Below are 230,686 nucleotides of genomic sequence, written 5' to 3'. Positions count from 1 at the left end.
ACCAACGCATGTAGAGACTTTGAGGGGAAATCCGATGATACGCCGGGTCATGATCATCAATGGCAGACGCACCAGCCTGCGAATGGAACGGGGATTCTGGGAAGCCCTGGAGGATGTGGCTCAGCACCGCAGGCTCACCATGGCCGATCTGGTATCCCAGATCGACGAGGGGCGCGGCGAAGCGCCGCTCACCAGGGCGCTGCGGATAACCGCCGTGTCACACTTTCGCGAGTTGCTCAACCGGCCGGCGGAACTGGCGGGTCTGTGCCGATCCCATCACCACGACACCGGCGGCACCCAGGACAATAACCGCGCCAATCCCGGTCAGCATGCTCGGCACCTCGCCGAACAGCAGCCAGCCTAGGCCGGCAGCGGCCGGCACCGCCAGGAAGTCCAGCGGTGCCAGGAAGCCGACGGTGGCGCGGCTGAACGCCTTCGCCGCGGTGTATTGCGCCGCGACGCCGAACAGGCCCAGGGCTGCCAGCACCGGCCAGTCCGCCGTCGGTGGCGTCACCCAGCCCGGCAGAGCGGCCGGCAGGGTGCCCAGCACCGACGCGGCCGAGTAGATCAGCACGACCATGCCGGGGGCGTTCCCGGCCTCCGTCAGCCGGCGGACGGCTGTCTGAGAGCCCGCGGTGGCGACTGCCGCCACCAGGGCCGCCAGCACGCCCAACGCTTGCTGAGGTTCCTGAAGGGCCGGTATCAGCGGCAAGGCCGCGCCGGCGAACCCAACCACCACAGCGACCCACACGACCGGGCTGGACCGCTCGCCCAGCATCAGCCGGGCGGCGACCGGGAGCATCAGCGCGCGGCTGAAGAAGATCAGGAACACCAGGGCCAGCGGTGCCGCACCGAGGGCGTACATGAAGGCGTAGAGGGCCAGCACACCCAGGCCGCACCGGAGCCCGTAGCCGACCGGATCCTTCGCCTTGCCGAGATCAACGACGAGCCGCCAGATCACGACCAGCACCACGGCGCCGGCGGCGGCCCGGAAGAACGCCAGCTCGGCAGTCGGCAGCTTGGTGCCGAGGAGTTTTGCCGCCGCGGAACTGGCGGAGAAGGTGATGGCGGAAGCGAGCGCCCACAGGGCAGCTTGGATGGGGGAGGGAAGCATTTTGCTCCGAGCCGGCAGTGCCTTGGGGATGCACAATCTCTATCAGCGCTGAACAGGATCGACAACCGGGCTTATCGGTGCAGGTTTTGACACCCGTTAAAAAGGTGAAATTTTCGAGAAATCACGTGCTCGGTTGCGCCCGGATGTTTCTAGATGAGTAGGCCACACTCGGCCGCCAGTCGGTGACCTGAATGATCACAAAATGAAAACTTTTTGGTAAAGGTGTAATCTGGAGGGTAATTTCTCATAAAATAAGAATTATTCTATATCATCTGGAACATTATATTGTGAATCACAAATTTTTTCTTGTCGGCTATATCAACAACGCGAAGAATGATGGCAATGAATATGATGGTATGCACTTTACTGTTCGGGATTATCTTTTGAGATTGCAAAATTTTGCATGACACCGACTGGCTCTATGCTACTGTGGCAAAAGTTATTCGAAGGGTGATCGATAGTGGCGCTGCTTCATTCGCTTGACGGGATTCCGATGCCAATTGCCGAAATGGCTCGCTCGACGGATGAGGCAGGCGGGGCGGTTCTGGTTTTTGATGCCGATGACCGCATCTTGCTGGCTAATGAAGAGCAGAGGCGCATGATGCCATGTTGCCCGTATGGAAAAGATGATACATATACAACCTTCTTTTGGAGCGCTCTGAATAAAGGGCTAACAGGAAATCCTGTGGCAAAGGAAAATCCAGAAAAGTGGTTGGCTGGAGCAATTGGCGCAAGACGGAACAGCCCGAACTTAGACTTTGTTAATACGTATAGCTGGGGGCGCATGTTAGTTTCTCATGTGCTGCTGGAAAACGGAATAAGTATCCAGACGCGCCTTAATATGAATGCTGCTGGCATGGGCCGCTATTTTGACGGCGCTGCTGGCTGCTCGGGCGTAACGCGCGCCATACAGCTGCGGAAGGAAATACGATCCCTGGAAGCCATGCTGGATGGATTGGGGTTGGCCGTTGCTCTGGTGGATGGCGCGGGCTGCATTCTTCATGCAAATGCCAGCTTTATGGAAATGCTGTCCGCTTCAGATGGATTGACCAACAAGACAGGAAACAGCATAGCCTCCAGAGATCCATTCGACGAGACGGTTCTAAAAATGGCTCTAAAGAACGTCTCCGAAAGAAAATCAATATCCACGTATGTTGCAATACGCCGTGCTTGTAATGAGCCTCTCGTTTTGGCGGTTAGTGCAGGGGCTTTTGCGGGTACCGTAATAATATCAGCACTGCGCTTCGGAGAAGATCTGAGCGAGGTTAACTCTGCCCTAACACAGGCGTTTGGAGTGTCCGCATCTGAAGCTGAGGTAATGGCGGGATTGGGAGCCGGGCTATCACCAGCACAATTGTCTGGGCAGCGCGGCGTCTCAACGCAAGCATCGTATCGTCACATAGACAACGCAAAGAAAAAAATCAGGAAAAACAGGTTCGCTGCCCTGGATTCTCCAGGAATTGCCAGTTTGGTTGCAGGTATCGCGGCGATTACGCGCGCCCCGTCTGGGCGCAATCATTAAGGAGAGCATCAATGGGTTCCAAGGTTATGGATTTCGACCTTTCTCCTTTTAAGAAGGCCATGATCGACAGCGGACACACCGCCGATCATGTCGAGGCGTGTTTCGCCGATCTTCTTATCATCCTGCACGACGCCGAAAACACTGGTAGGGCGCACGCCATGACCGAAGGCGCGGACGAAGCGCTACACTGCGTGTTGGCGGATCGGCTGGCGTGGCGGCGGCTCGGCGTCGCGATTCACGGCGTCGAGATGATCCATGACGCCAACGCCTACGGGACGCCCGCCTTCGGAGCCGCCTGGGAAAACACGCGCGCCGCCTTCGCGCACCACGGCATCGAACTGCCGGTTGACTATCTGTCGGACGTGGGCGGTTTCCGGAGCGCCGCAACCTGTGTTCGCCGGTCGCAGGAGCCGGGTGAGGATCCTGAAGATCCGATCTTCAAGAAGGCCGCCTGATCGCGGCTGGTGGGCGTCCACTTGGTGACACAAGCGGACGCCCTCCCCCAAGTCGGTTACCCAACCCGGACGATCACCCGTAGCCGTAGGAAGCAACGATGATCAACCATGAGCATACTGCCGTAGTTGGCAGGTGCAAGGGCAAGCGCATGCCCGACGCCCAATTGCCGTATATCGATCATTTGTCCGTCGACCAGCTTCGCCAGCGGGCAGCCGATGATCGCGCCGACGCACTGGCGATGGCCAGCCACGCTTCTGCCGCTACCGTGTCCATGCTGTTGGAGGACGCCGAGCGGTGCGAGGCGCGGGCGACAATGCTCGAGCAGCGGTGCGGCGACAGCATCGCCGCTGGCTTGGGCGAGCTGACGATCGAAACCGCCATCATCCAGTTGGTGCAGGCGGCGCGTGGTCGCGTGGTCGGTGACCAGCCCGGCCGCCCGGCTTCGCCGATCACCGCGATCCAGGCGGACATCTGGCGCCACATCGACCGCGGCACTGCTTATGCGTTCGTGGCCCACTGTGCCGACAGCACCCGCTGCCGCCTGCAGTCTGATCCCCAGCCAACGCTGGAAACCGCCTATGCCGCCGCTGTCCGATCCTTGGTGTCCCTGGCGGTGAGGTGATGGTGATGTCAGACATCGAGCCTGCCTCACCACCCGCCACGTTGGTCGGCGCGGTGCCGAAGGCGGAGGTCGGAGCCTCTCAGTCCCGCGGGCGGGCCATGGTGGCGCGCCTCGCCCACCTGACGGCGCGCGAGGTCGACGTGCTGGTGCGTCTGGTCGCCGGCAAAAGCTCCAGGGCCATCGCAGCTGATCTCGGCATCAGCGTCAAGACGGTGGAGTTTCACCGGGCCCGCATCATGGAGAGGCTGGAATGTTCCGGCCTCTTCGCGCTCGGGCGCGCGTGGGAAGCCGCTGTGTGGAGCAGCCAAGAGACGATGGTGACGCGATAGCCGAGCGCCTTCCGTTCTCGAAATCGGCGTCAGCGCCCCCCAACAGAGGCTGGAAAAGCCTATGAAAATCGACCGTGGAAAGTCTCGTATCATGCCTCAACGTAAGTCCATATCGATGTCAGACCCTCCGCTATCCGAGGACATATCGCCTGCGCTGGCGCATGCCCTGGATGCGATGGACGCCTACGTTTCGAAGCGGTTCGACACCTTGACGGCCAAGGCAGGCACACCATCCTCCCCTGTCGCACTGCTGCTGCAAACGTGCGGTATTGGTGTTGAGACCAGACGGCGGGATGCAGTCAAGCGGCTGGCTCGACTGACACCCCGAGAAGCTGACGTCCTGGGCGGTCTCGCTGATGGAAAAAATAACAAGACCATCGCTTTCGATATGAACATCAGCCCAAAGACGGTTGAAATCCATCGATCGCGAATCATGAAAAAACTTCAATGCGACAGTCTCTTTGAGCTTGGCCGCATCTGGGAAGCCGCGCTTTCCGTCGGTGATACCGGACTCCCTGCTTCGTCTGCCAGGCAGATGATGATCTGACCAGCCAGCCATGACCCGCATTCCCCCTCCAACACCACCCGCCGGCAGCGCCTCGACGTCGGCTGGAAGGTGCAGGCGACGGGCAGGGCTTGGATCTCGGCAGCGAGGCACCAATGCTGCCGCGGGAGGCGTCCACCTTGCGGGGGGGCATGGCGTGCGGCGAGGGATTTTCCTCCCGGTGATGTATCGGAGACCGTAGGATCCCGGAGCTTGGAAAGCGTCAGGCGGCTCGCTACCGTTCTCCGGTGCTACTCGTCGCCGCTGCCGCGCCTCCTCCCCGAGCCAGCACCGGGGCAACGGCGCCGCTGCCGTCCGCCGGCACCAAGCCCGGTCCTGTCTCGGCCCTGCGGGTGACGCTCCGGGCTAGAGGACGGGGTCAATAGGGCTTTCCGGCGGCAAAGGTCATCCTGCAGAGGGCAGTCTCACAACTGGGGCCGGGAGACGGCCTTGGGGCGCTAAGCGTGCCGGTTGCGGCGTAGCTTGCCTCAGAAGCCGCCTGCTTCAGCGGGCGGAGTTGTCACGGCTCACCTCTTTTGTGCTGGAGACGTGCCGGCGGCATCCGGCGGTCCGCCGGCAGCGCCGCGGCCGCGGCTTTCGACGGTCGGCACGGCGTCGATAATGGCCGCCACCACCGCCTTGGCGTCCTCCACCCCGTAGGCACCGAGGTCGACCTCGGTGCCGAGGATGGCCGCGATCAGCCCGTCCGCCTGGTGCGGCCGCGGCTCCGGCTCATAGGGGGGCCGTGACGCGGCCCGGCCGGCCGGGGGCAGTGGACGGCCGTCCGTGCCGGACGCCGCGGTGTCGTCGCTGCCGGCCTGGTCGGCGGCCTTCGTCGTCCGAGGCTTTCCCGCTGGCCGCGCCGCCCGCCGCCGGACCGGCCGCGCTGGCGGCGGAGCGCCGGCTTCGGCGGCGGCCTCGGCGGCGATCGGCTCGAAGCCCTTGCCCTGGTCGAGGCGCACCGGAACGTCGATCGCCGGCACCTCCGGGGCCGGACGCAACAGCCGGGTGAAGGTGGGGTCCTCGAAGTGGCGGATGCGCCGGGCCCGGATCGGCTCCATCCCGGGGCGCAGCAGGATGGCGTCGCGCGGTTTCAGCCGGGCGATCTCCTGCGGCAGCAGCAGCGCCCGGCGCTGGTCCGTCTCCGTCCGGGTCAGCAGGTCGCGGCGGAACAGCCGCCAGTAGCGCGGGCCGCTCTTCGAGCTGCCCTCCACCGTGTCGTAGCCGAGCCGGGCGCTCAGCTCCTCGCAGAGTTTCAGATCCTTGGTGCCGAACACCACCTCCAGCCCGCAATTGTCGAGGATCGCCGCCGCCTTGTCGGGGCCGTAGAGGTCGCGGTCACGCAGCTGCGCCTTGCTCTGCAGGATCAGCATGAGGCGCATGTCGTAGCCGGCGACATAGGCGAAGGCGTCGGCCAGCATCGGCATCGGCCCCAGCAGCGGGAACTCGTCCAGGAGCAGCAGCACTTGGTGGCGCGCCGCCGGGTCGTGCTGGGGCAGCGTGCGCACGGTGAGGTCGATCAGCTGCTGGAAGAACAGCGCCAGCAAGGGGCGCAGCCGGGCGATGTTGTCGGGCGTGACGCCGATGTAGACGGCGTGCAGCGAGGAGCGCAGCGCCCGCAGGTCGAAGTCGCTCTCGGCGGTGGCGGCGTCGATGCGCGGGTTGAACCACAAGGACAGCCGGGCGGTGATCGTCTTGCGGATCGAGTTCACCAGGTCGGGCGAGCCCTTCAGATAATCCTCCAGCGCCTTCACCGTCGCTTCGGTGTAGGGCCGGCCCCGCCGGCGCCGGGACTCGATGCGCTCGATCATCGAGCGCGCGCCGTCGACGCTGGACAAGAGCCGCAGCACCTCGCCGAAGGTCAAGGGAAGCTCCGGCGTTTCCGCCAGGAAGCCGGCCGCCCCGGTGAAGGCCGAGCGCGCGGCGTCGGTCCAGAACTGCTGGTCGCCGCCGGCATGGGGAAAGACCATCTGGGCGATGCGCTGGATGTCCTCGAAGGCGTCGATGCTGGCGCGGCGGACATAGCTGAAGGGGTTGTAGCGGGCGGTGCGCCCGTCCGGGGCGAGCGGATCGAACAGCACCACCCGCTGCCCGGCCGCAGCCCGGATGCCGGCGGTCGCCGCCCAGGTCTCCTTCTTCACGTCGAGGCAGACCAGCGAGGCCTCATAGAGCAGGGCGTTGGGGATCACCAGCCCCACCCCTTTGCCCGATCGCGTCGGCGCATAGCAGACGACATGCTCGGGTCCGCCGAAGCGCAAGGCCCGGCCCTGACGGTCGCGCCCGACATAGAGCCCGCCGTCGCGCGCATAAAAGCCGGCCCGCACCAGCGCCCGCCGCCCGGCCCAGCGCGTCTCGCCGTGCAGGGGCCGGCTGCGGCGCGGCCAGCCGCCGCGCGCCAGCCGGCCGAGCAGGAGCAGCACCGGCACCGCGCTGGCCACCGCTGCCGCCAGCCGCAGCCAGGGACCGGCCACCGGGTGGTGCAGGCCGTAATGCTGGAGATAGAGCCAGAACTGCGCCAGGGGCAGCGTGTCGGCGGTGAGCAGGCCGGTGCCGGCGAGGAAAACCAGCGAGGCCACGGCCGACCACAGCAGCGCCAGCGCCAGCACCGCCACCAGGGCGGCCAGCGCCTTGGCGGCGGCCGGCCAGTCGGTGAAGCCGTCCATCCTTCGCAAGGCCCTCCTCAGCCGGCGGCGCGTACGGACACAGCGTCCGCGGGGGCGTCCCCGGGAGGAGCGCCGGCCGCGGGGTCGAAAAAGACCTCCTCGATGGCGAAGCCGTCGGCGTCGCGCCGGCACTGGGCGATGACGTCGATGTGCCGGCGCAACAGCGCGTGCAGGTCGGCGTCGGCGATGTGGCGGCCGGCCTCGTTCTGCTTGACCATCAGCCGCAGCGCGTCGAAGGCCCCGGCGGCACTGCCGGCATGGCAGGTGGTGATGCCGCCGGGATGGCCGGCGGCGAGTGCCCGCAGGAAGGTGAAGGCGGCGCCGTCGCGCAGCTCCTGCATCAGGATGCGGTCGGGGCGCATGCGCAAGGCCGCCTCGATCAGCGCCTCCGGCCCGAGCGGCGCCACGCCCTGGCCGCCCTTGCTGTAGAAGAGCGCCACGCGGTTGCGCTGGGGCAGGCCGATGAATTCGGCGGTGTCCTCGATGGTGACCAGCCGCTCCTCCGGCGGAATGGCGCCGATCAGCGCCTTGGCGACGGTGGTCTTGCCCGAGCCGGTGTCGCCGGTGACCACCACCGTCTTCTTCGTTTGGACCGCCAGCGGGAAAAAGCGCTGCCAGTCCTGCGCCCGGTGCAGCGCCCTCAGCCGGGCGTCGGCGGGGGAGGGCTGGCGGGAGGAGGGCCGGGTGCGGGTGAAGAGGCCGCCGGCGGCCAGCGCGGCGACGGTGGGCGTGCTGCGGGACGGCCGGCGGATGGTCAGGCTGAGCGTGCCGGCGGCGACCGCCGGCGGGCGGGCGATCTGCACCCGCTCGCCGTCCGGCAGCACCGAGGCGCACAGCGGCTGCTGCGGCCCGACATCCTGCTGCGACAGGGCGGCGCACAGCGTGGCGATGGCGTCGAGCCGCTCGAAGCCGAGATCCGGCAGCGCGTGCCAGGACCAGACGCCCGCCCGCTCCACCCCGGCCTCGCCCGGCCGGTTGACCACCAGCTCGGTGACCTCCTTGTCGGCGAGCAGGGCGGTGAGCGGCTCCAGCAGCAGGCGCAAGGTGGTCTCGCCGGGGCGCGTGCCAAGGCGTATGGCAGGGCGCGTCATGGCGGGCCTTCGGCCGGCTGGAGGCGGTAGACGCTGGAGAAGTCGAGGTCGCGGGCGACGAAGACGCTGACCAGCTCGCCCTGGTTCTTGATCAGTGTGGGGGGCAAGTCGATGCTGCCGCGCAGGCTCTCGGCGATCACCGACTGGGTCCGGCCGGTGTTGATGGTGGTGGTGCCCTCCTTCGACGCCGCGGCCACGCCGGCCTGGATGGCACCGTCGACGAAGGACAGCAGCAACGCCCCGCCGAAACGCTGCCAGAAATGGCGGTCGACCGCGCCGTCGAGGCCCGAGCGCCCGAGCGGGTCGGTGGCCGGGCTGTCGAGCGCGATCACCACGCCCTGCGGCGTTTCGGCGCGGGTCCAGACGACGAACATCCGCTCCACCCCCTGGCGGACGCCGCCGCGGAACTCGCCGACCACCTTGGTGCCGCGGTCGAGCAGGGTCAGGCCGGTCTTGCCGAGAACGTCCTGCGGCACGACGCAGGTGACGAAGCCAGGCAGGGTGGAGTCCATGGCGGTCTGCAGGATGCATGGGATGACGGTGCCGGTGGTGAGCAGATAAGGTTGGTTCCTCAGCACGCCAGCCGACACCCCGCTCAGCCGGGTCGGCTGCAGGCGCGTGGCCAGGGCGCCCGCGACCGGCTGCCCGCTGCCGGGCAGGCCGGAAACATCGACCAGCGGCACGGTGCCGTTTGGGCCTCCCGGAGCGGCGGGGCCGGCCCCGGTTCCGCTGGCTGTGTAGACGAGCAGGCGCGGCGGGTGCTGGGGCGCCGTCCGGGCCGGGGCGAGCGCCGGTGGCGGTTCGGGCAGCGTTGGGGGCAGCGGTGGTGGGGGCAGTTGCGGAACCGCCAGCGCCGCCGGCTGCACAGGCAGCGGCGGCGGAGGTTCGTAGCGGATGGCCGGGCGTGCCACCTGCGGCGGGCCGTCCTGCGGTTTCAGGTTGGGCTTCTCCGCGGTCAGCAGGATGGCGCCGCAGGCCAGCACCGTGCCGGCGAGGAGCGCGCCGATGCCGGCCTTGCGGCCAACGGCGGGGGCGCGGCCGGCAACTTCGGAGACGTGGCGCTCGCCGGCAAGCGCGCCGCCGGGCGGCGGGGAGGTGGGATCGTCGGTCATGGCCCGGCGCTCCTGACGCTGCGGGTGAGGCTGGGCATGCCGGTTCCGGTGCCGGGATCGCGGCCGGCCGGGTCGAAGCCGCGGTTGACGATGCGCAGGACCTCCCGCCCGTCGCGCAGCAGGAAGGCCCGGGCGGTGGTCTGGACGATGGCAGTGTCGCCGGTCATGGTGGCGGGGACGATCGCCTCGGCGCCGTCCGGGGCCACCGCGTAGATCACCGGGACGCGCCGGCTGCCGGGGAAACGGAAGGCGGTCTGGCGGCCGTTGTCGCTGACCTCGGCCGGCTCCAGGGTTGCCGATCCCTGGGCGACGTAGCGCCAGTTGCGCGGCCCCTCGGCCCAGGCGGCGGCGAGACGAACCTGCGCGTCCCGCTCCCGCGCCCGCTCCGCCGCCTGGGCCCGGTGGGCGGCACGCTCGGCGCGCTCGTCCTGCGGGTAGCGGAAATGGACGGCGTACATGGCGCTATCGGTGCCCTCCCCGCCCTGCTCGGCGACGAGGCGCAGCTGGTAGGAGCGCAAGCTGCCGTCGGGGCGCCGGGTGACGACCTGGGCGTTGGTGGCGGCGCGCAGCTCGGTGGGCTTGAGGAACAGCATGTTGGCGGCTGGCTGGGCCAGCCAAGCCTCGGCGTCGCCGATCGCCACCTGGGTGATCTCCTCAGCCGGCCCGAAGGTGATCTGCGTCGAGTTGGTGGGACAGCCGACGATACGCACGACGTTGAGCGGGTTGTAGGCGACGAGCTGGACCCTTGGGTCGAAGCCGCCGGGCTTGGGCGCCTGTTCGGCGCGGGCGGCGCCGGCGGCGAGGACCGCGCCGAGCAACAGGCCGGCGGCCGCGGTGGTCGGGCGAAGGGGGATCATGGCGTGGCCTCCACGTCGGCGCGGTAGCTGGTGACGACGAAGCCGAGCGGATTGACGTTGATCGCCGAGGCGCTGAGCGGACCTGGCACGACGTCGAAGCCGATGGTGGCGACCATGCGCTTGACCGGCAGCGCGACATCGCCCTTGCGCTCGTGCTGGACGAAGCGGAGCTGGGCCAACCGGGGCCCGAGAAAGCTGGTCGAAACCCAGCGCAACGTCGCCGTGCCGTCGCGCCCGAGCACCACCTGCGGGCTTGCCGGGTTGGAGCCGCGGAATTCGGCGGCATACTCGGCCTGCACCGGCGGCGCCGACAGCAGGGCCACGGCCTCGAAATTGGCGGGCGCTTCGGCGGCGCTGTAGCCCTGGCGCAGCCGGACATACTGCCAGAGGAAATAGCGCTGCTCGGCCTCGGTGGCCTGCAGCGGACCGCCCTGCAGGTCGTAGACGCGCTCCACCGCCCCGGTGGTGTTGTCGACGCGGAAGACCAGCGGCACCACGCTTTTCAACGGGGTCAGGGCGGCGACGGCGAGTGCCCCGGCCAGCCCGACCAGGGCGCCGGCGGCGCCGATCGCCACGCCGGCCCGCGCCGTGCGGCGGTGGCTGCGCAGGCGGTCGGCCTCGTAGCTGGCGACCTGGGCGAAATAGGCGTCGAGCAGCGCGGGGTCGGCGGCGACCGGGCGGGCGAGGAAAGCGTCGGCGGGAGGTGGGGCGGTCATCGGGCAGCCTCCCCCGGCAGGGCGGGCTGCAGGTCGCCGGCAGCGGGCGTCCAGCGACCAGGATTGAGCGCGCGGTAGGGGCCCGAGGGCTCGGGGGCTCCCGTCTGGCCGGCACAGGCGCTAAGAGCGAGAAGGAGGGCGCAGGCGAGGCGTTTCATCATGATGCGGCGGCTCCTCAAGGCTTGGGCACGGCGCCGGTGGCTTGGGCGTGCGGGTGCGGACAAGGGGGGCTCAGAGCGGCGTGGCGCGGTCGGAGAGGGACCCGCCGGCCGGCGGGCGGGGCGGAGCGTGGGCCGGCCGGCCGGCGCCCGCGGCCCGCCAGCCGGCCGAGCCGGCGAGGTGCAGCGCGCCGAGCGCCCCGGAGCGGCCGACCCGGTGGCTGTCGCCCTGGGCGTCGACCCGGCTGTGGCCGGTGGTGCCGACCGCCCCCTGGGCGGCGCGGGCGAGCGCGCCGGTGTGGAAGGCCAAGCCGCCGGACAGCGAGGCGGCGAAAGCCGGCAGCTGGAAGGCGACATAGGCGGCGACGGCGAAGAAGATCATTCCGGCGAGCAGCACCTGGAGCATCACCATCGGGTCGACAGAACCCATGCGCACTATGGAACCCACAACCTCCTGTTCCACCGTCAAAACGATATAGAGCAGGATGATGGTGGTGACCTGCAGGATGACGCAGGAGATCAGCGACCCGATCCAGCGCTCGAAGATGGCGCGGGTGGCGGCGAACAACACCAGCGGGACGAGCAGCGGCCCGAGCGCGATGTAGAGCGCCAGGATCACCCGCGAGATCAGCCAGATGGCGAAGCAGAAGCCGGTGGACAGGATGGCGGCAGCCCAGAACAGCACGACGACGGCCTTCTCGGCGATGTCGCTCCAGCCCAGCGTGCGCCACACCTCAAGCCCGGCCCGCCAAGCCCGCAGCCAGACCTGATCGAAGGTATCGGCTTTCACGACGTTGACGGCGCCTGACGATGTCATCGCATCCGCAAGCGCTTTCGGTAGCATAGTAAAGAAGAAATCATAGACGTACTGCTGATAGACCCCGGCTCCCGTGATGAGCCAAACCACCAGAATCATCTTGAGCAAGCGGCTGAACATAATAGTGCCGGTTTCTACGGCTTCCCCGCGGAGAACCAGCAGGCCAGTCAGGCTGATGTACAGCACCAGAGCAATCCGCAACGGCGTAGCCACGAAGGTGAGGAGGGCATTGAGTACTTCAGCAACGGCCTGTATTAGAGGGGACTCTACTTGGGAAACGATGAAGGCGAAAATCTGCCACTGAACATCACCCATGGCCCGTTACCCCCTATTTTCTACCGGCTTCGATCAGCAGCGACCGCTTCGCTGCATCGCAGTTGGCGAGATTCGGGTCCCTGCGGCACATGATGAGTTTGCTCTTTCGCGTTTCCGGATCGCTTGACCAGAAGGCCGGATCATTGGGATCCATGGTTCCGGTGCGCGACCGCGCCTCGCGCAGCGCCACCTCGACGCTGGCCTGCTGGGCGTTGACGCAGTCGGGGTCGCGGCCAAGCCGGCCGGGATCGTCGAAGCAGGCGAGCTGGACTTGCGCGCGGGCCTGCGGGTGGTCGGCGTACCAGCTCACGGTGCGCGGCCCTGCGGCCGGGGAACCTTGCGCCGCCGCCGGCCCGGCAGCGAGTGCCAGGGCGAGAAGGGCGGACAGGGTCCACCGGAGGGATGGTGTCCTGGTCATCACTCAGCCTCCCCGCGCCTTGGCCTGGTCGATCAGCGCGTCGATCGATTGCCGGCGCCGTTCCTGTTCGCGCTGGTCCTGGTTGCGCATCTGCGCCTGCTGCCACAGCACCAGCGATTGCGCCTGCACCTGCTGGGCCTGGATGTAGGCCTGCTCGGCGTTGATGCGGGCGGCGAGGTCGGCCACCGCCTTGGCATCGCCGGCGCTGGCGAGCTGGCCCTCGATCGCCTGCAAGGCGGCGATCCGGCTGGCCGCCGACTGATAGAGCCCGCTCGCCATCGCCTGCGCGCCGGCGATGCTGGTGGCGTTGCGCTCCATCTCCCCGGCCTGGAAGTCGCTGCCGGATGGGGCATAGACGCGGTTGCGCTCCAGATGGCCTTGGGCGGCACTGCCGAAGCCGCCCGGCCCGAGCGAGGTGCCGGTCATCACCGCGCCCAACTCGCCGCTCTGCGCCGGCAGGGCATTGCGCAACGCCTCGACGTTGAGCTGGCGACCGAGATCGGTCAGCGCGTCGGACGGCGCATGGGCGACCGCCTGGTAGGTCTGCTGGAGCTGCTGATACTGCTGCTGCATCATCTGCAACTGCTGGGCCATCTGCTGCACCTGCTGGACCGCCTGGGCGAGGTTGGCCGGATCGATCACCGCCAGCTGGGCGCGGGCGGGCGGGGCAGGGGCCAGCGGGATCAGCGCGGCGGCGAGTGCCACGGTCGGGAGAGCAAGGCGTCTGGTCATCACCGGATCTCCATCCTTGGTGAGGGCGGTGTCATGTGAGGGCGCTGCGCCATTGGCGGCGGAACTGCGGCAGCCAGGCGTCGGGGGCCGCGCCATGCTCGGCGATCAGCCGCTCCATCAGCCGCACCGTGCCGGCACGCGCCGACAGCACCGCCACCAGATCGTCGAGCCCGCCGAGATCGAGCGCGCAAGCGACCGACGCCGTGCCCTGCTTGAGCAGGAAGCGCCGGCCGCCGACGGTGAGGTCCTCGCGCACCGCCTGGAACTCAGGGCCGGTCAGCTTCAGCCCGTCGCGGTAGTCGGCGGCGTCGGCGCGCGGGTTCGGCATCAGGATCTGCGTCGGGCACTGCTCGATGATCGAATGCGCAATCGGGCTTTTCAGCGCATCGGCCGGCGACTGGGTGCCGAGCACCACCAGCCCGTTCAGCTTGCGGATGGTCTTCAGCTTGTCGTTCACCAGGTCGCGGAAGCCGGGGTCGAGCAGCGCCTTCCAGAACTCGTCGATCACCAGCACCAGCCGCCGGCCGTCGAGCAGCCCTTCGATGCGGTGGAACAGGCAGGCCAGCACCGGGCCGCGGGCGAGCGGGTCGTCGAGCAGCGCGGTGACGTCAACCCCCAGAAAGGGGACATCAAGCGCCAGGGCGTCGGCCTCGTTGTCGAGCACCCAGCCGAGCGCCCCGCCGCGGCACCAGCGCTCCAGCCGGGCACCGGGGCCCATAGGGTCGGCCTGACCGAGAAAGGCGCGCAGCTCGCCCAGCGAGCGGGCGTCCGGCGGCAGCGCCATCAAGCAGCCGAGCCCCAGCTCGAGCCGCCGTTCGTCCTCCGGCGCCAGGCTGCCGCCCGGGTCGGTGACCAGCCCGGTGATCAGGCGCTTCAAAAAGGCCAGATCGGCCGGGCGGTTCGACAGCGCCTTCAGCGGCGCCAGACCCGAGGGGGCGCCGGCCGGCAGGACAAGGTAGGTGCCGCCGACCGCGCGCGCCAGAATCTCGCCGCCGCGGTCCTTGTCGACGAACACCACCTGCGCCCCCTGGCGCCCGGCGAGTGCCGCCAGGAACAGCATCAGCGTCGTCTTGCCCGAGCCGGCCGGCCCGGCGATGAAGACGTTGCCGAGGTCGCTCACCGTCCCGGTGGGGGCGTGCAGGTGGAAGCGGTAGGCGGTGCCGCCGGTGGTGCGCAGCAGGGTCAGCGGCTCGCCCCAATGGCCCTGCGCCGCCCCGGCCGGGTAATTGTGCAGGCTGGCCATGGCGGCGAAGTTGCGCGAGCTGATGGCACCGGGGCGGGTGCGCAGCCGCAAGTTTCCCGGCAGCTGCGCCCAGTAGGCCGCCTCCAGCGCCAAATCCTCGCGCGCCACCACCGCCCCGCTCTCGGCCAGATCGCGCCGGGCGCGCGCGGTGACCGCGCGCAGGCCCTCCAGGCTGCCGGCGAAGGTGACCAGGCTCAAATGGTGGTCGCCCATGACGAAGGCGTTGGAGGCCAGGAGATCGGCCGCCTCGCTGAGCGCCGTCGTCTGGCTGGCCGCCTTGTCTTGCGCGGTCACCATCTGGTTCTGCTTGCGGGTCAGCACGGCCTGGGCCGCCTGCTTGGGCAGAAAGCCGAAGCTCTGGGTCAGCACGCAGCGGTAGGGGGCGGCCAGCACCGCGTCGAACATGCCGGGCCAGCTGGTGGCGGGGTATTCGCGCAGGCCGAAGGCGGCGGCATAGCTGGAGCCGCCGGGTCCGCGGATTTCGATCGCCTCGCGGCCGACGATGACGCGGTCGGTGTAGATCGCCCCGCCGAGATGGCCGTTGACCAGCGGCACCGGCAGCGTCTGACTGGTCAGGATCAGGCGCAAGGCCTCGGCCGGCTCGGAGAACAGCACGCCGTTGCCCTCGCGCAAGCCCAGACGCCGCGGGGCATGGTCGTCGAGCTCGGCCAGCAGGGTGGCGACGACGGCGTCAAGCGCCTCCAGAGCCGCCGGACCGGCCGGGCGGGCGAGGTCGCCGCGCCGGCGCCGGGCGAACAGGCCGGCCAGCCGGCGGCGCTCGCCGGCCCCGGGCGGGCGCAGCAGCACCGAGAGGAACAGCCGGTTGCAGAACAGCCGGCCCACCAGCAGGCGCGCCCGGTAGGCGGCGTCGAGGTCGCGGGCGAAGACGGTCGCGCACGGGGCTGTGGGATAGCCGGCGCCGTCGTCCAGCGTGCGGACGGTGTGGGTGGCCAGCACCAGGCGGTCCGACGCAATGTTGCGCAGCAGCAGGTTGCGCCGGCTGTGACGGGCGTTGACCTCGTCGGCCGCCGCCGTCTCGAAGCCGGCGCCGCCGAGCTCGATCATGGCGAGCAGCGCGCCGTCGTCAAGCAGCAGCGTGCCGGGGGCGGCGTGGCCGAGATAGGGCACATAGGTGTCGGGTTCGCGCTCGCGCGCCCAAAGGGCGGTGTCAGGCATGGATGCGCACCTCCCGGGCGCTGCGGGCGGGACCGAGCGGCAGTGGGCTGACCGAGGAGCCGCCCCAATGGCCCGTGTTGCGGGCGCGCGCCTTGGTGTCGGCCCACAGCCGCAGCGTGCCGAACAGATGGGCGTCGCGGGCCACCAGGGCCCGCAGGGCATGGTGGAGGACGACGCCGATCAGCAGGTAGGCCGGGTTGCCGACCAGCACGAAGACGATGCTGGTGGCCATGCCGTTGACCGCCACCGCCTCCAAGGGCACGCCGCGCCACATCGCCGGCCGGGTGCAGGCGAGGAACAGCGGGTCTTCGGCGAGATCTTGGGCGTCCATGTCAGGCCCCGACGATCTGGGTGACGATCCAGGCGGAGGAGAAGATCAGCATGACGCCGAGCAGCACGCCGCCGGCGGTGCGCAGGCTGAGGGCTCCCATCAAGGCACCGATGCCGACGATGCAGATGGCGATCACCGCGATCAGGCGGCCGGCGGTGCCGGTGAGGATGTTGACGACGTTCTGCAGGAAGGTGGTGAGGTCGCCGCCGCCGCCGGCCGCCTGGGCAAAGGCGGGGGCCGCGGCCAGCAAGACCAGCATGCCGACGCCGAGCGCCGCCAGGCGGACGTGCCCGGTGCGGCCGGCACTGGCCTGGCGGGAAGCGGGCACGGCGGCAAGGGCGGGGGCAAGGTCGGGGGCCGGGCGCCGGGCGGGCAGGGAGCGGGAGTTGAGCATGGACGAACGCCTCCTCGGAAACTGGGGCTGGGGGCTGGTCGGGACGCCGGGGCCGGCCGGCGTCAGGGGCGGGCCTCCGGTGCCGGCGGGCGGTCCGGCGGGTGCGGAGGGGGGGCGGCCGGCAGTAGCGGTTGTCTGAGCGCGCGGTCGCGGCGGGCCCGCGCGTAGACGTCCCAGGCCGGCGGCTCCGGCAGGGTGGCGGCCGCGGGAGGCGGGGGGGCCGGCGGGTCGGGATCGGGACGCGCCGTCCCCTCCAGCCGGATCGCCGGCACCACGGTGGCAGCCGCGGCCTGGACGCGGGCGACATAGCCGTTGGCGACACCGCGTTCGGGTGAGCCGGTGTTGTAGCGCGACAGCGCCCGCACCAGCGCCTGCTGGCGATCCTCGCTGCCCCGGGGAGCGAAACCGCCGGCCAGCACCCGCGCGCCGGCGGCGATGTTGCGGCAGGGCTCGAAGGCGTCGGCGACGCTGAGGCCGAGCCGGGCCAGGGTGGCGCTGTTCAGCTGCATCAGGCCGAGATCGAGGGAATGGCCCCGGCGCAACAATGCGGTCGCCTCGGCCACCGCGGCGGCCGGGCTGCGCGGCCGGTGCGAGCGGCCAGCGCTGGCGTCACCGATCGCCAGCGGATCGAGGCCGCTTTCGGCCTGGGCGACGGCGGCCAGCGTGTCGACATGCACCCAAGGACCGCAAGCGGCGGCCAGCTGGGCGAACAGCGCCAGGGAGAGGGTCATCGCCGCCCTCCCCAGCCGGCAGGGGTGGGGAGGGCGCTAGCCCGGCGGTGCCGCTTCCGCCCGGCACAGCTCCGTGCCGCAGTGGGGCGGCAGCGGGCCGGCGACCGGCAGCTCCCGGGCGAGCGCCTTGTAGCGGGCGAGGTCGGGGTCGCCGGCGATGTAGACCGGGATGCAACCGCAAAAGCCGAAGTCGGCGCGGATGAGGGTGAGCAGCCGGTCGAGGTCGCGATAGGTGCGGTCGCCGCGGTCGTTCCAGGTGCGCAAGGGCAGGAAATCGCGCCGCCAGCTCGCCCGCAGATAGGCCAGATGCTCGACCACGCCGCCGATGCATTTGGAGACGATGAGAACGTTGCGGATGTGGCCGCCCTCCTGCAGGGCCTGCCTGATCTCCCCTTCCTGCAGCCCGCTTGCCAAGCCCCGCCCCCGCCGTTCCGCCCGATTGCCCGCCGGCAGGGCGGTGCGGCCCGATCGGCCGGCTGCCACCGGCCGGCGCCGGGGCCTGTCCCGCCTGCCGCTGTTGTCTTACCAGCGCAAGCGGAGCGGGAGCGAGTGGTCCTTGCGGATAGGCACCTCGTCATTCCGTGGGCCTCCCTTGGCAGGCCGGGCGAGCGGCTGCGCTGAATAGATCGTAGTGATTTTATGAAAACACCTTCGAGGATGATCCGCGGGAATGCATCCTTCACGGGAAAATGATTGCTGCTTGAGCAAACGAAAAGTTGGGACAAAAAGCGGGCCACGGTTGCTGATCCATGGCTCTTTCGCGCAAAGGTGGCGCGAATGGCTGTCGCCTTTGTAGTCGGTCCAGGGGAGGCGACAGTTCGCTGACGATGAAAGCGATTTTGCAAAAACCCATCCGCGCGCTCCCGGCAGCGGGGCGGTGCGGCAGGGCGAACCCCTTCGAGGAGGTCCGATGAAAACATTGGCCGTGATGAACGAGAAGGGCGGGGTCGGCAAGACCAGCCTCACCGCCCACGCCGGCTGGTACCTGGCCGAGCGCTTCCGCACGCTGGTGATCGACCTCGACCAGCAGGCCAACCTGACCGCCACGCTGGGCGCGCATCTCGGGCGGGTCGACAGCGTCGAGCTGTTCGTCCGCCCGACCCGGGTGCCGGAGGCCGGCCGCCTGACCGTCACCCGCTCGACCCGCGACCTGCTGGGGGTGGAAGGGGCGGAGCGCGCCTGCATCGCCACCTTCCGCGACAGCCTTGCCGCGATGGCGGCCGATTACGACGTGTGCGTGATCGACACCCCGCCGGCGCTGACCAACCGCACCTTCGGCGCGCTCCTGGCGGCCGACGCGGTGCTGGCGCCGGTCGGCATCAACGACTATTCGATCCAGGGGGTGGCCGAGCTGTTGCGCGCGATCAAGGGCGTGGCGCGGCATTACGGCCGGCCCGAGCCCCTGTTCCTTGGGCTGCTGCCCTCGATCTTCGACCGCAAGAGCCGGCGCGAGCGCGCGCTGTTCGAGAGCTTGGCCGCCGAACTCGGTCAGCTGCTGTTCCCGGGCCTGCTGGCCAAGCGCGACGCCTATGCCCGCGCCGCCAGCGACCGTGCCCCGGTGTGGGCGATGCCGGGCAGTGCGGCGCGCGAGGCGGCCTCGGAGATTCGCGGTGTGCTCGCCACCGTGGCCGAGCGGATGGAGCTCCGGCCATGAGCGCGCCGGCCAACCCGCGCGCCGCCTTCGCCGCGGCCAGCTTCGCCGCCTTGCGGGCGGCGGCGGGAGACGGGCAGGGCGAGGTGCTGCACCTGCCGCTCGCCGACATCGACGAGGACCCCGGCCAGCCGCGCACCGTCTTCGAGGAGGAGGGGCTGGCGCTGTTGGCCGCGTCCATCCGCGCGCACGGGCTGGTGCAGCCGGTTGTGGTGCGGCCGGCGGTGGACGGGCGCCACCGGCTGGCCTTCGGGGCGCGGCGGCTGCGCGCCGCCCGGCTGGCCGGGCTGGCGGAAGTACCGGCGGTGATCCGGCGGGAGAGGGACGGCGACTTCGCCGCCCAGGTGATCGAGAACCAGCACCGCGCGGCCCTGTCCAACAGCGATCTCGTCGCCGCCATTGCTCAGCTGGCGGCGGATGGCCACACCGGCCCGCAGATCGCCACGATCTGTGCGCTCAAAGCCTATGAGGTGTCGGCGTTCCGGCAGGCCGGCAATTTCCCGCCCGAACTGCGGGCGCGCATCGACCAGGCCGACATGCGGGCGCTCTACGACCTCTACCGGCAATGGCGCAAGACCCCCGACGCGGTGCTGGCGGCTCTGCCGGAGGCGGACGTGGTCCTCACCGTCACCGAGGCGCGCCGGATCGTCGGCGGCATCACCGGCCGACCGACCGGCAGCCTCGTTGTGGATCGGCCGGTGCCAGCACCCGCGGCCCCGGCCCTGGTCCATGACGCTGCAACCGCACCGGCAACCGCTTCGGCCGAGCTTCGTGCGGACGGCGAGGTTTTGCACGGTGCAAAACCCGACGTCCAGGAGGGGCATGGGCGGAGTGGGGGCAAGCCGCAGCCGACGGCAGCCCCGGGCCCATCGGCGACCGAGCCGGTGCAGCCCCCGGTGTTCCATGTGACGGCCGGAGACGGGGCGGAGGGCCGCCTGATCGTCGACCGGCGGGCGGGCGGGGTCGGACTGGTGCTGGTGGCCTACGCCAGCGGCATCGCCGAGGTGAACGCCGCCGACCTGCGCATCGTCCGCGTTGAGTGATCGGCCAATGCCGAATCCAAGTGTGTCAGGGGAGGCTTTGCACGGTGCAAACGCAAGCGGGTCTTTGGGGACATCGGGACCATGGAGGAAGGGGAAGGAGGGCAGGATATGTTTGGTGGGAGCAGGTTTGAAACGGGGCTGGCGTGATGCCGCCAAAGCCCGGACAGAAGATGGTCGGAGGCTATGTCGACGCCGCTCTGGCCGAGCGGTTCCAGGCTTGGGCGCGGCGGACCGATGGGGGGGCCTCTGCCGCGCTGCGGCGGCTCATCCTCCAGGCGATGGACGGTCAGACGCCGGCCGCGCCGAGGGGTGGCGGAGCCGGCCGGCAGGTCGGTGTCCGCTTCAAGGACGCCGAGCGCGCGGCCCTGGCCGAGGCAGCCCGGGCGCACGGCACCAGCCCGGCGAGCTGGCTGCGCTCGCTGGCCCTGGTGCACCTGATGGGCCGGCCGCAATGGAACCCGGCGGAGGTGGAGGCGCTGCGCGCGGTGTTCCGTGAGCTGCGGGCCATTGCAACCAGCCTCGACCGCAGCACCCGCACGCTGACCCGGGCCGTCGACGCCGGCCTGTGTGCGCCAGAGCACCGCGACGCCGCGCGCGAGGCCGGCGATCTGGTCCGAACCGAGATGCGCCGTGTTGTTGCGGTGATGACCGGCAACTTCGACTATTGGGGCCTGCCGGACGCCGAGCGCCCGGATGCGGCGCCAGGGGCGGCCGAGCGTGCCGCAGCCGCGGTCCGCGTGGCCGAAAAGCGTCGGAAGAATCGGCCGCGGCGGCTGGCCGCGCGCGGCCATGAGAACGGATGATGCGGGCGGGCAAGGGGGCGGCGTGACGCGCGGGGGGGCGCAAATTGAAGCGGTGCCAGTCGGATGGAAACCCGATCGAAGCGATCAGTCGTGGGTCTTCGTTCCGATCGCCGCCCAGGAGATCTCGTTGACCCAGGCAAGCCGCACGTCTTCCAGACCGGCGCCCGTCATCAGCGCCTCCACCTCGTCGCGGCGCCAGTAGTTGGCGATCTTCGGCAGCATCTGGTCGAAGACGATGGAGCGCAGATGGCCGAAGTCGAAGCGGCGGATCAGGCGAAAATATTCCAGCCGGTCCAGCCCCAGCCGCAAGGCCAGCCACAGAAGCGCGGTCGGCGGCAGGGACAGCGCATGCACCAGCCCGATCGGCAGGCGGCTGAACAGCGCCTTGCGCAGCGGGTCGGCGAAACGGACGATCCAGCCGTTGTTCTCGCGGCCATAGACCCAGATCATCACCCGGCCGCCCGGCTTCACCGCGCGCACCATGTTGGCGAGCGCCGTCTCCGGGTGGGCCAGATGGTGGATGACGCCGATGGAGAAGGCGAGGTCGAAGCGCTCCACCTCGTTCAGCTCATAGGCGCTCTGGCGGCGCACCTCCATGGCCGGGTGCGGCGCCAGCGTGGCGCGGGCGGAGGTGAGGCTGCGCTCGTCGATGTCGATGGCCAGCCCGCCGGCGGCGCCATAGCTCATCGGCCAGTGGCTGTTGCGCCCCATGCCGCAGCCGACGTCGACGAAGGTCAGGCCGCGCCAGTCCTCGGGCTTCAGGAAGGGCGTCCAGCGGCGGAACTGCTCCTCGTAGATGTCCTTCAGCTCGGCATAGCGGCCCCATTCGTAGCCGAAGCGGTCGGCCGACCCGCTGTGCACCGCGGACGCGGCGTCGGGGGCGGGGGAAGAGGGCGGCGCTTCGCTCATCGCGGCGGTCCGGTGTGGTGGCGGGGACGGAGGCGCTATCGGTAGAAGCCGGAGGGCGGGCTTGTCAAGCGAGGGGGCAAGAGGGAAGGAGGCGGGGGAAGGAGACGCGACTCTTGGCAGGAAACGCACCATGTTGACAATCTTTGCCAAGCTGTCCAGTCTCATGATGAAAAGCAGGAGGTGACCCATGCCCACCATGAACGTCAGCCTTCCAGAGACCCTTGCCAGCTTTGTCGAGCGTCAGGTTGCCAGCGGCGGATATGCATCGCAAAGTGAGGTCGTCAGGGACGCGTTGCGCCTGCTGCACCGTGAAAAGGCGGCGGAGCAGGAGAAGCTGGAGATGCTTCGGCGGGCAGTCATGGTCGGTTTCGAGGATTGGAGGGAAGGCCGCCTGGACGATCGGCCCATAGACGACATCCTCGACGAGATCGATGAGTAAGGGTGGTGGCGGCCTATCGGGTAACCGACGCGGCGAAGCGGGACTTCAGAATGGTGCTGAAGGAAACGCTGGAGCGCTTCGGGACGCATCAGCGCGAAACCTACAGGCGTCTGATCGCGAAGGCGGTGACGATGGTCGCCGAGGATCCCTGTCGCGGCGGTTCCCGGGATCGGGGAAGCGTCTTTCCAAGTCTTCGGGCGTTCCATCTGGAAACCGTAGCGGGCAGGCGGGGAGCCGCAGCCCATATGCTGTATTATGCCGTCGAACGCCCGCCAGGCGGAGCGGCCAGGGTCGTCATCCTGCGTCTGCTGCATGAAAGCATGGAGCCGGTCCGGCATTTCGCTGCCGAGCCGGATTCTGCAACAGGGGCCGCCATGGAAACGGATCAGCCGTCCGACCGGCGCTGATCGCACCAGCGCCGCCACATCAGCCGATAGGCGGTCTCCAGGTTGCGCATGAAGCGCCCCTCGTCACAGAGCGCCGACGTCCGCACCCGCTCGCGCATGCCCATGCGCAGCCGCATCAGGCGGGAAAGGTCGCCGGCCAGCCCCGCCGCGATCTCGGCGTAGCGGTCTGGGGTGGCGGCGACCAGCTCGGGCAGGCCGATGGCGGTCATCAGGCTGGCGCCGACGCGGGCGGCATGGCGCTCGCCCGCCAGCGTCACCAGCGGTGCGCCCATCCACAAGCAGTCGCAGGTGGTGATGGTGCCGTTGTAGGGATGCGGGTCGAGCGCGATGTCGATGCGGTTGTAGGCGGCCAGATGTCCGTCGGCGTCCTTGATGAAGCCGACAAGGTCGAGCCGGATCGGGTCGATGCCGGCGGCGGCGAAGCGCGCCCGCACCATGGCGGCGGTGCCGGGATCGGACAGCGGCCGGTCCTTCAGCAGCAGGCGGGCGTCCGGGACCCGCCGCAGCACCTCGGCCCACAGCGCCACGGTGCCGTCGGTGATCTTCGACAGCTTGTTGAAGGATCCGAAGGTGACGGCCCCGCTGGCGCCGGCCGGCAGCGGCACCACCGGCGGGGCGGCGGCCGGCGGGTGGAAGCACAGGAAGGGGGCGGGCAGCCGGACCAGCGTTTCCACCGCATGGGCGTCGGTCGGGCCGACCGGATCGCTGACCGGGTCGACGATGCGGTAGCCAACCGCTTTCATGCCGGTGCCGTTGGGATAGCCCAGCCACGTCACCTGTACCGGCGCCGGCCGGCGGGCCAGCATCGGCAGCCGGTTCAGCCCCGAATGGCCGGCGAGGTCGACCAGGATGTCGATGCCGTCGGCGCGGATCTGTGCCGCCAACGCTTCGTCGTCCAGATTGCCGACAGTGCGCCAGCCGTCGGCTTGCGCCTTGAACCGGGCGGTGTGGGCATCGGCCTGGGCATCCGGCAGAATCGAATAGCAGATGATCTCGAAGCGGTTGCGGTCGGCGCCCTCGAACAGGGGCGTCAGGAAATAGCCGCCGAGATGCTTGCGGAACTCGACCGACAGGTAGCCGATGCGCAGCCGCTTTTCCGGATCGGGTTTGTTGGTATGCGGAGCGGCCGGCGGCGGCGGCCGGCCGTCCCGGTCGCCGAACCGGGCATCGAAGCGCCGGTGCTCGGCCAGCAGGTGTTCGCCAGGCAGGTCGAGATAGTTGAGGCACAACAACCGCTGGCTGGCGACGCGCGGGTCGCCCGGCATCAGTGCCTCGGCCTTGTCGAAGGCCGCCATGGCGACGGTGGTGCTCCCGCACAGCTGGAGCGCCACGCCGAGATTGAACCAAACGCCGGCGCTCTGGGCGGGGATCGCGCGCAACGCCCGGTCCCAGCAGCGCACTGCCTCGTCCAGCCGCTCGGCGCCATAGGCGGCGGCACCCAACCCGACCAGGGCCTTGTCATAGCCAGGGCGCAGCGCGAGCGCGATGCGCAGGGCGGCGGCGGCTTCGGCCGGCCGCTTGAGGTCTCCCAGGACGATGCCGAGGTTGTTCCACAGCTCAGGAGAGCTGCCGTCCCGCGCCAGCAAGACCCGGTAAAGCCGCTCGGCCTCGCCCAAACGCCCGGCGGTCAAGGCGGCCAAGGCCTGTTTCATAACCTCACCCATGGGCAAGGACGCCGCGGGAGCTGGGGTGGGAGTGGGCATGGGGCGCGTGCCTCAGCCGGCCAGCCGGGCTTCGACCTGCTCGCACAGGTAATGGTAGAGGCAGATGTGGACCTGCTGGATCAGCGGGGTGGAGCGCGATGGCACATCCAGCAGGATGTCGCTCAGGCCCGCCATCTTGCCGCCGCCCTCGCCGGTCATGGCGATGGTGGTCATGCCCATCTGCCTGGCCACCTCGAAGGCGGCGATCACGTTGCGCGAATTGCCGCTGGTGGAGATGCCGAGGATGACGCCGCCCGGTTCGCCGTAGGCCTCGGTCTGGCGCGAGAAGACGGTGTCGTAGGAATAATCGTTGCTCCAGGCGGTCAGCACCGCCGCGTTGGAGCTGAGACAGATCGCCTTCAGCCCGCGGCGTTCCTTCAGGAAGCGGCCGACCAGCTCGCCGGTGATGTGCTGGGCGTCGGACGCCGAGCCGCCGTTGCCGCAGACCAGCAGGGCCCTGTTGGCGCCCAGTGCCGTCGCGACCGCATCCACCGCCGCCTCGACCCGGGCCGGTTCCAGGCTGTCCATCGTGCGGCGCAGGACATCGATGGCGGCGGTGAGACAGCCGTGCAGTGACAATGCTGAATCCTGGGAGTCCATGGGCGAAGTACCTTTGTGTGACCGATGATGCGTGCCGGTGGTGATGGGGCGGGATCGAAGATGGTCTGTGCGCCCCCTATGTGCAGCGGCCAGTGCATCCTATGGATCGCGGGGGCCTGTCAACTGCAAGCCGCGCAATGACGGCTTTCCCACACCGCCCGGAACGCTTATTTTCGGTTCCGTGCCCCGGCGGCGGGGCGAGGATGCCAAGGGTGGCCTATGACGACGCGGACGGTCCGGCTGGGCCCCCTCAGCGTGAAGATGTACTGCGCGATCGGCATGATCGCCGTGTCCTGGGCGCAACTGGAAGACATGGTGTCGCTGTGCATCTCGCGCCTTCTCGGCGCCGACCATACCGACTTCCTGCCCATCGCCTCCAACATGCAGGTCAAAGCCCGCTTCGACGCGCTGAAGGTCATCGCCGGCCTGCGGCTGCCGCCTGATGAGGCCAAGGCCCTGGTCGCCCGCTGCGACGAGGCGCTGGAATTGGGGCGGGAGCGCAACAAGATCCTGCACGGATCCTGGATCCAGGGCGAGACCGACGATGTCGCCATCCGCCTGAACTACCGCGCCCACGGGCGCATCTCGGCCGACGCTCCCGTCATTTCCGCCCGTGAGATCGCCGAGATCAGCGACCGCATCACCATGCTGACCGAAGGCTTCGCCCAAATCCTCCAGCGCCTCGGCCTGCTCGACCCCAAGAACCCAATGCGCAACCCCGTCCGTCCGCCGGAGAAGACAGCTGGGCCGTGATACCGGGCAGCCCTGTTGCAAGTTCGCGCCGGTTCCATGATCTTCCCGCCTCTCCGGCATGCCGGCGAACCTTGATGCGGTTGCAATGAGCCTGACCTCCCAAATACTCACGCGCGCCGTCGAACGGCACCGCGCCGGCTCCGCCGATGGCGCCGCCCCTCTCTACCGGCTCGTTCTCGCCCTCGACCCGGCCCAGCCGGACGCTCTTCACCTCCTGGGGCTGTTGATCCGCCGCCAGGGCCGCCTTGGCGACGGGGTGGTGCTGATGGCGCGCGCGCTGCGGGTGGCGCCGGGTCTGAAAGCGGCGCTCGGCAACCAAGCCCGCGCCCTCATCGATCAGGGGCGGCTCGAAGACGCGATGGCCCATTTCCGCCGCGAACTGGCGGTCGAGCCGACCTGCCGGGAGGCGATGGCGCAGCTGGGCGGCGATGCCTTGGCCAGGGGATGCCTTGACGAGGCCGAGCCGTTGCTGCGGCGTGCCCTCGCCCTGGGCGCGGACGGGCCGGACGGCAAGGCTCGGCGCGCGCTGGATCGCTGTGCCACCGCGCGGGCCTTGAGTGCCGATGCCGCCAACCCCTCGTTGCCGCCGGGCCTGGTGGTGCGCGGCGTGTTCCGCGACAGCAGCGGCTACGCCTACAAGGTCCGCCGGTTCGTGCATCATCTGGTCGCCGCCGGCATCCGGGTTCGGCTGGTGGATTTGAACCACGGCGATGTCGACCTGCTGTCCGAGGAACAGATCGACCCGCTGCTGCGAACGCTTCACCAGCCTGTGCGGGCCAAGGCCGTCCTAAGCTTCACCACGCCGCCGGCCGTCGAGAGGGTTCCCGGGCTGAAGACCATCACCTACACCGTTTTCGAGGCAGCGCAAATTCTGCCCTCCTGGGCGGCGTACAGCCGCCGTCACGACCATGTCGTCGTGGCGACGGAGTCCTCGCGTGCCGCATGGCTGCGCGCCGGCCAGCCAGCCGGCCGGATCCATCTCTGCCCCGAAGGGGTGGAAGCGGTGCCGGAGGGACTGATCCATCCTATGCCCGTGGTCGATGGCGTCGGACGGCGGCTGGCGGACTTCCCAGTGCGCATCTTGAACGTCTCCGACTTCAACAGCCGCAAGAACCTGGTCGGACTGCTGCGGGTCTGGCTGTCCACCACCAGGCCCGGCGATCCGGCTGCGCTCGTCTTAAAACTCGGCAAGGGGGGCCGCATTTTGGAGGGCTTCCAGGCGCTCCTGCAGCAGGCCGTGGCGGAGACCGGCCGCAGTCTTCTACAGGCAGCCCCGATCTTTCTGGTCGAGGCGCTGCTGTCGGATGCGGAGATGCTATCGCTTTATGCCAGCGCCACCCATTACTGGAGCATGTCGCACGGCGAGGGCTGGGATTTGCCGATGACCCAGGCCGGGGCCATGGGCCTCACCTTGCTGGCTCCCGACCACAGCGCGTATCAGGCCTATCTGGACAGCCGGGTGGCCCATCTGATCCCCAGCCGGGTCACACCCGCCTTCCACGGCTATCAGGGCCAGGACTGGTGGACTCCCGACGAGGACGAGGCCTCCCGCCTGCTGCGTGCGGTGGTCGACGATCCCGACGGAACCCGCCGGTCGGCGCAGGCCCATTTGCTGGATCGGTTCAGCTGGAAGGAGGCGGCCGGCCGGCTGGTCGCGCTTTTGAAGGAACTGGACGCCCTGTGATGACCGTCTCGCCGCCGGGTCCCGCCACGCTGTTCTGCTGTTTGGCTCCACCTGATTATTACCCCCGGCCGCTGTTCTCGGAACGGGAGGTGTTCTGCGGCCCCGGCTGCCCGACGGTGGAAGGCGGCGACGGCTTCGCCTCGCTGAACACTCCGCCCGGCGAATATGATCTGACGGCCGTCGTCGCCCGCCTGCCGGTGCATCAGCGCCCGGAGCTGATCGTCGTCAAGGCGGACGCCAGCCGCGACAATCTTCCCCGCGGCCTCGACCGCCTGCCGGGCACCAAGGTGCTGCTGGTCGGCGACACCCACCATTTCGCAAGCCCCCTGCGCACGCTGCTGGCCTATGGCGCGATGGAGAGCTTCGACGCGGTGGTGCTCGACCACACCCGCCAGCATGCCCATGCCTTCCTGGAGGCCGGGTTCGACCGTGTCTACTGGATTCCGGCGGTGGACTATGCGTTGCGCCGGCGCGACATTCCCGCGGCTTCCGAACGTCCCCTCACCTTCGTCGGCCAGATTGGCGCCTTCCACCCCTGGCGGCGCCATGTGCTGGACCGGCTGGTGGCGGCCGGGCTGCCGCTGACGGCGATGCGGGCGGCGCCGGAAACGGCGGCCGACATCTACGCCGCTTCGCAGGTCACGCTGAACGTCTCGCTGAACGGCGACCTCAATTTGCGGGTCTTCGAGGCGCTGGGCGCCGGCGGCTTCCTCATCACCGACGCGCTGTCGGAAGAGGCCGGACTGGAGCGCTGCTTCACCCCTGGCCGCCATCTCGTGACATATCGCTCGCCCGACGAACTGGTGGAGCTGGTGCGCCATTATCTCGACCACCCGGACGAGGCGATGGCGATCCGCCGGGCAGGCCAGGCGCATCTGCTGGAATTCCACAGCCCGCAGGTCAAGCGCGCCCAGTTCTTCGCCGCCGTGTTCGACGACCGTGTCGATCCGGCGCTGGAGGTTCGCGGAGAGCGGCGCGGGCTGGCGCCGCTGCCGGCCCGGAGCATCGGTTTCCGCCGCCGCCTCGCCGCCTATGAGGCGTTGCAGAAGCTTCAGCTGACGGCGTCGCGGCTGACCATCCACGCAGACGGGCAGGACGGAACTGGAGGCGGCTTTGCCGCCGACCTGCGGACCATGGCCCGCGACCTGCCCCGTGTGGTCTTCGCGGATCCGGACGCGGGTTCCGAACCGGTTGCCCTGCCGCTGCCGCCGTCCGCCGACCGGGTGCGGGACGACGCGGTGACGCTGCTGCCCTGGCCCGACCGGGCGGAGACCGACCGCCGGATGGCCCGGCTGTCCGGCGCCTCCGTCCTCTGTCCCACCCTGTCGTCGCGCGACCATGCCACGGCTGCCGCCCATCTGGCCGGTTGGGGTTTCGTGCCGACCGAACCCGGCGGCATCCTGTTCCAGTGCGCCGACGCCCTGCGCTATGCCGGTTGCTCGCTGTCCGATCCGGAGTTGGCGGCGGAACTGGCGCCGGAGCTGCGGCATGCCCGCCTCGCCGCGCTGGAGCCGATGCTGCGGACCGCCGAGCAGATGGTCGGTGTCGCCCGGCTGGCCGCCCGCTTCGGCGAGACCACCCTGGCGGAGCGCTTCCTGCTCGGCGCTGTCGGGCTGGACCGCCAGCAGCCGGACGCACTCGCCGGGCTGGCCCGCCTGTATGCGGTGGGCGGACACCCGCTGGAGGCATCCATCTATCTCGGCGAGGCCCGGCGCGCCGCCCGGCTTGCCGGAACAGCGGATCCCGCTCCGGACTTGGACGCCGACGCGCTCGCCGACGCAACCGGCGGCCATCCGGGGCTGGAGCGCTACCGCAGCCTGTTCCGGCAGGCGGCGGCCCCCTCGACCGGGCGGCCCCGCCGCATCCTGGTGGTCACCAACCTGTTCCCGCCCCAGGAGTTCGGCGGCTACGGCCGCAAGCTGTGGGAATTCTCGGCCGAGCTGATCCGCCGTGGCCATGCGGTGAAGGTGCTGACCGCCGATGTGCCCGACCTGACCCGGCCGGGCATCGCCGGGACCGAGGACATCGAGGCGCATGTCGACCGTTCGCTGACCCTCTATGGCACTTGGAAGGACGGGCGCGCCTTCACCCACGACGATCGGGACCATTGTGTCGAACTGATCCGTGCCAACATCCGCCGCGTGCTGGAGACCGCCCGCGACTTCGGCGCCGACGCCTGTCTGGTCGGCAACCTCGACCTGCTGGCGACCGAGTTCCTCGACCCGCTGACCCGGCAGATGGGCGTCCCGGTGCTGCATTGCCTGGGCAACCAGCATCCCGGCTACGCGCCGGAGGCGGCCCCCCGCTCGCCGCTCTACCGTGCCGGGCCGGCCAGCGGCTGGGTGGCGGAGCGGCTGGCCGCCGGCGGCTACGGCCTGCCCGCCACGGTGATCCACCCCGGCGCCCGCGTCGATTACTTTCACCGCGCGGTGATGCCGTCACCCGACCGGCTGCGCATCGCCTTCGCCAGCCTGTTCGTCAGCTACAAGGGGCCGCAGACGCTGATCAACGCGCTGGGGATTCTCCATCGCGAGGGCATCGACTTTGACTGCACCTTCGCCGGGGAGGCGCCGGACGCCGATCTGGCCGCCCGCTGCCGCGACTTCGTGGAGCGCAACGGCATGGCCGGCAAGGTGCGCTTCACCGGCTTCCTCGATCGCCGCGGCCTGTCCGACCTGTTCGCCCGCTGCAACGTCCTGGTCTTCCCCAGCGTCTTCCAAGAGCCCTTCGGCATCTCGCAGGTGGAGGCGATGGCCGCCGGTCTGACCGTGGTCGGCAGCGGCACCGGCGGCAGCGGCGAGGTGCTGCGCGACGGCGTCGACGGGCTGCTGTTCAAGGCGGAGGACCATCAGGCGCTCGCCGACCGGTTGCGCCGCCTGGTCAGGGACCGCGCCGCCTGGCTGCGCATGGCGCTGTCCGGCCGCGACCGGGCCCGCGACTTCACCGTTGCCCGCTCTGTCGACCGCATCGAGGCGGTCTTCGAGGAACTGATCGCTCGGAAGACGGGGCCATGACGGCATCTTGGCGGGGGCAAAAGGAATTGGGGCGGGACAGCATCAAGCAGGCGGGTTTGATATGGATCAGCACAAGTTCCGCCATGTGATCGGCGGTATCGCCGCGGCCTGCGCGATCGATCATGGCGCCCTCAACCGCGAGCTTTGCGCCATCGAGGCCGCCGGCGACCGGCAGCGCCTCTACGATATCATGGCGCTGCTGATTTCCCGGATCGGCGACGGGGCGGAGAAAAGCCGGCTGGCCGACGCGCTGGTCGACTGCCGGCCCGACGACGAGGCTCTGTATCTCGCCCTGGCGCACCGGCTGGCTTACGCCGGCATGGGGGTCCTGGAGCGCGACCCGGCGATCCCCCGGCAGGGCATCGCCATCCTCGGCCGGGCGTTGGAGCGGGCGGCGCCGTCTCCCCTGCGACCGCAAATCCATGCCAACCTGTCCTTCCTGTTCAACGAGGCCGGCCGTCCCCATCTGGCGGAGGCCCATGGCCGCGCCGCGGCCGGCTGCAGCAACGCCATCTTCCATCTCTGGCTCGGCGAGGCGCTGTTCCGGCAGGGAAAATATGCAAGCGACGGGCTCTGCGCCATCGACCTGTCGCCCCTGTCCTTCCGCCGGGCGGCCCAGTCTCTGGCGAAGGCGGACGCCGTACCGTCCTTCGAGCAGACCGGGCGGCATGTGGTTCTGGTGTCGGTGGACGCCACCTATTTCAAGCGCTACGCCGTGTCGCAGATCCTGAACCTCCACGCGCTGGGCTCGGCGGTCGCCGTCCACTACCACATCATCAACGGCGACGCCGAGGTCGCCCGGCTGATCGAGCGGCTGCGCGGCATCGTCAGCGCCATGCCGGTCACCGTCTCGCACGAGAGTTGGGCGGTGCGCGGGGAGGCCATCGACAAGCCCTATTACGCCTCCTCCCGCTTCCTCATCGCGGCAGACGCGATGCTGCGGCACAAGGCCGATGTGATCGTCTGCGATGCCGACGTGCTGTTCCGCGAGAAGCCTGAAGACATCGTCAGGCTCGCCGGCGGCGCCGACATCGCCCACACCGACTATCGCGGCGAGCCGCTGTGCAGCCGCTACAACGCCTCCTTCGTCCATTTCCGCCACAGCCGCAGCGGCTATCTGACGCTGCTGATGATGGCTGACTTCCTGAAGACCAACTTCGAGCGCTGCTACATCTGGATGATCGACCAGGTCGCCTTGTTCGCCTGTGTCGAACGCGCTGCCCAACTGCTGGGCAGCGAGATTACGCATGCCGCCTGGCCGGACAGCGTCCTGCCGCCGCGCGCCGGTGACGCGCTTCCGCTCGTCCTGACCGGCGCGCTCGCCGGAAAGCACGGCAACAGCCCCTACAGTGCGAAGCGGGACGAAATCCTGCGGGCATACGGGTTCTGAAAGGGGCAGGCGCCGGTGAGAAAAAGGGTCCGGGTTCGCCACCCCTTTCGATTGGGGAATGAAAGGTTGTAGAGTGGCGGAGCCGCAGTCCGCGGCGCGGATTCCCTTGCGGCCATGACCACCATTCTCCCAGACCTCTCCGACGCCCCGGCCGGCACGATGCCCGCCTGCTCCTGCCTGCTGTGCAATGCAACAAGCTGGGGCGCCGACTGGAGTGCGGCCCCCCTCACCGCCGGGATCGACCCACAAGGCGCGCTGCCGCAGGGCGCCGCCTCGTCCACCGTCCAGGCCCTGCTGGCGACGGGGACGCCGCGCTGGGGCAGCGGCGGGGTCGGCAGCGGGGCGACGGTCACCTACAGCTTCATGGAGCAGGCGCCGTCCTACGCTTCCACCTCGGACACCAGCGGGTTCGCGGCGCTGTCCGCCACGCAGCGCGACGCGGTGCGGCAGGCCTTCGCCGCCTGGAGCGCCGTCGCCAACATCTTCTTCGTCGAGACCTCCGACAGCGCCAACAGCGGGCAGGGCGGGTCGATCCGCATCGGCACCAACCGGCAAAGCTCCAGCGCCGCCTACGCCTATTATCCGACCGGGTCGCTCTATGACGGCGGCGGCGACATCTATCTCGCCAACAACACCTCGACCAACACCAGCCCGACGCCGGGAACCTACGGCTACCTGACCATCCTGCACGAGATCGGGCACGCCATCGGGCTGAAGCATCCCGGCAACTACAACGCCACCGGCGGCGGGGGCGAGCCGCCCTATCTGTCCTCGGCCGAGGACAATTACCGCTACACCCTCATGTCCTACAACCGGCACCCCAGCCTGGGGTTGAGCGGGCTGGCGACGGGGCCGGCGCTGTACGACATCGCCGCGGCCCAGTATCTGTACGGCGCCAACACCGACACCCGCATCGGCGACGACCGCTATGTTTTCGCCAGCAACACCGTGGCTTTCAGTCAGGCGATCTGGGATACCGGCGGCACCGACACCATCGACGCCGGCGGGCAGGCGTCCGCCGTCACCATCGACCTCGCTCCCGGCGCCTTCAGCTCCATCGGTCCCAACGGATCGGGCGGGCTGGCGGTGGGGAATCTGGCGATCGCCGCCGGCGTCACCATCGAGAACGCCACCGGCGGCGCCGGCAACGACATCCTGATCGGCAACACCGCCGCCAACCTGCTGATCGGCGGCGGCGGTGACGACACGCTGACCGGCGGAGCGGGCGACGACACGCTGCAGGGCAACGGCGGCATCGACACCGTGGTCTACAACGGCAGCCGCTCCTCCTACACCGTCACCGTCACGTCCGACGGCGCCACCATCTCCGGCGGCGGCGAGGGGACCGACACGCTGACCGACGTCGAATTCGCCCTGTTCGCCGACACCCGGATCAGCCTGACGCCCCCGGCGGTCACCGCCAAGGCCGGCCGGGTTTCCATCGGCTCCTCGATCACCATCGCCAGCCTGGTGACGGCGGCCGATCCGGCCGGCGGCCTCGTCACCCAATATGAGCTGGTCGACAACACCAGCGGCGCCGGCTCCATCATGGTCGGCGGGGTGGCTCAAGCCACCGGCGCCGTGGTCTCGCTGAGTGCCGCCGCCTTCGCCGGCGTCACCTTCGCCGCCTCCTCCCTGACCAGTCTCGACGAGCTGTCGGTGCGCGCCTACAACGGCGTGGCGTGGAGCCGCTGGGTCGGCTTCATCGTCGCCTCCCGCCCGGCCAACCGGCCGCCGTCCGTCCAGGGCGACAAGACCCTGAACGCCCTGGAAAGCGGGCCGGCCATCGCTCTCGGCATCGACCGGCCGAGCGACCCGGACGAAGGCGACAGCATGACGGTGACGCTGACCCGGCTGCCCACCGCCGGCACGCTGCGGCTGGCCAACGGCACCGCCGTCGCCGCCGGGATGACGCTCGGCACCGCCGATCTGGCCGGCCTCACCTATCAGGCGCCATCCGGCACCCCGTCGTCGCCGGGCTCCTTCGCCTACACCGTCACCGACAGCCAGGGCGCGGTCAGCGGCCAGACCGTGACCTTGCGGGTGACCCCGCTGGCCGAGACGATGGCCGGCTTCGATCCGCTGGCCTATCTCGCCTCCAATCCCGATCTTGCCGCCGCCTTCGGCAGCGACGCCACGGCCGCCCGCGAGCATTACCTGCGCTTCGGCAGGGCGGAAGGCAGGGCGGTGGCAGCCTTCGACCCGCTCTCCTATCTGGCGGCCAACCCGGATCTGCTGGCTGCCTTCGGCTACGATCCTGCGGCGGCGAGCCGGCATTATCTGGCCTTCGGCCGGCGGGAGGGGCGCTCGACCGGCAGCTTCGATCCGCTGGCCTATCTGGCGGCGAACCGCGATCTTGCCGCCGCCTTCGGCACCGACACCGTCGCCGCCACCCGCCATTACCTGACCCTCGGGCAGCGGGAGGGGCGCGGCACCCGCTTCGACGCCTTCGGCTATCTGGTGTCGAACCCGGATCTGTCCGCCGCCTTCGGCCTGGATCCGGCGGCGGCGACCCGCCACTACCTGACCATGGGCCGGTTTGAGGGGCGCAGCATCACCTTCGACAGCCTGGGCTATCTGGCCGCCAACCCCGATCTGGCAGCAAGCTTCGGCACCGACACCGCCCAGGCGGCCCGGCATTACCTGTCCTACGGCCAGCGGGAGGGGCGCGGCAGCAGTTTCGACGCGCTTTCCTATCTGGCGGCGAACCGCGATCTGGCAGCAAGCTTCGGCAACGATCCCACACGGGCGGAGGAGCATTACATCCGCTTCGGCCGTCTGGAAAACCGCGCCACCAGCTTCAACACCCACGACTATCTGCTGGTCAACCCGGACCTGCTGAGCGTCTTCTCGGCCAACGAGCAGCAGGTGAAGCTCTATGTCGTGCTCTACGGCAACACGCCGCGGCGCGACGCCGGCGGCTTCGATGCGCTGAGCTATCTGGCCGCCAACCCCGATCTGGCAGCGCGCTTCGGCACCGACACCGCGGCGGCCACCGCCTATTACCAGTCCACCGGCCAGACGGAGGGGCGGCCGACCCGGTTCAACGCGCTCGCCTATCTGCTGGCCAACCCCGACCTCAGCGCCGCCTTCGGCAGCGACCAGCAGAAGGCGCTGATCCACTTCATCACCTATGGCCGCAACGAGTCCCGTCCCAACCCGATCGGCTATGTCCGCCCGCAGTCGGCCGGGCTCGCCATGGCGAGCGACGGGCTGCTGGCCGCCGCGATGGGAGGATAGGGCGCGGCTTCCGCCTCCTGACCGGTTTCCGTCATGTCGGCTTCCATCAGGGGCCGGCCGTGGAGATGCGTCGCCGCGGCAGGCAGCCGGCTGAACAGAAGGTCCACCTGGACGCAGCGGCCTGCCCGGTCGAAGGTCGGATGGTTGGTCCCGGCAAGGCCGAATCCGTGTCCGGCAAGATGCTCGATGACGGCATGCGCCAGCGGCTGGCCGTCGTACAGCGGCAGGAAGGAGACCTCGACATACACATGGTCGACGGCCGCGAGCAGGCGGCCGGCCCCCTGCAGGGCCTGCAGCTCGCCGCCCTGCACGTCCAGCTTCAGCAGGACGGGCCGGGCGAGGTCGTCCGGAGCGATCAGCTCGTCCAGCGGGCGGACCGGCACCGTGATCGTTCCGACCGCCTCCGACCCGGGAGCGAAATCCGTCTGGCCTCCGGCGATGGGCAGCAGCGACGAGCAGTCATGACGCCGCGAGACATGCAGCGGCGCGTTCGCCGTTCCGGCGCCGGCGGCCACCCGGTACAGCCGCACGCGCGCGCTGTCCGCGAACAGGCGGGTGAAGACGGCGGCGGCGGCCGGCAACGGCTCCACGGCATGGATGGCGGCGTTCCGGTACAGCGAGGCGGCAAGCAGGGAGAACTGGCCGGTGTTGGCGCCGACGTCGATGACGGTGGCGACGGGCAGGGCGCCGAGGATGGTGCGGTGTTCGATGGCCGCCGCCACGCCGAAGCGCAGGCCGCGGCGGAACGCCGGATTGCCCAGCAAGCGGACCAGCTTGCGCGCCTTGCGCCAGAATGCACCGCCCATCAGGCTCATGCCGGTTCGCCGCTGTTCCGGTGGCGGTCCGAGGTGTTCCAGGACTGGGCGTAGCCGACCCCGAGGATCATCGCCAGCATGGCGGCGATGGCCGGCATCTGGGCACTGAAGTCGACCAGCCCATGGGCGCCCAGCAGCGTCGCGGCGCCGAGCGCCGCCGCGGGATATATTCCGTCGCGCCGGCGCACGATCAGCCCGCGCACGCACACCCCGAAGATGACGGCCAGACACAGGTGGAAGAGGGTCGCCGCCGGAAGGCCCAGGTCCAGCCCCAGTTCCAGCGGAATATTGTGCGCGTAATCCCAATCGACCGCACGGGACAGCGACGCGTTGCGGTACAGACGGAAGGTCGGGGTGAAGGCGCCGAGCCCGGTGCCCGTCAGCGGCGCGTCTTCGATGGCGCGCATCGTCAGATGGTATGCGTTCAGCCTTTCCTCGTCATAGTCCTGGGCGGTCTCGTTGGCGAAGCGCTGCACCATCCTGTCGCCGCTCATGCCCAGGATGGCGAAGCCCATTCCCAACACCAGGAAAGCCGACAGCAGCCCCGTCCGCGGACGCACGATCCTGCCGGTCACGAGCGCGATCATGAGAACGGCCAGTGCGGCGCCCGTGCTGATGAAGGCGCCGCGCGAATGCGACAGCAGCAGCGCCGACCCGAGGATCACCAGGGCCATCAGATAGGGCAGGGCATGGATCAGGAAGGTCTCCGCCATTTCATAGGCGCGCGGAGCGCTCGGGCGGGAAGACGGCCGCAGAGCGTGCAGGAACAGCGCGAAGCAGAACACCATGCCCAGGCCGGCATAGGCACCGTAGGCGTTGCGGTTGACGAAGGTCGATGTCAGGTCGTCGACGTAGGCCCACTTGCTCATCCACAGGATGGTCCTGGCGCCGGAGAAATAGGTGGCCAGCCCATAGACGGCGTACAGCGTGCTGGCAGCCGCCATCAGGATCAGCGCCTCCCTTGCACGCTTCCGGTCACAGGCGAGCTGGACGGCAAGCCAGAAGATGCCTCCATAGGTCGCCAGCCGCAGGATCGCCGCGCGTGTCATCGCCGGATCGGCGGACACCGTCCCGACCACCTCGCTCGCTCCGACGATCTCCAGGGCCGGCTGCGCCGCCATCCACAGGGGGTGCCACAGTTCCGAGGGAAGCAGGGAGGATGCCTGCGCGCAAGCCCAGGCCAGCACCATCGCGAAAGGCACGGCCACCGGCCACAGGCGGCGGAAGGGCAGGGGGGCCTGTGCCTTCCCGACCACCGCCAGCACTCCCCAAACCCCGCACAGAAGCCCGACCGTCACGGCCATCATGCTCCACGCCCAGGGGCGGTTGGCGCCCAGCGGGAGGGGCGCGAGCAGGACGACGACCATCAGCAGGCGAAAAATCAGCGTGTTTCCCGTCAAGTTTGCAAAGTCTCCAACAATCCTGCGGAATCGTTCCCAAGCCCGCCGCATCATACCCGCAATGGCGGTGCCATGCCTACCGCCATCGGCGGAGCCGATAGGCCGAGAGGCGTGCTCCGCCCCTCGAAAGAGGGCAGACTCTTGGGCGGGCTGCCGGGCCCTTCCAGACGGGGCCGTCAGGAGTCATGCCGCCGTACATTTCAGAATTGAAAGAGATTGAGTCAAATTTGATTTGCCCAAAAGCAGGAGTATTGTCGCAAAATGCCCTTGCAGGTAGTAAGTCTTTCCATCTTCCGCCAATTCCAGCGAGGCGTGCCCGCGTGACCAGTCGTGAGGCTACCGTTCATCCGATGCTGAAGACGTTGGGCTACCCGGTCCAATTGGCCCGCCTGCGCCGAATGCGGCATGTCGCGCTCCTGGCCTCCGATCTGGCCATGCTGCTGATCGCGTTCGCTCTGGCGGCGCTGCCGTCGCTCGCCGTGAACGAATGGATCCTGAAGCGGCCGTTCCTCGACATGTTCGGCGAGGACACGGCGCTGCGCCTGATCCAGTTCGGCGGGTTCGGCATCGGTCTGGTCCTCTGGCTGCTCACCCAGGGCCATTACCGTCAGCGCCTGCCCTTCTGGACCGAGGTGAAGCACATCATCCTCGGCTGCATCCTGATGCTTCTGTGCGACGGCTTCCTGATGTTCGCGCTCAAGGCGGATTTCTCCCGCCTCTGGCTGGTCCTGACCTGGATGGTTTCGGCGGCGCTCCTGCCGCTGGGCCGCCGGATGGTGGCCGGGCTTCTCGACGCCTGCGGCTGCTGGCGCATCCCGGTGCTGATCGTCGGCAGCGGCGAGGAGGCCGACGATGCGAGCTACGCGTTGCGGTCGGAACCGTCCCTCGGCTACGACATCCTCGGCACCGTCCCGCTGTCGTCCCTGCTCGACACCGTCACCGGGCGTTCCTGGGCTGCCGTGTATGAAACGCACAGGGCGCAGCTGGTGGTGCTGGCGCTGTCCAGCGCCGAATGCGTGGAGGACAGCGACCTGATCACCGATCTGGTGTGCGAAGGGCTGCCCTTCGCCATCGTGCCGCCGCTGCGCGGGCTGCCGGTCCTGGGATTCGACCGGTTCTACTTCTTCAGCCACGACATCATGATGATGATGGCGCGGAACAATCTGGCGCAGCCGATGAGCCGCGCGCTGAAGTTCTGCTTCGACTTCGCCGTGGCGGTCGTGCTCATGGTGCTGCTTCTGCCGCTGTTCGCCGTTTTCGCCGCCCTGATCGTGAAGGATGGCGGCCCGGTGCTGTACGGGCACCGGCGGATCGGCTGCAACGGCCGCCCCTTCACCTGCCTGAAGTTCCGCACCATGGTCGGCGACAGCGACCGCATCCTGTGCGAGCTGCTGGAGCGCGATCCAGCGGCCCTGGCCGAATGGCGGAGCACCTTCAAGCTGAAGAACGATCCCCGCGTGACCGGGATCGGGCGCTTTCTGCGGGCCAGCAGCCTGGATGAGCTGCCGCAGCTCCTGAACGTCCTGCGCGGGGAGATGAGCCTCGTCGGGCCGCGGCCGGTGACGGCGGACGAGCTTCACAAATACGGGCGCGACCTCGCCTTCTATCTGCAGGTGCGTCCGGGGATGACCGGGCTCTGGCAGGTGAGCGGCCGGAACGACAGCAGTTACGAGCAGCGGGTCCGCAGCGATGCCTGGTACGTGAGGAACTGGTCCCTGTGGCACGACATCGCCATTCTGGCCAAGACCATGCCGGTCGTGCTGCGGCGCGTCGGCGCCTATTGATCCCCGGCGCAGGCGTCGTTCAGCACGCGGAGGAACCGCGGCCCGATCCGGTCGATGTCGAAAGTCCGGGCCGCGTAGTCGATCTGCTTCTCCGCGCAAGATCTGCGCAATGCCGCGTCCTCGTACAGCCGGTGCGCGGCCGCCAGGAACGCCGCCTCGTCGCCGGGGTCGACGCAGAGGCCGGCCGCTTCGCCCTCCACCAGCCGGCGCGCGAGGTTGGCGGCCGGCAGCGCGCCCAGGATCGGCCGGCCGGCGCAGAAATAGCTGTAGACTTTGGAGGGGACCGACAGGGCGCCGGCGTAGGCCTCCAGAAGGACCACCAGGGCGTCCGCCGATGCCAGCACGTCCGACAGCCGATCCATGGGCTGGAAATCCAGGAGCACGAGGTTGTCGAGCGCCTCCGCGGCCTTGACCTCCTCCAGCCAGCGGCGTCCCAGACCTTCGCTGACCACGACGATCCGCACGCGCGGGTCGTCCCGCCAGGCGCGCGCCAGATTGGCGAGATGCCCGGGGTTGTGCTTCATCCCCAAGGTTCCGCTGCACAGGAACACGAAGCGGTCGTCCAGCCCGTGGCTCCGGCTCCAGCCGTTGCTCCTCGGGCGTGGCGTGATCTCGCCGTAGGGAGCCCAGTTCTCGATCACGGTGCTGTGCGGGTGGCTGAGGCCGCGCCCCGCCAGGGTGGACAGGAAATCCGGCGAGATGACGACCAGCCCCGCCGAGTTCCGCATCGTGCCGAACTCCATGTGCGCCAGCAGGCGCAGCGCCGCCCAGCGCAGCGGCCTCGGCTTGCGCTTCAGGATTTCCTCGGCCCCGACGGTGAAGATGTCCTGCACCCAGCACACCAGCGGTATGCCGTCCCGTTTCAAGCGCTTCAGCAGGCGCGACTGGGCCGCCGGCGGGGCGTTGGCCGACAGGACGACATCCGGCCGGAAGGCGGCGGCACGCTCTGCCAGCCGGCCGCCATAGGCGCGGTCATGCAGCCAACGCCGGTGCAGCACGTATTTGTCAGGACGCCGGCCGACGCTCACCCCTTCCACCGCGAAGCCCGCCGGATCGTCCGCATCCCGGACCAGGCGCCCGTGGGGGGTTTCGGCTTCGGCGGCATAGAGATGCAGCACCTGATGTCCCTGCGCCGCCAGCCAGCGGCTGAGCTGCACCTGGAAGGTATGGCCGGCATAGTCATGCACCAGGATCCGCCGGACGGGCCCGGCGGTGGAGGCCCCTCCCGGCGCCCCTCCCGGCGTCCCTGCCGAAGTTTCGGTCGCAGGCTCGCTCACCGGTCGCGCGCGTTCTGATCCACGAGTCCGGCAATCCAGCGATAGGTGTGCTCCAGACCGGTCCGCAGCGGCTGTTGCGGCGCCCAGTCGAGCACCGAGCGGATCAGCCCATTGTCGGACCGGCGGCCGCGCACCCCCTGCGGGCCGGGAACATGGCGGATCCGGACGCGCTTGCCGGCGACGGCTGCCACCTCCGCCACCAGCTGGTCGATGCTGACCATCTCCTCGGACCCGATGTTGACGGGCTGGCCGAAGTCCGAACGCATCAGGCGCAGCGTCCCTTCCAGGCATTCGTCGATGTAAAGGAAGCTTCGGCTTTGCCGTCCGTCGCCCCAAACCTCGACCTCGCCGCCATCCTCGGCGCGGGCGACCTTGCGGCAGACCGCCGCCGGGGCCTTCTCGCGGCCGTTGTCCCAGGCGCCTTCCGGACCGAAGACGTTGTGATAGCGTGCGATGCGCACGGCCATGCCATGGTTGCGGCCATAGGCGAGGTAGAGCCGCTCGCTGAACAGCTTTTCCCAGCCATAGTCGCTGTCGGGGTTGGCGGGATAGGCGGTGTCTTCGCGGCAGACCGGCGCCTCGACGCTGGTCTGGTTCTCCTGCGGGTAGATGCAGGCCGAAGAGGCGTAGAACACGCGGCTGACCATGCGGCGCCGGCACGCATCCAGGACGTTCAGGTTGATCGTCGCGGAGTTGTGCATGATCTCCGCATCGTTGGCGCCGGTGAAGATGTAGCCGGCGCCCCCCATGTCGGCGGCGAGCTGATAGACCTCGTCGAAGCGCGTATCCACCGCCGTGCGGCACAGGTCGGGATCGCGCAGGTCGCCGACGATAAAATCGTCGGCCGGCGTCTCGCCGTACTGCGGCAGCTTGAGATCGACCCCGCGAACCCAATGGCCGTCGCGCTTCAGCCTCTTGACCAGATGTCCGCCGATAAAACCGCCGGCGCCCAGAACCAGTATTTTCGCCATGTCGATATTGCACACGGAATTATGTCAGCCGGAGATTCGGCTCTATGACGCCCCGGCCTTCACCGCAAAGCGCAGACGCGCTCAGGTCGGGCTGGTCGTCGTCGGGGTGAAGGGGGGGATGATCGGCTGATTGTTGTTCTGATTATTTTTCTGATTATTGTTCTGGTTGTTATTTTGATTATTATTTTGGTTGTTGTTTTGATTGTTGTTCTGTTCGGCGGCCTGCTGGGGGTTGTTGTTCGACCGGGTCAGGATTTCCGAAACCTGTGTGGCGTTCGTCGGATTGCTCTGGGCGAGATTGCCGTTCTGCGACGCCTGCACCAGTTCGCGCGTCACCGTCTGGGTCGCCGTCGGCACTGCGGCGGCGACCGTCTGGCTGCTCGCCGCCTTATAGGAATTGTCCATGACGGTGATGGCCGCCTGGGGAGAGGACTGATAGACGGCCGGGTTGGAGACGATCTGCACCGTCGCCACGGCGATCGACGCCACCCCCTGCGGCGCGATGCGCTGCGCTTCCGGGTTGACGATGATGCGGGCCGCCGTGGTCGCCACCTGCATCGACTGCTGCGCCGCGCCCTGAGCCACGGGCTGTGTATTCACCGCCTGGACCGCCGTCGCGGCGACCTGGACGGCGGCGGCCGGCGAGGTGGTCAGGATCTTTTCCGCCGAGGAGACCGCCTGGTTGGCGATGGAGGCGACCAGCGTCGGGTTGCTCGTCGTGACCGCGGCCTGGATGGAGATGGTCGCCAGGTTCGCCGTGGCGTCCGGCGCCAGCCGCTGCGCGTCGGGCTGCACGAAGATGCGGGCGGCGGTGGTCACCACCGTCGTCACCTGCTGCGGCGAGCTCTGGGCGACGGCATTGGTGCGGATGCTTTCCACCGCGACGGTCGCGATCTGCACCGCGGCCTGGGGATTGGTCTTCAGGATGCGCTCGGCCGCGGCGACGACGCTGGTGGCCAATGCCGCCGTCCGCTGCGGGTTGCCGCCGCTGAGCGTGGCGATGGCCTGGGACACCGCGCCCGGATTGCCGGACTGGATGGCCGCCTGCAGCGCCGGGGGCAGGGTGTCTGCTCCTGCGGCGGCGGCCCTGTTGCCCTGTGCGCCATTCTGCGCCATCGCCGGCATGGCCGGCAGGATGCCGATCAGAGCGGCCACCGCGAGCGTCAGAACACTGCCCCTGTTCAACATCCGTCCCCTCCAAATCCGGAACCACCACGCGGATTTAAAACCACGCGGAATTACCGTGGCCCGACGACCACCGATCGATCCCCGTGGCCCGATCCCCGTGGCCCGATCCTTCTGGCCCGGCAGTCCTGACGCGGCTGCCTGCAATGCCTGATCTTCCTTACTAACACAATCCTGCGACGGAGCGAATATGGATTGAATGCGAATCAGGATTGAGCCGCTCCGCCGTTTATACGTCTTCCGGATGCAGATCAGAGCCGCCGCTGCAGCACCCGCACGATGTCGCCGGGCAGGATGGGGGTCCGCTCGGTGGCGCGGTACTCGTGCTGGTCGCCGTCGATCGTGCGGACCAGAACCACATCGCCTTCCCAGGCGCGGTAGTCGTATCCGCCGGCGCGCGCCACGGCGCTCAGCACCGTCAGGCCGTTGGTGTAGGGGAACTCGCCGGGCTGACGAACCTCGCCCAGCACATAGAAGGGGCGGAAGGTCTGCACCTCGACCGCGGCCTTGGGATCCTGCAGGTAGGCGTCCTTCCTCAGGTGGTCCTCGATGCGCTTGGACAGCTGCTTGGCCGTGATCCCGCTCGCGGGGATGTTCCCGATCAGCGGCAGGGACACGTTGCCGGCCTGGTCGATCGTGAAGTCGCCGGACAGTCCCGCCTCGTTGAAGACGATCAGCCGGACGCGGTTGCCCGGTTCGAGCAGATAACCCTCCGTCGGATTCCCCGGCTTCATCGGCGCCTGGTCCGCCGGCAGGCCCGGGGTCATCGCGCATCCGCCGAGAAGAACGCCGGCAAGGACGCCAGCCATGACGATGCCGCGCAAAGGTTTCGCATCAAGGAACGCCAGCATGGACGACGAACTCTCCACTATGAGAAAAGCCACGGACGGCAGGCACGCCGTCGGGACGGCGCGTCAGGGGTCGGCATGGCGCCCTTATACCCCAATATCGTTAGTGAAACGAGTGGTTGCCGCTCAAGGCGAGTGGATGGAATGAATTTGTTCGCGAAGATGATGTCCCGGCTGGGGCCCCGCTCGCCGAATCGCGGTAACGGCGGCCTGCGGGTGCCGAGCGCTCCGGAGGGGGCCTGCGTGTATGCGGTCGGCGACATCCATGGCGAGCGCAAGGCCCTGGACCGCATGCTCGCCGCCATCGCCGCGGATGCGGAACGGCAGCGGGCGAACGGGCTGGACGCGGTCGCCGTCTTCCTGGGCGACTACATCGACCGCGGCACCGACAGCTGCGGCGTGCTCGACCGGCTGTGCCGCGACCCGCTCGCCGGCGTGCCGTGCCGTTTCCTCCTGGGAAACCACGAGGCGGCGATGCTGGACTTCATCGAGGATCCCGTCCGCGCCTCGGAATGGCTGAACTACGGCGGCGCCGAGGCGTTGGGCAGCTACGGCATCCGCGCCTCGGTCGGCACCAGCGATCCCGCCCGATGCCGGGCGCTGCGCGATGCGCTGATGGAGCGCCTGCCCGACGAGCACCTGGCGTTCCTGAAAGCGCTCGAGCCCATGGTGGTGCTGGGGGATTACGCCTTCGTCCATGCCGGCATCCGGCCGGGCCGTCCGCTCGCCCGCCAGCGGACCGACGACCTGCTGACCATCCGCGAACCGTTCCTGTCCTGGCCGCACCCGCATGAGAAGACCATCGTGCACGGGCACACCATCACCCGGTCGCCGGAGGTGACTGCGGCCCGGATCGGCATCGACACCGGGGCCTATGCGACCGGAACCCTGACGGCCCTGGCGCTTTGCGGCACCGCGCGCAGCTTCATCCAGGTAACCGCCTGACGGATGGCCGCCCGAGAGGGGCGCCGGAGCCGGGCGGAAAAGCCCTGGGGCTGCCGAAGGCAAGGATGTGCCTGGCCGTCCCAATACACGCTAGTGGATAGTGCAAACGCTCTGATGTATACCACGGATGAGGATGTCCAAAAGTGTAGGGGGCGTTAGCGCTATGGGTGAGGTGTTTGCTGCGGAGGTCACTGTTTCGTCCTCATCCATCGCTCCGAAGCGTCGTCCGGGGCGTCGTTCGGGCCTCGGGCTGCTTGGATGCGCCGCCCTTGCCGCGGGGATGGCCGCCTCCGGGCCGGTGTGGGCACAGGTTGCCGGCCAGACCGCTCCCGGGCAGGACCCGCGGAAGGCGCATTCCGGCGCCAGGGTGACCACGGAAACCAACCTCGGCACCGACGACGAGCGCCGCAAGGACGACTCCGAGCGGATGCACGACTCCTACGACCCCAAGGGCATCGAACTCGGAAGCTTCCTTCTGCTGCCGAAGCTCGAACTGGACACCGCTTACAACAACAACGTCTTCGCGCAGAATTCCGATGCCAAGTCGGACTTCCTGAACACCGTGCGGCCCGAGTTCAAGCTGCGCTCACGCTTCGCCGAGCACATGCTGAATTTCTCGGGCATGGTCGAGAAGGTCAAGTACCACCGTTTCAGCAGCGACGACCAGCTGAACGCCCAGGCGGACGTCGACACCCGTTACGATATCGGCGCCGCCACGGAGGCCAACGCCTTCCTGCAGGCCTACTCCCGGCACGAGGAGCGCGGCAGCCCCGACGATGCCGGCGGCACCAAGCCGACGCCGACCAGGGGGCTGACCCTGCGGTCGAACGTCAAGCACAAGGAAGGCAGATACACGCTGCTGGCCGGCATCGACGCCGACCGCCGCCTTTACGAGAATGTGCCGGGGACCTCCGCCTCGGTCATTCCCAACGAGGATCGCAACCGCTGGGAAGTGACCGGGCGCGTGCGCGGCAGCTACGAGATGTTTCCGGGCTATGCCGCGGTCACGGAGTTGTCGGCCAACACCCGCAAGTATGATTCGAAGTCCGACCGGAGCGGGTTGGAGCGCGACAGCCACGGCTACCGCGCGGAAGCCGGCCTCGGCGTCGACCTGAGCCAGCTGCTGCGCGGCGACTTCCTGGTCGGCTACTTCCGCCAGGACTACAAGGACTCGAGTCTGAGCGATCCGTCGGGCCTGTCGATCCGGGCCACCTTCAACTGGACGCCCGACAAGCTCACCATCGTCGTGCCGGCGCTCGAACGGTCGGTTTCCGAGACCATCACGCGGGGCGCGTCGTCGCTGGTGCGCACCACGGGGTCGGTGCTCGTCCGCCACGAGATGCGGCGCAACCTGATCCTCACCGGCATCGCCTCGGTTTCCCGGGACGAGCTGGAGGGCGTGAACAACCAGGATGCCTGGCTCTATGAGGGGCGCATGCGCGCCACCTACGCTTTTACCCCAGAATTGTTCGTGGCGGGTGAAGCAGCATACAAGCGCAAGGATTCCGAGCTGGACACGTCCTCTTATCGGCAGACGGTGTTCTTCATCCGGCTCGGAGCGCAGCTATGACGGGTATCTGGTCTGGAGTGTTGTGGTGAGTCTTCTGAATCTCGTCAGCCCGTCCGAACGCGAAGCCGGGGCGTCCCGGGCCCCCGATTTCCAGGAGGAGTTCCGCAAGCGCGTCCGGTGGGCCTGGCGGGTCCTGTGGCGTGGCAAGTTCCTGGTCCTTGCCATCCTGCTGGCGGCGCTGGTTCCGACCGTGCTGTATCTTCAGCAGATCACGCCCCGCTATACGGCCGAAACCCGGATCATGATCGAGGCGTCGCAGGTCCGCAACGCCCTGGCCGACACCATGATCCGGCCGGAGTGGATCAACGACGTCACCGTTCAGACCGAGGCCGACCTCATCTCGTCGCGGATGCTGGCGCATCGCGTGGTCGAGAAGCTGGGGCTGGCGAATGATCCGGAATTCAATCCCAAGCTGCGGGCCCCCAAGCCTCTCGACAGTTTCCTCAGCTCGCTCAACCCGCTGTCCTGGCTCGCCGCCAGCCTGCCGTCGAACGAGGCGGAGCCGTCGACCCTCAGCGAGTCCTCCCGTGCCGAGATCGAGCAGGCCGCTCTGGTCCAGAGATTCCTGGGCGGGCTCCAGGTCGCGCCGCAGCGCCGCACCCTGATCATCGCCGTCCGCTACACGTCGGAAAGTCGCGAGAAGGCGGCCCTGATCGCCAACACCATCGCCCAGCTCTATGTCCTGGACCGCCTGGAGGCGGGCTTCGAGGATACCCGGCGCGTGGCCACATGGCTCGGGGAACGGCTCGAGTCCCTGCGGCGCGACGTCGTCAGCGCCGAGGCCGCGGTGGAGGAGTACCGGGCCCAGCACGGCCTGCGCCGCAAGGGCGAGCAGCAGGCCACGATCAACGAGCAGCGGCTTTCCGAACTCAATTCGCGCCTCATGATCGCGCGGGCCGATCTGGCCCAGAAGCGGGCGCGGCTGGAGCAGGCGCGCCAGCTCATGCGCTCCCGCGGCAGCGTCGAGGCCTTTTCCGACGTTCTGCAGTCGCCGCTGATCCAGCGCCTGCGCGAACAGGAAGCGACGACGCAGCGCGAAATGTCCGATGCCCTCAAGGTCTATGCGGACCGGCATCCGCGCATTCTCGGGCTGCGGGCCGAGCTGAACGAGATCCGCGGCAAGATCGCCCATGAGGTCGACAAGATCGGCACCTCGCTGTCGGCGGATGCCGAAGCCGCCGCCGCCGGCGTGCGCGCGCTGGAAAGCGACCTGAACGGGCTGCAGCGCCAGTCCGACGTGGCGGGCGAGGCGGAGGTCCGCCTGCGCGAACTCGAACGCCAGGCGGAGGCGAACCGCGGCCTGTACGAATCCTTCCTCACCCGCTTCAAGCGCGAGGACCAGCAGGAGCGGATGCAGAGGGCCAACGCCCGCGTCGTGTCGCAGGCCGACATTCCGACCTCGCCCAGCTATCCGCGCAAACTGTCCCTGCTCATGGCCGTCGGCATGGTGGCCCTGATCGGCGGCGCGGCCCTGGTGTTCCTGCTCGACCGCCTCGACAACGCCCTGCGCTCGGCCGACGAGACGGAGGAACTGACCGGCCTTCCCACCCTGGCCATGGTTCCCTACCGGCGCGGCCGCGACGTCTCGCCGGTCAAGGAGATCCTGGAGCGCCCGCGCTCGGCCCTCGCGGATGCCGTCCGCAGCCTCCGCACCAGCCTGGAGATCGCCGGCGCCGGGCAGGCCCCCGTCATCATGATCACCTCCTCGGTGCCGAAGGAGGGGAAGACCTTCCTGTCCTTCTGCCTGGGGCTGATCTATTCGAAGATGGGAGGCCGGGTGCTGCTGATCGATGCCGACGTCTACCGGCCGCGCCTGCACACGCTGACCGGTACGGACGGCGAGCGGGGCCTGGCGCAGGCCTTGCTGGGCGAGGCGCAGATCGGGGATCTGATCCAGCACGACGTCGCCGGCACCCTCGATTTCCTGCCGGCCGGCCGTGCGCCCGACCTGCCCGAACTGCTCAAGGGGGCGGCCATCGAGGAGATGCTCAAGGATCTGCTCACCCGGTATGACCGCATCATCATCGACTCGCCCCCCGTCCTGGCGGTCGCCGACACCCGCGTTCTGGCCCGTCTTGCGAACCGCGTCATCTATCTGGTGCGCTGGAACTCCACGCCGCGGGATGCCGTGCGCAACGGCATGAAGCTGCTGAACGGCGTCGGGGCGCCGGTCCATGGCGTGGTCCTGTCGCAGGTCGACCAGCGCAAGCACGCCCGCTACGGCTATGGCGATTACGGACAATATTATGGACGCTACCGCGACTATTACGCCGAGTGAGCGGGAGGGGCGTGCCTCCGCCCGCCCTTCCGGAGCCAGGAAGCCGTCGTCGCCGGTCTCCGCCCTGCTCGGGGCGCTGGCGGGCGTCCTTCTGCTGGGCCTGGGGGTGCCGCAACTGGCGGCCGCCCTGTCTGCCCTCGCCGCCGATGACGAACTGCAGGAGGTCCGCAGCGGCAACCCGCCCTCGCCGGAGCGCCTCGCCAAGGCGAGCGAGGCTCTGGCCGCGGCGAACCGCTGGGACGGCAGCGGCGAGCGCGAGGCGGCGCGCGCCGTGCTCTTGACGGCCCAGGCCGAAGCGGCGCCACCCGGTCCGGATCGCGACCGCCTGCTCGCCGAAGCCCTGGCCTCCGCCAGGACGGCCGTGCAGCTCGCTCCCGGACAGCCCCATGCCTGGGCGCATCTGGCCTCCCTGTTCGAACGGGGCGGCGACCGCAAGCGGGCGGTCGAGGCGCTGCGCCTGTCGATGCTGACCGGCGCTGTGGAACCGGCTTTGATGATGTGGCGGCTGGAGATGGGCTTCCGCCTGCGCAGCGCCATGGATGCGGACAGCTTGTCGCTTCTGCGCCGGCAGATCCGGCTGGCCTGGGTCATCATGCCCGACGAGGTCGCGACGCTGAGCAAGCGCCCGGATGCCTATGATCTGGTGGACGAGTCCCTCTCCCTGCTGAGCGAGGAAGAGATGGCGCATTATGTCAGGCTGCACGGCAAGCGCTGACGGCTGCGGCCATGGCGGCGGTCATGGCTGCGGCTGTAGCGGCGGCGGTCACGGCCGGTGGCTTGCAGCCAGCGGGTCCGTGGCGTGGAAGAAGAAGAAATTGTTCACATAGCCGGGGGTCCCCGGCGGCGCCGTCTGAAGGGACCGCGCATCCACATCCCAGGGAAGCGGACGAAGCCGGCCCTCCTCCTGCCGGAAGCGGCGGTAGCCGGCCGGTTCCAGCAGGGCGCGCACCCGATCATGGGCGCCGGACCGGTGCCTCTCCTCCACTTCGATCATCAGCCGCGGGCGGTCGCGCAGAATCAGCCCCATGGCGCCGGCAATCACCGCGGCCTCGTGCCCTTCCACATCGATCTTCATCAGGCCGACCTGGTCCAGCGCCTCTTCGTCCAAGCGGACGGTCTGCACCGTCAGCTGGACGTAACCGGGCTCGTTCTCCAGGGCGAAGATCGGATTCTCACCCGCGATGCTGCCAATTCCCGAATTCCCGCTTTGGAAGACGAGGCGGGCGGTGCCGCTGCTGTCCGACAGGGCCACGGATCGCAGCCGGATGTTGGGGCGGTTCAGGCGGGAGATGGTCGGATGGCATCCGGGATTCGGTTCGTAGACGACGACCCGTGCCGCATGCAGGGACAGCCAGTAGGAATATTCCCCGGCATTGCCGCCGACGTCGACGGCGATCCGGCCGGGGGGGCACAGCGGCCCCAGGGTGAAGAATTCCCGTTCGAAATGCCGGTCCCGCCGCCAGATGCGGAATTTGAGCCACCACAGCGGAAAGCGATGCTCCAGATGGCGGGCGAGCCGCCGTTTGAGCGTCCCGATCACGGTCTTTCCTCTGCCCGAACCTCTGGCCGAAGCCGGCTGCGACCCATCGGACCCATCGCCATGATGGCGGCGACGAGGATCAGGAGGTTCATGACCGACTGGATCGTCACCTGGGGGCCGATGTCGGCGATGTCGGAGTTGCAGTAGGTGAAGTAGAGCGTCGAGAATCCGAACGGCATGAAATAGCTTCTTTCGCCATCCCCATAAAGCAGCCGCAGGCCGGTCAGATAGAAAAATAGGACAAGGATATTGATCGGGATGAACAAAAATCCTCCGAAATAGGCATAAGTCTCTGCAAAAACTCCATAATTCATGTTAGAGAACGTGTGCAGGATGGTGAATTCAAGAATTTCGCCTCCCCGCGGCGGGCGTTCGATGCCAAGCGGCTGCAGGATGACGTTGGGAATGGTGTAGAGCAACTGTGCCAGGAAGGTCTCGCCGCCGAAGGTCCCGCTATCCTGGACATAAGCGACCACCTCATCCAGCGGGTTGGGGCTGAAACGGTCAAGAAAGCCCAGGGGTTCGCCATAGTAAAGGCGGGTATCCCAGCTGTAGTAAACTCTGTTCAGCTGTTCTTCGCGCAGAGTGCGTCCGAACGGATCCAGCAGGTCGGATGCGATGTTGAAGGTTTCCTGAAGAAAACCCATGACCCCCAGGCCGCGCTCGATCCCGCGCTGCAGGTCGATCAGGGGGAAGATGATCGCCTGCATCATGCCGACCATGATCAGCACGGGCGCCATATGCCTGAGCCGGATTTTTCCGCCATAGGAGAGATAGGTCGCGATGAAGGCGATGCCGCCTCCCAGCATGATCAGCCGGACATTCTCCCAGAAGCCCTGCAGGACCGTGAGGAGCAGGGTCGCCAGGACCCAGGGATCGATGAAGCTCTTTCCCTCCGACAGCACCGCCCGCCGGGCCGTCGTGGCCGCCACGGCAAGCGGAAGGAGGTTCGCCATATAAAGCAGCAGGACAAACCCCTGTCCTTCCTCGTACATCGTGGCTCCCGCCCGGTTCAGGCCGGCCAGATGCCGCGCGATGATGGAGAACAGGGTCAGCAGGGTGGCCAGGATGGCCAGACCGGCCAGGAAACGCGGGTCCTGGGGCGGGGAGACAAGCCCGGACGACCGTCCGAACAGGACCCGGACCGCCATGCCGGCGGCCATGAAGACCAGAACACCCATGAGCAGGACGAAAACCGTTCCGACCGGGGCCTGGAGATGGCTGTCCGCCGGCTGGCCCACGAAGATCTTCACCCATTGGGCGATGAAGAACAGCTTGCTGTACGAGGCGACGAACAGCAGCGATCCCATGCTGGAGATCCCGCCATTCATCCGGATCACCATCGGGGTCAGCAGGAAGATCGCCAGCGATATGAGGGCGAAAAGCGGCGAGGTGCCCAACGCGAGCTGGAGCAGGAAGGTCAGGACCGAGACCACCTTCCAGCCGTCAAGCGATTGTCCATGGTTGTTCGCCCGCCCCGCCACCGTCGCCCCCGAAAAAGCATCCCCTGAAAGCCGCGGCAGTTCAGCGTGAATCGAAGCCGGACGCAAGGATCATGCTATGGTTGAAAAAGCGGACATTCCCTCGATCGGTGGGCTGAATCCGTTTGCGACTGCAGCCAGTTGCGATTGTAATTGACGGAACGGGTGGCCAGTTGCAGCATTCCGGCCTTTTTCCCGTTTTGTCTGGATGACGGCTTGGTCACCGAAGCGCGCAAGACGAACGCCATCCGCGGCGACGCCTTCATGGAGCGGCATTTCTCGGGCCGTGTGCTGGACATCGGCTGCGGCGATGATCCGGTGGTTCCCCATGCCCGGCGCTTCGACCGGCAGGATGGCGACGCGAACCGCATCCTGGACCATCTCGCGCCGGCGCAGTTCGACTGCGTCCACAGTTCGCATTGCCTGGAACACATGTCCGACGTGCCCGCGGCCCTCGCCCAATGGTGGGCGCTGGTGAGGCCGGGCGGCGTGCTGGTCCTGGTCGTCCCCCATGAGGATCTGTACGAACAGGGCGTCTGGCCGTCCCTGTTCAACAGCGACCACAAGGCCAGCTTCCGCCTGGACAGCCCGGCTAGCTGGTCCCCCGTCTCCCATGAGCTGCGGGCGCTGCTGTCCGCCCTGCCGGATGCGGTGATCGAGGAGATCGCCGTGCAGGATCACGGCTATGACCATGGCCTGCGCCGCCCGATCGGCGTTTGGGGCCGCTGGCTCCACGCCCTGGGTTCCTGGCGCTCCGCCGTCATGCGGCGGCTGTTCGGCGGGGGGGCGGCGTTCGGATGGGCGGACCGCCTGCTGATCCGGCTGGAGCAGCGGCTCGGCCGGCCGGTGGCCCAGACGGACGGCGCCGCCCTGGCGCAGATCCAGGCGGTCGTCCGCAAGACGGCCGCGTCAGGCCCGCCGGCGGCGTAGCAGCGACAGCGGCGACAGCACCCCACTCCACAATCGGGCCCACAGCCCTGCCCACAATCGGGGCGGCAGCAGGAGCGGGACGGCCAGCGGCCCGACCAGCAGGGTCCAGACCCCTCCGGTGACGACCAGCTGGGCCAGGGTTTGCGGTGCCATCAGGGCGAACAGCCCGGCCGCGGCCACGCCCGCCAGGACGGTCCCGCCGATCCCCGCCAGAACGGCCGGAAGCAGATGCGCGCGGTGCAGATGGAAGATCCGGCATGTCCGCCGCAAAGCCAGACCGCCGACCGCGGCCAGTTCCGCGACGCCGACCGCGATGCCGGCCCCCAGGGCGCCGGTCCAGGGGATCAGGATCAGGCACAGGGCGACGCTGAGGACGGCCTGGAGGAGGGATGCCACGACAAGGGCGTCCGCATGATCCGTCAGCCGCAGCAGCGCGCTGCTCAGCAACCCCGGCACGATGAACAGACAGGTCGCCAGGAAGATCGAGGCCAGCAGCGGATCGAAGGCGATGGCACCGTGGGTCCAGACGCGGAAGACCGGTTCCCCGGCGATCATCAGCAGCCCGGCCAGCACCCCCGCCGCCCCCCCGGCGATCCGCCCCGTCAGGCTGAACAGACGCTTCAGCACCTGCTCCTCGCCGCGATGGTGCTGGCGCGTCATCTCCATGGCCGAGGACAGCACGATCTGCGAGATGATCTGTCGCAAGGCGCCGGCATAGGTCCGCATCGTCGTGAACAGGACCACGGCCAACCCGTCCGGCATCAGCCGCTGCAGGAACAGAACCGGCAGATGCTGCAGCAGAGGGGTGGTGGCGATGGTGACGGAATGCAGGCCGGAGCGGAACAGGATCCGCCCCACCTCCTCGCGCGCCGGCCAGCGGGGACGGAAGCTGATGGCCGGATGGCTCCGCCGGATCACCGCCAGGGGAAGCGCCCATCCCACCAGGATCGCCACGGCCAGGAATGCGGTGGCGGCGGCCAGCAGCCCGCCGCCCGCCGCGACGACCGCGATCTGTGCGGCCAGCCCCAGAAGCTGCTGGGCGCCGCCCAGCCAGACGGCGAGCGGGAAGCGGCCGAACGCCGACAGAACGCTGCCCAGGATCGGCCGCGGCACCAGCAGCAGGGTCGCCATCGCAAGAACCAGCGTCACCGTCCCGGCATCCGGCGCGGTCAGGCCGAGCATGGCGTCCAGTCCGGCCAGCCAGCCCAGGGCGATGAGCCCGCACCCCGGAACCAGGACGCCGGCATAGAGGCCCAGCCCGACCGACAGCATCCGGCCGACTCCGCTGGTGTCGTCGCGGCCGGCTTCGACCATCATGCGGGCGCCCAGATGGGCGTTGATCCCCAGCTCCAGCAGGACCAGCAGCCCGGTCAGGGCGTTGATCGCGAGCCAGTCGGCATAGCGTTCGCTTCCCCAATGGGCCAGGAAGACGGGAACGGCCAGGATCTGCAGGACGCTCCAGGCCACCATGGTGATGCCCAGCGCCCCGGTCCCGGAGATCAGGCGGCCGCGCAGGCCGGCCGGGGCGCCTGCGGGCTGGGGTGGCGGAGGTGGCTGGCTCATGCGCGCCTGATGATCTTTGGACAGGAACGCCGACGGGTGCGCCACCCGCGCAGAAGCATTCTTGTGGGGCGGCGATCTTATGGGACGGGGCGGCGGCGGCCAAAGCGCTTTGTGGCCCGTCGCCCCCGGCCGGTGCTTTCGCCGGGGACTTTCGCCAGGGACTTTCGTTTGACAGGGCACCCCATGCTTCCGATGATCCCGCCGCGCCGCGATCATGGAGACGACCTGCCGTGCGACGGATGGGCATAACTCTCATCAGCCATCTGTTCGGACGATGCCGTGCCGATTCCACCGCCCGACCCGGCGGTGGCCGGCGACCGCATGCCGTCGTCGTCGCCTTCGAAAAGGAACTGGGAACCGGCATGGCGGCGACGCCCCTCTTCTCCGCCCTGCGGCGCGCCCGGCCCGACATGACCGTCACCTTGGCCGGCTCGGCCCTCATGGCGGAAATCGCCGCCGGGAACCCGTATGTCGACCGCATCCATATCCTGCCGTCCCCGTACCGGACCCCGCTCCGCTCCGTGATTGCGGCGCGCCGTGCCGTTCCGGCGGATGCCGGCAGCTATGACTGGCTGATCACGACGGTGGCGGCGCGGCGCTACGGGCTGGGGCTGGTGGCGGCGGTGATCCCGGCGCGGCGGCGGTCGGGATTGGGGGCGGCGGAGGCTCTGGCCCTCTATGACGCACCGCTCACTTATGATTGGTCCATCAGCACCCAGGCGAACAACCTGCGTGCTCTGCGGCCGCTCGGCATCACCCTGCCGGAAGAGCCCGGGCACGTGCCGGAGCCGGAAATCTATTTCGCCCCGGACCTGCCCGGAACGGTGGATGGCCTGCTGCGGGCCGAGGGTATCGACCCGTCCCGCCCCATTGCCGTCCTCGCTCCGCAGACCAGCGGCGGCCAGCCGACGGACTGGTTTCCCGACCGCTTCGCGGAACTGGCCGACCTGCTGGCCGAACGCAGGGGATTGCAGCCCGTCTTCGTCGGAACGGCGGCGGGGGCGGAGCTGATCGACGGCATCCGCGGCCGGATGCGCGGCCCGGCCGCCTCGCTTGCGGGCCGGACCGGCATCACCGCCCTGGGCGCGCTGTTCGCGGGGGCTGATCTGGCAGTCTGTCTGGACAGCGGCGCCATGCATGTCGCCCGTGCCACGCGGGTCCCGCTGGTGGTCGTCGCCTCGGGTTGGCAGGCCCCCCATCACTGGCTGCCGCTCGGGGTGCCGACCTGCCGGATCGTCTCCGCCGCCGGAGACTGGTGCGGCGGCTGCTCCGAACGGCATTGTCCTGACCGCAGCTGCATGAAGCGGATCGCGCCGGACGACGTCCTGGCCGCGGCCGACGGTCTGCTGCTGAACTTTCCCCCCGCAGCGGCCGCAAGGGCGGCGCGGATCGCGGCCTGCACCGGAACGTCCACTTCATGAAAGCAGCCGTCTCCACCATCGGGCGCTTCCACAGCGTCAACCAGGCTCTGCAGCTCCAGGCGCGGGGCGCCCTGGCGGCGCTGTTCACCGGCTATCCCCGCTTCAAGCTGCGGGACAGCGGCATCGACCCCGCCCTGCTGCGCAGCTGGCCCTGGCTTCAGACCCCCTACATGGCGCTGATCCGCTATCCCTGGTTCCAGAGCCGTCTGGCCGGCGAGTGGGCCTGGCGGGCGCAGTCGATGCACGACCGGCACGTCGCGGCCAACCTGCCGGAGTGCGACGTGGCGATCGTCCTGTCCGGCATGGGGCTGCGCACGGGCCGCGCCATCCAGGAACGGGGAGGGCGCCATGTCTGCGACCGCGGATCCAGCCACATCGGGTTCCAGGACGACCTGCTGCACGAGGAATACGGGCTGCACGGCTTCGCCTGGAAAGGCATCGATCCGCGGGTGAAGGCCAGGGAGCTTGCCGAGTACGAACGCGCGGACGCCATCGCCGTGCCGTCCAACTTCGTGCGCGACAGCTTCATCGCCCGCGGCGTGGCGGCGGAGCGGCTGCGCCTGCTTCCCTATGGCGGCGACCTGTCGCGGTTCCGGCCGCTCGGCCCCAAGGATGGCGGTTTCCGCATCCTGTTCGTCGGCCAGCCCGGCATCCGCAAGGGGCTGCCCTATCTGCTGCAGGCCGTGCGCCGTGCCGGGATCGCGGGGGCCGAACTGGTCCTGACCGGGCTGGAACAGCCGGAAACGGCGACGCTGCTGGGCCGCGACGGCGGCGGATTGCCGGTGACCATGACCGGGGTGCTGCACGGAGACGATCTGGTGCGGGAGATGTCGCGCGCCTCGGTGCTGGTGCTGCCCTCGGTGGAGGAGGGACTGGCCATGGTGATGGCCGAGGCGATGGCCTGCGGCACGCCGGTGATCGCCACCACCAACACCGGGGCCGCGGACCTGTTCACCGATGGGGTGGAGGGCTTCATCGTGCCGATCCGCGATCCGGACGCCCTTGCCGACCGGCTGGTGCGTCTGGCCGGCGATCCGGCGCTGACGGCGGCGATGGGGCGGGCGGCCAGGGAGCGGATCCGGTCCTTCGGCGGCTGGGACGATTACGGACGCCGGCTTCATGCGGCGCTGGAGGAGCTGGTCCGCCCCACGGCGTCCCCTCCGCTCACTCCAGCCCCAGTTCCCGCCGGCGCGCCGTCATGACGGCCGCCGCCCGGCGGGTCAGTTCGGCGCCCATCTCGGGATCGGTGGCGCGGAAGACGGCGGCGATCCGCTCGTCGTTGGCGTAGCCCGACGTCCAGGCCCGGCGGCAGCCGGCCAGGGCCACGCGCTCGCGCGCCGCATCGTCCTTCAGGTAGAAGCGGATCTTGTCGGCCGCCTCCTCCACGGACCCGAAGAACTCGGCCTCGCGCCCCTCCTCGAAGGCGGCGCGGTGGCCGTCGCTGCGCACGGCGAGCAGGAAGGAGCCGCTGGCGGTGATCTCCATGGATTTGTGGGCGCAGGGGTCGTGATGGCTCCGGGTCAGGAAGGCCAGATTGACGCGGGCGTCCCAGATGGCCCGGCGATAGGCCTCGCCATACATGGCGGGAACCAGCGCGACGCCCGGCCGGCGGATGCGCGGATGGCGTCCCCACCGTGCCCCCCCGATGCGCAGCGCGATCCCCCGGTCGGCCAGAGCGGCCAGGAAGGCGGGACGCTCCTCATAGGGGGAGCCGACATAGGACACGTCGACGGAGCGCGCCGGCGGCCATGGGGTGGCGGGGTGGTTGACGAAGGGGTCGAAGGGCACCGGGAACAGCGCCACCGTCCCGGCCCCGGCGGCGCGGTAATCGGCGACGCTGCTGTCCCGCGGCACCACATTGACGTCGAACTGGCGGATGGTGCGGCGGAAGACATGCCAGCCCGGCTCGTTCATGACGTGGAACGGGTTGTCCAGGGTGAAGCTGTAGAGCCGCCGCCCGGCCTGCGTCAGGCGGTCCAGCGCCCAGGGCCGCATCCACAGCGGCTTGTCGAACCAGACCTGGGCGGCGGCCGGCGTCTCCAGGCAGGCGCGCACCACGTCGCGGTTCAGCCGCGCGATGGCGGGGCCGGCCATCAGCCGGTCGCGCAGCCGGCGCAGCAGCGGCCCGCCCGCCCGCATGTAGGGCCCGACGTCGAACGCCCGCACCTGGACACCCAGCCGCCGGAATGCCTGCAGCCGGTGGAAGCACGATCCGGTTTCGCAGAGGTCGCCGACATAGACGATCTCCATTCCTTCTCTCCTGCGTCGATTGCGATCCGGAGTGCGAATCAATGGGTCAGAGTCCCCGTCCGGGCGTCCTGATCCGCTGCACCAGCTTTGCCGTCAGGACGCGGATGATCCGGAGCGGCAGCAGCATCGGCATCAGGACGGGCATCAGGGAAGCCGGAAGCCTGATGCCCATGCTGTCGCTTTCCGTCGGCCGCAGTTGAGCGGACAGATGGCGGAGCGCCGCCCGGGGATGGCTGTAGAGCGCCATGTCGGACCGCATGACCCGAAGCTTTCCAACCCGGCGCAGCGCCTCGTTCTCCGACATCGGCGGCAGGGCCCAGATCGCGCCGGTGATCCGTTCCGCACGCTGCAGGATGGGAACATCCCGGCGAGGACAGGGGACGGCCACGGGCGGCGCCAGTCCGGTCAGCCCGGCGACCAGCCGGACGGCCATGGCAAGATGGCGCTCCGCCCCGCCCTGCTTCGCGAAGAGGACGGCCTCCTCCCAATCGGCGGCGGGGCGCCGGGTGGCGGCCATCAGGTCGGCCAGCCAGTAGAACCGGGACCAGTGGTGGCGGGCGGCATGATGGGCGGCATAGGCGATGGTGGCCCCCGGCGACAGGGTCCGGACCGTCCGCCCGTTGATGGTCACTTCGCCGGAGTGGCGGAAGGGATCCAGGACCCGGCCGGGAAAGGCGATGTCGCCTTCGCTCAGCTGCGTGTGCAGCTCCACCGGCGGCCCTCCGGTTTCGGAGGCCAGGAAAATCGCATTGACGTGCCGCGCCAGCAGGTCGGGACGGGTTCCGTAGCCCAGGCCGCGGAGCAGCGCGATGGCCGCCTCCTTCTGTGCCGGGCGCACCAGCAGGTCGATGTCGCGGCAGGACCGGGCCTGGGCGTTGCCGAACAGCAGCATTGCCTGCGCAGGCCCCTTGAGAACCAGAAGGTCGATTCCGGCCTTCTCGAAATGCCGGGTGATCGCCAGCATCCTGGCGGTCGCCAGCAGGGACTGCCGGGCGACGTGGCGCTGCCAGTCGAGGACCGTCGGGCCGCCGGCCGTCCCCAAAGGCGCTCCCATCGGCGTTTCCGGCGGAATCGCCCCGGCGAGAAGCGGGGCGAGACGATGATGCCGGGCGAGTTCGAAGACCGCCGGCCAGTCGGGATCGGTGCCGAGGTCGCCCACAGGATCCGCCGCAGGATCCGGCAGCGTCCGGCCGCCGAAATGCGCCGACAGGGCGGCGAGCAGATAGCGCTGCGGGGGCGGCAGAACCAGCATCAGCTCCGGCATCAGCTCCGGCATCATCAGCTCCGGCAGCGCGGCCTCGAGGCCGCCCGTCACGTCCGCCATCGTCATTCCCGATCCGCCCGGTCGCGCAGCGCGGTTCCTGCCACGGCCCGGCTCTCCGCCACGGACTCCAGCCGCCGGACCCGTCCTTCGTCCAGTTCCAGGACCAGGTCGGCGGCCCGCCGGGTCTGGTCGCGGTGGGTGACGGCCAGGATGGACATCCGGCCGCGCAGCCGGTCCAGGGTCCGCAGCACCAGCGCCTCCGACCCGCCGTCGAGCGCCGATGTCGCCTCGTCCAGGATCAGCAGGCGCGGACGGCGCAACAAGGCGCGGGCGATGGCCAGACGCTGGCGCTCTCCGCCGGAGACGGAGCTGCCGCGATCCCCGACGACCGTGTCCAGGCCCAGCGGCAGCGCGCGGACGAAATCGGCGGCCGCCGCGTCCTCCAGCGCCGCCCACAGCGCGTCTTCGTCGACGTCGGGGGCGGCCAGCAGCAGGTTGGCGCGGATCGTGTCATGGAACAGGAACGAGTCCTGCGGCACGACCGCCACCTGCCGCCGCCATGCCGGGAGCAGGCCGGGCGTCACTTCCACCCCGTCCAGCCAAACCCCGCCTTCGGTCGGCCGGGCCAGACCCGCCGCCACATCGGCCAGGGTGGATTTGCCGGCCCCGGACGGGCCGGTGACGGCCAGCAGCGCGCCGAAGGGCAGCTCCAGCTCCACCCCGTCCAGAGCCCGGCGGCCGTCGGCCGTGCGCAGCCCCACGCCGCGGAAGGACAGGCTGCGGGTGAATGGGGGCAGGCCGCCGTCATGCGCCGCTTCCTGCAGCGCCTCCTGAGCCGCCGGTTCCGTTCCGACCCGCAGCCTGTCCAGCATCTCCTCGTAGATGACGAGGGCGGGCAGGCCGCTTTCCAGCTGCCGCCAGACCCGCATCCCGCCCAGCCCCCGCTGGACCAGGCGAACGAAGGTCAGGATGACGACCAGCGCCGCGCTCAGGATCTGGTCCAGCCAAAGGACCGCCACGGCCACGGCCACGGCCGCCATGGCGGCGGCGGCAACCACCAGCGCCGCCTGCTCCCCGGCCTGGATGCGGGCATGCCGGGACTGGAGCCGGCGCAGCTCGGCGAAACGCCGCGACAGGTTGGCGCCGCGCACCGCCTCCGCTCCGAACCCCTTGATGATGCGCAGCCCGGCCAGATCGTCGGTCACGTCGGCCATCATGTCGCGCTGCGCCTGCCCGATGCGGAGACCAATGTCGAAGCCGCCATGCCCGATGCGCCGGATCAGCAGCAGGCCCAGGCCGGACAGCAGCAGGGCCGACAGGGTCAGCAGCGGGGACAGCAGCAGGGCCGACAGGAACAGGATCGGCAGGGTCAGGGCGGCGATGCCCAGATTGAGCAGCGCGTCATGGCACATGCCCAGCCGGGCCACTTCGCCCGCGATGATCTGCTTGACGTCGGTGCTGCGCAGCTGCTGGAAGGCGGGCCAGGAGACATGCAGCAGGGCGGCGTGCAGGTCGCCGCGCAACTGGTCGACGAACCGGTTGCGCTGATCGTTGCCCAGGATGTTGCGGGCGGCGGTGATGGCGGCGGCCCCCGTGATCAGCAGCAAGTAGAGACCCAGCCCCTCCAGCAATCGGCCGGCCGACGCCTGTCCACCGCTGCCGACGCCCACCAGCTCCAACACGGGCACCAGCAGCAGCAGGCCGGCCCCTTCCGCCAGCGAGGCGGCCAGACCCAGGCCCAGCATCAGGGCCATCCGCTTCCGGCCATAGGAACCGGCCAGCAGGAGAAGGAACCGGCGCGCCGCCGCGACGGCAGGCGAAACCATCTGGTCCCGCCTTCCGGCTTGCCGCACTTCATGCCATGCCACGCGCATGATCCTTCCTTGGCCCCATTCGCAGGGATCGCACTGGAGCGCATGATAGGTTTTCCCGCCATGAGGCCACACCCTTTTTCCGAGTTAAAGTTGATTAATTCACGAATTAAGCCATGAAATGAAAGGACCATCGTGCTTAAAAGGGAAATCTGGTAGATGTAGCAATCATGGATTGTTCTGGAGCCGAGGATGCGATCCCTTCTGGCCGGCGTGACTGCCGCAGACATCAGCACCGAGCCGTTTCCCCACATCGTCATTCCCGATGTTCTGGCCCCAGAGCTCTATGACGAACTGGCGGGCGGATTTCCGCCCCTGTCCCGCATGATCTGGACAGGGGCTCCAGACCGACTGCCCAACAACAAGCATTATGCGCTGTCGGCCCGGTTGGTTTTGGAAGCTCCCGACATGCCCGATTGCTGGAAGCGCTTCCTGGCTGGGCACAGCGGGCCGGAGTTTCTCGCCGAGGTGGCGACCCTGTTCGAAGGCTATTGGCCGCAGGCCATGCTGCACTGTCTGGACGGCCGTCTGATAGGGCATGATGTCGGCCGTTTCAGTCTCCTGGACCCACCGGAGGTCTGGCCACGCATACGCCAGGACGCACGGTTCGAGATCAACACACCCGTCCGGGACCGTCCCTCTTCCGTGCGCGGCCCGCATTTGGACACACCAAACCGGCTGTTTACGGGGTTGTTCTACCTGCGCGCGCCGGAGGATGACAGCGAAGGCGGAGAGTTGGTCCTGTACCGCTGGCGGGAGGGTGAGCGCTGGAAGCGGAGCATCGACCACACCGTGCTGCCGGACGAATGGGTTGAGGAGGTGGCGCGCATCCCCTACCGTGCCAACCAGCTGGTGCTGTTCCCGCAGGGCATCGACGCTCTGCACGGGGTGGGCATCCGCTATCCGACGCCGCATGTACGCCGGTATGTGTTCATCACGGCCGAACTGACCAGCCCCTGGCTGACCGTTCCGGCTTCTGTCCCGGCTTGAGGGTCGATCATGCGTCTGTTCGTCCATGGCATGCAATCGAGTGGCGCTACGTCCTTCACCCTGTTTCTGGCCCAAAGGCCGGATTGTCTGGCGCTGGTCGACATCCTGAACAACTACGCCGCCCCGCGCGTTACGACCGATAGGGACATGGTGGCCAAGGCCGTGGTCACCACCGCCTATCCGCTGGCGGTGCATCTCGAGCGCTTCCGGCCCGACCGGACCATCCTGCTTCTGCGCAATCCGCAGGACAATTACCAAAGCCTGGTCGGCAAGCCCTATCGCAACCATTCCGGTCTGATCGACGAGAAGTTCATTCTGATGGACCAGCTCTTCGCCGAGCGGGAGCGGTTCGACGCCGTCTTGTGCTATGAGGATTTCGTGGCGCGCGATCCGGCCGTGCTTGCCACCGTCAGCGCGCTGGGCTGGCCCGTGTCGGAGGATTACTATTCCTACACCCGTCGGCACGACGTTTTGCTGCATGACCTATGGACGGAGATGCCCGATCTGTGGGAACGGATGGAATTCGCCTTCGGCAATGTCCAGGGCCGCGAGGTCAGCGAGCGCTTCCGCGACAAGCCCCGCGATCCAGAGGTGGAGGCGCGTCTGCGCCGGCTTTGCCCGCGCCTGCTGGATTTTTATGCTTCATCCGCAGCCAGCGGCGTCTCCTCGGCGTAATCCACGCAACGCCGATGCAAAGGCTTGCCGTCCGTGAAATCGCGATAGGTTTCGTCCCCGATCTGGAAGGCGACCCGCGCCATGTGCAGCGTCTTTATCTTGTTCAGCATCGCCTCGGGCGCGGGGGGGCGGTAGTCCAGCACGAAGCGGGTATACAGATAGGCTTCCACAGCTTCCAGCCCCGGATCGAAGCGATAGCGGTCGGATGGGCCGCAGGCCAGCTCAATATGGGTGCAGCAGCGTTTGATGCTGATCTTGGCCACCCCCGCCAACTCCGGCGTGGCCGCGATCAGCGGCCGCAAGGTGGCGAGCGTGGCGCGCGCGGCTTCCAAGCCACCCGCACAATGGTAGAGATAGGTGCCGTACAGGCTCTGATTTAGCGGGTTCAGGGCCTCCGCCCCGCTTTTCGTGGTGATCGACAAGCTTTCGGCGAGCGCCTTCATCCGCCACATCTGGCGCAACGTCGGGGTTTCCACCTTGATCTTGTAGCAATTGCGGCAGCCCCAGGGCACCGCCGCCCCGGCATAGGCATGGTTGAACAGGAAGTCGGCGAAGAACTTGCATGGATAGGGCGCGCCGTGCCAGCGGAAGATGTAGGGATCGGACAAGCCGACGCCGTTAGCCTGCATCTGAATTTCGGGCAGGGTGTAACGGCCGTCGGGGCGCAGGGTGATGCGGCCCGACGCAAGGGCGCGGTCTAGGTTTTCTGACACGCTGCGCCCTCCCACCACCAGTGAGAGGCAGGAAGGATCGGGCACGCAGGTCATTCATTGGTCCTTTCGAAGGAACGTAGAAAGCGCCCGGCCGCCACGCCACGCCCCAGCACGTAGCGGAAGAGGGGCAGCTTCTCCGGCGGCACGTCAAGCGGGCTATCGGGCCATTCGTTCAGTGCTTGGCGCATACGGGGCAGGTCCAGGCAGCGGCGGGCCAACGGGCTGCGCTCCAGCCGTGCCATCTCCTCAGCGAAAAGGGCCCGCTCCGCCGTCATGTGCAAGTGCCAGTCGGCTCCCTGGTGGGCCCGTCGCTGTTCGTTCAGGATGCTTGCCGGCAGCCGTCCCGCCATGGCGCGGCGGATCAGGGACCGGGGCATGCCGTCCTTGCGGTATTGCGCGTCGGGGATCGAGAAGGCCAGTTCGACCAGCCGTCGATCGGTGGCGGGGGCTTCCATGCGGATCCCGTCCACCCGGCGCACGGCATTGCGGTAGAGCCCACGGTCGACCAGCATCATGGTCCGCAGCCGCCAAGTCCGGCTGTCGGCCCCGTCCAGGGTCCACCAGTTGGATGTGAGCCCGTCGACCTGCTCCGCCAGCCCGGTTTCCCGCAGGAACTCCGGCGATATTCCGGAATAATCGAGAACGGTACTGTCTCGTCCGACAGCCTGCAGGATGCGGTGATGCAGACCCGGCGGCAGCAGGGGGCCGATGCTTTCCCAGGCAAGACCCCGCCAGCGGCGTCCCAACCGCCGTCCTGCCCGCAATTCATGGGCAAGCGCGCCCAGGCGTCCGGCGCGCAGGTGAGCGGCCAGCGTGAAACGTCCCTGGTCGCTGAGAATGACGTTGCCCAATTCGCCCGTCAAAATCACGCCGGCGCCCCGTCGGCGCGCCTCGGCCTTCAAGCCGTCCCACCAGAAGGCGTGACCGACCAGATGGGGGGGGAATCCGGCGGCGGCGATATGGGCATCGGCCAGGGCCAGCACGGGCCGTGGGCCGTCGGCACGTAGGATCACGTGATCCATGTTGGGATAAAGGGCAGCCACAGCGGCCGCCGACTCCGCCTCGTCCTTGACGTCGAAGGTGGGGTCGAGTGGAGCCACCAGCGACGGAGCGGCTGTCAGGGCTGTGATCCGCCGCCCCTGTTCGGCCAGTTGCAAGGCGGCACTGGCCATGATGCTGGTGCTGTCCAGGCCGCCGCTCAATTCCCCGGCCACAGGACCGGAGGCGGGCAACCGGCAGCGTACCGCCTCATCCAGTCCCGCGCGCAGCGCCTCCTCGTAATCGGCGGCACGGGGCAGACGCAGCACAGGCACGCATTCCGGCCGCCACCAGCGCTCCTCCCGCACCCCGCCATCGGCCTCTACCACCAGCATATGGCCAGGGCGCACCCGGCTGATCCCGCGGTAGAAGGAGGCGGTGCCGTCATAGGGCAACAGGGCCAGATGACAGGCCAGCCGCTCTTCGTCCAGTTCGTGCGGGACGGCAGCATCGCTCATCAGGGTGCGCGGTTCACCCGCGAACAGCAGCCTTCCATCGCCCTGCCAGTAATGCAGCGGCTTGCAGCCTACGGGGTCGCGGATCAGCACCAGACGGCGTGCGGGATCGTCCCACAGCGCGCAGGTGAATTCCCCGGCGACCCGGTCCAGGATGCCGTTTCCCCAGCGGGTATAGCCGGTCAACAGCAGCCTGGCGGCATCGGGAACCCCGTCCAATTCCAGGGCGCGGGCGATGTCCCGGCCATTGTGGATGGTGCCGTCGATGAAGACGGTCAGGCCGGGACCACCCGTCGCCACGCCCGCGCCGTCGCACCGGCCGACGCGCAGGCCGGGCCCGGTTCCGCCGCCCGTCGCTTGCCACATCGATTGCCACAAGGACCACCGCGCCTGTGAATAGGCTTCGACGGACAGCATGCGGCCGATATCGGTTTCATCGGTGGCATCCGCCTTCGGACGCCAGCATCCGACCAGGGACATGCAGGGAGGCTCAGTTGAACACGGCCTGATATCTGAAGCCGTCCTCTTCCTGTCCAATGGCCCCCAGGAACATGCTGAAGGTGCCCAGCACGTCGTGCTGCAGCACATGGATACGCTGCTCCAGATAATCGGGGCCAGGGCCGGAGAAGCGCAGGTCGAAAGGCGTTCGGCTGAGATTGGCCGTGTTCGGGCGGGCCTCTGCACTCGTCAGGGTCAGGGGATAGGACGACCCGTCGGCCAACGGCACCTGAAAGACCGTGCCGACATGCGGCTGGAAGTCCTCGAAGTGATTGTATTCCTTCATGATAGCGCCTGCTCCTCAGTTACTGGGGGGAGCCAGTCCATCCGCCAGTAGGGGCCGCTCTCGCCCGTCTGGACAAACCCCAGGCGGGCATAGAGGTTTTGGGCCGGATTGAATTTTTCGACATGGATGGAGACGACGCGGCCATGGGCCGCCGCTTCGTCCTGCAAAATGCGGATCAGAGCACCGCCGATGCCTGTCCCGCGATACTCCGGAAGCAGCGAGATGTCGACGATGCGCAGTTCCCGGGAACTGCGATGGATGTAAAGCCGGCCGGCCGATGCACCCCGCACCTCGACCACGCCATATTCGGCGTCGTGATAATGCGTGTGGTAATGCTGTGTCTGGGCGGAGAACTGCTGGCGCAGGAAGGCCAGACGCATATCTTCCGGCCAGCCGGTGAGGCCGGTTTCCTCCCAGCGGGTGGAGATGAACAGCCGCTCTAGGAACGGCCGGTCTTCATCGGTTTCTCCACGCAGGAATACGCCCCGGCCGGTCAGGATTTCCGGCAGGACAGGCAGATTTTCGGCGTTGGGCATGGTCTTCGATCAGGATTGCAGGCTGCCACAGTTGCTGCAATCGTCACTGCCCGTGGTTGTGGACGAGGCGTCCCGGATGCGGGCGACGCTCAACACGGGCCGGTGCCAGACGCGGCGTTGTTTCACCTGTTCGGCGAGGTCCCTGGATACGGGCCCCATGGAGTTCTCTCGATTGGTCGACATAATGAAATCCCCAGGGAAATATCCAGAAAGGCCAATCCGATCTTATCGTAAGTCCCGGACTCGAAGCAACCCATTGTTGATGCGTGGTAGGCGCCCACCACCCCCATGAGTGGCGGGCGCTCCATGCCAGTTCCCGTTGAGTTGCCTCCCCGCAATCGCGCGTCAGTTCCGCGTGGGGAAAGTCCCGTCGAGGTTGATGCAGAACCGCATGCCTTGAAAGGGTTGGCGGTTTTCGTGCGCAGCGGCCAGGCCATTTGCTCCGCCCAGCGCAGGAGCTACCGCGGCCGGAGACAGGGTGGTGTCGGGCTGATCGCTGGTATAGTTGAGCGCAGCGAACTGTGCCATCGTGCCCGCCGCTGGCTTCACCACGCGGGACATTTGGCTGACGCCCGCCGTCGCCGCGGCCGTCATGTAGGGGAAACCGGAATTGGTGTCCATGCCCACATTGAAGGAATGGTTGTGGGTCGGCACTTGGCTGTTGGTGATGGTCACGGCATTGGCGCCCATGGTTTGGGCCATGTTATAGGTGGAGAGGCCTGCCGCGCTTGTTCCTGTACCCTGACCGTAGCCGGGCAGTGCCTGATTCAGCAGGTTGGGCAAGCTGAATGCGGTTTGGGTATAGGGCCCCCAGCCAGTCCCGATGACTGCATAGAGCGCGGTAAACTGCGACACACTCATCTGCTGGCCATTGCAGTATGCCCAGCCGACAGGATTGTATGTATAAGGAAATGCCCGGATTTCCCCAATAAAAGCATCGGCCATCACTGATCTCCTGATTTCTATAATTGTATCTGCTAGGCGCGCATCGGGTACAGGCCGTTTAGACAGACAATATAGTTGATCGCTATGCCGGACATTCGGTTTTCATGGGGGGAAGGATTCGCGGCATAATCGGTTGTGTTATTCACGGTGTTGGCTGGCAGGGTCACCGTCGTCGTTTTGCCGGCCGTCGGCGTCACATAGCCGAGATAGCCGTTGCTGGTGCTGCCGAGGACCACGCTATTGCTGATCTGCTGCGTGTTGGCGATGGTGCTGGACACATTGAATGTATGGGTATGTGTGGGAAGGTTCGCCTCTTGCAGCGTGACACTTTCGGTGCCGACATACTGGCCGAGGATTCGGTTCGTTGATCCCGCGGTGGGGGATTGCCCCTGTCCGATCGGCAGGCGGCCGCAGAGATTGGGCAAGCCGAAAGTAGTGGCGCCGTCACCGCCCCAAGTCACACCGTAAAGTGAATAGAGCGCCTGATAGTCGTTGATCCTGAGCAGCGCTCCATTGGCGAAATGCCAGCCGGGCGGAGCGTAGTTGCCAGCGAACATCCGGATTTCGCCCGTGTATGCATCAACCATGTGCAACCCTTTCTAGTGGGGAGCGGCTGTTCTCGCTCCTGTGTGACAGCGAGAATTCAATTCCGCGACGGCCACAGGCCTGTCAGGGAGATGCAATAGTTCACCACCGTCGATGGCTGCATGTTGTTGTGGGCGAGATTGGCGCCTGCCACGCCCAACGTGGCGCTGGCCGTGGCCACAACCGAACCGATGGACGGGGGCACATAATAGAAGGGGGAAGCGGCCCCTGCCGGGGGCGTGCCGCCCGTATCGCTTAGATAGCGCGTCGTGCTCGGGACGGGCTTCCAATTCGTGGTTGTTGGACTGGACACAACCTGCGCTGTGTGGCTGTGGGATGGAGCCTGGGTCGTTCCCAGCACCACCGTTTCCGAGCCGCCACGGGACAGTTGTGCCGTCCCCTGGTGGATCATGGTTTGACCGCGCAGGTCGGGCAGGTTGAAGTTGACGCCGGCGGTGCCGCCGAATTGGACGCCGAGCAGGGCATAGAGAGCTGCGTTCTGCTGAACCGTCATCTGTTGCCCTTGGCACAAAGCCCAATCTTGTGGCGCCCAGTTGAAACCAAACATTCGAATTTCGCCGATAAAGTAATCGCTCATATCTTGCCTCTTTCAACAATGGGCAATCGGTCGCTCCATCCGGGGCTGGCGATCATATAGGACCAAAAGAAAATCAACTAGAAATATATAATTGTCAAGAGAAACAATTGATTTTGGATACCTGTGCCGCAAATCTATCAACTAATAAAATTATCCATTTGGCGGAATCAAATTTCCCAATAAACCCAATACGGGTAGAGGATTTTTACAATGGTCGAAATGTATATTTTAAGTATCTGAATGTAACTTTCTGCACTCAAATCCGTTAAAATTGCGAAATAATGATTACGGAATTGAGATAAATTCTAATGTTATCAACCTATTTTCCAAAGATGGTGACAATGGAGAAGCCGGTCGTGGGATTTCCCAAGACGGTAACATGGTCCACATCGACCCAGACATGAGCCAGAAGACTGCCGTCCAATTCACGACGGACGCCGTATGGCAGACGTGTCGCCACGCCGCGGCGGGCGAGCATGCGCTGTGCCGCGATGGCGCGGGGGAAACAGACGATGGGGATGGGAAAGCGCCGGGCCGCCGCCATAACGGCCCAGCAGACCTGCCGGACGATTCTCCGCCGTTCTGTACCCTGGGGAGCAGGATGGGTGACGCGGGGGCTCAGCGTTCCGACCAGGAATCTGAAAGGCACCAGCCGCAAGGCCAGCCATGCCGTCAGCAGCCAGAACGCCGCCTCAACGGCCAGGGCAAGCCGTCGCCAGCCATATCGCTTCACGGCAGGTATCCAAAGCGGCGCATCATGTCCCCATGTCTGTCTTCCACGGCTTGGACCAGGGGGGCCGGCAACTCGTCGCGCCAGCCGCCAGCCACGCCACGGCGGAAGAACCGTTGCATGTGGTCCGGGCGTTCATGGAAGCCGGACTCGTCCTCCTGAGCCCTGAGCCGCTGGAAACTGGCTGCAGCCGTGGCGGCCGCCAGCCGTTCCGGAGTCGTCTCCATCCCGGTGTGGCGGGCGGCTGCGGCCAGGGAGGCCACGGGATCGGCCAGCATGTCCTCGTAGCGCAAAGTGAGAACCGGCAGAGGCGCCTCCAGCCAGCTCAGCGTATGGCGGCTCCAATCCGAGATCTGGTGCGGCAGTTCCGATGGATGTAATCGGTTGGCAGCCAGGGCGAAATCGGCGTCGCCCATCTTGTCCACCGCCGTCGCCAGATCGCACCCGAGATGGTTGGCCAGCGATACGGCCACGTCACGCGGGTCGCGGACCAAGTGCAATACGGCCAGCACCGTTTCAGGCGGGAAGGCGGGTGTCGATGAGCCGAAGGCCGGCAGATAGGCTTCATGCACCTTCAGCCGCGTGGGTCTGCCGGCCTGCCGGAACAGCATGCGCGCGACGGCGGGTCGGGCGGCTGCCACCTCGGCCATGGTCAGATGGCTGGATTCGATACCCGCCATCTGCTCGAACACCGCCCGGGACGTGGCGGAGACCGTGCCGCGCAGGGCATTGATGTCGACGGCACTTTCGGCGCTGTCGAGCGCCTGCAGCATGATGCGCAGCCAAGTATTTCCCGACTTCATGTAGGAGGCGAGCAGGATCAGTCCGGGCATGCGAGTCTCTCGATCATCCGGACCACCTCGTCGAGTCCGGCGTAATCGCGGTGATAGGCCAACTCATAGACGGGAACCCTGGCGGCAATGTGGATGCAATGCTTGAACAGTGCAACGTCCCGTCCCATGGCGCGGGCCTGCTCCAGCCGATAGACCTGGGCATTGAGGATGGAGGCGGCCTGAAGCGGAAGGAGCCGCACATGACCCGGCGGACGGACCGGCGAAACCTGGCGCAGCCGCAAGATGGCAGCCAGCGGCGAGGCTGCCGCGCCCGGCAGGGCGGGACCTGCCTGGGTGAAACGGTATTGAATTTTCGGTCCGTCGCCGGGGACGGCGGTCATCGCCTTCGTCTCGTCGGGCAGAAACCAAGAAAGGCTGTCCTGCCATAGCTTGACCCGCGCCAACGACGGCAGCACGTCCAGCCGGTCACCCTGCGGGCCGAAATCGATTGTGCAGATGTCATCGGCCAGCAACTCATGGCCGCGTGCCGCCAAGGCTGCCACCAGGGTCGATTTGCCGATGCCGCTCGGACCGGACAGGGCCACGCCGCGTCCGCCGATGGCCACGCCGGAGGCGTGCAGCGGAAACAGGCCGCGCTGATGCAGCAGCAGGCCAAGCGAGGTCCCCAGGAGGAAGACGGACAGATCCTGCGGATCGGCGGCCGGGTTCGGCCGTACCATGATCTCCCGCCCGTTCCGGACCAGGAAGCGGCCGGCCATGACCTTCACCAGGCTGGTGCCGTCGGCGGCGATTTCCAGAAAGGGTGTGGCGAAGATCGACTGTTCCAAGGCCTCGGGCGGTTCGCCCAGGCGGACATGCATGCCGGCGGGCTGGTCATCACCCATCCAGGGCAACAGTTCCGGGATCACGATGTCGGAGGCGACGCGCCATCCGCACAGCTGATAATCCATCAGCCCAAGACCTTGATCAATCCATGCTCCAGCATTTGTTCGAAGAGATGCAGCACATCCGCTCGGATCGTCTCCCGGTCGGCATCGAACTCCGCCTCCAACGTCCGGCACAGGTCGGCCACCCTCACCGGCTCCGACAGGTGCTGCAAAATCTCCGTGCCGATCATGTCCAGGCCGAAATAATTGCCGGTCTGGATATTCATGAGCACGGCCTCGCCCATGACCTCCGCCGACAGCAAGTTATCAGCCTGTACAACCCGGCTGTCATACGTCAAAGGCATCCGGATTTCCTAGCATGCGATGATTGATATGCCATCATAACGTGCCGAAGGATGCAGCTGCAACAAGCCGATGATTGGGCAGCCACCGCTCTTGGTGGTGGCCGAATGCCCGGCGGTCTGTTCAGGACACCCGCTTGCGGAATGCTACACCTTCAAGAGCTGGTTGTGGTGCCAGTAGCCTTTCATCCCTGCCATAGATCGGGGTCGCGGGATGTCGTGGTGCCTCCAGCAGCAGGTCAAAGCTGTTGGCCAGCCTTGTATCCGTGAAGCGGCAATTGGCATGGCGCAAGAACAGCAGGCCACCGGGCTTCAAGCAAACCGCTAACTCCGCCAGCGCCTGTTCGAAGGCGTCGAAACGGAGCAGATGGCTGCATAGCGGGGGAAAGTCGCCCAATTCCCCATGCCGAAAGACAGCCATCGCGAAAACCGCATCATAGCCGCCCGCTTCTTCCCCGGCGGCAGAGGCGGCGACGGCAAAGGACAACCGGTCGTCTGTCAGACGCGACAGCCTGGCACGGCAGCGTGCGATGTTCCGGGGGTTGATGTCGATCCCCCGGATGACGGCCTGAGGGAAATAGCGGCGCAGGCTGAACACCTCCTCCCCCGTCGAGCAGCCGAAGGAAAGCAGGCGTGTGGAGGGGTCATTCCCTAGTGTGGCCAAGGCGAACAGGAACAGGGTGGGATAGCGGTCCATCCGCGTCGTTGCGAACGGCTGGAACAGGCCGGGCAGTGCTCGCCGCCACAGGCTGGCGTAGCGCGCGTCCGTCCCCTTGGCGAAGCGGTAAAGGGTGATCAGGTGGGTGCTTCCCGGCATCGCACGCACGGCCCGTTTCCATAACCTCTTGTTCCGCATTCCTCTTCCCTTACAGGCACTCTGCAGGCTGTCCCCGATGCTTGCGTCGATCATACCTGCCGGTTCACGATGGAAATGCAATGCCCGCTGTCCGTAACGACGGCCCAGAGTGTCGCTCCGACCGACGGAATGGAAAACCGGTGCTCGACGAAATCGCGGGCGGCCCGGCCCATGGCGGCGCGCGCTTCGGCCGTCAGTGACCGGGCACGGTCCAGGACGGCGGCCGCAGCGGCCGGTTCGGGGTCGAAGACCAGACCGGTGCCGTCCGCCTCCACCCCGTCCCAGGCCATGCCCCGGGTGACCAGGACGGGGCGGGCCAGGGCCATCGCCTCCACCACCACGTTGCCGAAATTCTCCCGCAGCCCGCCGGACCCCAGCCCTGACGGCAGGACGGCGAAGTCGCAGCGGGCAAGCATCGCCGCCACCCTGTCGGCCGGCAGGTAGCCCAGGCATTCCACCGCTCCCCCGGCCCCGGCGGCCAGGGCGGCGACCCGCGCGGCATAGTCGCCGTCGCCGGTTCCGGCGATCAGCAGCCGGTCGTTCGGCCGGCGGGTCGCCAGCCAGACCTCCAGGAAGGGCAGGATGCCCTTTTCCGGCGACAGGCGTCCGACATAGCCGATGATCAGCCCGCCATCCGGCCGGCGCGAGGGCCGGGGCAGCCAGACCCTGGTGTCGACCGCGTTGGGGACGATGGCGACGGGAACCGCCGGAAGCAGGGCGCGAACGCCCTCGGCCTCGATCGCGCTGGTGGCGTGGACGGCGCGGGCGCGGCGCAGGGTCGGCAGGGTTATCAGACGGTAGAACAGCCATTTCAGCGGCTTGCAGGCGCGGATGTAGGCGACGTGCTCCGCCATCAGGCTGCCATGGACCCCGACGGTGAAGGGCCGCCGCAGCAGCCGGCAGACGATTCCGGCGATGCTGGTCGGCCAGGTGGCGACGCCGCTGACATAGACCAGATCCGCCCGGCGGCAGGCCGTCCAGATCGCCGGCAGCGCGCCCAGCCCGAAGCCCCAGCGCGGCCAGCCGCGCGCCCGGTACAGGACCGGCGACACCCGGTCGGGCAGACCCAGCTCCGCCGCGCGCAGCGGCGCGCCCTCCGATGCGTCGCTGGAGCACAGGATCACCTCGTGCCCCGCCTCGCCCCAGCCCTGGGCCACCCGCGCCGTGCATTCGGCGATGCCGCCATAGCCGCGCGCCGGGGCGATGTGGGTGACGACGATCGCGACCGTGGGAGGCTGTCGGGAGGAGAGGGGACGGGAAGCGCTACCGGACATGCCGTTTTCCTCAGGATCGCGGGGGAAGGCCGAGGGCCTGGCGGATGCCGCGCAGGTCCGCCTCGAAATCCCATCCGGACACGATCTCCAGGCTTCGCCGCCCCATCGACGCGGCAAGGTCCGGGTCGGCGCACAGGGCGCCCAGGGCCTTGGCCATCGCCCCGATGTCGCCGACCGGCACGACGAAGCCGTTTTCGCCGTGGCGGACGAGGTCGGGGCCGCATCCCACCTGATCGCTGACGATGATGGCCTTGCCGAGATTCATGGCTTCGTTGACCACCAGCCCCCAAGGTTCGCAGGAGGACGGCAGCACGAACACGTCGCACATGGCATAGCAGGCGATCAGATCCCTCTGTCCCTGGAATCCCAGGAAATGGACGCTGTCCATTCCCTCCGCCATGGCGCGCAGTTCCGGCATCAGTTCCCCGTCGCCGGCGAAGACGAGGTGGGGCGGCGGCCGGCCGGCAGGTGCCGGGGCCAGTTGGCGAAAGGCGGCCAGGAGATGGTCGGCATGCTTGCGGCGCTGCAGCTTCGAGGCATAGAGGATGACCGGAGCATCGTCCGGAATGCCGATCGCGTGCCGGAGCCGCAGCCCCTCGTCCGGCGCCGCGTTGCGGAAGAAGGCGTTGTCCACGGCGTAGGGACAGGCGAACAGCTTCTCCTCGGCGACGCCCTGCTGCCGGTAGTAGGCGGCGTTCAGGCTGCCGATCGTCAGCCAGCCGTCGGCCAGCCGGTCGATGGCGGCGAAGAAGACGCGCTTCAGCGCCCGGCGCACCGGCCCGCGGCGGCGGCTGATCGGCGTGGCCTCGTCCCGGAACAGGACGCGGATGCCGAGCCGGCGGGCGGTCAGCGCAGCCAGCCAATGGACCGGCCGGCTGTAGCCATGGATCGCCAGGCAGTCGAACCGCCCCTCCTTCAGCCGTCGCGCCAGCCCGCGGCTGAAGGGCCGCAGGAGGTCGAGCTGCCCGGTGCCGCCCCAGGCCTCCAGGAAGTCCGACCGGTAGCCGTCCAGCAGGGGCACGTCCCAGGCGATCCGCCGTCCGAATCCGGGATCTGCGAACTCCCGCACCGTCAGATCGCTGGCATAGAACACCGTCAGGTCGATGTCCGGATCGGCAGCGATCCGGCGGAACAGCGGCGCCGCGTACTGGACGGGGTGGGTGGTGAGGAAGGCAAGCCGGACCGGATCAGTCATATCGCCTCATGGTGGCTCGTCGTTCCGTACGGGAGCCCGTGTGGGGAGCCCGCGTGGGGTCCGCCTGCGGTGGGGGCGGGCGACACCATGCCCAACCGCGGGCGCCGATACAATTCCCCGTCACATCCGAATCGCGAAGACATCGCCCGATGCCTCCCTGCGACGGCGCCGGCACGTCAGGCGAGATGCGACAGGATGTCCCGCACCCGCCGGACGAAGGCGTCCCGGCCGAAGCTCGGCGCCAGCAGGTCGGGAACGCAGGGGCGCGGCGTGGCCAGGGCGCGCTGCAGCGCGCCGGCCAGATCGTCGGGATCGCCGGGATCGGCCAGCCCGCCGATGGCGCCGTCCAGCACCGCCTCGCGCGATCCGTCCACCCGCGAGGCGACCACCGGAACCCCGCAGCCCATCGCTTCCAGCAGCACGATGCCGAACCCCTCCTGCCGCCCGCACAGCGCGAAGGCGTCGGCGAGCCGGTAATGGTCGGCCTTTTCCTCCTCGGGCACGAATCCGGTGAAGACCACGCGCTCCGTCAGGCCGAGCCGGCGGACCTCCGCCTCCAGATGCGGGCGGTCGGTGCCGTCGCCGCACAGGAGGTAGCGCAGCCCCGGTTCCCGTTCCGCCAGCCGCGGCAGCACCGCCAGAAGCTCGTAGAAGCCCTTGTCGCGGTCCATCGCGTCGAGCCGCGCCAGCCCCATCAGCACGCGGGCGCCGGCCACGCCGTAGCGCTCCTCCAGCGCCGCCGGGCGCGGCCCCGGCGTGAAGACGGACAGATCGACCGTGTTGGGCAGCACCGTGCCGCGTCCGGCCGCGATGCCCGACCAGTCCCGGAAGCGGTCGAGCGTGTATCGGCTGACCGCGATCGTCATGTCGACGGAGGAGAGACCGGGAACCTTCACCGGCGTCCAGGCGTCGACCCCGTGGATGACCAGCGCCAGCCGGGCGGGCCTGCCGCGGCGCCGGGCCATCCGGCGGGCCAGCACGGCGACCGGCATCAGGTTGATGTGGCCGCAGATCACGACGTCGAAGCCGCCGGCCGCCTCGTGGAGCGCCGCACCCGCGAACCCGAGTTTTCCCGCCGGTGCCGCGCGCTGCACCGTGCGGGGGGGAAGCCGTCCTGGGGGATGCGGCGCGCGGCGCGGCAGGATGACCAGTTCCCGGACGTCGGGCGAAGAGGACAGGGCGGCCGCCAGATCACGGTTGAAGCGTGATATGCCGCCATGTCCGCCGAACGCATCACTGACGAGAAACAGCAGTCGCATGCGTCGGCAAGGCTCCGGGTTTCTTCCATATGCGGCGGTCCCGTTTGCCGCGAAGAGGCGTCACGGACTGGCCGAAAGGCTTACACCATGTCGGCACGCATCGGTAGCGGCAATGCCCGGGGCCGCAAGCGGCCGTACGCCGCGTCAGCCCGGCCGGCTGGCTGAGGACGGCTGCACAAACGGCACCGCTTGCGCTATAACCGGGAGCAACAACCCTCGGAACAGAGATGAGTCCTCCGATGCGTGCCCAGTCCCGCTACCCCCGTATCGTTGCCGTCGCGGTGCTTGCGCTGTCCACCACGCTGGCCGGCTGCCAGACCGGGTCGATGGGCAACAAGGAGGGGTTCGGCACCGTCGGCGGCGCCATCGCCGGCGGCCTGATCGGCTCGCGCTTCGGCGGCGGCTCGGGCAAGCTGGTGGCGGTCGGCATCGGCACGCTCTTGGGCGCCTTCGCCGGGCGGGAACTCGGCGCCTCGCTCGACCGTGCCGACCAGGCCTATGCCGACCGTGCCGCGACCCAGGCCTACAGCGCCCCCATCGGCCAGCGGATCACCTGGAACAACCCGCAGTCCGGCAACCAGGGCGTCATCGTGCCGGTCAAGGACGGCTATGACGGCTCCGGCGCCTATTGCCGCGAGTTCCAGCAGACCATCGTCGTCGGTGGCCGCACCGAACAGGCTTTCGGCACCGCCTGCCGCCAGCCCGACGGGTCGTGGAAGATTGTGGGGTAAGCGACGAAGCGGAGAAGCGGCTTTCCTTTGTCCGCTCGCCGGAGAAAGATAACCGGCTTCCCCGTTGAACGTCTCCGGCCTCTTCCCATGACCCTGTCCAGCATTCTCGACCGCCGGCCTCTGCTGGTGTCGTTCGACGTCTTCGACACCCTCCTGCTGCGCCGGGTGGAGCAGCCCGGCGACCTGTTCGAGGCAGTGGGCGAACGGGCTTCTGCCATGGGGCTGATCAGGCCTGGACTGACGCCCGTGCTGTTTCGCTTAGCCCGGGAGGAAGCGGAACGACGCGCAAGGACCCGGGTCGCAAGCGCGGAGGTGGGGCTGGCCGCCATCCATGCCGAACTTCGCCACCTCCTGTCCGAAACGGCCGATCCGGCGATGCTGGCCGCTCTGGAACTGGAGGTGGAGGCCGAATGGATTTTCGCCAATCCCCTGCTGCTGACCGTGCTGCAAGACCTGTCGGCAGCGGGGATCCCGGTGGTCCTGCTGTCGGACATGTATCTGTCGCCCACTGATCTGGCGCGGCTGCTGGCGGCGGCGGGGATCGGGCCGGAGCTTTATGGCCGCCTTCATGTCTCCGGTGCCGAAGGCTGCTCGAAACGGGATGGCGGCCTGTTCCGGCTGCTGCTGGCCGCTCATCCTGGTTGCCCTCCCGGACGCATCGTCCACATCGGAGATGACCCGCTGGGCGACGTCGCCATGGCGCGTGCAGCCGGGTTGGAGGCGATCCATTATGTACCGGGACCGGGACTGGCACGCCTGCGCGAGCGCGAGCGAAACGTGATGGGTCTGGCGGCCGACGCTCCGCCTCCACCCCGGCGGCTGGCCGCACTGGCCGGCCGGGAGGATGACGCGGAGGATGCCTTCGCGCTGGAGTTCGGCGCCCTGGTGCTGGGACCGGCGGTGGCGGAATATTGCCGCTGGGTGGTGGAGGAGTGCCGCCACCAGGGCATCCGCCGCATTGCCCCGCTGATGCGCGAGGCTGCCGTGTTCGCCCCGCTGATGCGCGACTGGATCGCCCATCGCGGCTATGACATGGAGGTGGTGGCCCTCCACCTGTCCCGTCAGGCGCTGATGCCGCTGGAACTGGCGGGGCTTGATGCCGCCGCGGCCCGCCGCATCCTGGGGGAGCGGCCGCACCTGCCCTGGGACCGGCTGCTGGTCCAGGCGGGTGGCGAGGTGCCGGCCACCCTGCAGGACCTTGCCGGACTGAGGCTGGAGGAGCTTCTCGCCAAGCCGGCGACAGAATTCGGGGCCGCCGCCGACCGGGTGCTGGCCCTGTTTGACGATCCGGACCTACGCTCCCGCGCCGCGCGCTTGGCCGAAGAGGCGCGAGAGCGGCTGCTCGACCATCTGGCGCAGGTCCTGGGGCGGGAAGAGCCGGTGGCGCTGGTCGATCTGGGCGCCCGCGGCACCACGCCCGCCGCGGTGGCGCGCTTGCTGCCGGAGGGACGATCGCGCTGCCGCATCTTCCTGGCCTATGCCGTCGCCGACATCGTCCATGCTCTTGCCGACGGCATCGGGGTCCAGGTCTTTGCCGGACAGGATAGGACGGGGATTACCCTGGGCCGGGTGCTCTATCGCAGCCCGCAAATCCTGGAACGGGTGCTGACCGGGCTGGACGGCACGACGCTGGGCCATCGGCGGGACGCCGGCGGGCGGGTGGTGCCGCTCCTGGCCGAACCGCCGGCCAAGGGCGGGGAGCGGCGGCTTCTGGCTTTGCTGCAGCAGGGCATCCGCCGCTATGCCGACCTGATGACGGCCGTCTATCCGGCCCGCGGAGAAGGGGCGACGGTCACGGGGGTGCAGGCTTTCCTGCCGCTCGCCGCCGTCCTGCTGCGGCCGACCGCGCTGGAGGCTGACATCCTCGGCAGTCTTGCCTATGACCAGAACGACGGCACGGAAGGAGAGCGCGTCCTCTGCGACGCCACGGCCCTGGCCGCCGTGCGACCGCTGGCGGAGATGGGGGAGGGGCCGATCCTGTCCTTGGCCCTGGGGTTGCGCCCGGCCCTCGCCCCTTGGCCACAAGGCGCGTTGACCCGCCTGGTTCCTGGGATCTTCCGCCAGCCGGCAGACCTGCTGGGGCTGGAGGGCGGCCATGGCCCGGTCTGCCGGGCGCTGGTGGAGCGGCTGCGGGGACGGACAGATGGCCGCTTTGGCATCCTCGCCGTGGGCGGCGATGGCGGGATGGGGCCGGACTTCATCCGCTACGCCCGCGAGGCCGGGTTGGAGCCTGCGGCCTATGCCGACCTGATGGGCCATCTCGTCCCGGCTCCACTGTTCCATGGGGTGCCGGTGCGGGACATGGGCGAGATGGCCGGCTTGGAGGTGGCCCTGGTGCTGGTGACGCTGGGCTATGCCGACCGGCTGGCGGCACTGATGCGCGAACAGGCGGCGGCCAACGGATTGCCGCCGCCGCGCCTGATCGCCTTGGGTCGGCCCGATCTGGAGAGCTCCTAATCGGGGCGCGACGATCTCAGGCGGCGACGATGGTCCCCCGAGTGCGCCGGCCGGCCATCACATTGCGAGTGTCGACGATCAGCCCCGGATAACTTTCCAGCAGCCCGTAATCGACGGTGTCATGGTCGGTGCAGATCAGCACCGCCGTATGGCCTGCCAAAGCCTCGGCGGTCAGGGCAATGCTGCGGCGCCCGGAATACTGGGCATGCTCGCGGGTGGGCGGGATCTCCGGCACATGCGGGTCATGATAGTCGACGACCGCCCCCCGCTCCTCCATGAGAGAGAGGAGAGCGAAGGCCGGGCTTTCGCGCACATCGTCGACGTTCTTCTTGTAGGCCATGCCGAGCAGCAGGACCCGGCTGCCCCTGAGCGCCACACCGGCGTGGTCGTTCAGGGCGTTCTGCAGCACTCCCACCACATAGCCCGGCATCTGGGAGTTGATCTCTCCCGCCAGTTCGATGAAGCGGGTGTTGACGTTGAACTCCCGCGCCTTCCAAGTCAGGTAGAAGGGGTCGATCGGGATGCAGTGGCCGCCCAGGCCGGGGCCGGGATAAAAGGGCATGTAACCGAAGGGCTTGGTCTTGGCGGCGTTGATGACCTCCCAGACATCGATTCCCATGCGGGAATAGACGACCTTCAACTCGTTGACCAAGGCGATGTTGACGGAACGGAAGATGTTTTCCGTCAGCTTCACCGCCTCCGCCACCTGGGTGCTGCTGACAGGCACCACGTTGCCGATGGCCTGACGGTACAGGGTGGCGGCCATGGCGGTCGCGGCCTCGCCGTCGCCGCCAACGACCTTGGGAATGGTGCGGGTGGAGTAGCGGGCGTTGCCCGGATCCTCGCGCTCCGGCGAATAGGCTAGGAAGAAATCGCGCCCGGCAACGAGGCCGCCTCGCTCCAGGATCGGGCGCATCACCTCCATCGTCGTTCCGGGCCAAGTGGTGGATTCCAGCACCACCAGCTGGCCCGGCTTCAGATAGGGCTCCAGTGCCGCCGCCGTCTTCTCGATATAGCTGAGATCGGGTTCGCGTTGCGCCGTCAGCGGAGTGGGTACGCAGATGATGGCCACGTCGGCGCCGGCCAGATCGGCCATCCTGGCGGTCGCTTTCAGCCTGCCGGACTCCAGAAGCGGACGTAGCGGGGCAGAGTCGATGTGCTGGATGTAGCAGTCGCCGCGCCTCAGCCGCTCCGCCTTTTCCGGAGCGATGTCATAGCCGATCACGTCGAAACCGGCCTGCCCGAAAGCCAGCAGGAGCGGCAGCCCGACATAGCCCAGCCCGATGACGGCGACGGTTCCCCGGCGGGCCTCGAAACGTTCGGTCAGCACGGCCGGATCGGGAAGGGAATGCTGGGGCGTCATCATGCTCATGTGGCGTTGTCCGAGAATAGATCCCGATCATGCCCGCTGGCACGGCGGGGGGAAAGCGGCCTGTGGTCGGTCATGCCGGCAAGGCGTCGCGGACGGCCCGGATGATGCGGTCCTGCACCGCCGGCTCCAGGTAGGGGTGCATGGGCAGGCTGAGCACCTCGGCCGACAGGCGGTCGCTGACCGGTAGGCTGCCAGCGGACGGGAAAGCGCGGTAGGCCGTCTGCCGGTGCAGGGGCTTCGGATAATAGACCGCCGTCGGAACGCCTGCGTCCTTCAGCCGCGCCGCCAGCCTATCGCGCCGGTTGCCGCCGACGCGCACCGTGTATTGCGCCCAGACCGAGGTCACACCGTCCGCTATGACCGGCACGGCGACAACATCGCCGAGTCCCCTGGCATAGCGTTCGGCGGCGCGGTTGCGCGCCTCGATCTCGTCTGGGAAAATCTCCAGCTTCTCCAGCAGGATGGCGGCCTGGAGCGTGTCCAGGCGGGAATTCAGCCCGACCCGGACGTTGTCGTATTTGTCGCCGCCCTGGCCATGCACCCGCAGGCTGCGCAGCGTCCGCGCCAGATCGTCGTCGTCCGTGAACAGCGCGCCGCCGTCGCCGTAGCAGCCGAGCGGCTTGGCCGGGAAGAAGCTGGTCGTGGTGATCGTTCCCAGCGTTCCGACCTTTCCCCCGGGGTGGATGCCGCCGAAGGATTGGGCCGCATCGGCGAGGATCCAAAGCCCGTTCCTGGCACAGACGGCGCCGATCCGCTCATAGTCGGCGGCTTGGCCGAACAGATCGACCACCACCGCCGCCACCGGCCTCAGCCCCTGGGCACGGGCGGTTTCAAGCCCCGTCTCCAGGCTGGCGGGGCAAAGATTGAAATCCTCCCCCACATCGATGAAGACCGGGGTGGCGCCGGCCAGGACCACGGCTTCGGCGGAGGCGGCGAAGGTGAAGGATGGCACCAGGACGGCATCTCCGGCCCCGACGCCCTTGGCCATGAGGGCGAGCACCAGGGCATCGGTCCCGTTGGCGCAGCCGATGGCGTGGCGGGCACCGCAGAACCCGGCGAGACGGCGTTCAAGCTCCTGCACCTCCGGACCCAGGATGTAGCCGCCATGGTCCAGGACCCGCTCCATAGCCCGGTCCAGGCGCGCACCCAGCCGGCGGCGCTGGGCGGCCAGATCGATGAAGGGGATGGCCGTCATGGCATAGGCTCCAGCTGCTCGGGACCGGAAAGGCGATAGCGCGTTCCGTCGATCGGACAGACCAGATCGGCTCCCAGCCGCGCGCCGGCCCTGCTCATCCAGCCGTCCCGGCGGGCCGGCACACCCACCATCAGCGCATGGTCGGGCACATCGCGGGTGACCACCGCACCGGCCCCGATGAAGGCATATTCACCCACGGTGACGCCGCAGACGATGGTGCAGTTGGCCCCCAGCGTGGCGCCCCGGCGGATCAGGGTGTCACGGTATTCGTCCTTGCGGGTGATTTCGGCGCGCGGGTTGATGACATTGGTGAACACGCAGGACGGTCCGCAGAACACGCCGTCCTCCAGAACCACGTTGTCATAGACCGAGACGTTGTTCTGGATCTTCACCCGGTTGCCGATGCGCACCCGGTTGGCCACGAACACGTTCTGCCCGAGCGAGCAGCCCTCGCCGATCACCGCCCCGCCACACACATGCGTCCAATGCCAGATGCGGGTCCCCGCACCGATCCTCGCGCCGTCGTCGACGATGGCGGTTTCGTGGCAAGTCCAATTCTGCTGGTCCATCCCGAAAGGCTCCGCGAGGCTCAGGCCGTTTCCAGGGCGCGGGTACAGAACGGGTGATATTCCCCCTTTGGCGCGACCGGCTGGGCATGGCGGATTTCGAACACCGTCTGAATCGACGGCCGGACATCCTCCAGCCCATAGCCGTTGCCTTTCAGGATCTCCGCGTAGCTGACCGTGTGCAGGTCGGTGAAGCCCTCGCTGAATTCCAACTCATCGCCATCGACGGTGATGGAACGGTAGGTCCGCTGGCCACGGGCCTTCGCTTCCGACGGCAGATGGTCGGCATTGATCGACATGAACCAGCGCACCCGGGCACGCTGGAATTCCAGAACCCCGGCAGCGGCATCCTTGCGCAGCAGATGAACCGTATTTCCCCGACAAGGGCCGAAGATCCAGCCCAGCATGTCGAAGAAATGGACGCCAATGTTGGTGGCTATTCCTCCCGACTGGTCGATCTGGCCCTTCCAGCTCACATGGTACCAGTTGCCGCGGGCGGTCAGATAGGTCAGGTCGACGTCGAAGACCTTGTCGGCCGGGGCGGTGGCCACGCGGTCGCGCAGCGCGATGATGGCCGGATGGTGGCGCAGTTGCAGGATGCTGCGGATGCGCCGGCCGGATTCCGCTTCGAACTCGGCAAGCGCATCGACATTCCAGGGGTTGAGGACCAGCGGCTTCTCGCAGATGGCGTCGGCTTGGCTGCGCAGGGCGAAGCGGATGTGCGCGTCGTGCAGGTAGTTCGGAGAGCAAATCGACACGTAATCGATGCCATCCCCTCGCCGCCGGCGCTTGTCGATATGCCGGTCGAACCGCTCGAACTCGGTGAAGAAATGGGTGTCGGGGAAATAGCTGTCGATGATGCCAACGCTCTGGTTGGGATCGAGGGCCGCAACCAGCGTGTTGCCGGTTTCCTTTATGGCCTTCAGATGCCGGGGGGCGATATACCCCGCCAAACCGATCAGGGCGAATCTCTTCATGGCGCACGCATCATCGTCATTTTCCCCAAGCTCGGGCATGGGAATATACAAGCAGGTTCCATGCCGGCGATAGGCCAATCCTCGCCCCCGCCCTCGACCCTGGCCCTTCCATGGCGCTTCGTCTCACCCATTCGGTCCTTGACTATCCGGAAGCTTGACGCTTTGCATCAGGGAAAGGCCCGCGACCGCGCGGCCTGACCATCCCTGGGGTGCGGATATGGATCTGGCTGGCAAGAAACTGGTTGTGATCGGTGGGGCGGGACTGATCGGTTCCCACACGGTGGACCTGCTCGTCCGCAAGGACGTGCGGGAGATCGTCATTTACGACAACTTCACCCGCGGCGTTCCGGCCAACCTTGCCTCCGCCATGCAGGATCCGCGCGTGCGGATTTTCGAAGCCGGCGGCGACATCACCCAGACCGACATCCTGGACAAGGCGCTGGAAGGTGCGGACGGCGTCTTCCACTTCGCCGCCCTGTGGCTTCTGCAGTGTCACGACTATCCCCGCGCGGCCTTCGACGTGAACATCCGCGGCACCTTCAACGTGATGGAGGCCTGCGTCCGCCAAGGCGTGAAGCGACTGGTCTACTCCTCCTCCGCCTCGGTCTACGGCGACGCGGTGACGGAGCCGATGACGGAGGACCATCCGTTCAACAACACAAACTTCTACGGTGCCACGAAGATTGCCGGCGAGGCGATGCTGCGCGCCTTCCATGCCCGCTACGGCCTACCCTTCGTCGGGCTGCGCTACATGAATGTGTATGGTCCGCGCCAGGATTACCGGGGCGCCTACATCGCCGTGATCATGAAGATGCTGGATGCCATCGACCGCGGCCAGCCCCTGACGCTCTACGGCGACGGCTCCCAGGCTTATGATTTCGTCTATGTCGGCGACTGCGCCCAAGCCAATGTCTGCGCCATGGAGGCGGACCGGACGGACCGTTTCTACAATGTCGGTACCGGGCGGCGCACCTCCATCCGTGAACTGGCGGACATGCTGATCGCCATGACGGGAACCGATGCCGGCATCCGGTACGAGCCGGCGGGCCTGACCTTCGTGCGCAACCGCATCGGCTGCCCCAAGCGGGCCCAGGAGGAGATCGGCTTCACCGCTCAAACCTCGCTGGAAGAAGGGCTGCGCCGGCTGATCGATTGGCGCTCGGCCCACATGAACGAGGTCGAGGCACGCCGGCGTGAAGTAAATATTGCCTAGTCTTCGACAGTGCTGGCACGGCTGCCTTCCTGTCGCCCCGCCATTTCCAAGGGTTTTCCCGAGCCGCTTCGAAAGGAGCGGCTCCTCTTATCTTTGGCATGCGCATTGCTTTGCCAAAGCCGTCAACAGCCAAGGGGAAGATCATGTGCGGGATCGCCGGCATTCTGAACGGGCAGGATTTGCCTATCTCTCCCGCGACCCTGCGCGGCATGACCAATGCCATGTTCCATCGTGGCCCGGATGCGGGAGGATGGTGGGCTGAGGGGGGCATCGGGCTGGGACATCGCCGTCTGTCGATCATCGACCTGTCGCCGAAAGGGCGGCAGCCCATGGCGACCCAGGACGGCCGTTTCGTCATGACCTACAACGGCGAAATCTATAATTTCGCCGACTTGCGCAGGGAACTGGTGGGGCTGGGATGGACATTCCGTTCCCAAACGGACAGCGAAGTCCTGCTGAACGGCTTTGCCGCCTGGGGAGCCTCGCTCCTTGACCGCCTGAACGGCATGTTCGCCTTCGCCATCTGGGATCGACGGGACCGACGGCTGTTCCTAGCGCGTGATCGCTACGGCATCAAGCCGCTCTACTATGCCTCCGTGAATGGACAGTTTTTGTTCGCATCGGAGGCAAAGGCGTTTCTTGCCGTGCCGGATTTCCCGCGGCGGATGAACGTCGCCGGGTTGTTCGAATATTTCAATTTTCAGAACTTCTTCACGGACCAGACCTTGGTCGAAAACGTCCGGATGCTCCCCGCCGGCTGCTGGATGGAGATATCCGGCGCCGGAGGAGGCCTGTCCGAACCTCGTCTCCACCGATATTGGGATTTCCACTTCGATGAGCCGGAGACCACCCGGTCGCCAGAGGATTATCTGGAGGAGTTGGACCACCTGTTCCGTCAAGCCGTTTCCCGGCAGATGGTGAGCGACGTCGAAGTTGGAGCCTATTTGTCCGGAGGGTTGGACTCCGGGGCGATCACTGCGCTCGCTTCGCGCCAAGTCCCGCTTCTGCGTACCTTCACTTGCGGGTTCGATCTGCGCAACGCGTCCGGCATTGAGCTCAACTATGACGAGCGTGCTGCCGCAGAGCATATGTCTTACGTATTCAAGACCGAACACTATGAAATGGTCTTGAAGTCTGGCGATATGGAGCGGGTCCTGCCGCGCGTGACCTGGCATCTCGATGAGCCAAGGGTGGGACAGAGCTATCCGAACTACTGCATCTCGCGCTTAGCGGGGAAATTCGTGAAGGTGGTGCTGGCTGGAACGGGCGGGGACGAACTGTTCGGCGGATATCCCTGGCGCTACTATCGTGCTCCACCGGGCACGGGGTTCGAACAATTCTTGATGGAATACCACACGTACTGGCAACGGCTGGTGCCTGCCGAACAGATGAAACCGCTGTTCCGCCCCATCCAGGGAGCGGTGGGTGACCTCAATTCCTTTGAAATCTTCAAGGGCATTTTTCCAGAACATGCCCCTCGCGGCACGCGACCGGAGGACCAGGTCAACAATTCCTTGTATCTCGAAGCCAAAACCTTCCTCCATGGCCTTTTGACCGTGGAGGACAAGCTGTCTATGGCTCATTCCTTGGAAACCCGCGTTCCGTTCCTCGACAATGACCTTGTCGATTTTGCCATGGCGCTGCCGGCGAGCTTAAAGCTTCGCCGCTTCGCCGAAACCGTGCGCCTGAACGAGAACGAGCCGGGCGCCAAGTCGGCCCTGTATTTCCAGAAGACGCGTGATGGTAAGCTGTTGCTGAGAAACCTTATGGAGCGTTATGTTCCGCGGGAGGTGGTGGAGAGGGAAAAGCAGGGTTTCTCCGCACCTGACGCCAGTTGGTTCCGAGGTGAGAGCATCGACTATGTCCGGCGGCTTCTGTTGGGGAAAGAAGCCAGGATTTTCGACTATCTGGACCGCACCGTCATCCGTGGACTCGTCGATGACCATTTGAGCGGTCGCACCAATCGTCGCCTGCTGATCTGGTCTCTCCTGAGCATGGAGAACTGGATAGAAATGTTCCTGACCGCTTCAGGGACGACCGAAAAGGAAACGGCCAATCACAGTGCGGAGGATTGGCAGGCCGACGCCGTCATCATTCCCGGTGGAGAGACTTTCGCAGGCCAATCGCCCTGTCACGCCCTCGCCTCTTCAACATGATGGAAAAGGGGTTGAGTGACTCAACATCAAGATTTCCAACCGGCAGGGGTAAGATGCACGTCCTTGTGACAGGCGCTACCGGCTTTCTCGGTCGACGGCTGCTTTCCATGATCTCTGGGGAACACGAGGTCCATATCCTCACGCGCCGCATGGAGGGACTTGATGACTGCCGGCGGATCGGTTGGGACTTGTCCTCCGGTATGGACGCCAGTCCGGAACTTCCCTCCAGGATTGACGTGATCATCCATCTTGCACAATCGCTGCGGCATGGCGAATTTCCGGATGCGGCGAAAGACATCTTCGCGGTTAATGTCGCGGCCACAACCCAGCTGCTGGAATATGCACGGCGAGCCGGCGCCCGCCAATTCATCCTCGCATCCACAGGCTCCGTCTATGCCGCGTCCTCGTTACACCGGCACGGGGAAGCAGACTTGGTGGTTCCGGAAAACTACTATGCGGCAAGCAAGCTGGCGGCCGAGATGCTGGCGGCGCCCTATCGCGACAGTTTTGCGGTGTGCGTCCTCCGGTTGTTCCATCTGTATGGTGCCGGGCAGGTCGGGCGCCTGATGCCTACCATCATTTCACGCATCCGCAACGGAGTGCCAGTCGTCCTCCAGGGCGATGACGAAGGCATACGCATGACCCCCACACATGTCGAGGATGCCGCCGCAGTATTTAAGCTCTCCATGAACCAGGAGTGGGACGGAACCTTCAACGTCGCATCCCCTGAAATACTAGGGCTTAGAACAATTGCAGAAATGCTGGGGAAGAGGATAGGAAAACCTCCTATTTTCGAACGGCGGCTGGATTTGGTACCCGCGACCATTCTTCCCGATCTTTCCTGCCTTGCCTCCCGTTATTCCCTGGATTCGTTTCGCCCGTTCGCTGTGGGCTTGTCTGACCTGATTTGAACAAAGTCGATCATTCAGCAACTGGCGCCAATCTCCGCTCCGTCTTTCATGGCGATAGCGCCGAAGAGGAAAGACTTCTTGAACTTTCCGCGTTCCAATCGCGTATACCGGCGGCGACCTACCAGAGAGGTCCGGCCAGACGGAACGCAATGACCAAACCGAGTTTTGGTGGTCATATCAATTTACGGATTTTAAATGAAATCGATCACAGGACAACAGGTTATTTTCTGACCATCGCTTTGGCGATTGCGGTTTAACCAATTGTAAAGGCGATGATTAGTATATTGGAAAGCAGTAATCCCATTCAACTACTGAAAAAATTGACAGGATGAGGTGCTGTACTGTTATGAAGTTTGGCATCATAATATGAACAACATTTTCGGAGAATGCCTTGTAGACCGGCGTTAACATACCTGTCTATGCGGCATTGGAAGTGGGACACGCCTCAGAAAGGGGCTGCGGAACGGACGAAACATGAGACTGATCGAGCAACCTGCTGATTTTCGGGCTTCAAACGAAACCTTCATATTCGGCGCCGGAGAAGGAGGTTTAATCGTATACAAGGCACTGAGCAGAGTTTCGAACGTTAAAGTTGTAGGATTTATCGACAACAACAAGCGCGGTGAGCTTCGCGGATTGCCGATCGTTGGATTGGACGATGTTTTGAAACGTGGCGCCAACGCGCGGATCGTCATTGCCAGCACATATGCTTTCGAGATCGCGGCCCAACTTCAGCAAAGCGGTATCACCGATTTCGACAACGCCCTGCCATTGATCAACGCCAAGAACGGCCACAAGACAGAACAGAAACGGCGTTTGAAAGCGCTGATGACCATAATACTTTTTTTTGGCTTTCTCTTCTGGCTGCTGGTGTGAGGTGCTCCGTCATCGGGGCAGGAAATGCAGGAGAGCGGTAATAGGCCGGCATGTCTGGAGCGAGGGCATATGAGGAAGAGAGTCGACATCATTGATATCCTTGGCTTGCCTTGGGATATCCTGACGGAATTGCTGTGGTTGATTAGCGCCATTTTCCTGGCAACAGCAGCCCGTTATCGAAATAAATCCATCGATGTCGGCTTAGGTCCCGAGCCGATGATCAATAATGTTTATCACAAAAAAGCCTTGGAGAAAGCTGGGTACAGTGCGGAAACATATGTTGACAATGTATATTTCATCACAAGGCAGTTTGATCATATTTTGACGCCGGGGAAAGGCATCATCGGCCATTCGATATCTCGGCTAAAACTGTTTTGGCACTCGGTGTCTCGTTACAAGGTAGTTTATATATATTTTAATGGTAGCGTCTTTTTCTTCACGAAATTTATTTGGCGCTTCGAGCCTTATCTGCTGCAGCTAGCCAATGTGAAAGTCGTGGTGATGGCCTATGGAGGAGATGTCCAGGATCACAGCCGCAACCCCAATCTGCTGCTGAAGCATGCAATCGCGGTCGATTATCCAGGTCACGGGCAGAAGCGCCGGCGGATCGCCAGGCAGATCGACTTGTGGACCCAGCATGCCGATCATATTCTCGGCGGCTGCGATTGGGTGGACTACCTGTATCACTGGGACACTTTACAAATCGCCCATTTCTCTATGGACGTCGAAGCCATGGCTGCCCGCGCTGCCGCCTGCCCGCCCCGCCCCTTTGATTCTGATACGCCATTGCGGGTGATGCACGCCCCAAATCATCGTACGGTCAAGGGAACGGCTTTCTTCCTCCAGGCGGTCGAGGAGCTTGTGGCAGAAGGTGTGGCGATCGAATTGGTAATGTTGGAACGGGTCCCCAACGAGGAAATTCTGGAGACCATCCTTGGCTGCGACGTCATTCTGGACCAGTTGGTCTGCGGCTGGTATGCGATGTTCGCCATCGAAGCAATGTCGTTGGGCCGGCCGGTGGTTTGCAACATCCGGCCGGACTTGCATGCTTTGTATGTGGGGGCCGGGCTGCTGGAGCCAAGCGAACTGCCGATCATCGACGCCACCCCACGAAACATAAAGGATGTCTTGCGATCATTGGCCGGCATGGAGCGCCATGAGCTGGCTGAGCTGGGACGGCGCAGCCAGGAGTATGTTCGTCGGCATCATTCGCTGGAGACGATTGGCAAGGATTTTGCCCGTATCAATCGCCGGCTCGGAATTTCGCCATCTGGGGTCTGAAATTGACCCGGCTCGGGAGATTGTGCCCGGCGCCGTAGGGAGACTGTCTGTGCCGCTTGTCGCTTTTCCTGAACAGCTTCCCAGTGAGGGAGATATCTTGATTTTCGGAGCGGGGGAGGGTGGACGCATCGTCCATGCGGCGTTCCGCTCGGGGTCGAAGGCCCAGGTTCTCGGCTTCATCGACAATCATAAGACGGGTGTGGTCGACGGGTTGCCGGTGTGGAATCCGAATGCCGTTCTTCCGCCGGTACCCGGAGTGCGCGTTGTCGTGGCCAGCATGTATGCGGGAGAGATCGCTGGGCAACTGCGCCGTCTGGGCGTGTCGGAATGGTGGAACGCTGGACCATTGATCCGCAACCATCTGCATGAGCGGGATCTGCGTCGGCGGAATAGCTTCTCAAGCCTGCCGGCATATGCCGGCGAGATCCTGTTGGTGCTTACCGCCTTGGTGCTGGCACTGCTGGGGCGATGGAGCCGCAAGTCTGTGGATGTCGGCATTGGGCCGGATTGCCTCGTCAACAATCGCTATCATAAGCTGGCGCTTCTGGAGACGGGATACAGCGCAGAGACCTTCGTTCTGGGCCTGACCCATGTCACCCGTGATTTCGATCACATATTCATGTCCCGTCCAGACTTGGCGCTGGACTGGTTGGTCCGGCTGAAGGCCTTCCGGCTGATGGTTACCCGCTACCGAGCCGTGTTTATGTATTTCAATGGCGGACCACTCAGTTCGACCCGCTGGGCTTGGCGGATCGAGCCTTGGCTTCTGGAACTGGCAAGAGTTCGGACAGTGGTGATGCCCTATGGGGCGGACATACAGGACTATACTCTGACTCCAAACCTTCTGTTCAAGCACGCCCATTCCATGGATTACCCGTACGAGATCAGGGACCGGCGACGGATTGCCGACAGGATCGATCTCTGGACAGAGAGTGCGGACTTCGTCATCTCAGGCTGTGACTGGGTCGACTATACCCACCATTGGGATCTTCTGCTCACCGGCCATTTCACCATCGATATCGCTGAGGTGATGGCGAAGGTGGCTCATCTCCAGCCTGAAGAGAATGATGATCGTCCCCTGCGAATCGTCCATACTCCTAACCATCGGACGATCAAGGGAACTGCGCATTTGATCGCTGCGGTGGAGCAGCTTCGACAGGAAGGTGTCGCAATCGACTTGAAAATCGTCGAATTTGCTTCCAACCAAACTGTTCTGGAGGAAATGGCTTCGGCAGATCTGGTAGTCGATCAGTTGGTCATCGGCTGGTACGCCATGGTCGCCATCGAAGCGATGACGTTGGGCAAACCGGTTATCTGCTACCTGCGTCCTGACCTTGTGGATCTCTACGAGTTCAGCGGCTGCCTGCAACCGGGCGAGTTGCCCCTGATTCCGGCGGACATTTTCAATTTGACGAACGTCCTTCGAACATTAGCTGCTGACCGAGGACGGCTGCGGGAGTTGGGAAGATTGGGGCAGGCTTATGTGCAGAGCCATCATTCGCTGCAACGGATCGGCAAGGTTTTCAGTGAAATCCTGACAAAAATTGATGCAAGAACTTTTGCGAGATCCCCGCGGTTGCAGATAAAATAGGTGCTCAGGCGTGAATTCCCGTTGACCTATAGCTACGTGCGTTTAGCATGAGACGCACGTAGCTATAACCTTACGTTTGGCGACGGATTCATGCTTCAAATCGGGTCCGATTTCACGCGATCCAAAGGCGAATCTGAAAACCGTCAACTTCAAGCTATGCCTTAGAGATTTTATCTTATTTTCCCTTGAAAGTATAGTTATCCACCGTCTCGTTGTAGCTCCTGCTGTAGGAATCAGCCTCCTCATTTGAATAATGACTAGAAGACCATATGCGGCAGTCAGAGCAGATGTCGTACTTCTGGAAAATTCCTGAGAGTTGTTCTTCTCTAGCCTTCTGATATTCTCCGCTCTTCCAAATTTTCTCCAATTGATTGCCTTGAGCATTGCCAACCGACACGACTCCTCGCCACCCTACCTCCAGCAAGGTTTGACAGCAAAGTGACACTTCGCCTTCAGGAAAAATGACCATTTGGGTCCAGGGAGCGGCACATGCGTGTCTCGGGCCGGCCTGATAGATCGAAGCCCCTTCAATGACACGCCCCGTTGCCGGATCATGCCGAGACAGCGCGTAATAGGTGATGCTGTCGAACCCCAATTCCCGCCACTTCAGCAGGAAGTCATCACGCTCTGCATCCGCTTGCTCTTGCAAGATAAAGGATGCGGAAAGCTTGATCCCGGCACGCTTTGCTAAAGGAAGGAAATATCGAATGTTTTCTTCCACTTGCTCCAGATCGTGGCCACGGATTTTTTTATAGGTTTCTGGCTTGGCGGCATCCAAGCTGAACATTACCGAGTCGATGCCGGTCGCGGCAAGGAACTCTGCCTTATCGGCTGTCAACAAAGTTCCGTTCGTGGTCAGATGGACATGAGAAACCCCCATTTCCTTTGCTTTCCGGATCATGGCCAAGCTCTGCTTATGCATCAGAACTTCCTCGATCTGGCCGAACTGCAACGAAATCCCATTGGTGACGGCGTATTCAGCGATTCCTTCGAATACCTCCATGGACATGGCGCGATAGCTGTCAAAATAATTGCTCGTGTGTCCCTCCCGATAAGCAGGAGCGTGATATGGACACATCACACATTTAAGATTGCATTTGTTCAAAACCACCACATGAATACCGCGAGGAGCGGGATAGAAATGTTCGATGCGCTCCAGCAAGTCGCGGGACAGGATTGCCGTTCCGGGAGTCCAAACCTGCCAGGCAACTCCGGGCCAACCCTTCAGGACATCGGGCAGGGAACTTTCATTTAAAGACACCACAGCGGAGAGCATGTCCGCATCTGCTTTCATGGGCTGCCGCCGCAGAATGCGCCTTATCGACGTGGACCAGGGAGGGGAATGTTCCATCCATGAAGTCGGATGGAACATTCCAGCAAGGGCAGGTTCCGTGATCGGCAGGGTGTCGTGCGGGCGAGGGGCATAGTAGAGCCCCCCTTTCTGAGGCAGCGCCGCCAGGAAGTCGGCGACCGTATCGACATCGGCTGCTGTGTCTATGGGGTAATTGACGACCGCGGTCACTTGGTCACCGGCGGCAGCCCGGTTCCAGGCAATCCGCAAGGCTGGATCGGAGAAACCAGTGGCGAAGATAATCTGCCACCCTTGCCGTGCGGCGAGGGTCCGCAGTTCACCTCCCTGTCTGGCCTTGGGCAGCAGGATCAGAGTAACCGCCTTCTTGAATCGCCCCAACATCGATCCGCCTTCTGTCCACGTTCTCACTAGATTCACTATGCTCTTGTCTTGCCAGAAAGTCCTATTTCAGAGTCACTGGCAAGCTGCCGGAGCTTTCGATTTTGGGTATCCGGTTTTTGGCCATTGGATAAGCCGACAAGGAAACGGGCTGGGGGCGGTGAGTCTCTCCAGATCATTCACCGGAACGGCAGGCAGGGAAGCGGAAAGACTCTCCGTACATTCGATCCGGCTCTGCCGCCACAACACGGATTCCTGCCAACCGTCTTCCGCAAGCAGATCAATCCCCGACAAGACGAAGTCTCCCCGCAGAATCACGGACAGCCCGGCCAGTTCTTCTTCCCGAAGCACACCTGAAAATGGATAAATGCGCAGGCGTATTCCACCATGGGCAGAGGCAGCAATATCCAACCGCAAGCGTCTCAGGTCATCGTGGTCCGGGCGCGGACTCAAGAAGACATCGGCGCGATGTTCAGGAACCGGCAAAGCTGCAGGCGCCGCGGGCACTTTATGGAAAGTGGGCCAAGCCTCAGGTCCGCTCTCATGCAGCAGTCGTACGGCTTGCGCCAGATTGGCTTCCGCATACACACGCTGGAACCAGTCGGCCGAAGCTCGGCCGATTGGTTCCAGCCTTTTTGGGCAATCTGCACACTCTTGGAGTCGGTGCAGGATGTCGGCCCTCGTTCCGGCATTGAGGATCGGAGGCGGGCTGACATAGCCAGCCAGATTGAAGGGGGCTAGGTAGGTTAGGACAGGTCTGCCAAGACACAAGGCCTCAAAGCTGACGCTTCCCAGAGATCCGACGGCAAACTGATCTACAATGATGTCAGCGGCAGCAAACAAGTCGAACAGCCGCGGCTTGCCATAGCACTTGTCCAGCAGGATGACCTTGGATGCCAATAGGGGATCGCCGGACAAACGGTGTCGGAGGGCGTCGAAATCGGCTCCCCAGCCGGTGGTTACCAAGGTCGCTTTGCCGCCTTGTCTGATAAAATCTGAAAAGGCATCTATGAACAGGCTTGATTTCTTCCACTTCTCCTCAATGCGGGAGGCCATGAAAAAGACAAGCTCATCCGTCGGCCAGTCGAGGGAGCGTCGCAGTTCCACGGCATCACGTGGAGCAGCAAGCCGCTTTGTGTTGACATTGGGAAGGAAACCATAAGCCAGCTTGTGGAGCAGATGCTTCGCCGCCAGCACATCATGGATCTCCTTGTCACAGCCATAGCCCTCAATGACAAAGCGATCGGAGTTCAGGAGGAACGCCATCGCCTCTGCCGTATCGGGGGCCGTCCCCTGGGGATCCTGCAGTTGAACGCGGACGTCGCCTCCGTAGGTCACGTAAAGTGTCGTCTTGTCAGCGAAATAAGCTTTGACTGCCGCATGAAAACCGAAGGCGATCACCAGATCAAACTTCGACAGCCAAGCGATGCTGTCTCTGACGGATGCGCCATGCCGCAGCAGCAACCTTGCCGCGGCATGGCTCAGATGTCCCTGCCTGACGGCAGTCTTGATCCGAACTGCCGGCGAGGATCGGCGCAGTTGGTCGGTGCAGCGCCGCCAGAAGGAGCGCTTGGGAGAGGGGATGACGACGCCTCCTGCCGACCAGCCTTCTTGAGCCTCCAGTCTGCGCCATTCATCCGTATGCCATGAATGGAGCATGACATCCTCATAGGACAGGACGAGGGGCCGGTCCTCCCAGACCGGGCGGGAGAAGGGGAAAAGGTCGCTGCCGTCATCCTCCAATTGTGCGAACACGCCTTGTCGGCGGAGAATACAGGCCATGTTATAGGCGTTGTTCGCAATGTTGCCGCACAACGCGACCTTTGGGCCGCCCTCTGCCGGAATCGCGCCCGTCACGGCAATGCCACCACGTCATGGTGCCTGATGGCGATGAAGTCGGTCTGACGCCGGCTGTCGACCGCCAATCCCAGAACGCTTCCGTTCGTTTTTCCCATGGTCCGGCCTTCAACGACAGTAATGGATTGAAATATCCACAATGAAATTCCTTCTATCAATCATGGATATCGTAGAAATAAGCTGAGAATGTTGCTTTGGACATGGGATGGTAAAGCATGGTTTTGAGTCTTTTCCGTATTTCTGTATCCACTCCATCTTCCGGAAAATGGAAGCAACCATTGTCCCACAGCAATGGAACCCCTGCCATCCGCCTGTACCACTGCAGCAGGGCATCGGAAGAATAGGTCCGTTCCGTGATCCAGTTCCCGAAGTTGGAGCCTGAAACATGAAAGAATGGAGACGGCGGATATCCCGGTAACGGAACCACCACGGGAGAACCGCCGGAGCGGATCTCACGGATCCAGTCCAAAACCGAGCAATATCGTCCATCGACCGTGAGACAGCAGCGAAAGCTCGGATCGTAAAGGAACCAGCCAGTGTCCGGGTTAAACACCTCCACTAGGCTGTGGCCGTTATCATGGCTGTTCCAGGCCTCGGTTGTCGCCAGAGCGGCGGGTCTGGCTTGAAGCCCCATTTCTCGGAACAGGCGTACAGAGAGGAAGGCAAGACGCGAACAGCCCAGGATCCTGGGTCCAAACCGTAGACTGTCGTAGTCACGCTCCTCATTCTCTCCTTCATGGGCTGTGCCATATCCCCACAGCCAACCCGCATGTTGCAGCAATGCATCGGGAGTGCCCGGGCAGACAAGCCGTTGTGTGCTGAAGCCGCCTGGTTGGTAGAAGCAGTAGACTCCAACCCTATCCAGAAGAAAGCCCTGGTTGCCGACCTGATAGGAACCCGGTTCGATGATCAGCCCATCAGGCAGCGAGGAGAGCCTGCCGCCCACAGGCGTCACGGCTTGCGCCTTGGGTCCGCTCAACACATAGGCGCTGACGGGAACATCCTTCCGCGGCCTGTCCGACTTCCTTTCCGTCGGATCATGTCTGCCGGAGGCGAAGCGGGAGAAGAGATTTGAAATGGATGTCAACATGGGATGTTTCACATAAGGATGAAGTTCCCGGAACCTACTGCTTCGTCAATGCTCTGTCCGGTTTCAGGCCCTTCATGCCGGCTTGCGGAGGATGACTTCCAAGATGGCGGGCAAGCCATAGAAATTCCGAGGATAGGCGGCAGGTGGGCGTTTCTCTATCGCTGAAAGCGCGATCTCGCCTTCCCTGCCCCAAGCCTCCGCCTCGAAGCCCGCATCTCGAATCTGACGGCTCAGCCATCCCCGCCGTACAAGCATCTGGCTTGTGGCGCCGGAAAAGGCTCGCCGCGCCATATCCAACGCTGTGCGAGCCATTTTCCAGTCCCCTTGCCGCAGACCACGGTCCATGAGGAGATGGGCATACCAGCCCCAGCTATTGGCATTGATGTAAACGACACCGCCCGGTTTCAGAACCCTGTGCATTTCAGTCAAGCTGCGCGGCATGTCGGTGAACATGAAGACACCATAGCAGAATACGGCATCAATGGCCCCATCGGCGCAGGGCAACCGTTCAGCCGCCGCCCCTGCATAGGAGCAGTTGCCGATCCCAAGGGCGGCGGACAGGCGGGAGGCAGCAGACAAGCGATCCTTGTTCGGATCCAACGCCAGGACATGACCATTAGCACAGGCCAGGGCGCAGCTCCATTGCCCAATGCCGCACCCAAGATCGAGAACGGCATCCTTGCCGGTAAAGCCCAGTGCAGCGATTCGTTTCTTGTAATAGTCGAATGACCGCAAGCCCGTCAGTTCATGAACCGCGAAGCTCTTATCATACGCGCTCCATCCTAACCACATTTCTTGAGGCAGCGGCCAACCGGCGGCATGTATTCTGCCCAAATCCTCGGTTTCGACTAAGGTCATGACCAGATGTCCGGCAGAGATGTGGATGCCATTGTTATGGAATAACGTCCTGTCTCATCAGGTCCATTGTGCCAGAACTCCAGAGGCTTTCCGCGGTGGATCACGCGAATCGGCAGTGCCGGATCGATGTACAGGGTGAGCCCCTCAGGAGACAAGGCATTGCCAGGGGGATCATGCAGTTCAATCACGCCCACTCCCTGCCCGCCGCTCAAGCGGACGGACGATAGGGCGCATGCATAACGCAGCAGCCTTGCAAGCCCCACCACCCACAAGCGCCCCTCATCGCGTTCACGAGCCAGAAACCGAAACGGAGCCAAAAGCAGATCGGGGCGAGCAAGAGCCGCCTCAATGCTGGCGGGAGTAAGAATTCCCTGCGCTTTGTGAAGCACACCCAGATGCTGGTAGAGGATTGCGGTTCCCTGTTCCTTGTACAGCCTATTCCAAGGGAGAAGCCTGAGCTGAGCCAGAAGAGAACTCAGGTTGGGCGCATTCCGTCCGGTTCCCCGCAGGCGACGGAACCCCAGGATACTTGCTTCGTTCCCTAATGTATCTTGCAAGGGGGATGGAACGAACAGCGGCAGGGGGACAGGGGACGCGGATTCGAGATAGAGGCTGTCAGTCCAGACGAAGCGGGTCCCGGCGGACGGAAATAAATCGCTGTGGTAGGCAGGATGTCCTGCCCGGTCGCCGGCATGATAATCGGCATCAATGCCGACATTCTGCCAGTTGTCGGCATTGCCGTGGTTGGTGAAGACGGGCAGGGACACCCCCATACGCGCTAATGCCCCATAAGCCTCCAAGGCATGGGCGCGACCGAACCCGCCCCCTTGGAAATCACCAAAAGCATGGTTCGTGTCAATCCAGCCTGTACGCAGATAATCTTCCAGCAGAGCAGCCTGCGGCCCGGGCCGCCCCCCTGGCGTTGCAGAATCGAAATAGGCCATGCTGGCCCCGGTCCTGTCGTAAAAGAACAGGCTTCCTGTGATCTCAAGCCCCAGCCCTGTCCCGAAAGGGGTTCGGCTCCGCCCGTTGAGCCAAGCCATCAAGGCGTGGAAGAATGAAGGAGAAAATCCTTCAGCATCCGTCGCGACCGAAAGCGCCCCCTGGTAAGGGTAGGGAAGGCGGCGCAGCCTGGCGTTGGCCGGCTCGACGCTGAAATGGAAGGCGCTCGCTTCGCGTGTCACGAGGCACGTCCGATGCCGGACTGGCCGAATCCGCCCTTCAACCTGGAAAAGAGCCTGCTCAAGCCAGCCCGCTCCGCCAAGTGGCCCCATCGCCAACCTGATGCAAAGTCTGTCGAGAGGCTGAGGACATGGTCGGCATGCCTGCGCTCCACCTCCCGCACCATCCCGATGAGTTCATGATCCGAGAATTTCGACAGGTTCATGAACAGCTTCTGAGTCATGTGATCGCCCAGACTGTCCATGAAGACATCCATGTCCCCGATTTTTCCTTCGCGGACGAGTTGGTCGAACAGGCCGGTTCCGGGGAAAGGAAGAGGAAATTGAAAGTAGGCGGGAATACCAAGTCTCCGCAAGCCGGCTTCCGTGACAGCGAGGGACTCCTCGTCGTCTCCGGGGAACCCGTACAGCATCGCCAGGACAGAAGGGGCCATGTCGTAACGCTTTAAAAGCTCAATGGCGTCGACAAGCGTCTGCACATCGAAGCCCTTTTGCATTTCCTTGAGAACACGATCGTCAAAGGACTCGACGCCGATCGAGATCTCGTAAAACTGTGCTGCCTGGAACGCTTGAGCCGTCGTTTCGTCAAGTCGGTCTGCACGTGCGCCACCAACCCAGAAGAAGCAGTCTGGCAGATCTTCCTGTGCCTTTTCGCAGAACTCCAGAACCCACTTTTTGTTCGTGTTGAAGGTTTCGTCGTAGAATGCAATATTGTTGACGCCGAATTTATTCTTAACAAATTTTATGTGTTCCATTACGTAGTCTACACTATGACGGCTCGTCTGCCTTCCATAGTTCCGATAGCAAAACGTACAGGTGAATGGGCAACCCCGCTCGGTAAACATAATGAAATAGTTACTAATCGTCTCAATAGGGATGCCCATCTTCTTGGCAAGACGAACAAGAGCTGGCCGTTTCCCTGTGTTTTTAGTGTACAAATCCATATCGACAAGGTCATAGGCAGGAAAGGGCAAGCTGTCGAGTTCCGTGATACGGTGACGCGTGCCTGTGCGCTTGGCGGTGCCGTCCTCGGTGCGATAAGCGATGCCGGCCACGTTGGACAGGGGGGTTCCCGTCAGCAGCGCCCGCACCAGAGGAACAATGGTGTCCTCACCTTCGCCAATGCCGACCACATCCAGAACCGTATACTTTAGGACTTCCTCAGGGCATGGCGTCGCGAAACTACCGCCGCCGATGAGCTTGACCTCAGGTGCTTGGTCACGGATGAACTTCGCCAGTCTCTTAATGTAATAGTAGACCGTGGTCATGCCAGAAAAAGCAACGATTGGCGGCTTGTGCATGCGGAAAAACGCGTGAACGCTTGCTTCATCCCAACGCAGCGCGTTCAAGTCCAGGATTTCGACACTGATCCCAGCAGAACGCAAAACAGCAGCCAGATACATGCACCCGAAGGGCGGATCGGTCGGTTGAAATTCCAGCATGACTGGCGGGTACACCAACAAGACGTCAGGATTTTTCGCCATGTCCGGTACGCGCATCCAAAACCTCCCAGGTTTAGAGGCGTGCACAGGCATGCCCCAGTTAATTCTATTACCCGATCCAGCCTGAAAAAGTCTTTCCTAATCGTTCAAGATGTCCAGTCTGTCCGCTTCTCAAATGAATATTGCCTCCGTAAAATACTTTCCATTTACCATGCTTCTTCTATGACGATCGGGCAGAAGGCTGTATCCGTCGAGACATCGCGGGATGTCCCGTGTGGCATCCTGACCCGAGTCATGGAAGCAGCAACGGAACCGTTTTACATCCAATCAGGATTTGAATACCCCTCTTGAACAAAATCTTGCGGCTCATCGTCGTTTTCAGCACTATGGGAACAGCATAAGAATTCTTCACGCGATCAGAAAACGTAAAGAGTTAGCGCGGAAAGGAGAAGAATGGATAGAAAAATCCCAAAAACCATGAATGCTGTCCTCTTCATTTTTTCTTTTTCTTTAATTTTTTCGACAACCAATGGGTGGGCATTATAGAATTTCTTTATGCCGGAACGGCGCAATTGGGCTGCGATTTCGTAAACATACATACTCGCAATCACGATCTCGACGTTTTCCTTTCTAGTGGAAATAAAAGTATCGAAATCAATCACGGGAAATCCCAGTACTGTCCCAGTCTTTTGGTTGTCGATAAAACCAATAACTTTTATCCTCGGTAGCTTCCGCAACAACTCAAGCAACATCTGTCCACCACGGCTTGCCCCAAAAATATAAATCTCTCCGCTTTCCGGAAGGTCGCTCAGAGTCTTAGCGGCAATCATCAGAGGCTCCAGTCCGTCTTATCGGCATGTGGCTGTGACATAGAAGGCATTAAAAAGTACAACTTAATTAATAAACTGTAAAAACTCCTATCAGGCTATGGCTTTTGCTGTTTTCCAGAATGAAGTCGACGGGTATGGCGTTTTGAAAGCCGATTCCCCGGCAGAAAGATACAAGGCATCTGCCGGGGGTCAGGAAAAATCCAGATGATCAACAGGCGTGGAACGGGCAATGCTCAGACGTCTGGCATGTCACCGAGATCAACGGCGATCAGACGGCGTGCCTCTTCAGCCCAACGCCTTCCACCGAGATAGAAGTCAGCCCATCCAATCCCCGGTTCGCGAGCAAAGCCGGCCCGGAACGCCTCCTCGGCAGATGCTGTCTCTCCGGATGCGGCAAGGGCGCGTCCATGAACCAACCAAGCCCACCCCAGATCGCGGGAACCCAATACAAGGCGCGAGCTGCAGTCGAGCGCACCCTCCGTATCCCCCTCATCGAGTAGGGTGACTACACGATTTACCATCGGCCAGGGATTGCCCGGCAACGCGGCCTCTGCCTTGTCAAAGGCGTCCAGTGCCTGCCTCCTATGCCCGGCATTCCGCAGGATGCCGCCCAGTAGAAGCTGGAACAGTCCGGCTTCCACGCCCCCCAAGGTCGCAGTCATGCTTTTCGCTGCCTGCAGGACAGTGACAGCATCGTCCAAACGTCCCTCATGCAGGAGAGCTGCAGCACGATAATAAGCGACCCACGGGCTGCCCGGCATCCGTGTTTCGGCATGCCGGCGGCACGCAGAGGCCTCCTCGCCCCGCTTCAAAGCATTGAGAGCTGTTGCTTTGTATTGCAATCCCCAGAAATCATCCCTGGAAATCTCGAGTCCTTGGTCATAGGCAGCGATCGCCTCGCTCAACCGATCCCTATGCTGAAGCAGTATACCCTGGTGAAAATGCACCCACGCATTTTTCGGTTCGACCTGAGCAGCGAAATTAAAGGCTTGAGATGCCTCGCTCCAACGCCCGACTGCTTGGTAGGCGGCGCCGAGATAAAGATAAACCTGGTTATAGTTGCGCTCAGGCGCAAGGTCCGCGGCCCGCTGATAGAACGCGATCGCATCTTCCATCCGGCCCTGCAATTCGCAGATCCGACCGAGAGTCCAGAAATCGCGCTCTGTTCCGAAATTCGGAGAAAGGGAAAGCGCCTGTTCAAACGCCAAGGCGGCAGTGTCATGGTTCGAACGCAAAAACGCTGCGTGTCCAGCCATACCGAACGCTTCCGACAGTGGCGTGGCCCATTGTGGAGGTGGCGGGGCACTTTTCTCCAAACATGCCCGTGCTTGCTCCATCTCGGCGCGGCCAAGATGAATGAGTGCGCGGATGGTCAGAACGAGTGAAACATCTACGTTGGCATCTTTCGTCAAGGACAGTGTACCGAGCGCCTCGTCGTGTCTATCTTGCCGGTACTGATGAAGTGCGATCTCGACAAGGCCGTTGCAACGGTAATCGGGGTCGACTTGCAGAGCCGAGCGATGCGCCGCCTCAGCTTCAGCGCCATTGCCCATCCGCTGCAGCAGATCGACAATCAAGCACCAAACACCAGCAGAAGCAGGGGTCAGAGCAACCGACTCACGGAAATGCTGCAGGGCCGCCTCATGGGAACCCTCCCTCAGGGTCGCGTACCCCATCTCCAGATGGTAGTTGGAGAGCACGTCAACCCTTATTGCCCGCCTCCATCCTTCAATATCGATTGCGGGTGATGCGTGCCAGCCCGTGTGCCTATTTATCGATGTCACCGGTGTCCTCCAACGTCTACTCGATGGTACTGCTTGCAGGACGGGCGCCCCCCCTCCTATTGAATCTTCCTCTTGATGGCATTCGCTTCGCGTGCTCGAATTCAGCTTGTTGGAAACCATCATACTGTAGAGAAACGACCCTGCGATAGAGGAGCGGGCTTTTTATCCTACCGCCAGCACCGGATAGCCGTCGGGCAAATCCACCGCTTGCGGCTCCGGCATCGGCCCCAACTCCGCCACCATCGCCCCCCAGGACCAGCCGACGCCAAAACCGGCCATCAGCGTCTTGACCGGCCCAGCCGCCAGCAGCCCCCCCATGCTGTGGCAGATCGCCAGCGGGATGGAGGCGGAACTGGTGTTGCCGAAGCCCTGCATGTCGATGACGAAACGGTCGGCCGGCGCCTTGATGCGCTTGCGCAGATGCTCCAGCATGAAGGCGTTGGCCTGGTGCAGGACGAAGCGGTCGATGCCGTCGACATCGGTGCCGGCATGCTCCATCGCCTCGCGCAGCAGCGGCGGCACGGCGCGGAGCGTGAAGGAGAACACCTCTGCCCCGTTCAAGGTCAGGCGGGAGTCGCGCTCCAACTGCGCCGCCTCTTCCTCGTCGGCAATCCGGCCGGCGGTGCCGACCGGCGGGATCAGGCAATGGCGCTTGCCGCCGGCCTTGACGAAGATGTGCGGCGCGCCGGCGCCGTCGGTGCCGATCACCACCGGAATCGGCGGAGCCGCCGCGTCGACCTCCAGCGCGGTGGCCGATCCGGCATCGCCGAACAGCGGCAGGGTGGCGCGATCTTCGGGGTGCAGGTGGCGGGTCGGGTTATCGCCGCACAGCACCAGCGCCCGTTTGGCCGTCGACCCGCCCAGCAGCTTCGCCGCGATCCACAGACCGTAGACATAGCCCGAACAGCCCAGCGGCACGTCGAAGGCTGCCGCACTGGTCGGCAGCCCCAGCCGGTGCTGCATGATGCAGGCGGTCGCCGGCAGCACGTAATCGGCGTCCTGTGAGACGAAGACCAGCACCTCCACCGTCGCCGGGTCCCAGCCCAGCTGCCGCATCAGCCCTTCCGCCGCGGCGACGCAGAGGTCCGATGCGCAATAGGGCGGCGGCAGCACGCGGCGTTCCTGGACGCCGATGGTGGCGGCCAGCTTCTTCGCCTCCTCCACCGTGAACATGCCCGGATCCGCGACGAAGGAATGGCGCTGGGGCGGCACCACCGCGCGCAGGCCGGCGATCCGGATGCCGTCGATGATGGCTTTCATTCTGTCCTGTCCTTCGCGTGTTCAAGGGCCCGGCGGGGGCGCTTGTCTGGGTTGGTGTCCGGCACCATGGCCCGCACCATAGCGCACAGTGACGCCGGATTGGTTTCCGGAAGATTGATTGCGGCACATGGCCCCGCCGTCATTGCTCCGGATCCTTCGCGGGAGGCTCCGGGATCAGGCCGACGGTCAGCCCGAAGGGCCGGGACAGCCGTTCCAGCGTCGCCACCGTGGGGTTGGCGGCTCCGGTCTCCAGTTGCGAGACCTGCCGGGTGGTGAGGCCGAAGGTCCGGCCGAACTCCGCCTGGGTCATGCCGAAGCAGCGACGCATGGCCCGCACCCCCTCGGCCCAGGCCAGTTCGCCCCCCTCCGCCGCCCGCAGCAGAACATGGCGTGTCTCCAGCAGCGCCTCACGGCTGGGCGGCTTACGGCGCGGCATCGGCCCGTCCCTTCCCAAAATCTCCTGCCGGTAGCGCCGCGAGTGCGGCGGCAAGCTCGCCGCAGGCGGTGAAGGCGCGGGCGACCACCGGCTCCGGTACCCCATGGGCACGTGCCGTCTCCGGCAGGGCGGCAACCGCATCGGCCTTCGCCGACAGCGCCCCGGCCAACCGCCGGCCCAACCCTTCGTCCCCAGTGACGGCGGCGACGGCCTCGCAAATCCGCTCGAACCGGATGGGGAAGCCGCCGCGGCGCAGGCACTCCCAGCGGGTCGATGGCGCAATCACCCCGGGATCCAGCACCATCGGCGCGAAGTCGAAGCGCGGGGCCAGGCCGACCCAGCCGTCCGGGCGCTTCTGCAAGGCGGTGTTGCGGCCATGGTTGTCGGTGTCGCCCATCGCCCGGTTCAGCAGGTCGCGCAGCACATACTCGACGATCTCCCCGGCCGGCTCGGTGCAGACGGCATGGAGGACGGCGATGTAGGCCTCATGCGTCGTCTGATGGCCGAAGGCGGCGACGCCGGCGGCCGACACCAGGCTTTCCTGGCCCAGCCGCGTCACGCCGCCCCCCGACGCACCGTTTGCCGACACGGCGCGGTCGAAGCGGGGGATCACCAGCGTGTCGCCGCGGTGGCTCAGCGGCCGGCCGATCCGCAGGCCGAAGCCGCGGGCGATCTCCAGATAGGGCGCCTCGCAGGCCAGGATCAGGCGATCCTCCGGCCCCTTCGCCCGCGACATCTTGACGATGATGTGGTCGCGGGCCTCGTCATCCCCGACCAGGGAGTCGGGATACCACAGCCCGTCGTCCTTGCGCGCCAGCAGCAGCTTCGGCCATTCGCCCTGGACGCCGCTCGACCCCGAAGCGATCAGGGCGAAGCGGCCGGCCATGTCCTGGAAAGAGGGGGAACGGTCGAAGACCTCGTCCAGCGTCACCCCGGCCACCGTTTCACCGCCCAGGCGCTCCCGCTCGGCCTCGTACGCCTGCTTGACGCGAACATTGCCGATGGGACTCCCCGCCCCGCGCAGCAGAAGCGGGAAGGCGAAGCCCTCGTCATCGGGATCGAAGCCCATCTCGTCCGCCAGACGGCGGCGGGCATGGCCCTGGGGCAGCAGGTCGAGCAGGAAGGGCGGCCAATGGTTCCGGCGATGCGCCGCCATATCGACCCGGTCGCGCACCGACACCGCCCGCCAGTCGGTCACCAGCCGGCCAGCGGCAAGCTCCGCATTGCCGAAGGCAATGAAATAGAAAGGGTCGTACTCAAGCCGGGTGGGCGAGCGGATGCCAGCCTGGACATCATTGACCGTCAGGTCGGCGGCATCGTGCCAGACACCGTGATGATGGATCTGAACGATCAGGCTTGCACTGTCGCCCATGGCCGTTCGTCCCACAATACATTCCACTTTAGTGGATCATATATGTAAGATAACCACAATAAAATACCATTGCAATGGAGCGTTTCCCAGTGTGCTGGCAGCGGCGACGCCATTGCTGCCAATTGGGAAACGGGCGTGGCGCCCCGCACCAAAAGGCCGCAGTCCCGGACGCGCTGATGTCGGCCGGCCGTCGTGCTATGGTCCGCATCCCGATATGCCACCAACCTGGATTTTCCCGCCATGACCGCCCGCTCCCCGGCCGCCTACAATCCCATGGACCTGACCGGCCGCCGCATCCTGGTGACCGGGGCGTCGGCCGGGATCGGCCGGGCGACGGCGGTGGTGCTGGCGAAGCTCGGTGCAAGGCTGGTGCTGAACGGCCGCGACGAGGAACGGCTGGCCGAGACCGCCGACCGGCTGGAGGGCGACGACCACGCCGCCGCCCCCTTCGACCTGTCGAACCTCGAAGCGGTGCCAGGCTGGATGAAGGGACTGTGCGCCGACGATTCACCCTTCGACGGCATCGCGCATTGCGCCGGCATCCAGACGCTGCGGCCGATCCGCATCTTCTCCGCCGCCTTCTTCGACGAGGTGATGCGGGCCAACCTGGGCAGCGCGTTGGCGCTCGCCCGCGGGCTGCGGCAGAAGGGCTGCCATGCCGAGCGGGCGGCGATGGCGCTGATCTCCTCCACCGCCGCGACGGCGGCCTCGCCGGGCAATGTCGTCTATGCCGCCAGCAAGGGCGGCATCATCGCCGCCACCAAGGGGCTGGCGGTGGAGTTGCTGAGCGACGGCATCCGCGTCAACTGCGTGGTTCCCTCCATCGTCGAAACCGAGCTGATCGAGCGCGGCAAGCAGAAGCTGACCGCCGAGCAGTACGAGCATCTGCGCACGTTGCAGCCGCTGGGCTTCGGCCATCCCGACGACATCGCCCACATGATCGCCTATCTGCTTGCCGACACCAGCCGCTGGATGACCGGGTCCATCGTCACGGTGGACGGCGGCCGCACCGCCTGAGCCCCGTCATGACCAACGACGTTCCCGAAAATCGCTGGTTCCACCTCTGCATGGCGGATGACCTCGCCAGCCCCAACGCCTTCGTCACCACGCGGGTGGGGGCGGTGCCGCTGGTGGCGCAGAACATCAAGGGGCGGGTGGTCGCCTTCCGCAACGTCTGCACCCACCGCTTCGCCGTGATCCATGGCGAGCCGTCGGGCTGCGGCCCGCTGCGCTGCCCCTATCACGGCTGGAGCTTCGACGCCGACGGCGTGCCGGTGGGGCTGCCCTTCAACCCGACCGACTTCCAGCTGGAGGCCGAGGGCCGCCGGCGGCTGGCCCTGCATCCGGCCTCGCTGGCCCGCTGCGGCCGGCTGGTCTTCGTCCGGGTGGCCAGCGACGGCCCGTCGCTGGAGGAGGAGCTGGGAAGCGGCCTCTTCGCCCGGCTGGCCGCCCTGTCCGACGCCTTCCCCCGCCACGGCGATGCGGTGGAGCCGGAGGAAGGTTGGGAGCGCATCGAGGCCGCCAACCTGCGTCTGCATCTGGCGCCAGACGGCGCGCTGGTGCTGCACAGCGCCGCCCCGCCCGGTGCCGACCGGCGCTTCTCCCGCACCGTCACCTTCCATCCCGCCACAGCTGACGCGGAGCTGCCGGCTTGACATCCTTCCCACGGCTAAAGCCGGAAAATTCCTGAACTTCGCAGTACAGGTTCCTGTTTCACAGCGGACTGCTCAGAATGCCGAGGCATCCCAAGACTAACACCCGCTCCGCAGGCAGACACCGCCAGTCCCGGCGGCCAAGATATTGCGCGCTGCGTTGAGGTCGCGATCATGGAAGCTCCCGCAATCTGGGCACCTCCATCTACGATCATCCAGCGTCAGCACATGTCCTGTAGCGCCGCATTCGCTGCAAGTCTTGGTGGAGGGGTAAAAGCGATCAATTTTCACCACTTTCCGCCCATACCACGCCGCCTTGTAGGCAAGCATGCGGCTGAACTCACTCCAGCCCGCGTCGGCAATGGACCGGCTGTGGAGCTTTGCCCGCAGCATGCCTTTCACCGACAGAGTCTCGAGGCAGATCGTTTGGTTTTCACGGATCAGTCGAGTGCTGAGTTGATGCAGAAAATCGCTCCGCGCATGACGCACGGAGGCATGGGCACGGGCCACCTTCAGCTTGGCCTTTGCTCGGTTCTTCGAACCCTTTGCCTTTTTCGACAGCCGACGCTGAAGGCGGGCAAGCCGCCTCTGTCGCTTGGCGAGGTGGCGCGGGTTGGCGATCGTCTCGCCAGTGGACAGGGTGGCGAAGTCCTTCAGCCCGAGGTCGATGCCGACGTCGCCGCCACCGGACAGCGTCTCGACATTGGCGACGACGCGGCAGGAGACATACCATCGCCCGTCTGCCTCCCGCGTCACCGTCACTGTGGTCGGTTCGCTGGGGAGATCACGCGACCACACCACGTCCAGCGGCTCAGCCATTTTAGCCAGCTTCAACCGGCCATCGTGGTAGGTGAAGCCGGATTTGGTGAACTCCGCCGACTGCGGCCCGTCCTTGCGACGGAATTTCGGATAGCGCGCCCGCCGCTGGAAGAAGTTCCGATAGGCCACGTCAAGGTGGCGAAGCGCCTGCTGAAGCGGGACGCTCGACACTTCGTTCAGCCACACGAATTCAGGCTGCTTCTTCAACGCCGTCAGCATGGCGTTCGTCTGGGTGAATCCGTACCGCTCCTTGCGTTCCGTCCACGCCGCCTCCCGCAGAGCGCGGGCACGGTTGTAGACCACGCGCACACATCCGAACGTCCGGTTCAGCAGGTTTTCCTGCTCCGGCGTCGGGTAGATGCGGAACCGATAGGCAGCCTCGACCGGCTTCAGCATCCCTTTCATGTAGAAGGACATAGCACAATGTTCAAGTTTTGTTCTGCTGGTGTGAAGCCAATATCCCGTCTCATACCCAAAGGCAGGAATTTCTCGCGGAGGTTTGGATGACTGCACCCCAAGTCCACGCGGTCATCCCCGAGGCCGGCGCCTTCCTGCCCCACAGCCATTTCTGGACCGAAGAAGCCTTCGCCCAGGAGCGTGAGCAGGTCTTCGGCCGCTGCTGGCTCTATATGGGCGTCTTCGACGACACCAACCTCCTGACCGCAGAGATGGCCGGGCTGCGCTTCGAGCTGCACCGCCGCGGCGAGGCGATGGACGGCGTCTGCCGCGACGGGGAACGGGTGCGGCCCCTGCAGATCGACCGCTGCGGCGCCCTCGTCTTCGCCCGCGTTGCACAAGACGGCGGCCCGACCCTGGCCGACCATCTGGCGCCCTATGGCGCGCGGCTGGCGATGATGTCGGCGAACTGCCTGAACCCGCAGGCCCCGGTCGGCATCGCGTTCCAGGCCAACTGGAAGGTGCTGGTCGAGAACACGATGGACGATTTCCACGGCTCCACCGTCCATCCCGACACCATTCATCCCGCGGTGCATCCCGACTGGCAGAGCCACCTCGTCACCGAACGCCACGGCGCCAACAGCGATTCCCGCTGGCTGCTGGCCGACGGCACCGCCGGCTGGTGGGCGAAACTGGACGCCAAGCTGCGCATGCGCCGCTTCGCCATTGAGTCCTTCTACCGCCACACCTTCATCTTCCCGAACTTCTATCTGGCGACCTTCTATGGCGCGACGGTGATCCCGCACCGGGTCGATCCCGTCGCCCCCGACGCCGCGGTCCTGCGATGGCAGCTGTTCCTGCCCACCACCCGGCTGGAGACGGCACGCGAGCAGGCCTTCCACCGCTCCACCGCCGCCTATCTGATCGAGTCCGCAAGCACGGTGATCGCCGAGGACCGCCCGGTCTGCGAGGCGGTGCAGCAGGGCCGTCCCGGCATCGCCGACCTTCCCCACATCACCGGCATCTATGGCCGGCGCGAGCGCCGCATCCTCGACTTCCATCAGGCGATGCTGAGGCAGCTGGGAGAGGCCGCCCAATGAGTGAAAGTCATGGAGGCGGCACCCTGACCTTCATCGAGCCGACGGAGGAGCACGCCCAGCTGCTGCTCGACTGGCGCACCCGCCCCGACATCGCCGGCCAGATGCTGAGCGTCGTCCCCTACGACGTGGAGCGGCAGAAGGCGTGGCTGCGGCGCAGTAAAGAGCGCGACGACTATGTCCACCGCATCCTCTGCGTCGATGGGGAGCCGGCCGGCCATGTCTCCATCACCGTGACCGAGCCGGAGTGGCGGATCGCCACCATCGGCGTGCTGATGGGCGAGCGGGCGGGGCGGATGGGAGCGGCCCCGCTGAACTTCGCCTACATGCTGAACCATGTCTTCTTCACCATGGGGCTGCGCAAGGTGGTGAACCACATCCTGGGCACCAACAGCCCCCGCCTGCTGAAGGGCCAGCCGATGATCGGCTACCGCCCCGTCGGCGTGCTGAAGCGCCAGGTGGTGAAGGATGGGCAGGAGATCGACCTCCACATCTTCGAGATGCTGGCCGAGGACTGGCTGGTGGTGCGCGAGCGCTTCCGCATCTACCAGGACATGGACGGGCGGGAGTGGCGGTGAGGAAGGGTGGGGAGTGAACCTCCTTCACAGTATTGACATTAGAAGCTTAGACTGTAAAATTGATCTCTGATCACGCATAGCCATAATGCATGTCCTAAGGACATGCATTATGGCTATGCGTGTGCAAGGCTTTCCAAATGGACAATGCTTCAGGCTTCATCGCACCGCCATCATTCAAGCGGACACGCCTCGCCACGGCCGTACTGGAGGGGCTAACCACAGACGGGGACGCGGTCACCACCCGCTACGAGGTCTGGCGGAGGCTCCTCCATGTGTGGAACACCCCGAAGGGTCGGGGGCTTTTCCGCGGCGAGATGCCGGGCGCAATCCATGTCCAACGTGTCATCCAGAACCTGATCCGGACCCATGGGCTGACAGCCGATCCCGACTATGGCCGCAACGTCTACCGCGTCCTCGGCCTTGGCGATGCGCCGGCGGAGGAGGTGTTCGCGCTCGCCACACCCTTCGGCTATGTCGCGCATCTGTCGGCGATGCAACGCTGGGGCCTGACCGACCGGCGGCCGGACGCTTTGCATCTTGTCGTGCCCGCAGCACCCGCTGCGCGCCGTCTGGCGGAAGAGCGCATGGCGGAGGACCGCCGGCAATTCCCCGATGCCGCCAAAGAGGAAAACGAGGTCCCGCTCACCAACCCGCGTCCTCCGGCGATCCTGCGCGGGCGGAAGACCGTCACGGTGACGGCCAAGGAGATGGGCCGCTGGATCCGGGTGCGGGGCGGACACACCCGACTCGCTACGGTGGGACAGACCTTCCTCGACATGCTGGACTGGCCGGATCTGTGCGGCGGGATGGCCCATGTCCGCGACGTCTGGCGCGAGCATGCCGACATCCATCTGGAGGAGATTGCAGCATCCATCGACGACAGCGGGTCCCCCATCGTCAAGGTGCGGGCCGGCTATCTGCTCGACGAGTTGCTCGGGCTGGGTGACGACGCCAGGGCAGCGGAGCGGATCGCCGGATGGTTGCGCTTCGCCCAGCGCGGCAGTTCCCGCGTTCTGGATCCGTCCAAGCCCTTCGCGACGGACCATTCGGAAAAATGGATGCTCTCGCTCAATGTCTGATCCGACGCCTGACGAGCACGCAGTCCCCAGGATCGTCGACATCACCGCCTGGATCGAGCGGGCACGCCGCGATCCCCTGACCTATGCCGAGCGGCAGGCAACCGAGGTGATCCTGGCCGCATTGGGCGGGTTGCCCGGCTATCGCGGGCGCTTCTTCCTGAAGGGCGGCATCCTGATGGCGGTGGTGTATGGCAGCCCGCGCAACACCGGCGATCTCGACTTCACCACCGACCTGCCGGCCTCCCCGGATCTGGGGGAGCGGCTGCGCACGGAACTGGACCGCGCCTTCCCACGGGTGTGCGCCCGGCTCGGCTATCCCGACCTGCTGCTCAGGGTCCAGACGGTGCGGGAAATGCCACGGCCATTCGCCGGACCTCGTCACCTGTCCTTCCCCGCGCTGAAACTGGGCATTGCCTTCGCCCGCCGCGACGACCCGTCGGCCCGCTTCCTTCAAAAGGAAAGCTCGCCCAACGCCGTCATCGTCGAGGTCAGCTTCAACGAGCCCGTCCACGCCGTCGAACTGGTCCGGTTGAACCCCGACGGGCCGACGGTCGCCGCCTACGGCATCACCGACCTGATCGCGGAGAAGTTCCGGGCTCTGCTGCAGCAGGTATCCCGCAACTGCTATCGGCGGCAGGACGTCTACGACCTCGCCCATCTGGCTGACCGCTTCTCTCCCGATGCCACCGAATGCGTGGCGATCCTCCGGACTCTGCGGGACAAGTGCGCGGCGCGCGGGATCGTCCCGACGGCAGCCTCGCTCGACGATGCCGCCCTGGTCGAGCGGGCGCGGTCCGAATGGCACACGCTGGAACAGGAGGTCGGTGAGCTTCCCGATTTCGACGCATGTCTGGAGAAGACAAGGCGTCTCTACCGCAGCCTGCCCTGGGATGACGCGGCGTCCTGAAAGGGAGCGACCCTCACCCCCGCAACACGCCCAATCGGCGTGCTGAAGCGCCAAGCGGTGAAGGACGGGTGGGAGTGGCGGTGATGGCATGGCGCTATCATTGAAATCGATACAATCGCGGCCTAATCTTCTCGAGACATGCCCGGGAGCGACCGGTGGCCAGCATCACGATCCGGAACCTCGAAGTTCCTTTAAAGGCCCGACTGCGGATCCGCGCCGCCCACCACGGCCGCTCCATGGAGGATGAAGCCCGCCACATCCTGCGTGCGGCACTCGCGGAAGAGAGACTGCCGGTGACGAATCTCGGGGAAACCATCCACCGGCGGTTCGCGCGGCTCGGCGGTGTCGAGGTGGCGGAGGTGAAGCGCGAAGCCCTGCGGACGCCGCCGAGCTTCGACTGATGATCGTCCTCGACACGAATGTTCTGTCAGAGTTGATGTCCCCGAGACTGTCCGAAGCCGTATTCCGCTGGTCCGCTGCACATCCTGTTCAGTCTTGACTTGCTGGCGGAGGGGGCCGCGACGGAGCAGATGTTTGCCGAAGGCTTAGTTGGTCGGGCAAGGGCGATAGGAGAACTTGCGCAACGGAGGCCGTCATGCAGAATCCAACCCCACCTGCCGACCTCCCGTCCGCTCCAGCGGCCCTGGCCGAGCACCAGCGGGTGCTTGCCGCCGACCTCCTGGGGTTGGACCACCCGCCTACCGGCGATCTCGACGTCCTGCGGGTGGTGCGAGGCCGGCTGTCTCCCCAGGCCATCGGCGCCTTGCAGGCGGCCGGGCTCGACGCCCGCACCCTGGGCCGGATCATCCCCCGGCGCACGCTGGAACACCGCCGGCGGAAGGGGGAGGCGCTGTCGCTGGAAGAGAGCGAGCGCGCCTATCGCGCCGCCAGCATCGTTGCCCTGGCACAGGCGGTGTTCGGCAACCGGGACAAGGCGCTGTCCTGGCTCCATGCCCCCCGCAGCCGTTTCGACGGCGAGGCGGCCATCGCCCTGATCGACACCGACATCGGCGCCCGTTTGGTGGAAGAAGCCCTGATCCAGATCGACGAGGGCTATTTCGCGTGAAGCTCTGGCGGATCAGCAACCATTCTGATCTGCAAGGAGCCAGTAGCCAGCACGCCGGTTCCGTTCATGTTGAACAAACCATGAACACCATGTAGGATCCTCCCATGATCCAGCGGAGCTACACATACCGGCTTTATCCGACCAAGGCCCAGGCAGCAGTCCTGACGGAGATGCTGGGCGCCTTCTGTGATCTCTACAACGCCGCTCTCCAACAGCGCATCGAAGCCTACCGCCGTCAGCACAAGACGCTGCGCTACCTCGACCAAGCCAGCGAGCTGAAGGCGGTGCGCGCCGTCGACGAGCGCTTGGCCCACTTCAGCTACTCCGCCGGACAACAGGTGCTCCGCCGACTGGACAAGGCGTTTGCGGCCTTCTTCCGCCGACTGAAGACCAAGGCCAAAGCAGGCTTTCCGCGTTTCCAGGCAAAAAGCCGCTTCAACAGCGCCGCGTTCCGCGTCGGCGACGGGCTGACGATCCGCAAGAGCAAGCGCCTCCGCGTGATCTGCGTGCCCGGTGAGATCAAGGTGAAATGGCACCGCGACCTTCCGGCCTCAGCCAAGGTCGGAGCCGCTGTGCTTTCGTGCTCCGCCGGCACATGGTTTGTCTGCTTTCAGATCGCACTGCCTGACCAGGAGGACCAGCCGCGCGACGGCACCGCGGTCGGCATTGATGTCGGGCTGTCCAGCCTGATTGCCACCTCGGACGGTGAGACGGTTGCAACGCCGCGCTGGACCAAGCGCGCGGCAAAAAAGCAGCGCCGCCTTCAGCGCGCGCTCAGCCGGTGCAAGCGGGGCAGCCGACGCCGGCTCAAAGCCAAGCAGCGACTTGCCCGCCACAGCGCCCACACCGCCAACCAGCGCCGCGACTTTCTGCACAAGCTATCGCGCTCCCTGGTGGAGCGCTATGCCCTCATCGCTCTGGAGGACCTCGACGTTGACCGCTTGGCCCGCTCGAGGCTGGCCCAGGCGGTCCAAAACGCCGCCTGGGGCCAACTCCGCCGCTCCCTCGCGTACAAGGCTGCAAGTGCCGGTACCCGTATGGAAGTGGTGGATCCCCGCGCTACGAGCCAGACCTGCCCGGCCTGTGGAGCCGGTGTCGCCAAGACGCTGAGCGATCGCCTGCACACATGCTCGTGTGGCTGCGTGATGGATCGCGATGTCGCGGCGGCGACCATCATCCTGCAGCGGGCACAGGGAATGGGGCCGGGACACGGCCTTCGGTCGTCAAGCCAGCGGACTGCCGCCTAGCTCGACCGAGAAGCCGTTGCCGTCAGGCGACGGAGTTGTCACCATCCCCCGCCACACCGCGTGGAACTGCTGGATGCGCTCCTCGTTCAGGCCCAGCACCGCGGGGCGCTCCGTCTGGCGGCAGCCGCGGAAGGCCAGTTCCGACGCCTCTTGATCCTCGCGCAGCAGGGCGACGTTGAGATCGCGCGCGCCCTCCTCGATCAGGCGGCGGGCGGCGGGGCCGCCCCTGCCGGCATCGCCGTCCGGATCGGCCAGGAACAGGCGGAGGTTCAGGGCGCAGCGGTCGGGGCCGAGCGGGTCGTAGGTCTGGACGCTCATCACCGCGCCGCGGGTGAAGCCGATCTCCAGGTTGGGGAAGATGTGCAGGTGATCGTAGTCCTGCAGGATCGGGCTGGGGCGGAAGCCCAGCCGCTCCGACACGCCGTCCCACCAGCGGGCACTCTTGTCCGACATGCCGGTCACGCCGCGGGAATGGGCGCCGTCATAGTCGCAGCGCCAGTCGCCCTTCACCAGCTTGCGGAAGGTGGTGGGGTGGGTGAGGTCGGCGTGGTAGACCTCCAGCACGCTCTCCACCCCCATCTTCCAGTTGGCGGCCCATTCCATCGACCGCTCCTCGAAGGGGCGGACGAAGATCTCGGAGGCATGGCGCAGCACGTCGGCATAGACGCCCAGCCAGTCGCCGAGGCCCAATCCCTCCGCCGCCACCCGCAGGAAGACGAAGCGGCCGCACACCCCGACCGCCACCGGCGTCAGGGCACGGCCGCAGCGGCCCTCGCGATCCAGGCCGAAATTCGCCTCGTTGCCGGGAATGCCATAGGGCACGCCGTCACGGTCGAAGGTCCAGCCGTGATAGCCGCAGCGCAGCATGCCGTTGCCGCGCGGCGCCCGGTGGATCATGGCGAAGCGGTGGGTGCAGACGTTGCGGAAGCCCCGCAGTTCCCCGTCGAAATTCTGCACCAGCACGTCCAGCCCGCCGATCCGCCGGGTCAGATAGTCGTTGGGCCGGGCAAGCTCGTCGGTGAAGCCGGCGAAGACCCAGGATTGGCGGAAGACCCGCTCCTCCTCCGCCCGGAAGATCTCCGGGTCGTGGTAGGCGGCGGGGGGGATGCCGGGGACGGCCTTGGCGGCGACGAAGGGGAGGGGGCTTTCCATGATGCAAGAAGGGTAGCCCGCGCCCCGCCGGCCGGTCCAGGGCACAGCGGGTCGCAGGTGTCGGGTCGCAGGTCTTCCCTCTCCCGTCACGGCCGGAACAGCGTCGCCTCGATCCCGCGCAGCCCCGTGGCGTCGCAGATGTAATAGGCGACCATGGCGCGCCCGTCCGGCAGCACCGCCGCCCAGGGATAGCCCAGGTCCGGCGCCGGCCCGTCGTCGCGCAGCACCAGCTCCGGCACCTCACCGGGCTGCTGGCGGCGCGGGTCGTAGAGGCGGGCGCGCACGCCGTAGGGCGCATGGCGGTAGCCGCCGACCAGCAGCAGCCGGCCGTCCGGCAGCGGGCAGGCGTCATAGGGATGGCCGACCACCGTCTGGCGCCGCCACGGTTCCCAGCTGTGGCCCAGATCGGTGGAGCGCGAAGTCGCCAGATGGTCGTCCAGCCCGGTGGTTCGGTGGAAGGCGTGCAGCACGCCGTCGGCATCCAGATGCAACGCCGTCTCGCAGAAGCCGGCCTTGGCCTCGGGGTCGATGGCGATGATCGCCCGATGAACCCAGCTCTCCCCCCGGTCGGTCGAGGCGAAGAGATGGCTGGCATAGGTGCCGGTGGAGGGGTGGTGGGTGTAGCCGGTCTGCAGAATGGTGCCGTCCGGCGCCTCCACCGCCCGGCCGCGCACCGCCCCGCCGAAAAAGGGCCGCTGTCCCGGCACGATGTCGGGATGGCCGGGCAGGGGGGGCAGGTCGCGGTGCGGCGTCCAGCTCCGCCCGCCATCGTCGCTGTACCGGCTGTAGCCGCCCCAGAAGATGTAGAGATCGCCGGTCTTCTGCGGATTGCCGGTCAGCCCGATCCCCAACGCACGCAGCGCCTCCCCTTGCGACGACGGCACCGGATACCAGCGGAAGCCGGTCAGCAGGATGCGGCCGTCACGCAAGCTGAGCAGGCTGGCGTCCTGGTCGGCCGCCTGCGGATCGGGGGGCAGGGGCATCTCCTCCCCCAGCGGTTCGGCATCGGGGCCGAGCCGCAGCAGCACGGTCTGCGAACGGGAATCGAGATGGTCGACATGGTTGAACCCGGTCTCCCCCGCCCGGAACGTAGCCCCGCGCAGCCAGCGATGGTCGCGCGCCCGCCGGAAGGCCAGCAGCACCGATCCGTCTCCCACCGGGGTGAGCGACGGGAAGGACGCATAGAACCGCGGGTCGCGGTACAGCACGCGATGCTCGACACCGGTCATGACCATCGGGTTCCCTACTCCCTCTTTGAAAAGCAGCAACGAGCCTGCACAAGGACGAGTCTGCTCAGGCCAGCCCGATCCAGAGGAGGAACGCCCGGTTGACCGCCAGCATGCTTTCATCCTCCAACCGTCCGAACGCCTCGCCGATCTTGTCGCGGGCGATCGTCTGGACCTTGTCGATCATCACCTGCGAGCGTTTGCGCAGACCGTTGCCCGGAGTCGGATCAACCGACAGGCGGAACAGCGGCGCGTCCACCAGTGCGCTCGTGATCGGCAGAATGGTGACACTGGGATGCCCGTCGAACAGGGCGGACTGGATGACCAGTGCCGGACGCGGCTTGCCGTAGTCACTCTGCAAGGCGACCGTCACCAGATCGCCGCGCCTCACTCCCAGCCCTCGGTGTCACGAACCGCGTCCAGCCAGTCCATGGTCTCCTGCTCCTGCGGCGTGTCCCGGACCAGCAGAGACTGGCGCCGGCATTCGGCGGCGAAGCCGGGCCGGCGGGTGTCCGGCACCCAGATCTGCAACGGCCGCAGCCCGGCAGCGCGCAGACCGTTGCGATGGCGCTGAACACGGAAGGAAAGCGGCGTGGGCATGGGACAGGCACTCCCTTATGTTACATGTAACATTGATCGTCCGCCGATCCTGTGCAAGCCCAACCCCAATAAGCCCGCCCCTCCAGACCCCCGCGACCTCGTGCCTCAGCAGCAGTGCGGTGCGGCGATGCGGATGCGCCTTGAAAGACCACCACCCTTATGGAGAGTCTTCGCCACAGAGAATTCTCCTTCCACGCGGTGTTGCATCCCATGGCGTCCTCCTTCGTCCCCGCCTCCGCCCCCGTCGGCAGCTTTCTGGACAATCTGCGCACGCGCATCGCATCGCCGCGGGCCTATTGGCGCAAGGCGAAGGCCGATCCGCGCTACGCCATCTACGACATCCTGCCCATCGTCACCGATCCGGTCCTGCGCGACCGGCTGGCGGCGCTGATCGCGGCCCGGCGACCGCACACGCCGGGCTTCTACCCGTCGCTGGAGGCGCGGAACTGGTGCCGGACGCTGGAGACGGACGGCATCACCCCGCTGCTGCCGCCGATCGACCCGGCCGTCGTCGCCGACTTGCGCAGCTATTTCGAAAACACCCCCTGCCAGGATCCCTTCCGCCCGCATCTGGGCTGGTTCCGGCCCGACAGCCCGCCCAGCCCGGAGTCCAACATGGGCTATCACGGCGTCGACCAGATCCTGCGCGCGCCCCATGTGCTGGCTCTCTTCAACGATCCGCAGGTGCTGGAGACGGCGGAGCTGTATCTCGGCTGCAAGCCGATCCTCGACAACATCGGCTGCTGGTGGTCCTGGGGCGGCGAGAGCTTTGGCGGACGGGAGGCGGCCAAGGGCACCCAGCGCCACCACCGCGACCTGGACAGCCTGCGCGGCTTCAAGCTCTTCTTCTACCTGACCGACGTGGACGAGGACGGCGGCCCGCACATCTTCGTCAAGGGCAGCCACCGCAGCCGCCTGCTCTCCACCGGCCGCGCCCTGACCGACGCGCAGGTGGAAGCGGCCTTCGGCACCGCCGGCACGGTGACGATGACCGGCGCGGCCGGCAGCCGCTTCCTGGGCGACACCTACGGCGTCCACAAGGGTGCCCTGCCGCGGCGCGGCCGGCGCCTGCTGCTGACGGCGCAGTACAACGTCAACCGCAGCCCCCACGGCCCGACCGTCCCGACGCTCGACCGCCGCTGCGCCGAGGTGCCGGACGGGCTGGACCCCTTCGTGAACCAGATCTTCGTGGCGCCGTAAGGGAGGGACGGGGACGGCCTTCCGGCGGTTTCAGTTCATGGCGTGAGCCGAGGCGTAGCCGAGTTGGTAATACAGCCGGATCATCGCCCGCAGGCTTTCCCCGTCCAGGCTTTCGATATCAAGGGCGGCCAGCTTGGCCAGATTGACGTTGAAGTCCCAGCGCTGTTCCTCCAGCCCGTAGCGCCGTTGCGTCAGGCGGTTGGAAACCCCCTGATAGAACATCCGCCGCATCATCCAGCGCCGGTTCAGCCGGTCGGGATGGATGAAGTGGGACACCGTGGCGGCCGGAACATAGTAGGTGGCGGCTCCGGCGCTGCGCATCTCCATGAAGATGATGCCTTCGTTCGTCAGCAGCCCGTCCCCCTTGCGGCCGAGATCGGTCGGGAAGGCGCGGCCCGCCATCAGCCGCTTGCGGAAGGCGCAGTTCCCTTCACCGAACCATTCCTTCTCGCGCAGGAAGCGGGATTCGCTGTCCCAGCCCCAGCGGCATGAGAAGAAATGCAGCATGTCGTCGGCCAGCCAGTCCGGCCTGGACAGCGCGCCGAAATCCGGCTCGACCTCGCCCGCGACGATGTCGACGGCATCGCCCAGCCGGTGGAAAGGCTCCAGCAAGCGCTCCAGCCAGCCTTCGCAGGCCCGCTCGTCGTCGTCGATGAAGGCGATCAGGGAACCCGCCGCCTCGGCCACACCGCGGTTGCGGGCGAAGCTGACGCCCGGACGCTCCTCCACGATATGGCGCAGCGGCACTCCCCGCAGAGCGAAGGCGGCCTGTCGGCCCTCGACGACCGGGCGCCCTTCCGCCAGGGCGGAATTGTCGATAACGAGGATTTCATGCGCAGCACCCGGAGAGCCGCCCACCCGCTGCCCGATCAGACTGTCCAGGCAGGCGCCGAGCAGTTCAGGGCGCCTATGGGTGCAGATGACGATGCTGGCGGCGATTTCCGGGCTGTCGGTGTTGGGGGTTCCGGTGGTCGGCATGCTGCTTCGCCTGTCAGTGAGCGGCGTGGACGATGCGCAGGTCCGGCAGGCCCCAGGCGGCCACGCCCATATCCCTGGCCATCATTGCCAGCCCCTCGGTCTCGATGTAGCCGCGGTGGCTGTAGGATGGGAAACACAGCCCCTCGCGGTGAAGGTCCGCGCGCACCAGCAATGCCGTGCCGCCCACCCCGTCCAGCGGCACGATGTCCTGGCCGGCGAAGGCATCCAGATAGAGCCGGCCGGCACCGCGCGGCGGCTGGAAGATGCCGTCGGCCAGATGGCGCGGGTCTTCCTCTCCCGTCAGCCGGAAGCTGTTGAGGTCGAAGGTCCGTCCGTCGGGCAGGACGCAGTGGGGAACGACGATGTCGCGCCCGGCGGCGAGCAGGCGGGCCAGCAGGTCCGGCGGATAGTCGACCAGATCGGCGTCGAGCCACAGCACCCAGTCCTCGTCCCCCAGCGTGCCGGACAGCAGCCGGTTGCGCGAGCGCGCCAGCAGCTCCCGCCGCCGTCGCTGGATGTCCGGCGCCCAGCGCGGCCCCTCGGGCCGGAACCCGTAATCGTGACGCAGCAGCGACACCCGGCGGTAACGCCGCCGCAGCTCCGGCAGCCGGCCGGCCAGCCAGTCATGCGTGCCGTCGGCGCTGTCCCCCTCCAGAAAGCCCAGCGACAGGCGGGACGGGTCGTGGTCGAGCCGGCCGAGCAGCTCCAGGTAGCGCGGCAGATGGGCGACGGCGTCCTTCACCGGGGTCAGCACCAGCACCTTTTCCTGCCGCGCCGCAACGATCGCTGGGACAGGCATCGCCGGGACAGGCATGACGGCACGCCGATAGGCTTCCACCGGCAGGCGCTTGCCCATCTCCTCCAGCACGGCCCGGCAGCGGTCGCCACTGAAGCGGGCGGTGGCCGCCTGCCAGTGCTCCTCGAAATGCGGACCGCCGAAGGTGTTGCCGCCATGGACGACGTAGGTGTAGAGCCGCGGCAGGTCCATCCGCACGACACGGGCGCTGCGGCGCAGCTGATCGACCACCGCCGTGTCCTCGCCGCGGCGAAGCGCCGGATAGCGGGGCATTGCCGCCTTCTCGCACAACAGCGAGCCTTCCCAGTCCCGTTCGCAGGACACCGCCAGCCGCTCCTCGCCCGGCCACCAGATCATCCAGCGGTCGAGCAGGCAGGCCTGCGCGCCGGCGGCCACCAGCACCCGCTGCTGCATCTCCAGCCGGCAGGGGTCGTAGAGATCGTCGTCGTCCCACTGGCAGACATAGCGGCCGGCCGCATGGTCGACGGCGATGTTGCGCAGCTCGCCCAGCGTCGCGCCCCCCTGCCGGCCGGCCGCATCGACCCGGACCAGACGAACGTTCCGGCACCCGGCGGCGCGGATGGCGCGCTCCAGCGGATCGTCCTGCGGCAGCGCCGGTCTGTCGCAGACGATGACCAGTTCCCGGTTGGGATAGGTCTGGCGCGCAAAACAGCCGATGGCGATCTCCAGCAGCGCCCTCTGCCCCCTGGTCACCATCAGGCAGGAGATCAGCGGCAGCCCCTCCGCCTTCGCCGCGGGGCCAGGAGCGGAGGAGCGGGCCCCCTCCGGCCGCCCGTCGGTCACCACCGCCGCGATCTGCCGCGGCAATGCGGTCTCGGGGGCGGTCTCGGGAGCGGCCTCGGGGGCGGCTCTAAATCCGGCGGCGCGCCCGGCATCGTCGCGGAACCAGGTGCCCTGCCAATAATGGACGGCATAGGCCCGGCGGGTCGCCTGTTCCCAGAAGGCGAGGTCGAACAGGCGGCCGCTCCAGCAGTCCTCCTTGGTCACGGGATAGAGCAGGTCCGGCGGCAGCACCGTCACCGCGGCGGCGCCATCCTCATGCCGGACCCCGTCATAGGACGCATGGGCGCGGGTCAGCAGGAAGGGGCCGGTGGCGTCCAGCACGTCGGCGCTGGACCGCGCCTCGACCAGCCGGTCCAGCAGATGGTCCCAGAAGGGATGGCCGGGCACCGACGCCAGGAAGGACGGGCACAGGATGCGGGGAAGCCCGCGCTCCACCGCCTTGGCCAGCCTGCCATGCTCCTCCGGCTCCAGCCCGACGACGAAGCTCCGGCCCTCCAGCAGCCCGTCGATCGGACGCAGGCATTCGAAATCGAGGTCGGCATAGACCCCGCCGAAACGGCGCAGGATCAGGTAGCGCGCCAGATCGATCCGCGCGATGGGATCGGCATAGCCGTGGAAGACCGGCAGCAGCGCCGGATGCTCCTCCGCGATGAAGCGCCCGATGTCCTCGTCGGTCCAGAACCGGTAATCGAATCCGGGATTGCGCTCGATCCAGCTGCGCTGCAGCGCCTGGAATTCCGGCGGAACGTCACGTGTCTTCCAGGTCTGGTGGATCAGGCGCGGGATCGGGGAACAGGTATCGGTGTGCATGGACGTCGATGGCAATTGCGCATGAACCGATAAGCACTTTGCAGAAACAGCTCAATGTAAATGGACGTTTAGAAAAAATCTGTCACACTTCGTTTCATTTGACACACGTAAATTTAGAAATTTATCTTTAGCTCCGAATTTATTTTTGAAGCTTGGCAATTCATTATATGAAAATCTCATTAACTTTTGCACGGCTCTAGTTGGAGCGCCCCAAAAATGCTCTCATGGGTTGTGGGTTAGGCTGACCCATCACATCGGGAAGGTGGTCATTCCTCCTTGTGGATGGCTGGACGCGGACATACCGCGGCTGGTAGGCCGTCAGCGGGACGTCTTCCGCCTCCCCCTGCTGCCCCCCTTGGAGAAACAGCCACCGCCATGCCCGGACACCGACCCTACCGCCTGCATCGCCCCTGGACCGTGCTGGGCAGCCGCGACCTCGTCGACGCCGATCCCTTCCTGAAGGTGCGGGTGGAGACGGTGGAGCTGCCGGACGGCCGGCGGATCGACGACTATTACCAGTTCGACCAGCCCTCCTTCGCCTGCATCTTCGCCGAGACGGCGGACGGGCGGATCGTCACCTACCGCCAATACCGCCACGGCCCGCGCAAGGTCGGTCTGGTCTTCCCCGGCGGCCACCTGTCGCCCGGCGAGGAGCCGCTGGCCGCGGCGAAACGCGAGCTGATGGAGGAGACCGGGATGGAGGCGGAGCGCTGGACCGACCTCGGCGCCTACATCGTCAACGCCAACCAGGGCGGGGCCTGGTCGCACATGTTCCACGCCACCGGCTGCCGCCGGGTCGCCGAGCCGATCGTCGACGACCTGGAGGACACCGAGATCCTGCACCTGACCCGGCAGGAACTGCTGGAGGCCATCGGCCGCGGCGAGATGCACCTGCTGACCCAGATCGCGCTGGTCAGCATGGTCTGGCAGGCCGACATCGCGCGGGTGCTGTCCCGTCCCCACTCCCCAGACACAGCCGGTTGAGGAAAAGCCCGATGACCCGCTTCGCCCTGTTCACCCCGATGGCCGCCCTTCTGCTGACCGGCGCCCTTGCACTCCCCGCCGCACTCCCGGCCGCCGCCGAGCCGATGAAGGGCCGCTACGAGCTGCGCTGCCAGGACCCGCAGACCCGGCAATGGGCCGTCGCCGGCCAGGTGACCGACCCGGAGATCGTCGATCTGCCGGCATCCGGCGGGCGCCCCGGCGGACGCGAGGTGCGCGGCACCGGGGCCGACGGCAAGCCGGTTGTCCTGCCCATGCCCTCCGACCGCACCTGCATGCTCAGCGCGCGCTGAGAAGCACGGCGGTCGCCGCCCTATCGAATGGGAGCCGACCGTCAAACTGTAACATCCCCGCTGTAGCTTCCCGACGCTCGCCAAGATCAAGGCGGCGCCGAACGGGCTCCAATGGCCCGACGGCGCCGCTCATGCCAGCCGCTTGCCCTGATGAGGGTTCGGGAGACACCAGCCATGACCAACTTGCCCGTCCAGCTGCCTGAAGTTCAGCTGCCTGAAACGTCGCGCCGTTCGGTGCTCCGCGCCCTTGCCGGGCTGCCGCTGCTGCCGGTCGCCGGCATCGGCGCCGGCGAGCTGCTGTTCGCCTCGGGCGCCGAAGCCGCTGCCGCCAAGGGCGCGCCGGTCGCCGTCGAGTTCGTCGGCATGGCCGCCCCCACCACCGCCGCCGCGCAGGCCAAGACCACGGTCGAGTCCAGCATGGTCGTGACCTGGGCCGACGGCTCCAAGCAGAGCTTCGCTCTCGGCTACCAGCCGTTGTTCATCACCGGCGATCACGTTCCGGACGGCAAGGGCGGCACGATCCTGGCCGGCGGCTATACCGACATCAACGGCAAGCCGATCCTCGATCAGTCGATGGCGACCCCGGCGCCGTTCTTCTCCGACTGCCCGGACGGCTGCAACCTGCTGGCCCCGATCCCCGGCGCCAGGGTGGCGGGCGTCACCGGCAACACCCTGTTCGCCGTCGTCCAGTTCGAATACGCCACCCGCGATTCCAAGGACGCCTCGATGTACGGCAAGCTGCCGTCGCCGATCGCCGTCCTGACGCTGGACCAGAACAAGGAAACCGGCGCGCTGAAGCTGGTGCAGTACCACAATGTCGACACCAGCCCGGCGCACGGCCTGTGGATCACCTGCGGCGCCAGCCTGTCGCCCTGGAACACCCACCTGTCGAGCGAGGAGTACGAGCCGGACGCGGCCGCCATCGACGACCAGTTCCGCGCCTACAGCAAGAACCTGTTCGGCGACGAGACCAAGGCCAACCCCTACCACTACGGCCACCTGCCGGAAGTGACGGTGAACGCCGACGGCACCGGCACCATCAGGAAGCACTATTGCCTGGGCCGCATCTCGCACGAGCTGGTGCAGGTGATGCCGGACGAGCGCACCGTGCTGATGGGTGACGACGCCACCAACGGCGGCCTGTTCATGTTCATCGCCGATCAGCCCAAGGACCTGTCCGCCGGCACCCTCTATGCCGCCAAGATGGAGCAGGAGGCCGGCAAGGACATCGACAAGGGCGGCGCCTTCGCGCTGAAATGGGTCAAGCTGGGCCACGCCACCAGCGCCGAGATCGAGACGCTGGCCGACAGCCTGAAGGCCGCCGACATCGTCGAGGTGAAGAAGGAGGATCCGAAGGACCCGTCCTTCACCGCCATCCCCTTCAACGGCAAGACCCAGTGGGTCAAGTTCAAGCCGGGCATGGAGAAGGCCGCCGCCTTCCTGGAGACCCACCGCTACGCCCCCACCGTCGGCGCCACGCTGGCGCTCACCAAGCTGGAAGGGGTCACCGTCAACGCCAAGGACAAGACCGCCTACATGGCCGTGTCCTACATCTACAAGACGATGAGCGACGGCAAGAGCGGCATCAAGGTCGACAAGATCAACGCCGGCGCCGTCTATCAGCTGCCGATGAAGGGCAGCCAGACCGACATGGCAGGATCCGCCATCGCCAGCGATTGGGTGCCGGTGCATTTCAGCGCCGTCCCCGCCCTGGTCGGCCGCGACCTGGCCACGCCGGACGCGCTGGGCAACACCGCCGACGCCGACCTGATCGCCAACCCCGACAACCTGAAATTCTCCGAGAAGCTGCGCACCCTGTTCATCGGCGAGGACAGTGGCAACCACGTCAACAACTTCCTGTGGGCCTACAACGTCGAGACCAAGACGCTGGCCCGCATCCTGTCCTGCCCGGCCGGTGCGGAATCGACCGGCCTGCAGGCGGTCGACGACGTCAACGGCTTCTCCTACGTCATGAGCAACTTCCAGCATCCCGGCGACTGGGAGAAGGGGCTGCACGACAAGGTGAAGGACAGCCTCGCCGGGCTGATCGACGACGCCTACCGCAACCGCCGCAGCGGCGGTGTCGGCTACATCCACGGGCTGCCGCAAGCGGTCTGATGGGGCCGGTCTGACGACTGACGGGGCGGCTGACGGGGGGGGGGGTTGGGCCCCCCCCGTCCATTTGCGGGCCTATACGGAGGCAGACGGCTCAGTCAGAATGATTTTATCGGATATACACTCTGTTTTGAAATATAATCCTTGATTCGCGCGCGAAAACTTTCTGGATTATGCTCATCAGCTTCCGATCATCTCCCATCATGGGGGCGGCGATGTCGTATGATTTCGAACGCGAGCGGTATGAGGAGCGGCGGCGCTTGGCTCGCGAAGCCCGGCGGGACTACGAAAACGCTCTGGAAGCGGCCCAACTCTCGCCGGCGGCCGGCGACGCACTGGCCCAGTCAATGGCTCAGTCACTGGCCCGATGGAACGCAGCCTTCACGAACGCCTTGCGGATCTGGGACCAGAGCCATGACTGGCGGCTGTACCGCTTATGACGAAACAGGCCCCGGGACTTTCAGGGGCCTTTTTTCGGTCGCCTTCCAGACCCGGCTCTCTCCATCGAAAGAAGTAATACTACCGCCAAATCGTACGGCGGAGTTTTTCTTGGAAGTGGTAATCACCAATCGACCTAGGACCAATCGGTGATCTTAACACCTCGTTAACTGGCCGGATGGCTCAATAAGCTCATCAGAACGGGCAGAAGCCTCCACCACGAATACAGGGATCGCCACCATGTCCAAGACCGATTGCGCCGCCAACGTCTTCGTCTCTGCTTCCCTGCACCTGGATGTGGTCGACGAATTCATCGCCATCACCCAGTCGAAGCTGAACGGCGCCACCAGCGAATTCACCCGCGACAGCCTGACCGACCTGCTCTCCGGCCTGACCGAGCAGCGCGAGACCTACCGCACCGTGCTCGCGGCCGTTCAGCCCGCCAACGCGCTCGCCGCCTGATCCGACTGCTCCAGTCCGCTCCCTCTGCGCCGCCCCCTCCTCCGCGAAAGACCGCCATCATGACCGCCCCCATCGCCGCCCCGATCGCCAAGGACGTCCTCGCCTCCGCCACCCTGCATCTGGACGTGCTGGAGGAGTTCATCGCCGTCGTCCGCCGCCGGATGGCGTCGGCCACCGACAGCTTCGCCCGCGACAGCCTGAACGACCTGCTGCTGAGCCTCACCGAACAGCGCGACAGCTATCAGGCCTTCCTGCCGCTGGCCGCCGCCGAGCCGGTGTGAGGGCGGAGCGTTACCGGGGAGCGGGACGCGGTCAGGCGCTTATGCGTTCCCGTTCCCGGATGTAGGCGATGACCGGCAGCAGGCTTTTGGTCTGGGGATTGCCCCGGGGGCCAAACATGCGCATCAGGCTCTTCTCCGGCGTCCCGACAGCCTGCGCCAGGGTATCGAAACCAATGGTCGCATTGATGTAATCCCGGATGAGCGACTTGGCTGTTTCGAAATCGTTGTTGAGCAGGCAGTCACAAGCCTCCTCAACGAGCGCCTTACGGAATTCCGGATCACGTTCGGCACGCGCCTTGATTGTATCCTTGAAGTCGCGGGTCAGCGCCATCCGTCACCTCTTCTTCGCTTGCCTGCGCGCCTCTTCGGCCGCTTTCCCCGCGGCGCCAGCTTTCCGGCGCTTGTACTCGGCCCATAACCTCTTGGCATCCTTGATATCGCCATCCTGCGAGGTCTTATCACCGCCGCCGAGGAGGATCACCAGCTTGGTACCGTCATAAGCCAGATAAACCCTATATCCGGGACCATAACTGATCTTGAACTCCAGCACTCCTGCACCGACGGGCTCCAGCTTTCCAACATCGCCCCGTTCAATCTTGGCATAGGCCGTCGCCACCTTCGCCGCGGCACGCGGTTCCAGCGTGTCGAACCAGATGGCAAAGGGACTTCGACCGTCCTCGTAAAGATACTCCCGGATCTCAGGCATTCAAGTTGGTAACCTATGTGGCACCGAGCTGAATAGCCAAGCACATGGACCGGCGCAAGGCGTCATGCCGTCGCAAGACGTGTGGCAGACGCCAGCCACCAAACTGGAACCGCGTTCAGAACGCCTTCAGCTTCTTCCAGGCGAACACCACCATGCGGGCCAAGAGCCAGCCGTGGGTGAATCGGGAGATCTGCGTCTCGCCATAGCTGCGGTCAGCGTAGCGCACCGGCACCTCGACGATCTTCAGGTTCTGCTTGGCGGCACCGAAGATCAGGTCGAAGTCGCCGAAGGGATCGAAATCGCCGAAGTAATGGCGGTTGGCGACGATGGTGTCGTAATCCTCGCGCCACAGCACCTTGGTGCCGCACAGCGTGTCGGTGAAGCGCTGGTTCAGCAGGAAGGAGAAGATGCGCGCGAAGGCCCGGTTGGCCAGGAAGTTCAGAAAGCGCATCGCCTCCGGCGCCATCGGGTAGACCAGCCGCGTGCCGTTCACGAACTCGCCGCGCCCCGACACCATGGCCTGATAGAATTTCCCCATCGTCTCCGGCGGCACCGTCAGGTCGGCGTCGAGGATGATCAGGATGTCGCCGCGCGCCACGGCGAAGCCGGCGCGCACCGCGTCGCCCTTGCCCTTGCCGGGCTGCTTCATGACCTTGATGTCCCAGTCGGGATAGGCGTCACGGACGCGCAGGCACTCCTCGTAGGTGTTGTCCTGGCTGTTGCCCTCGACATAGATCACCTCGATGTCGGGGGCGAAGCGGGGCAGGCGGCGGATGGCGTTCTCGATGTTGCCGCGCTCGTTGCGGCAGGGGATCAGCACGGTGACCGAGGCCGGCTTGCCGTCCACCGTCACCGCCTCGACGGTGGGCTGCGGCCGGGCGACGACATAGTTGCGCACGCACAGCCGGCGGATGCCCGGCAGCGGGGCGATGTAGCGGTTGACCAGCGTGCCCAGCCCGAACAGCCGCTTCGGGATCAGCTGGCGCCATTCGCGGCGCACCGGCTCCCAGCCCGCCAGATCCAGCAGGTTGACGATGTCGCTGGTCGACAGCCAGTTCTGCTGGCCCTGCGGCATGCGCATCCCCAGCTTCTCCGCCGCCCACAGGATCGGCTCCCAGACGCGGGAGTGATAGCTGACGATGATGCGGGTCTTGGGATTGGCGACCCGGCGCAGCAGGCGCAGCGTCTCCTCGATGTCGTCGAGGAAGCCGATGGTGCCCGACAGCAGGATGTGGCTGAACGGCCCCTCGATGGCGTCGATGGTCGCCGGATCCTCGGCGTCGGCGGCGATCAGCTCCAGCTGCGGATGGCGCGCCTTCGCCACGGCGATGGTCGCCGGGCTGAGGTCGATGCCGACGCCGCGCGACGGCTTGAGATCCGCCAGCGTGTCGCCGACGCCGCAGCCGATCTCCAGCACCGTCGCCCCTTCCGGAATCAGGAAGCGCAGATAGGCGCGGTCGGCGTCATGGAAGGCGCGGTTGCGCTCGGCCCAGCGGTCGCGCAGGGGGGCCATGGCGTCGAACAGCGACCGGATGCGCTGCTGGCGCGGGGAGAGGCCGCGCGTCCCGGCGGCCGCGGGGGCAACGGGGGCAGACGTGTCCGGCGTGACAGCATCCATGGAAGCGCTCCGGGAAAGCGTCGGGGTCGGCTGGTCGGTCATCGGGAGAAATCCGTGGGAAAGGCGTCGGGTCCGCCATGAGACGTCGGGACAGCAGACGTCGGGACAGCCGTCCGGGCGGCGGTCTCGTTGCGCAGCAGCAGCCAGAACAGGCCGCCGGGCAGCGACAGGACGGCGATCGACAGCCCGATCAGCAGCGAGACCAGAAAGGCCGCGTCGGCATCGAAACCGAGCAGCGCGAAACCGGCGACCATCGCCCCCTCGCGCACGCCCCAGCCGCCGAGCGAGACGGGCAAGGCGGCGGCGACGATGGCGGCCGGCACGATGGCCAGCCCATCCAGCCAGCCGAGCGGCAGGCCGACCGAGCGGGCGAACAGGATGGTGGCGGTGATGGTGGCGAGATGGACGCCGATGCTGTGGCCCAGCGCCGCCCAGGCGGCCGGGTTGCCGGCCATGGCGCGCAGCTGCGCCACCGCCCCCCAGACGGTCCGCCCCAGGGCGCCGTCGCGCAGCCGCTTCGGGATCGGCAGCCGGTCGCGCGGGATGCGCCCGGCCAGCAGCAGCAGCCCCATGGCGACGGCCAGAACCAGCGCCCCGCCCAGCACGGTGCCGGCGACGGCGGGCGGCGCCACCGCGGCCAGATGCGGCAGCCCGACCAGCCCGATCAGCACCACGCCCAAGAGCGCCATCAGCCGGTCGACCAGCAGGGCCAGCATCACCGGCCCGGCCGGATGGCCGAGCCGCCAGGTGAACCAGCCGCGCAGCAGGTCGGCCCCGACCGATCCCGGCAGGATCTGGCCGACGAAACCGCTGGCCATCTGCAGGCGGAAGGCAGTCCAGCGGGTCAGGGAGAAGCCGGCGGCCCGCCCCACTGCCCGCCACCGCTGCGAGGCGAAGGGCAGGGTCAGCGCCTTCACGGCGAAGCCGGCGGCGAACAGCCACGGATCAGCGGCCGACAGGCGCGCGGCGATGCCGGCCCAGTCGGCCCCGGCGGCGAGCGCGCCCAGCACCACGACCGTCACCGCCAGCTTGACCAGCAGCGGCCACCGCCGTCCGGACGGCTTCCCCGGACCGGCCTTGTCCGGACCGGGGCCGGAGTCGGAACCGGGCTTCGCCGATTGGACGAAGGGCGTGTCGAGAAGAGCCTGGGCCATCATCCCCGCATGGAAATCCGGGTGCCGCGGGACAGCGGCGCCGAACGGGCCGTTGTAACGGCTCACGCTTGGCTTGTCACCCGGTCAGGCGGGAGAGGGGCAGGCGGGAGAGGGCAGGGGGGAGAGCCGGCGCCTCACCCCATCCCGGCGGCGGCCAGCATGCCACTGTCGGGAACCATCGCCGCCGTACGGGGTGCGGAGGCGGGGCTCAGCGCCCGGCCCTCCTGCCTGCCGAAGACGATGTAGTGCCGCATCGCCGCCGTCAGGTCGCCGCCGGTCGCCGCCGCCACGTCGGCGTTCGCCGCCAGATAGGCCGACGCATTGAAACCGGTCGTCCGCCCTTCGGTCCGCCCATTGGTCAGGTAATGCAACTCGGCCCGGGTGGTGTCGGTACCGAAGGCGGCGGCAAGGTCGCTGTTGGCGGCCAGATAGGCCGTGGGATTGAAGGTGACCCTCCGCCCCTCCGCCCGGCCATTGGTGATGTAATGGATCTCGGCGCTCGTCCGGTCGGTGCCGAAGGCGGCGGCGAGGTCGCCGTAGGAGGCGAGATAGGCCAGCGGGTCGAAGCTCACCGTCCGGCCCTCCGCCCGGCCGTTGGTGATGTAATGGATCTCGGCGCTCGTCCGGTCGGTCCCGAAAGCGGCGGCGAGGTCGCCGTAGGAGGCGAGATAGGCCAGCGGATCGAAGCTCACCGCCCGGCCTTCAGCCCGGCCCATGGTGATGTAATGCGCCGCACCGGCATCGCCGTTGGTGCCGAAGGCGTTGGCGAGATCGCCGTAGGAGGCGATGTAGGCCAGCGGGTCGAAGGTCACCGTCCGCCCCTCCGCCCGGCCCATGGCGGCGTAATGCGCCGCGCCGGCGGCGGCGTCGGTGCCGAAGGCCGCCGACAGGTCGCCGTAGGAGGCGATGTAGGCCAGCGGCGAAAAGGCCTGCCCGGACGAGGCCGTAGACGTGCCGGTCGCCGGGGTGGTCCCGCTTCCCGATCCGCCTCCACCCGCGCCGGGGCTGGGGATTCCCGGCACCGTCAGCGGGGCGGACCCCATCCGCGCCCAGTCCAGGTCATGGATTCCCAATCCTGCCGCGGCCCCGCTGCCGAGCCGGAAGTCACCGGCCGCCGGGTTGGCGAACAGCCCCGACGACACCGTGTCGCCGCCGGTCAGCCCGCGCACGCCCTGCAGCAGGTTGTTGGTGACGGTGTAGGAACCGGGGGTCCAGAACTCCCAGTAATCCACGCCCGTGGCGGAGGAGATGACGTTGCCGGTGACGCTGTTGTTGGCGAGCAGCCCGATAGTCCCGGCACTCGGCACCCATTCCAGCCGGATGAAGCGTTCGCGCGGGTTGGACAGGGTGGCGAAGTTGTTGGTGACGCTGTTGGAATCGCCGCCATGGATGAAGACGCTGGCCCAGCCGGTGTTCTGGATGAAGTTGTCCCGGACGGCGACGCCGTTGGCCATGTCGTCCAGATAGATGCCGAAGCTCTTCTGGCGGTCGAGCCAGCCCGACCCGTCGGTCGCCAGCCCGCCGACGTTGCGGATGTCGTTGCCGCGGATGGTCGTGCGGGTGTCGACGTTGGAGCGGCCCAGCATCTCGATGGCGCCGCCGTCGGCGGTCTCGGTCATCGTGTTGTAGATGCGGTTGTATTCCACCACCGTGTCGGTGTTGACGGTGGCGCCGTCCCAGTTCTTGATCGAGATGCCGTAGCGCGGGCTGTTGCGGATGTCGTTGCCGGAGATCAGCGTGCCGCTGGTGCCGTAGAGCTGGATGCCGGCGACGTCCTTCAGCACCTCGCCGATGCCATTGATGCTGTTGGCGCTGATGCGGTTGCCGTTGCTGCCGTAGGCGACCTTGATGCCGCCGGCCCCCAGATGCTCCATCCGGTTGGCCTCGATCACGTTGCCGGACGATCCGGTCAGCGTCATCGCCGTGCCGGCATCGACGAAGCGGTTGCCGGCGATGCTGTTGCCCGACGAGTTGGTCAGCGTCAGGGCCGAGCCGTCCCAGGTGGTGTCGGCGAAGGTCAGCCCCTGCAGGGTGACGCCGCTCGCCCCGTTCAGCGCCAGGAGCGTGCCCAGCCGCGGCACCACCGCGCCCTGGGCCAGCAGGGTGCCGGGATCCTGCGGCTTCACCACCAGCCGGCCGGTCTCGGCCTGCCAGGCGAACTCGCCGGCGTCGCGGATGAAGGCGTCGTCGTTCAGCAGGCGATAGGTGCCGCCGCTGCGCAGGGCGTATTTCACCCCTTGCGTAAAGTTGACGGTCCGGCTGCCGGCATCGACGGAGGCGACGCCGACGATGTTGTCGGACAGCCGTTCGGTGTCGAAGGTCTGGACCATCATGCCGGGCTGGACGCCTGCGGCCAGCACCGCCGCCATCGCCCCGTCGCCGGCCCCGACGCGCAGGCTGGTCTTGCTGGCGCCGCCGGCCGCCGCCTCCAGCATCGACCAGCCGGATTTGGCGTCGCCGGCGTTCCAGTCGCCGGTCTGCGCCACCTTCTGCCGCACCCCGCCGATGAAGAGGTCGAGGCCGGTGGTGGAGGTCGGCGCGGCATAGAGCCCGCCGCCGATGGCGGTGAAGCCGCCGACCCGTTCGCCGCCGCTGAACACCGGCGTCTCGCCCGGATAGGCCATGATGTGCACGCCGTTGTCGGCCCCGGTCAGCGTGACCGTGCGCGCCATGGCATAGGTGCCGCCGCGCACATAGGTGTCGCGGATGCCGGTCGCCCGCATCGCGCTCTGCGCGCGTTCCAGCGTGGCGAAGGGACCGTCGGTGCCGTCGGCATTGGGTGCCGCCAAACGCCCCGACCAGGAATCGTTGCCGTTGGTCGCGACGTAGAAAGCCTGCTGCGTGTCTGTCATTGCCGGATTGCCTTGCCGATACCGGGCAATCACACGGCAAAAATACTTAATAAAGAGGTAGTCTCATCCTTTCGGATGTGCACTTTCGTGAGGCATGTCCGTGTTCATTTCGTGACAAATGCCAGGGCCATGGCAGTTGTCACTTGCCCAATCCTCCGCGTTGTCTTGAATACCTGCCGTTCAACCCGGTCAGCGCAACTCGACCCGCCGTTCCTCCCGGAACACCGTCTCGTCACCATGGCGCAGCGTCACCGTCACCCGGTAGGGTCCGGGAGGCCAGGAGCCGGCGGCCTGCTTCTTCACCTCGGTGCCGAAGAACAGCACGGCCAGCGGACGCGGCACCGCGCCCTCGTTGCGGGACAGGCGGCGGCCGTCGGGCCCGGTCACCTCCAGCGTCACCCGGTCGCCCTTCCGCCCGCCCATCAGCTCCGCCCACACCCCCAGCGTCGGCGCATCCGCGGGCAGGGGCTTGCCGCCATAGCCGCCGTCCCGTGCCACCTCCGCCTTCGGCGCCTCGGGCGCCAGCCCGGCGCCGAGCAGCGCGCTCGGCCGGTAGGCGAGTTTCCGGCGCGCCGCGTCGCTCCACAGCGTGCCCGCCGGCATCGGAGCGTCCTCACGCTCGGCAGCACCCTGGTCAACGGCACAGGACGGCGCCTCGCCGGTTCCCGCCTCCTTGCCGGTATAGGGGTCGAGGGTATGGCCGTCATGGCGGATGCCGAAATCGACATGGGGGAATTCGGTGTTGCCGGACAGCCCGACCTCGGCCAGCGGCGTGCCCGCCTCCACCCGGTCGCCCGGCCTGACCGCGATGCTGCCGCGCTTCAGGTGGCTGTACTGGGTCTCCCAGCCGTTGCCGTGATCGACCACCACCGCGTTGCCGGCCTCCCGCCCGGCCGGCGCGCCGCCGCTCTGCCGGATGCTGACATCCTCCATGCCGTCGCGCACGCGGGCGACCGTGCCGGGGGCCGCGGCCACCACCGCCACCCCGCGCCGCATCGCCTCCAGGTCGGGCAGCCGGAAATCGGTCCCCTTGTGACCGTCATAGGTCAGCCGCCCGCAGGCGAAGTCCTGCATCCCCGGCCCCGGATCGGCATCGACATAGTTCTGGACGAAGCACTCCGCCCCGATCCGGCAGCGCACCGGCAACTCCAGCACCGGCGCCCCGGGAGGAGGGGCGGCGGGAGATTGGGCGGCTCCGGCGGACGGCAGGAACACCAGGGCGGCGAACCCCCAGCGATAATGGACCGGCACCCTCATCCACACCCCTCGCACAGCACTGCTCCGTCTTGCCTGACCGTCCCTCAACAGGTGGGGTGCGGGACGGAGGGGGCCAGCCCCACCTCATTCTACATGCCCCTCTTATGCGACGACGCATAAGAGGTGGCGCGCCCACAATCCGCCCTGTCCTTATCATCCGAAGGCCACACCGCCAGCCGCCATACTCCGCCCTGCATCTTCATCGACGGCAGCAGGACGGGGACCGACAGCATGGCGAACAGCACCTATACCGGCCGGGGCGAGACGGTCGTCGTCATCGACAGCGGCTGGTCGCCGACCTGGGAGACCGCCTCGCGCGTGGTCTATCAGCACGATTACGCCAACAACGACGCCGACGCGCGCAACCCCAACACCGACACCCATGGCGCCCTGGTGACCTCCAGCATCCTGTCGCAGGCGCCGGATCTCGGCATCATCGCGCTGAAGGTGATGCCGGACGCCACCACCACCGCGTCCGGGTCGGCGATCGAACAGGCGCTGCAATGGGTCGTGGCCCATGCGTCGGACTACAACATCGTCGGCGTCAACCTGTCGCTGGCCGGCGGCTCCGCCACCTCGGAGACCACGACCATCCTGTCGGACGAGCTGGCCAGCCTCGCCGCCAAGCGGGTGCTGGTGTCCGCCGCCGCCGGCAATGCCGGGCAGAACGGGACGGCGACCGACGTGTCCTATTTCGCCGCCGACCACAACACGATCTGCGTCAGCGCGTCGGGCGGCGACGGCACCCTGCCGGGCTGGGCCCAGCGCGTCCCGGGCATCACCGACCTCTGCGCCGACGGCACCGACATCCGGCTGACCGATCTGGCCGGGCGGACGCTGATGGGCAACGGCTCCTCCTTCGCCGCGCCGGCGGTGACCGCCGCGGTGGCGCTTGCCCAGCAGGAGGCGATCGCGCTGCGCGGCAGCGCCCTGACCCAGGACGAGTTCCTGTCGCTGGCCCACCAGACCGGAACGCCGATCGCCGGCACCGGCTACACCGACCTCAACACCCAGGCGCTGCTGACGAAGATCGGCCAGCTCTACGGCACAACGCCGACGCTGCCCGGAACCGGCACCCCCGCCACCACCACCGCCGCCATCCTGGTCAATGCCAAGGGCACGGCGGCCGCCGGGGTCAACGCCCATTTCACCCTGCTGGTCGACGGCCATGCCGTCGGCGGCGCCACCGTCGGCACCGCGGCCAAGAACTACGCCTTCACCGCCACCGTGTCGGCCGACAGCGCCCACAAGGTGCAGGTCCAGTACGACAATGACGGCTTCGCCGGCGGCCAGGACCGCAACCTGTTCGTCGACAGCGTCAGCGTCAACGGCCACCGCTATGCCGTCACCGACGCCGCGGTGACCTACGACAAGGGCGCGCTCGACGGGCGCGACGTGGTCAAGGGCCAGAGCGGAATGTGGTGGAACGGCACGCTGGTGGTCGCCGCCGACAAGAGCCTGTTCGGTGCGCACCCCGCGGCCCAGGCGCAGGTGGCCGAGCTTCAGGCGAGCGACCTGCTGGGCCACACGGTGTCGGCCAACGCGGCGTCGCACGGGACGGCCGAGGTCACGACGGCCTGGATGCCGGAAACCTTCCCGGCCTTCGAGGACGCCGCCCACGGCCTGCACGCCTGGTACGACGCGCATGACATGGCGCATGGAGTGGCGGCGTAACGAGGCCCGAAGGGGGAGTGGGGGCTTGCCCCCACCCCGCCCCTCCCCCGCTCCCCGCGGGGGAGGGGGAGATTACCGCTCGTGCATCGCTTCCTGGGCGCTGCGCGAGAGGGGGGAGAGCAGGTAGTCGGCGATGCGGCGGCGGCCGGTCTTGATCTCGGCGCTGACCGTCATGCCCGGCTGCAGCCGCGTCTGCTTGCCGTCGACCTCCAGCGTGTCCTGATCCAGCGCGATGCGGGCGGCATAGACCGACCCGGCCTCCGGCGCCTTGGCGCCACCCTTGTCCGTCCCCTTGTCGGCCTGCTGCTGCTGTTGCACGGCGTCGCTGGACAGCGAGGCGACGCGGCCGGGGATCAGGCCGTATTTGGTGAAGGAGAAGGCCTCCACCTTCACCTCCGCCACCTGTCCGGTCTGGACGAAGCCGATGTCCTTGTTGGGGATGAAGGCCTCGACCTCCAGATGGCTGTCCTCCGGCACGATGACCATCAGCGGCTGGGCGGTGGTCACCACGCCGCCCACCGTGTGCACCGCCAGCTGCTGGACATAGCCGTCCACCGGGGCGGTCAGCCGCAGCAGATCGACCTGCTGCTCCGCCTTGGCCAGCTCCTGCTCCAGCGAGGCGGCCTTGCGCTCGGCCTCGGCGAGGTTGGTGTAGAGCTGGCGGCGGAACTCGGCCTCGGTCTGGTGGCGCTGCTCGGCGGTGGCGGCGATGGAGGCGTCGGCCTCCGTCAGCTTGATCTTCTGGACCAGAAGCTCCTGCTCCTGCCCGACCAGATCCTGCTGGAGCTGCAGATACTGGAAGCGGGACGAGGTGCCGCGCTTCGACAGGTCGTACAGCGCCTCGGCCCGCTCGCGGATCAGCGGCAGGGTGGCGTTCAGCTTGGCGATGGTCTGCACCACGGTGGCGCGGTCGGCCTCGCGCCGCGCCTGCTCGCGGTCGAGCGCCGCCAGCTTGGCGCGCTGCTCGGCGATCTGGCTGGCGAGAAGCTGGCTCTGCATCCGCGCCAGATCGGCCGACAGGCCGGCCGGGGCGGCGAACGTGGCGTCGGTCTTGCCGTTCACCACCTCCAGCGCCGCCCGCAGCCGCGCCGCCTCGGCCTGGGCGGCCGACAGGTCGGAGCGGATGCGGTCGCGATCGGCGGCGGCCTCGGTCGGGTCCAGCTCGATCAGGGTCTGGCCGGCCTTGACCAGCTGGCCGTCCTCCACGTCGATGGCGCGGACGACGCCGGTCTGCATCGGCTGGATGGTCTTGGTCCGGCCGCTCGGCACCACCCGGCCCTGCGCCACCGCCACCACGTCGACATGGCCGAACCACGCCCAGGCGCAGGCCGCGGTGAAGGCCAGCATGATGACCCCGGTGAAGATGCGCGCGGTGGGCGAGGGCGGCCGTTCCAGGATCTCCAGCGCGTCGGGCAGGAAATCCATCTCGTCGCGGCGGCGCTTTTGCCGCCGGGTCGGTGGGCGCGGGCCGCCGGGCGTGCCGGGCGCGTTGGCCGGCGGCCTGACGCCCGGAGTGGAGGCGGGAGGGGTGGGCGCGGAGGGAGTGGTCTTCACCGCGGCGGTCGTCTTGCTCATGGCGTTCATCCCTCTCAGCCCGCGGCCCGCTGTTCGATCAGCCCGTCCGCAGGTGGGGCGCCGCTGCCCGGCAGCTGCCCCATTTGGCCGCGGAACAGCGTGGCGTAACGGCCGCCGCGGCGCAGCAGCTCGTCCGGCGCACCGTCCTCGACGATCCGGCCGCGCTCCACCGTAATGATGCGGTCGGCGATGGCGACGGTGGACAGGCGATGGGCGATGATCAGCACGGTGCGGCCGGCGCAGATGCGGCGCATGTTGGCCTGGACGATCCGTTCGGACTCATGGTCGAGGGCCGAGGTCGCCTCGTCGAAGATCAGGATGCGCGGATTGGTGACCAGCGCGCGGGCGATGGCGATGCGCTGCCGCTGCCCGCCCGACAGGCTGGCGCCGCGCTCCCCCACCACGGTGTCGTAGCCGTCGGGCAGCTCGACGATGAAGTCGTGGGCGCCGGCCAGCTTCGCCGCGCCGACGACGCGCGCCATGTCCATGGTCGGGTCGGTGAGCGCAATGTTCTCGCGGATGGATCCAGAGAACAGGACATTGTCCTGCAGCACGACGCCGATCTGCCGGCGCAGCCACACCGCGTCGGCGGTGGACAGGTCGGTGCCGTCGACCATCACCCGCCCGCGCTCCGGCACATGGAAGCGCTGCAGCAGCTTGGCCAGCGTGCTCTTGCCCGAGCCGGACGTGCCGACGATGCCGACCACCTGTCCCGCCGGGATGTGCAGCGACACGTCGCTCAGCGTCTCCGGCCCGTCATGGCGATAGCGGAAGGTGACGTGTTCGAAGGTCAGGTCGCCCCGGATCGCCGGCATTGCGGCGCGGCCGGGGCTCTGCAGCGGTTCGGGCGCGGTGTTCAGGATGTCGCCGATGCGGTGCATCGACAGCCGCACCTGCTGGAAGTCCTGCCACAGCTGGGCGATGCGCAGCACCGGCTGGACGACGCGGCCGGCGAACATGTTGAAGGCCACCAACTCGCCCACCGTCAGGCTGCCCTCGATCACCAGCTTCGCCCCCAGCCACAGCACCAGCATGGTCGAGATCTTGGAGACGAACTGCACCGACTGGCTGGCGACGTTGTTCAGGTTGCCGGCGCGGAAGCCGGCGCGGACATAGCCGGACAGCTGGTCCTCCCAGCGGCGCTGCATGCGCGGCTCCACCGCCATCGCCTTGACCGTCTCGATGCTCGACACCGTCTCGACCAGGAAGCTGTGGTTCTCGGCGCCGCGGGCGAATTTCTCGTCCAGCCGGCGGCGCAGGATCGGCGTCGCCACCAGGCTGATGGCGATGTAGACGGGGAAGGACGCCGCGACGATCGCCGTCAGCATCGGGCTGTAGACCACCATCACGCCCAGGAAGACCACGGTGAACAGCAGATCCAGCACCAGCGTGATGGTGGAACTGGTCATGAAGTTGCGGATCGTCTCCAGCTCGCGCACGCGGGCGACGCTGTCGCCGACCCGGCGCGCCGCGAAATAGCCCATGGGGAGCGACAGCAGCCGCTGGTACAGCTTGGCCCCCAGCTCCACGTCCAGCCGGTTGGCGGTGTGGGCGAAGGTGTAGGTGCGCAAGCCCCCCAGCACCGCCTCGAACAGGATGACCGCCAGCATGCCGGCCATCAGCACGTCCAGCGTGCCCAGGCTGCGATGGACCACCACCTTGTCGACCACCACCTGGAAGAACAGCGGCGTCACCAGCGCGAACAGCTGGATGAAGAAGGAGGCCAGCAGCACCTCGCCCAGGATGCCGCGGTATTTCCAGGCGACCGCGCCGAACCAGCGGGCGTCGAAGCGCGGCTGGCCCATGCCCAGCGTGCCCTTGCGCCCCAGGCAGAGCAGCCGGCCGCTCCACAAGGGCTCGAAGCCTTCGCGGTCGAGGATGCGGGTCTGGTTGGTCGCCGCGTCATGCACCAGCACGCGGTCGTTGCCGGCCTTGGCCAGCACCAGGAAGCCGCCGTCGGGACCGGGGACCAGCGCCGGCAGCGGCATGCGCTCCAGCCGCTCCCATTTGGTCTTCACCACGCGGGCCTTGGCACCCAGCCGGTGGGCTTGGCGGACCAGCCCGGTCAGGTCGGGGGATTCGCCGCCGCAGGCATGGCGCACGCCGTCATAGTCGGCCGGAATCCCCAGCATGCGCAACGCCGACACCAGCCCGGCGATGCCGGGATCGAGACGGGGGCCGGGATTGGGTCCAGGGTTGGGACCGGTTTGGGCGCCAGGGGGAGGGGAGGAGGGGTCCCGCGCCGGATCGGCCGGCGATCCGTCTCGCATCTGTTCCATGAAGGCTTCCCGGTTCCGAAACTCTAAGGGGTGGCGCCGAACGGCTGCGGCCATTCGAAGGTGAGCATCGCCTTCCCCCACGGCCACCCGAACGATGGGGTACCCCGCATCGTCGCCGTTCAAAGGGGGGATGACCGAACGGTCTCCCAAGGCCCTCCGAGGCAACGCCGCATCGGCCCTCTTTCAGGGCGCCGCAGAGGTCCGTAACGGGAGCCTTCATGCGCTGCCGCTATCCGCGGAGCAATCTTGCGACACCCCGCGGGACTCTGGGAACCGCAAGCAGATCCTCTGCTTGCGGCTCTGGTGCCGTCTCCTTACGACCAGATGGACGCAGGGGCTGCGAGGGCTGCTTTCGTGTGATACTCACTTGGCAGAACGACGTGAACTTTATCAGTGATATCAAGCGTAAAATCGGACTTACCATCGGCGTTGGTATCGATACTTCCGCCGAAGTGGAGGGTGTGATCGCCGATGCTCAGTTTATCGAGCACCGCCCAGTAACCGCCGGCCATCGCCGGGCTCTGCTCGACGCCGGTCGGTCCAAGGGCGAAAGCGTCCGAACCGACAGTGTGCTCTTGTATCGTACCGATCGAGAAGAAATCGGTCTTCACATAGTTCCCGTCGAGGGCAACGGGGACGTTGTCCACTTCGAAAAACACGCTCTGGACCCACCCCTTGATGGTGTCGATGGTGCTCTCGACGTCCTGGATCGTGGCGGGCGGCGTGGGGTTCGTCTTGTTCAGATCGGGAAGGGATTCCGCCCAGTTCAGTATTGGAACCAGAACGGTGTTGTTGGAGGGGATATAGATATCCTCCCGCGTCACGATTGCGTGTTGGGGATCATTCGATTCCGTGTTGCCGGCGGACCCGGCCAGGAAAAAGAGGTTGTGCCCGACATCGCCCATGCCCGCAGCGGAACCGGAAAGATCCTCAAAGGGATTGTTCCCACTCCCAGAGGGCAATTGCGCAGCCCATTTCCACCAAGCTTCTGTAAGACCAGGAACAGAATATCCCCTGTAATGTTGACTGACGAATTCGTTTCCGGACCTCCCGTTTGACGAAGACATGTGACAACCTCCGATTTGATATTGCCATTGCGCTTTGGAAAAGCGCGACAGGAACATCATCGTCAGCCCAAATCCTTCGATTAACGCAAGTTAACTCTCCACCGAATGAACGCCCCCTCGACCTTTTGTGGCCGCCGGAGGGAAAAAGAATAGGCACCGTCGGGAGGTTGGCCATCTGGCCACTGCGGCCGGATCGGCGGGAGCCGTTGACCCGTGTCATCTGCGTCCGGCATACGCTCCATCGCCCGTCCGGGCCGGTGGCTTTCCCCACCGGCTTTTCCTGGACCGGATGCGGTGCTTGGGAGTACGCATGCGGGACCAGAGCCGGACCGCCGGAACCGGTGCCGTCTCCCCCCTTCGCCGGACACGCCCCGCCTTGTCGCCGATCCCCCAGCTCCTGCGCCTTCTATTCCTGCTGCTGACGCCCCTGTGGCTGTCGCTGGCGGTGGAGGGGCTGGGTCTGCAGGGATCGATGCCGTCGCTGCTGTCCAACTGGCGCCGCTCCGCGGAAATCGACACCACCCTGGCGCCGCCGACCGGCTGGCGGGAACGGGCCTATCTGGCCGCCAACCCCGACGTCGCCGCCGCCGTCCGCAACGGGCAACTCTCCAGCGGCTATGCCCACTACGTCCAGCAGGGCCGCACCGAGGGCCGCCGCGGCGGCTTCGCGGAACAGGCCGGGGACGCGGCCAAGCCGGCTCCCGCGCAGCCCGCCCCCGAAAAGCCGTCACAAGCCCAACCGGCTCAAGTCCAGCCTGTCGAGACCCAGCCGGCGGCACAGACAGCCGCAACCTCCATTCCGGCCCCCCCGATCCCGGCGGCGAAGCCCGAGCCGCAGGACGGCGCCCCCGCCCTGCGGACGGAGCCGGCGGTGGAAATCCTGCGTCCCGGCGTCAAGCCGACCCCCGACGCGCCCACCCGCCCGACTGGTGTCCAGACCGTGGCGGCCTCCGCGACGCCCCGCCATGTGGAGCGCATCCGCACCGCCAACGGCGGCGACGGGCTGCGCGTCGTGCTCGACCTCGACCAGGACCCGCGCTTCGAGACGCCGGTGCGCCGCCCCGACGGCCGGCTGGAGGTGATGCTTCCCGGCACGCTGTGGCAGGCCGCCCCGTCCGGACGCCTGCCGGCGACGACGCTCGCCTACCGGGCGGAGCGGAGCGGCACCGGCACCCGCCTGCTGTTCAGCGACGAGGAGGGCGACGCCAAGGGGGATGCCGTCCGGCTGCTCGCCGTCTCCACCTTGGCCCCGGAGAAGGACCGCGGCCACCGGCTGCTGATCGACGTGGCGCTGCCCTCCATGGAGAAGGCCGAGCGCAAGGGCCGCTGAGAAAAGGGCGGCCCCAAAGCCGCCCTTTTCTCATCCTCAAGTCCAACCTCAGGCCGGAAGCTCGGTCCGCTGCCGGGTCGACAGCCCGCCATCCCCCGCCGCCAGCAGGCCGGACGCCAGGGTGGACGACGAAGCGTCGTGGAAGCCGCCGTCCATCCCCAGCGTCTCCGATCCGGTCATCCCGGCCGCCAGCATGGTGACGGCGATGGGCGTCATAGCGGCGAAGGCGGGCATCGCCGCCGTTTCGGAGGAGGTGCTGCGCTTGATGTAGGCCAGCTCGACCGCGGCGTCGCTGGTGCCGAACTCCGTGGCGATCTCCGGATGGCTCGCCAGATAGGCCGCCGGGTCGAAGGCGGTCAGCGACCGGCCCTCGCTGTAGCCGAACTGGACATAGTGGATTTCCGCCGCCTGGACGTCGGGACCGAAGACCTGGATCAGGTCCGGGTTGCTGGCGATGTAGCGCAGCGCGTCGAAGCCCTGGGCCGGCCTGCCTTCCGACCGGCCGAACTGGATGTAATGGCTGGCCGCGGCGTCGGGGCTGAGGCCATAGGCGAGGGCGACGTCCCGGTTGGCGGCCAGATAGTTGTAGCCGTCGAAGGTGACGCTGCGCCCCTCGGCGGAGCCATGCTCGATGAAGTGGCGGGTGCCGGCGTTGGCGTCGGTGCCGAAGGCGGCGATCAGGTCCGGATAGGAGGCGATGTAGTCCAGCCCGTCGAAGTTGGGATGCCGCCCCTCGCCATAGCCGAACTCGATGTAATGCCGGGCCGCGGCGTCGGTGTTGGTGCCGAAGGCCGCGATCAGGTCGGGGTAGGAGGCGGTGTAGGCCAGCGGGTCGAAGGTGACCGTCCGCCCTTCCGCCTGTCCATATTGCTGGTAATGCTGGGTCGCGGCCTCGGTGTTGGTGCCGAAGGCGGCGATCAGGTCGGGATAGGAGGCGATGTAGGCGAGCGCGTTGAACTGCCCGCCGGCGGCCGGTGTCGAGGGGGTGGAGGCGGGATCGGCGGGCGGGACGGGGGTGGGATCCGGTGTCGGATCCGGGGTGGGGACCGGTGTCGGATCGGGGACGGGAGTGGGATCCGGCTGCGTGACGGGCGGCGGGGGAGGAGGAGGAGGAGGAGGGGGAGGCGAAACGGCGGCCTGAACAATGGTGACGCCACCGTCGCTGCCGACCTGGAACTGGCTGGCTTCAAAGCTGCCGTCCAGGGTCATCGCCAGATCGCTGCCGACCCGCAGGGTGGTGGAGCCGGCGGCCGTCTCGACCTGCATGGCGGAAAGGTCAACGCCCTCGATCAGCAGACGGTCGCCGATCGCGGCACCGGTGACGCTGGTGAAGCCGTTGGCCTGGGCCGCCGTCATCGTCACGGTGTGATGCTGGCTGCCGGTCAGGGCCAGCGTCTCGACGCTGGTCAGCGTCATGCCGCTGATGTTGATCTTCGGCGAGGCGACGTCGGTGTAATATTCCAGATCGTAGCCGTTGTAGCTGGTCAGATTGTCGGACCGCAGTTCCAGCGTGTCGGTGCCCTCGCCGCCGTCGAAGCTGACGGTGCCGGCGTCATACTGGCTGACCACGATGTAGCGGTCGTTGCCGCCCTCGCCATAGAGCGTGTCGGCCTGGGTCTGGGCATAGCTGCCCGAGCTGACGATGCCGGCCAGGATGGTGTCGTCGCCGTCGCCGCCATGGATGGTGTCGCGTTCCCAATCGCCCTTCATCAGGTCGTTGCCGGCATCGCCATAGAGCAGGTCGGCACCGCCGCCGCCGGCCACCGTGTCGTTGCCGATCCCGCCGTGCAGCTCGTCATTGTCGGCGCGGCCGTACATCAGGTCGGTGCCGCCGCCGCCGAAGATGGTGTCGTTGCCGTCGCCGGCCTCCAGCGTGTCGTTGCCGGCGCCGCCATACTCGACGTCGTTGCCGCCATGGCCCCAGAACCACACGGCGGTGTCGCCGGCGGTCAGGCTGTCGGCATATTCGGAGCCGACCCAGCGCTGGATGTTGACGAAGGTGTCGCCGGCCGCCTCGCCGGTGTTGTTGGCACCGTTGGTCAGGTCCAGGGTGAGGCCGGTGGTGGCGTTCTCGTAGGTGACGATGGTGAAGCCGTTGCCGCCGACATAATGGTCGGCGCCCAGCCCGCCGTTCAGCGTGTCGCCGGCCGACTGCCCGCTGTTGCCGCCGCCGACCAGCGTGTCGTCGCCCAAGCCGCCGATCAGGCTATCATTGCCGGTGCCGCCGGTGATGCTGTCGTTGCCGGCCCCGCCATTGATGGTGTTGCCGCCATTGTCGCCGATCAGCGTGTCGTTGCCGCTGGTCGCCGTGCCGCTGTAGGCCAGCCGGTGGACCCAGGCGCCGGTGTCGGAAACGGGCAGGGACGCGGCGATCGGCCCGGTGGTCACGTCAAGGTCCCAGGAGGCGCCCAGCGATGAGTGGCCGACCGGATGGCTGGCGGCGGCGACGCGCACGCCGGTCGCCTGGGCGAGCGCCGCGGCGAAGCGGCCGCCGTCCGCACCGGTGTCGCAGGCATGGATCAGGATCTCCGTACCCGGCGCCTGCGGCCAAATGCGCCCCTCTGCCTTGCGAGCGGACAGCGCCGCGACGTCGAGCCGGCCGGCACCCAACCGCACCGCACCCGGTTCGCCATGGGCCAGCAGATGGATGGCGGCGGGCCGGTCGGCGAGTGCGTCGGCCAGGGCCTCCCCGCCATCCCCGTCAGCCGTTACCCGGACGATCCGGACGTCGGGCCGGCAACGGTCGAGCAGCAGGTCGAGATCGTCGAGGCTGGCGTCCGCAATCAGTACGTCGCGCAAGGATGGTCCTCCTTCATGGCCGCCGGCGGCAGCGGCAATATTCCCCCAGACCGAACGGCCGTCCTCCCCCGAATGTGAGGAATGAACGCCCATCAACAATTCGATAAGTCGGGGTATCGCCGGCAAGAACGGGTGATCACCTGTAGGAAATCGCAAGGAGGAGAATGCGATTTCAGACGGTGACTTCAGCGCATTTTCGCGTCCGCTCGTATTTGATCGAAATTTCCTCTTTTCGGGAAACTGCCATTTTGCGCACACGAAAAAGGGGTGGTTCGGAGCTGGGCTGCGGCAAGACTCCAAACCATAAAATCAACATTTTAGATCATGATTTCATAACACTAAAACAACACATAAGGGTGCTTATGGAAAAACAGCCAAGCTCCAGCTCCGGCCGTTCACTCCCCGGCGGGTTCGACCACCGCCTGCCCGCGGGAGATGTCGGCGACCAGCCGGATGAACGCGTCGGCCCGGTCGCGGGGTAGCGTGACGTGAAGCCGGACCCCCTCGGGGGTGAAGCCCGTCGTCTCCACCCGCGTGCCGGGAAAGCCGCCGAGGCTGGAGCGGATGCGCGCCTCGTCGGCGAAGGCGCAGGCGACCGACAGGGTGGCGTAATCGACGATGGGCTCGCGCTCCGCCGCTTTCAGGCAACTGGCCGCCGTGCCGCCATAGGCGCGCACCAGCCCGCCCGCCCCCAGCAGGATGCCGCCGAACCAGCGGCTGACCACCACCGCCACCCGGTCCAGCTCCTGCCCCTCGATGGCCTGCAGGATCGGCCGCCCGGCCGTCCCGCCCGGCTCGCCGTCGTCGCTGAAGCGATAGACGTCGCCGACCCGCAAGGCCCAGCAATTGTGGCCGGCGTCGGGCATGCTGTGTTCGGCGATGAAGCGGCGCGCCTCCTCCTCGCTGTCGGCCGGGGCGGCCTGGGCCAGGAAGCGGCTCTTCTTGATCTCCTGCTCGAACCGTTCGGTCCTGACGAGGCTGAACATCACGCGCCTACAGCACGAGATCGAAGGCGGAGAAGCTGTAGTTGGCGATGTTGACCTGGACGCGGAAATCGGCCGTGCGATCGCCGTTCACGTCGCCCTCGATCAGCGTCACGGCGCCGGAGGCCTGATAGCGCAGCTGGCCGGCCGCGCTGAAGCCGGCGGTGCCGATGAAGGTGAAGGCGTCGTTGTCGGTGGTGCCGGTGATGGCGTCGATCTCCGACAGGTCGATGCGGTCGCCCTCGGCGCCGACGGTGGCATAGCTCGCCAGCCCCTGCAGCGCCTCCGCCGCCACGACGGCGCCGTTGAAGTTGATGATGACGTCGGGGGCGGCCAGGGTGGATTCGGTCAGGTTGCGGATGGAGAAGACGTCCGCCCCGGCGCCGCCGTCCATCAGATCGGCGCCATAGCCGCCGATCAGCGTGTCGCTGCCGTTGCCGCCCAGCAGCACGTCCTCGTAGGTGGTCGTCGTGTCGCTGGCGTTGACGGAGATCTCGTGGCTGCGGTCGGAATAGACGTCGCCGAACATCACGTCGTCGCCGTTGCCGCCGCGCAGCACGTCGCTGCCCAGCCCGCCATAGAGCGTGTCGTTGCCGCCGCCACCGTCCAGCCAGTCGTTGCCGGCCCCGGCGTCGAGCCAGTCGTTGCCCTCCTCGCCGAGCAGGGTGTCGTTGCCGACGACGTCGATGACGTCGCCGCGCATCAGGTCGTCCCCCGCCCCGCCGAACATCAGGTCGTTGCCCGCCCCGCCCTCCAGCTGGTCGGCGCCGTCGCCGCCCAGCAGGACGTCGTTGCCCGCATTGCCGAACAGCGTGTCGTTGCCGGTCAGCCCGGCGATGGTGTCGTTGCCGCCGCCGCCGCCGATGGCGTCGCCCATGATCCCGCCGACCAGATAATCGTTGCCGGTGGAGGCCGAGGACGAGACGGTCAGCCCGGTCAGCGAGGGCTGGGAAAAGCTGACCAGGGATCCCACCGGATAGACCCCGTCGGTGGCCTGCAGCAGCTCGATGCCGGTCAGCGTGTCGGTGCCGTCGGGCCCGCTGATCAGCAGGTTCCCGTTGGCATCGATGGACAACGAATAGGAGGCGAGCGCCCCGGTCAGCACGAAGGTATCGATGCCGCCCAACCCGTCCACCGCGTCGGTGATCGGGTTGCCCAGCGCATCATAGGCGGCGCTGCCGCTCAGCGTGTCGTTGCCGGTCGTGCCGGTCACCACCACCGGCGCGCCCAATGGTGCGCCCAATGGCGCCCCCTGCCTGGACAACAGATCCGCCGCCCAGGCGGGAGCCGCCGCCCCGGTTGGGCGGGGCGTCGCCCGCAGCGGCCGGCCCTCGTTCCGCCCGAAGACGAGGTAATGGAGTTCGGCCGCCGTGGCGTCGCCGCCGGTCGCCGCCGCCACATCGGCGTTGGCCGCCAGATAGGCCACCGCGTCGAAGGTGACGCCGCGCCCCTCGCTCCGCCCGAAGCTCAGGTAATGGAGGGTCGCGGCCCGGCTGTCGGTGCCGAAGGCGGCGATCAGGTCGGGATAGGAGGCGAGGTAGCCCAGCGCGTCGAAGCCGGTCCTCCGCCCTTCGCGGGCGCCATAGACCAGATAATGCTGCCGGGCGGCCTCGGCATCGACGCCGACCGCCGCCAGCACGTCCGGGTTGGCGGCCAGATAGCCCAACCCGTCGAAGCCGCCGAGGCTGCGCCCCTCGTTCCGGCCGTTCCAGGCGTAATGGGCCGCCGCCGCGATCGTGTTGTCGCCGAAGGCGACGGCGAGGTCGCGGTTGGCCGCAAGGTAGCTGCGCGCGTCGAAGGCGAAGGCCGAGGGTGCGGCGGTGCGGCCGTCGATGGTCAGCAGCTCCACATCAGTCAGGATATCGATGTTACGGCTCGACACCACGGCATAGCGCCGGCCGCTGCCGTCGAGCGCCACCACCACCGGCGTCTCCGCCCGGTAGCTGCCGCCCTGCAGGGCATAGCGGCGCGGATCCGCGGTGTAGATGGCGCGGTCGGTGCCGCCGGCGCCGTCGAAGCTGCGCCCGCCGGGGACGCCCAGATAGACGCTGTCGTTGCCGTTCGCCCCGACGAAGCCGTCGATCTGCTGGAAAATCCGGGCGCCGAGCCGGTCGAGCGTCCCGCCGGTCAGCGGAACATTCAGCCCCTCGATCCGGTAGCGCAGGGCGCCGGCCGGATCGCGGTCGGTCAGGCCGGTGAAGCGGACGCTCGCCGCCGCCCCGCTGCCGGCGGCGGCATAGTCGAGCGTGGCGGCATGCGCCCGGCCGGCGACGGTGCGGGTGACGGTCTGGCTGCCGGTCCCGGCGGCGATGGAGGCGGCATCCGGCAGGGTGGTGAAGGCGTCGGCGACGAACCCGTTCGCCAGCCGGGACTCGTCCAAATCGAGGGCGAAGCCCTGCCCCGCCACCAGCCGCGCCATGCACGCCCCCCTAGCCGTCCCCCTTGGCGCCGCAAGGCGGCACCGACCGGCCGATCAGGCCGGATGAACCGGTCGGACAGACCGGTCAGATGACCTGGAGATAGGCCGGGTCGAGCGCGCCGTGGCGGAACGGGATCCAGTCCTTGTGGTCGGCGCGGTACTGCAGGCCGTAGGGGTTCTTAAAGAAGATCTTCTGCAGCGGCTGGCCGCCTTCGGCGCGGGTGCGCTCCAGGTCGATCAGCGGCGAGGAGGCGAACACCTTCTCCCACAGCTCGGTGTTGTCCACCTCGCGGCCGGCGTTCTTCACATAGTCGCGCGCGGTGTCGCTGAGCTGCCAAGCCTCTTCGACCATCGCGTAATAGTCCACAGTACCCTCGGCCATGGCCTTCGAACTCCAACCAGCGTTGCACAGAGTTTCCGCTCACATAGCGCATTTCCGGCGGCAAAGGAACCACCTGCGCGCCGCAGCGGTCGAGCGCGGCCGGCCCGGCCGGCTACGCCCGTAAGGTAATGTTATAACACGCCGTAAGGCCCCGTTCTTCAGGGCGGAGAAATTAAGCCGCCATTGGGCATTAGACGCGCCAGCGTTTCTGATGCCCGAATGCATTATGTTCTTGATGCGTTCTATTTGGCGTGGCAGCATGCCAGACGGCTGAAATAGCCCAGGTGTGCCGACATCATGCTGATCCACAAAGGCTTCCGCTACCGCGCCTATCCCAGCCTAGCCGCTCAGGCCGTGCTGGCGCGGTGGTTCGGCTGCGCCCGCGTGGTCCACAACCTCGGCCTCGATCAGCACCGCATGTTCTCCCGCAAGGGCCGGTCCTTCGGCTACACCAAGCAGACCGCTGACCTGCCGGCGCTCAAGGCCGAGTTCCCCTGGCTCGCCGAATGCTTCAGCCAGTGTCTCCAGCAGGCCCTCAAAGACCTCGACCACGCCTTCCAGTGCTTCTTCACGGGCCTAGGCGACTACCCGCGGCCCTGGAAGAAGTTCGAGGATGACAGCCTGCGCTTCCCGCAGATGACCCGCACCGACGCCAAGACCAGCAAAGTCGTGGACATGGTCGCGCTGACGCGCGACGGCATCCACTTTCCCGGCGGCCTTGGCTTCATCCCGGTCTGTTTCCACCGGCCGCTGGAGGGTACGCCCAAGCACGTCACCCTGCAGCGCCAGGGGCGCACCTGGTGGGTATCAGTGTGCTGCGAGATCGAGATTACTACGCCGCGGCCGCTCGGCAACGACACGCTGCTCAAGGGCTTCACCGGCGTCGACTTCGGCGTGGCCAACGCCTACACGCGCGCCGACGGGCGTGTCTATGCCGTGCCCGGCGAGACGGAGGGTGAAGCCAAGCGGCGCTTGCGCCTGGAACGGCGTATCGCGCGGGCGGTCGAGGCCCGCAAGGCGCACGGTCGGATCAACCGGTCGCGGCGGGAAATGAAACTGCGAGAGTCCTTGCGGGCGCTGGACCAGCGGGTCCGGCGCCGACGGGATGACGCGTTGCACAAGATCACGAGCGACCTGGCCCAGAACCACGGCCTGATCGGCATCGAGGACTTGCGCATCGCGACCATGACGGCCAGTGCCCGCGGCTCGGCCGAAGCACCGGGCCGCAAGGTTGCCCAGAAGGCCGGGCTGAACCGTGGCCTTCTCGGCAACGCCTTCGGCAAGTTCCGGCGCATGCTGACCTACAAGGCCGGCTGGTACGGAGCGGCGGTGGTGGCGATCGAACCGGCTTGGACGAGCCAGATCTGCTCGGAATGCCATCGGCACCCGAAGGACAGCCCGGAGACGGCGCATTTGCCGCATGGCCGGACCAGCCAGGCCGAGTTTGTCTGCCCGCTGTGTGGCTTTGCCTGTCATGCCGATGTGAACGCGGCGCGTAACATCGAGCGGCTGGCGACGCGGGAGTTCCTGCGCCGAGTGGATAGCGCAGAGTATGCGGCCAAGCCGGCGCCGGCGAAGCGGAAGAAGACACTGTCCGGGCTCTCAGCGAAGCCGAAGGCTTCGCCTGACGCCTCTCGGACGCGAGATCAAGATCCTGCCGGAGGACGTCCGGTGGCAGCGCGGGGAGCCCGAGGCGTGAGCCAGGCGAAGAACCGCGACGTCTCCGTCAGCCGTAGGGCTGGCTGAGAGAAGCCCCTCCTATCAGGAGGGGAGAAGTCACGGACGGTCCGTCGCCGCTCCGTCGATGGCCCGCCCGTCGATCATGGGAGCGGGCAGCGCGGCGGCCGGCCGCGTCTTGCGCAGCGGGGCGGCCAGCTTCTCCCACGACCGGGTGCGCCGCAGCCGGCCGGCCACCCCCAGCCCGACCGCCAGCAGCCCGGTCAGGCTGATCGCCGCCCCCACCGGCCCGCCGACCAGCAGCCCGGCCAGCCCGGCCGCACCGGCCAGCAGCGCGCGCAGGCCGATGGTCAGCGCCACCGCCCCGGTTCCCGGCGCCAGCCGCGGCAGCAGCACCAGCAGAAGCCCGCAATCGACCGCGGTGCGCAGGCTCCAGGCCACGGCGGCGCCGACCGCGCCATAGCGCTCGGCCAGCAGCCACAGCACGCCCAGATAGACCGGCAGTTCGGCCATCTGCAGCCTTGCGGTCACGTCGACGCGGCCGACGCTCTGGATCAGGGTGTTGGGCACATAGGCGGTGGCGTTGAAGAAGACGCCCAGCATCAGGATCGACAGCACCGACGCGCTGTTGGCGGCGAAGGCCGGCCCCAGCCACAGCTCCAGCGCCGTCTCGCCGCCGACGATGGTGGCGGCCTGCATGACCAGGAACACCGCCAGCGTCAGATGGCCGCCGGCGTCCAGGATGCGGCCCAGCGCCGGCGGATCCCGCCGGAACAGGCTGGAGGCCAGCGGGAACAGCGCCAGCGACAGCGCGCCGGGGATCACCATCAGCCGCGACAGAAGCTCGAACGGCGTCGTGTAGAAGGCGACCATCGCCGCCGGAACGAGGCTGAGCAGGATGAAGCGGTCGGCATAGAGCATCGCCGGGCCGACCAGATTGTTCAGCATCATCCAGGCGCTCATGGTGAACAGCCCGCGCAAGCTCGGCCGCCCCCAGCGGCCGGGATGCAGCAGGTCCGGCAGCTGCCGCACCGCCAGGATGCCGTAGCCGACCAGCCCGATAAAGCGCCCCACCGCGATGGCGGCGATCACCGGCACCAGGCTCTGGCTGAAGGGCAGCACGCAGAGCGGGCTGAGGTAATTCAGCACCCCCACCGTCATCCGCACCAGGCTGATCGGGCGGAAGCGCTGGTGCGCCTCCAGCACGCCGCGCAGACCGGCGGAGACCAGCGCGATCGGCACGATGGCCGCCGCCACCAGCAAGCTGAACCGGATCTCGTCCGGCGAGGTGCCGGTCTCCAGCTGGAAGCGGTCGGCCAGCAGCCCGGCGCCCAGCGCCACCACCCCGCCGGTCAGCAGGCCGATGGCGCCCATCAGCGCGATGGCCGGCCCGGCGATGCCCGCAGTGTTCGCAGAGTTGTTCGCAGAGCTGTCGGCGGCGTTCGCAGAGCCGTTGCCGTGCTCCGCCTCATGCCCGATCCGGTCGGCGACGACCTGGACCAGCGACCGTCCCAGCCCGAGGTCCAGCACGCCCAGATAGCCGAGCAGCGCCCAGATCAGGGTCAGCGCGCCGAAGCGCTCCATCCCGACGGCGGAGATGAGCCACGGAATCGACAGCAGGGCCGCCGCCATGGGCAGCCCCTCGCCGAGCAGATTCCAGAGCGTGTTGCGAAGCAAAATCGAAGGTCCGTACGCGAAACACTGTGGAGCGGCGTTCGGGATGACCCGACCCCGGCCATGCGGCTCTTCAGCCGTTGGACCTAGGCCTATGCCGTCCTGACGACGCCATTGTTATCCGTCCATCCTGTCCAAAACGCTAACGGAATCGCTTGGACGAAACGGTCTGGACCCTGATCTTCCGTCAGGACAGAGCCCGCTCCAGCGCCGCGGCAACCCGGTCGACGTCGCCGTCGGCCATGGCCGGGAACAGCGGCAGCGACAGCGTGCGGTCATAATGGGCCATGGCGCCGGGCAGGGCGAGATCGCCGTAGCGGCGGCGCCAGTAGGGTTGGCGATGGACCGGGATATAGTGCACCTGGGTGCCGACGCCCAGGGCGCGCAGGGCCGCCATCACGGCGGACCGGGTCCGCCCCGCGGCATCGAAGTCGATGCGGGCGGCGCACAGGTGCCAGGCCGGCCGGCACCAGGGGACCAGGGCCGGCGGCCGCACCAGCGGGGCCAGCGGCGCCAGCCGCTCGGCATAGAGCGCCATCAGCCGCGCCCGCCGTTCGACGAAGCGGTCGAGCCGGCCGAGCTGGCTCAGCACCAATGCCGCATGGATGTCGGAGAGGCGATGGTTGAAGCCGGGCTCCGCCATCTCATAATACCAGGGGTTGGGCTTCCCCTCCGCGTCCAGCGCTGCCTCGGGATCGGCGAAGCCCTCCCCCGCCTGCGGCTCGCGCATCATGCCGTGGTTGCACAGGCGGCGGACCCGCGCCATCAGCACCGGATCGCTGCCGGTGACCGCCCCGCCCTCCCCCGCCGCGATGGTCTTGACCGGGTGGAAGGAGAAGACGGTCAGCGACCCCGCATCCACCCCTGGGCGGCCGGCGCCGACCGGCACCTCACGGCCGCCGGACAGATCAACCGTGCCGATGGCGTGGCAGGCGTCCTCGACCAGCGCCAGCCCTTCGGCCTGCGCGAGTGCCGCCAGTTCATCCATCGGGGCGGTCTGCCCGGCGTAATGGACGGGGGCGAGCGCGCGGACGCGCCAGCCGGCCTTGGCCGCGCGGGCGATGGCGGCCTCGGCCTCGGCGACGCCCATCAGGCCGCTGTCGGGGTCGACGTCGGCGAAGGCGACCTCGGCCCCGGCATGGCGGGCGGCGGATGCGGTGGCGAGGAAGGTGTTGGACGGCACCACAACCGCGTCGCCCGGCCCGATGCCCAGTGCGGCATAGGCCAGCCGCAGCGCCGCGGTGCCGTTGGCGCAGGCCACCGCCTCGGCCGCCCCCACCCGCGCGGCCAAGGCGCGCTCGAAGCCGGCGACCGCCGGCCCCTGGGTCAGCCAGTCGCCGCGCAGCACCGCCGCCACCGCGGCGATGTCCTCCTCCTCCACCATCTGGCGGCCATAGGGGAGGAAGGCCAGATCCGCAGGCAGGGGTTCCGCCATCAGGAGGCTTCCGCCAGCAGGCGGCGCAGCCGCTCGCCGTCCAGCCAGTCGTCGTTGCTATCGCTGGCATAGCGGAAACCGTCGGCCACCAGGCGGGCGTTCAGCCGCTCGTACGGCGCATGCTGCCAGAAGGTGAAGGCCGGCTCGATGACGTAGCGGTCGGCCAGCTCATAGGTCTGGCGGGAATCGTCCTCGGTGATCATCACCTCGTGCAGCTTCTCGCCCGGCCGGATGCCGACGATCTTCTGCGGCAGATCCGGCGCCATGGCGCGGGCGAGGTCGCCGATGCGCATGCTGGGGATCTTCGGCACGAAGATCTCGCCGCCCTGCATCATGGCGAAGCAGGACAGCACGAAATCGACGCCATGCTGCAGGGTAATCCAGAAGCGGGTCATCCGCTCGTCGGTGACCGGCAGATGGTCGGCCCCCTCGGCGATCATCTTGCGGAACAGGGGCACGACGCTGCCGCGCGACCCCACCACGTTGCCGTAGCGCACCACCGCGAAGCGGGTGTCGAGCGCGCCCGACAGGTTGTTGGCGGCGATGAAGATCTTGTCCGACGCCAGCTTGCTGGCGCCATAGAGGTTGATCGGGTTGGCCGCCTTGTCGGTCGACAGCGCGACGACACGCCGCACCCCCGCCGACAGCGCCGCCCGCACCACATTCTCCGCCCCATAGACGTTGGTGTTGATGCACTCCATCGGGTTGTATTCGGCGGCCGGCACATGCTTCAGCGCCGCGGCGTGGACGCAGAAATCGACGCCGCGCATCGCCAGCTTCAACCGCTCGCAATCGCGCACGTCGCCGATGAAGTAGCGCAGCGTCGGCGTCCACTCCGCCGGCATGCGCTGCTGCATCTCGTACTGCTTGAACTCGTCGCGGGAGAAGATGATGACCCGGCGCGGCTTGGCATGCCGCATCACCGTCTCGACGAAGCGGCGGCCGAAGGATCCGGTGCCCCCCGTCACCAGGACCGAGCGGCCGTCCAGCATGCGCAACCCCGCCTCCAGACCTCCGTCCGCCCCGTCCGGGGTCCATGCCTCGGGTCCGCTGGCCTTGCTGGAATGTGTGGTCACCGCCGGTTCCATCCGTTGAAGGTCCGCATCGCTCGAAACCGCCGGGTGGCCTCCCGCGCTCCGGATGGTCCGGGCGGGCGCCAAGTCGGGATCGAAATGAACCCCGACCGTAGCCGGTGCTTTCTGACGATCGGGTTAATTCACTCCGCCCCCCGGCGCAAGGCCCCCGGCGCAGATCCCCCGGCGGACGGACCGGGCAGCCTCCCCGCCTGCACGTCCTCCAGCAGGCGGATCTGCGCCGGCAGGCAGATGGTGGCGAGGTCGAAGCGCTCCACCGCCGTGCGTCGGGCGGCGGCCGACAGGGCGGCGCGCAGCTCCGGATCGTCCAGAGCCGTCTCCACCCGGTCGGCGAGCGCCATGGGATCGAAGAAGCCGGTCAGCAGCCCGTTCACCCCATCCTCGATCACCTCGGCGACCGGCGGCGTGTCGGACCCGACGATGACGGCGCCGCAGGCCATCGCCTCCAGCATCGACCAGGACAGGACGAAGGGGAAGGTCAGGTAGATGTGGGCGCGCGAGATGCGCAGGACCGACAGGTAGCGGTCGTAGGGCAGCTTGCCCAGCACATGCAGCCTCGCCGCCTCATGCCGCGGGTTGCCGGCAGCGTCCAGCATCGTCTCCCGCCACATCGTCTCGCGCCATGTGCCGCCCCCCTCCGGTGGCGCGCCGTAGCTGACCTCGTCGCCGCCCACCACCAGGATGTGCAGGTTGGGCCGGCGCCGCAGCAGCTCCGCCGCCGCCCGCATGAAGGTGGGAAAGCCGCGGTAGGGCTCCAGGTTGCGGGCGACATAGGTCACCACCTCGTCCTCGCGCGACAGGGTCCGGCCGTCGGGCAGGGTGACGGTGGCGGCCGGATCCGGCCGGCAGACCGCGGTGTCGACCCCGTCATGGATCACCGAGATGCGCGGGCGGAAGGCGTCGGGATGCTGGCGCCGCTGCCAGTCTGTCGGGCTGACGCCCCAGTCCATCGCCTCCAGCCCGGCCAGCAACGCGGCGTTCTTGGTGCGGATGCGGCAGCGCGTCTCCAGCGTCACCGGCTTTTCCGGATCGAAGCCGACGTCCGACCCGTCGGCCCGATAGAAGAACTCGCAATAGAGCAGCAGGCGGGCGTCCGGGAACAGGTCCTTCAGGAACAGCGCCTCACCCCAGCCGGGATGGGCGCAGATCACGTCGGGGGTGAAGCCCGCCTTCTGCAGGGCCAGCCCGGCCCGCACCGCGCCCTGCCCGTGCAGGACCTGCCCCTCGAACATGCGGATATAGGGGTGGGTGCCCTCCCCCGGCTCGCGCGTCGGCCGGTAGAGCGCCATCTGCACGCCCTTCGGCAGCTCGCGCCGGACCTTGCCGATGAAGGCGACCTGATGGGCCGGGTCGGCCGCGAAATGGCGGACCAGATGCTTGTACTGGCCAGGGGTGTTCTGGTGGACGAACAGGATCCGCATGGAAAAACAATGTCCGGACGACGGAGAAACGGAGCGACAGCCTGCAACCATCCGGCGGCGCTGTCGATGGATATGACCATGATCGGTCCCGAGACCCGGAGCCCGGCCCTTTCAAGTCCCATTCTCAAGTCCCACAAGGATCCGTTCCTCGTCCGCCGTCTTGCGCCTATAAGGTCTCGCGTCCGCCGGCACCGCCCGGCCCATCGCGCGACGGAGCGCCGACGCCCCTTGTCTACCCTCACCCCGTCTACCCTCACCCCGTCTACCCTGCCGTCCTCCCCCTGGCGCTTCCTGTGGATGTTCGTGCGCGAGCGTTTCCTCGGCCGCGCCATCCTGCTGAACCTCGCCGCCGCCGGCGGGATCGGGCTGATGGGGATGGAGCCGGTGGCGATGCGCGGGCTGGTCGACGCGCTCGCCGGACTCTCGGGAAACCAACCCTCCGGCTCCCCCGCCTGGACGGCGGAGGTGATGCGCTGGTTCCTGCTGCTGGGCGGGCTGTGGATCGCGTCCGCCCTGTTCAACCGCCTGCGCGAGCTGGTGGACCTCCACACCTCGCCGGCGCTGCGCCATGCCATCCAGGTCCGGCTGTTCGACCATCTGATCGACCATTCGCCGCGCTACTTCCAGGACAATTTCGCCGGCAACCTGGGCCAGAAGGTCAAGCAGGCCGGGCAGAGCGCCATCCAGATCCTGGAAATCCTGACCAACGACATCATCCGCATCGTCGTCATCCTCGCCATCGGCCTGACCCTGCTGGCCTCGGCCCAGACCCTGTTCGCCGGGCTGCTGGTCGGCTGGACCGCCGCGCACCTGACCCTGTCGGCGCTGCTGGCCCGGCGCTGCCTGCGGTTGTCGCACGCCTTCTCCGAAGAGGTGTCCTCGACCACCGGCCGCATGGTCGACGTCATCGCCAACGCCGAGCTGGTGCGCGCCTTCGCCCGCCGCCGCCAGGAGCTGTCCGGCCTGTCCGACGCGCTGACCGGCGAGATCGACCGCTCCAAGGAGCTGCGCTGGTTCCTGACCAAGATGTGGTTCTGGCTGTTCAACGCCCTGCTGGTCTTCCAGATCACCCTGATCGGCATCGCCGTGTCGGAGGCGACGGCCGGCCGGATGAGCGTCGGCGACTTCGCCATGGTCTTCTCGCTGGCCAGCATCGTCGGCACCAATGTCTGGGGCCTGTCGACGCGCATGCTGGGCTTCTTCGAACAGCTGGGCATCCTGTCCGGCGCCCTGGAGCTGATCGTCCGCCCGCACGAAATCCCGGATCCGCCCGGCCGCCCCGATCTGGCCGTCACCGCGGGCGCCATCCGCTTCGAGGATGTCCGCTTCGCCCATCCGGGAGGCGGGGCGGTGTTCGACGGCCTGTCGCTGACCATCCGGCCGGGAGAGCGGGTGGCGCTGGTCGGTCCCTCGGGGGCAGGCAAGAGCACGCTGGTCCGGCTGCTGCGCCGCCAGTTCCCCGTGCAGGGCGGCCGCATCCTGATCGACGGCCAGGACATCGCCGCGGTCAGCCTCGCCTCGCTCAACCGCGCGGTGGCCGAGGTGCCGCAGCTGCCCAGCCTGTTCCACCGCTCCATCCGCGACAACATCGCCTATGGCAGCGAAGGAGCCAGCGACGACGCCATCCGCGCGGCTGCGGCCCGCGCCCATTGCGACCGCTTCATCGAGGGGCGCGCCGGCGGCTACGACACCGTGGTGGGGGAGCGCGGCATCCAGCTGTCGGGCGGCGAGCGCCAGCGGGTGGCCATCGCCCGCGCCTTCCTGAAGGACGCGCCGATCCTGGTGCTGGACGAGGCGACCTCGTCGCTCGACTCCGAGACGGAGCATCTGATCCAGGACGCCCTGCTCGGTCTGTTCGAGGGCCGTACGGTGATCGCCATCGCCCACCGGCTGTCGACCGTCACCGGCATGGACCGCATCCTCTATATGGAAGCCGGCCGGATCCTGGAGGACGGCGACCATGCCACCCTGCTGCGCCGCGACGGCCCCTATGCCCGGCTGTGGCGCCGGCAGGTCGGCGGCTTCCTGCCGGACGATGCCGGCGCCACCAGCCTGGAGGAGGTGCGATGATGCGGATCCGCCCGGCGCTGCTGCTCGCCGCCAGCCTGTTCACCCTCGCCACGGAGGCCGCCGCCATGTCGCCCCTGCCCTTCTTCCAGCGGGTCGAGCGCGTCGGCCTGCTCTGCGCCGTAGATGCCGAGGGCGGCCCGGACGCCGATCTCGGGGATGACGCGCTGTGCGGCCGCGCCGCGGCGGTGCTGTCGGGACTGCTGGCCTCCGGCCCGGCGGTCACGGCGCTCGCCCCCAACGACGCCCGCATCGCCGATCCCGGCACCCTGCTGCTGCTGGTCCACGCCACGCTGCGGCCGGATGACGGGCAGGGTGACGGAAAGCGGCTTTTCTCGGTCGCCGCGACCCTCCAGCGCAGCGGATCCGTCGGCGGCGCGCCGTTTTTCATGATGCCGCCCCAGGCCCTTGCGCTGTCCGGCAAGCTGGAGGAAAGCCTTTTGGAGCAGGCGCTCCGCCGCCTGCTGACCCCGCTGGCGAAGGCCCTGCACGCCACTCCCTGAGGGGCCGGAGTTTGGAGTCTTGTCGCAGGGGGGAGGAAGCGGCACCGCAGGCTTGAACGTCTACAAGCCGTCATTCCCGCGAAGGCGGGAATCCAGTCATGTCAAGCACTTGGACCGGAAGCCTGGATCCCCGCCTTCGCGGGGATGACCGTCCTGCAGGCAGAGTGGCAGGCAGGGTGCGCGCTCCGCCTTCACCGGCAAAGCTGCGCGAACTTGCGCTCCGGGATCGGCGGCGGCGAGGGGTGCAGCATCAGCCCCTGTTCCTCCACATCGACCCGCGCGTCGGGATAAACCGCAAGCGCAAGCTGCAGAGCCTCGATGAACCGCTTCCTGAAATCGCGCAGGCGGCTGTATCCGGCGCCGAACTGTTCGAACACCGCCGGCCAGGTGATCGGGGTGGAGCGGTTCAGGCTGTGCAGCCGGTAGGCCAGCCAGATATAGATGTCGATGCTGGTGCTGTTGTTCTGGATGTGGCGCAGCGCCGGTTCCCAGATCGGCACCGGGTGGGCCTTCAGCTCGCGGAAGAAGGCCTCGGACAGCAGGACGCGGTCCTCCCATAGCGACCCCTGGCCCGGCTCCGCCCCGGCATTGGCCGAGAAATGGATGCCGCCCTTGACGATCGACCCCTTTTCGAAGCCGATGCTGTGGGCGTCCTCCCAGGCGAAGGTCAGGTTGCAGGCGGCGATGCGCGAGGCCTGCTCGCGGATGTCGCGATAGGTCTGGCCGCCGACCGACAGGCCCATGCGGTCCAGCCATTCGTGCATGCTGCGGCCCAGCTCGACCTCGCGGCTGTCGGTTTGGATCGCCCGGGTCTGGAGATACAGCAGGATCATCCGCGCGCGGCTGCCGTACGGAACGCCGTAAAGCTTAAAGCCACCGTTGCGGATTGGCAGTCGTCCCGGCTCGATCAGCAAGCGGATCTTATGTCCGCGACGCTCCCACGGCTGGTCATCGGGAAGACGACGATGCGGAAGCGCGGTCAGCGCGAAGCCCGAATAGGTGATGCCAAGCTCCTGCCGCTCCTCTTCGAGGACGGCAGCGGCGACATCGACTAGCGAACGCTGATCCGGATCGGTTTGGAGCGCCTTCGCCTGGTCGCGTCCAAGCTGGGTGATCAGGGTGTGTATCTGTCCCATAGCGAGCTGACCTTGGCACGACTTTGCGGGGAACCCTATATCACGGCCGGTTAGTGCCAGCAATTTGGAGTCTTGTCGCTCAAACTATTTGTACGGTTATTTGATTCAGTTAATAGTTTGCGCGACAAGACTCCAGTAGAGAATCGCGAGTCGCGCGACAAAACTCCAGAACTCCCGCGACAAGACTCCAGCGGATAGTCCCGATTGCCTGTGGATTTTTCGCCGGACGCGACAAGACTCCAGGTGGGACATTTCGATTCGGCCCCGAATCGCTTCCGATTCGCTTATTTCCGAGTCGCGGAGCCGAATCGACCGCCGCTTGGCCATGATTCATGCCCCGCGCCGATCCGATCCGGACCCGGGGTTTGGAGTTCTGTCGCGCCCCCCTCCGTCCAGCCTTTGCCGCATCGCCGTCCTTATTCGTCCCTGCCGGGGCCACCGGCCCGGTTCCGGGGATGGATCCGGGGTTCGGCCGGCAGGGGGGCGCGACAAGACTCCAACCTCGACCCTGGCCTTGGTGCCGCCGGCAGGGGGGCCGGCAGGGGAATGTTTGGAGTCTTGTCTCGCTCCCTCCCGGCATCGGTTCGGCCCCGTTCCAGAAGAGGCGCTCCGGTCGGGTGGGTCTCGGAGGGGTGCTTGTGGAGCATGGAAAGCGCGGTCTATAACGAACCGCCATGGCGCCGGCCTTGGTCCTGCCTTGGTTTTCCGGCGCCCGGCCAGATGCTCAACACCCAGATGCTCAACACAATGAATGGCGGCAGGATGAACGGCAATTCCGCGCAGAAGATCGTCCCGGTGCTGCTGTCCGGCGGTACGGGGTCCCGTTTGTGGCCCTTGTCGCGCGAACTGTATCCCAAGCAGTTCCTGCCGCTCTGCTCCGACCGGACGATGCTCCAGGACACCGCCCTGCGGGTCAGCGCGCAACCTGGTTCCACGCCGGCCGGCGGCGCGGCCGCGGAGGCCGTCTTCTCGGCCCCCCTGGTGATCTGCAACCAGGAACACCGCTTCCTCGCCGCCGAGCAGCTGCGCCAGTCGCGCTGCACGCCGCGCGGCATCATCCTGGAGCCGGCCGGCCGCAACACCGCCGCCGCCTGCGCGCTCGCCGCCCTGGCGGTGACGGCCGACGACCCGGACGCGCTGCTGCTGATCCTGCCGGCCGACCACGAGATCCGCGACGCCGACGCCTTCCGCCGCGCCACCGCCATCGCCGCCCGCGCCGCCCAGGCCGGCCGGCTGGTCACCTTCGGCATCACCCCGACCCGGCCGGAGACCGGCTACGGCTATATCCGCCGCGGCCATTCGATGGACGAGGCCGACGGCGCCTACAACGTCGCCGCCTTCGTCGAGAAGCCGTCGCTGGAGGTGGCCGAGCGCTATCTCGCCGAGGGGACCTATGCCTGGAACAGCGGCATGTTCCTGTTCCCGGCCGCCCGCCTGCTGGCCGAACTGGAGCGCCACGCCCCGGCGGTGCTGGCCGCCTGCCGCGAGGCGCTGGAGCAGGGCTCCAAGGATCTCGACTTCTTCCGCCTGGACGCCGCCGCCTTCGCCAAGGCGCCCAGCATCTCCATCGACTATGCGGTGATGGAGCGCACCGACCGTGCTGCCGTCGTCCCCTGCGAGATCGGCTGGACCGACGTCGGCGCCTGGTCGGCGCTGTGGGACGTCGGCAACAAGGATGGCGAGGGCAACGTCGTCGTCGGCGACGTGCTGCTGGAGGGGGCCCGCGACTGCTATGTCCGCAGCGACAACCACCTGACCGCCGTGGTCGGGGTGGAGAACGCCGTGGTGGTGGTGGTCGACGACGCCGTTCTGGTCGCCGACCGGGCCCAAGCGCAGGACGTCAAGCGCATCGTCGACCGGCTGAAGGCGGAGGGGCGCAGCGAGTCCGTCAGCCACCGCCGGGTCCACCGCCCCTGGGGGTCCTACCAGTCGCTGCACACCGGCGACCGTTTCCAGGTCAAGAGCCTGACCATCGCCCCCGGCTCGCGCCTGTCCTTGCAGAAGCACCATCACCGCGCCGAGCATTGGGTGGTGGTCAACGGCACCGCGCTGGTCACCCGCGGCGAGGAGCAGGTGATGGTCTACGAGAACCAGTCGATCTACATCCCGATCGGCACGGTCCACCGGCTGGAGAACCCCGGCAAGGTGCCGCTGACCATCATCGAGGTGCAGTCCGGCTCCTATCTCGGCGAGGACGACATCGTCCGGCTCGAGGACGTCTACGGCCGCAACTGAGCGGCCGGCAACCCAGAGCGGCGCCACGGGTCGTCCAAGGCGCCGCTGACGGTCCGGTGGGGGTCAGGCGCGCTTCCTGGCGCGCTCATGCTCCATGTAAGCCCGGAGCACGGCGTTGATTTTACTCTGGTAGCGGTCGCTGTTGGTGCGGAACCACTCCAGCACATCCGAATCCAGGCGGATGCTGATCGCCTGCTTGGCCGGCGGCTCGACGATGCGGGCGGTCTCGAACCATGCTTCGTCGGCCAGCGGTGCCGCGTCGGGATCGCTGCGCACGGCGGCGTCGATGTCGGCATCGGTCTGGCGGTCGGCCCGCGACCAGTCAGCCGTCCGCTTGCGGGGCGACGCCAGGGAGCGTCGCGTGATACGCTCGTTGTTCGCGTCCATTGGCTTTCCTTGCTGAGATGATGCGGCGGGCGCCGTCGCGCCATGTGTAGACGACCACCAGCAGCCGGCCGTCGACCTCGCCATAGGCGATGATGCGTGCCTCTCCGTTGTGATCGCGCGGGTCGTTCTTCTCCCGCACAGGTCCTTCGAAGATGTAGATGGCATCCTCAAAATCGATGCCGTGCTTGTCGATATTCGTCTCGCGCTTACGCTCGTCCCACTCGAATTCCATTGTTGGCGCCATTTGCCAGTTTCAAAGCATCCATTTCAGATATTGCCAATACTCGTCGGACCCTTGTCGTACCGGATGGTGGACAGAGATCAGGAAGAAATACAGACGTATATACAATTCGCGCAGCCCCCTGTCAATGCATCCTTCGCGAAGACCCTGTCCTGCGTTCCTGCCCTGCCCCCGATGACGACAGGCGCTTCCGTGCAAGCACGAGCGTCGCCTGTGTCTTCCTGCGGTCTCGGATAATGGCGGCTTGGTCCGGCTCGCCGCCTTCCGGTAGAAAGAGGATGCGAGGGTGCCGCAGCGGCGCCCCGCCTTTTCGCTGCCGGGACCATCATGACCATCGAGCCGCCGCCGGACGACCGCATCCCCGAACTCTATGCCGACGGGGTCTTCGACATCGGCTTCGGCAACGGCATGGTCCGCATCGATCTGTTCAGCCTGTCGGCTCTGCGCAAGGACGCCAACGGCCAGCCGCTCCCCGCCATCCGCCAGCGTGTGGTGATGAGCCTGCCCGGCTTCCTCGCCAGCCTGTCCGCCCTGGAAGGCATGCGCCAGCGGCTGGAGGCCGCCGGCGTGCTGCCGCCCAATTCCGGCGCCGGACCGGGTACGCCCGTTTCCGCTCCCCCTCACGCTCCCTCTGTGACTCCCCCTGCCGTTCCGGCCTTCCAGAGCCCGGTGCAGGCCCCGATCCAGCCCGCCTCCCCCACCGGTCCGTCCACTGGCCCCACGACGCCGGCCACCCCGTCCGGGCGGCCCCGCTCGCCGAATTTCGGCTGACCGATGCCGGACGCCAGCACGACCGTCGCGCCGCCCCCGCCGGATGCCGCCTTGCCGCCCGGCCACGATGCGGACGAAAGCACCGCGCTGCGCTGCCTGACGCTGGTGGCGCGCCACCATGGCCTGTCAGCCTCGTCGGCCGCCCTGCGCGCCCGCGTCGCCCCTGGCCGCGGCGAGCCCTCGACCGCCGACCTGCTGCGCATCGCCGCCGCCACCGGCTTCAAGGCGACCGCCCGCCGGCTGGACTGGAAGGCCCTGCAGGCCCTGCCCCCCGTCTTCCCGTTGCTGGCGCGGCTGTCCAACGGCAACACCGTCATCCTGGTCGGGCTGTCCCGCCCAGTGGACCCCGCCGAGGAACCCATGGTCGGCGTCGTCGACCCGCTGGCCGACCGGCTGGACGTGATCGACGTGCCGCGCGACCGCTTCCTGGAGCGCTGGGACGGCGAACTGGTCTTCCTCAAGCCGCGCCACGGCCTTGCCGACCCGCGCCAGCCCTTCGGCCTGCGCTGGTTCGTGCCGGAGATACTGCGCCAGAAATCCGCCTTCCGCGACGTGGTGGTGGCGGCGCTGGTGCTGCACGCCCTCGCCCTTGCCGTCCCGGTCTATTTCCAGATCGTGATCGACAAGGTGCTGGTGAACGAGACCGTCGCCACCCTGCAGGTGCTGACCATCGGCGTGCTGGCCGCCCTGCTGTTCGAGGCGGCCTTCCGCTTCCTGCGCCAGTTCATCCTGCTGTCCGCCGCCAACCGCATCGACATCCGCCTGCTGAACCGCACCTTCGGCCATCTGCTCGACCTGCCCATCACCTTCTTCGACGGGCATTCGGCCGGCGTCACCGTGCGCCACATGCAGCAGGTGGAGCGCATCCGCGAGTTCCTGACCGGCAACCTGCTGTCCACCGTGCTCGACAGCCTGGTGCTGCTGGTCTTCCTGCCGGTGCTGTTCTTCTATTCGGTCAAGCTGACGCTGGTCGCCCTGCTGTTCGCAGCCCTGATCGCCGGCGTGGTCGTCGCCCTGGTGCCGGTCTACCGCAGCCGCCTGCGCGACCTCTACAACGCCGACGCCGAGCGGCAGGCCATGCTGGTGGAGACCATCCACGGCATGCGCACCGTCAAATCCTCGGCGCTCGAACCGCAGCAGCGCCGCGGCTGGGACTGCAAGGCGGCCCGCGCGGTGACCAGCCATTACCGGGTCGGCCGCATCTCCATCGCCGCCCGCACGGTGACCGAGTTCCTGGAAAAGGCGATGATGGTGGCGGTGGTCGCCGTCGGCGCCTTCGACGTCTTCGACCGCCAGCTGTCGGTCGGCGCGCTGATCGCCTTCCAGATGCTGTCGGGCCGGGTGGTGACGCCGCTGGTGCAGATCGTCTCGCTGATCCACCAGTATCAGGAAACCGCGCTCTCCGTCCGCATGCTGGGCGAGGTGATGAACCACCCGGCCGAGCCAAGGCGCGAGGGCAGCGGTGCCTGCCCCGCCCTGATCGGCCGCATCGAGATCGAGGGGCTCGGCTTCCGCTACGACCGCAACCGCCCGCCGGCCTTGGACGGCGTCACCCTGACCGTGCCTGCCGGCTCCGTCGTCGGGCTGGTCGGGCGAAGCGGTTCGGGCAAGAGCACGCTGATGCGCCTCCTCCAGGGTTTCTACCCGCTGCAGGACGGCAGCATCCGCTATGACGGGCTCGACATCCGCGAACTGGATCTGGCCCATCTGCGCCGCTCCATCGGCGTGGTGCTGCAGGAGAACTTCCTGTTCCGCGGCACCATCCGCGACAACATCGCCATGACCATGCCCGAGGCCAGCCGCGAGGAGATCGTCGAGGCCGCCCGGCTGGCCGGCGCCGACGAGTTCATCCACCGCCTGCCCGACGGCTACGACACGCTGGTGGAGGAGGGGGCGACCAACCTGTCCGGCGGCCAGAAGCAGCGCATCGCCATCGCCCGCGCCCTGCTGCCCCAGCCGCGCCTGCTGATCCTGGACGAGGCGACCAGCGCGCTCGACCCCGACAGCGAGGCCATCGTCATGGCCAACCTGCGGCGCATCGCCCGCGGCCGCACCGTGCTGATCGTCACCCACCGCCTCTCCACCCTGACCGGCTGCGACACCATCGCCGTGCTGGAGCAGGGCCGCCTGCTCGACCTCGCCCCCCATCCCACCCTGCTCGACCGCTGCGCCGAATACCGGCATCTGTGGCAGCAGCAGAACCGGGGGCGCTGAGCCATGCCCGACACCCGGATGCCCGAGATGGAGCAGGACGCAGCACCGGCGGAGACCGGCCGCGAGGTCGTCCCGGCCAAGCCCTCTCCCCCTGCTCCTCCCGCCCGCCGCCGCGCCGCCCTGCCCGCCCCGTCGGCACCGCCGCCGGGCTTCGCGCTGGACTATCTGCCGGATGGGGCGGCGATCGAACATGCGCCGCTGCCCTGGCTCGCGCGTTCCACCCTCTATGTGCTGGCCGGGCTCTTGGTGGTGCTGGTCCTGTGGGCCGGCTTCGCCCAGGTCGACCGCATCGTCACCGCCGGCGGCCGGCTGGTGACCACCGCGCCGCTGGTGGTGGCCCAGCCGCTGGAGACCGCGGTGGTGCGCGGCGTCGACGTCCAGGTCGGCGACCGCGTCCGGGCGGGCGACCGTCTGGCGACGCTCGACCCCACCTTCGCCGCGGCGGATCTGGCCGACCTGACCGGCAAGCTCGCAAGCGTCGAGGCGCAGATCGGCCGTCTGCGCGCCGAGCTGGACGGCAGCGACTTCACCCCCGCCGCGAATAACCCTGACGCCGCGGTGCAGGCCGCCATCCTGGAGCGCCGCCGCGCCGAATACCGCTCCCGCCTCGCCTCGCTGGACGAGAAGGCCGGACAGCTGGACAGCGCCATCGCCGCCAGCCGCCGCGCCCAGGCCGGCCTTGCCGAGCGGCTCTCCGTGGTCGGCGAGGTGGAGGACATCCGCCGCCAGCTTCAGGAACGCCAGACCGGCTCGCGCCTGACCTACCTCGAGGCGCGGATCGAGCGGCTGCGCATGCGCGACGACCTGACCGCCCTGCAGGACCGCGAGCGGGAGAGTGCGCACGAGCTGCGCGGCATCCAGGCCGACCGCGCCGCCTTCGTCGACGAATGGCGCCGCAAGACGGCGGAGGAACTGGTGGAGCAGACCCGCCAGCGGGCCACCCTGGTCGAGCAGATCGCCAAGGCCGAGCGCCGCCGTTCGCTGGTCACCCTGACCGCCCCGGTCGACGCGGTGGTGCTGGAGGTGGCCAAGCGCTCCGTCGGCTCCGTCATCCGCGAGGCCGAACCGCTGGTCACCCTGGTCCCCGCCGACGTGCCGCTGGAGGTCGAGGCCGACATCCCGTCGCGCGACATCGGTCTGGTGCGGGTCGGCGACTTCGTGCGGGTGAAGCTGGACGCCTTCCCCTTCCAGCGCCACGGCACCCTGTCCGGCGAGATCCGCACCATCAGCGCCGACGCCTTCACCCACGACCCGGCCCAGGGCGCCCAGGGCGGCGCCGGCTCCATCAACGCCGACGCCCCCCGCCCGGCCGCCGGCGCCGTCTTCCGCACCCGCATCCGCCTGACCAACACCCGGCTGGAGGCGGTGCCCGACGGCACCAACCTCAGCCCCGGCATGGTCGCCTCGGCGGAGATCCGCGTCGGCACCCGCTCCGTCCTGTCCTACTTCCTCTATCCCGTCATCCGCGCGCTGGACGAGAGCATCCGCGAACCCTGAGGAGCCGCAAGGTTCCGTTGCCGAAGCCCCTCACCGGGCAGGGTCATTCCGGTGGAACGACATAGCCTATAGTGGTATGTAGACACCTGTCCGTTTGGACAGCTGATCCGCAGGGCTGTGTGTCGGGAGACGATTCGTCTCTCCGGTTGCGGCGTGCCTTGCGCCCCATCCACAGCCTCCCCCGTGATGTCCGCCCCGTGAATTCCGCCATGCCTTTCGTGCCCGATCACAGCGCCCCGCGGCTCCGCCTGGGCCGATCCTGGATGTTCGCCTATGGCCTGACCATCCTGCTCTTCACCTGGCTGATGGCCAACCTGCCGCTGGTGGCGATCCCGGAGGCGGCCTATGACGACGCCCTGTTCGTCCGGCAGGCGATGAACCTGCTGGCCGGACGCTGGCTCGGCGCCTACGACAACCTCACCCTGGCGAAGGGACCCTTCTACCCGGTGTGGATCGCCTTCGGCTGGCTGGCCGGCCTGCCGATCCTGGTGTCGCAGGGGTTGGCCTACGCCCTGGCCTGTCTGGTGCTGGTCCGCGGCTTGCGGGGCTGGCTGCCGGGGGGACGGACGGGGGAAGCGGTCGCCTTCGGCCTGTTCCTGCTGCTGCTGTTCAACCCGATGACCTACGGCGTCGGCCAGATGCGGGTGATGCGCGAGGGGATCTATGTCCCGCTGACCATCCTGCTGTTCGGGCTCGGCGTCTGGTGGTTCCGCTGGCAGAGCCGCGGGCTGCCGCGCCGCGCCCTGCTGGCCGGCGCGATGGGCGGGGTGCTCGGCCTGTTCTGGTGCACGCGCGAGGAGGGGCTGTGGGTGCTGCCGGCCTTCGCCGCCGGCTTCGGGCTGCTTTTGCTGACGCGCCTGCTGGCGGAGGGGCCGGACGGGCGCCTGCGTTTTGCCGGGAAGGGGCCCGGAAAGGCAATTGCCCGGACGGCCGCCGCCCTGGTGGCGGAAACCGGTCTGGCCGGTCTGGCGGCCGGCGCCGCCCTGCTGGTGATCGGCGGCTTCGGCTGGATGAACCAGCGCCATTACGGCGTTTCCGACGTCGTGGAGTTCAAGCAGCAGGAGTTCATGGCCGCCTACGGGTCGCTGTCGCGGGTGCGGCACCGCACGCCCTGGGTTCCCTATGTCGTGATCCCGCGCGAGGTGCTGGAGCGCGTCTACCCCGTCAGCCCGGCCGCGGCGGAGCTGCGCCCCTATTTCGACGGCACCGCTCCGGACGGGCTGGAGCAGGTCGGCTGCGCCACCTACGGCGTCACGCCTTGCGACGGCGAGATCCGCGCCGGCTGGTTCATGTGGGCGCTGCGCGACGCCACCGCGCAGGCCGGCCATTACCGCACCGCCACCGAGGCGAAGGACTTCTACCGCCGCATGGCCGGGGAGATCGGCGCCGCCTGCGACGACGGCCGGCTGGACTGCCTGCCGCCGCGGGCGACCATGGTCCCACCCTTCCGGACCGACTATGTCTGGCCGACCCTGAGCGCGGCGGCGCGGATGGTCGGCTTCCTGGCGACGATGGAAAGTTCCGGCGTGCCGCGCCCGGCCATGTCCTGCACCGTCGACGATTGCGGGCAGAGCCCCGGCCGCGCGGTGTTCCTGGACATGGTCCGCTCCCCCCTGTTCACCCATGCGCCCTGGCTGCTTGCCTCCACCGATTTCCAGCGCCGCAGCCAGGATGGCGGGACCCTGCCCTTCCAGCGCCGTGCCGCCATGGTCGCGAAACTGCTGGATGGCGTTGCCGCGGCCTATCGCGCCGCCCTGCCCGTTCTGCTGGGCGCCGGCCTGATCGGCTACGCGGCGGCTCTGGTCGCCGCCGTCCGCCGCCGCCGCATCGATCCGCTGCTGCTGGCCGGCGGCGTCGCCGCCCTGCTGGTGCTGTCGCGGGTGGGTCTGCTGGCCGTTCTGGAGGCCACGGCGATCCCCAGCATGAACTCGCTCTACCTGTCGCCGGCCTATCCGATGCTGCTCCTGTTCGGCGCGACGGCCGTGCTGGGCGCCCTGAGGATGCTGGTCCGCCGCCCGGTCTCCGTCGCCGTTCCGTCCCCCAATTCGCCGGTGGCCCGGCCGCCGATCGGCGAACTGGTGGAGGAGGACAGCCCGGCTGGCTCCGCGGAGGCGCCTGCCGAAGCGGTCGGGGCCGGAAGGCCATAGCCCTTAAGAGGCTGTACGTCCGGGCGCGTTCTTTTTCTCCGGGGTTCGGGAAAGTTTGGGGCTTCTCAAGAAGGGGCCCCGATCGCCATGACCCCCAGCCGGTCTTCCATCTCCGTCCAGACCTCCACCCCGTCACCGTCCCGCTACGCCCCGGCCGCCCCGGCCGCCTCATCCGCCGGCGGGGTGGGCGGGCTGTCCCTGCGGGGCCTGTCCGTTTCCGCCGGGGGGCTGTTCGCCGCCGTCGTGCTGACCCTGTCGGTGCTCTACGCGGCGATGGCCTGGACGCCCTCCTCCTACGGGGTGGCGCTGCGCCAGATGGGGGTGACGGAGGAAAGCGGCCTCGTGCTCGGCAAGCCGCGCGACATCCGCAGCGACGAATGGGCGGTGTGGACGCCCTATCTCCAGATCGCGGTCGACAATGATTTCGCCCGCTACAACGCCCATTCGCCCTATCACGAGGATCTGCGCAACTTCAACGCCCTGCCCCTGCTGGACTGGGCGCTGCCCTTCAAGCCGCAATACTGGGCCTTCTTCCTGGTCGATCCAGCCCATGCCTTCGCCATCTACCATGCCGCCTTCATCGCCCTGTTCCTGATCGGCTATCAGCGGATGGGGCGGATGCTGGGGATGGCGCCGGGCATCTCGGTCTGCTTCTCGCTGCTCGCCTTCTTCGCCGGCTACACCCAATATGCCTGGACCACCACCGGGCCGCTGCTCGCCCTGTTTCCCTGGCTGCTGGTGACGCTGGCGGCGCCGCTGCGGCTGCCGGTGAAGGGGCTGCTGCTCTACTGGCTGTCGGCGGTGTGGCTGCTGTCGCATTTCTACCCGCCGGTGATCCTGTCGCTGGGCTTCGTCGGCGCCGTGCTGGTGGTGGCGCTGCGCCGCGACCTGCTGCGGTGGCCGCTGCTGGCGACGGCGGGGCTGGCCGCCGCCCTGGCCGCCGGCACCGTCTACGGCTATCTGGCCGAACCGCTGCAGGCGATGACCGCGACCGTCTATCCCGGCCAGCGGCACAGCGACGGCGGCAGCGGCGACTGGCGCATCTGGCTGTCGACGGTCCTGCCCTTCATCACCACCCGCGGCTTCGACAGCCTGATCGTCCACAACATCGTGGAGACCGGGGCGATCGGCAGCTATTGGCCGCTGCTGCTGCTGGTCTTCGCCGACTGGCGGCAGGGCCTCTCCGGAGGAGCCGTCGATCGCGGCCGGCTGCTGACGGCCCTGGCCGTGCTGGGCGGCGGACTGGCGCTGGTGTCGGCCTGGATGCTGCTGCCGATCCCGGCGGCGGTGGGGAAAATCCTGCTGTGGGACCGCGTCTTCCCGCCGCGCATGATCGTGGCGGTCGGCCTGCTGGCGCTGGTCGCCACCGCGCTGCTGGCCGGTTCGGTCCGCTGGCGGATCACGCCCCTGCGCGTCGCGCTGTTCACCGCCGCCGTGCTGGCGGCCTGGGTGCTGTCCAAGCGTGCCGGCGGCGTGGCGCCCTGGTCCAGCCTGTTCGACGGGACGATCCTGCTGGTGCTGGCCGGCGGGCTGGCGCTGTGGCGCCTGATCCCGGCGATGGGACTGCCGCCGTTGCGCACGGGCACGCTGGTGGCCGGAGTGGCGGTTGTGGCCAACCTGCTGACCTTCGGGCAGTTCAACCCGATCCAGTCGGCCAAGCCGATCTTTGACCGGCCGCAGACCGCGCTGACCGCCCGGCTGTCGGCCCAGCAGGCGGCGCACCCCAAGGGCTGGCTGGTGGAGACGCTGCCGATCTTCACCGGGGCGGTGCTGGCCGGCTGGGGCTACAACTCCATCGCCCACACGCTGATCGCTCCGCATGTGGACTTCTTCCGCCCGCTCTTCCCCGACATGGCCGAGGACCGCTTCACCCAGGTCTTCAACCGCTACGCCCACATCATCCCGGACACGGTGACGGAGCCGGTCTCCCCCTATCCCGATCAGGTCCGGGTGCCCTGGTCGGCCCTGGATCCCAAGGCCGCGAACTCCGGCGCGCCGGCGCGGGAGGCGAGCGTCCTTCCGGCCGATGCGGCCGCGGCCGGCGGGCCGTTCCCGGCCGGCGGCAGCCTGGACGAGGTCCGGCTGGAGAATGGGCTGCTGCGGCTGCGCGGCTGGGCGCCCTGGACCGGCGTCCGTGCCACGCAGACCATCGCGGTGGTGAGCGACGTGCCCCTGACCGTGGTGTCCCACGGGCTGGAGCGCCGGCCCGACCTGCAGGCCGCCTTCCCCGCCGCCGACCGCGGACAGGCCGGCTTCACCATCCTGCTGCGGCCGGCGGCGGCATCGGACCGGCCGCCGGTGCTGTGCGTGCTGGCCCGGGACACCGATGCCGGCACGGTCGCCCTGGCCTCCCCCCGTCCGGCGAATGACGGAGGGGAGCCGGGCTGCCGCCGGCTGGGGCTGGCGAAGTGATGCGGCGGATGGCCCGTTGGAGATGCCTGGGGGAGATGCCCAGGGCAGATATGGTTGTGGTGACCCCGCATCGCTCACAACGGGGTAACGCGCGCCCTCTCCGGCCTCTCCGGAAGCCCTTGTCGTAAGCCGGAAAAACCCATGCCGGAGGCCCCGGGCGCGCTACTTTCAGGCGGATGACGCCCAACGACGAAGAGCGGACCATGACCAGGAGCGACAACGCGACCGTGCTGGTGACCGGCGGCGCCGGCTATATCGGCTCCCATGTGGTGCTGGCGCTGCGCGACCAGGGACGCGCCGTCGTGGTGCTGGACGATCTGTCCACCGGGCGGCGCCAGGCCCTCCCCGACGGCGTGCCTCTGGTCGAGGGCGACGTCGGCGACAAGGCGCTGCTGGCCGACACCTTCGCCCGCCACGGCATCGGCACCGTGATGCATTTCGCCGGCAGCATCGTCGTGCCGGAATCGGTGGAGCGGCCGCTCGCCTACTACCGCAACAACACGGTGAAGAGCCACGCCCTGATCGAGGCCTGCGTCGAGGCCGGGATCGGCCGCTTCATCTTCTCCTCCACCGCCGCCGTCTACGGCATGCCGGACCGGCTGCCGATCGACGAGCAGACGCCGACCAAGCCGATCAACCCCTACGGCTCCTCCAAGCTGATGACGGAGTGGATGCTGCGCGACACCGCGGCGGCGCATGATCTGCGTTATGTGGCGCTGCGCTATTTCAACGTCGCCGGTGCCGACCCGCAGGGCCGTTCGGGACAGGTGTCGAAGGTCGCCACCCACCTGATCAAGATCGCCGCCCAGACCGTCACCGGCCAGCGGGCGGAACTGCAGATCTTCGGCGACGACTACGACACGGCGGACGGCACCTGCGTGCGCGACTACATCCATGTCAGCGACCTCGCCGACGCCCATGTCGCGGCGCTCCGCCATCTGGAGGCGGGCGGCGCGTCGGAGGTGCTGAACTGCGGCTACGGCCGCGGCTATTCGGTGCGCGAGGTGCTGTCGATGGTGGAGCGGGTGACCGGCAAACCGCTGCCGATGCGCATCGGCCCGCGCCGCGCCGGCGACCCCCCGGCCCTGGTGGCGGGGGTGGAGCGCATCGGCCGCACGCTCGACTGGACCCCGCGCCACGCCGACCTGGAGACCATCGTCGCCTCGGCGCTCGCCTGGGAGGAGCGGCTGGTGAAGGGCGTCTGAGAGAGATCCCGCAGCGCCCTCCTCGCCCGCCCCGTCAGCTCGCCGCGATCATCCCCGCCGTCAGTTGGCCGGGGGTGAGGCCGGCCAGCCGGATTTCCAGCGTGGAGTTGCTGGTGTAAACGCTGCTGAAATCGGCGTCGGTGAAGCGGCCGACCAGCATCGGGGTCCCGTCGGACGACAGGAAGGACGCCATGCTGAAGCGGTCGGCGATCTGCTGCGCGGACAGGGTGGTCTGCTCGAAGCGCAGCGTGTCGGCGCCGGGCTGGAAGTCGGTGATCGTCGTCACGCCGGCCGGCCCGGCATAGACCATGAAGCCCGGCGTCGGCCCGGTCGTCGGCCGCGCGACGACGAATGTATCCGCACCGGCTCCGCCGGCCAGCGTGTCGGTGCCCGACGACAGATAGATCGTGTCGTTGCCGTTCCCGCCGTCGATGAGGTCATTGTAGGACGTATAGTAGGTCGGTTCGATGTATTTGCTGCGCCAGAAGGACGACATGATGGTGTCGTTGCCGTCGCCGCCGTTGATGGTGCCCGTCATCCGGATGAAGTCGTTGCCGGCACCGGTGTTGATCGTCACCGCCTTGGAGTAATAGCCGCCCATCCCCAGGTAGACGCTCTCCGGCATCAGGATGGTGTCGTCCCCGCTGCTGCCGGTCAGAAGGACGGTCGAGTTGGGATAGTCCCCGTTGGTGAGATAGTAGGAGAGGTTGGTCACCTCGACGTTGGACGGGATGGTGTAGCTGGTGATCCTGTCGCCCAGCCACATCGTGTCGGTGCCGCCGTTCGCCCCTTCCTGGACCGTGACGCTGTTCGTGTAGACGTAGTAGGTGTCATCGCCGGAGCCGCCGTTCAGATGGTCGCTCTGGTAGCCGTAGAGGACATCGTTGCCGGTCTCGCCGAAGATGGTGTCGCTGCCCAGCCCGCCCTGCAGCGTGTCGTTGCCCGACCCGCCGTTCATGTGGTCGCCATGGCCGGTGGTGCTGTAGATGCTGGCGATGCTGTCGTCGCCGCTCAAGGCGGCCAGATCGCGCGGCAGCCGCCCCTCGCGCAGGCCGAACTCCTGCCAGTGCTGCGCGGCGGAGGTGAAGCCGGCCGCCGCCTCCTCGGCGACGTCGGGATAGGCCGACAGGTACCAGGCCGTGTCGGGCGCCCCGCTGCGGTCGGTCTGCGGCGCCGGCGCCATGTAGTAGGCGATGCCCTCGTAGCGCATGTTGGGCAGGGTGGCGATCACCGCGTCCCGCTCCTCCGCCGAGCCGGTGTAGAAATGCGCGCCGTTGTCGGAGTTCCAGAACCGGTAGATCGCCTGCGATGCGCTCGCCGTCTGCACCGTGCTGGCGGTGTAGGCCGCCCCCTCGTAGACGTAGTTCGGCATCGTGCTGCGCACCGCGTCCCGTTCGGCGGTGCTGGCGGTGTAGAAGAAGGTGCCGGTGTCCGCCCGGCGGAACCGCCAGACGGTGGTGTCGGTCGCCGTGGGGTTGGTGAAGGCGACCCCCTCGTAATTCATCGAGGACAGGTTGGTTGCGACGACGTCCCGCTCGACCTCGCTTCCCGTATAGAAGTGCGAGCCCGTGATGGTGTTCCAGAAGCGCCAGACCGGCATCTCTCACCCCCAGATTGCGTTCCGGGGGCGGAGGATAGAAGCGGAGTCAACGATTTGGAATGGTGCTGATGGTCATAGCCGCTATCCCAGCGTGCATGGCAGTTCTGACGCCAGCCCCCTCACACCAATCGCCGCAGCAGCGGGATCCGCGACAGCACGAAGGCGATGGCGCCGGCCCCCAGCACCACCGTGGCGATCCCGGCGAGCGCGATGAGGCTGGGATTGGCGAACCAGTTCCGCGTGTCGCCGATGAAGTACAGGATGACGACGGGGTGGACGGCGTAGACGCCGAAGGAAAGGCCGCCCAGGAAACGGATGACCGCCTGCGCCGCCCGGCCCAGGCGGCGGGACAGCCCATCCAGGGCCAGAAAGGCCGCGACCGCCCCGGCCGCCACGTTGGGGGCGAAATATCCCATGAACTGTTCGCTGGCGGTGCCGAGCCGGACCGACCAGACATAGGTCAGCAGCAGCGTCGCTGCCGCCGACAGCCCGAACAGCCCGCCGGCGGCCCAAAGCGGAATGCGGTTGCGGAAGCGCAGCAGTGCGCCGCCCAGCAGCACATAGCCGAGATAATAGGGATAGTCCGGCCACAGGACGCCCGGCTCGGCATTGCCGGCGGCGAAATTGTCCGCGAACATCCAGGCCGTCGCCAGCCCCCACAGGACGAGCGCGTAGCCGACCAGCCGGTCGCCCTGGGCGAAGACCGTCCGCATCAGCGGCATCGCCAGATAGGAGAGCAGCAGCGGATAGAGGAACCACAGATGGAAGAAGGCCGGCTGGCGCGGCAGCGCGCTCAGCGGCGGCGTTCCGGCGAAATGGATGATCTGGTGTCCCCAGACCAGATAGAAGCCGCTCCAGGCCACCATCGGCACCACCACGGCGACGAAGCGCTTGCGCAGGAAGGCGGCGATCGGCTCGGCGCGCGGCAGCAGCAGGGCGCCGCTGACCATGAAGAACAGCGGCACGCTGGATCGGCACAGGCTGTCGATCGCCGCGGCGACCCACCAGTGGACATCGAAGCGGAAGGGCTGGCCCGGTGGCGTGGCCGGGATCTGGCCGAAGAAATGCGGGCTGATGACGTGAATGCCGATCACCATCAGCATCGCCACCACCTTGATCGTGTCGCCGCCCGGCCAATGGCCGGCCAGCCGGTCCCGCTCCGGTGCGGCGGCCGGCGCCGCTTCGTCCACCGGCTGTCTTCCCTGCAGGCCGGCCGGCATCGGCAGAACGCCCATCCTCACACCCTGTAGCCGCTGGGGCAGCCGCTGGGGCTGATCGGCACCATGCGGCACCTCCCGAACGATGAGGTGGCCGGCGCAGGAGAGCGGGCTGGCCACACGTATCCGTCATGTGGAGGTGCGGACTTGATCGGCGGCCCGGCACCCGCGACGTGGAGCCGGACAATGCGTCAGGCGCAGCGGCGCGGGCTAGGCGCTCATTGGCGGTAGGGTGGACGGCAGAGGATGGGGGCCGCTCCTCTGCTTCGGGAGCGGTGAGGCGCCCCTTCTCAGGCGAAGAAGCGCCCGCGGAAATAGGCGATGGTGCGGGCCAGACCCTCTTCCAGCGACACGACCGGTTCCCAGTCCATCAGGGCGCGGGCCTTGGCGATGTCGGGCTGGCGCTGCTTGGGATCGTCCTGCGGCAGCGGCTTGTGCTCGATCTTCGAGTCCGAGCGGGTCAGGCGGATCACCTTCTCCGCCAGTTCCAGCATGGTGAACTCGCCGGGATTGCCCAGGTTGATCGGGCCGGTGACGCCGGCCGGCGTGTCCATGAAGCGCAGGAAGCCTTCGATCAGGTCGTCGACATAGCAGAAGGACCGCGTCTGCTGGCCGTCGCCGTAGATGGTGATCGGCTCGCCCTTCAGCGCCTGGATGATGAAGTTCGACACCACGCGCCCGTCGTTGGGGTGCATGCGCGGGCCGTAGGTGTTGAAGATGCGGATGACCTTGATGTCCAGCCTGTGCTGGCGGTAATAGTCGAAGAACAGCGTCTCGGCGCAGCGCTTGCCCTCGTCATAGCAGGCGCGCGGGCCGATGGTGTTCACGTTGCCCCAATATTCCTCGGGCTGCGGATGCACCGCCGGGTCGCCGTAGACCTCGGAGGTCGAGGCCTGCATGATCCGCGCCCTCACCCGCTTGGCCAGCCCCAGCATGTTGATGGCGCCGTGCACGCTGGTCTTGGTCGTCTGCACCGGATCGTGCTGGTAATGGATCGGCGAGGCCGGGCAGGCGAGGTTGTAGATCTCGTCGACCTCGACATAGAGCGGAAACGTCACGTCGTGGCGCATCAGCTCGAAATGCGGGTTGTCCAGCAGGTGCAGGACGTTGTCGCGGCTGCCGGTGAAGAAGTTGTCGACGCACAGCACGTCGTTCCCGGCCGCCAGCAGCCGGTCGCACAGGTGGGAGCCCAGGAAGCCGGCGCCGCCGGTGACGAGGACACGCTTTCGGTTGGTGAGAGCCGGCAAGGCTGCCTTCCTGTGTTGGCTGTTGGCGTTGGCGGTGTCCCGCGGCCCGTCAGGGGGACCGCGGGGCAACCGCTAAGGGACAACACGGCGGAGGCGCCGCTTGATCCTTTGTCTTTGGCCCTTGGTCTTTAGCCTAGCAGCCCAAGCAGGTAGCGCCCGTAATCGTTCTTCTTCAGCGGCTCGGCCAGGCGGCGTACCTGCTCGGCGTCGATCCAGCCGGAGGTGTAGGCGATCTCCTCCGGGCAGGCGATCTGCAGGCCCTGGCGGTGCTGGATGGTGCGGACGAACTCCGCCGCCTCCAGCAGGCTGTCATGGGTGCCGGTGTCGAACCAGCCGTAACCGCGGCCCATCTGCTCGACCGACAGCTTGCCCAATTCCAGATAGGCGGCGTTGACGGACGTGATCTCCAGTTCGCCGCGCGCCGACGGCTTTACCGCGGCGGCGATGTCCAGCACGTCGTTGTCGTAGAAATAGAGCCCCGTCACCGCCCATTTGGAACGCGGCGCGGCCGGCTTTTCCTCGATGCTCAGCGCCCGGCCTTGCGCGTCGAACTCCACCACGCCGTAGCGTTCGGGGTCGCGCACGGCATAGGCGAAGACGCTGGCGCCGTCGTTCTTCTCGCCGGCGGCGCGCAGGATGTTGGTCAGGCCGTGGCCGTAGAAGATGTTGTCGCCGAGAACCAGGGCGCAACTGTCGTTGCCGACGAACTCGCGGCCGATGATGAAGGCCTGGGCCAGCCCGTCGGGCGAGGGCTGGATGGCGTAGGTCAGGTTCAGGCCCCACTGCGACCCGTCGCCCAGCACCGTCTGGAACAGCGGCTGGTCGTGCGGGGTGGTGATGACCAGGATGTCGCGGATGCCCGCCAGCATCAGGGTGCTGAGCGGGAAATAGATCATCGGCTTGTCGTAGATCGGCAGCAGCTGCTTGCTGATCGCCCGGGTCACCGGGTAGAGCCGGGTGCCGGATCCGCCGGCCAGGATGATGCCCTTCATGGTCCTCGTCCTCACGCCTGCGGCGGGTTGGTGAACAGCTCGTCGATTACGCGGTCAACGCTCTCCTGCCACGGTGGGCAGGCGACGCCGAGACGCTCCTTGGCGCGGCTGCAGTCCAGCCGCGAATTGGCCGGGCGGCGCGCCGGGGTCGGGTAGTCGGCCGTGCCGATGGCGGTCAGGCGCGGCCGCTTGCCGGTCCGCTCTTCCAGCCGCCGGAAGATGTGCTCGGCGAAATCATGCCAGGTGGTATAGCCGCTGCCGGTCAGGTGGTAGGTGCCCCAGGCGGCGCTGCCGGTCTTCTCGATGGTCTGGGCGATCTGCACGATGGCGGCGGCGAGGTCGGCGGCGGCGGTGGGGGAGCCGTGCTGGTCGGCGACCACCCGCATCTCCTCGCGCTCCTTGCCGAAGCGCAGCATCGTCTTGATGAAGTTGTTGCCGTAGGCGCTGTAGACCCAGGAGGTGCGCAGGATGACGTGATGCGGCGTCGCCGCGCGCACCGCCTCCTCGCCCGCCGCCTTGCTGGCGCCATAGACGCCCAGCGGGTTGATGGGGTCGTCCTCGCTGTAGATGCCGTCCTTCGTCCCGTCGAACACATAGTCGGTCGACACATGGATGAAGGGAATGCCGCGCGCCGCGCAGGCCGCCGCCATGGCGCCCGGCCCGTCGCGGTTGATGGCGAAGGACAGGTCGACCTCGCTCTCGGCCTTGTCGACGGCGGTGTGGGCGGTGGCGTTGACCAGCAGGTCCGGCGCGTGGGCGGCGACCGCCGTCTCCACGTCGCCCGGCCGGGTCACGTCGAACTCGGGATAGGGCAGACCGACGACGTCGGTGCCCGGCGCCCAGTTGGCCCGCATCAGCTCGAAGCCGAGCTGGCCGTTGCTGCCGAGAACCAGGACTTTCATGGGAACCTTCATTGCGCGGCCCCCTCTTCCTTGAGCCCGAGCCGCTCGCCCTGGTAGGAGCCGTTGAGGATGGCCTGCCACCAGTCGCGGTTCTCCAGATACCAGGCGACCGTCTTGCGCAGGCCGCTCTCGAAGGTCTCCTGCGGCGTCCAGCCCAGTTCGCGCTCGATCTTGCCGGCGTCGATGGCATAGCGCTTGTCGTGGCCGGGACGGTCGGTGACGAAGCTGATCAGGCGGTCGTGCGGGGCGCCGGCCGGGTTCATCTCGTCCAGATGCGCGCAGATGGCGCGGACGACCTCCAGGTTGGTGCGCTCGTTGTGGCCGCCGATGTTGTAGCTCTCGCCGATCCGGCCCTTCTCCAGCACCAGCCGCAGGGCGCGGGCATGGTCCTCGACATAGAGCCAGTCGCGGATGTTGTCGCCCTTGCCGTAGACCGGCAGCTTCTCGCCCGCCAGACCCTTGAGGATCATCAGCGGGATCAGCTTCTCCGGGAAATGGTAGGGGCCGTAATTGTTGGAGCAGTTGGTCAGCACCACCGGCAGCCCGTAGGTCTCGTGCCAGGCGCGGACCAGATGGTCGCTCGACGCCTTGCTGGCCGAATAGGGCGAGTTGGGGCTGTAGGCGGTGGTCTCGGTGAAGAAGCCGTCGTCGCCCAGCGTGCCGAACACCTCGTCGGTCGAGATGTGGTGGAAGCGGAAGCGCTCCTTGCGCTCCGCCGGCAGCGCCGACCAGTAGCCGCGCGCCGCTTCCAGGAGGCGGAAGGTGCCGACCACGTTGGTCTGGATGAACTCGCCCGGCCCGTCGATCGAGCGGTCGACATGGGATTCGGCGGCCAGATGCATCACCGCGTCGGGCTGGTGGGTGTCGAAGACCCGGCGCAACTCGGCGGCGTCGCAGATGTCGACCTTCTCGAAGGCGTAGCGCGGATTGCCCTCGGCGCCCGGCAGGGAGGACAGGTTGGCCGCGTAGGTCAGCTTGTCGACATTGACGACGAAGGCGTCGGTTTCGGCGAGAAGCTGGCGGACCACCGCCGAGCCGATGAAACCGGCGCCGCCGGTGACGAGAATGCGCGTCATCAAACCACCTTACCGCCAAAAACGGGGCACAAAGCCCCACCGGGCAAAAAAGAGCCGAAATCCAATAGCGCCGTCAGAACCAGTCGCCAAGCTGGGCGAAGGTCGGATGCTTGTGGTCCTTGTCCGACAGCCGGGCCTTGTCCGCGGCGACCGGCCAGTCGATGCCCAGTTCCGGATCGTTCCACAGCAGGCCGCGGTCATGCTCGGCCGAATAATAGTTGGTCACCTTGTAGATGACCTCGGTATCCGGCTCCAGCGTGCAGAAGCCGTGGGCGAAGCCGATCGGCACCAGGATCTGGTTCCACTCCGCCGCGCTGATCACCGCGCTGACATGCCGGCCGAAGGTGGGGGAGTCTTTGCGGATGTCGACCGCCACGTCCAGGATGGCGCCGCGCACCACCCGCACCAGCTTGTCCTGGGCGAAGGGCGGCAGCTGGAAATGCAGGCCGCGCACGGTGCCGACCTCGGCCGACAGCGAGTGGTTGTCCTGAACGAAGTCGTACTGCAGCCCGGCCGCCTCGAACGTCTTCTTGGTGTAGGTCTCCGAGAAGAAGCCGCGATGGTCGCCGAACTTCTTCGGGCGGATGATCTTAACGTCGGGAATGTCGAGGGAGACGACGTCCATGGCTCAGATGCTTTCCTTCAGGCGCTCTTTGCGCAGTTCGGGGCAGGCCTTGCGCAGCCACGGCTTGACCGTGCGCGGCGGGAAGGCCAGTCCGAAATTCTCGGCGTCCAGCGTCAGGTTCGGGTTGTAGTAGGGGTCGGCCAGCAGGCTGTCGCCCCAGCGTTCCTGCATGTAGGCCACCTCGCCCATGAAGCGCTTGACCTTGTCGGGGGCGGTGTCCGGCCCGCGCGAGGCCGATTCCAGATGGTACAGCTCGGCGAACGGCGTCCAGACGACCAGATAGCCCTTCTCGCGGATGCGCAGGCAGAAATCGACGTCGTTGAAAGCGACGGCCAGCTTTTCGGAATTCAGCCCGCCGACCTCGTCGAAGATCTCCTTGCGCAGGATCAGGCAGGCGGCGGTGACGCAGGACAGGTCCTGGGTCAGCTGGGCCCGGCTGAAATAGCCGTAGGCGTCGCGGGTCAGCCCCTTGTGGACATGGCCGGCCACGCCGCAGATGCCGGTGACGACGCCGGCATGCTGGATGGTGCCGTCGGCGTAATAGAGCTTGGCGCCGACCGCGCCGACCTCCGGCCGCAGGGCATGGGAGACCATCTCGGCCAGCCAGCCCGGCTCCATCACCTCGATGTCGTTGTTGATCAGGCCCAGCACCTCGCCGGTCGCCTCAGCGGCGGCGAAGTTGTTGATCGAGGAGTAGTTGAAGGGCGCCTTGTAGGTCAGCACCCGCACCCGCGGCTCGTCCTTCAGCGTGTCGAAATAGGCGAAGGTCGCCGCTTCCTCGCTGTTGTTGTCGACGATCAGGATCTCAAGGTCCGGATAGTCGGTGCGGTGCAGCAGCCCGTCGACGCAGCCCTTCAGCAGCTCCACCTTGTCGCGCGTCGGCACGATCAGCGACACCCGCGGCAGCTTGGCCGGCAGGGCGTAGCGGATGCGGGTGAAGCGCGCGGTCGCCGGCGAGGTCTCCACCGTGGCGTCGACGCCGCGGCGCTGGAAATGCTCGGTCAGCGCCTTGTGGGCGGCGGCGGTGGCGCGCGGCAGCTCGACCGTGGAGAAGGCCGCGGATTCGGGGAAGACGCGCCAGTGATAGAGGATCGCCGGGATGTGGCGGATGCGCTCAGGATTCGTCTGCTCGACCGCGCGCAGGGTCAGGTCGTAGTCCTGGCTGCCCTCGAAGCCCAGGCGGAAGCGCCCGGCCTGCTCGATCAGCGAGCGGCGGAAGACGCCCAGGTGGTTGACCATGTTCTGGCCGTGCAGCAGGTCCAGATTGAAGTCCGACTTGAAATGCGGGTCGTAGCGCTCGCCGTCGGCATCGATCTTGTCCTCGTCGGAATAGAGGATGTCGGTGTCGGGATGCTGCGCCAGTTCGGCCGCGACCATGTAGAGCGCATGCGGCGGCAGCCGGTCGTCATGGTCCATCAGGGCGACGAAATCGCCGGTCGCCAGATCCAGCGCGCTGTTGCTGGCGGCGGAGATGTGGCCGTTGGTCTCGCGCCGGACCACCTTGATGCGGTTGTCGCGCGCCTTGTACTCGGCCAGCACCGTCTGCACATGCGCGGCGGTCGAGGCGTCGTCGGCGATGCACAGCTCCCAGTCCGGATAGAACTGGGCCAGCACCGAGTCCAGCGCCTCGCGCAGGTAGGCTTCCGGCGTGTTGTAGACCGGCATGACGACGGAGAAGCGCGGGCGCGCCGGCAGCCGGGCGATGTCGGCCTTGATCGCCGCCCCGTCCTCCGGTGTCAGGGTGTCGTACATCCGCACCCACGACTTGTAGTCGGCCGACCAGCGGTTCGGCTGCAGCTCCTGCAGGACGCGCTGCTTGGTCGCCTGCCAGCCATGGCGGCGCAGATAGTCCAGCACGCGCGCCGGCTGGTTCTGCCGGACATAGTCGAGCAGGATGTTGGTCTTGCCGATCTCGCGGATGGTGAAGTCGGCGATCTCGAAGGACACCGGGCGGGTGGCCGGGTCGAAGCGCAACGCCTTGACCGTCTGCGGCAGCAGGGCGAGCTGGCGGAACTCGCCGACCGTGTCGACCGGCAGGCGGATCATCGTCCGCTCGTCGAAGCCGTTGCCGTCATCGACGTAGATCACCGGCACCAGCGGGGCCGAGGCGCGGACCACCCCGTAGGAGATCACGCACCAGTGGCCGGGCAGCCGGCCGCGGTCGGAGCGCAGGAGGAAGGCGGGGTCGCTGCCGGTCGCCTCGTAGCCGCCCTGCGGGCTGGGCACCACGTCGTGCAGCGGCTCCAGCGTGATGCTGTGCAGGCGGCGGCGATAGAAGCGGCCGGCCTTCTGGGTCAGGCGGCCCAGCTTGCGCACCGGCGCCGACAGCTTCCAGGAGGTGGAGTTGACCAGGCTGTGGATGTGCTGGTCGCGGCTGGCCACCACCCCGTGCAGGTGGGCGATGGCCTGTTCACGCGCCGCCAGCTCGCGGGCATGGGCGGCGAGGTTGCGCTCACGGTCGGCCAGATCCTCCGCCATCTCGGCGAGCGCATCGCCCTGTCGGCGGATTTCGGCCTGATGGTCGGTGAGCCAGCCCTGGATCAGGGCGATGTCGCGGTCGCGCGTCGCGATCATGCCCTTCAGCTCTTCGCTGTGGGCGATCTGGTCGTCCAGCACCTTGCGGACCATCGCCACCTCGGTGCGCAGGTGCTTTTCCTGCTCTTCCAGGCGCTGGATGGTCTCGGTCTCGATGGCGGCGTCGCCCAGCCGGTCGAACCAGCTGCGGACGGCCCGCAGCCCCTCGCCGCCGGTGGCTTGCACGGCGAACAGCTCGCGCACCGCGTCGGGCAGATCCTCGCCGACGCCCAGCACGCCCAGGCCGTTGGAATGCAGGAATGTGAAGGAGGGATAGTCGCGGGTGATCTCGTCCCACAGGCGCCAGACGCCGAAATCGCCCTTGCGCACGTTGATGTCGTGGAACAGCACCACGCCGCGGCGGCTCATCTTCGGCAGCCAAGTCTCGAAATCGTGGCGCACCGCCTCGTAGGTGTGCAGCCCGTCGATGTGCAGCAGGTCGACGCTGCCATCGGCGAAATGGACCAGCGCGTCGTCGAAGGTCATCCGCAGCAGGCGCGAGAAACCGGCATAGCGCGGGTCGTGGTAAGCGGCGAGCGTGTTGTAGATGTCGTCGCCGTAGAAGCCCGCCTGCGGGTCGCCGGCCCAGGTGTCGACGGCATAGCAGGAGGTCGGCAGCCCGACATGGCGGACCGCCTGACAGAAGGCGGCATAGGAGTTGCCGGTGTGCGTTCCCAGTTCGACGAGGCTGTCCGGGCGCAGGGCCTCGACGATCCAGAAGGCGAAGGGCACATGGCCGAGCCAGGAGGCCGGCGCCGTGACGAGATCCGGAGTCAGGAGCGTGATCGGCCGGCAGATGCGACGGAGAGTGTCCGATCCCTGGTCCTTCAAAAACGAATCCACCTGCGCCTCTTCTTCTGCCTGGCTTCGCGGCGGGGTGCGACCCATCGGGCACCATTTTTCAGGCCCGTCGGACGGCCCCGTCACAGCCGCCGACACACATACGCCGACACCCCGCCGGAATGCAAGCCGCTGTCCGGAACCCGATTTGCGGCGCCCGACAATGGCCGGACCTGCGGTTTTCCTGCCTCACCCCGGGCTTATCGGTGCCTGTCGCTATTTTGTCGCGGGGGCAGGCTGGGATGCCGCCCGGGGCGCCGATGCCCCCTCCGCCTCCAGCGTGATCGCCAGCATCGGCATGCCGACCAGCCCGCGCACGACATGGCTGGCGTGGACCTTGAAGAACAGCGCGTCCTCGACCCAATGATGCTGGACGTGGTCCTCCTGCGTGCCCTCGGCGAGCGCCACGGTGATGGAGAAGTCGCCGCTGGGCAGGTAGGGCATCTGGAAGCGGAAGCGGGCGGCGAAGTCCTGCCCGGCCGGGATGGTGACGGGGTCGAGCTGATAGGTCAGGAAGGTGTTGTCGCCGAACAGGTTCTGGCCCAGCTTGTCCTTGACGTAGAAGCCGACGATGGGGCGGTGGACCTGCTGGTCGGCCCGGCAGTCCACCTTCAGCACGATGACCTCGCCACCCTCCAGCACGTTGAGCGGATGCTCCTCGGCATCCAGGATCGAGACGTTGGTGATGGTGGCGCCGCGGTTGCCGAACCAGGGGCCGCTGTCGTTGAAGTCGAACAGCTCGATGGCGTTGCGGTGCTGGGAGGCCTTCAGCAGCTCGGCGCGGGCGTCCTCCACCGGCTCCTCGCGCTTGGCCTGGGGCAGCGCCTGCCGCGCCCCGCCGATGCGGAAGCCGCGCGAGGTGTCCTGGTCGCTGTAGAGCGCCGCCAGATAGTCGTGGCAGACCTCCCGTGCCGGACCGATCGCCCGCACCGACCCGTTGTCCAGCCACACCACCCGGTCGCACAAATTCACCACCTGTCCGGTGTCGTGCGACACGAAGAACAGGGTGCCGCGCTCCTTGAAGCGGTGGATGAAGCGCATGCATTTCTGGGTGAAGGAGGCGTCGCCGACCGCCAGGATCTCGTCGACGATCATGATGTCGGCATCGACATGCGCCGCCACCGCGAAGGCGAGGCGGGCGTACATGCCGCTGGAATAGAGCTTCACCGGCTGTTCGATGAAGTCGCCGATGCCCGCGAACTCGGCGATGGAGTCGTAGCGCTGGGCGATCTGCTCGTTCGACAGACCCAGCACCGACGCGGCGAGATAGACGTTCTCGCGCCCGGTGAATTCCGGGTTGAAGCCGGCGCCCAGCTCCAGCAGCGCCGCGATCCGGCCATCGACCGCGATGCGGCCGGAGGTCGGCGTCAAAGTGCCGCAGAGCAGTTGCAGGAAGGTCGACTTGCCCGAGCCGTTGCGGCCGATCAGCCCGACCGTCTCGCCGCGGCGGACCTCCAGGTCGACGCCGCGCAGCGCCCAATACTCGTCATAATATTTGCGCCGGCCGCGCACCAGCATCTGCTTCAGCCGGTCCTGCGGGCGCTTGAAGATGGCGTAGGCCTTGCCCAGCCCCTCCGCCCGGATGACCACAGGGGCATCGGCGTGGGGATCGGCGGGGGTGTTGGCGGCGGGAGTCTCGGTCTCAGACGACATCGGCGAACCCCCGGCGGGTCTTCATGAACCAGAGATAGCCGAGCCACGCCACCACCCAGGCGCCCAGCGTCGCCAAACCCCATTCCACCGGCGACGGGACGCGGCCCCAGAACAGCAGGTCCTTCGACTGCTCCAGGATCGCGGTCATCGGGTTCAGGTGCAGGATGGCGCGGAAGCGCTCGGGGATCGCGGTCATCGGATAGAAGATCGGGCTCAGGAACATCAGCACGGTGACGGCCACCCCCACCACCTGCCGCAGGTCGCGCAGGAACACGCCGGCGGCGGCGAAGAACCAGCTCAGCCCCAGCGTGGTCAGGCACAAGGGCGCCAGCACCAGCGGCAGCAGCAGCGCCGTTGGCGGCGGCAGCCCCGCCACGGCGAGGTGGAAGACCAGCAGGATGACGAAGCCGATGCCGGCGTTGAACAGCGCGACCGCCAGCGACACCAGCGGCAGGATCTCCAGCGGGAAGACCACCTTCTTGATGTAGCTGACGTTCTCCAGCAGCAGCCCGGGCGCCCGGTTCAGGCATTCGCCCAGCACGTTGAACAGGATCAGGCCGGAGAACAGCAGCAGGGCGAATTCGGTGTTGCTCTCGCCCGCGGCTCCGCTGGGCGTGCCCCAGCGCGCGCGGAACACCACCGAGAAGACGAAGGTGTAGACCGCCAGCATCAGGATCGGATTCAGCACCGCCCAGACGATGCCCAGCACGGAGCCGCGATAGCGGGCGTCGATCTCCCGCCGGGCCAGCCGCAGGATCAGCGACCTGTGGTGCCAGGCGGTCTGGAAAAGGGCAAAGGGACCGGCGCCGAAACCCGCCACCGTAGGGTTTCCCGACTGAGAGTTAAACAATTTAGAGTATTCTCCGTCTGCGGCCGGCCGACCATAACCCCCGCCCCGGCGGCGTTCAAGCGAAAGCATCCCCAGCACCGGGCCCGGCACCGGAGGGGCGGCAGCGGGACCGGCCGGCCGGGTGGACTCTCCTGAAAAAGAACAGGGGGGGGAACAGACCTTCGGTTTCCCCCGTTTACCCGAAAGATCGGAGAAGTGGTGACTCTGCACAGGGATTTCCGTTATCACGAAAGAAAAATATACAGTAAACATTTGGTGGGACGGCACTATACGGGCTAATGCCACAGGAAGTGACGGAGTTCTGTGTCCTATGCGTATCAGTAAATTTGAAGTTGAAATCAAACGTTACTTTCCTATTCGCAGGATAGGGACATGACTTGTCATGAGGTTGCTATCCAATGCGAGATCCACCATTGGGGGTCGTATCGGCAACTTTATAAGCCCATGGGGTTAGATCCGGATTAGAGCTAAAAAAGCCCATCAGATAGGGCCATAACTAGCCCTGAGAGGCGGCGATTGCCCGATTTGCAGGAAAGACGCACCGATTGCCGAAGACCGGGAAAAACCGGATTGCCCGGCAGAGCGGTGACGCAAAAGGAGGCCGTTGTGTTTTGGAATGCAAAGACTCTGACAGCCGATCACTATGCCGCATCGTTAAGAAATCACTTCGGTGATGGTGCGGTTCATCTTCTTCAAAAAGAGATCGGTTTTGTTGGAAAGCGGCTTCTTAGACTTCCCAGCACGGAAAGATCGAGCTTCTTTGATCCCTGGTTCACGGAGGAGAACGCGCGTCATCTGCGCTCCGTCGCCCAGGCGGTCCGCGGGATCGCGCCGGATGCCGCCGGTGCGGCCGGTGCCACTCCTCGCGCCACCCCCCGCATCGTCTTCCTGCACGGGGTGATGCCGCGCAGCGGCACCAACTATCTCCAGAGCCTGCTGGAGCTGCATCCCGACGTGGTGGTCAACCCCTACGGCGTCCGGGAGCTTCCCTTCCTGAACACGGTGGAGGACGCGCGCATCTATGAGGGGCGCTTCCTGCGCCTCTATCAGCGCAACCGGGAATCGTTCAGCGATCTGGAAACCTTCTGCTACATGGTCAGCGGCTTCCTCCGTCGCATCGAGGCCGAATTCCCGGCGGACAAGACGGTGGTGATCAAGTCGCCGCACACCCGGATGATGCGCTACTTCCCCTACCTGTTCCCGACGGAACGCTGCCTGATCGTGCTCCGCGACGGCAAGCGCGCCGTGCAGTCGACCATCGACACCTGGCCGCTGCGCTTCCTGGGCCGCACCTTCGCCGACGTCTGCCGCGAATGGAGCTTCGGCACCGAGGCGGCGCTGGAGGCGCAGAGCCGCATGAGCGCCGACGCCTGCCGTCTGGTCCGCTTCGAGGACGCGGTGGCCTCCCCCGACGGCACCGCCCGCGACCTGCTGCGCTTCCTGGACCTGAACGAGGAGCGCTATCCGTTCGAGCGGATCGGCGACCTGCCAATCCTGGGATCGTCCCGCGTCTCGCGCCGCGATGGCGAGGTCAGCTGGACCCCCGTCAAGAAACCCGAAGGCTTCGACCCGTCGAAGCGCCAGATCGACTGGCCGCGCAAGCGTCGGACCGTGTTCGACGCCGTGGCCGGAGACATGCAGAAGAAGGCCGGCTATGCTGCTTGATCCATTGCTCGACCCCCGCCCCGCGGCCAAGGATCGCCCCGAAGCTGCCCCCGGTTCCGAGGACAGCTTGCCCGCCATCCTGACCACGCCGGCCCGCCTGACCCACCTCCAGCGGCTGGAGGCGGAGAGCATCCACATCATGCGCGAGGTGGCGGCCCAGTTCCAGAAGCCGGTCATGCTCTATTCGGTGGGCAAGGACAGCTCGGTGCTGCTGCATCTGGCGATGAAGGCCTTCCATCCGTCGAAGCCGCCCTTCCCGCTGCTGCATGTCGACACGACCTGGAAGTTCCGGGAGATGATCGAGTTCCGCGACCGCACGGCGCGGGAGCTGGGCATCGACCTGATGGTCCACATCAACCAGGACGGCGTGCGCCAGGGCATCGGCCCCTTCACCCACGGCTCGGCCGTCCACACCGACGTGATGAAGACCCAGGCGTTGAAGCAGGCGCTCGACGCCCACGGCTTCGACGCCGCCTTCGGCGGGGCGCGCCGCGACGAGGAGAAGAGCCGCGCCAAGGAGCGCATCTTCTCCTTCCGCACGGCCTCCCACCGCTGGGAGCCGAAGAACCAGCGGCCGGAGCTGTGGAGCCTCTACAACGGCCGGATCAACAAGGGCGAGAGCATCCGCGTCTTCCCGCTGTCGAACTGGACCGAGCTGGACATCTGGCAATACATCCACCAGGAGAACATCCCGGTCGTCCCCCTCTATTTCGCCAAGCCGCGCCCGGTGGTGGAGCGCGACGGCACCCTCATCATGGTCGATGACGACCGCATGCCGCTGAAGCCCGGCGAGACGCCGGAGATGGCCTGGGTGCGCTTCCGCACGCTCGGCTGCTATCCGCTGACCGGGGCCGTGCGCAGCACCGCCGCCACCCTGCCCGAGATCATCCGCGAAATGCTGCTGTCCACCAGTTCGGAACGGCAGGGCCGCGTGATCGACCAGGACGCCGCCGCTTCCATGGAAGCGAAGAAGCAGGAAGGCTACTTCTGATGCTGAAGGAACTCGATCCCGCCGCCGTTCCCGTTGCCGATATTGCCGCTTCCGACGCCGCGACCGAGGTGCAGGAGTATCTGGCCCGCCAGAACAGCAAGGATCTGCTGCGCTTCATCACCTGCGGGTCGGTGGACGACGGCAAGTCGACGCTGATCGGCCGGCTGCTCTACGACTGCAAATGCCTCTTTGAGGACCAGCTGGCCAGCCTGGAGACGGACTCCGGCCGCTTCGGCACCACCGGCGCCGGCCAGCTCGACCTCGCGCTGCTGGTCGACGGGCTGGCGGCGGAGCGCGAGCAGGGCATCACCATCGACGTCGCCTACCGCTTCTTCACCACCGAGCGCCGCAAGTTCATCGTCGCCGACACGCCGGGCCACGAGCAGTACACCCGCAACATGGTCACCGGCGCCTCGACCGCCGACGCCGCGGTGCTGCTGGTCGACGCGCGCAAGGGCGTGCTGACCCAGACCCGGCGCCACAGCACCATCGTCTCGCTCTTGGGCGTGCGCCATGTCGTGCTGGCGGTCAACAAGATGGACGCTGTCGGCTGGGACCGCGAGACCTTCGAGCGCATCGCCGCCGACTACCGCGTCTTCGCGGCGCGCATCGGCATCACCGAGGTCACCTGCATCCCGGTCTCCGCGCTGACCGGCGACAACGTCACCAAGCCGTCGGATGCCATGGGCTGGTACGGCGGCCCCACCCTGCTCGGCCATCTGGAAAGCGTGGACGCCTGCGCCGAACAGAAGCTCGGCTCCTTCCGCATGGCGGTGCAGTGGGTGAACCGGCCGAACCAGGACTTCCGCGGCTTCAGCGGCACGGTGGTCGGCGGCCCGGTGCGCGTCGGCGACGACGTCGCCATCCTGCCCGGCGGCCGGACCAGCCGGGTGGCCCGCCTCGTCACCATGGACGGCGACCTTGAGACGGCGGAGCCCGGACAGGCGATCACCCTGGTGCTGGCCGACGAGGTCGACGCCAGCCGCGGCGACATGATCGTCGCCGCCGCCGGCCGGCCGGAGGTGGCCGACCAGTTCGCCGCCCATGTGGTGTGGATGGACGAGCAGCCGCTCTTGCCCGGCCGCTCCTATCTGCTGCGCGCCGGCACGGCGACGGTCGGCGCCCAGGTGACGGAGCTGAAGCACGCCATCAACGTCAACACCCAGGAGCATGCCGCCGCCAAGAGCCTGGACCTGAACGACGTCGGCTTCTGCAATCTGGCGCTCGACCGGCCGATCCCGTTCGACGCCTATGCCGACAGCCGCGAGACCGGCAGCTTCATCCTGATCGACCGGCTGACCAATGCCACCGCCGGCTGCGGCATGATCCGCTTCCCCCTGCGCCGGGCGTCGAACATCCACCGCCACGCCACGAAGGTGGACAAGGCGGCGCGGGCGGGCGGGCTGCAGAAGCCCTGCGTGCTGTGGTTCACCGGCCTGTCCGGCGCCGGCAAGTCCAGCGTCGCCGACCGGCTGGAGCAGGAGCTGCACCGTCTCGGCCGCCGCACCATGATCCTGGACGGCGACAATGTCCGCCATGGCCTGAACCGGGATCTCGGCTTCACCGACGAGGACCGGGTGGAGAACATCCGCCGCGTCGCCGAGGTGTCGAAGCTGATGGTGGAGGCTGGCCTCATCGTGCTGGTCAGCTTCATCTCCCCCTTCCGCGAGGAACGCCGGATGGCGCGCACCCTGGTGGAGGACGGCGAGTTCCTGGAGATCTTCATGGACACGCCGCTGGAGGTCTGCGAGGCCCGCGACCCCAAGGGGCTCTACAAGAAGGCACGATCCGGCCAGCTCCCCCACTTCACCGGCATCGACAGCGCCTACGAGCCGCCGGAAGCCCCGGAAATCACCCTGAAGGGCGGCGAACACGGCACCGACGAGATGGTCGCCCAGGTGATCGAGGAACTGCGGCGGCGCGGGGTCATCTGATCCCTTCCTCCATGGCACCTCCAAGGGCGGCTCCAAGCCGCCCTTTTTCTTTTCCCGGCCGGACTCTTCGCCCTGCCGCACAGGATCAGGATTGAACGGAAACCGGAAAGCGAACGGCAGCGAAGGAAAATGAAATTTACAATTAATATCCGTGGTTTGTCGGGCAATCAGTGATTTCCCCTATGTTTTGCATATCCCCGTATGGCGTTTTGTTAACGCTACCATGGCAATTCATTCCTTTTGCGCCGGTGGAGTGACCTCCCGGCCGCCCGTTCCGCCCCCACGAGAGTGTGATGAAACTTTCCAGCAAGATCCTGCTGCCGGTTCTGGTCCTGTCCACCGTCTCGGCCGCCATCGGCGTCACCTCCGTGTGGGGACTGAACCGCATCGCCTCCGCCAACCAGGCTCTCATCCAGATGGACCGGATGGTCCTGACCGCGTCGGAACTGCGGTCGATCAGCCGTTCCCTGCAGCGCGACGCCCTGAACCTCATTTCCGAAGACGCCGCGACCCAGGCGGCCATCGGCGAGCGGTTCGGCGCACGCATCGATGAAATGGCGGAGAAGAACCGCCGGCTTGAGCAGCTTCTCGCCGCGTCGGGCAATCCCGCCGCCGGCCGTGTCGGTCCGCTGCAGGTCAAGGTCATGGACGCGCTGACCAGGACGCGCGACCTCGCCCTGGCGGATCAGGACGGTGCCGCCGCCGCCCTGTTCCGCAGCGATGTGCGCAGCAGCGAGCGTGCGGCCTCGGACCTGACCGATCCGATCATTGAGACGGGGACGGAGCGGATCGCCCAACTCACCGACGCGGTGGAGGAGACCGAGAGCTTCGTGAAGGTCACCGTGGCGACGGTCGGGCTGATCGGCATCCTCGTCGGCGCCCTGCTCTCCCTGGTGATCGCCCGCCGCAGCGTCGTGGAGCCGCTGGCCCGCCTGACGGCGAGCATGGGACGCCTTGCCCGCAAGGACTACGGCGTCGACCTGTCGGACGCGGCGCGCGGCGACGAGGTCGGCGCCATGGCCACCGCGGTCGTCACCTTCCGCGACGCTCTGCAGACCGCCGACCGGCTGGAGGCGGAGCAGGCGGCCGAGCGTGCCGCCAAGGAACGCCGCGCGGCGGAGGTCGACCGGCTGGTCCGCCGCTTCGAAGCGACCGTGGGCGGCATCCTGCGCACCCTGTCCTCCGCCGCCACCGAGCTGAGCCAGACGGCGCACAGCATGTCGGGCATCGCCGAACAGACCAATGCCCGCGCGTCCGCCGCGGCCGGAACGGCGGTCGATGCCTCGTCCAACGTCCAGGCCGTCGCGGCGGCGACGGAGGAGCTGACCGCCTCCATCACCGAGATCAGCGGGCAGGTGTCGCGCTCCACCGCCATCGCCGACCAGGCGGTTGGCGAGGCGCAGCAGACCAACGCCCAGGTCCAGGGGCTGGTCGAGCAGGCGCAGCGCATCGGCGAGATCGTCCAGATGATCAACAACATCGCCACCCAGACCAACCTGCTGGCGCTGAACGCCACCATCGAGGCGGCGCGCGCCGGGGAGGCCGGCAAGGGCTTCGCCGTCGTGGCGTCGGAGGTGAAGAGCCTCGCCAACCAGACGGCCAAGGCGACCGAGGACATCGGCATCCAGATCGCCTCGATGCAGGGCGCCACCAACGGCGCGGCCCAGGCGATCGGCGGCATCAGCCGGACCATCGCGACGATCAGCGAGGTCGCCACCTCCATCGCCTCCGCCATCGAGGAACAGGGCGCGGCGACGGCCGAAATCGCCCGCAACGTCCAGGAGGCCTCCAGCGGCACCGCGTCGGTCAGCGCCAACATCGGCGGCGTCAGCGAGGCGGCGGCCCAGACCGGCGCCGCGGCCAGCCAGGTGCTGGGCGCCTCGGGCGAACTGGCGCGCCAGTCCGAACTGCTGCGGCAGGAGGTGGAAACCTTCCTGAGCGGCATCCGCGCCGCCTGACCGTAAGAATGCCGACGCAAAGCCGGCGAGCAGGCCGCCCAGATGGTCAGGGCGGCTACGGGATGCACACATCTCCAAACTTCGCCCGCGACCGCCGCAGGTCGGCGACGAAGTCCTGATAGGCCCGCTCCGTCCCCTCTCCCTGGGGCCCCCTCTTCCCTCGCCCCTCTCCCGCGGCGGATCAGCCGAGCGTGCGCTTCACGATCAGCGACAGCTTTTCCAGCATCGCCGGGTCGCGGTGGGAGGGGGCGGTCATGATGGCGTTGTCGAGGGCGGTGTGGCAGCCCTGGGTGCACGCACCCTCGCGCCCCGCCACCTTCGGCGCCAGGGCCGAGACCAGCGCGCGCGCCCTGCCGGCATTGGCGACCACAACCTTGATCACCGCATCGACCGACACATGGTCGTGCCCCTCGTGCCAGCAGTCGTAATCGGTGACCATGGCGACGGTCGCGTAGCACATCTCCGCCTCGCGGGCGAGCTTGGCCTCCGGCATGTTGGTCATGCCGATGACGTCGCAGCCCCAGCTGCGGTAGAGGGTCGATTCGGCGACGGTGGAGAATTGCGGCCCCTCCATCACCATGTAGGTGCCGCGCCGCTGGTGCGGGATGTCCAGCTCGACCAGCGCCTCCTCGATCAGGTCGCCCAGCCGGCCGCAGACCGGATGGCCCAGCGCCACATGGGCGACCAGCCCGCTGCCGAAGAAGGTCTTGTCGCGGGCGAAGGTGCGATCGATGAACTGGTCGATCACCACGAAGGTGCCGGGCGGCAGATTCTCCTTCAGCGAGCCGACCGCCGACACCGACAGGATCTCGGTCACGCCCAGCTGCTTCAGGGCGTGGATGTTGGCGCGGAAATTCAGCTCCGACGGCGGGATGCGGTGGCCGCGGCCGTGGCGCGGCAGGAAGACCAGCTTCTGCCCCGCCAGCTCGCCGGTCAGCAGTTCGTCCGACGGGTCGCCGAAGGGGGTCGTCACCTTGACCCAGCGGGTGTTCTCCAGCCCGTCGATGTCGTACAGGCCGCTGCCGCCGATCACACCCAGAACCGTTTCGCCAACCGCATCACCGCTCATGCCCTGCTCTCCCCGCTGAAGCCGGTGCGACTATTCCGGGCAGACCGGGAGAAGGCAACAGCGGACTTCCTCCACAAGCGGCCACAAGCAGATTGATGCGGGTCCATTCACCCCCTACCCTCGCCCATCCTGTTGTGGATCCAGGCCGGTTTTGGGCCGGCTTCAAATGGAGTGTCATGTCATGCGGATCGACGGGACGGCCTATCGCACCATCTGGCCGGACGGCGAGGGGGCCGTTGCCATCATCGACCAGACCCGGCTGCCGCACGATTTCGCCGTCGTCCGCCTGACCAGCCTGGAGGAGGCCGCCCACGCCATCCGCGCCATGCTGGTGCGCGGCGCCCCGCTGATCGGCGCGGCGGCGGCCTATGGCGTGGCGCTCGCCCTGCGCGCCGACGCCAGCGACCGCGGGCTGGAGCGGGCCTGCGCCACCCTGCTGGCGACCCGCCCGACCGCGGTCAACCTGCGCTGGGCGCTGGAGCGCATGCGCGGCCTGCTGGCCCCGCTGCCGGAGGTCCGGCGCGTCGAGGCCGCCGAGGCGGAGGCCGCGGCCATCGCCGACGAGGATGTGGAGATCAACCGCTCCATCGGCTTGCATGGCGCGGCCTTGATCCGCGCCGCGGCGGCGCGCAAGAAGCCGAATGAACCGGTGAATGTGCTGACCCACTGCAACGCCGGCTGGCTCGCCACCGTTGACTGGGGCACGGCGCTCGCCCCCGTCTATGCCGCCTTCGAGCAGGGCATCCCGCTGCATGTCTGGGTGGACGAGACGCGGCCGCGCAACCAGGGCGCCAGCCTGACCGCCTGGGAGCTGAAGCACCACGGCGTCCCCCACACCGTCATCGCCGACAATGTCGGCGGCCATCTGATGCAGCATGGCAAGGTCGACCTGTGCATCGTCGGCACCGACCGCACCACCGCGACCGGCGACGTCTGCAACAAGATCGGCACCTATCTGAAGGCGTTGGCCGCGCACGACAACGGCGTTCCCTTCTATGTCGGGCTGCCGTCGCCGACCATCGACTGGACCATCGCCGACGGCGTGCGGGAGATCCCCATCGAGGAGCGCGACGGCCGCGAGGTGAGCGAGCTGACCGGCCGCACCGCCGACGGCCGGATCGAGACGGTGCGTGTCACGCCCGACGGCAGCCCGGTCGCCAATTACGCCTTCGACGTCACGCCGGCCCGGCTGGTGACCGGCCTGATCACCGAACGCGGCGTCTGCCCCGCCACGCGCGACGGGCTGCTCGGGCTGTTTCCGGAGCGGGGGTGAGGGCGTTGTTTTTCACTGACGGCCGCCTCGGTCAGGTGGAGCGGGAGCGGACGGATAATGCTTTCCCTCGTTCGACGATCCGGTCAGCATCGAAGTCCGTCAGGCGTCTCTCGGCCAGATCGGTCATACCCCGGTCGATGTCCGCCTTCAGCGACGCGAATTCCTGGCGCTGCTGGGCGGCCAGCAAGGTGATGGTCAGACGTTCGATCTCGGTCATGACTGCTCCTCATGGAATACTTGATCATACCCATTGAGGCCGTCAACCGGCCCCTTCCACCATCCCCCGCGCCCGCCGCAGATCGGTGACGAAGTCCTGATAGGCCTTTTCCGCCGCCTCCCCGGCCGGCAGGCGCAGCAGGTAGGACGGGTGGACGGTGACGAAGCCGTTCCAGTCGCCGAACCCCATCGGTCCGCGCTCCCGCAGGACCGACACGCTGCGCCCGGTCAGCGCCAGGGCGGCGGTGGCGCCCAGCGTCACCACCAGGCGCGGGCGGACGAAGGACAGCTCCTTCATCAGCCACCAGCGGTAATGCTTCACCTCGCCGGCGGTCGGCGACTGGTGCAGGCGGCGCTTGCCGCGGGCGACGAACTTGAAATGCTTGACCGCGTTGGTCAGGTAGGCGGCGCTCCGCTCGATCCCGGCCTCCTCCAGCGCGCGGCTCAGCAGTTGGCCTGCGGGACCGACGAAGGGGCGGCCCTCCACATCCTCCTGGTCGCCCGGCTGCTCGCCGACGATGGCGATGGCGGCCCCCTCCGGCCCCTCGCCCGGCACGGCCTGCGTCGCCCCCGGCACCAGCGGATCCGCCGCCAGGATGATGCGGTTCAGCTCGGCCAGCGTCGCCGGCTCCTGCCGGGCCATGGCGGCGACGGCCTTGTCGGGGTTGCGGCGGCGGGGGGCGGCGGCTTCCGCCTCGATCATCGCCTGCACCCGCGCAGGCGCGGAGCGGATCATGGCTGGGATCGCCGCCGCTTCCGGCAAATTGGCCCAGTATTTTCGCGGCATCTCCGCCCGCATCGCGGTGGGGTTCACGCGGGCCGGGTTGAAGGTGCTCTCGTAATAGCGCTGCCAGCCCTCGGCGAAGCGGTCGTCGCGGTCGAGCCCTTCCGGCCTCAAAGCCGCCGGCCCGACCGTCAGCGACCGCCGGTCCCAGTGCAGCGATCCGACCGGCGTCAGGATGGTCCAGACCAGGCTCTCGAAGCGCTCGACGAAGAAGGGGGCGGTGGCCTCGACGATGAAATGGTCGGGCTCGAACCACGCGACATAGCGTTCCGTTCCATCGGGGTCGCGCACCTCATGGAAGCGCAGGAAGGCGTGCATCTTGTGCAGGTCGCGCCGCACCGCCTTGTCGAGCAGCGCCAGCCGGTGCACCAGCGGATCGGCGTGGTGGTCGAGCATGTCGCGCTCCCCCCGCAGCACCCGCCAGACCAGCCGGTGCAGCAGGGCGTAGCGTTCCGGATCGCGGTGGCAGACCACGCTTTCGATCAGCGCCCCCACCGGCCGCGGCAGCGACACCGGCGGCGCGTCCGCCGGCAAGGGGGCCGTATCCCCGAACAGCGACGGTGCCGCCCCGACGCTCCACACCACGTCGTCCGGATCGGCGCCCAACGCGACCAGCCCGCGCAGCGCGCGGCGGAAGCCGTCCAGGTCGGCGCCGTCCTTCAGATCCACACGATGCATGGCGCGCCGCATGACTCAGAACAGGCTGAGCTGCTTGGGCGGCGCCACCAGCCTTTGCCGCAGGTCGGCGCGGTCGGTCAGCCCGCCCGGATGGTGGTCGGCGGCGATCAGGAAGGCGCGCGCCCGCTTCAGCCCCGACGACAGCCGCGCCACATCCTCCAGCCGCAAGGTGGTGTGGCGTCGCGCCTCGACGATCTTGTCGACCGCCCGCGCCCCCAGCCCCGGCACGCGCAGCAGCATCTCGCGGTCGGCGCTGTTGACGTCGACCGGGAAACGCTCGCGGTTCTTCAGGGCCCAGGCCAGCTTGGGGTCGATGCCGAGGTCCAGCATCCCGCCCTCGCCCCCGGCGGCGATCTCCTCCACCGTGAAGCCGTAATAGCGCAGCAGCCAGTCGGCCTGGTACAGCCGGTTCTCGCGCTGCAGCGGCGGCGGCTTGGCCGGCAAAGCGGAACTCGCCTCCGGGATCGGGCTGAAGGCGGAATAATAGACCCGCCGCAGCCCATAGCGGCGATAGAGCGTGTCGCTGGTCTCCAGCACCGACAGGTCGGTGGAGGCGTCGGCGCCGACGATCATCTGGGTGCTCTGCCCGGCGGGCGAGAAACGCCGCTTCTCCTCCTTGGCTTCCAGGATGCGTTCGCCGACCTGCCCCATCACCGCCTTGATCGCGCCGCCGTCCTTCTCCGGCGCGAACTCCTTCAGACTGCGGTCGGAGGCCAGTTCCAGATTGATCGACAGCCGGTCGGCCCACAGCCCGGCCTGTTCGATCAGCCAGGGGCTGGCCTCCGGGATCGTCTTCAGGTGGATGTAGCCGGCGAAGCCATGGTCGCGCCGCAGCGTGCGCGCCACCAGCATCAGCTGTTCCATCGTGTAGTCGGGCGAGCGAATGATGCCGGAGGACAGGAACAGCCCTTCGATGCAGTTGCGCTTGTAAAAGCCCAGCGTCAGCTGAACCACCTCCTCCACGCTGAACCGCGCGCGGCGCACGTTGGATGAGCGGCGATTGATGCAGTAGGCGCAGTCGAACAGGCAGTAGTTGGTCAGCAGGATCTTGAGCAGCGAGACGCAGCGCCCGTCCGGCGTATAGGCGTGGCAGATGCCGGCCCCGGTGGTCGAGCCGATGCCGTCCGGCCCGCCCGTCCGCCGCTTCGCCCCCGACGACGCGCAGGAGGCGTCGTACTTCGCCGCGTCGGCGAGAATTTCGAGCTTGTCGAGCAGCGCGTCATCCACCGTGGAGGCTTCCCTCTCCCTTGAAGATGTTCGCAATATGTTCTTTTAAAAGCAAAAGGCAAGCCGAATGGCGGGGGCAAATTGTTCGGGCGCCGTCTTGACAGGAAAGCGGGACGGGGCCACGTGCTCATCACCTGGATCCGGGCCCCTCTGGCGACTTAGACGTGGTCGCGATGTCGGATCTCTTCACCTGCTTTTGCGCCGACGGGCGTGACCGCACTTGGAGGGACCGATGTCCTTTTCCCCGACCGTCTTCCCGGACAGCCCGTCCCCTCCCGCTTCCGACGCCTCCCCGACGCGCGCCACCTTTCCGGCGCGTGGTCGCAGCCCCATGCCTCTTCGGCTGGCGCCCCTTCGGGATGCAGGCGCCGGAAACGGGATCCCTTCCGCAACCCTCATGAGAACGAGCATCGCCATGGACCAGACCGAACGCCAGATCATCGACGACCTGTTCGCCAAGCTGCATCAGGCCGAGGCGCAATCCGGCCCGCGCGATCCCGAGGCCGAGGCGCTGATCCGCGAGCGCATCGCCCGCCAGCCGGCCGCCCCCTATCTGATGGCCCAGGCCATCGTGATGATGGAACAGGCGCTCGCCGCCTCGCAAGGCCGCAACGAGGAGCTGGAGCGCCAGCTGCGCGAGCGCCCCGCCGCTCCGGCCCAGTCCGGCGGTGGCGGCCTGTTCGGCAGCCTGTTCGGCGGCGGCCGGCCGGCCTCCCAGCCTCAACCCCAGCCCCAGTACCAGCATCCCGCCGCCACCCAGGCCGCCATGCCGCCGGGTTCGCCCTGGGGCCGTCCGGCTGCCGCTGCCGGCGCCCCTGCCTATGGCGACCCGCGCGTCGCCGGCTATGCCCAGCAGCCGCGGGCCGGCGGCGGCTTCATGGCCGGGGCCATGCAGACGGCGGCCGGCGTGGCCGGCGGCATGCTGATCGGCAGCGCGCTGTCCGGCATGCTCTCCGGCGGCGAAGCCGTGGCTGCCGAGGCCGCCGGTGCGGCCACCGACGCGGCCACCGACGCGGCGACCGCCGCCACCGACCATGCCGAACAGGCGGTCGAGGACAGCGGCTGGGGCGATTTCGGCGGCGAAGAGGAGCTGTGATCCCGGCAGGCCCAGGCGGCATGGCGTTGAACTTAACGCCACCGTTCAGGATCTAATTCCTATAAAATGGCGTCGGTCCCACCCTTGCGGAGCCGACGCCATGTCTGCCTCTCAGCCCCCCAGGATCCCCCTCTCCCCCCGGGGGGAGAGGGGGATCTCAGAAAATGGAACAGCAGCGCCCGCCCCGTTTCACGCTGTTCCAAACGCAGGCCGCCCAGCCCCGCCCTGTGCCGGCCTCAGGCCTTCACGATACGGTCGGCGAAGCCCTCCACGGCGCGCATGGCGTTGCGGGTGTCGACCACCAGCGGGCAATGGGCGGCGAGGCTTTGATAGTCGATGCCGTCATGGTCGGTGACGATCACCGCCGCGTCGAACCCCGCCAGCGTCTCCGCGTCCCAGGCGACGGAGGTGCGGCCGGCAAGCGCCGCATGCTCGCGGGTGACCGGAAGCATGGGGATGAAGGGGTCGTGGTATTCGACCGCCGCCCCGCGCTCCAGCAGCATCTCCATCAGCCGCAGCCCCGGCGATTCCCGGCTGTCGTCGACATTCTTCTTGTAGGCCATGCCGACCAGCAGGATGCGCGCCCGGCTGAGCCCGATGCCGGCGCGGCGGTCGAGCGCCAGGGCGAGGCGGTCCACCACATGGCGCGGCATCATCGTGTTGACCTCTCCCGCCAGCTCGATGAAGCGGGTGGAGATCTGGTACTCGCGCGCCTTCCAGGTCAGATAGAAGGGGTCGATCGGAATGCAGTGGCCGCCCAGGCCGGGGCCGGGATAGAAGGGCATGAAGCCGAAGGGCTTGGTCTTCGCCGCCTCGATCACCTCCCAGATGTCGATACCCATCGGCTCGAAGACGATCTTCAGCTCGTTCACCAGGGCGATGTTGACGGAGCGGAAGATGTTCTCGGTCAGCTTGGTCGCCTCCGCCGCCCGCGTGCCGGACACCGGAACCACCTGCGGCACCACCTGCTCGTAGAGCGCCACCGCCAGCCGCCGCGCGCCCTCGTCGTCGCCGCCCACCACCTTGGGGATGGTGCTGGTGGTGAAGCTGATGTTGCCGGGATCCTCGCGCTCGGGCGAATAGGCCAGGAAGAAGTCGCGCCCGCTGACCAGCCCGGTCTCCTCCAGGATCGGCCGCATCACCTCGTCGGTGGTGCCGGGCCAGGTGGTCGATTCCAGAACCACCAGCTGGCCCCGGCGCAGCCGGTCGCGGATCAGCCGGGTGGAGGCCTCGACGAAGCTCAGATCCGGTTCGCGCTGCGGCGACAGCGGGGTGGGCACGCAGACGATCACGGCGTCGCAGGCGGCGAACTCGTCGGCGTCGGTCGTCGCCCGGAACCGCCCGGTCGCCACCGCCTCGGCGACGCGGCCGTCGGCGATCTGCCGGATGTAGGAGTGTCCGCTATTCAGCGCCGCCGCCTTGGCCGGGTCGATGTCGAAGCCGGTGACCGCGAAGCCGGCCCCGGTCAGCGCCAGGGCCAGCGGCAGCCCGACATAGCCGAGCCCGATCACCGCCACCCGCGCCTTGCTGCCGCGATAGGCGCTTTCCAGAGCCTGGATATCGGGCGCCTGGATGTCGGGCGCCTGGATATCGGACGAGGTGTCCGCTGTGCTCATCATGCCGTTCCATATAGACGCTTTGAAGGGCTGGGCCGCTCAGACGGCTATTCCGTCTGCGGCAGGCTGAATGTGTGACGGCCGGCACGGCTTTGCGCAACCCGTTCCTCCAGACCTACCCGATCTCCGCCAGCAGCAGGGCGCCGGCGTCGGAGGTGAGATTGCTTCAGAACCGGAATCGTACACGAATTCAGCGACTTATCCTCGCCCCCGCAACCCCGGATTCAGATCCCGTGAATTATTCGGGTTTAGCTTGCGCCCATCGCGCTGCATCCGAGGCGGGCTATTGAGAGCTTTGTGTCGATTGTTGTATGAAGGAACTCGCTCAGGCTCAATTTATCATTGATGCGAGAATGCTATGAAAGCAATAAAAGCTTTTGATGTGTTAGGCGAGAAAGCCAAAAATGAATTCGAGCAGATTGTTGGGCTATCAAAATTTTTTCTCAAAAAAGACCATTTGGTGAATGTATTAAAGAGTTCCATGCCATCTCTTTCCATAGAAACCACCAATATCTGTAACGCGAACTGTACATTCTGTGGCTATCAATACCAAAGTCGTCCCCGTGGGGTTATGAGCAGTACATTATTCGAAAAAATATTGCGTGACTTTTCAGATTGTGGAGGGGGTGATTTGTCATTGACGCCAACTGTCGGGGACCCTTTGGTTGACCCAGATTTGCTTGATCGGATTCGGGCGGCCAGACTTTTACCTAATATTACCGGCATAGGCTTATATACCAATTTGATCAGCCTTCATCGAATTGGAGCCAAACCTTTAATTGAAAGCGGCGTCACGAGCATCTCCGTGTCGACAAGTGGTTTTGACGAGGAAATGTATAAACGTATTTACAGGTCAAAAGAATACAATCGCGTAATTTCAAACATAAAGAATTTGGCAACGGTCAACAACCAAGCTGGTCGGCCCGTTACTCTGTCGATAGCTCTCCGTGTTGATCGACCAAGGGCTGAGGTAATGGATACACCTGAATATAAAATTATATCTGATTTAATTGGAGCGGAAAATATTTCGTTTGCATTTTTCTTCGATGATTGGTCTGGCCGGATTAATCCTGATGATTTAACAGGTGATATGAAATTACGTGGGGCAACATTAGCGCATCGTCTTATTTTTTCTTTACGTAGACCTAAGATTTCAGCTTGCTCTGAGATGTTTAGCGGTCCAATTGTTTATTGGGATGGCAAGGTCGGCGCATGCGGGTGCAGAGATGTGGATGCCAAAGAATTAATTATTGGTGACGCTAATAATGAACATTTAGGAGATATCTGGTTTGGGGAAAAGATTGAGGAAATGCGTGACAGGTTCATTAGTGGGAAAATTCCAGAAATTTGCCGCAACTGTTACCATTATAACAATCTTTCTATATACCTGAGGCCAGATCGACAGAAATTGATGGAATCTATTCGTCGCTCGCCGATGTCCAGGACAATGGCTTGAAGAGGTGCTTGAGTTCGGCATCCGGCACCGAGTTTGGTTTCAGAGGAGGGCGTTTGTGATTCACAGGAGCCATCCGTAAGGCGGATGGTGAAGATGGCAGGGGAATCGGGGCGCTCGCCACCCCGGATCTCAGATCCCCGCCGGCCTGCGCGGGCCCCCCTCACAGCCGGTCCGCCCCGAAGGTGTCGCAGGCTTCCAGCCGGCCGCTTTCCAGGCCGGTGCGGAACCAGCGGACGCGCTGGGCGGAGCTGCCGTGGGTGAAGCTGTCGGGGCTGACGGTGCCGCGCGCCTGACGCTGCAGGCGGTCGTCGCCGATGGCACTGGCGGCGGTCAGCGCCTCCTCGACGTCGCCGGGCTCCAGCATCCGGCGGTCGCGGTTGGCGTGGTTGCCCCAGATGCCGGCGAAGCAGTCGGCCTGCAACTCCAGCCGCACCGACAGGGCATTGGCCTCGGCCTGATCGCGCGCCCGCTGCTGGGCCGCCTGCACCTTGTCGGAGATGCCCAGCAGGTTCTGCACATGGTGGCCGACCTCATGGGCGATGACATAGGCCTGGGCGAAGTCGCCCGGCGCCTGGAAGCGGTCGCGCAGCTCGCGGTAGAAGCCGAGGTCGATGTAGAGCTTGCGGTCCATCGGACAGTAGAAGGGCCCCATCGCCGCCTGCGCCCGGCCGCAGCCCGACGACACCGTGCCGGTGAACAGCACCAGCGTCGGGTCCTGGTACTGGCGCCCCATCTGCTGGAACAGGCCCTGCCAGGTGTCCTCGGTGTCGGCCAGCACGACGGAGACGAAGCGCTTCAGCTCGTCGTCGGCCTGGCTGCGCGGGGCGGCCTCGCCGATCTGCGTCCGCCCGGCCGTGCCCTGGTCCGCCTGCTCGCCGCCGCCCAGCAGCACCGTCGGGTCGACCCCCAGCACCATCGACACCACCAGAAGAACGATGGCTCCGCCGATGCCCAGCCCGCCCTTGCCGATGCGGATGCCGCCACCCCTGCCGCCGAAGCCGCCCCCACCGAAGCCGCCGCCGGCCCCCCTTGCCCGCGGCGGTCCTCGACATTCTCGCTTTCCCGTCCGCCCTGCCACCGCATCGCCACCCTCCTTCACCCGTCCGTTCCGATCATCAGGCCCGCTGTGCCGGTGGAGACGAAACCACGGGAGAGCTTCCCGCGTTCCATTCAGGTTCGGCGGCCGGATGGAGAGGCGGAGCGGAACGCTTGAAAAGCCAGGACCCGGCCCCCATCTGGGGAAAGGTCGAAAACCGCTTGCGCGGTGCGTTCCCTTGCCTTTGCTCCCCGCCTTCTCCGTTCCGACGGGAGGGAGCCTTTTCCAGGGACGCCGGACTTTTGGAACATGCCCGCATCCGGGCCTGTTTCGTTTTATCGGAGCCTCTCGCGGCGGTGCGCCGCTTTGGTTCCCGTTTCACGACGCCACACACAAGCAAGAGCCGGCCGGCACCGAATCCATCGGTCCACCCATCCGGCCTGGAGGATTTTCATGACGACCCCGATCGTTTCCGCCCTTTCGCATTCCACCGGCCATTTCACTGCCCAGCCCGCGCTTGCGCCGGCCCAACTGGCCGCCACCCGCCTTTCGGCAGGCCAATTCGCCGCAGTTCAGGGCAAAAAGGCCGATTTCCGCTCCGATCCGGAGCCGTCCGGCTTGACCCGGAGCGAAGTGCGGCAGATTGTGCTCGACATCCTGGGCTGAGCCTCTCGACCCGGGCTTAGCCCTTTTCTACCCCTCCACGACCACAGGAGATCACCATAGCCAAGCTCTACGACGCGGACCCCGTCCGCGAAGGCCCGCGCCTCAACCGTGAAATCACCGCCCGTATGGTCCGCCTCGTCGGCGCCGACGGCGAGATGGTCGGCGTGGTGCCGCTCCGCCAAGCGCTGGAAGCCGCTGCGGATGCCGACCTCGACCTCGTCGAAGTGGCGCCCCAGGCGGATCCGCCTGTCTGCAAGATCCTCGATTACGGCAAGTTCCGTTTCGAGGAGCAGAAGAAGGCCAACGAGGCGCGGAAGAAGCAGAAGATTATCGAGCTGAAGGAAATCAAGCTTCGGCCGAACATCGATGATCACGACTATGACGTGAAGATGCGCTCCGCCATCCGCTTCATCGAGGAAGGCGACAAGGTCAAGATGACCATGCGCTTCCGCGGTCGCGAGATGGCGCACCAGGATCTCGGTCTGAACGTGCTCGTCCGCGTGCGCGACCAGCTCCAGGACATCGCCAAGGTCGAGCAGATGCCCCGGGTCGAAGGTCGTATGATGGTCATGGTGCTGGCTCCGCGCTGAGCCCTGGCCAAAAGGGAACCCGCGGGGCGGTGCGCCGCCCCGCCCCTTTCCCCTGATGACTGCAAATCCCGCCCCAAATTGCGCCGGACAACTCCCGGCAAATTCCGCGTAATGCGGCGGAATAATACCTGGATATTCGTATTGGGTTATTGACCCTGTCGGTATCGAGCGCGGATCATTGGGAAGTTTGCTTCCTCCTTTGTTCCGGAAAGTCGTTGTTATGAAGGACGAACGTGTCGCGCCCGCCTGGGAACCCATCTCCGGCGAACGGCAGTTCCGCCTGCTGGTCCAGAGCGTGGTCGACTACGCCATCTTCATGCTCGACCCCACCGGCGTCATCCGCAGCTGGAATGCGGGGGCGGCGCGGATGAAGGGCTATGCCGCCGACGAGATCATCGGCCGGCACTTCTCCAGCTTCTATACCGAAGAGGACCGCGCTGCCGGCATGCCGCAGCGCGCGCTCGCCACCGCCCTGTCGGAGGGCAAGTTCGAGGCGGAGGGCTGGCGCCTGCGCAAGGACGGCACCCGCTTCTGGGCCAGCGTCGTCATCGACCCCATCCGTGACGAGACCGGGGCTCTGCGCGGCTTCGCCAAGGTCACCCGCGACATCACCGAACGCCGCAAGGCCCAGCAGGCGCTGGACGAAGCGCGCGAGGCCCTGGCCCAGGCGCAGAAGATGGAGGCGGTCGGCCAGCTGACCGGCGGGGTCGCCCACGACTTCAACAACCTGCTGCAGGCCATCAGCAGCAGCCTGGAGCTGATCGAGCAGCGGCTGTCGGACGGCCGCACCGACGTCGCCCCCTTCGCCGCCACCGCCCGCGCCGCCGTGGACCGGGCCGCCACCCTGACCCGGCGCCTGCTGGCCTTCGCCCGGCGCCAGCCGCTGAAGCCGGAGCGCGCCGACCTCAACCTGCTGGTGGTCGGGCTGTGGGACCTGCTGGGCCGCTCGGTGGGCGAGGAGATCCGGCTGGAGCGCCGGCTGGCCGAGCCGCTGTGGCCGGTCCATGCCGATGTGAACCAGATCGAAAGCTCCCTGCTGAATCTGGTCATCAACGCCCGTGACGCCATGCCCGACGGCGGATCGGTGACGGTGGAGACCGCCAACGCCAGCCTGCGGCCGGCCGATCTCGCCAACGAACCGGGGGTGGAGCCCGGCGACTATGCCGTGCTGACCGTGCGCGACAGCGGCACCGGCATGCCGCCGGACGTGCTGGCCCGCGTCTTCGAGCCCTTCTTCACCACCAAGCCGATCGGCCAGGGCACCGGGCTGGGGCTGAGCCAGCTCTACGGCTTCGCCCGCCAGTCCGGCGGCTTCGTCCGCATCGACAGCGCGGTCGGCCGCGGCACCGCGGTGCATCTCCACCTGCCGCGCGACCATGCCGCCGCCGCCGAGCAGGCAGCCCCCGCCCCTACCCCTGCCCCCGCCGCCGTCCCCACCCCGCCCACCGGTCGCGCCGGGCGGGGCACGGTGCTGGTGGTGGAGGACGAGGGGTTGGTCCGCATGCTGCTGGTGGAGGTGCTGGAGGGCGACGGCTACACCGTGCTGGAGGCCGCCGACGGCACCACGGCGCTTGCCCGGCTGAGCGAGGCCGCGGCCGGGCGGGAAGGCCCCAGACCGCAGGTCGACCTGCTACCGCCGGTCGACCTGCTGGTGACCGATGTCGGGCTACCCGGCCTGAACGGCCGCCAGCTGGCGGAGGCGGCGCAGGCGCATTATCCCGATCTGAAGGTGCTGTTCCTGACCGGCTATGCCTTCCAAGCCCTGGACGACAGGCCCGGCGATGGCGAGGATGGGCTTGGCCGCAACATGCGCATGCTGGCCAAGCCGGTGGCGGTCGATGCCTTCCGCGCCATGGTCCGTTCGATGCTGTCCGACGGATGATGCCGGCCGCCCGGCGGCCATCCCGCCCCGTCCCGCTTTCGCCTGTCCCGCTTTAAAGGGGGAACCCGCAACGCCGACAGCGCCCGCGCCGCAGCGGGGCTGCACCAACCGCCGGACCTGAGACGATGCCCCTGCTCGCCCGCGCTTCGACGCTGCTGCTGCTCTCCCTGACCGTTCTCGCGGTCCTGCTGGCGCCCCTGCCGGCCTCGGCCAAAAAGGGTTGGACCCCGGTCGCCGCGGAGATCCTGATGGATGCGGACAGCGGCAAGGTCCTGCGGGCGCGCAATGCCGACCGGCTGACCTACCCGGCCTCGCTGACCAAGATGATGACGCTGATGCTGACCTTCGAGGCGCTGGACCGCGGCACGCTGCGGCTGAACCAGAGCCTCGTGGTGTCGCGGCATGCCGCGTCGATGCCGCCGTCGCGGCTGTGGCTGGCGCCGGGCAGCACCATCACGGTGGAGCAGGCGATCCTGGCGCTGGTCACCCGCTCGGCCAACGACGTCGCGGTGGTGCTGGGCGAGGCGCTGGGCGGCAGCGAGACGGCCTTCGCCAAAAAGATGACGGCGCGTGCCCGCCGGCTCGGCATGCGCCACACGGTGTTCCGCAACGCGTCGGGCCTGCCCAACCGGCTGCAGCGGACGACGGCGCGCGACATGGCGACCCTGTCCCGGGCGCTGATCCGCCGCCATGCCAAACATTACGCCTATTTCAAGCGCCGCAGCTTCGACTGGCAGGGCGATACGGTTTATGGCCACAACCGCCTGATGGCGCGCTATCCCGGCATGGACGGCATCAAGACCGGCTACATCGCCGCGTCCGGCTTCAACCTTGCCGCCTCGGCGGTGCGGGACGGCCGCCGCCTGATCGCCGTGGTGATGGGCGGGCACAGCGCCGCCGCCCGCGACACCCAAGTCGCCGACCTGCTGGACGCCGGCTTCAAGCGCCCGACCAGCCCGTCCAGGCCGGCGCCCGTGCAGCCGGATCTGGTGATTACCAAAAACAGCGCCTCGACCGCCGAACGCAGCACGGCGGTGAGCGTTGCCGTCCCTTCGATGAAGCCGGCCACCACAAAGTCCGCCCCCACAAAGTCCGTAGCGAAGCCCGACGGCGGCTCCTGGTCCATTCAGGTCGGCGCCTTCGCCAGCCATGCCGCGGCGGTGCGCAGCGCCCGCGACACGGCCAAGCGCTTGGGCCCCCTCGCGGCCGGCGCCAGTCCCGCGATCGTCCGCTCCGGCGGTCTCTACAAGGCCCGCCTGACCGGATTCCCCGCCGCCACCGCCGACGCGGCCTGCAGCGCCCTGAAGACGGCCGGACGCGGCTGCTTCCCGCTGCAAGGCCGGTGACTTCTCCCCTCCTTGAAAGGAGGGGCTTCTCTCAGCCAGCCTTACGGCTGACGGAGACGTCGCGGTTCTTCGCCTGGCTCACGCCTCGGGCTCCCCGCGCTGCCACCGGACGTCCTCCGGCAGGATCTTGATCTCGCGTCCGAGAGGGGGCAGGCGAAGCCTTTGGCTTCGCTGAGAGCCCGGACAGTGTCTTCTTCCGCTTCGCCGGCGCCGGCTTGGCCGCATACTCTGCGCTATCCACTCGGCGCAGGAACTCCCGCGTTGCCAGCCGCTCGATGTTACGCGCCGCGTTCACATCGGCATGACAGGCAAAGCCACACAGCGGGCAGACAAACTCGGCCTGGCTGGTCCGGCTATGCGGCAAATGCGCCGTCTCCGGGCTGTCCTTCGGATGCCGATGGCATTCCGAGCAGATCTGGCTCGTCCAAGCCGGTTCGATCGCCACCACCGCCGCTCCGTACCAGCCGGCCTTGTAGGTCAGCATGCGCCGGAACTTGCCGAAGGCGTTGCCGAGAAGGCCACGGTTCAGCCCGGCCTTCTGGGCAACCTTGCGGCCCGGTGCTTCGGCCGAGCCGCGGGCACTGGCCGTCATGGTCGCGATGCGCAAGTCCTCGATGCCGATCAGGCCGTGGTTCTGGGCCAGGTCGCTCGTGATCTTGTGCAACGCGTCATCCCGTCGGCGCCGGACCCGCTGGTCCAGCGCCCGCAAGGACTCTCGCAGTTTCATTTCCCGCCGCGACCGGTTGATCCGACCGTGCGCCTTGCGGGCCTCGACCGCCCGCGCGATACGCCGTTCCAGGCGCAAGCGCCGCTTGGCTTCGCCATCCGTCTCGCCGGACACGGTGTAGACATGCCCGTCGGCGCGTGTGTAGGCGTTGGCCACGCCGAAGTCGACGCCGGTGAAGCCCTTGAGCAGCGTGTCGTGGCCGAGAGGCCGCGGCGTGGTGACCTCAATCTCGCAGCACACTGATACCCACCAGGTGCGCCCCTGGCGCTGCAGGGTGACGTGCTTGGGCGTACCCTCCAGCGGCCGGTGGAAACAGACCGGGATGAAGCCAAGGCCGCCGGGAAAGTGGATGCCGTCGCGCGTCAGCGCGACCATGTCCACGACTTTGCTGGTCTTGGCGTCGGTGCGGGTCATCTGCGGGAAGCGCAGGCTGTCATCCTCGAACTTCTTCCAGGGCCGGGGGTAGCCGCCCTGGCCCGTGTAGAAGCGCTGGAAGGCATGGTCGAGGTCTTTGAGGGCCTGCTGGAGGCACTGGCTGAAGCATTCGGCGAGCCAGGGGAACTCGGCCTTGAGCGCCGGCAGGTCGGCGGTCTGCTTGGTGTAGCCGAAGGACCGACCCTTGCGGAAGAACATGCGGTGCTGATCGAGGCCGAGGTTGTGGACCACGCGGGCGCAGCCGAACCAGCGCGCCAGCATGACCTGAGCGGCCGGGCTGGGATAGGCGCGATAGCGGAAGCCCCTGTGGATCAGCATGATGTGGGCACACCTGGGTTATTTCAGGCGTCTGGCATGCTGCCATGCCAGTCTAGAACACATCAAGAACAAAATGCATCCGGGCATCAGAAACGCTGGCGTCTTTGATGTCCGGATGGCGCCTTATATCCCCGTCCTGAAGAACGGGGCTTTACGGCGCGTTCCGGTAACGCGGGCTTCCTAAAGCGCCTCCATGATGTGCCCGATCAGGGCCGCCGGCGGGATCGGCTTGGACAGGATGCGGATGCCGGGCTCGCGCCCCAGATCCTGCAGCACCGCCTTCTCGGCATAGCCGGTGACGATCAGGACCGGCAGGCCGGGGCGGTGACGGCGGACGAGGCGGGTCAGGTCGGCGCCGGTCATGCCGGGCATGGCGAAGTCGGTGACCAGGACGCCGATCCCCTCGTCCGCCTCCAGCAGCGCCAAAGCCTCCTCGCCGCTGGAGGCCTCCGACACCATGATGCCGGCCTCGTCCAGCACCGCCGCATTCGCCATGCGGACCAGGGCGTCGTCCTCGACCAGCAGCACGCGCACGGTGGCGGCCTGGGTGGCGGCCTGGGCGTCGGACAGGGCGGCGGACGGCACGGGCGACGGCCGGTTTCCGGCGGCGGTCTCGTCGGGCGCGTCCGACCCGCCGTCCGCCGGAACCGGGGCGTGGGGCAGGTACAGCGTCACCGCGGTGCCGAGGCCGGGATGGCTTTCCAGGCGCATGCCGCCGCCGGACTGCGCGGTCAGTCCATGCACCATGCTCAGCCCCAGACCGCTGCCCTGCCCGACCGGCTTGGTGGTGAAGAAGGGGTCGCAGGCCCGCGCCAGCACGTCCGGCGGCATGCCGGTGCCGCTGTCGCGCACGGTCACGGCGACATAGCCGCCTGGCGCCAGAGAGGGTGCCACGGCGGGAGAGATCCCGTCGCCCGTCCCCGTCTCCGCGTCCTTTCCCATCTCCACCGACAGGCTGGTCACGGCGATGGTCAGGGTGCCGCCGTCCGGCATGGCGTCGCGGGCGTTGATGGCGAGGTTCAGCAGGGCGATGTCGAACTGGTGGGGATCGACCAGCGCCGGCGGCACGCCGGTGTCGCGGTCGATGCGGATGCGGATGGCGCCGCCCAGCGTGCGTTCCAGCAGCGTCGCCATCCCCGCCACCTGGGCGCCAAGGTCGACCGGCGCCGGCGCCAGCCGCTGGCGGCGGGCGAAGGCCAGCAGGTGCTGGGTCAGGGTGGCGCCGCGGTCGACCGCCTGGCTTGCCACCTCCACCGCCCGGCGGCTCTCCGCCCCGCGCAGCTCGCCGCCGGCCTCCAGCATGTGCAGGCTGGAGCGCACCGCCTGCAGCAGGTTGTTGAAGTCGTGGGCGACGCCGCCGGTCAGCTGGCCCAGCGCTTCCATCTTCTGCAGCTGGCGGACATGCTCCTCCGCCTCGTCGCGGGCCTCGACCGCCTGCCGGCGCTCGCTGAGCGCGCGGTTGGCGGTCTCGTAGGCCAGGAACTGGCGCGCCATCGCCCACAGCATCAGGGCGAGCGCCACCGCGCTGACCAGCCCGGCGCCGGCGATGACGACCGCCTGACTCTTCCAGCGGGCCAGGATCTCCGTCCGCGTCCGGCTGACCCCGACGACCAGCGGGTAGTTGCGCAGAACCTGGAAGGACAGGATGCGGTCCTTGCCGTCGATCGAGCGCGGCGTTGCGTAGGTGCCGGTGTCGAAACGGGCGATCTGCTCGGCGACGCCGGGGCTGGTGGCGATGGTCCCGACTTTTTCGGGCACCGGCGGGAAACGTGCCAGCAGCATGCCGTCGCGCCACCACAGGCTGAAGCCGCTGCCCGGTTCGACATGCAGGCTGCGGTAGAACTGCTCGAAATAGGACAGGCGGATGGCCCCGACCACCAGACCGGCCAGCCCGCCGTCGGGGGTGTTCACGCGCCGCGCGATGTAGAGCGTCCACTCCCCGGTGACCATGCTCTTTGTCGGGCGGCTGACATAGGCCTGTCCGGGATCGGCATCCTTGAGCGCCAGGACATAGTCGCGCTGGGACAGGTCGAGTGTCGGAGCCGGGAACTGGCGGGTGAAATTCACCAGATTGCCGTCGGCGGCGACCAGGCTCAGGGCCTCCATCTGCGGCAGGCTGGACGCCTTGGCCTTCAGGATCTCATAAACCTGCCGCTCGAAGCGCAGCCGCTTGAAGGCTTCGAGGCTGCGCCGGTTCTCAAGCGGAATCTGCTCGGCGATTCCGCCGACGGTCAGGTCGATCCCTTCGATGGCGCGGGCAGTCTGCTCGGCCAGCGAGGCGTTGAGCGTGCGCAGGCCCAGCGTGGCTTCGGCCAGCGTCTCGTCATGCAGCCGGTTCAGGACGATCGCGGTACCGCCGCACAGCACCGCCAGCACGGCCACGCCGAGCGCCCCGATGCGCTGGAGCGGACGGTTGGTTCTCAAAAGCTGCAGCATGACGCCCGCTTCCGATCCGCCCTTACCGCCGCGCCCGCATGCATCACAAACCCTGTTCCCGACTCTGTTCCCGCTGCCATCGCCATGTCGATCCGCTTCCCCCCGTGATGGGCCAAGTGACGGCCAATGTGGCGTTCGCCGTCCGGAAGCATGGATGGTTTCGACACTGCATAAGCGTGACTATAGACGCCGCCGTCCACCGGGCAACCGGCTGCAGGTCATAGGGCGCGTTTGTCCGCTGCGGCGCTTCGTCCCGGATGGGGCTTTTCCGTCAATGCCGGTCGTGCAGGCAATGGGCGTGGTCGGCCAGCACCTCGATGACGTGGCAGCTGCGCACCTGGCCCTGGGCGCAGCCCTCCACCATCCGCCGCACCTCGTCGCGCAGGGCCTCCAGCCGGGCGATCCGGGACTCGATCTCGGCCAGATGGATGTGGGCCAACTGGTCGGCGTCCCGGCAGGGCCGGCCCGGATCGTCGGCCATTGCCAGCAGCTGGCGGATCGCCTCAACCTCGAAGCCCAGCTCGCGGGCGTGGCGGATGAAGCGCAGCCGGTTGACCGCCCTGTCGTCGTAGCTGCGCCGGTTGCTGCCGGTGCGCGGCGCCTCCGGCAGCAGGCCGATGCTCTCGTAATAGCGGATGGTCGGGACCTTCACGCCGGTCCGTTTGGCGAGCGTGCCGATGCTCAGGGCGGCGGGTGAGGCGGTGGGCAGGCTGGACATGGTCGGCATTTCCCTCTTGATCCTCCAGTCGCTGGAGGATTTAGGCTCCGGGGGAGCTGCCGGCAACCGGCCATGATCGAGGAGCCTCCACCATGTACGGATCCAGTCCCGAACCGCTGTCCGGTACGCAGGCCGGCACCGCCCTGCACACCAGCCGCTACCGGGTTTCCGGCATGGATTGCGGATCCTGCGCCGCCAAGATCGAGACAGCGTTGCGCCGGGTGCCGGGGGTCCGCGAGGTGCGGGTGTCGGTGCCCGCCGGCACGGTCGCCGTCTCGCACGACGACACGCTGGGTGCCGACGCGGTGGTCCGCCCGCTGGCCGCGCTCGGCTATGGCGCCGCCCCCGCCGATCCGGTCGCGGACGGCCCGGATGCTGCTTGCGGCGGGGGATGCTGCGGGACTGAGGCCCATTCCCACTCCCACGGCGATGCGGATGAGGCGTCCTGGTGGCGCGGGCGCAAGGTTCGGCTGACCGTGGCGGCCGGTGCGGCTCTGGCCGCCGCGACGGTGCTCGGCCTGTTGGTGCCGGCGACGGAGCCCTGGGCCTTCCCGCTGGCGCTGATGGTCGGGCTGGTCCCGGTGGCGCGCAGCGCCCTGGCGGCGGCACGGGCCGGAACCCCCTTCTCCATCGAGATGCTGATGACGGTCGCCGCCGTCGGCGCCCTGCTGATCGGCGCGGTGGAGGAGGCGGCGACGGTCCTGGTCCTCTTCCTGATCGGCGAACTGCTGGAGGGGGTGGCGGCCGGCCGGGCGCGGGCCGGCATCCGCGGCCTGACGGCACTCGTCCCCGACACGGCGTTGCTGGAGCAGGACGGCGCCGCCCCGCAGGCCGTCCCCGCCGCCGGGCTGGCCGTCGGCTCCGTCATCCTGGTGCGGCCGGGCGACCGGGTGGCGGCCGACGGCATCGTGCTGTCCGGCCGCAGCGCCGTCGACGAATCCCCCGTCACCGGCGAGAGCGTGCCGAAGCCCAAAAGCGAGGGCGATGCGGTCTTCGCCGGCACCATCAACGCCGACGGCGCGCTGCGCGTCCGCGTCACCGCCGCGGCGCGCGACAACACCATCGCCCGCATCGTCCGGCTGGTGGAGGAGGCGCAGGCGAGCAAGGCTCCGACCGAACGGCTGATCGACCGTTTCGCCCGCCTCTACACGCCGGGCATCGTCGGCGTGGCGGCCCTGGTCGCCCTGGTGCCGCCGCTGGCCTTCGGCGGCGGCTGGACGGAGTGGATCTACCGCGCCCTGGCGGTGCTGCTGATCGGCTGTCCCTGCGCGCTGGTGATCTCCACCCCGGCGGCCATCGCCGCCGGCCTGTCGAACGGCGCCCGGCGCGGGCTGCTGCTGAAGGGCGGCGCCGTGCTGGAGGCGTTGGGCCGCATCACCACCGTCGCCTTCGACAAGACCGGCACCCTGACGGAAGGCAGGCCCCGCGTCACCGACTTGGTTCCCTTCGGCGCCGGCGAGGCGGAGCTGCTGGCCGACGCCGCGGCGCTGGAAGCCGGGTCGAGCCACCCGCTGGCCCGCGCCATCCTGGCCGCGGCGGCAGAACGCGGCATCGCCCCACCCGCGGCCGGCGAGGTGACGGTACTCCCCGGCGCCGGGCTGAACGGCCGGGTGGCCGGCCGTATGGTGGCGCTGCTGTCGCCCCAGGCCGCCGCATCCGCCCTGAGGCCTGCGCAGGCGGAGCAGGCCGCCGCCTTCGCCGGGACGGGCAAGACGGTCTCCGTCCTGCTGATGGACGGCATTGCCGCCGGTCTGATCGCCATGCGCGACGAGCCGCGCCCCGACGCCCACAGCGGGATCGCGGCGCTGGACCGCGCCGGCATCCGCTCGCTGATGGTGACCGGCGACAATGCCCGGACCGCCGGGGCGGTCGCCGGAGCGTTGGGCATGACGGCACATGCCGAGCTGCTGCCGGAGGACAAGCTGCGCATCGTCCGCAGCCTCCAGGCCGATGGGCAGCGGGTGGCGAAGGTCGGCGACGGCATCAACGACGCCCCGGCGCTCGCCGCCGCCGATGTCGGCATCGCGATGGGCGGCGGCACCGACGTGGCGCTGGAGACGGCCGACGCCGCCATCCTGCACGGCCGGGTCGGCGACGTGGCGGCGATGGTGGCGTTGTCACGCCGCACCATGGCCAACATACGGCAAAACATCGCATTGGCTTTGGGCTTGAAGGCTGTCTTCCTGCTCACCACCGTGTTGGGCGTCACCGGGCTGTGGCCCGCGATCCTGGCGGACACCGGCGCCACCGTGCTGGTCACCGCCAACGCCCTGCGCCTTCTGTCCGTCCGTCCCTGAACGCCCGGACCAGAGATCTGATTTCGTTAGGAGAAATTCCATGAGCATGACGCGGCGGACGATGATGCGGGGGGCGGCGATAGCCGTTTTGGCGCTCGGCCTCGGGTCGATGGGGCTGCCGGGCATGGTCCGCGCCGCCGTTCCTGCCGAAGGGGCCGCGGTGGAGGTCTGGAAGGCCGCGAGCTGCGAATGCTGCGAGGGCTGGGTGCGGCACATGCGCGCCGCCGGTTTCGAGGTCACCGTCCACACCGTCGACGACGTGACGCCGATGAAGCGCATGGTCGGCGTGCCGGACGACCTCGCCTCCTGCCACACGGCGCGGGTCGGCGGCTATGTGCTGGAGGGCCATGTGCCGGCCGACGACGTGCGGCGGCTTCTGGCCGAACGGCCGCAGGCCCGCGGGCTGGCGGTCCCGGGCATGCCGCAGGACGCCCCCGGCATGGACATGGGTGTCGGCCAGCCCTATCAGGTCATGCTGTTCGGTGCCGCCGGCGGACCGCAGGTCTTCGCCCGTCATTGACGGGTCCGATGCGTCCCGGATGATGGCCAGGGGTGATGGCCGGGGCGGCGTTCAGGCCGCCTCGGCCATTGGTGGGCTGGCCGGCGCGGCTTTGCGCGACCGGACCAGCAGGCCGTTGACCATCGCCTGCCCCGGCAGTTCGATGAAGCGGTAGGTCAGGGCCGACAGGACGATCACCGCCAGCAGATAGCCGCCGCTCACCAGATCCATCACCCAGGCGTCGCCGAAGGAGAGCAGCCGGTCGCTGCCGCCCTCCACCTCGCGCTCGACGAACAGCGGCCGGCCGAGGACCCCCTGCATCACCGTCGTGCCTTTCTGCAGCACGGCGATCAGCAGGGCATGCACCATGTAGATCGAGTAGGACCAGGCGCCCAGCCGCTGGAAGGGCGAGGTCGCCAGCAGGCGGGAGACCGGCCCGGCTTCGAAGGCGAACACCCACACCACCAGCCCGAACAGGAGCGGCGCCGCCAGCGACAGGGCGTTGCCCCCCGCGGCCGAGACGAAGGCCACCACCGCCAGCAGCGCCCCCGTCTCGGCCAGCCCGCCGGCAAGCCGGGACACGGCTTTATCGGTGCGCCTGTTAGCGGCCGCCTGATACAGCCGGTAGACGAGGCAGCCGGTGAAGAAGCCGTAGAGGCAGCGGAAATAGCCGTAGTCGATGCTGGTGTCGATGTAATTGGCGGAAAAGCGCATCACCACCAGGGCACCGGCGACGGCGAGCGTGACCATCGCCACGGCCAACACCCTCGGCCGGCGCACCGTCAGGCAGAGGAGGGCGAAGGTGATGTAGACGAAGAACTCCGCGCTGATCGACCAGCTCGGGATGTTCCAGGTCCATTGATCCTCCACCCCCAGCGCATGGACCAGGGCGAGGTTGCTGACCAGGGCCGATGGGGCATAGGTCCCGGTGAAGGCGGCGGTTCCAACATGGCCGCCGGATGGTCCGGAGACCGCCTTCACGCATTCCAGCGCCACGAAGGCCAGCAGCACCGCCGCATGCAGCGGCCAGACCCGGCCGAACCGCCGGACCAGGAAGGTCCCGGCCGACTTCCCGCCGCCGATGCGGCCGGAATAGGCGTGGAGGATGACAAAGCCGCTCAAAACAAAGAAGAAATCGACAAAAAGATAGCTGCCGCGCACGAAGTCGAACATGTGGAAATGATCGATGCTGTGCAAATGGTACAGCGCAACGCATAACGCGCACAGGCCACGCCAGCCGTCGAGCACCGGGAACCGCATGGGAACCTCCGGGTGATGTTCAAAGGCGTTTCTTGGAAAACTGTTCGAAATGGCAACAAAACCTACGACCGATTGCGGGGGGTAAAAAAGGACGCGGGAGGTTTATTCCGAAGGATCGCCGACTACCCATGGCGGCCCTGCTCCAAAACCACCGGCACAGTGCCCCTCCCGTTCGGGTGATCCCGGACATCCCGGTCCAGCGTGTTGAAATATCCACTCCGGAGGATAGGATCGGCGGCATGAGCACGCACCGTTCCCCTCCCGACATCGACAAGCGCCTGAAACGGGCCGGCTGCCATCCGCGTGGGGGCCCCCTTGGAGGCGTCGACGGGATCGTGGCCGGACGAGGCCGGTCCGGCGCCGGATGATGCTCCCGGCGGCAATGGCAGCTGCGAAGACATGGGCGCGCGCGATTAAGCGCGACGTGCTGACCGTCTATCTGGCGGCGCGCGACCCGCGCACCCCCTGGCCTGTCCGCCTCCTGGCGATGGCGGTCGCGGCCTATGCGCTGAGCCCGATCGACCTGATCCCCGATTTCATCCCGGTGCTCGGCTATCTGGACGATCTGCTGATCGTGCCGCTCGGCCTCCTGCTGGTCGTCCGCCTCATCCCGCCGGAGCTTCTGGCCGAACACCGGGCCGCCGCGGCGCGGCGACCCGCCCGCCCGGTCAGCGTCGCCGCCGCCATGGTCATGATCGCCCTCTGGCTGGCGGCGGGCGCCCTGCTGTGGCGGTGGCTGGTGCCGTCGGTCGAAGGCTGGCTGTCCTAGCCGCCCGCCGTCATGCCGCCCGTGGAGCGCGCCAGGATGCCGGCGACGATGGCGTCGAGGTCGCCGCCGCGGTAGAGCGTGGCTTCGATGCCCGCCCGCTGGGCCGCCTGCAGGTCGGTGTCGCGGTCGCCGATCAGGAAGCTGCCCTTCGGCTCCACCGGCCACTCGGCCATCGCCTGCAGCAGCATCCCGGGTTCCGGCTTGCGGCAAGCACAGTCGGTCCGGTAGGGCGGCTCGCCATGCTCGGGATGGTGCGGGCAGTGGTAGAAGGCGTCGACATGGGCGCCGACGGCGTGCAGTTCCTGCTGCATCCAGTGATGCAGGGTCCGCACATGCTCCTCGCTGTAGAGACCGCGGGCGACGCCGGCCTGGTTGGTGACGACGAAGACCAGAAAGCCGGCATCGTTCAGCCGCTTCACCGCCTCCCTTGCCCCCGGCATCCAGGTGATCTGGTCGGGACGATGGGCGAAGCCGATGTCCTCGTTCAGCACGCCGTCACGGTCGAAGAAGGCGGCTCTGCGGCGATTGGTGTTCGGGGCCGGGTGTGACCCGTCTGGCATGATAGAGAGGGGCATGATGAAGGCGGGCCGTCTTTCTCGCGGTGGCAAACTTGCGGTTCGGTCTGGTTGAAAAGCCGCCCAGGCGCCGCCGTTGTCAATCCGGATACATCAACCCGGATACGGCGTCCCGGCCTGCGCCAGCCGCCGGAGGGTGCCGGTCAGGCGGCGGACATGACTGCCCGCCCAATAGAGCCGCCCGCAGCACGGGCAACTCGTCAAAGGACTTCCGTCGGAGGCACTGCCGAACGGAGCAGTCAGGCCGCGGGCGCCCGGCGGGACCTCCGCCAGCCTGTCCGGCGCCGCCGGGTGCAGCAGGCAGTTGTCGATCAGGCAGCGGGTGAAGGGGGCCTGCAGCCAATCGACCGGAAAGGCGGCGGTCAGCGAGCGGGCCTGCTCCTCCACCGACTGGCCGCGCAGAAGGCATCCGTGCCGGCCGGCGGTCTCGGCCAGCCGACGGTCGCGGGTCAACAGGATGCGCCCTTCCGCCCGCGCCCGGTCGAGCAGCGTCCGGTCGGTTGTGCCGGCCGGCGCCAGGGCGGTGTCATGGCCGGCGGCCCGCAGCAGGCGGGCGAGCCGGCCCAGCATCTCGTCACAGAACCAGTCCATGCCCCGTCAACAAAGCAGATCACTCATCGATAAGATGATATGGTTTCATGAAAATATATATTCAATTATGCGCCATCATCTCATCGCCGCACCTCGCCCCGCTCGATCCGGCGAACGCAGCCCAGCAGCAGCTCTTCCAGGTTCAGCGGCGGCATGTCGATGTGGATGGCCTCGAAGCCGCGGTCGCGGGCCCGGACCGTCAAGTCATGGTTCGCCGCGGCGATCGACAACAGGACGGGGCGTACGGCACCGCGCATCGCCGCCAGCCGGTCGAAGGCCGACGGCCACGCCCCGCAAGCTTCCCGGCGTTCCGCACCCGCCTCCCCCACCACGATCAGGTCGGGAACGAGGTGGCCACGCGCCAGCAGCGCCAGCCCTTCGTCCATCGTGCCGCCCGCCACGACCCGCCACCCCAGCGTTTCCAGATAAAGCCGCAACCCCTCGCGCAGCAACGGACTGTGGTCGGCGACCAGTGCCCAGCGCACCCGGTCTCCGTCCCTGCGCATGGCCGACCCGCCGGTCGCCGGCAGGACGGCGTCTTCCATTCCGCAGTCGTTCGTCATGGGGACCTTGCTCCGCTTCGATGGCTCCTGTTTCCGGCAGGGGGCAATCCGATGACTTTTGAGGAAAATCCCAGCGGCCGCATCCTTCACATGACGGACGAAACGCTCGGCCGATTGTCATACGCAACCGATTGGTCTTGAGCGCGGGCGATTGCCTACAGAAAATTGTCCATGAGCGGAGGATTTTCCCCATGGCGCAGGCTGCGGAGTCACTGATCGAGGACATCTACGACGCGGTGACTTTCCCGGAGCGCTGGGGCGGCATCCTGGAACGGCTCTGCGCCTTGACCGATGCGACGCACGGCTTCCTGTTCACCACCGCCCCCCATCACGACAGCCGGGCCACCGCGCTGTGGGCCCGCCACAACATCACGGACAGGCAGCTGAGCGACTACACCACCCATTTCCGTCACCGCGACGTCTGGGCGAACGCGGCGGCGGCGCGTGGCCTGCTGAGCCGCTGCGAGGTCCGCCGCGGCGAGGAACTGGTGTCCGACGCGGTGCTGCGGCGCTCCGCCTTCTTCAATGAACTTCTGCGGGATCACGGCATGGGCCGGCTGTGCGCGCTCGCCCTGTCCGACGGTGGCGAACTGGCGCCGGTGCAGCCGGTGCTGAGCCTCTACCGGTCGGCCGACGCCTCCCCCTTCCCCGACGAAACGGTGCGGCTCCTGCAGGGCTGCGCCCCGCATCTTCAGCGGGCGATGCGGCTGCGCGTCCGGCTGTGGGCGCGCCAGGATGGCCGGGAGGAGGACGTCCTGTGGAGCGGCCGGATGATCGACCGCCTGCCGATGGGGGTCGCCCTGCTCGACGCCGCCGGGCGGATCCTCTGCCTGAACCGGGCCGGACAGGCGATGGTCGACGCGCGGGACGGGCTGCAGCTTCGGCAGGGGCGTCTGCAGGCCGAACAGGGGGCCGAGGCGCGCCGGCTTGCCCATGCGCTGGAGGCGGCGGTGTCGGCGGGCGCCAGGACCGCGGCTGCGCGCCGGGGCGAGGCGGCCGACCTCCGGGTGTCGCGCCCGTCCGGCCGGGCGCCTTATCTGCTGACCGTTCTGCCGCTGTCGCCCGAGGCGGCGGGGCCGTTCGGCGATGCCGGCGGCGGGGGAGGAGACGGCGCCCGCATTCGTGCGGCGGTCTACATCGTCGACCCGGCCGCCGTGGCGCCGGGGCTGGGCGCGCGGCTGGGCGGACTGTTCGGCCTGACGCCGGTGGAGGCCGCCCTGGTCGCTGACCTGCTGGCCGACCTGACCCCGGCGGAGATCGGCGACCGCCGCGGCGTGGCGATCAGCACCGTGCGCAGCCAGCTGCGCAGCATCTTCGCCAAGACCGGAACCAGCCGCCAGAGCGAGCTGATGAATCTGGTCAACCGCTGCCTGATGCTGCCGGAGGGGCCGTGAGGGTCAGGCCAACAAGGGCAGCGCCGACACCACCAGGAGGCCGAGATAGATGCCGATGAACAGGCCCAGCACGATGCCGTAATCGGCCTCGGTCATCGGATTGGAATCGGGGTCGAACTGCCGCATGGATACGCCTTCTGCGCCGTCTGTCCTGCCTGAATAACAGTGGACGGCGGCGGGGCGTTGCGACATCTGCGGGCTATGCGGGGCGGGCTATCCAGGACAGGTCATCCGGGACCGGCTCTTGCGAACCGGTCCCCTCGATCGGATGCGCTTCAGGTGGAGCTTTTCGCCTGCCCGGTGATGGCGGGCTTCGCTGCCTCCTCCTCGGCAAGCGCGCGGTAGGCCAGTCCGCCCGCCAGTCCGCCGGCCAGCGGGGCGATCCAGAACAGCCAGAGCTGCTGCAGCGCCCATCCGCCGACCACCAGCGCCGGACCGGTGCTGCGCGCCGGGTTCACCGACGTGTTGGTCACCGGGATGCTGATCAGATGGATGAGGACGAGCGCCATGCCGATGGTCAGCGGCGCGAAGCCGGCCGGCGCCCGCCGGTCGGTGGAGCCCAGGATCACCAGCACGAAGAAGAAGGTCAGCACCAGCTCGATCACCAGGGCCGAGGTGATGCCGTACTGGCCGGGCGAATGCGCCTCGTACCCGTTGGCGGCGAGGCCGTTGACGGCCAGGCTGTAGTCGGCCTTTCCGGTGGCGATGACATACAGGACCAGGGCCGCCGCGAAGGCTCCGACCAGCTGGGCCAGCACGTAGGGCAGGATGTCCTTGGCCGGGAACCGCCCGCCGGCCCACAGCCCGACGGTCACCGCCGGGTTCAGGTGGCAGCCGGAGATGTGGCCGATGGAATAGGCCATGGTCAGGACGGTGAGGCCGAAGGCGAGGGAGACACCCAGCAGTCCGATCCCGACCTGCGGAAAGGCGGCGGCGAGCACGGCGCTGCCGCAGCCGCCGAAGACCAGCCAGAATGTCCCGAGAAACTCGGCGGAGCTGCGCCTTATCATACTCATGCCAACCTCCCACTGCTGTCAGGGTTGCCGAAGGCCGGTGGACGCCGGTATGGACACGAGGATAAATCCACCCCGGCGGGAGGGAGTTCGCGCGTTTGGGCAGTGGGGTGTGGCAGAAGAACAGGGTGGTGGAAAAAGCAGCTCTGGACTTGCCGACGGCGCGGCCCTTTTACGGTTCCGGTCCGCACCAATGCGCATCCGTCAGCCGAAGAGGTGCCGTTCGCCCAATTCCTCCGCACGCTTGCGTTCGAGTTCCTGGTTGTAGCGGCGCAGCGCGTAGGCTTCCGTCAGATAGCCGACCAGCCGCTTCGTCGTCGCGCTCTCCACGACGGGAAGGCTCTCCTCCTCCGTGTCGGTGAAGAGCTTGAGGGCGCTGCGCACATTCTGCCCCGGCAGCAGGACGGCATCCGCCGCCCGGGCGAGGTCGCCGGCGGTGCGCTGCTCCATGTCCTCCTGCAGGGTCGGATCATGCACGGCGGAGAGCGTGACGATGCCGGCATAGGCCCCGCGTTCGTCGAACACGAACACCTGCTTGGCGCTGCCGAGCGGAAACATGCGGCGCAGTTCGGCGAGGCTCATGGAGGCGGGAACGCTCTTGGCGTCGCGGCGCATCATTCGTCCTACCGTCAGGTTCTCGATCCAGCCGATGTCGTGCGCGCCGTGTATGGGCAGGCCGCGCAGGTGGAAGCGCCAGGTGGCGAAGGAATGGCCGAACATCCGGCGCACGATCATCGTCGCGACCGCCACGCTGGTGAGCACGCCGAGGGTGACGGGGAAGTCGGCGGTGGCCTCCTGGACCAGCATGACCATGGTGAGCGGGGCGCCGACGATGGCGGCGGCGACCGACCCCATCCCGACCAGGATGAAGGCGGTATAATGGATGCCCACGTCGGGCAGCAGCCAGCCGGCGATCTTCACGAAGAGGCTGCCGTACAGGCTGCCCAGGAACAGCGAAGAGCTGAACAGCCCGCCGCGGAAGCCCGCGCCGAGGGAGATGGACGAGGCGATGACCTTGGCGGCCAGCAGGGCCGCCAGAATGACCCCGTCATAGCCGAGGACGATGTTGTGCTGGATCGCGCCGTGGCCGCTGCCCAGCACCTGCGGGAAAAGCATGGCGATCGCGCCGACCAGCAGGCCCCCGACGGCCGGCCTGAGCCAGCCGGGAACATGCGCCGCCCGGAACAGCCGTTCCGCCAGCGTCACCGCCTTCATCGTGGCGATGCCGAGGATGGCGGCGCCGATGCCGACCAGGACGAAGAAGGGATAGTCGCTCGGCCCCACGCTGACGGGGTCGTAGACGGCGAAGATGGTGTCGTGGCCGCTGGTCCAGCGGGTGATGATGCCAGCGGTGATGGCGGACAGGCTGACCGGCGCCAGGGCGGCGAGCGTGTAGCTGCCGATCACCAGTTCGAAGGCATAGAAGGCCCCGGCGAGCGGGGCGTTGAACGCGGCGGCGATGGCGGCGGCGGCGCCGCAGCCGACCAGGATCCGCAGGTCGGCGCGGCGAAGCTTGACGGCCTGCCCGGCCGTGGAGGTGACGCCCGCCCCCACCTGGGTGTAGGCCGCCTCCATGCCGACCGAGGCGCCGAAGGCGTTGGACACCAAGGTCGAGGCGGCCAAGCGAAGGCTGTCGAGCAGGGACATCGTGCCGCCGTAGAGCGCGTTCGCCTCGATGGGGTCGACGATGTCCTTCGCCCGCAGGCGCCGGGCGAAGCTGCCGAAAATGCCGAGCGCCAGCCCGCCGACCATCGGGATGATCAGCGGCTGCCACGGGCCGATGGCCACCCCCGCGCTCAGATGGGCGCCGCGTGGAAGATCGAAGAGCACCGAATGCAGCAGCCCGACGGCTTTCTGGAGCAGGGCGACCCCGCCGGCGATCAGCGCCGCGGCAACCACCCCGAGGGCGACGATGGCGAAATCATTGTCGCGGACATTCCGGCTGGCCAGGGCGCGGAGCAGGAACAGGCGGCTGCGGAACCAGCCGCCGTGACGGCCCTCCGGGACGGGGTGCAGGGATCCGGGATGTTCGGACGGCCGGTCGCCCGCGTCCTTCCGTTTGGGAAGAAGGGGAATGGGGGGCAGGGACATGGCGGGACGCGGCTGTTGGAGCCCCCCGGGACGGGCGGACGTTCCCGGCATCTAAGCGGCGCCGGTGCCGGACGCAACGACAAACTCCCGGCCGCCTGCCCCCAGCCCTCGTCCCCCAGCCCTCGTCCCCCGCTCGCGGTTTGGCCTGCAGCGGGGGAATACTCGCGTATTCATCTTTTATTAATATGCCGGCGCCGAGCATGTTCGTACGCCCGCAGTTGCCCCGGCCGCCCATCCGGCCCAACAGTTGAGAGCGCGCCCGGTTCATGCAATCACTGCATCCAGCCACGATTCCTGCTGCGGACAACGCAAGGCGCGCGTGGTGACCGGCAGGCGCGTCAACGGCGGGCTGCGCGTCGCGCTGTTCGAACCTTTCGCCGTGAACGCCGAGTGGGCTGAACGCGAGCTGTCCTTGCGCATGCTGTCCGCCCTGGGTGCCAAGGGTTGGGAGGCCGCCATCGTCCGCCGCGCGGCCGAGATCGAGACCTTCGACCCCGATCTGGTCGTGTCGCTGCATCCCCAGGTCACGCCGAAGCTGACCCGGCACCTGACCATGGCATGCGACTGGAACCCGCCGCAGTTCCACGCCTCGCACCGGTTCTTCGCCCAGAACGAACGGTCCTATGACGGCTGGCTCACCGTCAACGAGGGGATGCGGCGGCGGATGGCCGACCTGTTCTGGCCGACTGCGCGCCCGCTGGTGACCACCCCGATGTATCCCAGTTCTCCCGCACTGGCGCTGGAGCCGAGGCTGGGTCCGGACAGCCGGCTGTTCTACATCGGCTCCAACTGGGACGGCCGGCGTTTCCCGCTGATGCTGAGCCTGCTGGCGCAGGCAGGCGTGCTGGCGCTGCACGGCCGCCGCGACCGGTGGGAGCATCTGGCCGATGCCTTCAGCGGCGAATTGCCGTTCGACGGGCATTCGGTGATCGAGCGTGCCAATGCCTGCGGGATGGGGCTGTGCCTGCATCTGCAGCCGCATGTCGAAACCGGCATCCCGAACATGCGCATCTTCGAACTGTCGGCGGCCGGGGCGCTGACCATCGCCGGCCACCATCCCTTCATCATGGAGGCCTTCGGCGACAGCGTCCTTTATGTCGACACCACCGCCGGCGAGTTGGAGACGGCCGAGCAGATCCTCGCCCATGTCGCCTGGGCACGGGCCAACCCGGCGCGCGGACGGGCGATGGCGCGCGACGCGCAGGCGATCTTCCTGGAAAAATTCAGCCTCGAGGTGCTGTTCGATCCCCTCCCCGACCTCGTCGCCGACGCCCGGCCGAGGCTTGGTCTGACGCCCGCCGGCAGCGCAGCACCGCCGGTTCCCGTCGATCTGGTGCTGCCGGTCGATGAGGGTGGGTGGGACGACGCCCTGCAGCGGCTGGAGGCGGTGGCCGGGCAGACGGCCGGCGCCGTCGGCGTGGTGCTCGTCCTGCCGGACGGCATGCGGGAGACCGTCCCGGACAGGCTCGTCCGCCGGCTTGCCTCCCTGCGCGTCCTGCGCACGGAAGCGGGAAGACCGTCGGGCTCCCGCCTGTGGGCCGGGTTGCGGGCCACCGACGCCGAGTGGGTCGGCATCCTGCCGCCCGGGGCGCGGCCCTTTCCCAACCATGTCGCGACGCTGTTGGCCGCGGCTGAGGACCTTGGCGTCGACGCCGTCCATGGCGGGGCGCTCCAGCCGATGCTGCCGGAGGAGATGGTGGAACTGTACCAGGCGGAACTGCGGCCGACCGCCATCGGCTTTGGCGCCATCGACACCGCCTGCCCCGCATCCACCGCGGCCACCCTGCATCCGGCGAGCCTTCTGATGCGGCGGGAGCGTCTGAAAACCCTCCTGCGCCGCGATCCGGAGCTTGGCGACGCGGCGGCCGCCTTCCTGGCCCATCGGGTCGCCGCGCAGGCGCCCCTGGGATGCAGCGGCCTGCTCACCATGCGCGCCGCCGACCGGGCGGATGCCGGGCTGGCCGAAGAGCAGGAGCGGCTTTGCCGCCTGACCGCCCTCACGCCCGTCCCGTCCGCCGCCACGGCCGCACCGTCACCGCCTCCGGAGCAGGTGACCTGCTACTTCGACTTCGATCCGAAATTCGCCGCACGCCTGCCGCGCCTGTGCCGGGATGCGGACTTCGCGGCCCTTCCCGGAGACCGGCCCATCTATCTCTATGGCGCGTCGCGCGGCGGGCGCATCCTGCAGATGGCGCTCGGCAAATGGGAAAACCTGACACTGGCCGGCTTTCTCGACGGGATGCGCAAGGGAACCGCGTGGGATCTGACCGTGACGACACCGGAGGCCGTCGCCGACACGCTGTGCGCTGCGACGGTGATCATCTCCAGCCAATATGTCTCGGAGATCGCCAAGCGCCTGCTGCGGGTCGGCATCGCCGATCCCTACAACGCATACCCGTTCATCGTGCGGCACATCCGGTCGGAGGCGTCGCGGAGGCTGCGGGACGCACCGGCGCAGCCGGCCTGAAGGATCGGGCCGCAGAGACCAGTGAGGAGTCCGAGCATGCGTGTCGGTGTCTACCGGGGATTTCCCGCCTCGGCCGGAGGTGGCTTCCAGTACGAGGCGTCGCTGCTGGACGCCCTGTCGGACCTGACCCCGCAGGTCCCCTATGATCTGGTCTGCGTCAATCCCGCCGGCGAAAGCCTGCGTGGGATCCTGCAGTCCCGCCATCTCCACTACGGCCGGCTGCCGATCCTGCCGCTGGGCGATCTGGACATTCATCAGGGGCCGCCCGAATCCTATCTGTCGACGGATGGCGAGGGTGGCCGCCCGCCACCCCCGACCGACGAGATCGTGCTGAACACCGCCATGGGACAGGCGTTGCGCGAGGAGGACATCGACCTTCTGCTCACCCTCCACCCGTCGCTGATCGGGCCGGAGGCGCTGGTCCCCTTCATCGTGCCGATCCACGACCTGCAGCACCGCCTCCAGCCGGAGTTTCCCGAGGTCAGCGCCGACGGGATCGCCGCCCTGCGGGAGCAGGCCTACCGGACGATCTGCCGCTACGCCACTCTGGTCCTGGTCGATTCCGAGGCGGGGCGGCAGGACGTGCTCCGCTTCTACGGCGACCTGATCGACGGCGACCGCATCCGGGTGCTGCCCTTCTTTCCGCCGGCCCGCCGCTCCCGCCCGCCGACGCAGAGGGACCTCGCCAGGGTCCGGACGCGGTACGGTCTGCCGGAGCGTTATTATTTCTATCCGGCGCAGTTCTGGATGCACAAGAACCACTGCCTGATCGTCGAGGCGCTCGCCCGTCTTGCCGATGATGGCGATGAAGCCGTCAGGGTGGTGTTCGCCGGAAGCTATACGGAGAAATGGCGGGCGCGGAATTTCATCGATGTGATGGCCCTGGCGGACAGGCTGGGGGTGCGCGACCGCATCCACTATCTGGGATTCGTGCCCGACCGCGACATGCCGGCGCTCTACAGCCTGTCGGCCGGGCTGGTCATGCCGACCTTCTTCGGTCCCACCAACATGCCACCGTTGGAAGCCTGGAGCTTCGGCCGGCCGGTCATCGTCAGCGATCTGCCCAGCATCCGCGACCAGCTCGGCGACGGTGCCCTCTACATCGATCCGCGCGATGCGGTCTCGCTGGCCGATGCCATGCGCAGGCTGTGGCATGACGATGCCCTGGCCGCCACCCTGGCCGCAAACGGCGCCCGCTGCCTTGCCGGCTACCGGCATGAGGATTTCCTGTCGCGCTTGCGGAGCATCCTGGACGAGGCGGTGGACCGTGTCCGCACCCGCCGCACCCCCGCCTATCCGATCGCATGGCCGCAAGAAGCCGGGGGAGCAGGGTGATGGGCCTGTTCAGCGGCCTCTACGGCGACCATGCCGCGGCCCGGCGGGGTACCCAGACCTACGACGATCCGCGGGTGGTGGCGAGGCTGGTGGAGGCGCGGTCGGCCTTCCGCTGGGACGGGGTGCTCACTCCCCTGTTCCAGCAGCTTGCCGCCGCACTTCTGGCCGCAGCGGTGCGCGGGGGAGGCTTCGACGGCCGGCTGAACGTCTGCGACTTCGGCGGCGGGCTGGGAAACGGGCATGCCGTGCTGTCCGCCATCCTGGGGGAGGCCGTCCGGCTGGAGTGGGACGTGGTGGAAACCCCGGCCCTGGCGCAGGCCGGCAATGAACGGTTCGCCGGCGACGGCCTGCGCTTCCATGATAAGCTCGACGCCCTGGAGGGCCGGGACCACGACCTGATCCTGGTCTCGGGCGTGCTGCAATATCTGCCCGATCCGCAAGCGGTCTTCGCCCGGCTGGCAAGCCGGCCGCACCGCCACATGGTGATGAACCGCTTTCCCGTCCGGCAGGCGGCGGAGCCGGTGACGGCCGACCTTTGCACGGTGCAGGATCTGCGACTTCTCCAGGCCGGGGTGTCGGTGCCGCACTGGTGCTTCTCCGAGGAGCGTTGGCGTCGCCTCATCGGCGCCACGCACGCCACCGTCATGCGCTGGAGCGACGATTTCGACGGGCGGCACGGGCTGGACGACGGCAGCGAGCTGTCGTTCATCGGCATGCTGCTTTCCCGCCACCCCGTTCCCGTCTCCGCCCCCGCCCGGATGCCGCCGCCATGATCGAGACCATCGACCATGACGGCCGCACCCTGGCGATCATCGTCCGTGCCGAATTCCGCGAGCCGGGCATCACCTTCTTCACGCCGACCAGCTTCTCGCAGCAGCTGGCCTTCATGCGCCACCCCACGGGAAAGACCATCACGCCCCACCTGCACAACCCGGTGCATCGGCAGGTCGATTACACCCAGGAGGTCCTGCTGATCCGGCGCGGGCTTCTGCGGGTCGATTTCTACGACGGCGGCCGGACCTATCTGCACAGCCGGCTTCTGCGGGCCGGCGACGTCATCCTTCTCGCGTCGGGCGGACACGGTTTCCAGGTGATCGAGGAGGTCGAAATGGTCGAGGTCAAGCAAGGCCCCTTCGCCGGCGGCGCCGACAAGAGCTGCTTCGAGGGAGCCGGTCCCGAGCGCATCGTGATGGAACAGTGAGCGCCGCCGGCCGGCAGGGAAAGGACAGGTCTCCCGTGATCGTCGTGAGCGAGCCGTTGCTGGACGGCAGGGAACTGGAGTACGTCCGCGAAGCCGTCGAGACCGGCTGGATCTCCTCGGAAGGGCGATTCATCGCGGAGTTCGAGCGCCGCTGGGCGGAGTATTGCGGCACGGCGCACGGTATCGCCGTGTCCAGCGGCACCGCCGCCCTCCAGCTCGCCATGCGCGCGCTCGACCTTGAGCCCGGGTCGGAGGTCATCCTGCCGAGTTGCACGATCATCTCCTGCGCGGTGGCGATCATCGAGGCCGGCTGCGTGCCCGTCCTGATCGACAGCGACCCGGAAACCTGGTGCCTCGACCCCGATCAGGTCGCGGCGAAGATCACGCCGCGCACCCGCGCCATCATGCCGGTCCATTTCCTCGGCCACCCCTGCGACATGGCCCCCCTGTGGGAATTGGCGGAGCGGCACGGCCTCCACATCGTCGAGGACGCCGCCGAGGCGCACGGCGCCGAATACCGCGGACGCCGCTGCGGCGGACTGGGGACGCTCGGCTGCTTCAGCTTCTACGCCAACAAGATCGTCACCACCGGCGAAGGCGGCATGGTCGTCACCGACGATCCCGCCCTCGCCGACCGGCTGCGTTCGCTGCGGAACCTGTGTTTCCGCCGCGACCGGCGCTTCCTTCACACCGAACTGGGCGTCAATGCCCGGCTGACCAACCTCCAGGCCGCCGTCGGTCTGGCCCAGGTCGAGCGCATCGGCGACCATATCGCCCGCAAGCGCCGCATCGCCGCGCAGTATGGCGCGCGACTGGCCGGACTGCCGCTTGCCTTGCCGGTCGAGCGCCCCTGGGCGCGCAGCGTGTACTGGATGTACGGGATCGTGCTGGATGACGAGGTGCCGTTCGATGCGGCCGAATGCGCGCTCCGCCTGCGCGCTCTCGGGGTGGACAGCCGCCCCTTCTTCCTCGGCATGCATGAGCAGCCGGCCCTGCTGGAGCGCGGCCTGTTCCGCGAGGAGCGCTATCCGGTGGCGGAAAGGCTGGCGCGGCGGGCGCTGTATCTGCCGTCCGGCCTGACCCTGCCCGATGCCGACCTGGAACTGGCCGCCGACGCGGTGCGGAGGGTGCTGGCATGAGCGGGATTTTCGGAACCGGCTACGCGGCGGTCTATGACGCGCTGTATGGCGGGAAGGATTACGCGGGTGAAAGCGATCTGATCGCGCATCTGTTCGCCCTGCATGCGGACGGCCCCGTCGCGAGCGTCCTGGACCTCGGCTGCGGCACCGGCGGGCATGCCCTGCCGCTGGCGGCGCGGGGGCTGCGCGTGACGGGGGTGGACCGCTCTCCGGCCATGCTCGCCCGCGCCCGTGCGAAGTCGGCGGAGATGGCGACGGAGATGGCGACGGACATGGCCGGGGCGACGGTCGCCGCGCCCGAGTTCATCGAGGCCGATGTCCGCACGCTTCGCCTCGGCCGGGTCTTCGATGCGGCGATCATGATGTTCGCCGTGCTTGGCTACCAGTATGACGACGACGCGCTGCTGGCCACCCTGGCCTCGGTCCGGCGCCATCTGCCGCCGTCCGGCCTTTTCCTCTTCGACGTCTGGTACGGCCCCGCCGTCCTCGCCCAGCGGCCGGGAGATCGGGTGCGGTCGGTCTCCCAGGCGGACGAGCGGATTCTCAGGACCACGCGGTCGGAACTCGACATCCGGGCCCAGATTTGCCGGGTCGATTTCCATGTGCTGAGGCTCGCCGGTGACCGGGTTGCCGGGGAGGAGCGGGAGACTCACACCATGCGCTTCTTCTTCGACCGGGAACTCGGCCTGGCGCTTGCCGCCTGCGGCTTCCGGCTGGAGGCACTCCGCGCCTTTCCGGACATCGGCCGCGAGCCGGACGAGACGACATGGACCGTGATCGGCGTCGCGCGTGCCCTGCCGTGACGCCGCTCAGCCCGCCCCCGCACCGCTGCCGCCAGGGAAATAGGCAGACATCTCGGCACCGAAGGTCCGGTCGGCCAATGCCCGCTCCTCATCGGTCAGCAGGGTGGCGTAGCAGTCGCGATGGCCTTTGTTGATGAAGCGGCGGCTGCCTTCATAGCTGCGCGCGAGTTCGGGCCGATAGAAAACGCCGTCGCGCCGGTTGCGGACCTCCTCCGCTTCCAGCGCGGCCATCGCCGCCATCCCGCTGCGTTCGACCGCCATCGCCTGCCGCTCGGCCGGAACCGGCAAGTCGAGGAAGCGCAGGATGGCCGCCAGTTCGCGGCCGGGGTGATCGACCAGATCGGTGTAGGTGACGAGATGCACCGGGATCTCGCGCTGGTCGAGCCACGAGCGGACATGCTGCCGCCACGGCCCGGCGACCTCGAACTCCGCCCCGCCGGTCGTCAGCCAGCCATGGACGAAGCGACGGAACGCGGGACCATCGGCCGGGCCGCCTTCATCGGCGCCTGGGTTCCCGGCGGGGTTCAGGAACCGGCGGTAATCCCACGCCGACATCATGACGTCGACGGGGTGACGGATCAGATACACCGCCTTGGCCGTCCGCCCGACGCCGGGTCGGTCCGGTCCGAACGGGAAATGCGACTTCACGATCCGGGGTCCCTCCGGCATGGCGAACCGCAGCGCCGGCCATGCGTGAATGTCGATCACGTATCTCCTTTCGAGGTCGCCGATCTCGGCGGCGTCGCCGAACAGGCAGTGAAACATCAGGAATCCGAGATAGGTGACTCCCGACTTCGGGAAGGCCGAAAGGCTGATCAGGTCCCGCATGGATCGACATCTCCCCCCATCACATCACACCCCACCCCGGTGCCGCTAAAGTGAAAAAGGCATGGCGCGCGACAACCTTCGGGTTTGGGGAATCTTCGTTTGGATTTTATCATGGCCTGTATATTCGCAATCCCAAGTTTTTGAAGACTCCGCATATGAAGCGCTGCTGGTTGTGGCTTTCTAATTTTGAATATGCGGGCTGAATTGCTCGAATGTATTATAATTGTTATATTGACCAGCATTTGGTGTCCAACGGTACGGCGAAGGGGGATGAGGACGCGGATGCGCCGACCGGCATCGTCACTTCCGAATCCCTCAGCTGAAGAGGAGAGAGACTTCGACCGGATCGCCATCGAGAATTGGCGGGAGGAGATCCGCAGGTCCACCGTCTCCCACTACCATCATCGGATGGGGGTGGCGCTCGAGGCTTCGGGAGACCGCGATGCCGCCACGACGGCGTTCGAGCGTGCGGTGGCGGTGGATCCGGGGCATTATGCATCCGTGCTGCGCCTGAACCGCCTGCTGCGGGACGCGGGCGACCCGGAGCGCGCGCGATCCGTTCTGGCGCATGGAATGTTGGCGCATGGCCGCGACCCCGATGCCCTGGCACGGGCGCTGGTCGATGAGGCGGAGGCCGCCCGGGACGACGGAATGACCGACGATGCGCTCGCCCTCGTCGCCCATGCGCTTGCCGTTTGTCCGCGTGCCGCCGCCGCTCATCTGCCCGATCTCGTCGTCGAACTGGCCGGCCAAATCCGTGATCGCCATGAGGAAGCGCTGCGCTGGTGCGATCTTGCGGCCCCCCATG

The 230,686-nt window shown here is 67.4% G+C and carries 197 protein-coding genes and 1 pseudogene; 84 read left to right on the top strand and 114 right to left on the bottom strand.

All coding sequences use genetic code 11. The features are described from left to right. Positions 1–34: 34 nt before the first annotated feature. A pseudogene (locus ACCD06_RS28320) lies at positions 35–163 on the top strand (ribbon-helix-helix domain-containing protein); the annotation flags it as partial. 54 nt (positions 164–217) lie between these two features. Here ACCD06_RS28320 and ACCD06_RS28315 read toward each other — a convergent pair. After that, positions 218–1,114 carry a DMT family transporter gene (locus ACCD06_RS28315; RefSeq protein WP_413345210.1) on the bottom strand — a complete coding sequence of 299 codons (897 nt, stop codon included), beginning with the start codon at positions 1,112–1,114 and terminating at the stop codon, positions 218–220. Positions 1,115–1,574: 460 nt separating this feature from the next. Here ACCD06_RS28315 and ACCD06_RS28310 point away from each other — a divergent pair, with 460 nt between their 5' ends. The 5 genes from ACCD06_RS28310 (at position 1,575) to ACCD06_RS28290 (ending at position 4,590) form a co-directional block, all read left to right on the top strand. Then, positions 1,575–2,636, top strand: a complete 1,062-nt coding sequence (locus ACCD06_RS28310) for a PAS domain-containing protein (protein WP_413345208.1) — start codon at positions 1,575–1,577, stop codon at positions 2,634–2,636. Between the two features lie 11 nt (positions 2,637–2,647). Beyond that, entirely contained in the window at positions 2,648–3,091 is a 444-nt protein-coding gene (locus ACCD06_RS28305; protein WP_413345206.1) for a hypothetical protein, read from the top strand. A gap of 98 nt (positions 3,092–3,189) precedes the next feature. After that, complete coding sequence (locus ACCD06_RS28300; RefSeq protein WP_413345204.1) at positions 3,190–3,714, top strand: hypothetical protein; 525 nt, start codon at positions 3,190–3,192, stop codon at positions 3,712–3,714. A 5-nt stretch (positions 3,715–3,719) separates the two neighbouring features. Beyond that, positions 3,720–4,043 (top strand): LuxR C-terminal-related transcriptional regulator, encoded by a 324-nt coding sequence (locus ACCD06_RS28295; protein ID WP_413345202.1) that lies wholly within the window; start codon positions 3,720–3,722, stop codon positions 4,041–4,043. Positions 4,044–4,104: 61 nt separating this feature from the next. After that, positions 4,105–4,590, top strand: a complete 486-nt coding sequence (locus ACCD06_RS28290) for a response regulator transcription factor (protein ID WP_413345200.1) — start codon at positions 4,105–4,107, stop codon at positions 4,588–4,590. A gap of 524 nt (positions 4,591–5,114) precedes the next feature. On the opposite strand, the gene ACCD06_RS28285 is transcribed toward ACCD06_RS28290, so the two are convergent. The 13 genes from ACCD06_RS28285 to ACCD06_RS28225 form a co-directional block, all read right to left on the bottom strand. Then, entirely contained in the window at positions 5,115–7,250 is a 2,136-nt protein-coding gene (locus tag ACCD06_RS28285) for a type IV secretory system conjugative DNA transfer family protein (protein WP_413345198.1), read from the bottom strand. A gap of 17 nt (positions 7,251–7,267) precedes the next feature. Further along, a complete protein-coding gene (virB11, locus tag ACCD06_RS28280) occupies positions 7,268–8,341 on the bottom strand; it encodes a P-type DNA transfer ATPase VirB11 (RefSeq protein WP_413345196.1) in 1,074 nt (357 codons plus the stop codon). After that, positions 8,338–9,453, bottom strand: a complete 1,116-nt coding sequence (gene virB10 / locus ACCD06_RS28275) for a type IV secretion system protein VirB10 (RefSeq protein WP_413345194.1) — start codon at positions 9,451–9,453, stop codon at positions 8,338–8,340. Before virB10 ends, virB11 begins: the two co-directional genes overlap by 4 nt. Next, complete coding sequence (locus tag ACCD06_RS28270) at positions 9,450–10,310, bottom strand: TrbG/VirB9 family P-type conjugative transfer protein (protein WP_413345192.1); 861 nt, start codon at positions 10,308–10,310, stop codon at positions 9,450–9,452. Before ACCD06_RS28270 ends, virB10 begins: the two co-directional genes overlap by 4 nt. Then, positions 10,307–11,026 (bottom strand): virB8 family protein, encoded by a 720-nt coding sequence (locus ACCD06_RS28265; RefSeq protein WP_413345190.1) that lies wholly within the window; start codon positions 11,024–11,026, stop codon positions 10,307–10,309. Before ACCD06_RS28265 ends, ACCD06_RS28270 begins: the two co-directional genes overlap by 4 nt. Before the next feature lie 231 nt (positions 11,027–11,257). After that, complete coding sequence (locus ACCD06_RS28260; protein ID WP_413345189.1) at positions 11,258–12,316, bottom strand: type IV secretion system protein; 1,059 nt, start codon at positions 12,314–12,316, stop codon at positions 11,258–11,260. A 13-nt stretch (positions 12,317–12,329) separates the two neighbouring features. Next, a complete protein-coding gene (locus tag ACCD06_RS28255) occupies positions 12,330–12,734 on the bottom strand; it encodes an EexN family lipoprotein (protein ID WP_413345187.1) in 405 nt (134 codons plus the stop codon). 3 nt (positions 12,735–12,737) lie between these two features. Next, entirely contained in the window at positions 12,738–13,466 is a 729-nt protein-coding gene (locus ACCD06_RS28250) for a type IV secretion system protein (protein WP_413345185.1), read from the bottom strand. A gap of 31 nt (positions 13,467–13,497) precedes the next feature. Then, a complete protein-coding gene (locus ACCD06_RS28245) occupies positions 13,498–15,885 on the bottom strand; it encodes a VirB4 family type IV secretion/conjugal transfer ATPase (protein ID WP_413345183.1) in 2,388 nt (795 codons plus the stop codon). Continuing rightward, complete coding sequence (locus ACCD06_RS28240; protein ID WP_413345181.1) at positions 15,878–16,216, bottom strand: type IV secretion system protein VirB3; 339 nt, start codon at positions 16,214–16,216, stop codon at positions 15,878–15,880. The genes ACCD06_RS28245 and ACCD06_RS28240 overlap by 8 nt, the downstream gene beginning before the upstream one ends. A gap of 1 nt (position 16,217) precedes the next feature. Next, complete coding sequence (locus ACCD06_RS28235; RefSeq protein ID WP_413345179.1) at positions 16,218–16,610, bottom strand: TrbC/VirB2 family protein; 393 nt, start codon at positions 16,608–16,610, stop codon at positions 16,218–16,220. A 62-nt stretch (positions 16,611–16,672) separates the two neighbouring features. Continuing rightward, a complete protein-coding gene (locus tag ACCD06_RS28230; protein WP_413345177.1) occupies positions 16,673–17,341 on the bottom strand; it encodes a lytic transglycosylase domain-containing protein in 669 nt (222 codons plus the stop codon). A 36-nt stretch (positions 17,342–17,377) separates the two neighbouring features. Next, positions 17,378–17,824, bottom strand: coding sequence for a hypothetical protein (locus tag ACCD06_RS28225; RefSeq protein WP_413345175.1), 447 nt, complete (start codon positions 17,822–17,824; stop codon positions 17,378–17,380). A gap of 427 nt (positions 17,825–18,251) precedes the next feature. Here ACCD06_RS28225 and ACCD06_RS28220 point away from each other — a divergent pair, with 427 nt between their 5' ends. The 3 genes from ACCD06_RS28220 to ACCD06_RS28210 all read left to right on the top strand — a co-directional run bounded on the left by ACCD06_RS28220 (position 18,252) and on the right by ACCD06_RS28210 (position 20,838). Further along, the gene (locus tag ACCD06_RS28220) at positions 18,252–18,995 is read left to right on the top strand and encodes a ParA family protein (protein ID WP_413345173.1); all 744 of its coding nucleotides are present in this window, start codon (positions 18,252–18,254) and stop codon (positions 18,993–18,995) included. Next, positions 18,992–20,035 (top strand): ParB/RepB/Spo0J family partition protein, encoded by a 1,044-nt coding sequence (locus tag ACCD06_RS28215; RefSeq protein WP_413345171.1) that lies wholly within the window; start codon positions 18,992–18,994, stop codon positions 20,033–20,035. The genes ACCD06_RS28220 and ACCD06_RS28215 overlap by 4 nt, the downstream gene beginning before the upstream one ends. A gap of 170 nt (positions 20,036–20,205) precedes the next feature. Beyond that, positions 20,206–20,838, top strand: a complete 633-nt coding sequence (locus tag ACCD06_RS28210) for a hypothetical protein (protein WP_413345169.1) — start codon at positions 20,206–20,208, stop codon at positions 20,836–20,838. Positions 20,839–20,922: 84 nt separating this feature from the next. Here ACCD06_RS28210 and ACCD06_RS28205 read toward each other — a convergent pair whose 3' ends face one another. Then, entirely contained in the window at positions 20,923–21,747 is an 825-nt protein-coding gene (locus tag ACCD06_RS28205) for a class I SAM-dependent methyltransferase (RefSeq protein ID WP_413345167.1), read from the bottom strand. Between the two features lie 187 nt (positions 21,748–21,934). On the opposite strand from ACCD06_RS28205, the gene ACCD06_RS28200 reads away from it, so the two are divergent. Together ACCD06_RS28200 and ACCD06_RS28195 are read left to right on the top strand one after the other, a co-directional pair. After that, a complete protein-coding gene (locus ACCD06_RS28200) occupies positions 21,935–22,186 on the top strand; it encodes a type II toxin-antitoxin system ParD family antitoxin (protein ID WP_413345165.1) in 252 nt (83 codons plus the stop codon). Between the two features lie 2 nt (positions 22,187–22,188). Next, positions 22,189–22,593 carry a type II toxin-antitoxin system RelE/ParE family toxin gene (locus tag ACCD06_RS28195; RefSeq protein ID WP_413345163.1) on the top strand — a complete coding sequence of 135 codons (405 nt, stop codon included), beginning with the start codon at positions 22,189–22,191 and terminating at the stop codon, positions 22,591–22,593. Here the strand turns inward: ACCD06_RS28195 and ACCD06_RS28190 are convergent. Next, entirely contained in the window at positions 22,572–24,245 is a 1,674-nt protein-coding gene (locus ACCD06_RS28190) for a tetratricopeptide repeat protein (protein WP_413345161.1), read from the bottom strand. The genes ACCD06_RS28195 and ACCD06_RS28190 overlap by 22 nt on opposite strands. Before the next feature lie 63 nt (positions 24,246–24,308). Beyond that, a complete protein-coding gene (locus ACCD06_RS28185) occupies positions 24,309–24,896 on the bottom strand; it encodes an SIS domain-containing protein (RefSeq protein WP_413345159.1) in 588 nt (195 codons plus the stop codon). A 219-nt stretch (positions 24,897–25,115) separates the two neighbouring features. On the opposite strand from ACCD06_RS28185, the gene ACCD06_RS28180 reads away from it, so the two are divergent. From ACCD06_RS28180 to ACCD06_RS28160, 5 genes are all read left to right on the top strand, one after another. After that, the gene (locus ACCD06_RS28180) at positions 25,116–25,649 is read left to right on the top strand and encodes a hypothetical protein (protein WP_413345157.1); all 534 of its coding nucleotides are present in this window, start codon (positions 25,116–25,118) and stop codon (positions 25,647–25,649) included. A gap of 85 nt (positions 25,650–25,734) precedes the next feature. Beyond that, positions 25,735–27,333, top strand: coding sequence for a glycosyltransferase (locus tag ACCD06_RS28175; protein ID WP_413345155.1), 1,599 nt, complete (start codon positions 25,735–25,737; stop codon positions 27,331–27,333). Further along, complete coding sequence (locus ACCD06_RS28170; RefSeq protein WP_413345153.1) at positions 27,333–30,347, top strand: glycosyltransferase; 3,015 nt, start codon at positions 27,333–27,335, stop codon at positions 30,345–30,347. The genes ACCD06_RS28175 and ACCD06_RS28170 overlap by 1 nt, the downstream gene beginning before the upstream one ends. Before the next feature lie 61 nt (positions 30,348–30,408). Continuing rightward, complete coding sequence (locus tag ACCD06_RS28165; protein ID WP_413345151.1) at positions 30,409–31,737, top strand: hypothetical protein; 1,329 nt, start codon at positions 30,409–30,411, stop codon at positions 31,735–31,737. Positions 31,738–31,851: 114 nt separating this feature from the next. Beyond that, positions 31,852–34,977 (top strand): M10 family metallopeptidase C-terminal domain-containing protein, encoded by a 3,126-nt coding sequence (locus ACCD06_RS28160; protein WP_413345149.1) that lies wholly within the window; start codon positions 31,852–31,854, stop codon positions 34,975–34,977. Here ACCD06_RS28160 and ACCD06_RS28155 read toward each other — a convergent pair. Beyond that, positions 34,905–35,792, bottom strand: coding sequence for an FkbM family methyltransferase (locus ACCD06_RS28155; protein WP_413345147.1), 888 nt, complete (start codon positions 35,790–35,792; stop codon positions 34,905–34,907). The genes ACCD06_RS28160 and ACCD06_RS28155 overlap by 73 nt on opposite strands. Next, positions 35,789–37,192 (bottom strand): O-antigen ligase family protein, encoded by a 1,404-nt coding sequence (locus ACCD06_RS28150; RefSeq protein WP_413345145.1) that lies wholly within the window; start codon positions 37,190–37,192, stop codon positions 35,789–35,791. Before ACCD06_RS28150 ends, ACCD06_RS28155 begins: the two co-directional genes overlap by 4 nt. A 350-nt stretch (positions 37,193–37,542) precedes the next feature. On the opposite strand from ACCD06_RS28150, the gene wbaP reads away from it, so the two are divergent. After that, entirely contained in the window at positions 37,543–38,976 is a 1,434-nt protein-coding gene (wbaP, locus tag ACCD06_RS28145; RefSeq protein ID WP_413345143.1) for an undecaprenyl-phosphate galactose phosphotransferase WbaP, read from the top strand. Here the strand turns inward: wbaP and ACCD06_RS28140 are convergent. The 4 genes from ACCD06_RS28140 to ACCD06_RS28125 all read right to left on the bottom strand — a co-directional run bounded on the left by ACCD06_RS28140 (position 38,970) and on the right by ACCD06_RS28125 (position 43,260). Further along, on the bottom strand, positions 38,970–40,163 hold the full coding sequence (locus tag ACCD06_RS28140; protein WP_413345141.1) for a glycosyltransferase family 4 protein: 1,194 nt from the start codon (positions 40,161–40,163) through the stop codon (positions 38,970–38,972). The two genes, wbaP and ACCD06_RS28140, sit on opposite strands and share 7 nt — an antisense overlap. An 86-nt stretch (positions 40,164–40,249) precedes the next feature. Beyond that, positions 40,250–41,224 (bottom strand): NAD-dependent epimerase/dehydratase family protein, encoded by a 975-nt coding sequence (locus ACCD06_RS28135; protein ID WP_413345139.1) that lies wholly within the window; start codon positions 41,222–41,224, stop codon positions 40,250–40,252. 81 nt (positions 41,225–41,305) lie between these two features. After that, entirely contained in the window at positions 41,306–42,412 is a 1,107-nt protein-coding gene (locus ACCD06_RS28130; protein WP_413345137.1) for a hypothetical protein, read from the bottom strand. A 248-nt stretch (positions 42,413–42,660) separates the two neighbouring features. After that, positions 42,661–43,260 (bottom strand): polysaccharide biosynthesis/export family protein, encoded by a 600-nt coding sequence (locus ACCD06_RS28125; RefSeq protein ID WP_413345135.1) that lies wholly within the window; start codon positions 43,258–43,260, stop codon positions 42,661–42,663. A 141-nt stretch (positions 43,261–43,401) separates the two neighbouring features. On the opposite strand from ACCD06_RS28125, the gene ACCD06_RS28120 reads away from it, so the two are divergent. From ACCD06_RS28120 to ACCD06_RS28105, 4 genes are all read left to right on the top strand, one after another. Beyond that, positions 43,402–44,202, top strand: coding sequence for a metallophosphoesterase (locus tag ACCD06_RS28120; protein ID WP_413345133.1), 801 nt, complete (start codon positions 43,402–43,404; stop codon positions 44,200–44,202). Between the two features lie 163 nt (positions 44,203–44,365). After that, positions 44,366–45,772 (top strand): outer membrane beta-barrel protein, encoded by a 1,407-nt coding sequence (locus ACCD06_RS28115; protein ID WP_413345131.1) that lies wholly within the window; start codon positions 44,366–44,368, stop codon positions 45,770–45,772. 25 nt (positions 45,773–45,797) lie between these two features. Continuing rightward, complete coding sequence (locus ACCD06_RS28110; RefSeq protein ID WP_413345129.1) at positions 45,798–48,050, top strand: GumC family protein; 2,253 nt, start codon at positions 45,798–45,800, stop codon at positions 48,048–48,050. Continuing rightward, positions 48,019–48,765: a hypothetical protein gene (locus ACCD06_RS28105; RefSeq protein WP_413345127.1), complete on the top strand. Its 747-nt coding sequence runs from the start codon at positions 48,019–48,021 to the stop codon at positions 48,763–48,765. The genes ACCD06_RS28110 and ACCD06_RS28105 overlap by 32 nt, the downstream gene beginning before the upstream one ends. A gap of 48 nt (positions 48,766–48,813) precedes the next feature. Here the strand turns inward: ACCD06_RS28105 and ACCD06_RS28100 are convergent, their stop codons facing one another. Both ACCD06_RS28100 and ACCD06_RS28095 read right to left on the bottom strand, forming a co-directional pair. Continuing rightward, positions 48,814–49,590, bottom strand: a complete 777-nt coding sequence (locus tag ACCD06_RS28100; RefSeq protein WP_413345125.1) for an FkbM family methyltransferase — start codon at positions 49,588–49,590, stop codon at positions 48,814–48,816. Next, positions 49,587–51,140, bottom strand: coding sequence for a hypothetical protein (locus tag ACCD06_RS28095; protein WP_413345123.1), 1,554 nt, complete (start codon positions 51,138–51,140; stop codon positions 49,587–49,589). The genes ACCD06_RS28100 and ACCD06_RS28095 overlap by 4 nt, the downstream gene beginning before the upstream one ends. 147 nt (positions 51,141–51,287) lie before the next feature. On the opposite strand from ACCD06_RS28095, the gene ACCD06_RS28090 reads away from it, so the two are divergent. After that, complete coding sequence (locus ACCD06_RS28090) at positions 51,288–52,001, top strand: class I SAM-dependent methyltransferase (protein ID WP_413345121.1); 714 nt, start codon at positions 51,288–51,290, stop codon at positions 51,999–52,001. Here the strand turns inward: ACCD06_RS28090 and ACCD06_RS28085 are convergent. Further along, entirely contained in the window at positions 51,981–53,564 is a 1,584-nt protein-coding gene (locus ACCD06_RS28085) for a lipopolysaccharide biosynthesis protein (protein ID WP_413345119.1), read from the bottom strand. The genes ACCD06_RS28090 and ACCD06_RS28085 overlap by 21 nt on opposite strands. Before the next feature lie 239 nt (positions 53,565–53,803). On the opposite strand from ACCD06_RS28085, the gene ACCD06_RS28080 reads away from it, so the two are divergent. Further along, on the top strand, positions 53,804–54,985 hold the full coding sequence (locus ACCD06_RS28080) for a glycosyltransferase family 9 protein (RefSeq protein WP_413345117.1): 1,182 nt from the start codon (positions 53,804–53,806) through the stop codon (positions 54,983–54,985). Next, positions 54,982–56,187 carry a glycosyltransferase family 4 protein gene (locus ACCD06_RS28075; RefSeq protein ID WP_413345115.1) on the top strand — a complete coding sequence of 402 codons (1,206 nt, stop codon included), beginning with the start codon at positions 54,982–54,984 and terminating at the stop codon, positions 56,185–56,187. Before ACCD06_RS28080 ends, ACCD06_RS28075 begins: the two co-directional genes overlap by 4 nt. On the opposite strand, the gene ACCD06_RS28070 is transcribed toward ACCD06_RS28075, so the two are convergent. Genes ACCD06_RS28070 through ACCD06_RS28060 form a run of 3 tightly spaced genes read right to left on the bottom strand, consistent with a single transcriptional unit; the run spans position 56,150 to position 60,325 of the window. Then, positions 56,150–57,235 carry a glycosyltransferase gene (locus ACCD06_RS28070; RefSeq protein WP_413345113.1) on the bottom strand — a complete coding sequence of 362 codons (1,086 nt, stop codon included), beginning with the start codon at positions 57,233–57,235 and terminating at the stop codon, positions 56,150–56,152. The two genes, ACCD06_RS28075 and ACCD06_RS28070, sit on opposite strands and share 38 nt — an antisense overlap. A gap of 46 nt (positions 57,236–57,281) precedes the next feature. After that, positions 57,282–58,559, bottom strand: coding sequence for a nucleotidyltransferase family protein (locus tag ACCD06_RS28065; RefSeq protein ID WP_413345111.1), 1,278 nt, complete (start codon positions 58,557–58,559; stop codon positions 57,282–57,284). A gap of 2 nt (positions 58,560–58,561) precedes the next feature. After that, positions 58,562–60,325 carry an ATP-binding cassette domain-containing protein gene (locus tag ACCD06_RS28060; protein WP_413345109.1) on the bottom strand — a complete coding sequence of 588 codons (1,764 nt, stop codon included), beginning with the start codon at positions 60,323–60,325 and terminating at the stop codon, positions 58,562–58,564. A 237-nt stretch (positions 60,326–60,562) separates the two neighbouring features. Here ACCD06_RS28060 and ACCD06_RS28055 point away from each other — a divergent pair, with 237 nt between their 5' ends. After that, a complete protein-coding gene (locus tag ACCD06_RS28055; protein WP_413345107.1) occupies positions 60,563–61,360 on the top strand; it encodes a 2OG-Fe(II) oxygenase in 798 nt (265 codons plus the stop codon). Positions 61,361–61,369: 9 nt separating this feature from the next. Then, positions 61,370–62,035, top strand: a complete 666-nt coding sequence (locus ACCD06_RS28050; protein WP_413345105.1) for a hypothetical protein — start codon at positions 61,370–61,372, stop codon at positions 62,033–62,035. Here ACCD06_RS28050 and ACCD06_RS28045 read toward each other — a convergent pair. The 15 genes from ACCD06_RS28045 to ACCD06_RS27975 all read right to left on the bottom strand — a co-directional run bounded on the left by ACCD06_RS28045 (position 61,996) and on the right by ACCD06_RS27975 (position 75,025). Continuing rightward, on the bottom strand, positions 61,996–62,802 hold the full coding sequence (locus ACCD06_RS28045) for a hypothetical protein (protein ID WP_413345102.1): 807 nt from the start codon (positions 62,800–62,802) through the stop codon (positions 61,996–61,998). The genes ACCD06_RS28050 and ACCD06_RS28045 overlap by 40 nt on opposite strands. Beyond that, positions 62,799–64,721, bottom strand: coding sequence for an asparagine synthase-related protein (locus tag ACCD06_RS28040; protein ID WP_413345100.1), 1,923 nt, complete (start codon positions 64,719–64,721; stop codon positions 62,799–62,801). The genes ACCD06_RS28045 and ACCD06_RS28040 overlap by 4 nt, the downstream gene beginning before the upstream one ends. 10 nt (positions 64,722–64,731) lie before the next feature. Next, a complete protein-coding gene (locus ACCD06_RS28035; protein WP_413345098.1) occupies positions 64,732–65,025 on the bottom strand; it encodes a DUF6916 family protein in 294 nt (97 codons plus the stop codon). After that, positions 65,022–65,561, bottom strand: coding sequence for a GNAT family N-acetyltransferase (locus tag ACCD06_RS28030; RefSeq protein ID WP_413345096.1), 540 nt, complete (start codon positions 65,559–65,561; stop codon positions 65,022–65,024). Before ACCD06_RS28030 ends, ACCD06_RS28035 begins: the two co-directional genes overlap by 4 nt. Positions 65,562–65,906: 345 nt before the next feature. Continuing rightward, a complete protein-coding gene (locus tag ACCD06_RS28025; protein ID WP_413345094.1) occupies positions 65,907–66,506 on the bottom strand; it encodes a phage tail protein in 600 nt (199 codons plus the stop codon). Between the two features lie 32 nt (positions 66,507–66,538). Then, on the bottom strand, positions 66,539–67,093 hold the full coding sequence (locus ACCD06_RS28020) for a phage tail protein (protein ID WP_413345092.1): 555 nt from the start codon (positions 67,091–67,093) through the stop codon (positions 66,539–66,541). A 56-nt stretch (positions 67,094–67,149) separates the two neighbouring features. Further along, entirely contained in the window at positions 67,150–67,689 is a 540-nt protein-coding gene (locus tag ACCD06_RS28015; RefSeq protein WP_413345090.1) for a phage tail protein, read from the bottom strand. 319 nt (positions 67,690–68,008) lie between these two features. After that, positions 68,009–68,422, bottom strand: coding sequence for a lasso peptide biosynthesis B2 protein (locus ACCD06_RS28010; protein ID WP_413345088.1), 414 nt, complete (start codon positions 68,420–68,422; stop codon positions 68,009–68,011). Continuing rightward, on the bottom strand, positions 68,419–69,252 hold the full coding sequence (locus ACCD06_RS28005) for a sulfotransferase domain-containing protein (RefSeq protein ID WP_413345086.1): 834 nt from the start codon (positions 69,250–69,252) through the stop codon (positions 68,419–68,421). Before ACCD06_RS28005 ends, ACCD06_RS28010 begins: the two co-directional genes overlap by 4 nt. Next, positions 69,240–70,163, bottom strand: coding sequence for an HPr kinase/phosphorylase (locus ACCD06_RS28000; RefSeq protein WP_413345084.1), 924 nt, complete (start codon positions 70,161–70,163; stop codon positions 69,240–69,242). Before ACCD06_RS28000 ends, ACCD06_RS28005 begins: the two co-directional genes overlap by 13 nt. After that, entirely contained in the window at positions 70,163–70,444 is a 282-nt protein-coding gene (locus ACCD06_RS27995; RefSeq protein WP_413345082.1) for a PqqD family peptide modification chaperone, read from the bottom strand. Before ACCD06_RS27995 ends, ACCD06_RS28000 begins: the two co-directional genes overlap by 1 nt. A 121-nt stretch (positions 70,445–70,565) precedes the next feature. Next, positions 70,566–71,258, bottom strand: coding sequence for a class I SAM-dependent methyltransferase (locus ACCD06_RS27990; RefSeq protein ID WP_413345321.1), 693 nt, complete (start codon positions 71,256–71,258; stop codon positions 70,566–70,568). Between the two features lie 89 nt (positions 71,259–71,347). After that, positions 71,348–72,571: a glycosyltransferase gene (locus ACCD06_RS27985; protein ID WP_413345080.1), complete on the bottom strand. Its 1,224-nt coding sequence runs from the start codon at positions 72,569–72,571 to the stop codon at positions 71,348–71,350. A gap of 10 nt (positions 72,572–72,581) precedes the next feature. Then, a complete protein-coding gene (locus tag ACCD06_RS27980) occupies positions 72,582–73,766 on the bottom strand; it encodes a glycosyltransferase family 4 protein (protein ID WP_413345078.1) in 1,185 nt (394 codons plus the stop codon). A gap of 176 nt (positions 73,767–73,942) precedes the next feature. After that, positions 73,943–75,025, bottom strand: coding sequence for a glycosyltransferase (locus ACCD06_RS27975; RefSeq protein WP_413345076.1), 1,083 nt, complete (start codon positions 75,023–75,025; stop codon positions 73,943–73,945). Positions 75,026–75,264: 239 nt separating this feature from the next. On the opposite strand from ACCD06_RS27975, the gene ACCD06_RS27970 reads away from it, so the two are divergent. Both ACCD06_RS27970 and ACCD06_RS27965 read left to right on the top strand, forming a co-directional pair. Beyond that, the gene (locus ACCD06_RS27970; RefSeq protein WP_413345074.1) at positions 75,265–75,756 is read left to right on the top strand and encodes an RT0821/Lpp0805 family surface protein; all 492 of its coding nucleotides are present in this window, start codon (positions 75,265–75,267) and stop codon (positions 75,754–75,756) included. A gap of 87 nt (positions 75,757–75,843) precedes the next feature. Further along, positions 75,844–78,213 (top strand): HAD family hydrolase, encoded by a 2,370-nt coding sequence (locus ACCD06_RS27965; RefSeq protein ID WP_413345072.1) that lies wholly within the window; start codon positions 75,844–75,846, stop codon positions 78,211–78,213. A gap of 16 nt (positions 78,214–78,229) precedes the next feature. Here ACCD06_RS27965 and ACCD06_RS27960 read toward each other — a convergent pair whose 3' ends face one another. From ACCD06_RS27960 to ACCD06_RS27945, 4 genes are all read right to left on the bottom strand, one after another. Continuing rightward, on the bottom strand, positions 78,230–79,585 hold the full coding sequence (locus ACCD06_RS27960) for a nucleotide sugar dehydrogenase (protein ID WP_413345070.1): 1,356 nt from the start codon (positions 79,583–79,585) through the stop codon (positions 78,230–78,232). A gap of 70 nt (positions 79,586–79,655) precedes the next feature. After that, complete coding sequence (locus tag ACCD06_RS27955; protein ID WP_413345068.1) at positions 79,656–80,780, bottom strand: DegT/DnrJ/EryC1/StrS family aminotransferase; 1,125 nt, start codon at positions 80,778–80,780, stop codon at positions 79,656–79,658. Then, on the bottom strand, positions 80,777–81,349 hold the full coding sequence (locus ACCD06_RS27950) for an acyltransferase (RefSeq protein WP_413345066.1): 573 nt from the start codon (positions 81,347–81,349) through the stop codon (positions 80,777–80,779). Before ACCD06_RS27950 ends, ACCD06_RS27955 begins: the two co-directional genes overlap by 4 nt. A gap of 20 nt (positions 81,350–81,369) precedes the next feature. Beyond that, positions 81,370–82,323 (bottom strand): Gfo/Idh/MocA family protein, encoded by a 954-nt coding sequence (locus tag ACCD06_RS27945; protein ID WP_413345064.1) that lies wholly within the window; start codon positions 82,321–82,323, stop codon positions 81,370–81,372. A 217-nt stretch (positions 82,324–82,540) separates the two neighbouring features. Here ACCD06_RS27945 and ACCD06_RS27940 point away from each other — a divergent pair, with 217 nt between their 5' ends. The 6 genes from ACCD06_RS27940 to ACCD06_RS27915 all read left to right on the top strand — a co-directional run bounded on the left by ACCD06_RS27940 (position 82,541) and on the right by ACCD06_RS27915 (position 90,351). Further along, positions 82,541–83,536 (top strand): NAD-dependent epimerase/dehydratase family protein, encoded by a 996-nt coding sequence (locus tag ACCD06_RS27940; protein ID WP_413345062.1) that lies wholly within the window; start codon positions 82,541–82,543, stop codon positions 83,534–83,536. Between the two features lie 143 nt (positions 83,537–83,679). After that, positions 83,680–85,692, top strand: a complete 2,013-nt coding sequence (gene asnB / locus ACCD06_RS27935; protein ID WP_413345060.1) for an asparagine synthase (glutamine-hydrolyzing) — start codon at positions 83,680–83,682, stop codon at positions 85,690–85,692. 53 nt (positions 85,693–85,745) lie between these two features. After that, entirely contained in the window at positions 85,746–86,603 is an 858-nt protein-coding gene (locus ACCD06_RS27930) for an NAD-dependent epimerase/dehydratase family protein (RefSeq protein ID WP_413345058.1), read from the top strand. After that, positions 86,600–86,860, top strand: a complete 261-nt coding sequence (locus ACCD06_RS27925; protein WP_413345056.1) for a hypothetical protein — start codon at positions 86,600–86,602, stop codon at positions 86,858–86,860. Before ACCD06_RS27930 ends, ACCD06_RS27925 begins: the two co-directional genes overlap by 4 nt. 217 nt (positions 86,861–87,077) lie before the next feature. Continuing rightward, entirely contained in the window at positions 87,078–87,479 is a 402-nt protein-coding gene (locus ACCD06_RS27920; RefSeq protein WP_413345054.1) for a nucleoside-diphosphate sugar epimerase/dehydratase, read from the top strand. 1,156 nt (positions 87,480–88,635) lie between these two features. Then, positions 88,636–90,351 (top strand): glycosyltransferase, encoded by a 1,716-nt coding sequence (locus ACCD06_RS27915; protein WP_413345052.1) that lies wholly within the window; start codon positions 88,636–88,638, stop codon positions 90,349–90,351. 175 nt (positions 90,352–90,526) lie between these two features. On the opposite strand, the gene ACCD06_RS27910 is transcribed toward ACCD06_RS27915, so the two are convergent. The 11 genes from ACCD06_RS27910 to ACCD06_RS27860 form a co-directional block, all read right to left on the bottom strand. Next, entirely contained in the window at positions 90,527–92,044 is a 1,518-nt protein-coding gene (locus ACCD06_RS27910; RefSeq protein ID WP_413345050.1) for a radical SAM/SPASM domain-containing protein, read from the bottom strand. Between the two features lie 72 nt (positions 92,045–92,116). After that, entirely contained in the window at positions 92,117–93,898 is a 1,782-nt protein-coding gene (locus ACCD06_RS27905; protein WP_413345048.1) for a hypothetical protein, read from the bottom strand. A 154-nt stretch (positions 93,899–94,052) separates the two neighbouring features. Continuing rightward, entirely contained in the window at positions 94,053–94,988 is a 936-nt protein-coding gene (locus ACCD06_RS27900; protein WP_413345046.1) for a hypothetical protein, read from the bottom strand. Between the two features lie 72 nt (positions 94,989–95,060). Next, on the bottom strand, positions 95,061–95,846 hold the full coding sequence (locus tag ACCD06_RS27895; RefSeq protein ID WP_413345044.1) for a class I SAM-dependent methyltransferase: 786 nt from the start codon (positions 95,844–95,846) through the stop codon (positions 95,061–95,063). Next, positions 95,843–97,030, bottom strand: coding sequence for a hypothetical protein (locus tag ACCD06_RS27890; protein WP_413345042.1), 1,188 nt, complete (start codon positions 97,028–97,030; stop codon positions 95,843–95,845). The genes ACCD06_RS27895 and ACCD06_RS27890 overlap by 4 nt, the downstream gene beginning before the upstream one ends. Beyond that, positions 97,027–98,526 (bottom strand): B12-binding domain-containing radical SAM protein, encoded by a 1,500-nt coding sequence (locus tag ACCD06_RS27885; RefSeq protein WP_413345041.1) that lies wholly within the window; start codon positions 98,524–98,526, stop codon positions 97,027–97,029. Before ACCD06_RS27885 ends, ACCD06_RS27890 begins: the two co-directional genes overlap by 4 nt. A gap of 359 nt (positions 98,527–98,885) precedes the next feature. Continuing rightward, complete coding sequence (locus ACCD06_RS27880; RefSeq protein ID WP_413345039.1) at positions 98,886–99,299, bottom strand: hypothetical protein; 414 nt, start codon at positions 99,297–99,299, stop codon at positions 98,886–98,888. A 233-nt stretch (positions 99,300–99,532) separates the two neighbouring features. After that, positions 99,533–100,999 (bottom strand): tetratricopeptide repeat protein, encoded by a 1,467-nt coding sequence (locus ACCD06_RS27875; protein WP_413345037.1) that lies wholly within the window; start codon positions 100,997–100,999, stop codon positions 99,533–99,535. A gap of 246 nt (positions 101,000–101,245) precedes the next feature. After that, positions 101,246–102,343: a 3-oxoacyl-ACP synthase III family protein gene (locus ACCD06_RS27870; RefSeq protein WP_413345035.1), complete on the bottom strand. Its 1,098-nt coding sequence runs from the start codon at positions 102,341–102,343 to the stop codon at positions 101,246–101,248. 139 nt (positions 102,344–102,482) lie between these two features. After that, positions 102,483–102,779, bottom strand: coding sequence for a helix-turn-helix transcriptional regulator (locus ACCD06_RS27865; RefSeq protein WP_413345033.1), 297 nt, complete (start codon positions 102,777–102,779; stop codon positions 102,483–102,485). Beyond that, complete coding sequence (locus ACCD06_RS27860; protein WP_413345031.1) at positions 102,766–104,151, bottom strand: type II toxin-antitoxin system HipA family toxin; 1,386 nt, start codon at positions 104,149–104,151, stop codon at positions 102,766–102,768. Before ACCD06_RS27860 ends, ACCD06_RS27865 begins: the two co-directional genes overlap by 14 nt. Before the next feature lie 240 nt (positions 104,152–104,391). Between ACCD06_RS27860 and ACCD06_RS27855 the strand changes: the two genes are divergently transcribed. Then, positions 104,392–105,168: an SDR family NAD(P)-dependent oxidoreductase gene (locus ACCD06_RS27855; protein ID WP_413345029.1), complete on the top strand. Its 777-nt coding sequence runs from the start codon at positions 104,392–104,394 to the stop codon at positions 105,166–105,168. 8 nt (positions 105,169–105,176) lie between these two features. Continuing rightward, positions 105,177–105,806, top strand: a complete 630-nt coding sequence (locus tag ACCD06_RS27850) for a Rieske 2Fe-2S domain-containing protein (RefSeq protein WP_413345027.1) — start codon at positions 105,177–105,179, stop codon at positions 105,804–105,806. 96 nt (positions 105,807–105,902) lie between these two features. On the opposite strand, the gene ACCD06_RS27845 is transcribed toward ACCD06_RS27850, so the two are convergent. Then, positions 105,903–107,039, bottom strand: a complete 1,137-nt coding sequence (locus ACCD06_RS27845; protein ID WP_413345025.1) for an RNA-guided endonuclease InsQ/TnpB family protein — start codon at positions 107,037–107,039, stop codon at positions 105,903–105,905. Positions 107,040–107,125: 86 nt separating this feature from the next. On the opposite strand from ACCD06_RS27845, the gene ACCD06_RS27840 reads away from it, so the two are divergent. From ACCD06_RS27840 to ACCD06_RS27810, 7 genes are all read left to right on the top strand, one after another. Beyond that, a complete protein-coding gene (locus ACCD06_RS27840) occupies positions 107,126–108,118 on the top strand; it encodes an RHO alpha subunit C-terminal catalytic domain-containing protein (RefSeq protein WP_413345023.1) in 993 nt (330 codons plus the stop codon). Then, positions 108,115–108,693 carry a GNAT family N-acetyltransferase gene (locus ACCD06_RS27835; protein ID WP_413345021.1) on the top strand — a complete coding sequence of 193 codons (579 nt, stop codon included), beginning with the start codon at positions 108,115–108,117 and terminating at the stop codon, positions 108,691–108,693. Before ACCD06_RS27840 ends, ACCD06_RS27835 begins: the two co-directional genes overlap by 4 nt. 137 nt (positions 108,694–108,830) lie before the next feature. Next, complete coding sequence (locus tag ACCD06_RS27830; RefSeq protein WP_413345019.1) at positions 108,831–109,772, top strand: hypothetical protein; 942 nt, start codon at positions 108,831–108,833, stop codon at positions 109,770–109,772. Continuing rightward, a complete protein-coding gene (locus ACCD06_RS27825) occupies positions 109,765–110,679 on the top strand; it encodes a nucleotidyl transferase AbiEii/AbiGii toxin family protein (protein WP_413345017.1) in 915 nt (304 codons plus the stop codon). Before ACCD06_RS27830 ends, ACCD06_RS27825 begins: the two co-directional genes overlap by 8 nt. A gap of 155 nt (positions 110,680–110,834) precedes the next feature. Beyond that, positions 110,835–111,080 carry a FitA-like ribbon-helix-helix domain-containing protein gene (locus ACCD06_RS27820; protein ID WP_413345015.1) on the top strand — a complete coding sequence of 82 codons (246 nt, stop codon included), beginning with the start codon at positions 110,835–110,837 and terminating at the stop codon, positions 111,078–111,080. A 194-nt stretch (positions 111,081–111,274) separates the two neighbouring features. Continuing rightward, positions 111,275–111,745 carry an antitoxin Xre/MbcA/ParS toxin-binding domain-containing protein gene (locus ACCD06_RS27815; protein ID WP_413345013.1) on the top strand — a complete coding sequence of 157 codons (471 nt, stop codon included), beginning with the start codon at positions 111,275–111,277 and terminating at the stop codon, positions 111,743–111,745. A 104-nt stretch (positions 111,746–111,849) separates the two neighbouring features. Continuing rightward, entirely contained in the window at positions 111,850–112,992 is a 1,143-nt protein-coding gene (locus ACCD06_RS27810) for an RNA-guided endonuclease InsQ/TnpB family protein (RefSeq protein ID WP_413345011.1), read from the top strand. Here the strand turns inward: ACCD06_RS27810 and ACCD06_RS27805 are convergent. The 4 genes from ACCD06_RS27805 to ACCD06_RS27790 all read right to left on the bottom strand — a co-directional run bounded on the left by ACCD06_RS27805 (position 112,969) and on the right by ACCD06_RS27790 (position 115,970). Next, complete coding sequence (locus tag ACCD06_RS27805) at positions 112,969–114,144, bottom strand: aromatic ring-hydroxylating oxygenase subunit alpha (protein WP_413345009.1); 1,176 nt, start codon at positions 114,142–114,144, stop codon at positions 112,969–112,971. The two genes, ACCD06_RS27810 and ACCD06_RS27805, sit on opposite strands and share 24 nt — an antisense overlap. 86 nt (positions 114,145–114,230) lie before the next feature. After that, positions 114,231–115,373: an exo-alpha-sialidase gene (locus tag ACCD06_RS27800; RefSeq protein ID WP_413345007.1), complete on the bottom strand. Its 1,143-nt coding sequence runs from the start codon at positions 115,371–115,373 to the stop codon at positions 114,231–114,233. Positions 115,374–115,437: 64 nt separating this feature from the next. Continuing rightward, entirely contained in the window at positions 115,438–115,761 is a 324-nt protein-coding gene (locus ACCD06_RS27795; RefSeq protein WP_413345005.1) for a type II toxin-antitoxin system PemK/MazF family toxin, read from the bottom strand. After that, a complete protein-coding gene (locus tag ACCD06_RS27790) occupies positions 115,758–115,970 on the bottom strand; it encodes an antitoxin MazE family protein (protein WP_149200391.1) in 213 nt (70 codons plus the stop codon). The genes ACCD06_RS27795 and ACCD06_RS27790 overlap by 4 nt, the downstream gene beginning before the upstream one ends. A gap of 210 nt (positions 115,971–116,180) precedes the next feature. Between ACCD06_RS27790 and ACCD06_RS27785 the strand changes: the two genes are divergently transcribed. Next, on the top strand, positions 116,181–117,170 hold the full coding sequence (locus ACCD06_RS27785; RefSeq protein ID WP_413345002.1) for a hypothetical protein: 990 nt from the start codon (positions 116,181–116,183) through the stop codon (positions 117,168–117,170). Between the two features lie 30 nt (positions 117,171–117,200). Here ACCD06_RS27785 and ACCD06_RS27780 read toward each other — a convergent pair whose 3' ends face one another. Continuing rightward, positions 117,201–118,148, bottom strand: a complete 948-nt coding sequence (locus ACCD06_RS27780) for a glycosyltransferase family A protein (protein WP_413345000.1) — start codon at positions 118,146–118,148, stop codon at positions 117,201–117,203. A gap of 13 nt (positions 118,149–118,161) precedes the next feature. Next, positions 118,162–120,558: a glycosyltransferase gene (locus ACCD06_RS27775; protein ID WP_413344998.1), complete on the bottom strand. Its 2,397-nt coding sequence runs from the start codon at positions 120,556–120,558 to the stop codon at positions 118,162–118,164. A gap of 375 nt (positions 120,559–120,933) precedes the next feature. Between ACCD06_RS27775 and ACCD06_RS27770 the strand changes: the two genes are divergently transcribed. The 6 genes from ACCD06_RS27770 (at position 120,934) to ACCD06_RS27745 (ending at position 125,149) form a co-directional block, all read left to right on the top strand. Beyond that, positions 120,934–121,542 (top strand): NUDIX hydrolase, encoded by a 609-nt coding sequence (locus ACCD06_RS27770; RefSeq protein ID WP_413344996.1) that lies wholly within the window; start codon positions 120,934–120,936, stop codon positions 121,540–121,542. An 11-nt stretch (positions 121,543–121,553) separates the two neighbouring features. Next, positions 121,554–121,853, top strand: coding sequence for a hypothetical protein (locus ACCD06_RS27765; RefSeq protein ID WP_413344994.1), 300 nt, complete (start codon positions 121,554–121,556; stop codon positions 121,851–121,853). Positions 121,854–122,027: 174 nt separating this feature from the next. Then, positions 122,028–123,971 carry a PhoX family protein gene (locus tag ACCD06_RS27760; RefSeq protein ID WP_413344992.1) on the top strand — a complete coding sequence of 648 codons (1,944 nt, stop codon included), beginning with the start codon at positions 122,028–122,030 and terminating at the stop codon, positions 123,969–123,971. Positions 123,972–124,141: 170 nt separating this feature from the next. Beyond that, positions 124,142–124,408: a hypothetical protein gene (locus ACCD06_RS27755; RefSeq protein WP_413344990.1), complete on the top strand. Its 267-nt coding sequence runs from the start codon at positions 124,142–124,144 to the stop codon at positions 124,406–124,408. Positions 124,409–124,646: 238 nt separating this feature from the next. Beyond that, positions 124,647–124,868 carry a hypothetical protein gene (locus tag ACCD06_RS27750; protein ID WP_413344988.1) on the top strand — a complete coding sequence of 74 codons (222 nt, stop codon included), beginning with the start codon at positions 124,647–124,649 and terminating at the stop codon, positions 124,866–124,868. A 59-nt stretch (positions 124,869–124,927) separates the two neighbouring features. After that, a complete protein-coding gene (locus tag ACCD06_RS27745) occupies positions 124,928–125,149 on the top strand; it encodes a hypothetical protein (protein ID WP_109073356.1) in 222 nt (73 codons plus the stop codon). A 31-nt stretch (positions 125,150–125,180) separates the two neighbouring features. Here ACCD06_RS27745 and ACCD06_RS27740 read toward each other — a convergent pair whose 3' ends face one another. From ACCD06_RS27740 to ACCD06_RS27715, 6 genes are all read right to left on the bottom strand, one after another. Next, positions 125,181–125,480: a transcriptional regulator gene (locus ACCD06_RS27740; RefSeq protein WP_109150562.1), complete on the bottom strand. Its 300-nt coding sequence runs from the start codon at positions 125,478–125,480 to the stop codon at positions 125,181–125,183. Positions 125,481–125,483: 3 nt separating this feature from the next. Next, positions 125,484–125,855 carry a type II toxin-antitoxin system RelE/ParE family toxin gene (locus tag ACCD06_RS27735; RefSeq protein WP_413344985.1) on the bottom strand — a complete coding sequence of 124 codons (372 nt, stop codon included), beginning with the start codon at positions 125,853–125,855 and terminating at the stop codon, positions 125,484–125,486. 115 nt (positions 125,856–125,970) lie between these two features. After that, a complete protein-coding gene (locus ACCD06_RS27730; RefSeq protein ID WP_413344983.1) occupies positions 125,971–127,473 on the bottom strand; it encodes a glycosyltransferase in 1,503 nt (500 codons plus the stop codon). A 38-nt stretch (positions 127,474–127,511) separates the two neighbouring features. Beyond that, on the bottom strand, positions 127,512–128,693 hold the full coding sequence (locus tag ACCD06_RS27725; protein ID WP_413344981.1) for a lysylphosphatidylglycerol synthase transmembrane domain-containing protein: 1,182 nt from the start codon (positions 128,691–128,693) through the stop codon (positions 127,512–127,514). A gap of 68 nt (positions 128,694–128,761) precedes the next feature. Beyond that, complete coding sequence (locus ACCD06_RS27720; protein WP_413344979.1) at positions 128,762–131,479, bottom strand: nitrous oxide reductase family maturation protein NosD; 2,718 nt, start codon at positions 131,477–131,479, stop codon at positions 128,762–128,764. A 189-nt stretch (positions 131,480–131,668) separates the two neighbouring features. Continuing rightward, positions 131,669–132,736, bottom strand: a complete 1,068-nt coding sequence (locus tag ACCD06_RS27715) for a M23 family metallopeptidase (protein WP_413344977.1) — start codon at positions 132,734–132,736, stop codon at positions 131,669–131,671. Between the two features lie 231 nt (positions 132,737–132,967). On the opposite strand from ACCD06_RS27715, the gene ACCD06_RS27710 reads away from it, so the two are divergent. Further along, positions 132,968–134,410, top strand: a complete 1,443-nt coding sequence (locus ACCD06_RS27710; protein WP_413344975.1) for a carbohydrate-binding domain-containing protein — start codon at positions 132,968–132,970, stop codon at positions 134,408–134,410. A gap of 72 nt (positions 134,411–134,482) precedes the next feature. Here ACCD06_RS27710 and ACCD06_RS27705 read toward each other — a convergent pair whose 3' ends face one another. From ACCD06_RS27705 to ACCD06_RS27695, 3 genes are all read right to left on the bottom strand, one after another. After that, entirely contained in the window at positions 134,483–135,985 is a 1,503-nt protein-coding gene (locus ACCD06_RS27705; RefSeq protein ID WP_413344973.1) for an HlyD family type I secretion periplasmic adaptor subunit, read from the bottom strand. Positions 135,986–135,999: 14 nt separating this feature from the next. Continuing rightward, positions 136,000–138,264, bottom strand: a complete 2,265-nt coding sequence (locus tag ACCD06_RS27700) for a type I secretion system permease/ATPase (protein WP_413344971.1) — start codon at positions 138,262–138,264, stop codon at positions 136,000–136,002. Positions 138,265–138,578: 314 nt separating this feature from the next. Next, positions 138,579–139,391: a hypothetical protein gene (locus ACCD06_RS27695; protein WP_413344969.1), complete on the bottom strand. Its 813-nt coding sequence runs from the start codon at positions 139,389–139,391 to the stop codon at positions 138,579–138,581. A gap of 250 nt (positions 139,392–139,641) precedes the next feature. Between ACCD06_RS27695 and ACCD06_RS27690 the strand changes: the two genes are divergently transcribed. Next, on the top strand, positions 139,642–140,661 hold the full coding sequence (locus ACCD06_RS27690; RefSeq protein ID WP_413344967.1) for a hypothetical protein: 1,020 nt from the start codon (positions 139,642–139,644) through the stop codon (positions 140,659–140,661). Positions 140,662–140,709: 48 nt separating this feature from the next. Here the strand turns inward: ACCD06_RS27690 and ACCD06_RS27685 are convergent, their stop codons facing one another. From ACCD06_RS27685 to ACCD06_RS27670, 4 genes are all read right to left on the bottom strand, one after another. Beyond that, positions 140,710–143,460, bottom strand: a complete 2,751-nt coding sequence (locus tag ACCD06_RS27685; protein WP_413344965.1) for a DUF4347 domain-containing protein — start codon at positions 143,458–143,460, stop codon at positions 140,710–140,712. A gap of 395 nt (positions 143,461–143,855) precedes the next feature. Then, the gene (locus ACCD06_RS27680) at positions 143,856–144,446 is read right to left on the bottom strand and encodes an IMPACT family protein (protein WP_413344963.1); all 591 of its coding nucleotides are present in this window, start codon (positions 144,444–144,446) and stop codon (positions 143,856–143,858) included. A 7-nt stretch (positions 144,447–144,453) separates the two neighbouring features. Then, positions 144,454–146,862, bottom strand: coding sequence for a calcium-binding protein (locus ACCD06_RS27675; RefSeq protein ID WP_413344961.1), 2,409 nt, complete (start codon positions 146,860–146,862; stop codon positions 144,454–144,456). Positions 146,863–146,947: 85 nt separating this feature from the next. After that, entirely contained in the window at positions 146,948–147,244 is a 297-nt protein-coding gene (locus ACCD06_RS27670; RefSeq protein WP_044553747.1) for a hypothetical protein, read from the bottom strand. Positions 147,245–147,541: 297 nt separating this feature from the next. Between ACCD06_RS27670 and ACCD06_RS27665 the strand changes: the two genes are divergently transcribed. Further along, positions 147,542–148,990 (top strand): RNA-guided endonuclease InsQ/TnpB family protein, encoded by a 1,449-nt coding sequence (locus ACCD06_RS27665; protein ID WP_413344958.1) that lies wholly within the window; start codon positions 147,542–147,544, stop codon positions 148,988–148,990. A 30-nt stretch (positions 148,991–149,020) separates the two neighbouring features. On the opposite strand, the gene ACCD06_RS27660 is transcribed toward ACCD06_RS27665, so the two are convergent. The 4 genes from ACCD06_RS27660 to ACCD06_RS27645 all read right to left on the bottom strand — a co-directional run bounded on the left by ACCD06_RS27660 (position 149,021) and on the right by ACCD06_RS27645 (position 154,545). Beyond that, the gene (locus ACCD06_RS27660) at positions 149,021–150,598 is read right to left on the bottom strand and encodes a flippase (protein ID WP_413344956.1); all 1,578 of its coding nucleotides are present in this window, start codon (positions 150,596–150,598) and stop codon (positions 149,021–149,023) included. Between the two features lie 184 nt (positions 150,599–150,782). After that, positions 150,783–152,030 carry a UDP-4-amino-4,6-dideoxy-N-acetyl-beta-L-altrosamine transaminase gene (gene pseC / locus ACCD06_RS27655; RefSeq protein WP_413344954.1) on the bottom strand — a complete coding sequence of 416 codons (1,248 nt, stop codon included), beginning with the start codon at positions 152,028–152,030 and terminating at the stop codon, positions 150,783–150,785. Further along, positions 152,030–153,106 carry a UDP-N-acetylglucosamine 4,6-dehydratase (inverting) gene (gene pseB / locus ACCD06_RS27650; protein WP_413344952.1) on the bottom strand — a complete coding sequence of 359 codons (1,077 nt, stop codon included), beginning with the start codon at positions 153,104–153,106 and terminating at the stop codon, positions 152,030–152,032. Before pseB ends, pseC begins: the two co-directional genes overlap by 1 nt. Before the next feature lie 140 nt (positions 153,107–153,246). Continuing rightward, complete coding sequence (locus ACCD06_RS27645; protein ID WP_413344950.1) at positions 153,247–154,545, bottom strand: glycosyltransferase family 4 protein; 1,299 nt, start codon at positions 154,543–154,545, stop codon at positions 153,247–153,249. 228 nt (positions 154,546–154,773) lie between these two features. On the opposite strand from ACCD06_RS27645, the gene ACCD06_RS27640 reads away from it, so the two are divergent. After that, positions 154,774–156,615, top strand: coding sequence for an ABC transporter ATP-binding protein (locus tag ACCD06_RS27640; RefSeq protein ID WP_413344948.1), 1,842 nt, complete (start codon positions 154,774–154,776; stop codon positions 156,613–156,615). After that, positions 156,612–157,115, top strand: a complete 504-nt coding sequence (locus tag ACCD06_RS27635; RefSeq protein ID WP_413344946.1) for a hypothetical protein — start codon at positions 156,612–156,614, stop codon at positions 157,113–157,115. The genes ACCD06_RS27640 and ACCD06_RS27635 overlap by 4 nt, the downstream gene beginning before the upstream one ends. Positions 157,116–157,306: 191 nt before the next feature. Here ACCD06_RS27635 and ACCD06_RS27630 read toward each other — a convergent pair whose 3' ends face one another. After that, positions 157,307–158,251: a replication protein RepA gene (locus ACCD06_RS27630; RefSeq protein ID WP_012978551.1), complete on the bottom strand. Its 945-nt coding sequence runs from the start codon at positions 158,249–158,251 to the stop codon at positions 157,307–157,309. 762 nt (positions 158,252–159,013) lie between these two features. Between ACCD06_RS27630 and ACCD06_RS27625 the strand changes: the two genes are divergently transcribed. Beyond that, on the top strand, positions 159,014–160,486 hold the full coding sequence (locus ACCD06_RS27625) for a mannose-1-phosphate guanylyltransferase/mannose-6-phosphate isomerase (RefSeq protein ID WP_413344944.1): 1,473 nt from the start codon (positions 159,014–159,016) through the stop codon (positions 160,484–160,486). Between the two features lie 63 nt (positions 160,487–160,549). Here the strand turns inward: ACCD06_RS27625 and ACCD06_RS27620 are convergent, their stop codons facing one another. Further along, the gene (locus ACCD06_RS27620; protein ID WP_109156526.1) at positions 160,550–160,873 is read right to left on the bottom strand and encodes a BrnA antitoxin family protein; all 324 of its coding nucleotides are present in this window, start codon (positions 160,871–160,873) and stop codon (positions 160,550–160,552) included. Then, positions 160,809–161,105: a BrnT family toxin gene (locus ACCD06_RS27615; RefSeq protein WP_413344942.1), complete on the bottom strand. Its 297-nt coding sequence runs from the start codon at positions 161,103–161,105 to the stop codon at positions 160,809–160,811. Before ACCD06_RS27615 ends, ACCD06_RS27620 begins: the two co-directional genes overlap by 65 nt. Positions 161,106–161,441: 336 nt before the next feature. Here ACCD06_RS27615 and ACCD06_RS27610 point away from each other — a divergent pair, with 336 nt between their 5' ends. The 6 genes from ACCD06_RS27610 to galE all read left to right on the top strand — a co-directional run bounded on the left by ACCD06_RS27610 (position 161,442) and on the right by galE (position 171,360). Further along, positions 161,442–161,885, top strand: a complete 444-nt coding sequence (locus ACCD06_RS27610; RefSeq protein ID WP_413344940.1) for a hypothetical protein — start codon at positions 161,442–161,444, stop codon at positions 161,883–161,885. A 3-nt stretch (positions 161,886–161,888) separates the two neighbouring features. After that, entirely contained in the window at positions 161,889–164,099 is a 2,211-nt protein-coding gene (locus tag ACCD06_RS27605; protein ID WP_413344938.1) for a peptidase domain-containing ABC transporter, read from the top strand. Positions 164,100–164,102: 3 nt separating this feature from the next. Further along, positions 164,103–165,596 carry an HlyD family type I secretion periplasmic adaptor subunit gene (locus ACCD06_RS27600; protein WP_413344936.1) on the top strand — a complete coding sequence of 498 codons (1,494 nt, stop codon included), beginning with the start codon at positions 164,103–164,105 and terminating at the stop codon, positions 165,594–165,596. A 209-nt stretch (positions 165,597–165,805) separates the two neighbouring features. After that, positions 165,806–167,743, top strand: coding sequence for a hypothetical protein (locus ACCD06_RS27595; RefSeq protein WP_413344934.1), 1,938 nt, complete (start codon positions 165,806–165,808; stop codon positions 167,741–167,743). A gap of 87 nt (positions 167,744–167,830) precedes the next feature. Next, positions 167,831–170,155 carry a hypothetical protein gene (locus tag ACCD06_RS27590; protein WP_413344932.1) on the top strand — a complete coding sequence of 775 codons (2,325 nt, stop codon included), beginning with the start codon at positions 167,831–167,833 and terminating at the stop codon, positions 170,153–170,155. Positions 170,156–170,358: 203 nt separating this feature from the next. Next, on the top strand, positions 170,359–171,360 hold the full coding sequence (gene galE / locus ACCD06_RS27585; RefSeq protein WP_413344930.1) for a UDP-glucose 4-epimerase GalE: 1,002 nt from the start codon (positions 170,359–170,361) through the stop codon (positions 171,358–171,360). Between the two features lie 34 nt (positions 171,361–171,394). Here galE and ACCD06_RS27580 read toward each other — a convergent pair whose 3' ends face one another. The 11 genes from ACCD06_RS27580 to ACCD06_RS27530 form a co-directional block, all read right to left on the bottom strand. Continuing rightward, on the bottom strand, positions 171,395–172,960 hold the full coding sequence (locus tag ACCD06_RS27580; RefSeq protein WP_413344928.1) for a hypothetical protein: 1,566 nt from the start codon (positions 172,958–172,960) through the stop codon (positions 171,395–171,397). Between the two features lie 119 nt (positions 172,961–173,079). After that, entirely contained in the window at positions 173,080–174,195 is a 1,116-nt protein-coding gene (locus ACCD06_RS27575; RefSeq protein ID WP_413344926.1) for an acyltransferase, read from the bottom strand. Positions 174,196–174,467: 272 nt separating this feature from the next. Next, on the bottom strand, positions 174,468–175,424 hold the full coding sequence (locus ACCD06_RS27570; RefSeq protein ID WP_413344924.1) for a UDP-glucuronic acid decarboxylase family protein: 957 nt from the start codon (positions 175,422–175,424) through the stop codon (positions 174,468–174,470). Positions 175,425–175,552: 128 nt separating this feature from the next. After that, a complete protein-coding gene (rfbA, locus tag ACCD06_RS27565) occupies positions 175,553–176,416 on the bottom strand; it encodes a glucose-1-phosphate thymidylyltransferase RfbA (RefSeq protein WP_413344922.1) in 864 nt (287 codons plus the stop codon). An 11-nt stretch (positions 176,417–176,427) separates the two neighbouring features. Then, positions 176,428–177,318, bottom strand: a complete 891-nt coding sequence (gene rfbD, locus ACCD06_RS27560; protein ID WP_413344920.1) for a dTDP-4-dehydrorhamnose reductase — start codon at positions 177,316–177,318, stop codon at positions 176,428–176,430. Between the two features lie 8 nt (positions 177,319–177,326). Beyond that, positions 177,327–178,394 (bottom strand): dTDP-glucose 4,6-dehydratase, encoded by a 1,068-nt coding sequence (rfbB, locus tag ACCD06_RS27555; protein ID WP_149225213.1) that lies wholly within the window; start codon positions 178,392–178,394, stop codon positions 177,327–177,329. Positions 178,395–178,467: 73 nt separating this feature from the next. After that, a complete protein-coding gene (rfbC, locus tag ACCD06_RS27550; protein ID WP_413344917.1) occupies positions 178,468–179,019 on the bottom strand; it encodes a dTDP-4-dehydrorhamnose 3,5-epimerase in 552 nt (183 codons plus the stop codon). A 3-nt stretch (positions 179,020–179,022) separates the two neighbouring features. Continuing rightward, a complete protein-coding gene (locus ACCD06_RS27545) occupies positions 179,023–182,436 on the bottom strand; it encodes a glycosyltransferase (RefSeq protein WP_413344915.1) in 3,414 nt (1,137 codons plus the stop codon). 213 nt (positions 182,437–182,649) lie between these two features. After that, complete coding sequence (locus ACCD06_RS27540; protein WP_413344913.1) at positions 182,650–184,086, bottom strand: ABC transporter ATP-binding protein; 1,437 nt, start codon at positions 184,084–184,086, stop codon at positions 182,650–182,652. After that, the gene (locus ACCD06_RS27535; RefSeq protein WP_413344911.1) at positions 184,076–184,906 is read right to left on the bottom strand and encodes an ABC transporter permease; all 831 of its coding nucleotides are present in this window, start codon (positions 184,904–184,906) and stop codon (positions 184,076–184,078) included. Before ACCD06_RS27535 ends, ACCD06_RS27540 begins: the two co-directional genes overlap by 11 nt. Before the next feature lie 684 nt (positions 184,907–185,590). Further along, positions 185,591–185,830 carry a hypothetical protein gene (locus tag ACCD06_RS27530; protein WP_169054766.1) on the bottom strand — a complete coding sequence of 80 codons (240 nt, stop codon included), beginning with the start codon at positions 185,828–185,830 and terminating at the stop codon, positions 185,591–185,593. Positions 185,831–185,836: 6 nt separating this feature from the next. Here ACCD06_RS27530 and ACCD06_RS27525 point away from each other — a divergent pair, with 6 nt between their 5' ends. From ACCD06_RS27525 to ACCD06_RS27510, 4 genes are all read left to right on the top strand, one after another. After that, a complete protein-coding gene (locus tag ACCD06_RS27525) occupies positions 185,837–186,601 on the top strand; it encodes a sulfotransferase family protein (RefSeq protein ID WP_413344909.1) in 765 nt (254 codons plus the stop codon). 97 nt (positions 186,602–186,698) lie between these two features. Beyond that, positions 186,699–187,592, top strand: a complete 894-nt coding sequence (gene cysD, locus ACCD06_RS27520; RefSeq protein WP_413345319.1) for a sulfate adenylyltransferase subunit CysD — start codon at positions 186,699–186,701, stop codon at positions 187,590–187,592. Further along, positions 187,592–189,526, top strand: a complete 1,935-nt coding sequence (gene cysN / locus ACCD06_RS27515) for a sulfate adenylyltransferase subunit CysN (RefSeq protein ID WP_413344906.1) — start codon at positions 187,592–187,594, stop codon at positions 189,524–189,526. The genes cysD and cysN overlap by 1 nt, the downstream gene beginning before the upstream one ends. A gap of 293 nt (positions 189,527–189,819) precedes the next feature. Next, a complete protein-coding gene (locus tag ACCD06_RS27510) occupies positions 189,820–191,484 on the top strand; it encodes a methyl-accepting chemotaxis protein (RefSeq protein WP_413344904.1) in 1,665 nt (554 codons plus the stop codon). 181 nt (positions 191,485–191,665) lie between these two features. Here the strand turns inward: ACCD06_RS27510 and ACCD06_RS27505 are convergent, their stop codons facing one another. Then, positions 191,666–192,553, bottom strand: coding sequence for an S-methyl-5'-thioadenosine phosphorylase (locus ACCD06_RS27505; RefSeq protein WP_413344901.1), 888 nt, complete (start codon positions 192,551–192,553; stop codon positions 191,666–191,668). Positions 192,554–192,734: 181 nt separating this feature from the next. Here ACCD06_RS27505 and mtnA point away from each other — a divergent pair, with 181 nt between their 5' ends. Next, positions 192,735–193,826 carry an S-methyl-5-thioribose-1-phosphate isomerase gene (gene mtnA / locus ACCD06_RS27500; protein WP_413344899.1) on the top strand — a complete coding sequence of 364 codons (1,092 nt, stop codon included), beginning with the start codon at positions 192,735–192,737 and terminating at the stop codon, positions 193,824–193,826. Positions 193,827–193,857: 31 nt separating this feature from the next. On the opposite strand, the gene ACCD06_RS27495 is transcribed toward mtnA, so the two are convergent. The 3 genes from ACCD06_RS27495 to ACCD06_RS27485 are packed head-to-tail and all read right to left on the bottom strand — an operon-like array spanning position 193,858 to position 196,731. After that, a complete protein-coding gene (locus ACCD06_RS27495; RefSeq protein ID WP_413344896.1) occupies positions 193,858–194,043 on the bottom strand; it encodes a hypothetical protein in 186 nt (61 codons plus the stop codon). 42 nt (positions 194,044–194,085) lie between these two features. Further along, positions 194,086–195,504, bottom strand: a complete 1,419-nt coding sequence (locus ACCD06_RS27490; RefSeq protein ID WP_413344894.1) for a UdgX family uracil-DNA binding protein — start codon at positions 195,502–195,504, stop codon at positions 194,086–194,088. Positions 195,505–195,519: 15 nt separating this feature from the next. After that, on the bottom strand, positions 195,520–196,731 hold the full coding sequence (locus ACCD06_RS27485; RefSeq protein WP_413344892.1) for a putative DNA modification/repair radical SAM protein: 1,212 nt from the start codon (positions 196,729–196,731) through the stop codon (positions 195,520–195,522). Between the two features lie 415 nt (positions 196,732–197,146). On the opposite strand from ACCD06_RS27485, the gene ACCD06_RS27480 reads away from it, so the two are divergent. Next, positions 197,147–197,827: a DUF2076 domain-containing protein gene (locus tag ACCD06_RS27480; RefSeq protein WP_413344889.1), complete on the top strand. Its 681-nt coding sequence runs from the start codon at positions 197,147–197,149 to the stop codon at positions 197,825–197,827. Positions 197,828–198,063: 236 nt separating this feature from the next. Here ACCD06_RS27480 and ACCD06_RS27475 read toward each other — a convergent pair whose 3' ends face one another. Then, positions 198,064–199,446 (bottom strand): nucleotide sugar dehydrogenase, encoded by a 1,383-nt coding sequence (locus ACCD06_RS27475; protein WP_413344887.1) that lies wholly within the window; start codon positions 199,444–199,446, stop codon positions 198,064–198,066. 355 nt (positions 199,447–199,801) lie between these two features. On the opposite strand from ACCD06_RS27475, the gene ACCD06_RS27470 reads away from it, so the two are divergent. Further along, entirely contained in the window at positions 199,802–200,899 is a 1,098-nt protein-coding gene (locus tag ACCD06_RS27470) for a radical SAM protein (RefSeq protein WP_413344884.1), read from the top strand. 160 nt (positions 200,900–201,059) lie between these two features. Here the strand turns inward: ACCD06_RS27470 and ACCD06_RS27465 are convergent, their stop codons facing one another. Next, positions 201,060–201,998 (bottom strand): neutral zinc metallopeptidase, encoded by a 939-nt coding sequence (locus ACCD06_RS27465; protein WP_413344882.1) that lies wholly within the window; start codon positions 201,996–201,998, stop codon positions 201,060–201,062. Positions 201,999–202,388: 390 nt separating this feature from the next. On the opposite strand from ACCD06_RS27465, the gene ACCD06_RS27460 reads away from it, so the two are divergent. From ACCD06_RS27460 to ACCD06_RS27445, 4 genes are all read left to right on the top strand, one after another. Beyond that, positions 202,389–202,601, top strand: coding sequence for a hypothetical protein (locus ACCD06_RS27460; RefSeq protein WP_413344880.1), 213 nt, complete (start codon positions 202,389–202,391; stop codon positions 202,599–202,601). Between the two features lie 56 nt (positions 202,602–202,657). Continuing rightward, positions 202,658–203,191, top strand: coding sequence for a translation initiation factor IF-3 (gene infC / locus ACCD06_RS27455; RefSeq protein ID WP_081506050.1), 534 nt, complete (start codon positions 202,658–202,660; stop codon positions 203,189–203,191). A 220-nt stretch (positions 203,192–203,411) separates the two neighbouring features. Next, positions 203,412–205,073, top strand: a complete 1,662-nt coding sequence (locus tag ACCD06_RS27450) for a PAS domain S-box protein (RefSeq protein ID WP_413344878.1) — start codon at positions 203,412–203,414, stop codon at positions 205,071–205,073. A 125-nt stretch (positions 205,074–205,198) separates the two neighbouring features. Continuing rightward, complete coding sequence (locus ACCD06_RS27445; RefSeq protein ID WP_413344876.1) at positions 205,199–206,419, top strand: serine hydrolase; 1,221 nt, start codon at positions 205,199–205,201, stop codon at positions 206,417–206,419. Positions 206,420–206,450: 31 nt separating this feature from the next. Here the strand turns inward: ACCD06_RS27445 and ACCD06_RS27440 are convergent, their stop codons facing one another. From ACCD06_RS27440 to ACCD06_RS27430, 3 genes are all read right to left on the bottom strand, one after another. Further along, on the bottom strand, positions 206,451–207,899 hold the full coding sequence (locus ACCD06_RS27440; RefSeq protein WP_413344874.1) for an RNA-guided endonuclease InsQ/TnpB family protein: 1,449 nt from the start codon (positions 207,897–207,899) through the stop codon (positions 206,451–206,453). 180 nt (positions 207,900–208,079) lie between these two features. Continuing rightward, positions 208,080–210,335, bottom strand: coding sequence for a response regulator (locus tag ACCD06_RS27435; RefSeq protein WP_413344872.1), 2,256 nt, complete (start codon positions 210,333–210,335; stop codon positions 208,080–208,082). A 271-nt stretch (positions 210,336–210,606) separates the two neighbouring features. Next, positions 210,607–211,053, bottom strand: coding sequence for a MerR family transcriptional regulator (locus ACCD06_RS27430; RefSeq protein WP_413344870.1), 447 nt, complete (start codon positions 211,051–211,053; stop codon positions 210,607–210,609). A 92-nt stretch (positions 211,054–211,145) separates the two neighbouring features. Here ACCD06_RS27430 and ACCD06_RS27425 point away from each other — a divergent pair, with 92 nt between their 5' ends. Both ACCD06_RS27425 and ACCD06_RS27420 read left to right on the top strand, forming a co-directional pair. Then, the gene (locus ACCD06_RS27425) at positions 211,146–213,350 is read left to right on the top strand and encodes a heavy metal translocating P-type ATPase (RefSeq protein ID WP_413344868.1); all 2,205 of its coding nucleotides are present in this window, start codon (positions 211,146–211,148) and stop codon (positions 213,348–213,350) included. 40 nt (positions 213,351–213,390) lie between these two features. Further along, the gene (locus ACCD06_RS27420) at positions 213,391–213,870 is read left to right on the top strand and encodes a DUF411 domain-containing protein (RefSeq protein ID WP_413344866.1); all 480 of its coding nucleotides are present in this window, start codon (positions 213,391–213,393) and stop codon (positions 213,868–213,870) included. A 51-nt stretch (positions 213,871–213,921) separates the two neighbouring features. Here ACCD06_RS27420 and ACCD06_RS27415 read toward each other — a convergent pair whose 3' ends face one another. Further along, positions 213,922–215,109 (bottom strand): acyltransferase family protein, encoded by a 1,188-nt coding sequence (locus tag ACCD06_RS27415; RefSeq protein WP_413344864.1) that lies wholly within the window; start codon positions 215,107–215,109, stop codon positions 213,922–213,924. Positions 215,110–215,491: 382 nt separating this feature from the next. Here ACCD06_RS27415 and ACCD06_RS27410 point away from each other — a divergent pair, with 382 nt between their 5' ends. Next, complete coding sequence (locus ACCD06_RS27410) at positions 215,492–215,878, top strand: YkvA family protein (protein WP_413344862.1); 387 nt, start codon at positions 215,492–215,494, stop codon at positions 215,876–215,878. On the opposite strand, the gene ACCD06_RS27405 is transcribed toward ACCD06_RS27410, so the two are convergent. From ACCD06_RS27405 to ACCD06_RS27395, 3 genes are all read right to left on the bottom strand, one after another. Then, positions 215,875–216,438, bottom strand: coding sequence for a D-glycero-alpha-D-manno-heptose-1,7-bisphosphate 7-phosphatase (locus tag ACCD06_RS27405; RefSeq protein WP_413344860.1), 564 nt, complete (start codon positions 216,436–216,438; stop codon positions 215,875–215,877). The two genes, ACCD06_RS27410 and ACCD06_RS27405, sit on opposite strands and share 4 nt — an antisense overlap. Positions 216,439–216,546: 108 nt before the next feature. Then, positions 216,547–217,044, bottom strand: a complete 498-nt coding sequence (locus tag ACCD06_RS27400; protein ID WP_413344858.1) for a Mut7-C RNAse domain-containing protein — start codon at positions 217,042–217,044, stop codon at positions 216,547–216,549. 80 nt (positions 217,045–217,124) lie between these two features. After that, the gene (locus tag ACCD06_RS27395) at positions 217,125–217,607 is read right to left on the bottom strand and encodes a hypothetical protein (RefSeq protein ID WP_413344856.1); all 483 of its coding nucleotides are present in this window, start codon (positions 217,605–217,607) and stop codon (positions 217,125–217,127) included. Between the two features lie 191 nt (positions 217,608–217,798). On the opposite strand from ACCD06_RS27395, the gene ACCD06_RS27390 reads away from it, so the two are divergent. Then, on the top strand, positions 217,799–219,001 hold the full coding sequence (locus ACCD06_RS27390; RefSeq protein WP_413344854.1) for a helix-turn-helix transcriptional regulator: 1,203 nt from the start codon (positions 217,799–217,801) through the stop codon (positions 218,999–219,001). Positions 219,002–219,004: 3 nt separating this feature from the next. Here ACCD06_RS27390 and ACCD06_RS27385 read toward each other — a convergent pair whose 3' ends face one another. The 3 genes from ACCD06_RS27385 to ACCD06_RS27375 form a co-directional block, all read right to left on the bottom strand. After that, positions 219,005–219,127: a hypothetical protein gene (locus ACCD06_RS27385; RefSeq protein ID WP_256379201.1), complete on the bottom strand. Its 123-nt coding sequence runs from the start codon at positions 219,125–219,127 to the stop codon at positions 219,005–219,007. A 149-nt stretch (positions 219,128–219,276) separates the two neighbouring features. Continuing rightward, the gene (gene aqpZ, locus ACCD06_RS27380; RefSeq protein WP_413344852.1) at positions 219,277–220,017 is read right to left on the bottom strand and encodes an aquaporin Z; all 741 of its coding nucleotides are present in this window, start codon (positions 220,015–220,017) and stop codon (positions 219,277–219,279) included. Between the two features lie 201 nt (positions 220,018–220,218). Continuing rightward, entirely contained in the window at positions 220,219–222,105 is a 1,887-nt protein-coding gene (locus tag ACCD06_RS27375) for a chloride channel protein (RefSeq protein ID WP_413344850.1), read from the bottom strand. A gap of 322 nt (positions 222,106–222,427) precedes the next feature. Here ACCD06_RS27375 and ACCD06_RS27370 point away from each other — a divergent pair, with 322 nt between their 5' ends. The 6 genes from ACCD06_RS27370 to ACCD06_RS27345 are packed head-to-tail and all read left to right on the top strand — an operon-like array spanning position 222,428 to position 229,050. Then, complete coding sequence (locus tag ACCD06_RS27370) at positions 222,428–224,572, top strand: hypothetical protein (RefSeq protein ID WP_413344848.1); 2,145 nt, start codon at positions 222,428–222,430, stop codon at positions 224,570–224,572. Between the two features lie 36 nt (positions 224,573–224,608). Then, a complete protein-coding gene (locus ACCD06_RS27365) occupies positions 224,609–225,907 on the top strand; it encodes a glycosyltransferase (RefSeq protein WP_413344846.1) in 1,299 nt (432 codons plus the stop codon). After that, a complete protein-coding gene (locus ACCD06_RS27360; RefSeq protein WP_413344844.1) occupies positions 225,907–226,680 on the top strand; it encodes a methyltransferase, TIGR04325 family in 774 nt (257 codons plus the stop codon). Before ACCD06_RS27365 ends, ACCD06_RS27360 begins: the two co-directional genes overlap by 1 nt. Next, positions 226,677–227,108 carry a hypothetical protein gene (locus ACCD06_RS27355; RefSeq protein WP_413344842.1) on the top strand — a complete coding sequence of 144 codons (432 nt, stop codon included), beginning with the start codon at positions 226,677–226,679 and terminating at the stop codon, positions 227,106–227,108. The genes ACCD06_RS27360 and ACCD06_RS27355 overlap by 4 nt, the downstream gene beginning before the upstream one ends. Before the next feature lie 35 nt (positions 227,109–227,143). Then, positions 227,144–228,247, top strand: a complete 1,104-nt coding sequence (locus tag ACCD06_RS27350) for a DegT/DnrJ/EryC1/StrS family aminotransferase (RefSeq protein ID WP_413344840.1) — start codon at positions 227,144–227,146, stop codon at positions 228,245–228,247. After that, a complete protein-coding gene (locus ACCD06_RS27345; protein ID WP_413344838.1) occupies positions 228,244–229,050 on the top strand; it encodes a class I SAM-dependent DNA methyltransferase in 807 nt (268 codons plus the stop codon). Before ACCD06_RS27350 ends, ACCD06_RS27345 begins: the two co-directional genes overlap by 4 nt. A 6-nt stretch (positions 229,051–229,056) precedes the next feature. Here ACCD06_RS27345 and ACCD06_RS27340 read toward each other — a convergent pair whose 3' ends face one another. Continuing rightward, positions 229,057–229,878 carry a sulfotransferase domain-containing protein gene (locus ACCD06_RS27340; protein WP_413344836.1) on the bottom strand — a complete coding sequence of 274 codons (822 nt, stop codon included), beginning with the start codon at positions 229,876–229,878 and terminating at the stop codon, positions 229,057–229,059. A 282-nt stretch (positions 229,879–230,160) separates the two neighbouring features. On the opposite strand from ACCD06_RS27340, the gene ACCD06_RS27335 reads away from it, so the two are divergent. Beyond that, a partial coding sequence (locus ACCD06_RS27335; RefSeq protein WP_413344834.1) for a tetratricopeptide repeat protein occupies positions 230,161–230,686 on the top strand: 526 nt, incomplete at its 3' end.

The sequence above is a fragment of the Azospirillum sp. CT11-132 genome, from assembly GCF_047302835.1.
Taxonomy (GTDB): Bacteria; Pseudomonadota; Alphaproteobacteria; order Azospirillales; family Azospirillaceae; genus Azospirillum.
Note: the sequence above shows the minus strand (reverse complement) of the source record. Positions and strands in the feature narration are given on the sequence as shown.

Coding starts and splice junctions, on each gene's coding strand:
- ACCD06_RS28315 (WP_413345210.1), bottom strand. CDS start 1,114: ATGCTTCCCTCCCCCATCCAAGCTGCCCTGTGGGCGCTCGCTTCCGCC.
- ACCD06_RS28305 (WP_413345206.1), top strand. CDS start 2,648: ATGGGTTCCAAGGTTATGGATTTCGACCTTTCTCCTTTTAAGAAGGCC.
- ACCD06_RS28300 (WP_413345204.1), top strand. CDS start 3,190: ATGATCAACCATGAGCATACTGCCGTAGTTGGCAGGTGCAAGGGCAAG.
- ACCD06_RS28295 (WP_413345202.1), top strand. CDS start 3,720: ATGTCAGACATCGAGCCTGCCTCACCACCCGCCACGTTGGTCGGCGCG.
- ACCD06_RS28290 (WP_413345200.1), top strand. CDS start 4,105: ATGAAAATCGACCGTGGAAAGTCTCGTATCATGCCTCAACGTAAGTCC.
- ACCD06_RS28285 (WP_413345198.1), bottom strand. CDS start 7,250: ATGGACGGCTTCACCGACTGGCCGGCCGCCGCCAAGGCGCTGGCCGCC.
- virB11 (WP_413345196.1), bottom strand. CDS start 8,341: ATGACGCGCCCTGCCATACGCCTTGGCACGCGCCCCGGCGAGACCACC.
- virB10 (WP_413345194.1), bottom strand. CDS start 9,453: ATGACCGACGATCCCACCTCCCCGCCGCCCGGCGGCGCGCTTGCCGGC.
- ACCD06_RS28270 (WP_413345192.1), bottom strand. CDS start 10,310: ATGATCCCCCTTCGCCCGACCACCGCGGCCGCCGGCCTGTTGCTCGGC.
- ACCD06_RS28265 (WP_413345190.1), bottom strand. CDS start 11,026: ATGACCGCCCCACCTCCCGCCGACGCTTTCCTCGCCCGCCCGGTCGCC.
- ACCD06_RS28260 (WP_413345189.1), bottom strand. CDS start 12,316: ATGGGTGATGTTCAGTGGCAGATTTTCGCCTTCATCGTTTCCCAAGTA.
- ACCD06_RS28255 (WP_413345187.1), bottom strand. CDS start 12,734: ATGACCAGGACACCATCCCTCCGGTGGACCCTGTCCGCCCTTCTCGCC.
- ACCD06_RS28250 (WP_413345185.1), bottom strand. CDS start 13,466: ATGACCAGACGCCTTGCTCTCCCGACCGTGGCACTCGCCGCCGCGCTG.
- ACCD06_RS28245 (WP_413345183.1), bottom strand. CDS start 15,885: ATGCCTGACACCGCCCTTTGGGCGCGCGAGCGCGAACCCGACACCTAT.
- ACCD06_RS28240 (WP_413345181.1), bottom strand. CDS start 16,216: ATGGACGCCCAAGATCTCGCCGAAGACCCGCTGTTCCTCGCCTGCACC.
- ACCD06_RS28235 (WP_413345179.1), bottom strand. CDS start 16,610: ATGCTCAACTCCCGCTCCCTGCCCGCCCGGCGCCCGGCCCCCGACCTT.
- ACCD06_RS28230 (WP_413345177.1), bottom strand. CDS start 17,341: ATGACCCTCTCCCTGGCGCTGTTCGCCCAGCTGGCCGCCGCTTGCGGT.
- ACCD06_RS28220 (WP_413345173.1), top strand. CDS start 18,252: ATGAAAACATTGGCCGTGATGAACGAGAAGGGCGGGGTCGGCAAGACC.
- ACCD06_RS28215 (WP_413345171.1), top strand. CDS start 18,992: ATGAGCGCGCCGGCCAACCCGCGCGCCGCCTTCGCCGCGGCCAGCTTC.
- ACCD06_RS28210 (WP_413345169.1), top strand. CDS start 20,206: ATGGTCGGAGGCTATGTCGACGCCGCTCTGGCCGAGCGGTTCCAGGCT.
- ACCD06_RS28205 (WP_413345167.1), bottom strand. CDS start 21,747: ATGAGCGAAGCGCCGCCCTCTTCCCCCGCCCCCGACGCCGCGTCCGCG.
- ACCD06_RS28200 (WP_413345165.1), top strand. CDS start 21,935: ATGCCCACCATGAACGTCAGCCTTCCAGAGACCCTTGCCAGCTTTGTC.
- ACCD06_RS28190 (WP_413345161.1), bottom strand. CDS start 24,245: ATGAAACAGGCCTTGGCCGCCTTGACCGCCGGGCGTTTGGGCGAGGCC.
- ACCD06_RS28185 (WP_413345159.1), bottom strand. CDS start 24,896: ATGGACTCCCAGGATTCAGCATTGTCACTGCACGGCTGTCTCACCGCC.
- ACCD06_RS28180 (WP_413345157.1), top strand. CDS start 25,116: ATGACGACGCGGACGGTCCGGCTGGGCCCCCTCAGCGTGAAGATGTAC.
- ACCD06_RS28175 (WP_413345155.1), top strand. CDS start 25,735: ATGAGCCTGACCTCCCAAATACTCACGCGCGCCGTCGAACGGCACCGC.
- ACCD06_RS28170 (WP_413345153.1), top strand. CDS start 27,333: ATGACCGTCTCGCCGCCGGGTCCCGCCACGCTGTTCTGCTGTTTGGCT.
- ACCD06_RS28165 (WP_413345151.1), top strand. CDS start 30,409: ATGGATCAGCACAAGTTCCGCCATGTGATCGGCGGTATCGCCGCGGCC.
- ACCD06_RS28160 (WP_413345149.1), top strand. CDS start 31,852: ATGACCACCATTCTCCCAGACCTCTCCGACGCCCCGGCCGGCACGATG.
- ACCD06_RS28155 (WP_413345147.1), bottom strand. CDS start 35,792: ATGAGCCTGATGGGCGGTGCATTCTGGCGCAAGGCGCGCAAGCTGGTC.
- wbaP (WP_413345143.1), top strand. CDS start 37,543: ATGCTGAAGACGTTGGGCTACCCGGTCCAATTGGCCCGCCTGCGCCGA.
- ACCD06_RS28135 (WP_413345139.1), bottom strand. CDS start 41,224: ATGGCGAAAATACTGGTTCTGGGCGCCGGCGGTTTTATCGGCGGACAT.
- ACCD06_RS28130 (WP_413345137.1), bottom strand. CDS start 42,412: ATGTTGAACAGGGGCAGTGTTCTGACGCTCGCGGTGGCCGCTCTGATC.
- ACCD06_RS28125 (WP_413345135.1), bottom strand. CDS start 43,260: ATGCTGGCGTTCCTTGATGCGAAACCTTTGCGCGGCATCGTCATGGCT.
- ACCD06_RS28120 (WP_413345133.1), top strand. CDS start 43,402: ATGAATTTGTTCGCGAAGATGATGTCCCGGCTGGGGCCCCGCTCGCCG.
- ACCD06_RS28115 (WP_413345131.1), top strand. CDS start 44,366: ATGGGTGAGGTGTTTGCTGCGGAGGTCACTGTTTCGTCCTCATCCATC.
- ACCD06_RS28105 (WP_413345127.1), top strand. CDS start 48,019: ATGGACGCTACCGCGACTATTACGCCGAGTGAGCGGGAGGGGCGTGCC.
- ACCD06_RS28085 (WP_413345119.1), bottom strand. CDS start 53,564: ATGAGCCAGCCACCTCCGCCACCCCAGCCCGCAGGCGCCCCGGCCGGC.
- ACCD06_RS28080 (WP_413345117.1), top strand. CDS start 53,804: ATGGGCATAACTCTCATCAGCCATCTGTTCGGACGATGCCGTGCCGAT.
- ACCD06_RS28075 (WP_413345115.1), top strand. CDS start 54,982: ATGAAAGCAGCCGTCTCCACCATCGGGCGCTTCCACAGCGTCAACCAG.
- ACCD06_RS28070 (WP_413345113.1), bottom strand. CDS start 57,235: ATGGAGATCGTCTATGTCGGCGACCTCTGCGAAACCGGATCGTGCTTC.
- ACCD06_RS28065 (WP_413345111.1), bottom strand. CDS start 58,559: ATGGCGGACGTGACGGGCGGCCTCGAGGCCGCGCTGCCGGAGCTGATG.
- ACCD06_RS28060 (WP_413345109.1), bottom strand. CDS start 60,325: ATGGTTTCGCCTGCCGTCGCGGCGGCGCGCCGGTTCCTTCTCCTGCTG.
- ACCD06_RS28055 (WP_413345107.1), top strand. CDS start 60,563: ATGCGATCCCTTCTGGCCGGCGTGACTGCCGCAGACATCAGCACCGAG.
- ACCD06_RS28050 (WP_413345105.1), top strand. CDS start 61,370: ATGCGTCTGTTCGTCCATGGCATGCAATCGAGTGGCGCTACGTCCTTC.
- ACCD06_RS28045 (WP_413345102.1), bottom strand. CDS start 62,802: ATGACCTGCGTGCCCGATCCTTCCTGCCTCTCACTGGTGGTGGGAGGG.
- ACCD06_RS28040 (WP_413345100.1), bottom strand. CDS start 64,721: ATGTCCCTGGTCGGATGCTGGCGTCCGAAGGCGGATGCCACCGATGAA.
- ACCD06_RS28035 (WP_413345098.1), bottom strand. CDS start 65,025: ATGAAGGAATACAATCACTTCGAGGACTTCCAGCCGCATGTCGGCACG.
- ACCD06_RS28030 (WP_413345096.1), bottom strand. CDS start 65,561: ATGCCCAACGCCGAAAATCTGCCTGTCCTGCCGGAAATCCTGACCGGC.
- ACCD06_RS28025 (WP_413345094.1), bottom strand. CDS start 66,506: ATGGCCGATGCTTTTATTGGGGAAATCCGGGCATTTCCTTATACATAC.
- ACCD06_RS28020 (WP_413345092.1), bottom strand. CDS start 67,093: ATGGTTGATGCATACACGGGCGAAATCCGGATGTTCGCTGGCAACTAC.
- ACCD06_RS28015 (WP_413345090.1), bottom strand. CDS start 67,689: ATGAGCGATTACTTTATCGGCGAAATTCGAATGTTTGGTTTCAACTGG.
- ACCD06_RS28005 (WP_413345086.1), bottom strand. CDS start 69,252: ATGCCCGGACTGATCCTGCTCGCCTCCTACATGAAGTCGGGAAATACT.
- ACCD06_RS28000 (WP_413345084.1), bottom strand. CDS start 70,163: ATGGATTATCAGCTGTGCGGATGGCGCGTCGCCTCCGACATCGTGATC.
- ACCD06_RS27995 (WP_413345082.1), bottom strand. CDS start 70,444: ATGCCTTTGACGTATGACAGCCGGGTTGTACAGGCTGATAACTTGCTG.
- ACCD06_RS27990 (WP_413345321.1), bottom strand. CDS start 71,258: ATGCCGGGAAGCACCCACCTGATCACCCTTTACCGCTTCGCCAAGGGG.
- ACCD06_RS27985 (WP_413345080.1), bottom strand. CDS start 72,571: ATGTCCGGTAGCGCTTCCCGTCCCCTCTCCTCCCGACAGCCTCCCACG.
- ACCD06_RS27980 (WP_413345078.1), bottom strand. CDS start 73,766: ATGACTGATCCGGTCCGGCTTGCCTTCCTCACCACCCACCCCGTCCAG.
- ACCD06_RS27975 (WP_413345076.1), bottom strand. CDS start 75,025: ATGCGACTGCTGTTTCTCGTCAGTGATGCGTTCGGCGGACATGGCGGC.
- ACCD06_RS27970 (WP_413345074.1), top strand. CDS start 75,265: ATGCGTGCCCAGTCCCGCTACCCCCGTATCGTTGCCGTCGCGGTGCTT.
- ACCD06_RS27965 (WP_413345072.1), top strand. CDS start 75,844: ATGACCCTGTCCAGCATTCTCGACCGCCGGCCTCTGCTGGTGTCGTTC.
- ACCD06_RS27960 (WP_413345070.1), bottom strand. CDS start 79,585: ATGAGCATGATGACGCCCCAGCATTCCCTTCCCGATCCGGCCGTGCTG.
- ACCD06_RS27955 (WP_413345068.1), bottom strand. CDS start 80,780: ATGACGGCCATCCCCTTCATCGATCTGGCCGCCCAGCGCCGCCGGCTG.
- ACCD06_RS27950 (WP_413345066.1), bottom strand. CDS start 81,349: ATGGACCAGCAGAATTGGACTTGCCACGAAACCGCCATCGTCGACGAC.
- ACCD06_RS27945 (WP_413345064.1), bottom strand. CDS start 82,323: ATGAAGAGATTCGCCCTGATCGGTTTGGCGGGGTATATCGCCCCCCGG.
- ACCD06_RS27940 (WP_413345062.1), top strand. CDS start 82,541: ATGGATCTGGCTGGCAAGAAACTGGTTGTGATCGGTGGGGCGGGACTG.
- asnB (WP_413345060.1), top strand. CDS start 83,680: ATGTGCGGGATCGCCGGCATTCTGAACGGGCAGGATTTGCCTATCTCT.
- ACCD06_RS27930 (WP_413345058.1), top strand. CDS start 85,746: ATGCACGTCCTTGTGACAGGCGCTACCGGCTTTCTCGGTCGACGGCTG.
- ACCD06_RS27920 (WP_413345054.1), top strand. CDS start 87,078: ATGAGACTGATCGAGCAACCTGCTGATTTTCGGGCTTCAAACGAAACC.
- ACCD06_RS27915 (WP_413345052.1), top strand. CDS start 88,636: ATGAGCTGGCTGAGCTGGGACGGCGCAGCCAGGAGTATGTTCGTCGGC.
- ACCD06_RS27910 (WP_413345050.1), bottom strand. CDS start 92,044: ATGTTGGGGCGATTCAAGAAGGCGGTTACTCTGATCCTGCTGCCCAAG.
- ACCD06_RS27900 (WP_413345046.1), bottom strand. CDS start 94,988: ATGTTGACATCCATTTCAAATCTCTTCTCCCGCTTCGCCTCCGGCAGA.
- ACCD06_RS27895 (WP_413345044.1), bottom strand. CDS start 95,846: ATGACCTTAGTCGAAACCGAGGATTTGGGCAGAATACATGCCGCCGGT.
- ACCD06_RS27885 (WP_413345041.1), bottom strand. CDS start 98,526: ATGCGCGTACCGGACATGGCGAAAAATCCTGACGTCTTGTTGGTGTAC.
- ACCD06_RS27880 (WP_413345039.1), bottom strand. CDS start 99,299: ATGATTGCCGCTAAGACTCTGAGCGACCTTCCGGAAAGCGGAGAGATT.
- ACCD06_RS27870 (WP_413345035.1), bottom strand. CDS start 102,343: ATGAAAGCCATCATCGACGGCATCCGGATCGCCGGCCTGCGCGCGGTG.
- ACCD06_RS27865 (WP_413345033.1), bottom strand. CDS start 102,779: ATGCCGCGCCGTAAGCCGCCCAGCCGTGAGGCGCTGCTGGAGACACGC.
- ACCD06_RS27860 (WP_413345031.1), bottom strand. CDS start 104,151: ATGGGCGACAGTGCAAGCCTGATCGTTCAGATCCATCATCACGGTGTC.
- ACCD06_RS27855 (WP_413345029.1), top strand. CDS start 104,392: ATGACCGCCCGCTCCCCGGCCGCCTACAATCCCATGGACCTGACCGGC.
- ACCD06_RS27850 (WP_413345027.1), top strand. CDS start 105,177: ATGACCAACGACGTTCCCGAAAATCGCTGGTTCCACCTCTGCATGGCG.
- ACCD06_RS27845 (WP_413345025.1), bottom strand. CDS start 107,039: ATGTCCTTCTACATGAAAGGGATGCTGAAGCCGGTCGAGGCTGCCTAT.
- ACCD06_RS27840 (WP_413345023.1), top strand. CDS start 107,126: ATGACTGCACCCCAAGTCCACGCGGTCATCCCCGAGGCCGGCGCCTTC.
- ACCD06_RS27835 (WP_413345021.1), top strand. CDS start 108,115: ATGAGTGAAAGTCATGGAGGCGGCACCCTGACCTTCATCGAGCCGACG.
- ACCD06_RS27830 (WP_413345019.1), top strand. CDS start 108,831: ATGGACAATGCTTCAGGCTTCATCGCACCGCCATCATTCAAGCGGACA.
- ACCD06_RS27825 (WP_413345017.1), top strand. CDS start 109,765: ATGTCTGATCCGACGCCTGACGAGCACGCAGTCCCCAGGATCGTCGAC.
- ACCD06_RS27815 (WP_413345013.1), top strand. CDS start 111,275: ATGCAGAATCCAACCCCACCTGCCGACCTCCCGTCCGCTCCAGCGGCC.
- ACCD06_RS27810 (WP_413345011.1), top strand. CDS start 111,850: ATGATCCAGCGGAGCTACACATACCGGCTTTATCCGACCAAGGCCCAG.
- ACCD06_RS27805 (WP_413345009.1), bottom strand. CDS start 114,144: ATGGAAAGCCCCCTCCCCTTCGTCGCCGCCAAGGCCGTCCCCGGCATC.
- ACCD06_RS27800 (WP_413345007.1), bottom strand. CDS start 115,373: ATGACCGGTGTCGAGCATCGCGTGCTGTACCGCGACCCGCGGTTCTAT.
- ACCD06_RS27790 (WP_149200391.1), bottom strand. CDS start 115,970: ATGCCCACGCCGCTTTCCTTCCGTGTTCAGCGCCATCGCAACGGTCTG.
- ACCD06_RS27785 (WP_413345002.1), top strand. CDS start 116,181: ATGGCGTCCTCCTTCGTCCCCGCCTCCGCCCCCGTCGGCAGCTTTCTG.
- ACCD06_RS27780 (WP_413345000.1), bottom strand. CDS start 118,148: ATGCCGACCACCGGAACCCCCAACACCGACAGCCCGGAAATCGCCGCC.
- ACCD06_RS27775 (WP_413344998.1), bottom strand. CDS start 120,558: ATGCACACCGATACCTGTTCCCCGATCCCGCGCCTGATCCACCAGACC.
- ACCD06_RS27770 (WP_413344996.1), top strand. CDS start 120,934: ATGCCCGGACACCGACCCTACCGCCTGCATCGCCCCTGGACCGTGCTG.
- ACCD06_RS27765 (WP_413344994.1), top strand. CDS start 121,554: ATGACCCGCTTCGCCCTGTTCACCCCGATGGCCGCCCTTCTGCTGACC.
- ACCD06_RS27760 (WP_413344992.1), top strand. CDS start 122,028: ATGACCAACTTGCCCGTCCAGCTGCCTGAAGTTCAGCTGCCTGAAACG.
- ACCD06_RS27755 (WP_413344990.1), top strand. CDS start 124,142: ATGCTCATCAGCTTCCGATCATCTCCCATCATGGGGGCGGCGATGTCG.
- ACCD06_RS27750 (WP_413344988.1), top strand. CDS start 124,647: ATGTCCAAGACCGATTGCGCCGCCAACGTCTTCGTCTCTGCTTCCCTG.
- ACCD06_RS27745 (WP_109073356.1), top strand. CDS start 124,928: ATGACCGCCCCCATCGCCGCCCCGATCGCCAAGGACGTCCTCGCCTCC.
- ACCD06_RS27740 (WP_109150562.1), bottom strand. CDS start 125,480: ATGGCGCTGACCCGCGACTTCAAGGATACAATCAAGGCGCGTGCCGAA.
- ACCD06_RS27735 (WP_413344985.1), bottom strand. CDS start 125,855: ATGCCTGAGATCCGGGAGTATCTTTACGAGGACGGTCGAAGTCCCTTT.
- ACCD06_RS27730 (WP_413344983.1), bottom strand. CDS start 127,473: ATGGATGCTGTCACGCCGGACACGTCTGCCCCCGTTGCCCCCGCGGCC.
- ACCD06_RS27720 (WP_413344979.1), bottom strand. CDS start 131,479: ATGACAGACACGCAGCAGGCTTTCTACGTCGCGACCAACGGCAACGAT.
- ACCD06_RS27715 (WP_413344977.1), bottom strand. CDS start 132,736: ATGAGGGTGCCGGTCCATTATCGCTGGGGGTTCGCCGCCCTGGTGTTC.
- ACCD06_RS27710 (WP_413344975.1), top strand. CDS start 132,968: ATGGCGAACAGCACCTATACCGGCCGGGGCGAGACGGTCGTCGTCATC.
- ACCD06_RS27705 (WP_413344973.1), bottom strand. CDS start 135,985: ATGAGCAAGACGACCGCCGCGGTGAAGACCACTCCCTCCGCGCCCACC.
- ACCD06_RS27700 (WP_413344971.1), bottom strand. CDS start 138,264: ATGGAACAGATGCGAGACGGATCGCCGGCCGATCCGGCGCGGGACCCC.
- ACCD06_RS27695 (WP_413344969.1), bottom strand. CDS start 139,391: ATGATGTTCCTGTCGCGCTTTTCCAAAGCGCAATGGCAATATCAAATC.
- ACCD06_RS27690 (WP_413344967.1), top strand. CDS start 139,642: ATGCGGGACCAGAGCCGGACCGCCGGAACCGGTGCCGTCTCCCCCCTT.
- ACCD06_RS27680 (WP_413344963.1), bottom strand. CDS start 144,446: ATGTTCAGCCTCGTCAGGACCGAACGGTTCGAGCAGGAGATCAAGAAG.
- ACCD06_RS27675 (WP_413344961.1), bottom strand. CDS start 146,862: ATGGCGCGGCTGGTGGCGGGGCAGGGCTTCGCCCTCGATTTGGACGAG.
- ACCD06_RS27670 (WP_044553747.1), bottom strand. CDS start 147,244: ATGGCCGAGGGTACTGTGGACTATTACGCGATGGTCGAAGAGGCTTGG.
- ACCD06_RS27665 (WP_413344958.1), top strand. CDS start 147,542: ATGCTGATCCACAAAGGCTTCCGCTACCGCGCCTATCCCAGCCTAGCC.
- pseC (WP_413344954.1), bottom strand. CDS start 152,030: ATGGCGGAACCCCTGCCTGCGGATCTGGCCTTCCTCCCCTATGGCCGC.
- ACCD06_RS27645 (WP_413344950.1), bottom strand. CDS start 154,545: ATGCGGATCCTGTTCGTCCACCAGAACACCCCTGGCCAGTACAAGCAT.
- ACCD06_RS27635 (WP_413344946.1), top strand. CDS start 156,612: ATGATGCGGATCCGCCCGGCGCTGCTGCTCGCCGCCAGCCTGTTCACC.
- ACCD06_RS27630 (WP_012978551.1), bottom strand. CDS start 158,251: ATGGGACAGATACACACCCTGATCACCCAGCTTGGACGCGACCAGGCG.
- ACCD06_RS27625 (WP_413344944.1), top strand. CDS start 159,014: ATGAACGGCAATTCCGCGCAGAAGATCGTCCCGGTGCTGCTGTCCGGC.
- ACCD06_RS27620 (WP_109156526.1), bottom strand. CDS start 160,873: ATGGACGCGAACAACGAGCGTATCACGCGACGCTCCCTGGCGTCGCCC.
- ACCD06_RS27615 (WP_413344942.1), bottom strand. CDS start 161,105: ATGGAATTCGAGTGGGACGAGCGTAAGCGCGAGACGAATATCGACAAG.
- ACCD06_RS27610 (WP_413344940.1), top strand. CDS start 161,442: ATGACCATCGAGCCGCCGCCGGACGACCGCATCCCCGAACTCTATGCC.
- ACCD06_RS27605 (WP_413344938.1), top strand. CDS start 161,889: ATGCCGGACGCCAGCACGACCGTCGCGCCGCCCCCGCCGGATGCCGCC.
- ACCD06_RS27600 (WP_413344936.1), top strand. CDS start 164,103: ATGCCCGACACCCGGATGCCCGAGATGGAGCAGGACGCAGCACCGGCG.
- ACCD06_RS27595 (WP_413344934.1), top strand. CDS start 165,806: ATGCCTTTCGTGCCCGATCACAGCGCCCCGCGGCTCCGCCTGGGCCGA.
- ACCD06_RS27590 (WP_413344932.1), top strand. CDS start 167,831: ATGACCCCCAGCCGGTCTTCCATCTCCGTCCAGACCTCCACCCCGTCA.
- galE (WP_413344930.1), top strand. CDS start 170,359: ATGACCAGGAGCGACAACGCGACCGTGCTGGTGACCGGCGGCGCCGGC.
- ACCD06_RS27580 (WP_413344928.1), bottom strand. CDS start 172,960: ATGCCGGTCTGGCGCTTCTGGAACACCATCACGGGCTCGCACTTCTAT.
- ACCD06_RS27575 (WP_413344926.1), bottom strand. CDS start 174,195: ATGGGCGTTCTGCCGATGCCGGCCGGCCTGCAGGGAAGACAGCCGGTG.
- rfbA (WP_413344922.1), bottom strand. CDS start 176,416: ATGAAGGGCATCATCCTGGCCGGCGGATCCGGCACCCGGCTCTACCCG.
- rfbD (WP_413344920.1), bottom strand. CDS start 177,318: ATGAAAGTCCTGGTTCTCGGCAGCAACGGCCAGCTCGGCTTCGAGCTG.
- rfbB (WP_149225213.1), bottom strand. CDS start 178,394: ATGACGCGCATTCTCGTCACCGGCGGCGCCGGTTTCATCGGCTCGGCG.
- rfbC (WP_413344917.1), bottom strand. CDS start 179,019: ATGGACGTCGTCTCCCTCGACATTCCCGACGTTAAGATCATCCGCCCG.
- ACCD06_RS27540 (WP_413344913.1), bottom strand. CDS start 184,086: ATGTCGTCTGAGACCGAGACTCCCGCCGCCAACACCCCCGCCGATCCC.
- ACCD06_RS27525 (WP_413344909.1), top strand. CDS start 185,837: ATGCCGCGCAGCGGCACCAACTATCTCCAGAGCCTGCTGGAGCTGCAT.
- cysN (WP_413344906.1), top strand. CDS start 187,592: ATGCTGAAGGAACTCGATCCCGCCGCCGTTCCCGTTGCCGATATTGCC.
- ACCD06_RS27510 (WP_413344904.1), top strand. CDS start 189,820: ATGAAACTTTCCAGCAAGATCCTGCTGCCGGTTCTGGTCCTGTCCACC.
- ACCD06_RS27505 (WP_413344901.1), bottom strand. CDS start 192,553: ATGAGCGGTGATGCGGTTGGCGAAACGGTTCTGGGTGTGATCGGCGGC.
- mtnA (WP_413344899.1), top strand. CDS start 192,735: ATGCGGATCGACGGGACGGCCTATCGCACCATCTGGCCGGACGGCGAG.
- ACCD06_RS27495 (WP_413344896.1), bottom strand. CDS start 194,043: ATGACCGAGATCGAACGTCTGACCATCACCTTGCTGGCCGCCCAGCAG.
- ACCD06_RS27490 (WP_413344894.1), bottom strand. CDS start 195,504: ATGCATCGTGTGGATCTGAAGGACGGCGCCGACCTGGACGGCTTCCGC.
- ACCD06_RS27480 (WP_413344889.1), top strand. CDS start 197,147: ATGGACCAGACCGAACGCCAGATCATCGACGACCTGTTCGCCAAGCTG.
- ACCD06_RS27475 (WP_413344887.1), bottom strand. CDS start 199,446: ATGATGAGCACAGCGGACACCTCGTCCGATATCCAGGCGCCCGACATC.
- ACCD06_RS27470 (WP_413344884.1), top strand. CDS start 199,802: ATGAAAGCAATAAAAGCTTTTGATGTGTTAGGCGAGAAAGCCAAAAAT.
- ACCD06_RS27460 (WP_413344880.1), top strand. CDS start 202,389: ATGACGACCCCGATCGTTTCCGCCCTTTCGCATTCCACCGGCCATTTC.
- ACCD06_RS27450 (WP_413344878.1), top strand. CDS start 203,412: ATGAAGGACGAACGTGTCGCGCCCGCCTGGGAACCCATCTCCGGCGAA.
- ACCD06_RS27445 (WP_413344876.1), top strand. CDS start 205,199: ATGCCCCTGCTCGCCCGCGCTTCGACGCTGCTGCTGCTCTCCCTGACC.
- ACCD06_RS27440 (WP_413344874.1), bottom strand. CDS start 207,899: ATGCTGATCCACAGGGGCTTCCGCTATCGCGCCTATCCCAGCCCGGCC.
- ACCD06_RS27435 (WP_413344872.1), bottom strand. CDS start 210,335: ATGCTGCAGCTTTTGAGAACCAACCGTCCGCTCCAGCGCATCGGGGCG.
- ACCD06_RS27430 (WP_413344870.1), bottom strand. CDS start 211,053: ATGTCCAGCCTGCCCACCGCCTCACCCGCCGCCCTGAGCATCGGCACG.
- ACCD06_RS27425 (WP_413344868.1), top strand. CDS start 211,146: ATGTACGGATCCAGTCCCGAACCGCTGTCCGGTACGCAGGCCGGCACC.
- ACCD06_RS27420 (WP_413344866.1), top strand. CDS start 213,391: ATGAGCATGACGCGGCGGACGATGATGCGGGGGGCGGCGATAGCCGTT.
- ACCD06_RS27415 (WP_413344864.1), bottom strand. CDS start 215,109: ATGCGGTTCCCGGTGCTCGACGGCTGGCGTGGCCTGTGCGCGTTATGC.
- ACCD06_RS27410 (WP_413344862.1), top strand. CDS start 215,492: ATGGCAGCTGCGAAGACATGGGCGCGCGCGATTAAGCGCGACGTGCTG.
- ACCD06_RS27405 (WP_413344860.1), bottom strand. CDS start 216,438: ATGCCAGACGGGTCACACCCGGCCCCGAACACCAATCGCCGCAGAGCC.
- ACCD06_RS27400 (WP_413344858.1), bottom strand. CDS start 217,044: ATGGACTGGTTCTGTGACGAGATGCTGGGCCGGCTCGCCCGCCTGCTG.
- ACCD06_RS27395 (WP_413344856.1), bottom strand. CDS start 217,607: ATGACGAACGACTGCGGAATGGAAGACGCCGTCCTGCCGGCGACCGGC.
- ACCD06_RS27390 (WP_413344854.1), top strand. CDS start 217,799: ATGGCGCAGGCTGCGGAGTCACTGATCGAGGACATCTACGACGCGGTG.
- ACCD06_RS27385 (WP_256379201.1), bottom strand. CDS start 219,127: ATGCGGCAGTTCGACCCCGATTCCAATCCGATGACCGAGGCCGATTAC.
- aqpZ (WP_413344852.1), bottom strand. CDS start 220,017: ATGAGTATGATAAGGCGCAGCTCCGCCGAGTTTCTCGGGACATTCTGG.
- ACCD06_RS27375 (WP_413344850.1), bottom strand. CDS start 222,105: ATGTCCCTGCCCCCCATTCCCCTTCTTCCCAAACGGAAGGACGCGGGC.
- ACCD06_RS27365 (WP_413344846.1), top strand. CDS start 224,609: ATGCGTGTCGGTGTCTACCGGGGATTTCCCGCCTCGGCCGGAGGTGGC.
- ACCD06_RS27360 (WP_413344844.1), top strand. CDS start 225,907: ATGGGCCTGTTCAGCGGCCTCTACGGCGACCATGCCGCGGCCCGGCGG.
- ACCD06_RS27355 (WP_413344842.1), top strand. CDS start 226,677: ATGATCGAGACCATCGACCATGACGGCCGCACCCTGGCGATCATCGTC.
- ACCD06_RS27345 (WP_413344838.1), top strand. CDS start 228,244: ATGAGCGGGATTTTCGGAACCGGCTACGCGGCGGTCTATGACGCGCTG.
- ACCD06_RS27340 (WP_413344836.1), bottom strand. CDS start 229,878: ATGCGGGACCTGATCAGCCTTTCGGCCTTCCCGAAGTCGGGAGTCACC.